The 230686-nt window shown below is 45.1% G+C and carries 194 protein-coding genes, 2 tRNA genes and 2 pseudogenes (1 of these 198 cut by a window edge); 90 read left to right on the forward strand and 108 right to left on the reverse strand.

Features of this window, described 5'->3' with window-relative positions:
* Window positions 1–735 (reverse strand): hypothetical protein (locus H8S84_RS03060; RefSeq protein ID WP_222621559.1); only part of this gene is annotated, 735 nt, incomplete at its 3' end.
* A gap of 533 nt (window positions 736–1268) precedes the next feature.
* Here H8S84_RS03060 and H8S84_RS03065 point away from each other — a divergent pair.
* A complete protein-coding gene (locus tag H8S84_RS03065) occupies window positions 1269–2132 on the forward strand; it encodes a DUF2911 domain-containing protein (protein ID WP_187065796.1) in 864 nt (287 codons plus the stop codon).
* Between the two features lie 66 nt (window positions 2133–2198).
* On the opposite strand, the gene H8S84_RS03070 is transcribed toward H8S84_RS03065, so the two are convergent.
* From H8S84_RS03070 to mnmA, 5 genes are read right to left on the reverse strand one after another with little or no spacing between them, the layout of a single operon-like run.
* The gene (locus tag H8S84_RS03070) at window positions 2199–4634 is read right to left on the reverse strand and encodes a TonB-dependent receptor (RefSeq protein ID WP_187065797.1); all 2436 of its coding nucleotides are present in this window, start codon (window positions 4632–4634) and stop codon (window positions 2199–2201) included.
* A gap of 13 nt (window positions 4635–4647) precedes the next feature.
* Window positions 4648–5304: a ribulose-phosphate 3-epimerase gene (rpe, locus tag H8S84_RS03075; protein WP_187065798.1), complete on the reverse strand. Its 657-nt coding sequence runs from the start codon at window positions 5302–5304 to the stop codon at window positions 4648–4650.
* A 47-nt stretch (window positions 5305–5351) separates the two neighbouring features.
* Complete coding sequence (locus tag H8S84_RS03080) at window positions 5352–6992, reverse strand: S8 family serine peptidase (protein ID WP_187065799.1); 1641 nt, start codon at window positions 6990–6992, stop codon at window positions 5352–5354.
* A gap of 3 nt (window positions 6993–6995) precedes the next feature.
* Complete coding sequence (locus H8S84_RS03085) at window positions 6996–7727, reverse strand: hypothetical protein (RefSeq protein ID WP_187065800.1); 732 nt, start codon at window positions 7725–7727, stop codon at window positions 6996–6998.
* Between the two features lie 6 nt (window positions 7728–7733).
* Window positions 7734–8879, reverse strand: coding sequence for a tRNA 2-thiouridine(34) synthase MnmA (mnmA, locus tag H8S84_RS03090; protein WP_187065801.1), 1146 nt, complete (start codon window positions 8877–8879; stop codon window positions 7734–7736).
* 234 nt (window positions 8880–9113) lie between these two features.
* On the opposite strand from mnmA, the gene trpF reads away from it, so the two are divergent.
* Complete coding sequence (trpF, locus tag H8S84_RS03095; RefSeq protein WP_187065802.1) at window positions 9114–9737, forward strand: phosphoribosylanthranilate isomerase; 624 nt, start codon at window positions 9114–9116, stop codon at window positions 9735–9737.
* Window positions 9738–9888: 151 nt separating this feature from the next.
* Here the strand turns inward: trpF and trmB are convergent, their stop codons facing one another.
* The 10 genes from trmB to H8S84_RS03145 all read right to left on the reverse strand — a co-directional run bounded on the left by trmB (window position 9889) and on the right by H8S84_RS03145 (window position 21697).
* On the reverse strand, window positions 9889–10545 hold the full coding sequence (gene trmB / locus H8S84_RS03100; protein WP_187065803.1) for a tRNA (guanosine(46)-N7)-methyltransferase TrmB: 657 nt from the start codon (window positions 10543–10545) through the stop codon (window positions 9889–9891).
* Between the two features lie 3 nt (window positions 10546–10548).
* The gene (locus H8S84_RS03105; protein ID WP_187065804.1) at window positions 10549–11841 is read right to left on the reverse strand and encodes a bifunctional folylpolyglutamate synthase/dihydrofolate synthase; all 1293 of its coding nucleotides are present in this window, start codon (window positions 11839–11841) and stop codon (window positions 10549–10551) included.
* A 9-nt stretch (window positions 11842–11850) separates the two neighbouring features.
* Window positions 11851–12771: a cell envelope integrity protein TolA gene (locus tag H8S84_RS03110; protein WP_187065805.1), complete on the reverse strand. Its 921-nt coding sequence runs from the start codon at window positions 12769–12771 to the stop codon at window positions 11851–11853.
* A gap of 9 nt (window positions 12772–12780) precedes the next feature.
* Window positions 12781–13179, reverse strand: coding sequence for an ExbD/TolR family protein (locus H8S84_RS03115; RefSeq protein WP_187065806.1), 399 nt, complete (start codon window positions 13177–13179; stop codon window positions 12781–12783).
* Between the two features lie 2 nt (window positions 13180–13181).
* Window positions 13182–13886: a MotA/TolQ/ExbB proton channel family protein gene (locus tag H8S84_RS03120; protein ID WP_187065807.1), complete on the reverse strand. Its 705-nt coding sequence runs from the start codon at window positions 13884–13886 to the stop codon at window positions 13182–13184.
* Between the two features lies 1 nt (window position 13887).
* Window positions 13888–15033 (reverse strand): HU domain-containing protein, encoded by a 1146-nt coding sequence (locus H8S84_RS03125; protein ID WP_187065808.1) that lies wholly within the window; start codon window positions 15031–15033, stop codon window positions 13888–13890.
* A 6-nt stretch (window positions 15034–15039) separates the two neighbouring features.
* A complete protein-coding gene (locus tag H8S84_RS03130) occupies window positions 15040–16722 on the reverse strand; it encodes a TonB-dependent receptor (RefSeq protein ID WP_187065809.1) in 1683 nt (560 codons plus the stop codon).
* A 42-nt stretch (window positions 16723–16764) separates the two neighbouring features.
* On the reverse strand, window positions 16765–19833 hold the full coding sequence (locus tag H8S84_RS03135; protein WP_187065810.1) for a tetratricopeptide repeat protein: 3069 nt from the start codon (window positions 19831–19833) through the stop codon (window positions 16765–16767).
* A 239-nt stretch (window positions 19834–20072) separates the two neighbouring features.
* Window positions 20073–21119 carry a DNA polymerase III subunit delta gene (holA, locus tag H8S84_RS03140; RefSeq protein ID WP_187065811.1) on the reverse strand — a complete coding sequence of 349 codons (1047 nt, stop codon included), beginning with the start codon at window positions 21117–21119 and terminating at the stop codon, window positions 20073–20075.
* A 125-nt stretch (window positions 21120–21244) separates the two neighbouring features.
* Complete coding sequence (locus H8S84_RS03145; protein WP_187065812.1) at window positions 21245–21697, reverse strand: GNAT family N-acetyltransferase; 453 nt, start codon at window positions 21695–21697, stop codon at window positions 21245–21247.
* 144 nt (window positions 21698–21841) lie between these two features.
* Here H8S84_RS03145 and tyrS point away from each other — a divergent pair, with 144 nt between their 5' ends.
* The gene (gene tyrS, locus H8S84_RS03150; protein ID WP_187065813.1) at window positions 21842–23146 is read left to right on the forward strand and encodes a tyrosine--tRNA ligase; all 1305 of its coding nucleotides are present in this window, start codon (window positions 21842–21844) and stop codon (window positions 23144–23146) included.
* A gap of 78 nt (window positions 23147–23224) precedes the next feature.
* On the opposite strand, the gene H8S84_RS03155 is transcribed toward tyrS, so the two are convergent.
* The gene (locus H8S84_RS03155; protein WP_187065814.1) at window positions 23225–23416 is read right to left on the reverse strand and encodes a histone H1; all 192 of its coding nucleotides are present in this window, start codon (window positions 23414–23416) and stop codon (window positions 23225–23227) included.
* A 106-nt stretch (window positions 23417–23522) separates the two neighbouring features.
* Window positions 23523–24761, reverse strand: a complete 1239-nt coding sequence (locus H8S84_RS03160) for an aminotransferase class I/II-fold pyridoxal phosphate-dependent enzyme (protein ID WP_187065815.1) — start codon at window positions 24759–24761, stop codon at window positions 23523–23525.
* Between the two features lie 214 nt (window positions 24762–24975).
* Between H8S84_RS03160 and accC the strand changes: the two genes are divergently transcribed.
* Window positions 24976–26484, forward strand: coding sequence for an acetyl-CoA carboxylase biotin carboxylase subunit (gene accC / locus H8S84_RS03165; RefSeq protein ID WP_187065816.1), 1509 nt, complete (start codon window positions 24976–24978; stop codon window positions 26482–26484).
* A 95-nt stretch (window positions 26485–26579) separates the two neighbouring features.
* Here the strand turns inward: accC and bshB1 are convergent, their stop codons facing one another.
* From bshB1 to H8S84_RS03205, 8 genes are all read right to left on the reverse strand, one after another.
* A complete protein-coding gene (gene bshB1 / locus H8S84_RS03170; protein WP_187065817.1) occupies window positions 26580–27299 on the reverse strand; it encodes a bacillithiol biosynthesis deacetylase BshB1 in 720 nt (239 codons plus the stop codon).
* A 15-nt stretch (window positions 27300–27314) separates the two neighbouring features.
* Window positions 27315–28364, reverse strand: a complete 1050-nt coding sequence (locus H8S84_RS03175; protein WP_222621560.1) for a M23 family metallopeptidase — start codon at window positions 28362–28364, stop codon at window positions 27315–27317.
* A gap of 127 nt (window positions 28365–28491) precedes the next feature.
* On the reverse strand, window positions 28492–29430 hold the full coding sequence (trxB, locus tag H8S84_RS03180) for a thioredoxin-disulfide reductase (RefSeq protein ID WP_187065818.1): 939 nt from the start codon (window positions 29428–29430) through the stop codon (window positions 28492–28494).
* 143 nt (window positions 29431–29573) lie between these two features.
* Window positions 29574–30437 (reverse strand): sigma-70 family RNA polymerase sigma factor, encoded by an 864-nt coding sequence (locus H8S84_RS03185; protein WP_007656436.1) that lies wholly within the window; start codon window positions 30435–30437, stop codon window positions 29574–29576.
* Window positions 30438–30629: 192 nt separating this feature from the next.
* Window positions 30630–32768, reverse strand: coding sequence for a polyribonucleotide nucleotidyltransferase (gene pnp, locus H8S84_RS03190; RefSeq protein ID WP_187065819.1), 2139 nt, complete (start codon window positions 32766–32768; stop codon window positions 30630–30632).
* A gap of 137 nt (window positions 32769–32905) precedes the next feature.
* Window positions 32906–33181 carry a 30S ribosomal protein S15 gene (gene rpsO, locus H8S84_RS03195; RefSeq protein ID WP_187065820.1) on the reverse strand — a complete coding sequence of 92 codons (276 nt, stop codon included), beginning with the start codon at window positions 33179–33181 and terminating at the stop codon, window positions 32906–32908.
* 116 nt (window positions 33182–33297) lie between these two features.
* On the reverse strand, window positions 33298–34710 hold the full coding sequence (locus tag H8S84_RS03200) for an LptF/LptG family permease (protein ID WP_187065821.1): 1413 nt from the start codon (window positions 34708–34710) through the stop codon (window positions 33298–33300).
* 105 nt (window positions 34711–34815) lie between these two features.
* Entirely contained in the window at window positions 34816–35220 is a 405-nt protein-coding gene (locus tag H8S84_RS03205) for an START-like domain-containing protein (protein ID WP_187065822.1), read from the reverse strand.
* A 135-nt stretch (window positions 35221–35355) separates the two neighbouring features.
* Between H8S84_RS03205 and H8S84_RS03210 the strand changes: the two genes are divergently transcribed.
* Window positions 35356–35429 (forward strand) — tRNA-Met (locus H8S84_RS03210).
* A 136-nt stretch (window positions 35430–35565) separates the two neighbouring features.
* Here the strand turns inward: H8S84_RS03210 and H8S84_RS03215 are convergent.
* Both H8S84_RS03215 and H8S84_RS03220 read right to left on the reverse strand, forming a co-directional pair.
* On the reverse strand, window positions 35566–36285 hold the full coding sequence (locus tag H8S84_RS03215) for a pirin family protein (protein ID WP_187065823.1): 720 nt from the start codon (window positions 36283–36285) through the stop codon (window positions 35566–35568).
* 173 nt (window positions 36286–36458) lie between these two features.
* Window positions 36459–37238 (reverse strand): helix-turn-helix domain-containing protein, encoded by a 780-nt coding sequence (locus tag H8S84_RS03220; RefSeq protein WP_187066651.1) that lies wholly within the window; start codon window positions 37236–37238, stop codon window positions 36459–36461.
* A 541-nt stretch (window positions 37239–37779) separates the two neighbouring features.
* Here H8S84_RS03220 and H8S84_RS03225 point away from each other — a divergent pair.
* Window positions 37780–39132, forward strand: a complete 1353-nt coding sequence (locus H8S84_RS03225) for a S8 family serine peptidase (RefSeq protein WP_187065824.1) — start codon at window positions 37780–37782, stop codon at window positions 39130–39132.
* Window positions 39133–39201: 69 nt separating this feature from the next.
* Here H8S84_RS03225 and recQ read toward each other — a convergent pair whose 3' ends face one another.
* Window positions 39202–41337: a DNA helicase RecQ gene (recQ, locus tag H8S84_RS03230; RefSeq protein ID WP_187065825.1), complete on the reverse strand. Its 2136-nt coding sequence runs from the start codon at window positions 41335–41337 to the stop codon at window positions 39202–39204.
* A gap of 217 nt (window positions 41338–41554) precedes the next feature.
* Between recQ and H8S84_RS03235 the strand changes: the two genes are divergently transcribed.
* On the forward strand, window positions 41555–41887 hold the full coding sequence (locus H8S84_RS03235; RefSeq protein ID WP_187065826.1) for a four-helix bundle copper-binding protein: 333 nt from the start codon (window positions 41555–41557) through the stop codon (window positions 41885–41887).
* 107 nt (window positions 41888–41994) lie between these two features.
* Here the strand turns inward: H8S84_RS03235 and H8S84_RS03240 are convergent, their stop codons facing one another.
* From H8S84_RS03240 to H8S84_RS03290, 11 genes are all read right to left on the reverse strand, one after another.
* Window positions 41995–42327 (reverse strand): phage holin family protein, encoded by a 333-nt coding sequence (locus H8S84_RS03240; RefSeq protein WP_187065827.1) that lies wholly within the window; start codon window positions 42325–42327, stop codon window positions 41995–41997.
* 153 nt (window positions 42328–42480) lie between these two features.
* Complete coding sequence (locus tag H8S84_RS03245; protein ID WP_187065828.1) at window positions 42481–43551, reverse strand: agmatinase family protein; 1071 nt, start codon at window positions 43549–43551, stop codon at window positions 42481–42483.
* Entirely contained in the window at window positions 43544–44875 is a 1332-nt protein-coding gene (gene speE / locus H8S84_RS03250) for a polyamine aminopropyltransferase (RefSeq protein ID WP_187065829.1), read from the reverse strand. The genes H8S84_RS03245 and speE overlap by 8 nt, the downstream gene beginning before the upstream one ends.
* A 147-nt stretch (window positions 44876–45022) precedes the next feature.
* The gene (locus tag H8S84_RS03255) at window positions 45023–45838 is read right to left on the reverse strand and encodes a putative phage abortive infection protein (RefSeq protein WP_187065830.1); all 816 of its coding nucleotides are present in this window, start codon (window positions 45836–45838) and stop codon (window positions 45023–45025) included.
* Between the two features lie 53 nt (window positions 45839–45891).
* The gene (locus H8S84_RS03260; protein WP_187065831.1) at window positions 45892–46536 is read right to left on the reverse strand and encodes a chemotaxis protein CheC; all 645 of its coding nucleotides are present in this window, start codon (window positions 46534–46536) and stop codon (window positions 45892–45894) included.
* A gap of 41 nt (window positions 46537–46577) precedes the next feature.
* Window positions 46578–48212: a chemotaxis protein CheA gene (locus H8S84_RS03265; RefSeq protein WP_187065832.1), complete on the reverse strand. Its 1635-nt coding sequence runs from the start codon at window positions 48210–48212 to the stop codon at window positions 46578–46580.
* Window positions 48213–48323: 111 nt separating this feature from the next.
* A complete protein-coding gene (locus H8S84_RS03270) occupies window positions 48324–48686 on the reverse strand; it encodes a response regulator (protein ID WP_187065833.1) in 363 nt (120 codons plus the stop codon).
* Window positions 48687–48711: 25 nt separating this feature from the next.
* Window positions 48712–49314 carry a chemotaxis protein CheW gene (locus tag H8S84_RS03275; protein ID WP_187065834.1) on the reverse strand — a complete coding sequence of 201 codons (603 nt, stop codon included), beginning with the start codon at window positions 49312–49314 and terminating at the stop codon, window positions 48712–48714.
* On the reverse strand, window positions 49314–53840 hold the full coding sequence (locus H8S84_RS03280) for a HAMP domain-containing protein (RefSeq protein WP_187065835.1): 4527 nt from the start codon (window positions 53838–53840) through the stop codon (window positions 49314–49316). The genes H8S84_RS03275 and H8S84_RS03280 overlap by 1 nt, the downstream gene beginning before the upstream one ends.
* A gap of 113 nt (window positions 53841–53953) precedes the next feature.
* Entirely contained in the window at window positions 53954–54703 is a 750-nt protein-coding gene (locus H8S84_RS03285) for a ParA family protein (protein WP_187065836.1), read from the reverse strand.
* Window positions 54704–54814: 111 nt separating this feature from the next.
* Complete coding sequence (locus H8S84_RS03290; RefSeq protein ID WP_187065837.1) at window positions 54815–55306, reverse strand: SixA phosphatase family protein; 492 nt, start codon at window positions 55304–55306, stop codon at window positions 54815–54817.
* 170 nt (window positions 55307–55476) lie between these two features.
* Between H8S84_RS03290 and topA the strand changes: the two genes are divergently transcribed.
* The 3 genes from topA to H8S84_RS03305 all read left to right on the forward strand — a co-directional run bounded on the left by topA (window position 55477) and on the right by H8S84_RS03305 (window position 59178).
* Window positions 55477–57894 (forward strand): type I DNA topoisomerase, encoded by a 2418-nt coding sequence (topA, locus tag H8S84_RS03295; RefSeq protein WP_187065838.1) that lies wholly within the window; start codon window positions 55477–55479, stop codon window positions 57892–57894.
* A gap of 123 nt (window positions 57895–58017) precedes the next feature.
* Window positions 58018–58092, forward strand: a tRNA-Glu gene (locus tag H8S84_RS03300).
* 453 nt (window positions 58093–58545) lie between these two features.
* Window positions 58546–59178 carry a hypothetical protein gene (locus H8S84_RS03305; protein ID WP_187065839.1) on the forward strand — a complete coding sequence of 211 codons (633 nt, stop codon included), beginning with the start codon at window positions 58546–58548 and terminating at the stop codon, window positions 59176–59178.
* Window positions 59179–59468: 290 nt separating this feature from the next.
* Here the strand turns inward: H8S84_RS03305 and H8S84_RS03310 are convergent, their stop codons facing one another.
* The 5 genes from H8S84_RS03310 to H8S84_RS03330 form a co-directional block, all read right to left on the reverse strand.
* Window positions 59469–63086, reverse strand: coding sequence for an ABC transporter permease/M1 family aminopeptidase (locus H8S84_RS03310; RefSeq protein ID WP_187065840.1), 3618 nt, complete (start codon window positions 63084–63086; stop codon window positions 59469–59471).
* The gene (locus H8S84_RS03315; protein WP_222621562.1) at window positions 63083–64006 is read right to left on the reverse strand and encodes an ABC transporter ATP-binding protein; all 924 of its coding nucleotides are present in this window, start codon (window positions 64004–64006) and stop codon (window positions 63083–63085) included. The genes H8S84_RS03310 and H8S84_RS03315 overlap by 4 nt, the downstream gene beginning before the upstream one ends.
* 97 nt (window positions 64007–64103) lie before the next feature.
* Entirely contained in the window at window positions 64104–66635 is a 2532-nt protein-coding gene (locus H8S84_RS03320; RefSeq protein WP_187065841.1) for a TonB-dependent receptor domain-containing protein, read from the reverse strand.
* A 54-nt stretch (window positions 66636–66689) separates the two neighbouring features.
* Window positions 66690–67343 carry a thioredoxin family protein gene (locus H8S84_RS03325; protein ID WP_187065842.1) on the reverse strand — a complete coding sequence of 218 codons (654 nt, stop codon included), beginning with the start codon at window positions 67341–67343 and terminating at the stop codon, window positions 66690–66692.
* A 6-nt stretch (window positions 67344–67349) separates the two neighbouring features.
* Window positions 67350–68075 (reverse strand): TlpA disulfide reductase family protein, encoded by a 726-nt coding sequence (locus H8S84_RS03330; RefSeq protein ID WP_222621563.1) that lies wholly within the window; start codon window positions 68073–68075, stop codon window positions 67350–67352.
* Window positions 68076–68312: 237 nt separating this feature from the next.
* Here H8S84_RS03330 and H8S84_RS03335 point away from each other — a divergent pair, with 237 nt between their 5' ends.
* From H8S84_RS03335 to H8S84_RS03370, 8 genes are all read left to right on the forward strand, one after another.
* On the forward strand, window positions 68313–69347 hold the full coding sequence (locus H8S84_RS03335) for a sensor histidine kinase (RefSeq protein ID WP_187065843.1): 1035 nt from the start codon (window positions 68313–68315) through the stop codon (window positions 69345–69347).
* On the forward strand, window positions 69316–70047 hold the full coding sequence (locus H8S84_RS03340) for a LytR/AlgR family response regulator transcription factor (RefSeq protein ID WP_187065844.1): 732 nt from the start codon (window positions 69316–69318) through the stop codon (window positions 70045–70047). Before H8S84_RS03335 ends, H8S84_RS03340 begins: the two co-directional genes overlap by 32 nt.
* A 1369-nt stretch (window positions 70048–71416) precedes the next feature.
* Complete coding sequence (locus H8S84_RS20340) at window positions 71417–71548, forward strand: 4a-hydroxytetrahydrobiopterin dehydratase (protein WP_187065845.1); 132 nt, start codon at window positions 71417–71419, stop codon at window positions 71546–71548.
* Between the two features lie 378 nt (window positions 71549–71926).
* Window positions 71927–72622, forward strand: coding sequence for a hypothetical protein (locus tag H8S84_RS03350; protein WP_222621564.1), 696 nt, complete (start codon window positions 71927–71929; stop codon window positions 72620–72622).
* Between the two features lie 231 nt (window positions 72623–72853).
* A complete protein-coding gene (locus H8S84_RS03355; RefSeq protein WP_187065846.1) occupies window positions 72854–73378 on the forward strand; it encodes a hypothetical protein in 525 nt (174 codons plus the stop codon).
* Window positions 73379–73416: 38 nt separating this feature from the next.
* Window positions 73417–74166, forward strand: coding sequence for a hypothetical protein (locus tag H8S84_RS03360; RefSeq protein WP_187065847.1), 750 nt, complete (start codon window positions 73417–73419; stop codon window positions 74164–74166).
* A 16-nt stretch (window positions 74167–74182) separates the two neighbouring features.
* The gene (locus tag H8S84_RS03365; protein WP_187065848.1) at window positions 74183–74686 is read left to right on the forward strand and encodes a cyanophycinase; all 504 of its coding nucleotides are present in this window, start codon (window positions 74183–74185) and stop codon (window positions 74684–74686) included.
* Window positions 74687–74764: 78 nt separating this feature from the next.
* Window positions 74765–75196, forward strand: coding sequence for a hypothetical protein (locus tag H8S84_RS03370; protein ID WP_187065849.1), 432 nt, complete (start codon window positions 74765–74767; stop codon window positions 75194–75196).
* A gap of 345 nt (window positions 75197–75541) precedes the next feature.
* Here H8S84_RS03370 and H8S84_RS03375 read toward each other — a convergent pair whose 3' ends face one another.
* The 7 genes from H8S84_RS03375 to H8S84_RS03405 all read right to left on the reverse strand — a co-directional run bounded on the left by H8S84_RS03375 (window position 75542) and on the right by H8S84_RS03405 (window position 83725).
* Window positions 75542–77125 carry an amidohydrolase family protein gene (locus H8S84_RS03375; protein ID WP_187065850.1) on the reverse strand — a complete coding sequence of 528 codons (1584 nt, stop codon included), beginning with the start codon at window positions 77123–77125 and terminating at the stop codon, window positions 75542–75544.
* A 155-nt stretch (window positions 77126–77280) separates the two neighbouring features.
* Window positions 77281–78720, reverse strand: a complete 1440-nt coding sequence (locus H8S84_RS03380; RefSeq protein ID WP_230407027.1) for a M20/M25/M40 family metallo-hydrolase — start codon at window positions 78718–78720, stop codon at window positions 77281–77283.
* A gap of 873 nt (window positions 78721–79593) precedes the next feature.
* A complete protein-coding gene (locus tag H8S84_RS03385; RefSeq protein WP_187065852.1) occupies window positions 79594–80028 on the reverse strand; it encodes an ester cyclase in 435 nt (144 codons plus the stop codon).
* 134 nt (window positions 80029–80162) lie between these two features.
* A complete protein-coding gene (wrbA, locus tag H8S84_RS03390; RefSeq protein ID WP_230407028.1) occupies window positions 80163–80801 on the reverse strand; it encodes an NAD(P)H:quinone oxidoreductase in 639 nt (212 codons plus the stop codon).
* 117 nt (window positions 80802–80918) lie between these two features.
* The gene (locus tag H8S84_RS03395) at window positions 80919–81716 is read right to left on the reverse strand and encodes an arylamine N-acetyltransferase family protein (protein ID WP_187065853.1); all 798 of its coding nucleotides are present in this window, start codon (window positions 81714–81716) and stop codon (window positions 80919–80921) included.
* A 120-nt stretch (window positions 81717–81836) separates the two neighbouring features.
* Window positions 81837–82652, reverse strand: a complete 816-nt coding sequence (locus tag H8S84_RS03400; RefSeq protein WP_187065854.1) for a helix-turn-helix domain-containing protein — start codon at window positions 82650–82652, stop codon at window positions 81837–81839.
* 425 nt (window positions 82653–83077) lie between these two features.
* A complete protein-coding gene (locus H8S84_RS03405) occupies window positions 83078–83725 on the reverse strand; it encodes a trimeric intracellular cation channel family protein (RefSeq protein WP_187065855.1) in 648 nt (215 codons plus the stop codon).
* A 356-nt stretch (window positions 83726–84081) separates the two neighbouring features.
* On the opposite strand from H8S84_RS03405, the gene purL reads away from it, so the two are divergent.
* A complete protein-coding gene (gene purL / locus H8S84_RS03410) occupies window positions 84082–87768 on the forward strand; it encodes a phosphoribosylformylglycinamidine synthase (protein WP_187065856.1) in 3687 nt (1228 codons plus the stop codon).
* Between the two features lie 670 nt (window positions 87769–88438).
* On the opposite strand, the gene H8S84_RS03415 is transcribed toward purL, so the two are convergent.
* Window positions 88439–88714: a hypothetical protein gene (locus H8S84_RS03415; RefSeq protein ID WP_187065857.1), complete on the reverse strand. Its 276-nt coding sequence runs from the start codon at window positions 88712–88714 to the stop codon at window positions 88439–88441.
* A gap of 522 nt (window positions 88715–89236) precedes the next feature.
* On the opposite strand from H8S84_RS03415, the gene cphA reads away from it, so the two are divergent.
* The 3 genes from cphA to H8S84_RS03430 all read left to right on the forward strand — a co-directional run bounded on the left by cphA (window position 89237) and on the right by H8S84_RS03430 (window position 93220).
* The gene (cphA, locus tag H8S84_RS03420; protein ID WP_187065858.1) at window positions 89237–91870 is read left to right on the forward strand and encodes a cyanophycin synthetase; all 2634 of its coding nucleotides are present in this window, start codon (window positions 89237–89239) and stop codon (window positions 91868–91870) included.
* A gap of 229 nt (window positions 91871–92099) precedes the next feature.
* Complete coding sequence (locus tag H8S84_RS03425; RefSeq protein ID WP_187065859.1) at window positions 92100–92951, forward strand: metallophosphoesterase; 852 nt, start codon at window positions 92100–92102, stop codon at window positions 92949–92951.
* 11 nt (window positions 92952–92962) lie between these two features.
* Complete coding sequence (locus H8S84_RS03430; RefSeq protein WP_187065860.1) at window positions 92963–93220, forward strand: hypothetical protein; 258 nt, start codon at window positions 92963–92965, stop codon at window positions 93218–93220.
* A 1-nt stretch (window position 93221) separates the two neighbouring features.
* Here H8S84_RS03430 and H8S84_RS03435 read toward each other — a convergent pair whose 3' ends face one another.
* Window positions 93222–95924 carry a cation-transporting P-type ATPase gene (locus tag H8S84_RS03435; RefSeq protein WP_187065861.1) on the reverse strand — a complete coding sequence of 901 codons (2703 nt, stop codon included), beginning with the start codon at window positions 95922–95924 and terminating at the stop codon, window positions 93222–93224.
* A gap of 213 nt (window positions 95925–96137) precedes the next feature.
* On the opposite strand from H8S84_RS03435, the gene H8S84_RS03440 reads away from it, so the two are divergent.
* From H8S84_RS03440 to H8S84_RS03455, 4 genes are all read left to right on the forward strand, one after another.
* Entirely contained in the window at window positions 96138–97250 is a 1113-nt protein-coding gene (locus tag H8S84_RS03440; RefSeq protein WP_187065862.1) for an efflux RND transporter periplasmic adaptor subunit, read from the forward strand.
* A gap of 3 nt (window positions 97251–97253) precedes the next feature.
* Window positions 97254–100421: an efflux RND transporter permease subunit gene (locus H8S84_RS03445; protein WP_187065863.1), complete on the forward strand. Its 3168-nt coding sequence runs from the start codon at window positions 97254–97256 to the stop codon at window positions 100419–100421.
* Window positions 100408–101748 carry a TolC family protein gene (locus H8S84_RS03450; RefSeq protein WP_187065864.1) on the forward strand — a complete coding sequence of 447 codons (1341 nt, stop codon included), beginning with the start codon at window positions 100408–100410 and terminating at the stop codon, window positions 101746–101748. The genes H8S84_RS03445 and H8S84_RS03450 overlap by 14 nt, the downstream gene beginning before the upstream one ends.
* Window positions 101749–102132: 384 nt before the next feature.
* Window positions 102133–103092, forward strand: a complete 960-nt coding sequence (locus tag H8S84_RS03455; protein ID WP_187065865.1) for a hypothetical protein — start codon at window positions 102133–102135, stop codon at window positions 103090–103092.
* Window positions 103093–103156: 64 nt separating this feature from the next.
* Here the strand turns inward: H8S84_RS03455 and H8S84_RS03460 are convergent, their stop codons facing one another.
* The 4 genes from H8S84_RS03460 to H8S84_RS03475 form a co-directional block, all read right to left on the reverse strand.
* Window positions 103157–104149: a 2-hydroxyacid dehydrogenase gene (locus H8S84_RS03460; protein WP_187065866.1), complete on the reverse strand. Its 993-nt coding sequence runs from the start codon at window positions 104147–104149 to the stop codon at window positions 103157–103159.
* A 340-nt stretch (window positions 104150–104489) separates the two neighbouring features.
* Complete coding sequence (locus H8S84_RS03465; protein ID WP_187065867.1) at window positions 104490–104957, reverse strand: Hsp20/alpha crystallin family protein; 468 nt, start codon at window positions 104955–104957, stop codon at window positions 104490–104492.
* A 261-nt stretch (window positions 104958–105218) separates the two neighbouring features.
* The gene (locus H8S84_RS03470; protein ID WP_222621565.1) at window positions 105219–106373 is read right to left on the reverse strand and encodes a CapA family protein; all 1155 of its coding nucleotides are present in this window, start codon (window positions 106371–106373) and stop codon (window positions 105219–105221) included.
* Window positions 106374–106510: 137 nt separating this feature from the next.
* Entirely contained in the window at window positions 106511–107998 is a 1488-nt protein-coding gene (locus H8S84_RS03475) for a trypsin-like peptidase domain-containing protein (RefSeq protein WP_187065868.1), read from the reverse strand.
* Between the two features lie 527 nt (window positions 107999–108525).
* Between H8S84_RS03475 and H8S84_RS03480 the strand changes: the two genes are divergently transcribed.
* The 5 genes from H8S84_RS03480 (at window position 108526) to H8S84_RS03500 (ending at window position 113534) form a co-directional block, all read left to right on the forward strand.
* Entirely contained in the window at window positions 108526–109281 is a 756-nt protein-coding gene (locus H8S84_RS03480) for an SDR family oxidoreductase (protein ID WP_187065869.1), read from the forward strand.
* Window positions 109282–109350: 69 nt separating this feature from the next.
* Entirely contained in the window at window positions 109351–110175 is an 825-nt protein-coding gene (locus tag H8S84_RS03485) for a membrane or secreted protein (protein ID WP_230407029.1), read from the forward strand.
* 68 nt (window positions 110176–110243) lie between these two features.
* Window positions 110244–111131 carry a restriction endonuclease gene (locus H8S84_RS03490; RefSeq protein ID WP_230407030.1) on the forward strand — a complete coding sequence of 296 codons (888 nt, stop codon included), beginning with the start codon at window positions 110244–110246 and terminating at the stop codon, window positions 111129–111131.
* Window position 111132: 1 nt separating this feature from the next.
* A complete protein-coding gene (locus H8S84_RS03495; protein ID WP_187065870.1) occupies window positions 111133–112644 on the forward strand; it encodes a thymidine phosphorylase family protein in 1512 nt (503 codons plus the stop codon).
* Window positions 112641–113534 carry a ribose-phosphate pyrophosphokinase gene (locus H8S84_RS03500; RefSeq protein WP_187065871.1) on the forward strand — a complete coding sequence of 298 codons (894 nt, stop codon included), beginning with the start codon at window positions 112641–112643 and terminating at the stop codon, window positions 113532–113534. Before H8S84_RS03495 ends, H8S84_RS03500 begins: the two co-directional genes overlap by 4 nt.
* 32 nt (window positions 113535–113566) lie before the next feature.
* Here the strand turns inward: H8S84_RS03500 and ppsA are convergent, their stop codons facing one another.
* The 3 genes from ppsA to H8S84_RS03515 form a co-directional block, all read right to left on the reverse strand.
* A complete protein-coding gene (ppsA, locus tag H8S84_RS03505) occupies window positions 113567–115987 on the reverse strand; it encodes a phosphoenolpyruvate synthase (protein WP_187065872.1) in 2421 nt (806 codons plus the stop codon).
* Between the two features lie 321 nt (window positions 115988–116308).
* Window positions 116309–117640, reverse strand: a complete 1332-nt coding sequence (locus H8S84_RS03510; protein WP_187065873.1) for an amylo-alpha-1,6-glucosidase — start codon at window positions 117638–117640, stop codon at window positions 116309–116311.
* Window positions 117624–119198, reverse strand: a complete 1575-nt coding sequence (locus tag H8S84_RS03515; RefSeq protein WP_187065874.1) for a vitamin K epoxide reductase family protein — start codon at window positions 119196–119198, stop codon at window positions 117624–117626. The genes H8S84_RS03510 and H8S84_RS03515 overlap by 17 nt, the downstream gene beginning before the upstream one ends.
* A gap of 250 nt (window positions 119199–119448) precedes the next feature.
* Between H8S84_RS03515 and H8S84_RS03520 the strand changes: the two genes are divergently transcribed.
* The 4 genes and pseudogenes from H8S84_RS03520 (at window position 119449) to H8S84_RS03535 (ending at window position 124313) form a co-directional block, all read left to right on the forward strand.
* Window positions 119449–120150, forward strand: a complete 702-nt coding sequence (locus H8S84_RS03520) for a hypothetical protein (protein WP_187065875.1) — start codon at window positions 119449–119451, stop codon at window positions 120148–120150.
* 125 nt (window positions 120151–120275) lie between these two features.
* Window positions 120276–122396: pseudogene (locus H8S84_RS03525) on the forward strand (copper-translocating P-type ATPase).
* A gap of 39 nt (window positions 122397–122435) precedes the next feature.
* Complete coding sequence (locus H8S84_RS03530; protein WP_187065876.1) at window positions 122436–122888, forward strand: hypothetical protein; 453 nt, start codon at window positions 122436–122438, stop codon at window positions 122886–122888.
* Window positions 122889–122948: 60 nt separating this feature from the next.
* Window positions 122949–124313 carry a hypothetical protein gene (locus H8S84_RS03535; protein ID WP_187065877.1) on the forward strand — a complete coding sequence of 455 codons (1365 nt, stop codon included), beginning with the start codon at window positions 122949–122951 and terminating at the stop codon, window positions 124311–124313.
* A gap of 66 nt (window positions 124314–124379) precedes the next feature.
* On the opposite strand, the gene H8S84_RS03540 is transcribed toward H8S84_RS03535, so the two are convergent.
* From H8S84_RS03540 to H8S84_RS03550, 3 genes are all read right to left on the reverse strand, one after another.
* Window positions 124380–124994, reverse strand: a complete 615-nt coding sequence (locus tag H8S84_RS03540; RefSeq protein WP_187065878.1) for a DUF2911 domain-containing protein — start codon at window positions 124992–124994, stop codon at window positions 124380–124382.
* Window positions 124995–125030: 36 nt separating this feature from the next.
* Entirely contained in the window at window positions 125031–125837 is an 807-nt protein-coding gene (locus H8S84_RS03545; RefSeq protein WP_187065879.1) for a PepSY domain-containing protein, read from the reverse strand.
* Window positions 125838–125953: 116 nt separating this feature from the next.
* Window positions 125954–126259: a hypothetical protein gene (locus H8S84_RS03550; RefSeq protein ID WP_187065880.1), complete on the reverse strand. Its 306-nt coding sequence runs from the start codon at window positions 126257–126259 to the stop codon at window positions 125954–125956.
* Between the two features lie 393 nt (window positions 126260–126652).
* Here H8S84_RS03550 and H8S84_RS03555 point away from each other — a divergent pair, with 393 nt between their 5' ends.
* Complete coding sequence (locus H8S84_RS03555) at window positions 126653–127921, forward strand: PQQ-dependent sugar dehydrogenase (protein ID WP_187065881.1); 1269 nt, start codon at window positions 126653–126655, stop codon at window positions 127919–127921.
* A gap of 124 nt (window positions 127922–128045) precedes the next feature.
* On the opposite strand, the gene H8S84_RS03560 is transcribed toward H8S84_RS03555, so the two are convergent.
* The 4 genes from H8S84_RS03560 to H8S84_RS03575 form a co-directional block, all read right to left on the reverse strand.
* Entirely contained in the window at window positions 128046–130523 is a 2478-nt protein-coding gene (locus tag H8S84_RS03560) for an outer membrane beta-barrel family protein (RefSeq protein WP_187065882.1), read from the reverse strand.
* A 313-nt stretch (window positions 130524–130836) separates the two neighbouring features.
* On the reverse strand, window positions 130837–133290 hold the full coding sequence (locus H8S84_RS03565; RefSeq protein ID WP_187065883.1) for a M56 family metallopeptidase: 2454 nt from the start codon (window positions 133288–133290) through the stop codon (window positions 130837–130839).
* A gap of 11 nt (window positions 133291–133301) precedes the next feature.
* Window positions 133302–133667: a BlaI/MecI/CopY family transcriptional regulator gene (locus H8S84_RS03570; RefSeq protein WP_187065884.1), complete on the reverse strand. Its 366-nt coding sequence runs from the start codon at window positions 133665–133667 to the stop codon at window positions 133302–133304.
* Window positions 133668–133981: 314 nt separating this feature from the next.
* Complete coding sequence (locus H8S84_RS03575) at window positions 133982–134656, reverse strand: YceI family protein (RefSeq protein ID WP_187065885.1); 675 nt, start codon at window positions 134654–134656, stop codon at window positions 133982–133984.
* A 258-nt stretch (window positions 134657–134914) separates the two neighbouring features.
* On the opposite strand from H8S84_RS03575, the gene H8S84_RS03580 reads away from it, so the two are divergent.
* Window positions 134915–136732, forward strand: coding sequence for a family 10 glycosylhydrolase (locus H8S84_RS03580; RefSeq protein ID WP_187065886.1), 1818 nt, complete (start codon window positions 134915–134917; stop codon window positions 136730–136732).
* Window positions 136733–136861: 129 nt separating this feature from the next.
* Here the strand turns inward: H8S84_RS03580 and H8S84_RS03585 are convergent, their stop codons facing one another.
* On the reverse strand, window positions 136862–139288 hold the full coding sequence (locus H8S84_RS03585) for an ABC transporter permease (protein WP_187065887.1): 2427 nt from the start codon (window positions 139286–139288) through the stop codon (window positions 136862–136864).
* 271 nt (window positions 139289–139559) lie between these two features.
* Between H8S84_RS03585 and H8S84_RS03590 the strand changes: the two genes are divergently transcribed.
* From H8S84_RS03590 to H8S84_RS03615, 6 genes are all read left to right on the forward strand, one after another.
* Window positions 139560–140918, forward strand: a complete 1359-nt coding sequence (locus H8S84_RS03590; RefSeq protein ID WP_187065888.1) for a sigma-54-dependent transcriptional regulator — start codon at window positions 139560–139562, stop codon at window positions 140916–140918.
* Window positions 140908–142260: a sensor histidine kinase gene (locus H8S84_RS03595; RefSeq protein WP_187065889.1), complete on the forward strand. Its 1353-nt coding sequence runs from the start codon at window positions 140908–140910 to the stop codon at window positions 142258–142260. The genes H8S84_RS03590 and H8S84_RS03595 overlap by 11 nt, the downstream gene beginning before the upstream one ends.
* A 174-nt stretch (window positions 142261–142434) precedes the next feature.
* Window positions 142435–142626 carry a cold-shock protein gene (locus tag H8S84_RS03600; RefSeq protein ID WP_187065890.1) on the forward strand — a complete coding sequence of 64 codons (192 nt, stop codon included), beginning with the start codon at window positions 142435–142437 and terminating at the stop codon, window positions 142624–142626.
* Between the two features lie 123 nt (window positions 142627–142749).
* Window positions 142750–142977, forward strand: coding sequence for a hypothetical protein (locus tag H8S84_RS03605; protein WP_187065891.1), 228 nt, complete (start codon window positions 142750–142752; stop codon window positions 142975–142977).
* Between the two features lie 58 nt (window positions 142978–143035).
* Window positions 143036–143491 (forward strand): cold-shock protein, encoded by a 456-nt coding sequence (locus H8S84_RS03610; RefSeq protein WP_187065892.1) that lies wholly within the window; start codon window positions 143036–143038, stop codon window positions 143489–143491.
* Window positions 143492–144211: 720 nt separating this feature from the next.
* On the forward strand, window positions 144212–145651 hold the full coding sequence (locus H8S84_RS03615; RefSeq protein WP_187065893.1) for an RtcB family protein: 1440 nt from the start codon (window positions 144212–144214) through the stop codon (window positions 145649–145651).
* A 366-nt stretch (window positions 145652–146017) separates the two neighbouring features.
* Here H8S84_RS03615 and H8S84_RS03620 read toward each other — a convergent pair whose 3' ends face one another.
* Window positions 146018–147442 (reverse strand): S8 family peptidase, encoded by a 1425-nt coding sequence (locus H8S84_RS03620; protein ID WP_187065894.1) that lies wholly within the window; start codon window positions 147440–147442, stop codon window positions 146018–146020.
* A gap of 401 nt (window positions 147443–147843) precedes the next feature.
* Between H8S84_RS03620 and H8S84_RS03625 the strand changes: the two genes are divergently transcribed.
* The 7 genes from H8S84_RS03625 (at window position 147844) to H8S84_RS03655 (ending at window position 154721) form a co-directional block, all read left to right on the forward strand.
* Window positions 147844–148356 carry a biopolymer transporter ExbD gene (locus H8S84_RS03625; protein ID WP_187065895.1) on the forward strand — a complete coding sequence of 171 codons (513 nt, stop codon included), beginning with the start codon at window positions 147844–147846 and terminating at the stop codon, window positions 148354–148356.
* Between the two features lie 160 nt (window positions 148357–148516).
* On the forward strand, window positions 148517–149152 hold the full coding sequence (locus tag H8S84_RS03630) for a protein-L-isoaspartate(D-aspartate) O-methyltransferase (protein ID WP_187065896.1): 636 nt from the start codon (window positions 148517–148519) through the stop codon (window positions 149150–149152).
* Between the two features lie 309 nt (window positions 149153–149461).
* The gene (locus H8S84_RS03635; RefSeq protein WP_187065897.1) at window positions 149462–149680 is read left to right on the forward strand and encodes a hypothetical protein; all 219 of its coding nucleotides are present in this window, start codon (window positions 149462–149464) and stop codon (window positions 149678–149680) included.
* A 374-nt stretch (window positions 149681–150054) separates the two neighbouring features.
* On the forward strand, window positions 150055–151527 hold the full coding sequence (locus H8S84_RS03640) for an alanine/glycine:cation symporter family protein (protein WP_187065898.1): 1473 nt from the start codon (window positions 150055–150057) through the stop codon (window positions 151525–151527).
* Between the two features lie 174 nt (window positions 151528–151701).
* Window positions 151702–152178 (forward strand): DinB family protein, encoded by a 477-nt coding sequence (locus H8S84_RS03645; RefSeq protein ID WP_187065899.1) that lies wholly within the window; start codon window positions 151702–151704, stop codon window positions 152176–152178.
* Between the two features lie 185 nt (window positions 152179–152363).
* Complete coding sequence (locus H8S84_RS03650) at window positions 152364–154166, forward strand: AMP-dependent synthetase/ligase (RefSeq protein WP_187065900.1); 1803 nt, start codon at window positions 152364–152366, stop codon at window positions 154164–154166.
* Between the two features lie 222 nt (window positions 154167–154388).
* Entirely contained in the window at window positions 154389–154721 is a 333-nt protein-coding gene (locus H8S84_RS03655; protein ID WP_230407031.1) for an endonuclease domain-containing protein, read from the forward strand.
* A gap of 430 nt (window positions 154722–155151) precedes the next feature.
* On the opposite strand, the gene hrpB is transcribed toward H8S84_RS03655, so the two are convergent.
* The 4 genes from hrpB to H8S84_RS03675 all read right to left on the reverse strand — a co-directional run bounded on the left by hrpB (window position 155152) and on the right by H8S84_RS03675 (window position 160683).
* A complete protein-coding gene (gene hrpB / locus H8S84_RS03660; protein ID WP_187065902.1) occupies window positions 155152–157605 on the reverse strand; it encodes an ATP-dependent helicase HrpB in 2454 nt (817 codons plus the stop codon).
* Window positions 157606–157779: 174 nt separating this feature from the next.
* The gene (locus H8S84_RS20290) at window positions 157780–159693 is read right to left on the reverse strand and encodes an AIPR family protein (protein ID WP_187065903.1); all 1914 of its coding nucleotides are present in this window, start codon (window positions 159691–159693) and stop codon (window positions 157780–157782) included.
* 163 nt (window positions 159694–159856) lie between these two features.
* Window positions 159857–160366: an SRPBCC family protein gene (locus H8S84_RS03670; RefSeq protein ID WP_187065904.1), complete on the reverse strand. Its 510-nt coding sequence runs from the start codon at window positions 160364–160366 to the stop codon at window positions 159857–159859.
* Window positions 160363–160683, reverse strand: a complete 321-nt coding sequence (locus H8S84_RS03675) for an ArsR/SmtB family transcription factor (RefSeq protein ID WP_187065905.1) — start codon at window positions 160681–160683, stop codon at window positions 160363–160365. Before H8S84_RS03675 ends, H8S84_RS03670 begins: the two co-directional genes overlap by 4 nt.
* 205 nt (window positions 160684–160888) lie before the next feature.
* Here H8S84_RS03675 and H8S84_RS19965 point away from each other — a divergent pair, with 205 nt between their 5' ends.
* Window positions 160889–161197, forward strand: coding sequence for a hypothetical protein (locus tag H8S84_RS19965; RefSeq protein WP_222621566.1), 309 nt, complete (start codon window positions 160889–160891; stop codon window positions 161195–161197).
* Window positions 161198–161313: 116 nt separating this feature from the next.
* Here the strand turns inward: H8S84_RS19965 and H8S84_RS03685 are convergent, their stop codons facing one another.
* Window positions 161314–162600, reverse strand: a complete 1287-nt coding sequence (locus tag H8S84_RS03685) for a S8 family serine peptidase (RefSeq protein WP_187065906.1) — start codon at window positions 162598–162600, stop codon at window positions 161314–161316.
* Window positions 162601–162923: 323 nt separating this feature from the next.
* Between H8S84_RS03685 and H8S84_RS20345 the strand changes: the two genes are divergently transcribed.
* The 4 genes from H8S84_RS20345 to H8S84_RS03705 all read left to right on the forward strand — a co-directional run bounded on the left by H8S84_RS20345 (window position 162924) and on the right by H8S84_RS03705 (window position 164477).
* Entirely contained in the window at window positions 162924–162992 is a 69-nt protein-coding gene (locus H8S84_RS20345) for a pentapeptide repeat-containing protein (RefSeq protein ID WP_394367993.1), read from the forward strand.
* Between the two features lie 47 nt (window positions 162993–163039).
* Entirely contained in the window at window positions 163040–163405 is a 366-nt protein-coding gene (locus H8S84_RS03695; protein ID WP_187066662.1) for a pentapeptide repeat-containing protein, read from the forward strand.
* 41 nt (window positions 163406–163446) lie between these two features.
* Entirely contained in the window at window positions 163447–163563 is a 117-nt protein-coding gene (locus tag H8S84_RS20350; protein ID WP_394367994.1) for a pentapeptide repeat-containing protein, read from the forward strand.
* Between the two features lie 146 nt (window positions 163564–163709).
* On the forward strand, window positions 163710–164477 hold the full coding sequence (locus tag H8S84_RS03705) for a DoxX family protein (protein ID WP_187065907.1): 768 nt from the start codon (window positions 163710–163712) through the stop codon (window positions 164475–164477).
* A 252-nt stretch (window positions 164478–164729) separates the two neighbouring features.
* Here the strand turns inward: H8S84_RS03705 and H8S84_RS03710 are convergent, their stop codons facing one another.
* On the reverse strand, window positions 164730–165140 hold the full coding sequence (locus H8S84_RS03710; protein WP_187065908.1) for a DUF4345 family protein: 411 nt from the start codon (window positions 165138–165140) through the stop codon (window positions 164730–164732).
* 516 nt (window positions 165141–165656) lie between these two features.
* Between H8S84_RS03710 and H8S84_RS03715 the strand changes: the two genes are divergently transcribed.
* The gene (locus tag H8S84_RS03715) at window positions 165657–166520 is read left to right on the forward strand and encodes a CPBP family intramembrane glutamic endopeptidase (protein WP_187065909.1); all 864 of its coding nucleotides are present in this window, start codon (window positions 165657–165659) and stop codon (window positions 166518–166520) included.
* Between the two features lie 291 nt (window positions 166521–166811).
* Here H8S84_RS03715 and H8S84_RS03720 read toward each other — a convergent pair whose 3' ends face one another.
* Window positions 166812–167330, reverse strand: coding sequence for a hypothetical protein (locus H8S84_RS03720; protein WP_187065910.1), 519 nt, complete (start codon window positions 167328–167330; stop codon window positions 166812–166814).
* Window positions 167331–167475: 145 nt separating this feature from the next.
* Here H8S84_RS03720 and H8S84_RS03725 point away from each other — a divergent pair, with 145 nt between their 5' ends.
* Window positions 167476–168693: a hypothetical protein gene (locus tag H8S84_RS03725; RefSeq protein WP_187065911.1), complete on the forward strand. Its 1218-nt coding sequence runs from the start codon at window positions 167476–167478 to the stop codon at window positions 168691–168693.
* A 280-nt stretch (window positions 168694–168973) separates the two neighbouring features.
* Here the strand turns inward: H8S84_RS03725 and H8S84_RS03730 are convergent, their stop codons facing one another.
* From H8S84_RS03730 to H8S84_RS03745, 4 genes are all read right to left on the reverse strand, one after another.
* Window positions 168974–169579: a YceI family protein gene (locus tag H8S84_RS03730; protein ID WP_187065912.1), complete on the reverse strand. Its 606-nt coding sequence runs from the start codon at window positions 169577–169579 to the stop codon at window positions 168974–168976.
* A gap of 391 nt (window positions 169580–169970) precedes the next feature.
* Window positions 169971–170348 (reverse strand): hypothetical protein, encoded by a 378-nt coding sequence (locus H8S84_RS03735; protein ID WP_187065913.1) that lies wholly within the window; start codon window positions 170346–170348, stop codon window positions 169971–169973.
* A gap of 35 nt (window positions 170349–170383) precedes the next feature.
* Complete coding sequence (locus H8S84_RS03740) at window positions 170384–170863, reverse strand: cupin domain-containing protein (protein ID WP_187065914.1); 480 nt, start codon at window positions 170861–170863, stop codon at window positions 170384–170386.
* 163 nt (window positions 170864–171026) lie between these two features.
* The gene (locus H8S84_RS03745; protein WP_187065915.1) at window positions 171027–171893 is read right to left on the reverse strand and encodes an AraC family transcriptional regulator; all 867 of its coding nucleotides are present in this window, start codon (window positions 171891–171893) and stop codon (window positions 171027–171029) included.
* A gap of 357 nt (window positions 171894–172250) precedes the next feature.
* On the opposite strand from H8S84_RS03745, the gene H8S84_RS03750 reads away from it, so the two are divergent.
* The gene (locus H8S84_RS03750) at window positions 172251–173120 is read left to right on the forward strand and encodes a DUF5694 domain-containing protein (protein WP_187065916.1); all 870 of its coding nucleotides are present in this window, start codon (window positions 172251–172253) and stop codon (window positions 173118–173120) included.
* A 254-nt stretch (window positions 173121–173374) separates the two neighbouring features.
* Here the strand turns inward: H8S84_RS03750 and H8S84_RS03755 are convergent, their stop codons facing one another.
* Window positions 173375–173722, reverse strand: coding sequence for a DUF3140 domain-containing protein (locus H8S84_RS03755; RefSeq protein ID WP_187065917.1), 348 nt, complete (start codon window positions 173720–173722; stop codon window positions 173375–173377).
* A gap of 290 nt (window positions 173723–174012) precedes the next feature.
* Here H8S84_RS03755 and H8S84_RS20065 point away from each other — a divergent pair.
* A pseudogene (locus tag H8S84_RS20065) lies at window positions 174013–174759 on the forward strand (bacteriorhodopsin).
* Window positions 174760–175343: 584 nt separating this feature from the next.
* Window positions 175344–176180 (forward strand): alpha/beta fold hydrolase, encoded by an 837-nt coding sequence (locus H8S84_RS03770; protein WP_187065920.1) that lies wholly within the window; start codon window positions 175344–175346, stop codon window positions 176178–176180.
* 107 nt (window positions 176181–176287) lie between these two features.
* On the opposite strand, the gene H8S84_RS03775 is transcribed toward H8S84_RS03770, so the two are convergent.
* Window positions 176288–177148 carry a universal stress protein gene (locus H8S84_RS03775; protein WP_187065921.1) on the reverse strand — a complete coding sequence of 287 codons (861 nt, stop codon included), beginning with the start codon at window positions 177146–177148 and terminating at the stop codon, window positions 176288–176290.
* A gap of 432 nt (window positions 177149–177580) precedes the next feature.
* On the opposite strand from H8S84_RS03775, the gene H8S84_RS03780 reads away from it, so the two are divergent.
* Window positions 177581–178063, forward strand: a complete 483-nt coding sequence (locus H8S84_RS03780) for a hypothetical protein (protein ID WP_187065922.1) — start codon at window positions 177581–177583, stop codon at window positions 178061–178063.
* Between the two features lie 193 nt (window positions 178064–178256).
* Here H8S84_RS03780 and H8S84_RS03785 read toward each other — a convergent pair whose 3' ends face one another.
* Both H8S84_RS03785 and H8S84_RS03790 read right to left on the reverse strand, forming a co-directional pair.
* The gene (locus H8S84_RS03785) at window positions 178257–180005 is read right to left on the reverse strand and encodes an ABC transporter ATP-binding protein (RefSeq protein WP_187065923.1); all 1749 of its coding nucleotides are present in this window, start codon (window positions 180003–180005) and stop codon (window positions 178257–178259) included.
* A gap of 137 nt (window positions 180006–180142) precedes the next feature.
* On the reverse strand, window positions 180143–180532 hold the full coding sequence (locus tag H8S84_RS03790; protein ID WP_187065924.1) for a hypothetical protein: 390 nt from the start codon (window positions 180530–180532) through the stop codon (window positions 180143–180145).
* A gap of 108 nt (window positions 180533–180640) precedes the next feature.
* Between H8S84_RS03790 and H8S84_RS03795 the strand changes: the two genes are divergently transcribed.
* Complete coding sequence (locus H8S84_RS03795) at window positions 180641–181051, forward strand: hypothetical protein (protein WP_187065925.1); 411 nt, start codon at window positions 180641–180643, stop codon at window positions 181049–181051.
* A 92-nt stretch (window positions 181052–181143) separates the two neighbouring features.
* On the opposite strand, the gene H8S84_RS03800 is transcribed toward H8S84_RS03795, so the two are convergent.
* The 3 genes from H8S84_RS03800 to H8S84_RS03810 all read right to left on the reverse strand — a co-directional run bounded on the left by H8S84_RS03800 (window position 181144) and on the right by H8S84_RS03810 (window position 183503).
* Complete coding sequence (locus tag H8S84_RS03800) at window positions 181144–181773, reverse strand: cupin domain-containing protein (RefSeq protein WP_187065926.1); 630 nt, start codon at window positions 181771–181773, stop codon at window positions 181144–181146.
* Window positions 181770–182318, reverse strand: coding sequence for an RNA polymerase sigma factor (locus H8S84_RS03805; RefSeq protein WP_187065927.1), 549 nt, complete (start codon window positions 182316–182318; stop codon window positions 181770–181772). The genes H8S84_RS03800 and H8S84_RS03805 overlap by 4 nt, the downstream gene beginning before the upstream one ends.
* Window positions 182319–182648: 330 nt before the next feature.
* Window positions 182649–183503 (reverse strand): hypothetical protein, encoded by an 855-nt coding sequence (locus H8S84_RS03810; RefSeq protein WP_187065928.1) that lies wholly within the window; start codon window positions 183501–183503, stop codon window positions 182649–182651.
* Window positions 183504–183847: 344 nt separating this feature from the next.
* Here H8S84_RS03810 and H8S84_RS03815 point away from each other — a divergent pair, with 344 nt between their 5' ends.
* Complete coding sequence (locus H8S84_RS03815) at window positions 183848–184912, forward strand: proline iminopeptidase-family hydrolase (protein WP_187065929.1); 1065 nt, start codon at window positions 183848–183850, stop codon at window positions 184910–184912.
* 83 nt (window positions 184913–184995) lie between these two features.
* On the opposite strand, the gene H8S84_RS03820 is transcribed toward H8S84_RS03815, so the two are convergent.
* The gene (locus H8S84_RS03820) at window positions 184996–185538 is read right to left on the reverse strand and encodes a hypothetical protein (protein ID WP_187065930.1); all 543 of its coding nucleotides are present in this window, start codon (window positions 185536–185538) and stop codon (window positions 184996–184998) included.
* 323 nt (window positions 185539–185861) lie between these two features.
* Here H8S84_RS03820 and H8S84_RS03825 point away from each other — a divergent pair, with 323 nt between their 5' ends.
* From H8S84_RS03825 to H8S84_RS03845, 5 genes are all read left to right on the forward strand, one after another.
* Window positions 185862–186647 (forward strand): bestrophin-like domain, encoded by a 786-nt coding sequence (locus tag H8S84_RS03825; RefSeq protein WP_187065931.1) that lies wholly within the window; start codon window positions 185862–185864, stop codon window positions 186645–186647.
* A 200-nt stretch (window positions 186648–186847) separates the two neighbouring features.
* A complete protein-coding gene (locus H8S84_RS03830; protein WP_187065932.1) occupies window positions 186848–188539 on the forward strand; it encodes a L,D-transpeptidase family protein in 1692 nt (563 codons plus the stop codon).
* A 425-nt stretch (window positions 188540–188964) separates the two neighbouring features.
* Window positions 188965–191589, forward strand: a complete 2625-nt coding sequence (locus H8S84_RS03835) for a PAS domain-containing protein (RefSeq protein WP_187065933.1) — start codon at window positions 188965–188967, stop codon at window positions 191587–191589.
* Window positions 191590–191852: 263 nt separating this feature from the next.
* Entirely contained in the window at window positions 191853–194396 is a 2544-nt protein-coding gene (uvrA, locus tag H8S84_RS03840) for an excinuclease ABC subunit UvrA (RefSeq protein WP_187065934.1), read from the forward strand.
* A 92-nt stretch (window positions 194397–194488) separates the two neighbouring features.
* Window positions 194489–195217 carry a hypothetical protein gene (locus tag H8S84_RS03845; protein WP_187065935.1) on the forward strand — a complete coding sequence of 243 codons (729 nt, stop codon included), beginning with the start codon at window positions 194489–194491 and terminating at the stop codon, window positions 195215–195217.
* 246 nt (window positions 195218–195463) lie between these two features.
* Here H8S84_RS03845 and H8S84_RS03850 read toward each other — a convergent pair whose 3' ends face one another.
* Window positions 195464–195727: a hypothetical protein gene (locus H8S84_RS03850; RefSeq protein WP_187065936.1), complete on the reverse strand. Its 264-nt coding sequence runs from the start codon at window positions 195725–195727 to the stop codon at window positions 195464–195466.
* A gap of 251 nt (window positions 195728–195978) precedes the next feature.
* Here H8S84_RS03850 and H8S84_RS03855 point away from each other — a divergent pair, with 251 nt between their 5' ends.
* The gene (locus tag H8S84_RS03855) at window positions 195979–197127 is read left to right on the forward strand and encodes an MFS transporter (RefSeq protein ID WP_187065937.1); all 1149 of its coding nucleotides are present in this window, start codon (window positions 195979–195981) and stop codon (window positions 197125–197127) included.
* 253 nt (window positions 197128–197380) lie between these two features.
* On the opposite strand, the gene H8S84_RS03860 is transcribed toward H8S84_RS03855, so the two are convergent.
* The 4 genes from H8S84_RS03860 to ggt form a co-directional block, all read right to left on the reverse strand.
* Entirely contained in the window at window positions 197381–197890 is a 510-nt protein-coding gene (locus H8S84_RS03860; RefSeq protein WP_187065938.1) for a hypothetical protein, read from the reverse strand.
* A 12-nt stretch (window positions 197891–197902) separates the two neighbouring features.
* Window positions 197903–199057, reverse strand: coding sequence for a zinc-dependent alcohol dehydrogenase (locus H8S84_RS03865; protein WP_187065939.1), 1155 nt, complete (start codon window positions 199055–199057; stop codon window positions 197903–197905).
* A gap of 170 nt (window positions 199058–199227) precedes the next feature.
* Window positions 199228–199653 (reverse strand): DoxX family protein, encoded by a 426-nt coding sequence (locus tag H8S84_RS03870; protein ID WP_187065940.1) that lies wholly within the window; start codon window positions 199651–199653, stop codon window positions 199228–199230.
* Between the two features lie 174 nt (window positions 199654–199827).
* On the reverse strand, window positions 199828–201516 hold the full coding sequence (gene ggt / locus H8S84_RS03875; RefSeq protein WP_187065941.1) for a gamma-glutamyltransferase: 1689 nt from the start codon (window positions 201514–201516) through the stop codon (window positions 199828–199830).
* A 144-nt stretch (window positions 201517–201660) separates the two neighbouring features.
* Here ggt and H8S84_RS03880 point away from each other — a divergent pair, with 144 nt between their 5' ends.
* Window positions 201661–202680 (forward strand): amidoligase family protein, encoded by a 1020-nt coding sequence (locus tag H8S84_RS03880; protein ID WP_230407032.1) that lies wholly within the window; start codon window positions 201661–201663, stop codon window positions 202678–202680.
* A complete protein-coding gene (locus tag H8S84_RS03885; RefSeq protein ID WP_187065942.1) occupies window positions 202668–203582 on the forward strand; it encodes a gamma-glutamyl-gamma-aminobutyrate hydrolase family protein in 915 nt (304 codons plus the stop codon). Before H8S84_RS03880 ends, H8S84_RS03885 begins: the two co-directional genes overlap by 13 nt.
* Before the next feature lie 22 nt (window positions 203583–203604).
* Here H8S84_RS03885 and H8S84_RS03890 read toward each other — a convergent pair whose 3' ends face one another.
* Complete coding sequence (locus H8S84_RS03890; protein WP_187065943.1) at window positions 203605–204528, reverse strand: DUF389 domain-containing protein; 924 nt, start codon at window positions 204526–204528, stop codon at window positions 203605–203607.
* Window positions 204529–204731: 203 nt separating this feature from the next.
* Between H8S84_RS03890 and H8S84_RS03895 the strand changes: the two genes are divergently transcribed.
* Complete coding sequence (locus tag H8S84_RS03895; RefSeq protein WP_230407033.1) at window positions 204732–205538, forward strand: alpha/beta hydrolase; 807 nt, start codon at window positions 204732–204734, stop codon at window positions 205536–205538.
* A gap of 66 nt (window positions 205539–205604) precedes the next feature.
* A complete protein-coding gene (locus H8S84_RS03900) occupies window positions 205605–206687 on the forward strand; it encodes an AI-2E family transporter (protein WP_187065944.1) in 1083 nt (360 codons plus the stop codon).
* Between the two features lies 1 nt (window position 206688).
* Here H8S84_RS03900 and H8S84_RS03905 read toward each other — a convergent pair whose 3' ends face one another.
* Window positions 206689–207396 (reverse strand): alpha/beta hydrolase, encoded by a 708-nt coding sequence (locus tag H8S84_RS03905; protein WP_187065945.1) that lies wholly within the window; start codon window positions 207394–207396, stop codon window positions 206689–206691.
* 230 nt (window positions 207397–207626) lie between these two features.
* Between H8S84_RS03905 and H8S84_RS03910 the strand changes: the two genes are divergently transcribed.
* A complete protein-coding gene (locus H8S84_RS03910) occupies window positions 207627–207962 on the forward strand; it encodes a hypothetical protein (RefSeq protein ID WP_187065946.1) in 336 nt (111 codons plus the stop codon).
* 109 nt (window positions 207963–208071) lie between these two features.
* Window positions 208072–208536, forward strand: a complete 465-nt coding sequence (gene msrB / locus H8S84_RS03915) for a peptide-methionine (R)-S-oxide reductase MsrB (RefSeq protein ID WP_187065947.1) — start codon at window positions 208072–208074, stop codon at window positions 208534–208536.
* A 90-nt stretch (window positions 208537–208626) separates the two neighbouring features.
* On the opposite strand, the gene H8S84_RS03920 is transcribed toward msrB, so the two are convergent.
* Window positions 208627–209361 carry a hypothetical protein gene (locus H8S84_RS03920; protein ID WP_187065948.1) on the reverse strand — a complete coding sequence of 245 codons (735 nt, stop codon included), beginning with the start codon at window positions 209359–209361 and terminating at the stop codon, window positions 208627–208629.
* 376 nt (window positions 209362–209737) lie between these two features.
* On the opposite strand from H8S84_RS03920, the gene H8S84_RS03925 reads away from it, so the two are divergent.
* The 3 genes from H8S84_RS03925 to H8S84_RS03935 all read left to right on the forward strand — a co-directional run bounded on the left by H8S84_RS03925 (window position 209738) and on the right by H8S84_RS03935 (window position 211645).
* Window positions 209738–210628: an SDR family oxidoreductase gene (locus tag H8S84_RS03925; protein ID WP_187065949.1), complete on the forward strand. Its 891-nt coding sequence runs from the start codon at window positions 209738–209740 to the stop codon at window positions 210626–210628.
* 76 nt (window positions 210629–210704) lie between these two features.
* A complete protein-coding gene (locus tag H8S84_RS03930; protein ID WP_187065950.1) occupies window positions 210705–211115 on the forward strand; it encodes a spore germination protein GerW family protein in 411 nt (136 codons plus the stop codon).
* A 23-nt stretch (window positions 211116–211138) separates the two neighbouring features.
* The gene (locus H8S84_RS03935; protein WP_187065951.1) at window positions 211139–211645 is read left to right on the forward strand and encodes a VOC family protein; all 507 of its coding nucleotides are present in this window, start codon (window positions 211139–211141) and stop codon (window positions 211643–211645) included.
* 72 nt (window positions 211646–211717) lie between these two features.
* On the opposite strand, the gene tcmP is transcribed toward H8S84_RS03935, so the two are convergent.
* Window positions 211718–212842 (reverse strand): three-Cys-motif partner protein TcmP, encoded by a 1125-nt coding sequence (gene tcmP / locus H8S84_RS03940; protein ID WP_187065952.1) that lies wholly within the window; start codon window positions 212840–212842, stop codon window positions 211718–211720.
* 273 nt (window positions 212843–213115) lie between these two features.
* Here tcmP and H8S84_RS03945 point away from each other — a divergent pair, with 273 nt between their 5' ends.
* Window positions 213116–214663, forward strand: coding sequence for a DUF3943 domain-containing protein (locus H8S84_RS03945; protein WP_187065953.1), 1548 nt, complete (start codon window positions 213116–213118; stop codon window positions 214661–214663).
* A gap of 63 nt (window positions 214664–214726) precedes the next feature.
* Here H8S84_RS03945 and H8S84_RS03950 read toward each other — a convergent pair whose 3' ends face one another.
* Window positions 214727–215296, reverse strand: a complete 570-nt coding sequence (locus H8S84_RS03950) for a DUF1543 domain-containing protein (protein WP_187065954.1) — start codon at window positions 215294–215296, stop codon at window positions 214727–214729.
* Window positions 215297–215436: 140 nt separating this feature from the next.
* Between H8S84_RS03950 and H8S84_RS03955 the strand changes: the two genes are divergently transcribed.
* Window positions 215437–215862, forward strand: coding sequence for a hypothetical protein (locus H8S84_RS03955; protein ID WP_187065955.1), 426 nt, complete (start codon window positions 215437–215439; stop codon window positions 215860–215862).
* A gap of 198 nt (window positions 215863–216060) precedes the next feature.
* On the opposite strand, the gene H8S84_RS03960 is transcribed toward H8S84_RS03955, so the two are convergent.
* From H8S84_RS03960 to H8S84_RS03970, 3 genes are all read right to left on the reverse strand, one after another.
* Window positions 216061–216300: a hypothetical protein gene (locus H8S84_RS03960; protein ID WP_187065956.1), complete on the reverse strand. Its 240-nt coding sequence runs from the start codon at window positions 216298–216300 to the stop codon at window positions 216061–216063.
* A gap of 90 nt (window positions 216301–216390) precedes the next feature.
* Window positions 216391–216804: a VOC family protein gene (locus H8S84_RS03965; RefSeq protein ID WP_187065957.1), complete on the reverse strand. Its 414-nt coding sequence runs from the start codon at window positions 216802–216804 to the stop codon at window positions 216391–216393.
* A gap of 1 nt (window position 216805) precedes the next feature.
* A complete protein-coding gene (locus H8S84_RS03970; RefSeq protein ID WP_187065958.1) occupies window positions 216806–217735 on the reverse strand; it encodes a 2-hydroxyacid dehydrogenase in 930 nt (309 codons plus the stop codon).
* 178 nt (window positions 217736–217913) lie between these two features.
* Here H8S84_RS03970 and H8S84_RS03975 point away from each other — a divergent pair, with 178 nt between their 5' ends.
* The 3 genes from H8S84_RS03975 (at window position 217914) to H8S84_RS03985 (ending at window position 221024) form a co-directional block, all read left to right on the forward strand.
* Window positions 217914–219473, forward strand: a complete 1560-nt coding sequence (locus H8S84_RS03975) for a protein adenylyltransferase SelO (protein ID WP_187065959.1) — start codon at window positions 217914–217916, stop codon at window positions 219471–219473.
* 143 nt (window positions 219474–219616) lie between these two features.
* Complete coding sequence (locus H8S84_RS03980; protein ID WP_187065960.1) at window positions 219617–220249, forward strand: HAD family hydrolase; 633 nt, start codon at window positions 219617–219619, stop codon at window positions 220247–220249.
* A gap of 25 nt (window positions 220250–220274) precedes the next feature.
* Window positions 220275–221024, forward strand: a complete 750-nt coding sequence (locus H8S84_RS03985) for a DUF72 domain-containing protein (RefSeq protein WP_187065961.1) — start codon at window positions 220275–220277, stop codon at window positions 221022–221024.
* A gap of 7 nt (window positions 221025–221031) precedes the next feature.
* Here H8S84_RS03985 and H8S84_RS03990 read toward each other — a convergent pair whose 3' ends face one another.
* Window positions 221032–221637 carry a hypothetical protein gene (locus H8S84_RS03990; protein WP_187065962.1) on the reverse strand — a complete coding sequence of 202 codons (606 nt, stop codon included), beginning with the start codon at window positions 221635–221637 and terminating at the stop codon, window positions 221032–221034.
* Between the two features lie 243 nt (window positions 221638–221880).
* Here H8S84_RS03990 and H8S84_RS03995 point away from each other — a divergent pair, with 243 nt between their 5' ends.
* Genes H8S84_RS03995 through H8S84_RS04005 form a run of 3 tightly spaced genes read left to right on the forward strand, consistent with a single transcriptional unit; the run spans window position 221881 to window position 223963 of the window.
* Window positions 221881–222945 (forward strand): phosphatase PAP2 family protein, encoded by a 1065-nt coding sequence (locus tag H8S84_RS03995; protein ID WP_187065963.1) that lies wholly within the window; start codon window positions 221881–221883, stop codon window positions 222943–222945.
* A gap of 5 nt (window positions 222946–222950) precedes the next feature.
* The gene (locus H8S84_RS04000; protein WP_187065964.1) at window positions 222951–223361 is read left to right on the forward strand and encodes a hypothetical protein; all 411 of its coding nucleotides are present in this window, start codon (window positions 222951–222953) and stop codon (window positions 223359–223361) included.
* A 26-nt stretch (window positions 223362–223387) separates the two neighbouring features.
* Window positions 223388–223963: a GNAT family N-acetyltransferase gene (locus tag H8S84_RS04005; RefSeq protein ID WP_222621567.1), complete on the forward strand. Its 576-nt coding sequence runs from the start codon at window positions 223388–223390 to the stop codon at window positions 223961–223963.
* A gap of 75 nt (window positions 223964–224038) precedes the next feature.
* On the opposite strand, the gene H8S84_RS04010 is transcribed toward H8S84_RS04005, so the two are convergent.
* Window positions 224039–224275, reverse strand: coding sequence for a hypothetical protein (locus H8S84_RS04010; protein ID WP_187065965.1), 237 nt, complete (start codon window positions 224273–224275; stop codon window positions 224039–224041).
* 231 nt (window positions 224276–224506) lie between these two features.
* Between H8S84_RS04010 and H8S84_RS04015 the strand changes: the two genes are divergently transcribed.
* Window positions 224507–224956, forward strand: a complete 450-nt coding sequence (locus H8S84_RS04015) for a hypothetical protein (RefSeq protein WP_187065966.1) — start codon at window positions 224507–224509, stop codon at window positions 224954–224956.
* Window positions 224957–225108: 152 nt separating this feature from the next.
* Entirely contained in the window at window positions 225109–225543 is a 435-nt protein-coding gene (locus tag H8S84_RS04020) for a hypothetical protein (protein ID WP_187065967.1), read from the forward strand.
* Window positions 225544–225643: 100 nt separating this feature from the next.
* Here H8S84_RS04020 and H8S84_RS04025 read toward each other — a convergent pair whose 3' ends face one another.
* Window positions 225644–226324, reverse strand: a complete 681-nt coding sequence (locus tag H8S84_RS04025; RefSeq protein WP_187065968.1) for a CPBP family intramembrane glutamic endopeptidase — start codon at window positions 226322–226324, stop codon at window positions 225644–225646.
* Window positions 226325–226441: 117 nt separating this feature from the next.
* Window positions 226442–227287 carry a LytR/AlgR family response regulator transcription factor gene (locus H8S84_RS04030; protein WP_187065969.1) on the reverse strand — a complete coding sequence of 282 codons (846 nt, stop codon included), beginning with the start codon at window positions 227285–227287 and terminating at the stop codon, window positions 226442–226444.
* 229 nt (window positions 227288–227516) lie between these two features.
* Here H8S84_RS04030 and H8S84_RS04035 point away from each other — a divergent pair, with 229 nt between their 5' ends.
* Window positions 227517–228089: a pseudouridine synthase gene (locus H8S84_RS04035; protein ID WP_187065970.1), complete on the forward strand. Its 573-nt coding sequence runs from the start codon at window positions 227517–227519 to the stop codon at window positions 228087–228089.
* 138 nt (window positions 228090–228227) lie between these two features.
* Complete coding sequence (locus H8S84_RS04040) at window positions 228228–229250, forward strand: LLM class flavin-dependent oxidoreductase (protein ID WP_187065971.1); 1023 nt, start codon at window positions 228228–228230, stop codon at window positions 229248–229250.
* Window positions 229251–229609: 359 nt separating this feature from the next.
* On the opposite strand, the gene H8S84_RS04045 is transcribed toward H8S84_RS04040, so the two are convergent.
* Window positions 229610–230506, reverse strand: a complete 897-nt coding sequence (locus tag H8S84_RS04045) for a cyanophycinase (RefSeq protein WP_187065972.1) — start codon at window positions 230504–230506, stop codon at window positions 229610–229612.
* A gap of 19 nt (window positions 230507–230525) precedes the next feature.
* Window positions 230526–230686: the final stretch of a hypothetical protein gene (locus H8S84_RS04050; RefSeq protein ID WP_230407034.1), read on the reverse strand. 286 nt of this gene lie beyond the right edge of the window; the window shows 161 of its 447 coding nt (coding positions 287–447); its start codon lies off the right edge, out of view; the stop codon is at window positions 230526–230528.

Raw genomic sequence — 230686 nt, forward strand, 5'->3', positions numbered from 1 at the left:
GTACCACTTCAGGTTAGAGCCTGCGGCTGAAAGGTCAGAGACCTTCGGCAAAGCAGCTGAGCAGAACGCCTGGCTGGCGTTTGCCACAGGAGCAGTTGGCATTAATAAGGATATCGTATTAGAAGAATAACTTTGTCCTGATTTTGTATAAACAGCTTGATATTCACCAATATTCATAGATGAAAAATTACTTAATACAAGATCTCTTGATGTCGCTCCTACAATATTATTCCCATCTTTTTTCCATACATAGCTTCCCCCTCCTCCGGTACCCGGATCAATACTAGCTCTTAGTGTTATAGAACCTCCTGAGCAAACTGGATTAGAACCTGATTGTATGTTAATTGAAACTCCATCAGTAAAATAAGTATAGGCCTTTACGCCACTTTGTTTACCCTCAACAATTACAGTGAACTTAGTGCCAAGGTGCCGTTCCTCTATCAGATACTCAATCCGCCAGCTTCCATCAGGATTTACTTTCGTATCATGATATGCATGATGATGCTCATAAGCAGGGTCTTCTTCAAGGTGGATGTCAACTAGACTATCTTGTGTCCAGCCATAACCGGTGATTATTGCTACCTCCCCCGGTGAATAATCATCCTTATCTGACATAACTGTCGGCTCATAGGTGTTAAATGCGCTTACCCCATAAAAGGATAAAGAGGCAATAAAGGCGATGATATATACCGATCGCCATTTTGCCATTTGTTTGAGTAAAAATTTTACATGCATAATTGTTGGGTTGATTGTTTAAAAATACTCTATGCAAAAAATACACTTACTAACCTGAGGTAGATACCTACAACAAATGAAGGCACATCTATACAGGCATGAAGTAATTAGGAGTAAACTTATATATAGGAATAGTTAAATTCTCATTAGTAATGAGGCAACTACAGTAAGAATTGGAATACAACTACTATGCGAGTTGTACCTTTAAGGCTAAAAGTCTCTATTTATAGTTAAAAAGCATATCAGCACAAATTCACTAGCTGATTCATATCAATATGTCAAGGGTGATATACACTATTTCATTAATAAGGTTGCTTTTTTAATATAAAAATTTTACAATTTTTTCGTTGTTATAACATAATTAATAACCAAAATATCCAAATCACATTATCAGTAATGAAATGAAACTAATGTTTAGTAGTTGCACATACTTATGTATAAGTTGACTAATTTTGCTTAAGAGTTTGTTTGCCTTTATCTGGCACAATTTTTTCAGTAGTCTTATCTACCTAGAAAGTATAATTAGCAGCAATATGTATCGCCACTTCTTTTTCATTTTAGTTACTCTTGTTACACTTTTCTCATTCACAGCTGAGGCTCAGTTAAAACTGCCGCAAGCTAGTCCGGAAGCATTAGTGAAGCAGACAATTGGACTGACGGATATATCTGTGCGTTACCATGCTCCCAGTGTGAAAGGGCGTAAAGTGTTTGGCTCGCTTGTGCCCTTTGGTACTATGTGGCGGGCAGGCGCAAATGAGGCAACGCTTATATCTTTTACCGATGAGTTATTTTTGAATAATGAGCGGGTACCTGCTGGCACTTATTCATTTTTCTTATTGCCTAAGGCTGATTCAACCTGGAACATCATTCTAAACCGAGATACTACACTTTGGGGTTTGGATGGCTATAATGAACTGAACGATGTTGCTTACCTTGAAGTAAAGCCTTTAAAATCTGACTTTCAGGAAACTATGCAGTTCCAGTTTTCTGATATTGGTACTAATACTGGCAAGCTAAACCTTAAGTGGGAAAACGTAACTGTTACGCTGAACATAGAAACAGAAGTTGAGAAAAAGGCCTTGGCTAATATCCAGAATGCTTTAGCAAAAGCTGAACCTGATGATTGGTACATCTGGGCCCAGAGTGCCGAATTTATGCTGCCACGCCGTGAGCACCACCAGAAAGCACTGGAGTGGATAAATAAATCCATTTCTATAAAAGATAATTTCTTTAATAACTGGATAAAAGCTAAACTCTACGCGCTGAATAAAGAGTATGAGATGGCCACCGATCTGACAGCCAAGGCGATCAAACTTGGCAGCGATGAGCCTGAGTCTTACAAAACATATGCAAAAGAAATAGAATCAGCATTCAACAGCTGGAAGAAGATAAAATAGGATTGTGAAATCTAAGTAACAGAAAAGGGAACCGATGAGCTCCCTTTTCTGATTTATAGCAGTTCTTTAAAATGTTGCTACAAAGCGAAGATTCAAACGGCGCCCAGTCAGAAAATTAGGAACGGCATAAGTGAGCCCGTTTACATCCTGCACATAAGTATAAGATACCCTGTTATTGGCATCGATCAGGTTTAATACTTCCAAACCGATCCAAAGGCTCTGCAGCGAGATTTTCTTACGCTCTACCAACTCACTTTCCAGCACGATCACTTTTGAAAAACCAAGGTCGAGCCGTTTGTAGGATTTACCATTGAAAGAGTTTCTAAATTCAGGCTGCCTTGGTGGGCCAAACGGTAATCCGCTACCGTACACGAGATTCAGGTACATGCGTATGGTAGGATTATCCGGCAGGTGGTCCTGGAAGAATACGCCAATATTCATGAGTTGGTCTGTAGGGCGGCGCAGGTAACCGACTTCTTTCCTACCTGTTATATCTCCGTTGGGGGCAAAAATAAAAGTTGAGTCGCCGGTGACATTCTCTTTTGTCTGCATCAGCCCAAAGCTTAGCCATGATTCAGCACCTTCTATAAACTCACCATTCACGCGCATATCTAAGCCGGTTGCATAGGCTTTAGCGTTATTTTTTGCATAATAGCGCAGACGCACATTGTCTACATCGTAGGGTATCACATTGGTCATGTGCTTGTAGTAAGCTTCGGCAGTAAACTTAAAGTCCCGGCCCCAAGCCTGGAAAAGATAATCTGACCCTATGATAGCATGCACTGAACGCTGCACCTCAATCTCTTTATTTAACTGACCTTCAAAATCGCGCAATTCCCTGTAAAACGGTGGCTGATAGTATAAACCTATAGCTGCTTTAAAGGATAAGTCTGGGTTGCGCCTTGTAATAAAAGAATACTGGACTCTTGGCGTGAAAGTATACTCTTTGTTAAACCCCCAGTAACTTGCCCTGATACCATAGGTTATAGTTTTAAGTGAATCCATCTCATAAGTATGCTGCGCATAGGCATTGTAGCGCATGCTGTTGAGGTTAAGATCTGAGTTAAGCAGATATGTTTGGTTCACAAAATCTGCAGAATCAACAAAGCCATACTCTGCTATCTGATCGTCAATATCCTCGAGGCCAGCCTTGAACCCAAACTGTACATTGCTGCGCTGACTCACACGCCAGCTATTTCTGGTTTCAGCAGTTGCAAAACGTGCCAATAGGGTGTTTCGTGAGTGGTCAAACTGACTGCCTACTCCCCTGGTGCGTTCATCCTCGCCTAAATTGTTAGAGTTAACGCTTACTTCACTTAACCTGTACCCAGCCTCCAAATCACGGAACTCACGCTCCCTCGACTGCACTCCTGAAAGTATAAACTCACTACTGAAGCTGTCAGAAAATCTATGGTTCAGGTTTAAGCCTGTCTGGAAGGTGCGGTACTCCATCAACTCCCTCCCGTCGAATGCAACATACAAACGTAGCGGTGTCTGGCGGGTGCCAAAGGTCGTAACCCTGTTCTCCGGTATCACCAGGAAATTATTATGGGCATAACTCGCTAGTAAACCCAATGTAGTTGTTCCTGCCTCTCTACCTGCTTTGCTAAAATCGTAGGTGATATAAGCTTGTGCATCAGAGAAGTTAGGCCGATAGTCACCGTCGATCTGGAGGCCTTGCAGCATGTATTGGCCGCTTTTGTGGCGAACACCGAGCAGGTAAGTAATTTTCTTGTTTTTGGAAGCAGACTCTAAATGAACCGAGCCGCCTGTTAAACCGCCTGTTACAGAGGCTGCGAATTTTTGAGGAGTTTTATACTTTATACTTAATACCGACGAAAGCTTATCGCCATACTTAGGTTGCCAGCCTCCAGAAGAGAATTCTATATCCTGCACCAGGTCAGGGTTTACAAAGCTTAGTCCCTCCTGCTGTGCCGCTGTGATCAGAAATGGCCTGTAAATCTCGATGTTATTGACGTAGACAAGGTTTTCATCGTAATTGCCGCCTCTAACGGAGTAGGTACTCGAAAGCTCATTGTTACTAGACACGCCGGGAAGCGTGACCAGAATTTTATTAAAGTCACCGTATGCTGATGGTAGATTTCGGGTAATGCGCGGGTCTAGCTTAGTTACGCTTACCTGCTCACGGGTATCATTCTCGTTTTTGCCGCGCACATTAACAGTACCGAGCTGTTGTGGGTCTGCCTCGAGCCTGAACTGCAGATTTTGTGTTTGACCCGGAGCTACCTGGAGTGAACGCTCTAGTTGTTTAAAGCCGACGTACCGCACCACAAGTATAAACTGTTGGTTTGCCGGAACCTCCAGTTTAAACACACCCTGCTCATTTGTTTGCGTGCCGGTGGTGGTGCCTTTTATACTTACAGTCGCTAACTCCAGCGGTTCACCGGCATTATCGTATACTTTGCCGGTAACAAAAGCCTGCTGTGCTGAAACACCTAACGGCAAAAGCATTAACAACCATACCGACAGATATTTCAGCATAAGCGGCTTGAATTTACTTCGTTGAGTTTTTTAAGTTAGCGATTGTCTGGATAGGATCAGCAGCAGAGAAAACAAAATTACCCGCCACCAACACATCAGCTCCTTTTTCAAGCAAAAGCGGAGCATTCTGCTCATTCACGCCTCCGTCTACCTCAATTAAAGCATTCGAGTTACGGGAGATGATCAGATTCTTTAGTGCCTCTATTTTGCGGTATGTGTTATGAATAAACTTCTGACCGCCGAAGCCTGGATTAACAGACATCAGGCAAACGAGATCCAGATCTTCGATCACATCTTCGAGAAGACTAACAGAAGTATGCGGATTAACAGCCACACCTGCCTTTGCGCCGGTTGCTTTAATCTGCTGTATGGTTCGGTGCAGGTGGTTGCAGGCCTCGATGTGTACAGAAATAGTATCGGCACCTGCTGCGCGGAAGCGCTCAATGTATAATTCCGGCTCTACGATCATCAGGTGTACATCCATCGGCTTTTGGGCGTGCTTCTTGATGGCTTCCATTACAGGAAATCCGAATGAAATGTTTGGCACAAATCGTCCGTCCATGATGTCGATGTGCAGCCAATCGGCCTGGCTTTTGTTAAGCATTTCGACCTCCGACTGCAGATTTGCGAAGTCTGAGGCTAGTACAGATGGGGCTATTATTGGTCTCATGCCTGCAAAGGTAACTTTTTTGGGTAAAGAGGAAGTATGAAAAAAGGCTATAATTTGATAAAACGAACTGTTACAGCTGCACTACCCGAGCTTATCCTGCACAAGTATAACCCACTGCTTAATGTATGCGGCTCCAGTTTCAGCTTCTGCTCAGCAGCAGGCTGTTTAATTTGCTGCCTCATGATGAGTTTTCCAGTTGCATTCAGTATCTGCACATCCATAGAATGCTTTAACCACTCCTGCCCCAACAGCAGCACAATAGGTTTGTCTGTCACGGGGTTGGTGATAAAAACTTTGTCGCCAGTTGGGAATAATGCCGGGGAAGAAAGGACACGGCTGTAGCTCGGTATACCGTAGCCAATGTTGTTATCGGGGTTTGCTGCCTGGCTACCGCTACGGCGCAACATCTGGATGATCTCGTAATTAGTCTTACCCGGATTCGCCTGCCACAGGCTTGCTGCAAACCCTGCCACTATGGGCCCTGAAAAAGACGTGCCGTTAGCTTTACCTAAGTTACCAGCCGCAGATAATACATAGGCCAAACGTCCTAACGCCACTACATCAGGTTTTATCTGCCCGTCTGCCGAAGGACCGAAAGAGCTAAAAGTTGCTTTTACACCAAGTGAGTCTACTGCACCAACAGCCAGTACAGAATCTGCATCAGCTGGAGAGGAAATATACTTCCATGGACTTCCACCTTCATTTCCTGCACTTGTAATTATCAACATACCTACCTGAGCCGCCAGATCGGCTGCTTTGGCTACAAGTGAGGTATTGCCGTCCATTTCGCTGTAGGTATAGCTTGTGGAAGGACTATCGAAGGTGTTATAACCTAGTGAAGAATTTATTACATCGGCACCGGCGCTATCGGCATACTCCGCGGCCAGCAACCAGTTAATTTCCTCTATGTTATGCTCGGTAGCAGCGTCTTCGGTTCTGAGTAGGATGTAATTTGCTTCGTAGGCAGTTCCAATAATTTTACCGGGATCATAAGCAGCCATGGTAGAGAGAACAGATGTACCGTGTGAGTTAGCCCCGTACACATTCTCCTGCTTCTGCACGAAATCAAATGTTCCCTTAATCTTGTTTTGCTGGAAAAGGTGTGTGAAAGCACTGATGGTATTTACTCCCGGGAAGCCTGCATCAAGTACAGCGATGGTCATTCCAGAACCTTTAAAACCGGCACTATGAAGTTCTATAGCCCCAAGCATGTTTGCCTGGTGAAACGATAGACCATAAAGCTCTTCGGGAGTATTCAAAAAAGCTACAGTCTCTACCTGTCCTGCGCTTAACGTACCCTGAGTTGGCACAGCTATACGATTAAGGGTTCTGGAAGACCTAACATAAGGCAGGGCTTCTAGTGCGGCAATTTCCTCGTCTGAGCACTGCACGACAGCCGCATTAAACCAACGCGAAGTATACCATACTTTTACGCCTTGTGCTTTCAGCCCGGTCACATAAGACGGATTTACAGGCAGATCCCTTTCTTTTAAAGCTATACTTTGCCTTTGCCTCCTGTCAAGTGCCTTTTGTGAAAGATAAGCCAGGGGCTGCTGCAGTGAATAAGGAGAGTTGGCTTTGTCTGTAAAATAGATGAGTCTTTTCTGCTCCGGCGAAGTATCCTGTGCCTGTGCCACAAAGTATGGCGCACACAGCAGCATGAATATATAGAGCAAGAACTGACGCATGGGTTATCTGCTTCCGTAAGTAATTAGGGTTTCATGGCGTTCGTGGCCATTAAGCTTATAACCAGTATCCTGTGGGCAGCTGGTATTGTTACAGTATACCACGCGGTTAAATAACCTATATACTCTGCCTATACCTTTAGCATATATTTCTTTTCGGTCATCCAGCAACAAAATATCGTTTTTAGGCTTCCCCTGCACAACAGTTACTGTGTTAGGATAAACTGTACCTTTAACTTCAGCAGGTTCTCCAAGAGCGGTATAAGTATAAGGTTCTTTGCGTAGGTATGGATCTGTCTCGAGTTCGTTCACCACTCTATCATTAAACGCGTCTCCTAACCATATCTTTCCTTCCTTAACAGGAAAAACAAATTTTACATACTTCGTGTTGTCTTTAGTCAGCACAACATACTCATTCGATTTCACAACGGTCATCACTGAGTCTTCTACCCACTCGTTTTGTCCGTAGCGCTTAATGGAACGAACAATTTTATAGTTAAGCGTATTGGTCTGGTCCAGGAAAGTAGTATCCACTACCTCCCGCATCTCAAAACTATCTTTGGTGGCGATGTTATTCTGATACTTGATATCTACAACTTTATATACTTTAAAGTCGCCGATCTCCAGCGGGTAGTAATCTAAACCCAATGCTTCACGGTCTTGCTCTATATAGGTTGTTTCGCAGCCGGCAATACCAGCCACGGCTATAAGCAAACAGAATAACAGCGCTTTTCTCATACTTTGCTATTGCAGCACGTTAAGTTTGAAATCCAGGTTATACTCTTTATCCAGATTATAGTTCGTTTCAATCCAGCCGCCGCCAACTACATCGTCTCCTTCGTAGAATACAGCTGCCTGACCAGGAGCAATCGCATGAACACCTCTCAGGAAGTGTACTTTCATTTTATCTCCCTCCTGCTCTATGATAGCTTCTGTACCCGGATCGTTGTAACGCACTTTGGTAATGGTTGTAATAGGCCTGTCGATCAGGTTTTCATACTTGCCCATTGTCAGTTTGCCCACTGTCATCGCATTTTTAGCAAGCTCATCAAAGTTGCCCAACACTACACGGTTAGTCTCTTTATCGATACGCGTTACATATGCCGGAAAACCTAATGCCACACCCAAGCCTTTACGCTGCCCGATCGTGTAAAAAGGATAGCCCTCATGAGTACCTACAACAGTACCGTCTTCCAAAACAAACTCACCTCCTGCAACCTGCTCCTCCAGTCCATCTACTCGGCGCTTCAGGAAACCACGGTAGTCATTGTCTGGGATAAAGCAGATCTCGTAAGACTCCGGCTTGTTTACTAATTCTGTAAAGCCACGATCTAGAGCCATCTGGCGAATTTCAGTCTTATGCAACTTGCCCAATGGGAAGATGGTACGGCTCAAGCTTTTCTGGGAAATACCCCACAGAGCATACGACTGATCCTTGTTCTCATCCAATCCTTTTGAGATCACATAGCGGCCATTTTCTTCACGAATGTTGGCGTAGTGGCCAGTAGCAATAAATTCGCAACCTAATTGGTCAGCACGACGAAGCAATGCATCCCACTTAATGTGCGTATTGCACAGCACGCAAGGGTTTGGCGTACGTCCTGCCAGGTATTCATCCGTGAAGTGGTTAATCACATAGTCACCGAACTCTTCGCGTATATCTATTATGTAGTGCGGAAAACCAAGGTTAACGGCAATGTTACGGGCATCATTGATTGAGTCGAGGCTGCAGCATCCGGTTTCCTTTTTGCTGCTTCCACTTGAGGCATAGTCCCATGTTTTCATGGTCATGCCGATTACTTCATACCCCTGCTCATGTAACATTACTGCTGCCACCGAACTGTCGATTCCACCGCTCATGGCTACCAGCACTCTTCCTTTTGTACTCATTTATATTGAATAAACTAAAATACGATTCTTTATTGATTTTTCACAAATATAGCAACAACAACAGAGTAATAAAGATTCAGGTGCCCAAATATTGTAGCTACAAATAAGAAACGCGAGGTATGTGCGTTTACGTAAGCATAAAAAATATGCAAAAAAGGTAGCTTTGTTTTGGATTTGAAGTTTACTTTGAAGCATCAAATCAGATTTAATAATTCAAGAATAAAGTATAGTACAATGGCCCTACGTACCTCGGTTATAGTAAATGGAATAAATAATTTAAGTGATGCGCGATACTGTGCAGGCATGGGCGTTGATATTATCGGCTTTAACCTAAAGCTGGACGACCCGCAGCGCATGCAGCCGGAAACACTTAAAGAAATTGCAGGTTGGGTGTCTGGTGTGCAGTTAGCAGGAGAATTTGAGCGTGCCAAGCCAGAGATCATTAACGATCTTGCCGATGAGTTTAAACTGGACTACATCCAGTTGAATACACCTTACCTCATTGATGAAATTGAAGAGATAAACCGTCCGGTAATCCAAAAGATCTTCATTAACAAAGACACCGTTGACAGCGAGTTGCTGGAGATGATGGAGCTTTATAGCGCAGTGGTAGATTCGTTTATCATCTACTCCGACGACTTTACTTCTGTTGACGAGACTAACATTAAATTTCTGAAGCAGATCGCCAAGCAGTTTAAAGTATACATTGGCTTTGGGCTTGATAAAAACAATATTAACGCGACATTAAAGCAAATTAAACCGAAAGGTATCGGATTACAGGGAGGCCACGAGATAAAGCCCGGCCTGAAAGACTTTGATGAACTGCAGGAAATATTTGAGGAGATAGAAGAGGCTTAAATCAGTTCTGAGTCTCGAGTTCCGAGTGCAAAAAGTAACGGCCTGCTGATTTATACTTCAGCAGGCCGTTTTGTTTTGTGTGAGTAAAGAAATCATAACTTCTAAGCCTCATACCTCTCTAACTCCTAAATTCTTTAACTTTCAAACTTCATTACCTTACCCGGAATTGCAGGTATTTAATAGGAATGCCTTCAGCCAGATAGCGTTTTTCGTAAGTAGTATAAATCCCCATGGCGTGTTCTTGCAGATCTGAGTTATACAGGTCAGAAGTATGAATTAGACCATCTGCCTTACGCTCCTGTAGCACTTCTAACGTATACTCGTACAGCCCCAGGTTGTCTGTTTTTAGATGAACAATGCCACCCGGCTTCACAATACGGCTATACATGTCCAGAAACTTTGGTGCAGTAAGGCGGCGCTTAATGTCACGGTCTCTTGGGCGAGGATCAGGGAAAGTGATCCAGATCTCATCAATCTCATGCTGCCCGAAATGCTCTTCAATGCGTTCGATGTAGGTTCTCAGGAAAGCGACATTATCCATTTCCTCCTCCACTGCCATCGTACTGCCTTTCCAGATGCGGGCTCCCTTTATGTCTGTGCCGATAAAGTTTTTCTCCGGAAACAGCCTGGCCATACCCACGGTATATTCGCCACGGCCACAACCTACCTCAAGCACAATCGGGTTATCGTTTTCAAAATGCAAGTCGCGCCACTTGCCGGCTAATTGTCCATAAAGCTCATCGCCGGGTTGCACCACGTTCTCACGCTCGGCAACAACAGCAAATTTTGCCAGTTTTGATCTTCCCATTACTTATAGTTCTTCAATCTCTGCGACCACAAAGGTACTACCTCCGATAAAAATAACCTCATCCGGAGCAGCATTTGCTTTGGCAGCCTGTATGGCCTCTGCCACCGAAGTATAAATTGTCCCTTTCAGGCCTATACTTGTGGCCTGCTCGTAAAGCTGCTGCACAGGCAACGCTCGCGGAATGTCTGCTTGGCAAAAATAGTACTTATAGTTTACGGGCAACAACTGCAGCACTTTAGTAATGTCTTTGTCATTTACAGCACCAAACACCATATGCACCTGCTTAGGCTTAAGAGTCTCCAGCTGTTTAACTATTTGTTTAATCCCATCTTCATTATGCCCGGTATCACAAATAGTTAAGGGAGTATCATTAAGCTTTTGCCAGCGGCCTTTTAAGCCCGTTATACTTTTGGTTTGAGCCAAACCTCTACGAAGCGCCTCTTCCGGTATACTATAACCTTTTTGCTGTAGCAGTTCCAACACGTGCAACACACCCGGCAGATTATACTTTTGATAAGAGCCTGTAAGGTCCAGTTCAAGACCAGCCAAGTATAAAGTCTCGTCTTTGTAAACCTGGAAAACTTGTCGTTCCAGGTCTCCTTCCACTAGCTCTACCCGAAAACTCTCTGTGGCAAAGTATAATAGGGCATTCTCCTGCTTTGCTTTGTAACGAAATACCTCTTCTGCCTCCTCCTGCTTTGTACTGATAACAACTGGAACGCCTGATTTGATGATGCCAGCCTTCTCGGAAGCAATGGCTCCTATGGTGTCTCCCAGTAAGGCCTGATGATCGTAGCCAATATTTGTGATCAGGGAAACTTCAGGGGTAATGATATTTGTGGAATCCAACCTGCCACCCAAGCCAACTTCAATCACAGCAATATCTACCTGCTCATCGGCGAAGTATTTGAAGGCAAGCGCCACCGTCATTTCGAAGAAAGATGGTTTTATACTTTCAAATAGCTCTTTATTTTGCTCAACGAATTGGATAAGATACTCCTGTGGCAACTCCTGTCCATTTATCCTTACACGTTCTGTAAATGACTTTAAGTGGGGCGAAGTATAAAGCCCGGTTTTGTAACCGGACTCCTGCAGCACCGCTGCCAGCATATGAGAGCTGCTGCCCTTGCCGTTGGTGCCAGCCACATGTATGCTTTTAAACTTATACTGGGGCTGCCCCATAGCCTCACAGAGGGCAATTATGTTGTCGAGGCTCTTCTTAAAAGCAGCATTGCCGATGCGTTGGTACATCGGCAATTGCTGGTATAGATAATCAAGACAATCTTGATATGTCATCAATAAGAATTATTTGTTTGTGATAATGTAAGTAATAAAGCCTGTCGCACCTGATGTTCCGCTTCTGTTCTCACCTGTTCTCACAAAGGTGGCATCGCGGTAAACGGCGTCACGGTAAATATTGGCTACCTGCGTAGAAACAGTTTTCTCTACCACTGTAGCGCTCTCAACACCCCCGTCCGAGCCGATAACAACTTTAATAACAACTTTACCTGTTTCGCTGGAGGCATCCTTAATTCTAGGAATATCACCCCAGCCCCATCCGGCCATGTTTAATGAGCCACCGGCACCTCCACCAGGCTTGCCATAAAGTGCTTTGGCTTCTAAGCTACCTCTAGGGTCGCCTTTATCGCCTACTTTATTTGCATCGTCGCCATTGTTATTGCCAGTAGCGTTATCAGATGTTCCACTTTTACCGGTGCCAGTACTATTGGTTGGCTTGCCCGGATAAAGTGACTTAGGCTTTTCAGGCTCTTTCTTAACTACCTCCTCTTTAGGCGGCTGCTCAACAGGCTTTTTAACTTCCTCTTTAACTGTCTCCTTTTTAGGCTGAGGCTTTTCTACTTCCTTGGCAGAAACAGGTGCATCGGCAGTGGTTGTAACAACTTTAGGTGCCTCTACAGATTTAACAGGTGGTGTAGGCGTAGGAGTTGGCGCAGGCTCCGGCAGCGGGTCAGGCTGTGTTGGAGCGGGCTTGCTGTCCTCGGTGTTCTTAGACACATTAGGAGTTGCCTGTGTCTGCACATCGCCGCTACCTACTGCATCCAAACCGAAGTTCAGCTCAATGCCAAGTTCAGGAGCAGGCGGATCTGGTGCACGCCAGGCTAGCATGTATATCAGGAAAAGTAAAATAAGCACATGCACCCCGATGCTTACACCGGCGGCAATACGCTTATTCTTTTCTTCCTCTTGTGATTGGGCAAATGCCATAGTTATCTTTTATTCGCTTGGTACTGTTGCCAATGTTACGCTGGCATTTAAATTTTTAGCAATACCAGCCACTTTAACAAGGTGCTCTACTGGTACAGTCTTGTCAACATGTAACACAACGGCTCCCTGTTCTGTTCCTCCCTGCAATAACGCTGCCAACTCCGGCTCAATCTGCTCGAGGGCAATTGGCTTGTCGTTCAGGTAATACTGCAGATCCTTTGATATCGTCACGCTGATCTTCTGCATCGTAATGTCAGAAGCTTTGCTGCTAGGCAAACTTACCGGCAAGCCCGATGGCGTAACAAAGTTGGAGGTAAGCATGAAAAATATTAGCAACAGGAAGATAATGTCCGTCATTGAGGACATACTAAACTCGGGATTGATCCTGTTTTTAGAGCGTAAATTCATTCTTACAATTGTGGTTCTTGTAACAGATCAAGGAACTCGATAGAAGAATACTCCATAGAGTGCACAATGCTGTCGATTTTAGAAACAAGGTAGTTGTACCCAACATAAGCAGGCAAACCAATGATAAGACCCGTAGCTGTAGTTACCATCGCCTCATAAATGCCGCTTGACAATAACTTTGGACTAACTGATCCCTCCGCCTGTGCAATGGCGATAAAGGCACCGATCATACCGGTTACTGTACCCAGGAAGCCCAGCATTGGCGCAGCACCAGCAATAGTAGCAAGTGCCGAAAGGTTGCGCTCTAAACGGCTGATTTCGATTTTACCAACGTTCTCGATAGATGTCTCGATGTTCTTCAAAGGGCTACCGATACGGGAAACACCTTTAGAAATCATCCTGGAAACAGGCGTGTTAGCCTGCGCGCAAAGCATCTTGGCACCGTTAATATCGCCGGCCAATACCATACTTTTGATTCTATCGTTGAAGCCTTCCGGGTTCTTGGCTGCTTTCTTTAAGGTTAGGTAACGCTCAAAGAAAATGTAAAGCGCTGCTAGCGAAAGAAGTGCTAAAGGGTACATGGCCCAACCGCCATTGATAGCCAGATCAAATAGCGATACGGAAGTTTCTGCAGCCTCTCCCCCCGCGGCTGCAACAGCAGTTGTATCTACTGGTGTGGTTGTGATTTGTAATAAGAGTGATGTCATTTTAATAATTAAATACCCAAATAGTTTCTCCGAATGTACTTCTATACTTGTCTAAGGCGGCACGCGCCTCCTCTTCTGTTCCAAAATCCGCTACAGACACGCGGTACAATTTGCTGCCACGGCCCGGAACAAGCACTTTTGCTTCTCCAAAGCCTTTTTTATTGATCTCATAGCGACTGTTCTCCGCATTTAGATGAGTAGAATAGCCACCTGTTATAATGTAAAAACGATCAGTTTTCTCATTAATTGTAAGTACAGGCGCTGCTGCTTTCTTTACTTCTTCAACAGGCTTAGCCACTTCAACAGACTCACTTACAACCTCTTCCATAGCTTCATCAGAAGTATTACTTTCATCAAAAGCAATCTCTTCCTGCTCCTGTGCTTCCTCTTCTGCAATTATCTCAGGCTGGGCTGCCCCAGGTAAGATAGCGTTATAAGTTGCCAGACGCTCTTCTTCAGTAAAAGGCACATAGTCAGCCGCATACTTATCTGCAGCCTCTGCTTTAACTGAGTTAAAGCTTTGGTTGAAGAGCGATATCGGGTTCAGGCTACTCAGGTTGTAATCTGCCTGAAGCGACAAGAAGTATAAAGCCGATGCTGTTAAACCGAACAAGGCTAAACCGGCCGCTATGTTGTAAGCCCTCTTAAGGCGCTTCTTAAACGGCTGCTTAGTTTGCTCCTCCTCCGGCTGACGATCTTTCTTAAGTGTACGAAGTACCGCAGGTTCCTCAAATCGTATGGGTCTGGCTGTCAGCTCCGGCAATCCAAAGCTCGCCTCCAGCATATTATCCGACTCCACATATTCAAACTCCAGGCGACGCTCTGTATTATACTTGAAAACGCCTACATCCTGAAGTATAAACTTGTTTTCCTGGTGAAGTGCGGCTTTAGCCCTGCGAACAAAGTCTGATACCAATTGCAGCGCCTCTTCTTTCGAAATCTGATCCCTAAAGGCAATGGTGCTGATAAGCAGGCCATCATTCAGTACCAGCTTTTCATTAAAGGCTACCTTTTTAGAAGGCGGCAGGAATGAGTGCTTCACCGGGTTGATACGGGCAGACACATAACGTGTGATCAATCCTCCAAAATCGGGGATGATGACACAGTCATGATCATAGAGCAATGACTTTATGTGCTTTTCTACCATGGGCTTTTAGAATGAGTAGGTAATACCACCTATCAGGTTTATACTTTTACTCTGGTAATTCACGAACCTCTCGTACTTTTGTGCAAACAGGTTATTGGCCATCACAAAAATGGTGAAATTATTCGTGAATTTGTAGTCACCCTTTATGTTCAGGTTCACAATGGTATCGGTTTCGCGAAGCATTGTTGTTCCGTCTGGGCGAGTGATACGGCCAAATGAGCTACCAATATAATAAAGTTCTGAATTAAACAGAATCTTATCGTAGAAGTTGTAGGTGGCAAAAACACTACCCATCAGCTCCGGACGGTGAAACGGTTGGTCTAGCCTGTTGGTGTTATACTTGTTATAATCAGCCTTTAATCCAATGCGCAACTCATCAGAATAATTAAAAGAACCCTCTACATAAAAATTCATAACATTTGTTACCCCATCATCATATAACAGGTCGAACTTGGTAGAATCTGTGACGGAGTTGTTGTAGAAGTATAGGTTGCGGAAGTTTTGGTAAGCTACACGACCTGTTAGGTGTACAAAGTTGGCAATATTAGCCTGAAAACCGCCGTATACTTCCAAACCTTTGTTAATGTCTGCTACCTGTACATTTGGCGCCAGCCATGGATTCTCCTGCGTAAGCTCATATAAAGTTACCCTTTCAAGATCACCACCTAAACCAGCGTATATCTGCAAGTTATCCTTGATAGGTTCCAGGGCAAGACGTGCCATTGGATACACATTGAAATTACGGGCATCATTGATAGTATCGCCTGTATAAGCAATGTTGGCTCCTATTGTAAGCTTCACAGCATTGAACTGGCGCTGGTACGAAGGAAACACTTTTACAAAGTTACGGGTAACGCTAGCAGAGTCTTTGTGCGTCAGGAATGACAGGTCTGCATCCACTTTAAAAGCGGACACATCATCAATCCCGTACTCGCTGCGCATACCCAGTGCCACATTAACCTCCGACATATCGTAGTGGTCGTTCAGGTAAGTGGCTTTCAGGTTCGCATTGTACAGAAATGGTGCACCGGATGTCTGGTTGTGCAGTGTTCCCTCTGCCTTTACTCTGTTAAACACCTGCTGAATGGTATCCTTGTCTACACCAGGCTCAATATTAGGAGCGTAGCCGTAGAAGTGGTATTTATCGCGGCCGTAGTTTAGTCTGCCACCTAAAGTCAAGCCTTTAAGGTAACGCTCTCCGTGCACGCCAATATTGCTATTAGCCACAGCAGAATTTCCTTTGTCAACAGGACCGCGTGCCGAACTGATGTGGCTGATCTCCGCGCCATAGTCTGTGTCTTTGCTGCGCTTGTTATGGAAGTAACCCTTCAGGTACAGCGTGCCATAGTTACCGAATCCAGCCTTCAGGTAGTTGCCGTAAAGTTTGGTGAGCTCGTCCTGCTTGATGGTAAGGACCCGCATCTGCAACTCAATATCCTGCAACGGTAATCGGTAATCTGTAAAGCGGTAACGCACGTTACGATCGCCAGACTCCGGAGGCGGTATTCTGAATTTCTCGAAGTTACGGGCAGCCTGTGGCAACTCAATAACCCTGTTCTTTTCAACTACAACCTCTGCATCTTCCAGTTTGGCACCTTCTCCCCAACCCTGCGCCTGCGCCTGGTTCAGGTAGCTGTACCCCACACTTAAAACGATAGCAAGAGAGGCTAATCTTAATTTATTTTTCATGGTGATGATTCTGTTCTTGGTAATCTGATTAAGATGCTCCTGTTACTGCTGGCCTGTAGTATCGTTAGCCGGCACCTGCTGTTGCTGTTGCTTTGCCGGGGCTGCTTTACCTTCCAGTTTAGCCAGCTTCTGCTTTGCCTCATCTACAATCTCTTTATTAGGCGCATTTTCAATGATAGAATTTAGCGTTGAAGTAGCCTGGAACATTTCGCCCTGGGCAGCATAGATATCAGCGATTAAAAGGAAAGTTTTACCTAACCAGTAATCGTAGCTGGAGAACTTGTTGTTAAAGTCAAAGGCCACATCAAGCGCTTCCTTATACTTTTTCTGCTTGTAAAGGATCTCAGCCACCAGGTACTGCGCTTCTGCCCCATGCACATCAGATGCCTCCTTGGCTGTTTCGCGCAGTTCGCTTAAAGCCTGATCCAGGTTGCCCTGCGCATAGGTAGATTTGCCCCTGTATAGTAAAGCTGTATTGTAGGCGTTCAGCGAAGCATTGCCCTGGCTGATCAACTCCCCAGCCACACGTTTTGTACCGGCAAAGTCGTTGGTGCTGAAGTAACTCTTCATTAAGCCCATCAACGCAGTCTGCTGCTCTTTGCGGTTAGATGCAAGGTCGCGCAGGCGGCTGTAGTATTTAATGGCCTCAGCATAGTTCTTTGCCTCAAACTCTATGTCTGCTACACGCTGAATACCACGGTTCACATACTCTGACTTGTTCTCAGTGATTACCTCCTTCATGCGCTGCAGGCCCTGCTCCATGCGGTTCATGCGCAGGTAAGCATCTGCCAGGAAGTAACGCGCATCAGGTGCGAATGAGCTCTTCGGATAAGAAACAATGAATTTCTCAAACTTAGGAATAGACTGCTCATAGTTTTGAGCGAAGTATAAGTTCTTGGCTGCGTTAAACTCTATACTTTCCAATGCATCGCTTTCGGGGTTCGCAGATTTATACTTCTCTAAGTATGTATCAAACTCGCTCGTGCGGTTCTCTGCTCCCAACACCTCTTGTAAGCTGTAAAGTGCCCCGCTGGCTATTTTAGAATTAGGATACTCGTTAAGCACGCGCTGCTGATCGGCAATCGCCAGGTTGTTCTGCCCCAGGTTAGAGTAAGCAATACCGCGCTTTTGAAGCGCATTAGGCACCAGTCTGCTATTAGGCATGTTGTTGATTAGCGTTGTAAAGCCTTTTACAGCTGCCTGGTAATTACCTGCCTCGAAGTCTATCAAGGAGCGCTGGTACTGTGCTGCATCTGCGTAGCGCGACTGCGGGAACTTCCTGATAACTTCTTCCAAAGCTTCAATAGCTCTATCGTTACGCCCAGTAATACTGTTAATTACGCCTTTCTGAAACAAGGCATAGTCACGGTCGGGTGAGCTAGAGGACAACACGCGCTCATACAGTTTAAGCGCTTCGTTGTAGTTCTTGTTTACATAATATGTATCAGCCAGTCGCAGCGTAGCATCGTTGTAGTTTGGGTTGCTTGGCTTAATGGCATCCAGGTACGCCCTGAAGTGCGTCATGGCTTTGTCGTACTGCTTGGTGTTGTAGTAGGCATAGCCAATGCCGTAACGCGACTTGGTATAGTAATCCTCTTTTGAATTCTGATTTGTGCGGAATACGGCGCCATAGCTATTAATCGCATCCTCGTAACGCTGACCGATGGAGTATGCCTCGCCCTTTACAAAGTGGCTGGCAGCAGTCACATCCTTATCGTATGGGTATTGCAATGACTTATCGAGCATGGCTACAGCTGCCGGAAACTTCGCATCATTGAAAAGATTAACGGCATGATGATAGGTTACACGCTGGTATGTCTGCAATATGCGCCAGCTCTTCTTCTCTAAGCTCTCTATATGGCGAATAGCATCAGCATAGTTGTTAGAACCAAAGTATGACTCGCTTAAAAGTTTATCAGCTTCTTCGGCCTGCTCAGAGTTAGGGTAATTTTTATTGAAATCAGCAAGCGAGTTAATAACCTCTCTAAAGTTGCCAAGTTCATAGCTTACCTGCGCATACTTCAGTGTAGCCGCCTCTGTAACATCTTTATCATGATCGTTCTTTCTGGCTTGGTCAAAGGCAGTTAAAGCAAACTGCTTGTTGTTTTCCTTTAAGTAGCTCAGACCAAGGTAGTAGGCAGCATTCTGGCCAAGCGCATCCTTTTTAAGCGCTACTGCCTTAAAGTTGGCAATAGCATCCTTAAAGTTGTTGTTCTTGTAATCCGTGAAAGCGATCTTGTACTGTACCACAGGGTCCAGTGTCTTTTTGCCAGCTGCATACTGATCAAAATACTTGTCGGCAGTTTTATAGTCTGCCTTCTGGTAATAGGCGTCACCTACAAGCAAAGCAATCTCATCGGCCTGCTGTACTGCCGGTTTCTTTGCAAGGGCTGCCTCACCGTAGCGGATCACCTCATAGATATCGTTCTCTTTGTACAGGATCTCCGTGATCATGTAAGGAACGATTTTGGCATAGGCCTCATTTTTCTCGGCTACCTTCAAATCAGCCTTGGCAGCAGCGTAATCTCCTTTGCGGTAAGCGATATAACCGGCATAGTAACTGGAGGCATAAGCAAAGCGGTGCTCATCCTCCCGAAAACCTGTAGACTTGTTCTTATCGAACCAGATCTTGGCATTATCAAAATCCTTGGTAGCAAAGTATGAATAGCCCAGTTTAAACTCCAGTTCTTTGTTCTGCTTTATACTTAGCAAATGCGTTGGAGCCAGTTGCAGCAGTTCTGCAGCACGCTTGTAGTTCTTCTGCTCAAAGTAATACAGCCCCAGTTCGTAATTGGCAAGCGCTGTTTTAGGGTGCGTCGGGAAAGTTTTTACGAAGTTTAGTATCAGCTGCTCTGCATCCGGGTGAAGCAGGTATAAACCGCTTAGCGCATAATAATACTGCGCATCTGCAGTTTTGGCATTATCGCCTATCAGGTCAATATACTTTCTGAATGCTTCCTGGGCAGCGCCATACTTTGCACGGTCAAAAAGCTCTACCCCTTCGTAATAAAAACGCTCGTCGGAGGTAAAGGCCTGAGTATGCTGCGCTGCCACCACGTGAGAACCACCGGCTAACACCGAAGCAAGCGCAACTTTGTAAGCTAATTTCATATGTTTTTTATTACCCATTGGGATAACTAAGTTTAATTCTTCGAAGGTTGAAGATGCTTGAATTACAGTTAAAACTTTGATCTACAAGCACACAGTGTATTTTCAAAGTTACTAAAAAATCGGTAGCCCGACGCGTATTTAGTACTTTTCTTCTGTGCCTAGCACACAAGTATGGCAGAACAACTATATAAAGTATAAGTATGCCAAATATTGCACAGAAGAGGATAATTTTCTACAAACTAGGAAGCCATTGCCCTTGGCACCGGATGCAGTATCTTGAATACCAACTCCCTTAAAATATCTGCTTCCGACATATCCCCTCCTGTTATGCCTTTAACCTGCAGGTCGGCCACCCTTACATAATGTATGATATCGATGCAGCGCTGCGGCGGGTAGGCACGCAGGGCTATCATAAACTCTTTCAGCTTCCAAGCCTGCTGTCCGAGGCTCTTCTTCAGCCCGGCTTCCGACTTATCGGCCTGCGTGTGCAGCGTAAGCAGCTTCGTAAAAAAGTTAAAAAGCATGGAGAGGTTCGGAATAAGCGGGTTGCTCTTCGGGTTCGACTCAAAGTAATGGATAATGCGGTTTGCCTTTAAGGCATCACGGGCAATTAGTGCGGCCTGCAGTTCAAAGATGTTATACTCTTTACTGATACCCACATTCTCCTGCACCACGCCTTCATCTATCGTAGCGCCTGGTTTCAGGTTGATCAGCAGTTTGTCTATCTCATTTGCCAACCTGGACAGGTCTGAGCCAATGTACTCGCTTAAGAGCTGAACAGCCTGCGGCGTTGCCCTTACCCCTTTTTGCTTCAGATACCCTGTTACCCATGCAGGCACCTGGTTTTCGTAAAGCTTTTTAGTGGTGAGAAGTACGGCATGTTTGTTTACTGCTTTTGCCAGGCTCTTACGTCCGTCAAGGGTTTTGTGTTTGAAGCAGAATACAAGTATAGTTGATGGCAACGGGTTCTGCAGGTACGCTTCCAGTTGCTTCATGCCTTCCTCCTTCTCTATGTCCTGTATACTTTGCGCCTCCTTCACTATCACCACCGACCTGTCCGACATCATAGGGAAACGCTTTGCTTGAAGCAGCACAGTGGCCACATCTACATCTTTGCCATAAACTACTACCTGGTTAAAGCCTTTTTCGTGCTCCTGTAGTGCATGCTCTTCAATATAATCGGCTATGGAATCTATATAGAACGACTCTTCGCCCTGCAAAAAGTATACAGGTGCAAATTGCCTTTGCTTAAGTTGCTCTAAAATGCCTTCGGGTGTTTGCGACATGGGGTATAAGTATGGAAGCTGATAACAGGAGCAGTAGAGCCCCTCTCCTACAAATTTAAGGTATCAGCAGGAAAATAAAAGCGGGTATTACAGAATTAAAGGATTCAAAATGCAATATCGTTAATTCAAATGGCTGATGTTTTAACCATAATCAACCTCGGAGATCCATCACCGTAATAATCATTTTCTGCACTATCCTTCACAAATCCAAGCTTTTCATATATCCGAATTCCACCCATATTAGACGGATGCACTGTTAAATAAATACATTTCGCTCCGAGTTGCTCTACTGCATTGATAAGGCCTTTGGTAAGGCTTTCCCCAATGCCCAGGCCCCTGACCTCCGGCAGCACGCCTAAAGACAAAAACCAGGCTTCCTCCTGCACAGCATTGTAGTGGCCAATCGCATAGCCAGCAATTTTATCCGATTCTTCGGCTATCAACAACAGTCCATTTGTAATGTCCAGCAACTGCCTCAGGGCGAACAAAGGGTATGTCTCAGCCCCGAACAGTGTTTCGTCTATAGCTTTCACTGCTTTTAAATCGTGAACTGTGGCTGCCCTTATATTCACCTGCATTGGCTGTTAGTTTAATCTGCTACTTAAAAAGGTAAAGTATACCAACGTTTAAAGTGGTATAAAGTATAGCTGCAGATGGTTTTTGTCTGAGTTAAACTGCTAACTCTTTTTTATATTTGCCTTGAACAGACGAAACTGGTGTAAATGAATCTTATTAACGAATTGAGATGGAGAGGCATGCTCCACGACTTCATGCCGGGCACAGAAGAACAACTGGCTGCCGAAATGACTACTGGTTACATTGGATTTGATCCTACTGCAAGTTCGCTGCACATTGGCAACCTTGCTACCATTATGCTTTTGGTACACCTGCAGCGTGCAGGACATAAGCCTGTTGCTCTAGTTGGCGGTGCCACAGGAATGATCGGTGACCCATCTGGTAAGTCTGCAGAGCGCAACCTGCTGGATGAAGAAACATTGCGCGCAAACCAGGAAGGCATTAAAGCACAGCTGGAGAAATTCCTAGACTTTAACTGCGGCGCTAACTCAGCTGAGATCGTGAACAACTACGACTGGTTCAAAGACTTCAGCTTCCTGGGCTTTTTACGTGAAGTGGGCAAACACATCACAGTAAATTATATGATGGCCAAGGATTCTGTGAAGAAACGCATCAGTGCTGACGAGGAAGGCGACCGTGCCGAAGGATTGTCTTACACAGAATTCGCATACCAGTTAATTCAGGGCTACGACTTCTTCCACTTGTACAAGGCTAAAGGTGCCAAACTACAGATGGGAGCATCTGACCAGTGGGGGAATATTACCACAGGCACTGAACTGATCCGCCGCATGGACGGTGGCAAAGCCTATGCATTAGTGGGCAAACTGGTTACCAAATCAGATGGTACGAAGTTTGGAAAATCTGAAGGTGGCAACGTTTGGCTCGATCCGAATTTTACTTCTCCTTACAAGTTTTACCAGTTCTGGCTGAACCTGTCGGATGAGGAGGCTGAGAAGCTTATTAAGGTTTATACTTTGCTTCCCGAAGATGAAATTGCACGATTGACAGAAGAGCACAAACAGGCTCCTCATTTAAGGGTTTTACAGAAAGCCCTGGCTAAAGATGTTACAATTCGTGTGCACTCCGAAGAAGATTATAATTCTGCTGTAGAAGCCTCAGAAATTTTATTTGGAAAAGGTGATTTTAACACCTTAAAGGGCTTAAACGAAGATACGCTGCTCTCTATTTTCGAAGGCGTGCCGCAGATCGAAATCACTAAAGAAAGCTTCGAAACAGCCGGTACAGTTACAGACTTATTGTCGGAGGTAACAGGCGGCCAGATTTTCGATTCGAAAGGTGAAGCCAAGCGCATGATCAAAAATGGTGGTGTAAGTATAAACCGCCAGAAGGTGGCCGGCCCAGACGAGGCTGTAAACTTTGAGTTATTGCAGCAAAAACACCTGGTGGTACAGAAAGGCAAGAAGAACTATTATCTTGTTACAGTTAAATAGCTGATTTACAAATAAGTATAAATAAAAAAGGTGGCCTTTTCAGGTCACCTTTTTTATTTCTTTCAGTCTGTCTGATGCTTATTTCTTCTCAGCAGTGCTGTTTTTCATGTCCTGAACTTCCTTACGGATGTCCTGCGCCATGTTCTTCAGATCTTGCATGCCTTTACGTACACGAGTACCTGCAGCAGCGTTACCTTTGTCATAGAACTTTTCGAAATCAGATTCTAACGACATTACTAGGTCTCTCAGTTTGCTAAAGTTGTTGTTCATTAGAGCTATTTGTTATAGTGAAACAATTGTTTTTACTGCTCTAATATACACATTTGTTACAAACAAGCAAAAATTAGCAAATATTAATATATGCCTTTACAGCCTGCTAAGCGGTAACTGCCGGACTAGCATACAAGCCTTTGTCCAATTTTTGTGCAATTTTCTCGAAGGCGTTTATTGTCTCTTCTACGTCTTCTAAGGTATGGACAGCCGTAGGAATAAGGCGCAGCATGATCACATCTTTTGGTACTACCGGGTACACCACGATAGAGCAGAAAATGTTATAGTTCTCACGCAGGTCAAGTGTCAACTGTGTAGCATCCGGAATCTGGCCGTTCAGGAATACTGGCGTAACCGGAGACTCAGTGCCACCAATGTTGAAGCCTTTCTCACGCAAGCCAGACTGCAATGCATTTACCACTGTCCATAGTTGGTCTTTCAGTTCAGGCTTAGTACGCAGCAACTCTAAACGCTTAAGGGCACCAACTACCAGCGGCATTGGTAAAGACTTAGCGAAGATCTGCGAACGCATGTTATAGCGAAGATACTCTACCACCTGCTCGTTAGATGCAACAAAAGCACCAATGCTGGCCATAGACTTGGCAAACGTTGAGAAGTATACATCGATGCCATCCTGGCAATTCAGGTGCTCACCTGTACCGGCACCGGTCGTACCCATTGTACCGAAACCGTGTGCATCGTCAACAAATAAACGAAAGTTGAATTTCTCTTTAAGGGCTATTACTTTGTCCAGGCTGCCCAGTTTACCAGACATACCGAAAACGCCCTCTGTAATTACAAGTATAGCACCACCTGTATTCTCAGTCCAGCGTGTTGCACGCTCTAACTGCTTCTCCAGGCTCTCCATATCATTGTGGCCATACACAAAGCGCTTACCCTGGTGCAGACGGACACCGTCAATAATACATGCATGAGACTCGGCGTCATATACAATTACGTCGTGTCTGTCAACCAGCGCATCAATAATAGAAACTACACCCTGATAACCGAAGTTAAGCAGTAAGGCATCCGGCTTCTGCACAAACTCAGCCAGCTCAGACTCTAACTGCTCGTGCAGGTTAGAGTTACCAGACATGATACGCGCACCCATTGGGTATGCCATACCCCACTCTGCGGCTGCTTCAGCATCCGCTTTACGCACCTCCGGGTGGTTGGCAAGACCTAAATAGTTGTTTAAGCTCCAGGTAAGCACCTCTTTTCCCCTGAATTTCATGCGTGGCGCAATCTCCCCTTCTAGCTTTGGAAACGTAAAATAGCCATGCGCATAATGAGAGTGGCTTCCTAATGGACCTCTGTTGGTCAACAACTTTTCAAATAAATCCACTTGTGTAATAATTTGGTTATCGGAATAATTTCAGACTTAAAAATGCATGCTACACCCAATAAAAGAATGTTAGCTACAAGCTTCGCAAATTTATGCTTTTAGAACATCATATACAATGCATATATACTATATCCTGAGCACCTTTTTGTGAATGCAGCTTTTAACTTTGCCTTTAAAGCGTTTTCTTTGGAGACTGAAAGATAAAACTCCCTGCATGAAAAAAATAAACAAGATATTAGTTGCCAACAGAGGTGAAATAGCCCTGCGAGTGATGCGCACAGCCAAAGAAATGGGTATAAAAACTGTTGCCGTATACAGCGAAGCTGACCGCAACGCCCTCCATGTACGCTTTGCCGACGAAGCCGTGTGTGTAGGTGGCCCTAAATCAAGTGAATCGTACCTGCGCGGTGATGTGATTATTGATGTTTGTAAACAACTTGGCGTAGATGCGATCCACCCAGGTTATGGATTCTTGTCTGAAAACGCGGGATTTGCACAGAAAGTAAAAGAGGCCGGTTTGATCTTTATTGGTCCATCTCCTGAGGCCATTGAGCTGATGGGCAGCAAACTTGCTGCAAAAGCTGCTGTAGCCAAGTATAACATACCTATGGTACCTGGTACAGAGGAGGCCATTACCGATATAGAAGAAGCTAAGCAGATTGCACAGCAAGTAGGTTTTCCTATACTTATTAAAGCAAGTGCAGGCGGCGGCGGTAAAGGTATGCGCATCGTCGAGAATGTGGGCCAATTTGAAGAACAGATGCAGTTAGCTGTAAGTGAGGCAACATCTGCTTTTGGTGATGGTTCTGTGTTTATCGAGAAATATATCGGCTCTCCGCGCCACATCGAGATACAGGTGCTTGGCGATACCCACGGTAACATTTTGCACCTGTTTGAGCGTGAGTGCTCTATTCAGCGCCGCCACCAAAAGGTAATTGAAGAAGCGCCTTCGGCTATACTTACACCAGAACTGCGAGCTGAAATGGGCCGCTGTGCCGTAGACGTTGCCAAAGCATGCGATTACGTAGGAGCCGGCACAGTAGAGTTTCTGGTTGACGAAAATCTGAACTTCTATTTCCTGGAGATGAACACCCGTCTTCAGGTAGAGCACCCGGTTACAGAGCAAATCACTGGTTTAGACCTCGTAAAAGAACAGATACTTGTAGCAGAAGGTAACCCATTAAGCTTTGCCCAAGAAGATCTGGAGATTAATGGTCATGCGCTTGAGCTGCGTGTTTATGCAGAAGACCCTACCAATAACTTCTTGCCTGATATCGGCAGGCTGGAAACATACAAAAGACCACAGGGCTTAGGTGTACGGGTTGACGATGGCTTTGAGCAAGGCATGGACATTCCGATCTATTATGACCCAATGATAGCCAAACTAGTAACCTTTGGCAAAGACCGTCAGGAAGCTATAGATAAGATGATACGTGCCATTGATGAGTACCAGATTACAGGAATTGAGACAACCCTGCCTTTTGGCAAGTATGTTTTGCAGCACGAGGCTTTTGTGAGCGGCAACTTCGATACAAAGTTTATTGAGCGTTACTATACCCCGGACGTCTTAAACCTTAGACTAGACGTAGAAGCAGAGGAAATTGGCGTGGCCCTGGCTGCTATGCTTCTAAACGACAGCAAAGGGAAAAATGCCATAAGCCAGAACGCTTCAAACCATAGCAACTCCAATGCCTCTAACTGGCGAAAAAACAGGACAAGATAGCTAGTGCAGGAGCAAGTATAAAAAGAAAGGGCACCGATGAAACGGCGCCCTTTCTTTTTATACTTGAAAGCTAATAAAGGTTAATAATCTATACTTTAAATAAGGTCAAAAAAGCTCTTAACACCAATGTTCCGCTCTTTTGTAAATCCTTCGCCAAACGTTACACCAATAGAGTGCCCCATTTCTTTAGCCCTTGCTTCGATAAAATCCAGAAACTCAGGAGAAGAGATGTAGGTGTTTGGTGAAGAATCGTCTGGATTATAGAATTGAGATTTGAAGGCGCGGATCGTCTCCATTTTCTTATCCCAAAAATCGGTAACATCTACTACCACATCAGGAGTTATGAAACGATCCTGGATGTAATGGTACACTGCTTTAGGTCTCCAGGCCTCCTGCTCCTCTCCTGTTTCGCTCTCTGTTTTGATCATCTTCAAACCAGCTTTAAAGCAAGACTCCGAAACAAGGTCAGAACCACGTTTATGGTCAGGATGACGGTCGTAAACAGCGTTCATGATAACAAGCTCCGGCTTATACTTGCGGATCATCTCCACCACCTTCATTTGATGCTCTTTGTCATTCTTAAAGAAGCCATCTGCAAAGCCAAGGTTCTCACGGGCAGAAAGCCCCATAATACGGCTGGCATCCTCTGCCTCTTGTATTCTGGTTTCAGGTGTACCACGTGTGCCTAACTCGCCTTGCGTTAAGTCTACAATGCCTACTTTTTTACCCTGAGCTATATGCGCAATAAGAGTACCTGCACAACCAAGTTCAATATCGTCTGGGTGTGAAGCAAAGGCAAGTATATCTAGTTTCATAGTTTTTATAGGTGCTTATCTGATGCGAAGCTTTTTACCAACTCTTAAAGTAGTACGAGTACTAATGCCGTTAAGCTTGGCTATTTGCGATGCAGAAACTCCATACCTTTTACCAATACCTGAAAGCGTGTCACCGCTACGTACTGTATGATAGGCGGTTCTGCGGCCACTACTGCTGCTGCCTTTTGCCCGGTTGTAATAATTGAACAAAGCTGAAGTAATAGTAAGGCTCTCTCCTTTTAAGAGGTAATCAGGAAAATCATATAGGTTTTCAGGATCTATCGGGTTGCCTTGATAACGTACCTCGTAATGCAGATGTGGACCAGAGCTACGACCTGTGCTTCCTCCTAAACCAATCAGATCGCCTGCTTTTACAAACTTTCCTGTTTGTGCAAGTGGTTTACTCATATGGCCATAAAGTGTTTCAAGGCCATTATAGTGGCGCACTACAATGTAGTTGCCATAGCCGCCACCATCCCACTTATTTATTCGTATAACGCCATCAAACGCAGCAAAAATAGAATCACCAGTATTTAAGTCAATGTCAGTACCGTAGTGCCAGCGGCCGCCCCTTGCACCAAAATGGCTGGTCACAGGCGTTTCAATAAGTGGCATTTTATAATTCCGGTTACCGCGAGGGTCATAAAGCTTAATGTCTACAGTATCTTTCATCTGGCGGCCATCCATACGGTACGGGTTAATGTTACGCGTATCCCATATAGAATAGTAGCCTGCAATTTTAATCCAGGTCGAGTCAACCAGCACCTCTTCCGACATCTCCACAATATGCTGTTCACCAAGGTCTAGCTCAGAGGTATCCTCACTTACAATAGAGAGTTCTTTCTTAGGATTGAAGAAAATAGATTTATCTGCATCAGAGTTGTCATCCGGAAACTCATCATACTTAATAAGTATAGTGGTGTCGGGACGGACATACTGAATCTTTGGAGACTTGGCTTTAAACAGGTCTTTCTTTACTTTACTTTGAGCCAATGCACTATCTGCACCACCTACAAAGCAGCATAAAAAAAGTACCAGGAATAAGGGTAAACTGAATTTTGACATAACATCAAAGTTAGCCTGTGCGTTTATATCTTTCGCATGATAAACTACATCACAGCCATTTTATTGTAACTGCTCCAACAACGGATTAAAAATTAAAGTGCAATTCCGCGCGGAAATTGAGTAAAATCTAGTGCAAATCGTTGGCAGCAAGATAGCGCTCTGCATCTAAGGCAGCCATACAACCAGATCCGGCAGCTGTTACTGCTTGCCTGTAGGTAAAATCCTGTACGTCGCCGCAGGCAAAAACCCCATCTATATTTGTTTTAGAAGTACCAGGTATGGTACGGATATAGCCGTTCTCGTCCAGGTTAAGAAAATCTTTAAATATATCGGAGTTAGGCTTATGACCGATGGCAACGAAGAAACCTTGAACAGGAATTTCTTTCGCTTCGCCGGTAACTACATTCTTAATACGTACTCCTTCTACAACATCCTTTCCTAAGATTTCCTCTGTTACAGAATTCCACAGGATTTCGATATTCTTCGTTTTTTTAACGCGCTCCTGCATAATAGTAGAGGCACGCATCTCATCGCGGCGGACAATCATATATACTTTGGAGCAAAGATTTGCAAGATAAGTTGCCTCTTCAGCAGCTGTATCGCCGGCTCCAACTATGGCAACATCCTGTCCACGGTAAAAGAAACCGTCACAAACCGCACAAGCAGAAACCCCATTACCGTTTAACCTTGATTCAGAGTCAAGGCCAAGCCACTTAGCAGATGCGCCAGTTGATATGATAACCGTATGGGCCTCGATAATCTTCTCATCATCGATGGTTACTTTATGCGGCTGAGAAGAAAAATCAACGGCTGTGGCAATGCCGTAGCGAACATCGGTACCGAAACGCTCTGCCTGCATTTTAAAATCTTCCATCATCTCAGGGCCCATTACTCCTTTAGGGTATCCTGGATAATTCTCTACATCATTGGTTATAGTTAGCTGTCCGCCTGGTTGCAGCCCCTGGTACAGCACAGGGTTTAACCCGGCCCTTGAAGCGTAGATCGCAGCTGTATAACCGGCAGGACCTGAACCAATAATAAGGCACTTTACTTTTTCTATTTCCATTTTATAATTATGCTGAAAGAAATTCGGATGCAAGTATACAAAATTTCTGCCCCTATGCCTCCAATAAGGTTACAAATTGCACTGCAATCCTAATAAAAAAGCCCCGTCATTTCTGACAGGGCTCTATTACAGTGTTTAGTATTTTAGCCTAAGTATGGCTTAAGCGCTTTACTTCTTGATGTATGGCGAAGTCTTCTGATCGCTTTTTCTTTGATCTGACGTACTCGCTCTCGAGTAAGGTTAAACTTCTCTCCAATCTCTTCCAGCGTTAGAGAGTGCTCACCGTTAAGACCAAAGTATAACGTAATGACATCGGCTTCGCGCTTTGTTAAAGTAGAAAGCGCACGCTGTACCTCTTTGCGAAGTGAGTCGTTCATCAAACCAGTATCCGGCGACTCCTCATCTTCATTCTCTAGCACGTCTAGCAGACGGTTCTCTTCTCCCTGCACAAAAGGTGCATCAACAGACACGTGGCGTCCTGAAATTTTCAGTGTATCTACAACCTCGGCGGTAGTTAGCTCCAATACTTCGGCAATTTCTTCAGGCGATGGCTCACGCTCAAACTTCTGCTCAAGTTCTGAGAAAGATTTTGAGATCTTGTTAAGGGAACCAACACGGTTCAACGGAAGACGAACAATACGAGACTGCTCGGCCAAAGCCTGCAGAATTGACTGACGGATCCACCAAACGGCATATGAGATAAACTTAAAACCACGTGTTTCATCGAAACGCTTGGCAGCTTTAATTAGACCTAAGTTTCCTTCGTTAATAAGGTCGCCCAATGATAGGCCTTGGTTTTGATATTGCTTAGCCACCGAAACTACGAAACGCAGGTTGGCTTTTGTTAACTTCTCAAGCGCAAACTGATCTCCCTCTTTGATTCTCTGAGCCAGCGACACCTCTTCGTCCGGAGTAAGCAGATCTACTTTACCAATCTCCTGTAAGTATTTATCAAGTGACTGGCTTTCGCGGTTGGTAATCTGTTTGCTTATCTTGAGTTGTCTCATCAGAGTATAATGTTATTGCAAAAATTTTAAATAAATAAGGTTTTTGGCCCGGTGACTTAACATCAAAAAACCGCGCAAAGTTCTTACATCTTCTAAATAAAATCAAGACGTAGGCTATGCGGGGCTAAGAAAAAAAACTCCTGACGCCACCTTACTAATGTAATTATGGCGCCAAGAGTTTCAAAAAGAGATTTATTGTTGCTGAGTTGCCTCAGGCTTAGGCAATATTGCTTTGCGAGAAAGTTTAAATTTACCGGTTTTCTTATCGACATCGATCAGTTTCACTTTCACTTCCTCTCCTATCTCAAGCACACCGTCCATAGTTTCAAGGCGCTCATGCTTAATTTCAGAGATATGAAGTAAACCATCTTTGCCAGGCATGAATTCAACGAATGCACCGTAAGGCTGGATAGACTTAACTTTACCGATATATACTTCGCCGATCTCAGGCTGCGCTACTATACCTTTAATTTTAGATATAGCACTGTTCATAGCATCCTGGTTGCTAGCGAAAATATTTACATGGCCCTTCTCATTTTTCTCTTCGATAATGATCGTAGCGCCAGTGTCTTTCTGGATCTGCTGGATTACTTTACCACCTGGCCCGATAACTGCACCGATAAATTCTTTATCGATCACCATGTTAAATGAACGCGGAGTGTGTGGCTTGTAATCAACATTAGGCTCGGCAATAGTCTTAGACATTTCGTTCAGGATGTGTAAACGACCAGCATTAGCCTGAGCAAGTGCCTGGCTAAGCACATCGTAAGACAAGCCCTGTACTTTAATGTCCATCTGGCAAGCAGTGATACCGTTTCTTGTACCAGCCACTTTAAAGTCCATGTCACCTAAGTGGTCTTCATCACCCAAGATATCAGAAAGAACGGCAAATTTGCCAGTCTTCTCATCTGTGATTAGTCCCATTGCAATACCTGAAACGGCACCCCTTACAGGAACACCAGCATCCATTAGTGCAAGTGAACCCGCACATACTGTAGCCATAGAAGAAGAACCGTTTGACTCTAGAATATCAGAGACGATACGGATAGTATATGGATTCTCCGTGTCTGGCGGAAGAACTTTCTTAAGTGCACGCAATGCAAGGTTACCGTGTCCGATCTCACGACGTCCTGGTCCTCTGTTTGGCTTCACCTCTCCTGTAGAGAAAGCTGGGAAGTTGTAGTGCAATAAGAATTTGTTTGTACCAGATACCATTGCGCTGTCGATCAACTGCTCGTCAAGCTTAGTACCTAACGTTACAGTAGTCAAAGACTGCGTTTCACCGCGTGTAAACACAGCAGAACCGTGTGTAGCAGGCAAATAGTTGATCTCAGACCAGATAGGACGGATCTGATCAAGCGCACGGCCATCCAAACGAACTCTGTCGTTCAGGATCATGTTGCGCACAGCATCCTTCTCTACATCGTGGTAGTATGTTTTGATAAGGCCCAAGTCATACTCATGGTCTTCGCCAAGAGATGCTATGAACTCATCAAGAACGGCACCGAAGCCAGCCTTACGGTCAGACTTAACGTCGCTACCTCTCTTGGCAACTTCATATGCCTTTGCATAAGTGGCATCGTATACTTTCTGGCGCAAATCATTGTCATGCGTTTCGTGCGAGTACTCACGCTTAACTGTCTTGCCAACCATTTCCATCAACTCTAACTGAGCCTGGCAATGTGACTTGATTGCTTCGTGAGCATATGAAATAGCCTCCAGCATTTCTGCTTCAGAAACCTCGTTCATTTCACCTTCCACCATCACAACGCTGTCAATAGAGGCTCCAACCATAAGGTCGATGTCAGCTCTCTGAAGGTCTGTAACGGTAGGGTTAATAACCAACTGGCCATCAATACGTGCTACGCGCACCTCAGAGATAGGACCATTGAATGGAATATCAGAAACTGCCAGCGCTGCAGAAGCTGCTAGAGCAGCAAGAGCATCCGGCATGATCTCCGTGTCAGCAGAGATCAGGTGTATAGTCATTTGTGTTTCAGCATGGTAATCATCCGGGAAAAGCGGGCGCAAAACACGGTCAACCAAGCGAGACACTAATACTTCATAATCAGACAATCTTGCCTCTCTTTTCAGGAAGCCACCTGGAATTTTACCTGAAGAGGCAAATTTTTCCTGGTAGTCTACAGAAAGAGGCAAGAAGTCAACTCCCTCACGGGCTTCTTTGTTCGAAACCACCGCAGCAAGTAGCATGGTGTTACCCATTTTAACTACTACAGATCCGTCGGCTTGTTTGGCTAGTTTACCAGTTTCAATTATGATCTCCCTGCCATCAGGAAGAAGAATGGTTTTGTTAATCGCGTTATAAGACATCTTCAATTATTTTGTTCATCTAAAAAGCAGGGCTGCCCATTGCGGCCACTGCAGGGGTACTGGCAAAAAGGAGGAAAGTGGGGGTACTTAGAAAAAGATTAGGGAATCCCCTGTGTGAATTCCCTAATGCAAATGTTTTATTTTCTGATACCTAGCTCAGCAATAATTGCTCTGTATCTTTCAATATCGTTGTTCTGAAGGTAGTTAAGAAGTCTTCTTCTTTTACCTACTAGCTTCAAAAGACCTAAACGAGTAGAGAAGTCTTTTCTGTGAACCTTCAGGTGATCTGTCAGGTCATTGATGCGCTTAGAGAAAAGCGCAATCTGAGCCTCTGGAGAACCTGTATCAGTCTTAGACTTAGCTAGGCCGTGCTTTTCAAAAATTTCTTGTTTCGCTTCAGTAGTTAATTTCATCGCGTATAATAAATATCAATCTGTTTTTTTATTCGTCGTAAGATTGCTGTATAAGGCGCAAAGATATAAAAATTAATCTTAATAAAAAATAATTTACCTATACTTCTTTTTGAGCATTATAGCTTATTGCGGCGCATACGGGCCATAAGCTTACGCCAAAAGTCTACCTCCAGCAGGCTAGAGTCGTTACGCGCTTGGTATAAGAAGAACAACCCTATCGGCAACAGTATAATGTTGGCTGCCCACATACCTGCACCTACCGGTATCAAACCTTCGCGCGCCCACTTTTCACCAAGTATAGCCATCACATACATCGAGATGAAAAAGACAATAGAAACTATCACAGGCACACCAAGGCCACCTTTTTTTATAATTGCCCCCAGCGGCGCACCAATAAGGAACATAATAAGTATGGCTGCAGACTGGGTATACTTTCTCCAAATCTCAATCTCATAGTTATTAGCATCGCGAAGGGTGGAAGTTAAACGCTCTTGGTAACTGGTAGTAAAGCTTTTTACATTTCTTGCCTTATTGGTTGCCAGAGCCATTATATCTGCATTAATTTCAGGCAACTCTTTGTTTAAAATCGGCCCCTGTATCTTCAAACCATTCTTCACCTGCCCTGTATCGGCTTTAAAATACATAAAGAACGGATCTACATTAGGGGCATATAACCTTTTCTCTTTACTGGCGAAGTTTCTTAGGGAGTCGGTAACAACATGCAGTTCCTCCACATTCTTCATCATTTTATTGTCAGAGAAAAGCTCCTCACGGGTTCTGTCGAGATTAAAGGACGCAAGGCTGACAATAATTTTGCTTTCGTCAAACTCCTGCCGAATAAACTGCTGGTCTGAATGACTTATCCCCCCCGACTGCTCGTCTACATAAGTGTTTCCATCATACAACTCCATTACCAGATAAGCATCATTAAAATCCGTATACATTCTACCGGAATCAGCAAGTATAACCCTTGAGCTGGCCCCACCTTTAGAATGATCATAGATCATGATGTCTTTCATAGCGCCTTCATCGTTCACTTTCTCGTTGATCTTGATACTGAGACCTGGCAGGCCATTATAAAAGGCACCTTCTTTAAAATTCATAGCAGGCTTTTTCTGCCGTATATCCCAAAGCAAGCTATAAGCCTTTAAATTAGCTTTAGGTACAATGATATTATTAAAGAAGAACGCGCCAACTGTTAAGCCGGATACAAGTAAAAAAACAGGAAGAAGAATGCGCGTAAGGTTAATGCCTGAGGTTTTGATAGCGGTAAGCTCATGGTGTTCACCCATCGTACCAAAGGTCATGAGGGATGATAGCAGCACTGCAAGTGGCAATGCCACGGGAGCCATGTTTAGGCTAAAATAAAAAAGGAGTTCACCGAATATGCTCGCACCCAAATCCTTACCCACCAGTTCATCTAAGTATTTAAGCATATACTGGGTTAAAAGTATAAACTCAACTACAGCGAACGTAAGTATGAAAGGGCCAAAGAATGACCTGATTATTAGCTTATCTAGTTTCTTCATGCGAGCCAAAAAAGGGCAAAATAGCAGTTGAATGCCAGCTTATGTTGATTGAACAAGTGGCTTCCAAAAATCGTGCAAAGATAAGCAGATAGAATTGTATAGGCACTACCCTCCTACTATTTCCTTCAGATTCTGGAACAGATTGTCCCAAAGTTCCTCAAGTTCCTCCACATCATCCTCATCGGTATAGTCTACGATTTTAAGGAACTGCTCTTGCGTAAGCTCACTTGATTCAATAGAGAAGTCTATGTAGGAGCTGTCTGTAACATGTGCCTTTCTCTCGTTCAGAAAGAGAAAACGAACTGATTTATTTGTGCGGTGCCCCGTCATCTCGGCGAAGTGACTACGGCCGTCCCACATAAAGTTGTATACTTTATCTTCGTCAACAATTACATCGTCGCAAAACCACTGGGCTAAACCACTTGGCGTGCTTAGATATGGATAGAGAAGTTTAGCAGATGCATTGATATGGTATTCGCGAACAAACTTTGTCTTGGTAGCTCTCGTCATAACTAGGTAATGTAAGTGTCTGAGTAATTATAGTACTTATTTCTGATTGTTTATATATCTAAAAAACAAAATATTTTTTTTTGAAACAACACTTGCATATTTAAAACTGAAACAGCTATATTTGCACCACAATTCGGCGGGGTAGCTCAGATGGTTAGAGCGCAGGATTCATAACCCTGAGGTCGGCAGTTCGATTCTGCTCCCCGCTACAAACAAAAGCCTGCTGGTTTACACCAGCAGGCTTTTTCTATTTTGTCAGCACCGGCATCCAAAGTATGTACTAATAAAGTACCGGGCGTAACCAACTTATTAATGAAGTTACTCTATATAATATAGAGTAGATAGTTAGAAGTTAACCTCGAGAGCAGGGACATCTACAAGTATAAACTCAGCATCAGAAACTCCGTGCAAACTTACTACATCAAGGTCTTCTAGCCGCAGTTGATCAAACTGATCCATTTCAACATTGTTCACAAGCAGACTTCCCTTGATAATATAGACAAGTGTCTTCCTTATCTTAAAAGTTTTAAAGTCTATGTCGTTACCCTGGCTTAGCTTACCGTAGTATACTGTTGAGTTAGAATTCATAAACAGCACGTTCTCCAGCACGCGCTGGCCGGTAACTAATGGCGTCAGTCTATCCTTATTATCCATAAAATCCAACGCCATTTGCTCGTAGGCAGGCGCTACCCCACGTTTATTAGGCAAAAACCACAGCTGGCAGAAATGCGCGGTACTGTCACCTTCGTTTGTTTCGGAATGGGACATACCGGTACCGGCAGACATACGCTGCACCTCACCTGCTTTTAATTTGGTTTCGCTCCCGAGGCTGTCTCTATGCGTGATTTCGCCATCAAGCATTACCGTCACCACTTCCATCTCGGCATGAGGATGATCAGGCAACTTTGAGTTACCCAGCATCACATCATCATTAAACACCTTTAGCGGACCAAACTGAACGTTAGCCGGATCATAGTAATCAGCAAACGAGAACAGGTAATGAGAAGAGAGCCAATCACCAACCTTAGATTCGTGTCGCTCTTTAGCGGTTATAAGTTTTATCATTTTCGAGTATAGTTTATCTAAATAAACAATGGCAATGGTAATTGCTATGCTGTACGGATAAACTATTTAGCTAGTTAAACTAAGGCCATTAACGGCTGCAACAGGGCTATAAAACACAAGGTCCTGCCGCAATGGCAGGACCTTGTGTTTTATACTATACATATATTATATCGCTATTCCGCTTTCTTAAGCTTTTGTACTTCCTTTTGTAAATCGAGTACAATAGAAGAGAGTTTATCCAATGACAAATCTGCAATAGGAAAAGAAGAACTGATATAAGACTTAGCCTCCCAAATCTCGATCACATCCTCCACCCCAATTTCGTAAGGCGAGTAAACAGGGTTGTCGGAGTGCAGACGAAGCACCGACGCATCTTTTATCTTATTAAACACACGCTTGAATACTACACCCTCTTTCTGGCTCACAATTATACAAGGCGTACCGTCTTTAACCGATGACCAATCCTCTACGAACCGGCCTACAATGACAGCGCCAGACGCTATCGGAAGCATAGAGTCACCGCTGATTTCGAATGCACGGTATGTGCCCCCTGCGCCAAGCATAGGGAGTTGGAAACGAGGAAGCTCTTCAATAAACTCAGAGTCAGCATATCCATTAAGATAACCGGCACTTGCCTTATAAGGTACAAGCTCAATGTTTTCTCGTTGCTGCTCGTCTACAGTAATAGCCAGTACCCTCAGCTTACCACCTGAATTAGAAGAAGCAGACTGTTTCTGAACAGTTGGATCAGAAAGGTCTTTTGTAATCAGATCATCAAGAGTGATATCAAACAATCTGGCAATATTTACCAAAGTAGTCAATTTAGGCTCTGCCCTACCCTCTTCATAAGCCCCTACTAACGATCGCTTTATATCTAATTTATCTGCAAGTTGAGCTTGCGTGTAGCCGGCATTTTTGCGCAAATGCCTAATGTTTGATGTAACCATACCAATTATCTGCCAATGATTTTAGCTAATAAGGAACAATACAAGGAAATATTATAGTCCTCTTTTGTAAAGATACGAATACAGCACCAAAATACTAAACATTTTAGCAATTAATTTTACACCTAAGAAAAATATAACTATACCCACTTTACATTTAATATTATAGTGCTATAATCAAATTTCTACTAAATACTTAGAAATGTTATATAAATACCTATAAACACACCAGAAACATGCTTGCAATAGTCAAATTACACCCCCTATCTTTATCAATTATAAGCACTTAGAAGAAATGCTTATTAATCATTAGTTCTAAGGCCAAAATTTCAGTGCAATTTTTAGTGCAATTATTGCGTGCATTTTTCAGCTTTAAAAGCATTAATTGCAGCTGGCTCAGGATGCAATCAACTTATAAAAATTAAATTATATGTTGGCCATTAATTTTGGCAGCGACTTGAACTTTTTAAATAAATGCGGGGTTACGAAAACTCAATACCAAAGGTTTAAATTTAGCAATAATATTTTTTTAACTTTTAGCCAAAGATTTATGACAATTAAGAATGGTCTAAAGAGAACAGTGTCTTGTTTTGCACTAGCTTCAGCCGTTACACTGGCAGGTTGCCAGAAGGAAGAACTGATGGAAAATCAGTTTGAAAGCAATGTAGATCAGTCGCCAAGTGAAGTTGGTAAAGCCATTGCAGGTCAGTATATAGTTGTATTCAAAAATGGCAACAACGGCCTTAACGCAAGCGGCTCAAACGACATGTCATCTTCATCGCGTGCAGAGTTTAGCAGCTTGCGCGATCGTTTAATGTCAGATGCTAAAATTCCAGCTAAAGACCTGGTACAAAAATTTGACGGTGTGATTAACGGTTTTGCTGCACGCTTATCTGATGAGCAGTTAGCAGAAATCAGAAATAACCCGAATGTTGCTTACATCGAGCAAGACAGAGCCATATCTCTTGGCAAAAACACAAACCCTGGCAAAGGCTCAGGCAAAGACAAAACAGGCGGTGGCACTTCTGAGCCAACTCCAACTGAACCGGCTCCAACAGAGCCAACTCCTACGCCAACCGAGCCAGCCCCAACTGAACCGGCTCCAACGACAAGTACTTATACTACCATCACTCCTGTTGCTGGTGAAAACCTTCCGTGGAACATCCAGCGTGTAGGTTACGGCGACGGAACTGGTAAAACAGTATGGGTAATTGACTCAGGTGTTGATACTGACCACCCTGACTTGAATGTGGACCCAAGCAGAAGCGTATCGTTTATTTATGGCGTAACATCTGTAGAGGACGGATACGGACATGGTACTTCTGTTGCCGGTGTAATTGCTGCTAAAAACAATGGTTCAGGCATGATCGGTGTTGCTGCCAATGCAACAGTAGTGGCACTTCGCGTATTTGATGATGTTGGTGGTGGAACAGTTTCCAGAGCTATCTCAGCTGTAAACCATGTAAGTATGTATGCTAAACCAGGTGATGTAGTAAACATGAGCCTTGGTGCAGGTATATCTTCTACTCTTGATAATGCTGTAGTATCAGCTGCCGCTAAAGGTATTAAGTTTGCAATTGCAGCTGGTAACAGCGCTGTAGACTGCTCAGGTACTTCTCCTGCTCGTGTAGATGCTCCAGGTGTTTATACTGTATCTGCAATGGACATTTACAACCGCCTATGGTCTTCTTCTAACTATGGTGCCCCAGTAGACTTCTCTGCTCCAGGTGCTAACGTAACTGTTACTACAAAAGGTGGTGGCATCGGTGGCGGTGGCTACGGTACTTCATTTGCCGCTCCGCACGTAGCTGGTGTTCTTCTTCTAAGAGGTACAGTATACACGCAGGGTACTATTACAGGCGACAAAGACAACACACCTGATCCGATTGCATCAGTTAAGTAATCAGATCAACAAGTATAAATGAAAGAGGGCAGCCAAATATGGCTGCCCTCTTTCATTTATACTTGTTGTCTACTGGAGTTTATCCTTCTTATAAATTGAGACTGATAGCCTGATCTTATAGTATTCATAGCCTTCATCAAGGAACTCGAACAAGTCTTTCAACTTAGCATCTACTCCCAATTTAGCAATTGCTTTGCTGATGACGTTGTACTCTCCTTTAGATACATATTTAAACAGATCAACATCATACCCCTGCTCATACAATGTGGCAATATGGGAAAAGATCGTAACCGGGTTTAAGTTGCGCTGTATAGAGATTTGTTGAATCGTGTACCCTTGCTTTAGAAGTTCAAAAGTTGCCAGATGAGTTGCACCTTTCATTTTGTTACCCTTTGCCTGCTCCTCGTTCACAAAATCAATAATCTCGCTGATAAACAGATCGCCGTAACGCTCAAACTTCTGGGCACCGACACCAGAAATAGCCAACATGCCGATTTTTGATGTAGGTCGCTCAGCTGCCATCTCCTGCAACGTGGTGTCTGTAAATACTACATAAGGCGGTACACCAGCTTCATCGGCAATATTCTTACGCAAAGACCTTAACCGTTCGAACAGCGCATCTTTGATCAGCTCCCTTTTTGGACGGGCCTTTATACTTGGCTCCTCCTGCTTCGCATCCTCAAACTTCACCAGCTGTACTTTACGTCCTTCAAACAAAACCTGTTTGCTTTGTTCTGTTAGCTTCAAAGTATAGCCTTGGTCATAGGCCATCTCCATAAAGCCTTCATTCAATAACTGATGAAGATAACGGTTCCAATCCAACGTACTAAACTCTCGTCCTGCACCGTATGTCTTAATTCTGTCATAGCCAGCTTGCAACACCTGATTTGTTCTGGCACCACGCAGTACATCAATCAACAGCCCCAGGTTAACTTGCTCCTGGGTGCGGGCAATGGCAGACAGCGCTTTTTGCGCCAAAAGTGTTCCATCAAATCGTTGCGGCGGGTTCCGGCATATATCGCAGTTACCACAGTCTTTCTTCATGGTTTCGCCAAAGTACTGCAACAAAATACGCCTGCGGCAAGCAGAGGCCTCAGCGAACTGCTGCATTCTTTCAAGCTTTACAAGTTGCAGCTCCGTCTGTGCTTCGTGGCTTTGGCTTTCGGTAAGCATGTTGCGCATGTTCATTACATCGGCAAAGCTATAGAAAAGCAAAGCATCTGATTTGGCACCATCTCGACCGGCACGGCCGATTTCCTGGTAATAGCCTTCAATGTTCTTTGGCAGGTTGTAATGTATAACCCAGCGCACATTCGATTTGTCAATACCCATGCCGAAAGCAATCGTTGCGCACACTATCTGAACATTATCCCTTAGGAAATCTTCCTGCGCCTTCGCACGCTGATTAGGCGACATGCCGGCATGGTAATAAGTAGTGCTGTACCCGTTAGCCTTCAGCTTAGAAGCTAAGGATTCAACCCCTTTTCGGCTAAGGCAATAGATGATACCGGGCTGGTTATGATGCCGATCCAGGAATTCGGTAATTTTCTTAAAACGATCTCTCCCCGGTTTTACCATCAGGTTAATATTGGGCCTGTCGAAAGATGCAACGTAAGTCTGTGGGTTGCGCAGGTAGAGTTGCTCCTGAATATCTTTTTGCGTAAGCTTATCAGCTGTAGCAGTTAACGCAATAACGGGAGTCGACTGGAACTGCTGCTTTAATACTTTTAGTTGCGTGTACTCCGGGCGGAAATCGTGTCCCCAGGCAGAAATACAGTGTGCTTCATCTATTGCGAAAAGCGATATCTTGATTCTTTTTAGAAAAGCAAAGAACCCCGGCGAAAGAAGTTTTTCAGGAGAAACATAAAGCAGCTTTAGTTTTCCGTCCAGGCATTGGTTCTCGATCTGGTACTGCTGCTCGGCCGTTTGTGAGCTGTTAATGTAAGCTGCCGGTATGCCATTGGCCAACAGCGCCTCCACCTGGTCTTTCATGAGGGCGATAAGAGGCGACACTACGACACACAAGCCCGGTAAAACAACCGCAGGCACCTGGTAACAAACAGACTTACCACCACCTGTGGGCATCAATACCACTACATCCTTGCCCTGCAACACACCTTCAATTATCTGCTCCTGCATGGGCCTAAACTGCTCATAACCGAAGTATAACTTTAGTGCTTCTCTCGCTTCACGAATCGTAACCATACTTTATCTTCAAGTGCAGGCGTATACCTGCTTCATTTGCATCAAATTATATTTCAAAGTTAAGTATAAGCTCCATCAATAACGAGCTATCCTGATACTAAAAAGCAACGAAACCTGTACTTGCTCCCAGCTGATTTCTACAGCCGGAAAGGAAACAATAATAACAATAGCCTTTAACCATCGTAACTTTAAAAGTTGTAAACTAAATTTAAAAACTATGAAATCTGAGAGAACAAACGAGTTAGAGCATGTACTGATCAAATGTATAACAGCCTGCGAAACATGCGCAACAGCTTGCTTACATGAAGACAACGTAAAGATGATGGCGCGTTGTATTATGATAGACCGCGACTGTGCTGACATCTGCACACTTACTGCACGCTTTATGGCACGCGACTCTGAACACACCAAACACGTGATGAAAGAATGCATTGAGATCTGCCGCCAGTGTGAGGCCGAATGCCGTAAGCATGACCATGATCACTGCCAGAAGTGTGCCGATGCCTGTCGTGAGTGTGCTGAGGCATGTGAAGCATGGATGAAGAGATAAATTAAGCTATATAAAAAAAGCAGCTCTGGGACTTACCAGGGCTGCTTTTTTATTTAAAGTTATACTTTAAAGTCTATCTATAAAATCTAATAAATGTGCTAACTAAGCTAAAATATAAAGTCAAGTATAGCTTCTATTATTGCCAGCACAAGGCTAAAAAGTAAGGCAGCAAAAAAGCCGCTCGTATCAAAGCCATCTACAAGTGCATCGGCTAATAAAATAATAATAGCGTTTATCACCAATAAGAAAATACCAAGTGTCAGCACCGTTACTGGTATGGTAAGGAAAATAAGAATTGGCCGCACCACAGCGTTAAGCAGTGCAAGCACCAATGCGAGAATTAGTGCGGTTATAAAATTATCGATGTTAACACCGGGTAGTATATAGGCAGCCAGCATGGCGGCTGCTCCGGTTATTAAGAGTTTTACTATAAATCCCATAGTTTTATACTTTATGTTGTATGGCAAATAAGCTAAACGAAAATCGTTTTCTAGTACGAAAAATTAAAATATAAAGATTAATACATAAGAGGTCAGCAAAAAGCCCTGCAGCATGTATACTGCAGGGCTTTATATTTTATACTTGATGGTCTGCTAGAACTGAGCTTCTAGTTTACCCTGCGATACAGCCATCCAGTTGCAGAGCTTTTGCAACATGCGTGCGCCTACGTTACCGTTCCACTCGCTTTCCCCTGGAGCTACTTCGCAAAGGTCAAACCCGATAATCTCACGGCCAGACTTTACCAGTTGCTTTATCAGGAAAACTGCCTGCTCAAACTCTAAACCTCCCGGTACGGGAGTTCCGGTTGCAGGGCAAAGCTTCGGATCGAGGCCATCAATGTCAAAGCTGATGTATACTTTCTGCGGAAGCTGCGCAATTATTTTCTTGCACTCTTTCTTCCAGCTGTCGCCGGCATACATGTTTTCTTTAAGGGTGGCATCGTAGAAAATAGCAACTCTGCCGTTAGATTGGTCGGCTAGTTCTGCTTCTGCCTGGCAAAGGTCACGGATACCCACCTGCACCAGCTTCTTTACCTGCGGCAATTTAAGTGCATTAAACATGATAGAAGCATGTGAGTACTTAAATCCTTCGTAGGCATCTCGCAAATCGGCGTGGGCATCAACCTGAAGTATACCATACTCCTCGTGCTTCTCTGCCAGTGCATGCATCAGGCCAAGTGGAGTACTGTGGTCACCACCCAACACGCCTACCATTTTACCCTGATTCAGGTAGTTAAGAGACTTCTGCTTTAACCACTGCAGGAACTCCTCTCCTTTTGCTGTAACCTCATCAGTAGTATTACCGAACTCGGCTTTACTCTCTTCCGGGCTGCCTTCTTCTAACCAGTTAATGTAAGCCTCAGCTTTCTGTCTCAGCTCATCACTGGTTTTAAGCCAATCCTCTGAAATATCTTCCATAGCCACACCAAGTTTCCAAGCATCCGGAATTGATGGCTCCAATAGGTCCAGCTGAGGAGAAGCGTCCATTACAGCCTGCGGTCCCTGTGCAGTGCCAGCACTATACGATACGGTTACCTCCCAGGGAGTTGGAATAATAACTACTTCTGACTCTTCGATAGTGAATGGTAAACCAAAGAGGCCACCACTAATATCGCCTACTCCGTTAGGATCGAAGTTGGCTATTTTTTGCTCTTTGCTATTCATTGGTTGGTTCTGCAGAGTATTGTTCAATTACTTCCTGTGAGCCGTGGCTTAAAAGCTCTTTCACAAAGTTAGGCAATGCAAAGGCTGCTACATGAATATCCTCGTTGTAATACTTTAAGCCCTGTGCCTTAGAGAACTGAGCTGCAGCAGCCTTATCAAATACAAGCGGATTAGATTCTCCCTTAGAAGAGTAAGAGAAACTCCAGGTTCCGGTAGGGTATGTTGGAATAGCAGCTAAGTAGCAGTGTACTTTATTATCGCCGAAGATCTGCTTGTATGTGTCGTAAATCTCCACAAAAACACCGCTGTTAAACCTCGGCGATTCTGACTGCGTGATCATTACGCCATCAGGAGTCAGACAACGGTATACTTCTTTGTAGAACTCAGCAGTAAACAAGCCTTCACCTGGTCCAACTGGATCAGCAGAGTCAATAATAATCAGGTCGTAGCGGCCGTCTTCACATTCGTTGATATACTTTATTCCGTCTTCTACCAGCAGGTTCAAACGAGGATTGTCAAATGCTACGGCTGTTTCTGGCAGGTGTAGTTTGCAGGCTTCAATTACCAATGCGTCGATCTCAACCAGCGTAACCTCTTCCAGTTGCTCGTGGCGCAGCAGCTCTCTTACAGTTCCGCCATCACCACCACCAATTACCAGGGCGCGTTTTGCTTTGCGGTGGCTGAACATCGGTACGTGTGTGATCATCTCATGATACACATACTCATCCTTCTGCGTGCACATTACCATACCGTCTAGCGTAAGCATGTTGCCATAAGCCAAAGTTTCGAATACCTCTACACGCTGGTAATCAGAATCTTTTTTGTAAAGCTGATTTCCTGTGTGCTTTAAAGACAAGGCAATGTTCTCATCGCGCTCCGTAAACCAAACATCGCGTGTAATGGTACCCGGAACATCAGTCGGCCTTTGGGCTACATCGCGTAGGGCATCCAAGTTAAAGTCGGTACGCTTCAGCAGGTTAAGCTGACCACGTCGTAACTCCATAGATGAGCCATGCCCTGCTTCAAAAGCATCCTTCAGAAAACTATAAGATACCCATGGATCTACTGAGTCGCCACAGGTAAACAAGTCTACGGCTGCATAGCCAAACTCAGGCCAGGTATGAATAGCCAGGTGGCTCTCCTGAATCACAACCACTCCAGATACGCCATAAGGTGAAAAGTGGTGGAACGTGCTATTAATAACAGTAGCGCCTGCTGTTTCTGCAGCGGCAACCATACTGTTTTCGATATGAACTACGTCGTTCATCAGCTCAGGTGAGCAATCGTAAAATTCAACTAAAATGTGTCTACCTAAAGCGTTCATCAATGGGTATGAAAGGTTAAAAATGATTAATCAGGTAAAAAAACGAAATATAGTGCTATAATCAAAAGTTAATAAGCAACAGAAATGTATACTGTGTTGCTTACCAATGTGTTAACCTTTTATACTTTTCTTACTGGCTATTCTGTCTTAGCTCTGCTTTAGTTCCTGTTGGACAATACTGTTCACCCGGTAGTCTTTTGCCAGGTCTTCGAAAACATTAAAGGTATTGTCGAGAGCAGTAAATTCTTTCAGGAGGTTGAATAGTGCTACATGGTAGGTAAGGAATAGCTCTGACTGCGTAAAATTAGCCTTGGTGATAAAGCTGTAATATTCCCCTTCGTCGTGTGTTTCGGAACGATAACGCTGAATAAGTTTGAACAGAACGCTCAGGTTCTTCAAGTATGGATCGAGGCTGGTGCGGTAAAACGTGAAGTGGTAGGTAAAGTATTCTTCAAAGAGGCGGTATAGTTCCGGCTCCGTCTTTTGTTCCTCCGAAAGGCACCTTACCTTCTGTACAAACGATGACATAACCTTCTCCTGGAAAAAAACGAAGAAATTGCTGCCTGTGTGCGGGCTTTGGTTTATATCATAGGCTGTGAGTGCATCTATGATGTCGTTGTGCTTGTTTACAAAGCTGATATAAAGGGTAGAGAAATTTTGCTGCTGAAATATCTTCTGAGTTTTATGCAGCTCAAAGCGCTGTAACTCAAACTCACGTTTTTGGTAGGTGAGCGTAGCAAAGAAGAGAAATACACCTGCCAAAGCCCAAAGCGATCCAACAATGCCGCCAATGAATTCGCCATACTCTCCAAAAACACCTCCTCTTCTGTCACTTGGCTCGGTGTAGAGTTCTTGCAGGAGGTTAAACTTTACGGTACCCCAAATAAGCACGATGGCACCGGCTAGTATAAGGGCATATCCAGTAATTTCGTACCTGCTTAAGCGCTGCCTGGGTGATTGCATATTTGGCGTAAAGGTTTTTGTGAAGCTTTAGGCCATATTTACTTGTATTTCTTCTATTCGGTTTCTTTAAGGTTATTTTTTCCCAGATCAAAGGTGCGGATGATATCAAGCATCTTTAGTAATGTCTCAGAATCGAAAAACAACAGCAGCGGCAGCTCTACACTCTTAGAGTTATGGGTAAAACGTGTAATTACCGTAAAGACCAATGGTTTAAACAAAGGATGGTGTACCAGTATGTCTTTAAGTGAATCGGCCACGTTTGATTTTGGCAATTTAGGAGGCGAACCGTAAATGTCTGCCTTAAGTATGTTAGCCAACTGTGTTACAAGGGCACCGGTAATAATATTACTTATTTCAAGTAGCAGAGACTCCTGCATTACCGACAACTCCCCTTTCTGAACATTCAGCATACTCAGGCACACTTCTGACAGGCGAACAACATGCTCATCGGAAAAAAGCATAAGGGTTGCCCCGTTAAAGTCTCCTTTTATATCTGACTGTATGATGCTGTGCGTGTCGCAGTAGTCCTCGACTAATTTCAGAAGATCTTTAAGTTCGATCAGCTTTATATCCGGAACTTTAAGCAATACTTTGTCTTTCGCTATCGCAGCGAAGGAATCTGCAGCCCTTGCAAGGCCTATGTTTAAAATCTCCTTTATTATGTCCCTCTCCAGTTCCGATATCTGAGGTGCCATCATACTTCTCGCTTTAGTTGTTTCAGTTCCCATCGCCCCGGCTCTTATCTTTTTTGAATAAAATACCTGGTTATTGCCGGCACATCAAGTACCAGGCAAACCTTACCACTACCTAAAAGTGTTACTCCACCATATAGGTCAACTTTATCAAGTGGCTTGCTCAATGGCTTTACCACAATGTCCTGCTGCCTATACAGTTTGTCTACAATTAACCCAAGCTTTCTATTGTTGTAAGAAACAACTACAATGTTCTGCACCTGTCCTTTTAACCGGGTCTTGTCTCCGAAATTTATTGTCGCCTCATCGGCATTTAAAAGCTCGTGCAGGTAAACTACCGTCACGGTCTCTCCTTTCAAATCGGCAACCATTACATCGCCTACTTCGTGTAATTCGTCCTTGTCTAAAGCAATTACTTGTTCTGTGTGCAGCAGCGGAATGGCATAGAAAATAGTATCCACTTCAAACAACAGGGCACCTTTAACTGCGATTGATGTAGGCAACTGCATAGTGAAGGTGGTACCTACACCTAGCTTAGAATCCACCTGAAGGCGGCCTCCAATAGAGTCAATGGCATTTTTAACAACGTCAAGGCCAACGCCTCTGCCCGAGTATTCTGTTACCTCATCAGCGGTAGAAAAGCCTGGTTCAAATAAAAATGAAAGTACCTCAGAGTCAGGCAAGTCTTCGGCCACGTCGGCTGCAACAAGTTTATTCTTTACTGCAGTTTTTTTAACCTTTTTAAGGTCTATTCCTCTACCGTCGTCTTTCAGCTTTATCACCACGTTGTCGCGGTCGTTGCGGGCGCTAAGCAAAATTGAGCCGGCACGCGACTTCTTCGCTTTTTCGCGTTGCTCCGGCATTTCGATGCCGTGTGTAATTGCATTGCGAACCAGGTGCAACAGCGAATCCGTTATGATCTGAAGTATGTTTCTGTCTATCTGGATATCCTGCCCCTGAATCTCCAGGTTGATATCTTTTCGTTCGGCAGATGCTATGTCGCGCACAATTCGCGGAAACTTATTAAACAAAGTCCCGATATTTACTAGGCGTGCATCCATTACACTGTACTGCAACTCTTCCGTTATGCGGTACAAGTGTGAGCTTACTACTTTAAGATCATCGTTATTCAGCTCACGGCTAAGAGAAATAATCCTGTCCCTGTCTATAATCAACTCTCCCACCAGGTTAAGCATGTGGTCGAGTTTCTTAATCTGAATGTAAATCAGATCAGATAAAGACAGGTTTTTAGTTGTAGTATACTTCTGTACCTTAGCCAGCTCAATGGTGCTGTCAGACAGGCTATCTACTATAATATCCAGGTTGCGCAGTAAAACCGGATCGGGCTCAACTGGTATCGGACTGTCAACATTTGTGATAAGCTCTCCGAGCATATCAATTCCATCGAAGAGAACAGTTACGACCTCATCGCTAAAACTAAGCTCTTTGTTGCGGATCAGGCTAAATGCCGTTTCCAGCTTATGCGATACATCTGAGATCTGGAGATAGCCAATAGCCTTCGCGTTTGCCTTCAGGTTGTGTAGCAAGCGAAATATTTCCGCCAGGATACGATCGTCCTGCGGTTGCTTCTCCAGTTCACTGATATGCCTATTCAAAGAGTCAAAATACTCTAAGGCCTCAGCGATAAATATCTCTTTATATTCCTGTTCTCTAGATTTCATGCAAAGTTGTCCGAAGACTCAACCCAACCATAGTCATACTCACGACCTTTATGGTAGCTATACTTACCATCGGCAGTTCTTTATAAAAGTATACTTGTTGGATGCTCCCTATTAATCCTGCAGCGCTTTACTTACTACTTCCAACACTTTTTCTTCTGAGAAGGGCTTTACGATATAAGATAACGCACCATACTCCATGGCCTCATTAACTATTACTTCCTGGCCTACTGCGCTCACAATGATTACTTTCATATCAGGCTGATCCTTTTTTATGCCCTTCAGTACATCCAGTCCGGTGTTGTCTGGAAGTATAACATCAAGAGTTATAAGATCAGGATTTGTTTCTTTTGCTAATTCAAGTGCTGTCTGTCCGTTAGGAGCCTCACCTACCACTTCATAGCCGGCATCGGTAAGCATGTTCTTCAGCATAGTGCGCATGTAGAATGAGTCATCTACAATCAGTATTCTTTTCATAATTCTATTAAATGATTTTAAGGTTTTACTTTCCTGTGAGCTGCTTTATTTCGTCACTGGAAAGGATTCTGAACATATCCAGCACTATAATCAGTTTGCTGTCCACTTTCGCGATGCCTTCAATATAATTGTCTTTTATGTTCGTGTCCTGCAGAAAAGAAGGCGTCTTATCTATTTTAGACATAGCCAGATTTAGCGACTGCGGCACTTCCTTAACAACTATACCAATGCTATACTCTTTCGCTTCGATAACTAAAGTATAAGTTACATTTGGGTTGAGGCCTTCAGTTACTGGTGCTGGCCTTATTCCAAATCGCTTCTCAAGGTCTACTATGGCAATAATATCACCGCGTATGTTCGCCACACCTTGCACAAAATCAGGAGTACGAGGCATGCGGGTTATACTTGGTGTTATAGTTACCTCTTTTACCTGTTCAATTTTTATAGCGTAATGCTCTTCCCCAAGTTTGAACACAATGAGGTGAACATTTTCCTCTTTAACAGCAGGCTCCTGAGGTTTTCCCTGATCGTTAGGTTTTGCTCCATTTTGTAATGGGGCCGGAGTATCGATTACAGGTGTACTTTCTTTAGGAGTTGCTGCAGTTTCCTCTGTCTTTTGCTTAGCCATTACTTGTTATTCGAATCGCTAGTTTTAGAAGGTCCACTTGTTTTAGATTTAGTGGCCAGTCGCTTGTTGCCGGTAATGCCTCTTTCAGCTTTTTGCGGAACAGGCAACGACATCATTCTGCGGTTCTTGGAATTGTTGAAAATGAGGTTACCATCAATCAGTTTAAACGCAGAGATACTTATCTGCAGGTCTGCAGCAATGTCGTTCAGGTTCTGAGAAGATGAAGTAAGTGCCTGCATCGAAGCTGAAAGCTGCTTAGCAGTACTGGCCACCTGCTGTGTACCCGATGCAGTTTGCTCGGCAATGGCAACTACTTCCTCCACATACTTCACAACGTCACCAATAGATGATTTCTGTACCTCGGTAGCTGTTAGAATGTCCTGGGCAGTACGAAGTGTTTCACCGCTGGATGCAGCAATGTTTTTGAAGGCGCCAGATGCTTCGAATGTAGCGTTCTTACCTTTCAATACACGGCCTTCCATGGTTGATATCGCCATTGCAGCAGAAGCTGTATCTTTCTTCACGTCATCTACCAGGGTTGAGATTTCACTTGCAGATTTACGTGAGCCTTCGGCCAGCTTTCTGATTTCTTCGGCAACTACCGCAAAACCTCTACCTGCCTCGCCAGCACGGGCCGCCTCGATGGCAGCATTCAGTGCAAGAAGGTTTGTCTGGGCTGCAATGTCAGTGATTACACCAAGTGATTTAGATATTTCCTGGGAACGTGCACTAAGTACTTCAATCGTTTTAGATGTAAGCGATGCTGAACTTGAGATTTCCTCCATGTTCTTCACCACCTCTGCTACTGTTTTAAGACCAAGCTGTGATGTTTCCTCACCAAGTAATGCAGATTTGTTCACCACTTCAGCACGGTTAGCCGTTTCTTTAGTGGCTTTCATAATCTCTTCGATCAGTTTAAAGGCCTGATCTGTTTTAAGTGCTTGGTTCTGTGCACCCTCTGCCATCTGCTGCATTGCAAGAGCAACATCTAGTGTTACTCTGTTCATGTCAAGCCCTTTAGCAGCCATTTCTTCAGAAGAGCTACCTACTACAAGCGACGAGTCATTGATCTCTCCAAGTAGTGAATTCAGGTTCTCAACAGCAAGATTAAGCGCGTTGGCCATATCCAGAATATCGCCTGCTGTCTGCGTTTCTACTTTCTGCGTCAAGTCACCTTCAGAAATGGCTCTTACCACACGTGATACTTCCAGTACCGGCGTTACAATGGACTCTAACAGGTCGTTAAGCGTATCTACCAGTTCTTTCCAGCTGCCACCTACACCTTGTAGTGTAGCACGCTCTGTTAGTTTACCTTCCACACCGGCAACTCTAGCTACACGAGACACCTCACCGGCTAGTCTGTTCAGGTCAACCACCATTGTGTTGATTGTCTCTGCCAGTTCGGCTACTTCGCCTCTAGCCTCCAGGGTCAGTTTCTGTGTAAGGTCACCTTTTGATACTGCGGTTACTACCTTCACGATACCACGCACCTGCGTTGTCAGGTTCGAGGCCATCGTGTTTACATTATCAGTCAGATCCTTCCAAACCCCGCCTACGTTCGGCACTGTAGCCTGGCCACCTAGTTTACCTTCCGTACCCACTTCAAGGGCCACACGCGTTACCTCACCAGCAAATATGTTTAGAGAATCCACCATTCGGTTAATGTTCTCCTTTAACTCACCTAACTCACCTTTCACATCCACAGATACTTTCTGAGTTAAGTCGCCCTTCGCCACCGCAGTTGCAACAGCTGCAATGTCACGCACCTGAGAGGTCAGGTTGCTTGCCATTGTATTCACGTTGTCTGTCAGCTCTTTCCAGGTACCACGTACTTTTGGTACATTGGCCTGTCCACCTAAGCGTCCTTCAGTACCTACTTCGCGTGCCACACGGGTTACCTCGTCAGCAAAGATGTTAAGCGAGTCCACCATCTGGTTTAGGTTCTCCTTCAGGTCAAGGATCTCACCACGGGCTTCTACCGATACTTTCTGTGTTAAGTCACCTTTGGCAACGGCAGTAGCTACTTTTGCAATGTCGCGCACCTGAGAGGTCAGGTTGGACGCCATGTAGTTTACGTTATCGGTCAGGTCCTTCCAGGCGCCACCTACATTTGGCACAATCGCCTGTCCGCCCAATTTACCTTCGGTACCTACCTCACGCGCCACTCTGGTTACTTCATCACCGAAAATGTTAAGCGAGTCCACCATCTGATTCAGGTTTTCCTTGAGGTCAGCCATTTCACCGCGTGTCTCTACAGTAATTTTCTGCGTCAGGTCGCCTTTCGCCACCGCAGTCGCCACGTTAGCTATACCTCTTACCTGCGTTGTCAGGTTCGAGGCCATTGTATTTACATTGTCAGTCAGGTCTTTCCAAACACCGCCTACATTTGGTACCGCAGCCTGGCCACCTAGTTTACCCTCCGTACCCACTTCACGTGCCACACGGGTTACCTCACCGGCAAAGATGTTGAGCGAGTCCACCATCTGGTTCAGGTTGACTTTCAGCTCTGCCATCTCCCCTTTTACATCCACAGATACTTTCTGTGTCAGGTCGCCTTTAGCAACCGCAGTCGCCACATTGGCTATATCTCGTACCTGGCTGGTCAGATTCGCAGCCATGGTATTTACATTGTCAGTCAGGTCTTTCCAAACACCGCCTACATTCGGCACTGCAGCCTGTCCACCTAGATTACCCTCCGTACCCACTTCACGGGCTACACGGGTTACCTCGTCAGCAAAGATGTTAAGCGAGTCCACCATCTGGTTTAGGTTCTCCTTCAGGTCGGCAAGCTCACCGCGTACATTAACTGTGATCTTCTGGCTCAAATCGCCTTTCGCCACCGCAGTAGCTACGTTAGCAATATCACGGACCTGGCTGGTTAGGTTACCTGCCATCAGGTTCACGTTGTCGGTTAGTTCTTTCCAGATACCAGCTACGTTAGGCACATTTGCCTGACCGCCAAGTATACCTTCGGTACCTACTTCGCGTGCCACACGGGTTACTTCCGCGCCAAACACGTTCAATCTGTCCACCATGGCATTCAGGATATCTTTCAGCTCACCTAGCTCACCCTTCACATCCACTGATACTTTCTGGGTTAGGTCACCTTTCGCCACGGCAGTTGCCACGTTAGCGATATCACGTACCTGGCTGGTCAGGTTGCCCGCCATTAGGTTTACGTTATCTGTCAGCTCTTTCCAGGTACCTTCTACTCTTGGTACATTGGCCTGACCACCTAATTTACCCTCCGTACCTACTTCACGCGCCACACGCGTTACCTCACCGGCGAAGATATTTAGCGAGTCCACCATCTGGTTGATGATGTCTTTCAGCTCAGCCATCTCGCCTTTTACATTAACTGTAATCTTCTGAGTAAGGTCCCCTTTCGCAACCGCTGTAGATACGTTTGCAATGTCACGCATCTGGGAGGTAAGATTGCTGGCCATCGTATTCACGTTGTCCGTCAGGTCTTTCCAAACACCGCCTACGTTCGGCACCTTTGCCTGGCCACCCAAGCGTCCTTCAGTACCTACCTCACGCGCCACTCGGGTTACCTCGTCTGCAAAAATGTTCAGCGAGTCCACCATCTGGTTCACATTGTCCTTAAGTTGGGCAAACTCACCACGCACATCCACCGATACTTTCTGCGTCAAGTTACCTTTCGCCACGGCGGTTGCTACGTTGGCAATGTCACGTACCTGCAAGGTCAGGTTCGAGGCCATGGTATTCACATTGTCCGTAAGGTCTTTCCAAACACCTGCCACGTTTGGCACTGATGCCTGGCCGCCGAGTTTACCCTCCGTACCCACTTCAAGGGCCACCCTGGTCACCTCACCGGCAAAAAGGTTAAGATTATCAATCGTACGGTTAATAGTTTCTGCCATGACTTTAAAGTCACCGGATACAGGAATCTGGAACGTTTCGTCCAGGTTACCGCGCGAAATATTTTTAAGTACTTTACCTACTTCCAATACTGGTACCGCAATTGAGTCAACAAGGCCGTTGATGTTGTTGATCATGTCCTTCCAGAAACCGGAGGCGTTCTCGGCTGAGGCACGTGCTTTCAGGTTACCTTCTACACCAGCTACCTTCGATATTCGGGACACCTCGCCACCTACACCACCGATCATCTCCACCATTGAATTATAGGCTTCAGCGATCTCGGCAAAAATGTCGTTGTTCTGCTTTGTAAGCCTAACGGAGATATCACCTTTTTTGAAAGCATCTAGAGCGTAAAGCACCTTGTTAAGTTGCTCACTTACATATTCCGGGTTATAAGACATAGGTGGTTTAACCTCACCATTGGCTTTGATATTGGCTTTATCGTCTACAGTGCCTTGCTTTTTAACAGGCGCTTTATCAGCAACATCAGCAACAGTCTTTGTTTTGATATCCTGGTTATTCAGACTTGTTACAGCTGTCTTCTCTTCTGCCTTTGCTTTGGTAGATGAAGGCTTTTGAGGTTTGTCTTCCACTTCACTAATGAGTTTGTCTTTACTCAACTTCAAGTTTTTACCTAAGGCCATATGAATTTTGGTTGGAATGGGTATAAGCTACAAACAACGGTTGTTCTTTGTTCAGACTTCGATTTAAGATGCAATATACTTTTAATTTGGCAAAACAGGCAATATAAGCAGCATTAACTAACCGCAAGAAACTCTTCAGCCAATGCTTTATAATCTTTTGCGCCATTTGATGAGGCATCGTAATCAAGTATACTCTTGCCAAACGAAGGCGCTTCTGCCAGTTTTACATTTAGTCGGATCTGACTGTTAAATATTCTTTCTTCCACGTTTTCTTTTAGGTATTGCAGCACCTCTAAACTGAGTTTTCTGCGCATATCAAACATCACCACTACGATACCCTTTATTTTTAGTTTGGAATTGAACGCTTTTTTTACTCTTTCTACTGTTTTGGTTATCTGATCCAGCCCCTGTAAAGTTAGCACCTCCATCTGCAGCGGTATGAGTACTTCATTGGCTGCGGTTAGTGCGTTAAGTGTGAGCACAGAAAGAGACGGCGGACAGTCAACCAACACATAATCAAAACCTTTCGCTTCCGAAAGTATAGATTTCAGGAATGTCTCGCGCTGTGCCTCTCCTACCAGTGATATCTCAATATCAACTAAATCGTTCGAGCCCGGCGCCACCCAAAGGCCGTCTTTTTCTACTAAAATTTCTTTTATTTTTTTTGTACCTAAAAACACATCTGCAAGCGTACCATTGGCTGCGGGAACAGCCAGGGAATACGACAAATTGCTTTGAGGATCCAAGTCAACAAGCAGCACTTTCTTGCCTAGTTTCTGGAGCGCACTGCCAAGGTTGATAGTGGTTGTAGTTTTTCCGGTGCCGCCTTTTTGGTTAATGACAGCAACAACAGTCGATTTCATGCAGGTTGATTTTATCCGACACAATATACTTGCCGGCGAATAGGTAATACTTCTAAAGGTACTAAATTATAAGCAAAACCGAAAAGTCAAACATACCTGGGACAGGAATGTTTATACTTCCTGATTGGTTGTTCCTATGAGGTTGCCTTTTGAAAAGTATAGCTGATCCCAAGTCTCAAGTGAAATATCTATACTTGCTACCTCAGCTGGTTCAAGGTATCCGATCATCTTGTGGGTTATTTCCCGGACAAGCTTCGTAATTCCCGGATTATGGCCAATCAATAAAATGGACTTTACGTCTTCAGGCAGTTCACTAAGGCATTTTAGCAATTCATGCTCCTTTGCGTTGTACAGGTCTGGCACGTAAGAGATTTTCTCCAAGTCAAAGTATAATCTGCTTGCAATAATGCGTGCTGTATGGCTCACTCTTTTTGCCGGACTTGCCACTATCTTATCTACTTTGCCAAATTTTTCACGAAGCCACGCACCTGTGTCCCTTGCCTGTTGGCTTCCGTGTAAAGTTAGCTCCCTTTCAAAATCTGGCTGCAGCGGATATGGCTCTTCTGTTTCGGCGTGTCTGCAAATCAGTATTTTACGTTGCATATAAATGGCAGATATGTTCGTATAGATGCTAGTGCGTACTAAATGTAGTAAAATTTAAGCTTAATTTCTTTTGCGATTAAACCTATGTTATACTGCTTAGGTTGTAATAGTTTAAAAAAATATTTGAACTTTGGGCAAATTTCGGCCAAACTTGCCTGTAAAGAAGAAGGATGATAAAGAACTTAGTAATAGTAGAGTCGCCAGCAAAGGCTAAAACGATAGAAGGGTATTTAGGAAAGGATTTCGTAGTGAAGTCCAGTTTTGGCCACGTGCGGGACTTACCTAAAGATAACAATGCCATTGACATAGAGCATGGTTTTAAACCAACTTATGTTGTATCCAGTGATAAAAGAGAAGTAGTTGCGCAGCTAAAAAAGCTTGCAAAGGAAGCTGAGATTGTATGGCTTGCATCAGACGACGACCGTGAAGGAGAAGCTATATCCTGGCACCTGACTGAAGCCCTTAACCTGAATGATCAAAAGACTAGGCGCATTGTTTTCAGAGAAATTACTAAGAATGCGATCATCAACGCGATCAGTACTCCCAGGGGTATTGACATGGACTTGGTTAATGCGCAGCAGGCACGCCGTATACTTGACCGCATCGTAGGCTTTGAGCTGTCACCGGTTCTTTGGAAGAAAATAAAGACAGGCTTATCAGCAGGGCGTGTACAGTCAGTGGCAGTACGTCTTGTTGTTGAACGTGAAAGAGAAATTGACCGCTTTAATGCGGAGGCTTCTTTTAAAATTACAGCTCAGTTTGATGTGCAGGGCAAAACTTTAGAAGCCGAATTGCCTGCCAGATTTAAAACCGAGGATGAGGCTCAAACCTTTTTGCAAAAGTGCGTTGGAGCGAGCTATACTATTGAGAACTTAGAGAAAAAGCCATTAAAGCGCACGCCTGCTCCCCCTTTTACCACCTCTACCCTGCAGCAGGAAGCCAGCCGAAAGTTATACTTCTCAGTTGCTCAGACCATGTCTATCGCGCAACGCCTTTATGAATCCGGAAAGATTTCCTATATGCGTACCGACTCCCTTAATCTATCTGATGAGGCGATACAGGGCGCAACTAAAGAGATTCAGCGTTCTTTCGGAGAGAGTTTTGTGAAACAGCGTCGCTTTAAAACTAAGTCGGCCTCTGCACAGGAAGCTCACGAAGCCATCAGGCCAACCGACTTCTCGCAAATGGTTGCCAGCAGCGACAGAAACGAACAGCGCCTCTACGAGCTTATCTGGAAAAGAGCGATTGCTTCCCAAATGGCTGATGCAGAAATAGAAAAGACAACGGCAACAATCGGTATCTCTACACAGGCAGATCAAAAATTGCAGGCCACCGGCGAAGTAATTAAATTCGAAGGTTTCCTCAAAGTGTATATTGAGTCAAGAGATGACGAAGATAGCGCTGACGAAGATGTGAAAGGTATGCTGCCTCCGCTAAGTATAGGCCAGGAAGTAAGTCTGCGCCAAATGCTGGCAACACAGCGTTACACACGCCCTGCAGCACGTTATACAGAGGCTAGTCTGGTTAAAAAATTAGAGGAAATGGGTATAGGTCGTCCGTCAACCTATGCGCCAACAATCTCTACCATTCAAAAGCGCGGCTACGTTGAAAAAGACAGCCGTGATGGTAAAGAAAGACCTTACCAAGTGCTCACTTTAAAGAATGATCAAATCAGTAGCCAGCAAAAAACAGAAATAACAGGTGCAGAAAAAGCAAAGCTGTTTCCCACTGACATGGCTATGGTAGTGAATGACTTCCTAGTAGAGCATTTCCCTAATGTAATAGATTACTCTTTTACAGCACGCGTGGAGGCTGAGTTTGATGAGATTGCCCACGGACAAAAAGAGTGGGAAGATATGCTGGATCAGTTTTACAAAAAATTCCATCAGCGTATTGAGTCCAGCGAGAGTATATCACGTGCAGATGTTTCGGGTGCCCGCGAGATCGGAACAGACCCAGCCACATCTAAAACAGTTCTTGCTAAGCTAGGTAGATTCGGACCTTATGTACAGCTAGGTGAGGAAAATACTGAAACCGGTGAAAAGCCATTATATGCTAGCTTGCGCAAAGGTCAGTTTCTGGAGACCATAACTTTAGAAGATGCTTTAGAGCTGTTCAAACTTCCTAGAGTGGTTGGCACTTACGAAGACAAAGAAATGACAGCTGCTATTGGTCGTTTTGGACCATACATCCGCCATAATAGCAAATTCTATTCACTACCTAAAACCTTGGACCCACTTCAGGTTACAGCCCAGGAAGCCGTTAATTTAATAGAAGCAAAACGTAAGGCTGACGCTGAAAAAACCATCAAAACTTTTTCTGAGAACGAAGAAGTACAAGTATTAAACGGTCGGTACGGCCCTTACATAGTAGTTGGTAAGAAAAACGTAAAAATCCCAAAAGGCAAAGAGCCACAAGACCTAACCTTGCAGGAGTGCCTTGATCTAGCTGAAGCGACCCCAGAGAAAAAAGGGCGTGGCGGCTTTAAGAAAAAGGAAGCTTCACCTACAGCTGCCAAAAAGACTACTAAGGCAAAGGCAGGAACAAAAAAAGCTGCAACGAAATCTAAATCTTCTACTAAAAAATAATGACTGCGCCCGGATTAAATGTTAATCCGGGCGCAGTACTTCTAGTCTAATAGAAAAAGTTTTTTTACTAGCCCTTGCAGATAAAAAAACACCCGCTATATTTGCACCACAATTAGACAGAACGGCCCGTTCGTCTAGGGGTTAGGACGCCAGATTTTCATTCTGGTAACAGGGGTTCGATTCCCCTACGGGCTACCATAGTAAAAAGCCGCTCCACATCAAATGGAGCGGCTTTTTTTGGTTCGATAAATATCCCCTTAGGTCAGGCTTATCTAACTATTCAGCAGGCAGTTAGACTTATCTTTTCAAACTTCTCGAATCCATTTCCTTATCCTGTCTTCTCCCAAAGAGCCATACTCTCCTTTGCCTTTTCCGCTTTCACTACAGCTCAGTCGCGCTGAAAGCTCCCTCTTGCGCCCCCTAACTCGATGCCCTTCTAAACCAGCAGACCCTTTGGTCATAGGCGCCGTGCCTGTGGGAGTCGGGCATATCATTTAAAACCATAGATCGATCAATCTGGAAGTATGCTACCTTTATACAACCTCGAAGCGTACAGGACTCAAGATTTTAAAAGCTTTCCGCGCTTGAACACTTTTAAATATTTAAAAATTACTCTATGTTTAATTTGATATAAGCAAACAACGAATAGCTATGCAGAAAAAAGCAGCTACTGTCAAAAGAAGTCCTGGCTACTTTAGCGGCTTTGCAGCCGTCATGGCCGGATTCCTCTACAGTTTTCGCTGGTTATGGGAGCTCTGGGAGGGTACTCTAAAGAACATGAACTACCCTCCTTCTCTGGTGACCCAGTTTTTTTTCCTGTTGAAGATCCTGATGATCATGACCTTACTGGGCGTGTATCGGCAGGCAAAGCCGCACAAAGCTGCGCAGTACGGGCTACTGGCCTCTTGCGTCGGCTTAGCGTGGACCTCCATTACCAGGACAGCGGAGGCTTACGGCGCCTCAGGCCCATGGGGACTCTACAGTTCGCCGGGCCTGCTCATGTTTTTCGCGGGTTTACTAACTGCAGCAGTAGTGTTAATGAGAAGCGAGCTTAATGCCCCGCTGGGCAAGGCTTTAAGCGTCATCGGCATGTTCTCCTTTTTGGGAAGCCTATCTTCGGTCTTGCTCTTCAACATATTGGGAAGGGACCTAGAAGCCAATCATACAGCTTCAGCCATAGCTAACCTATTTCTTGTGGCTGAGGGCATTGGCTGGGTTTACCTGGGGGTGAAGCTCTGGAAGGCGCCGATACCGGCCACCTTGTACGGCCACCAACTTGGGTAATGCGAGTTAGTGCTCCATATAAATGGCGCATCGACGAAGTTGCAGCATAGCAATAAAAGGCATACGAAAGCTCATACGCTTAGAAAACAAAGAGTGAGTGTACACCACCATCAAGCGCTACAAATCTGACACTACAAGAGACTCGGTATGAAACAAGACAGTCATACATTTACTGGGGAGGAGATAGATTTATAGCTCTGTAACAGCAGTTAACCTTTTAAGGTACTCTCTTAAAGCAGCCAAATCCCTGTGGAAAAGGTTCGATAAAACACACTCTACACCACTTGTTATCATTCCTGCTGCTGAAGAGCCACCTTACTCGTATTATTGCCTCTCTTCAGGTCCATTAACAGATTACTCGGATCTATACCGGCATAAGCAGGCTTGTTTGGTAAATTCACCTTTATAGTCTGCTTTCCAGAGCTGATGCGATGCCATTTTAAGTAAAGCGCTTCTCGTTCACCCTTCTGCCCTTCCCCTGCATCAAAAATTCCAATTTGAATCCAATCATCCATTGGAACATCTGTTTCCACGCCTAACGTATCTACTGTATATTTTCTTGCCTGTACATCTAGGCTTACCTGCCAGCTACCTTCTTTGGTCTGACTGGCTGAAGATTGTTCTGTTTTCAGGTCCCAATAAGTATTTGTGGCGAGCAAGTCGTGCAACAGGTAGTGCATTGAATCCGGTGTAACCTTTTGAAGTTCGCTAAATAGATCTTGAGGGGTAGGCAGTGGCGGAGACCCGAATGCGTTTTTCTTAAATAAATTTTTTAGCGCCATTCTCACCTGCTCCTTACCTACATATTCGCGTATAGTATATAGGACAAGAGGTCCCTTGCGGTAGATCAGGGTGTGATCGTTAGCTTTCAGCAAGGGCTGCACAGACCTGGCTTGAGGACTAAAATATTCTTGCTGGAATTGGTGGACAAGATCGAGAAACTTTTCCTTTCCAAGGGCTTCCTCTATAATCTCAAAAGCAGAATACCAGGCCAGGCTTTCAATGAGCAATATGTTTCCTTTCATTATGGCGGGAGAGAGTTGGTGCCCCCACCACTGGTGAGCCACTTCATGTGCCACCGTTGCGAATGTAACATCAACGCGCTCTGAGTCCGAAGCTTGATTGAGAAGAGCGTATCCTGTCCTATACCAAACGTTGGTTGGATTAGCCTGCATCCCTTTATTATAGCCGGTGTTCTCCAGAAACCGGATCTCGCTGTGCGGATAAGGACCAAGTTGTTTGGTTAGATAATCTAAAGAGGCATGTATACCATTAACCATCCGCTCAAGATTCAGGGTGTGCCCGGGATGATAGAGAATTTCAATATCAACTAGCTGCCCCGTTTCTTTAGATTTCCACTGAGATTCACTGACATCATAATCGGCGGAGAAAAAAGCAATATCATTAATGATCGGAGCTTCGGTGGAATAATGAAAATAACTACGCCCATTTTCCGACCAACTCCGCTGCAGTTTTCCGGGGGCTATTGCAATTTGTTCTTTATCAGTGCCCACTACTGCTTCAAAATCAATACGTTCCTGCCCCGGAATTCCCATTCGTGCAACATCAAGGGAGGGCAAGAACATTCGGTTTGGGTTGAGCCCCTGCTTACTCCGTTCTTTTGGGTCCTCAATTTCTCTGCTTTTTTGGTAGCCCATTTTAGGTAACCATGCATCATCAACGGATGAGCCATTCTTAACCAGAGAAGCATCAATTCCATAATTAGGGAAGCCCTGCGGGCTGAAGCTAACATGGAAATCAAGGTGTAGCGAATCACCAGGAAGAAGAGGCTTATCCAAAACATAAATGTGGTGTCCAAGTTTCTCATCTATTAGCTTGGGTGTCGAAGTGCGGCTGAAGCGTATCAAATGATTTTCAACCCCTAGGGCAGTCGCTAAATGTATAGAATCAATCCTCGAGCCGGTCCTGTTCACATAGGACTGCCTTCCCCGTATATCGACTGCCCGCAATTCAGGAAAGATCTCAACGTGAAGATTTACAGCTGTTAACCAAGGCTGTGGGCTATCTGCATACTTTCGATACAGCTTCTCATAATCGGCTTTCCACTCTTCTCCTTCGGGAGCTGCAGTACGAGGGTGTAGAATGCTGGTGTTATAAAAAATGAACCCTCCAAAGATCAATATGAGCATTACGGCAAACGCGGTAATAGCTTTCGTTTGTCTCGTAAGACGTCGACTTCCTTCCTGAATCCTTTGCTTTAAAGTTCTTTCTGTTCCTCGAGGCCAAAGTAGATTTGCTACTACAGCCAGCAGCAGTGCCCATGCTACCCAGTAAAGCTTAAACACGAACCATGGATACATGTATGGCTCCAGGCCTCGAATTTCTGAGTAGGTCCAGCCAGGATCTGACCCATATACAAACAATCCTGGCTCAATTCCAATCAAATAACCATAGAAGGCAATTACAAAAAATAATATGATTATCAGGTTTCCAATATACTTCTGGTTAACCACTACATGAATAACGAAGGCAAGCAGCCCCAGTAAGGTATAATCGACAAGCCTTATACCAAAAAGAATTTTCAGGTAAAGCGGAAACTCAAAGTCATAGTACCCCAGGCGCATCTGGACCATCATTCCGCTAATCATCATTAACACCTGCATCAAAACTAGTGCAAGAAAGAGGCCGGTGAATTTACCAGCGAAGGAGATCCATATTGGTATGGGTGCAGCTCCGATAATCTCGTGAAGTCGTGCTTCCCGCTCACGCCATACAAGTTCCCCTGCGTAGTAGAGGATGAGGAGCGGTATAACAAACCATATGGCGTTATAAGTATGGTTTTCCAAAAGAATCAAAAGGTGACCGGAAACAGGTAACTGAGATGCGTGGTGAAAATCAGAGAACCAAGAAGGACTTGTTAAGAAGACAAAAATTGCGAGGCAGGTAAAAGCTATCCATCCCCATCCCATTACTACTTTAAATGACTCTATGCTGACCGTTATCACCTGTAACGCCCGGCTCGAAAACCCAAAGGTTTGTTGTACTTGCGGAACAACAATAGGCGTATCCTTTAAAATGTGGAAACCCTCCGGAGTCGTGGGAAATTTAGAAAAACGTCCCCCCTTGCCCATTTTATTGCTTATGGCAGTAGGTTCTCTCCTGAAACGGAGATAGGTAAGAACAAGAAGACTAAGAGCGATTAAGCACCAAATAAGTCGGTTTAAAAGCGTCCATGTTTGCGTCCCCGCCATAAGGGTGTTTTTCTCTACCGGAGACCATAAAGTTTTAAGTTCCTGAATTAAACTGATTCCCAATGGATCAGTGAGCTTTGCAAGTTTCCAATTCCCCTCATTAACAGCTATCAACTGCCAGCTTGCGAAAGCAATGAAAAATATAAGTATTGCCACAAGAAAACTCGCAATGCCTCGGCGACTCAAAGTAGCCACAGCAAACATGAATGCCATTGCGACAAAGGTGTTTGGCAGCACGAACAAAAAATAAGCATTTAAGTAAGCGGCTGGAATTATTGGTGCTGTAAGAAGTACATGTTCGCCAGGAAAAAGGGAAGCACCCAAAATGCCTGCGGGAATGGCGGTCATCAATATCGCTCCAAGAGTAAGGGCGGCAAGAAAACGGCCTCCAAGGTAAACAAACTTACTAATAGGTGCAGTGTAAAGTAGAGGGTACATTCTTGTTTCAATATCCCTTGTTGCTGCATTGCCTGGAATCGGAGCCAGGATCAGAATTCCCACTATATATGCTATTACGCTTACCTTTGCTATATAATAAGGTGCAAATAGGGAGTAGCCTCCTACAACCGGTTCGTCAATAAATACTTCACTGGCTAAAAGGTATGTAATTATTAAAAGGAACAGAAAAAAAACCCAGATCGACACGTTTCTCACCTGATAAACAACCTCATATCGGAAAGTTTCCCAAAGTTTCATACTAGCACCTCCTTAACTTCCTGTTCAAGGTTCTTTCTGAAATCCTGTGCGATCACAGTGAAATAGACATCTTCCAAATCCGGAGATGTGAGCTCGAAATCATTCCCTGGAGAGGTTTCGCTAAAGATGTGCACGACAGTCCGGCCACCAAGAAGTTTGGTTGAAATGATAACATGCTCTAGCTCCAACCTTGGTAATGCATTCTTTTCTATCACTCGTCGCCACACTTTCCCATTTAAGTTTTCGATCGCCTTGTGGGGTTCAGTTTCTAGTAATATTTGTCCTTTGTTGATCACCGCCATACGCGTACACAGTTCGGACACATCTTCTACAATATGCGTAGAGAGAATCACTACGCTGTTCTCTCCCATTTCACTCAACAGGTTTAGATACCGTACCCGCTCTGCCGGGTCAAGCCCGGCTGTTGGTTCGTCTACAATAATCAACTTTGGGTTTCCCAACATCGCAATAGCCACTCCAAACCGCTGTCGCATCCCTCCTGAGAAGCCTCCAAGCTTCTGATGGCGAACATCCCACAAGTTAGTTTGCTTAAGTAGTGCTTCTACCACTTCTCTCCTCGCCTTATTATCCTTTATCCCCTTAAGCACAGCAAAATAGTTTAGCAACTCTTCTGTTCTTGCATTAGGATGTAGCCCAAAATCTTGTGGAAGATAACCTAAGGTTTGTCGTACCTCCTCCTTTTGCCTGAGTACATCAATGTTTCCAAAGTAAATTGTTCCTTCATCCGGCTCCTGCAATGTTGCCAGGATACGCATAAGAGTTGATTTACCGGCACCATTTGGACCCAGCAGACCGTACATGCCGGGCGGTATAGTAAGGGAAATGTTTTGAAGCGCCTTTACTCCATTAGGATAGGATTTAGAGACATTCTGTATTCCTAAAGCAATTTGATCTTTCATAATTTTAAGTATTTTGCTTATTATTATCTGTCGGAGCTTTCATCGAAATAAAGGCTAATGCCTGTAAGAATATATTTAATATTTCATAAATCACATTTTATTGCATCGAGTTTTCCTCCCCTTCCTTGGCATCTTCGTTGGTCACTTTCTTTACCTTGCGCGGTTTGGCTTTGGCGTCCTGCTTGCCGAACTGATAGTTAAAGCTTAGTTTTACCTGTCGCAACTTAATACTCATACCGTTGGTCTGATCAAGCACAAGTAGATTTTCGGAATTGTAGGTTTTCATGATTTTTTCCCTTGTCACATATTTCTGGAAGGGAGTGGTAACCCCTAGTGTAATGTTTCCTTTTTTGTTCAGCACTTCTTTTCTTACTGCAAAGTTATAGACTGCAAATGGCAACATTTTACCCTGCAGCGTTACCTGTGAGGAATTGTATGTGCCAGCCATTTGTGCACTGAAGCCTTTGTTAAAGTTGTAGGATACATTCAAGTTGGTATTGTAAACAATGCCGGATCTGTTTAGCTGCTGGCTACCACTCTGAATAGAAGCATGGAACAGGTTCACGTTGCTGCCGATCTTTCCCTTCTCTAGAAACTTTGTACTGCCAGACAGGCTAAGACCGGAGAAACTCTCTTTCCCCACGTTACCGAAAGTAGTTGTCACCCTACCTACAGAGTCCGGGTTTGTTCCGCTGTAAGGTATTATGAGCGTCTGGATGGCATTGTTTGTCTGGCGCCAGTACAGGGATGCATTAACCGATGCTCCAGACTTAGAGAATGCACTAAACCCCAGTTCATAGGAATCTGATAGTTCAGCTTCTAGGTTAGGGTTACCGCGCATTACATAGTTAGGGTTGCTCACGTTCTCGTATGGGTTTAGCAGAGACAGCTGCGGCCGCTGAACACGCCTGGAGTAGTTGAACTTGATCGTTTGATTCTGCTTCAGGTTTCTGGAAACAGATAGGTTCGGGAAAAGATTATGATACTCCTGCTCTACAGTTGTGCCATTAGAGATAAAATCCCCTTCAACCTGAGTATACTCATACCTTAAGCCCATCTTCAGGTTATACTTGTTCAGCTTCATACCATACATCGCATAGGAAGAGAGCACATCTTGGTTATAGGTAAACATATCCGTCCTTTCTGGCAGTAGTACAAAGGGCGATGAAGCCGGACTTGCCAACAGGAAGCGGTAGTCGCTTTCGGCATAGCGCCAGATCGCTTTCGTGCCTACCTCTAAGCTTTGGGCTTTACCTATCGGATGCGTATAATCCGCTTGGGCGGTTATCTCTTCGTTGTAGGCATCGTTGATGTTCTGCTCTTGTTGCGTTAGCTGGTTGTTCTGATACAGGTCCATAAAGTTTTCGTTGTTGCGGGTGTTTCTGCTTACCAGCCCCAGCACCGAAAGTTCCTGCCCTGGCTTTTTGTAAGACTTGGTATAGTCTAGGTTGATATCATAGTTGATTCCATCAAACCCGTTGCTGCCTACTCGGGTATTCCTGCTATATGAAGCATCACTGAAAGTATTGGTAGTTAGCTGTGTTGTTTTAAACGAAACATCCGGAATTGTCATGCGAATACCTGCCGCTAAATAGCTGGACTTACTAAGACCATAGTCTGCACCAAACTGCAATAACCTTGAAGAAGCCACACGGTTCATAGCTATCTGCTGTGAGCTACTGGAGATGGATGAGCTCGGGCCAAAATCTGACACGATGATATTTTTGCCATGCATGTCGCTTACTGCGTAGCCTAGAGTAGTGTTTAAACCGACTTTGCCTTTCCGGTAGTTCAGGCCCACATTGGCATTGCTGTTGAGATTGCCCACATTGGCAGAAATGTTTCCGGTTAGCCCCTGTACGCTGCTGTCTTTCTTCAGAATGATGTTGATGATACCTGCCGTTCCTTCCGCATCATACTTTGCCGATGGGCTGGTGATCACCTCCACGGACTTGATCTGGTCAGCCGGGATCTGCTGCAGGGCATCGGCCACGCTGCTGGCAACTACAGCTGACGGTTTGTTATTGATAAGTACACGGATGTTGGAGCTGCCGCGCAGCTGCACATTCCCTTCCAGGTCCACGCTCAGACCGGGCACTTTCGCCATCACATCAGCCGCCGTTGCCCCAGGGCTAATATCTTTCTCGGCATTATACACCATTCGATCTATCTTGTCTTCTATTAAAGGCTTCTCACCTACAACGGACACTTCGCTTAATGTTTTTGCACTTGTCTTTAATGAGATCACGCCTATGTTAATCTCATCTTTTCCGTCACCCACTATTACATTGTCAACAGCCTGGGCAACGTAGCCCAGAAAGTTTACGGTTACCCGATAAGTTGCAGGTGCTATTCCGGTTATAGTAAACCTGCCATTGTCGTCTGTCATAGAGCCATCCACGATTTTACCGGTAGCCTTATTTACAAGTGCAACAGATGCAAACTCTACAGGAGCTTTGGTTATATCATCCTGAATGGTACCGGTTATTTTCCCGCCGCCTCTCGGTACAGGCTGTGTTACAGCTGGTGCTACTGCACCGGAATTAGCAGGCTTTGCGCCAGAATTTTGGGCAAAAGGAGCCTGTGCAGCGAGTAAGCCCGCTACGGCCAAAAGTATAGTCTTTTTCATAAGTATAGTTTAGATAGTAATGGTTATAGGTTTCGGTATGGGTGTTCTTTTATATTATTCCAACAGGCCTCCAAATGACCTTTTCACTGAACAACCTATTGCTTTTGTAGAAGCTACCTTTATTTCCTCACCGGAATCTAAAGCTGCAATGGCATCTTCAACATATAAAGCCCTCTCTAGCTCTGGATTTTTACCCCATGCGTCATTGTCTAGCGCACCAGTGTAGACTACCTTATATTTAGACTCTTCTTTTTTCAGCAGAAAAATATGTGGAGTTGCCCTCGCTCCGTACTGATTTGTCACTATTTGCCCTTTATCAAACAGGTAAGGAAAACTAAAACCCTTTGTTTTTGCTTTCTTCTGCATCTTACTAAATGTCTCACCTGAAAAGACCAGAAAAGGGCTTGGCGGATTGGGGTTAATAGCTATAACCGGATAGCCTTTGGAATTATACTTTTTACCCAAAGCTATGAGTCGATCTTCGTACTCGATTGCATTGGGACAGGTATTGCATGTAAAAACCACAATGAAACCTTTGGCATCTGGATAGTCTTCAGGAGAGATCATTTTCCCGTCGACATTTTTTAAATTGAAACTCGGAGCATTATCTCCCGGTACAAGTGTTTTGATCTGAGCACTGGCAGTTTCATTAGGGCTTCCGCAGGCTAAAAAAACAAAACAACTAAGGATGGTGAAAATCTTTTTCATAGGATATTATTTGAATTGTTGATATTCTTTTAAAAGGGTTCGGTATGTGAATTCTTTTTCTAAAAACTTTCTTTTATCGCCTTTTACAAAAAGGGTTGCGGGAATGGCACCGCTCCATGTTTTGTCTATTCTGTCAATAAATACCTGCTGATCGGTTTCATCAAGAAGAAAAACTTCATTTTTTAGCTCACGCTGCTTCACAAATGGAATCACCGATTTCTCCAATCTGTCATTATTATCCAGGCTTACCAGAAGTACTTTAAGTTTATCGGCTTTTTTCTCCTGCTGCAGTTTTTCAAAATGCGGGATCTCTTTTATACAGGGGGCACACCAAGTAGCCCAAAAGTTGACAATATATGTAGTATCCTTCCCCTGCTTTATCCTCTCGTTTAGGCGGTCTACTGTAAGTAACTCTACCTTCTGTGTTCTGACAGTTTCATTGTTGTTTCCACAGGCCAACAAAATAAAACAACTAAGAAAGGTGAAATTTTTTTTCATAGGGATGAGAAGATAATTGCCTACTTTGAATTTACTGTTTAGATTCTGCTTATTGTAGTTGTCGAAAGCCAACTGTATAACCTGCACATCAGCATATTCACCGGCTCTGTCAGGACCGGGCTTGCTGTACATACTTGTCAAGATGCTCAGCAAAATGTTTTTTAATGCCTGCACTCCATTAGTGTAAATTTTGGATAGATTCCGAACAGAAAAACTTCCCTGCTGAGTTTTCATTTTTACTCTTCTTTTAGTTTATCTTGTTGCTAGGAAAGACAGAGAGTCACTTACCTTTCTAGCTGATTTCCAGAATAAAAGAACAGGTACCGATGCAGAATTCAAAAAGCGATATACTAATGTTAATACCAATCGACCAATGACCCTTTTGCTTCTACAAATATTGGTTTCGTAGATTGTTTGGGGCGTTCGTCGAGTTGACTAAAAGGGAATGGCAGGAAAAAATATCTTTGTATTATGAATAGAATTAATAAAATATTAGCACTTATTCATATCATACCGTGGGCAGTTGCTCTGGTGATTCTTTTTGGGTGTGTGTTGATTGAGGATGAGCCCTTTAGGCCTAAAGCATATTTGATCGGGCTATATGTTTTTTATGCGCATTTATTCATATTTAAGAAATACCTGAATAAAAGAAAGTATAAACCCTATTTTTTGTATCTGATCGGAATCTTCTTGACAGGCTCCTTTCCCTTTCTAATTTTTGCATACTTTATCAAGCAAGAAATCAGAGTATGGGTGGATTTGCTGGTTTACTATGGTGATAGTATACCGATTGTTTTTACTTTTATTATTTTTAGCTCTTTAGTTGTAATCCTTCAGAACCTTATCATTAATACTTTTAAAAAAGAGCAATTGGAGAAACAGGTCATTAATACTGAACTTGTTTATCTGAAGTCACAAATCAACCCGCATTTCCTGTTCAATACCCTCAATAATATCCATACATTAGTATATACTCAGGATCCCGCAGCACCTGAGGCAATGATGCGTTTGTCCTCGTTGATGCGCTATATGATATATGAATCTAATGCTTTAACTGTTCCACTTTCCATAGAGATCAATTATTTACAGGACTATATTAGCCTGCAGCAGCTCCGATATAAAGCAACACCTATTGTAGACTATCAGGTGGAGGGAAATACAGAGACCTGCCATATAGCACCACTGTTATTTATTCATCTTCTCGAGAATGCTTATAAACATAGTCCTTCCCGATTAAGACCAGGTTCTATAAAGGTGAGTGTGGCAGTAAAAGGAAATCAACTTATTGCGATTTTTCAAAACCCAATAGGGAATAGAAGGGCTAACATACTGGAGGAACCAGGTGGCATTGGTTTATTGAATGTTCAAAAACGTCTGCAATTACTTTACCCAGATCGGCATAGATTAGACATCAATAAAACTGATGAAGTTTTCACAGTGGAATTAAAAATCGCTAATTTTCAGAAACAAGTAAATGAGAAAAAACCTCAGCTGCTATATAATTGATGATGAGCACCTGGCTCAGAAAATACTGGAAAAATATATCGCAAAAGTTTCCTTTCTGGAGCTCAAAGGTAGTTTTGATAGTCCTCTGGAGGCAGTTGCACAAATGAGCGAAGACAAGCCCGACCTGCTGTTTCTAGATATAAATATGCCTGACCTTGACGGATTGAGCTTTATTCCGATGCTGAACCCGAAGCCGATGATCATCCTCACCACAGCCTATGATCAATATGCGCTTAAGGCGTTCGACCTTGAAGTAAAAGATTACCTTTTAAAGCCAATTTCTTTTGAACGATTTTACAAAGGAGTACTACGCCTTTACCAGGAATTTAACCCTCAGCATCAACCGGAACAGATAGAAGTGAACGTTATGCCGAAAACCGAGCAGGAATATATTTTTATAAAAGCTGGTTTTAACTTACAAAAAATAGCTATCTGCGATATTTTGTTTATTGAAGGAATGAAAGACTATCTGCGAATCCATACCTCTAAAGAAAAGGTTATGACTTTATTGACTTTTGCGAAGTTAGAGGAACTGCTACCTGACAATAAATTTGTACGAGTTCATCGTTCCTTTATGGTGGCTTTAGAAAAAATCGACCACGTGGAAAAAAACAGAATTAGAATGGCTGATAAGATTATTCCTATCGGTGATACTTATGCAGAGATTTTTTTTAAAATGTTGAGAGATTTCAATGAATAGTATTTATAGAAGGCTGAAAGAATAGCTAAACAATTGTTTGCTATCTATTAAGCCACTGCTACTATGGGCTTATATTTAGAATATTAGCAAAACGGGATAAATAATGAATCCTGTCTTAAACATTAAAGATGTTTTACACATTTTAAACTAATATTATCTTTATAACTTCCCAAAAATACCGGGCCGTTGTAAAGTAGAGGAAACGAATAAAGTGTTTCTAAATAAAGAAACAGTTATTTTTTATAACATGGTTAATTTAAGTAAGCATCTTATTTTGAGTACTTGAGTAACTACTTTAAATATTGAAACTTATTTATTTCCATTTTCCTGGTCCTAGATCATCTCTTCCTAATGCGCTGCCTCTCCTGCTTTATATGTCTTCATTTTCCCAAGATAAATAATGACTTATTAGCCTGTAAGAAAAGGATAAGGGCGTGTCAGCATAGCAATATTTCAAAGACCTGACGGTATTAAGGTGGTATGGTGGAAACTAGCCAGCATGTGGGCCATATTGGTTACAACGGGATTTCCTGGATGTCTCACCTCATCGGCGCATGGAAAGATGAGAAGTCTCTACAAATAGTTTTTGATTTGGTGACCTTAGGAAAGTTACATAACAAGTAAACTCAACTCCGATTTATTTAAACAGTATCCTATTTAAACGAAATTAGTATTATGTTGGCTGCATTAACTGCTAGGCAAGCTGCGGATATTATGGCTATTAACTGCATCTTTGGACACAGTGATAGAGACGTTCTTGGCATTATTGCTGCCACTCCGGAGAAGCTCTCGAACTGCATAGTCACTATCTGATAATAACTTTCATATCATAAATAGGCAATCATTTGCAATTGTAGAAAAGAATATTTATTGGCCTATCCCATCTGCAGATACTTATCCACAGCTGCCAAATCCCGGTGGAAATGGTTCGATAATTCCATCCTTGTCTACTGAAAGGGAAAAGTGACTATCACAGTTGCTTTTCCCTTTTTCTTTCCCACTCAAAAATGTTATATCTGGCTGAAAAGGCAGAAAATCAATTTACCCTTGTAGTTCAATAACTTCTTTTTCCGTTTATAGTCTACTCCATCCGAAAGCTCCTAATATCACTTACTGAGGTCAATTCAGGATAATGGGAAAAATTAGAAACCACTCTAGCTGAATTTTCACTAACCTAAACTATACTTGAACCATGTCTTTAGCCAAAAAAGATGCGTACCCTGCGAAGGGGCGTGCCCATTATTAAAGTCGGAGTAATAGAGAATAATACTCCCCAACTGCAGAGTAGGTGAATCGTTGTAGACGGGAAGAAAATCTCCGGACTTCATAGCCGCAATGCCTTTGCCAACAAAGTGGACGAGATTTCAGAGTGAGAACAGTACACTGCGACCTCCATATTTATTTTGAAAGGGTTACTGTAAAACTTTGGACACACGCCGCAATTGATCTGTTTGAAAATAACTTTATAATGGCCGCTACAATAGATAAGATTTTAGTGTAAGCTTTTAAAGCTCTTTTTTATAAATCTGTATAGTCTCATAATTAAACCCGCTCCATTAAAAGAACAGGAGCGCATCTTCTTTTGGCAGAAAACACCTTTGCTGCTCAATTATAAACACCTGCTTTCAGCCATAGGATTTGTCTTCTTCACGACAAAACGTAAGTTTTCTGTCTGCAAGGTATTTCATCTTTTGCAGCGGCAATAGTGCACTCTATGCGCTGATTCTTGATTTACAAACTTCCTATTAAAAAACATAAAACGCTATAAATAAATCACTTGCACAACAACAGCGTAACTAAGGCGTAAACTATTAAGTGTATCGTAACAGAACACAAGCATGAATAACATGGCACTTACATGCCATAAACTACAAGAACTATGAAAAAACTACTGAACATTCTTTTGGCAGGAATTACCGGTACTGCTATTATAATGGCCTGTACCAACGGCACCTCCACCACTGCCAACACAACAGAGGCCACTGCAGTGACAACGGAGGCCGTGCAGACAACTCAGGCAAACCAGAACCAGGATGCCAGGGCCATGGTAAAGGACTGGCCTGAAACTGCAAAAATGGCTGCCAACAATATGATTGACAAGTATGGGCAGCCGCACGGCATCACACCTCACATGCTAATTTGGCATGATACTGGGCCCTTTAAACGAACTATTGTCTATAAAGAGGAAGTACAACACGACTTCCCTATGCCGCACAAGGACGTGCTGGAGCAATTTGTCAACTACCAGGTACCGGCCGATAAATTTGATGAACTGGCCATGTATGACGGCAGCGTAATCGCTGAGCGAACAAAAGGGGAGCTTTCGGCACGCTGCGACAAAGAAGGAGCCAACATCCTCGCTCTTAATTTAGCTGATGACATCATAAAAGGCAAGCGCACGGTGGATGAGGCGCGACAACTCTACGCAGACGCTATAATGCAGATGCTTCAAGGTCAGAAGCCTGCATACATGCAGAGCCTGCAGTTCAGTCCTCCTGCACAGAACGTGGGCTTTACCGATAAAACCGTTATGGATATGTCTAAGGTAAAGCAGTTGAAGCAGGATAAACAATAGACAGTCAATCACCTTTTAAATGAGATATTAATCAAACAAAAGCCTGTAGAGCAGAAGTTCTACAGGCTTTTGTTAATGCCTCTTATTCATTTCAGACTGAAGTAAGTGAAGCATCAGATCAGACAAAAGCTAACCTTTATGAGACCAAATAGTACCTAACAATTGAACACATGCTAATTCTACTTGTTGCTACTACCTATAGCATTACTCAAGTCAATTATTGAATAAACTATGAAAAACAGAAACCAACAGACTGACCACAGACTAGAAGATGTACAAGCTGATATTGCCCGCGTAGCAACTGGAATAGGCATTGGCATAGTGGCCGGCTTGGTAGGAACCGCCGTGATGACAGCTGCCCAAATGATAGAGATGAAGTTTAGCGGCCGTAAATCCAGTGATACCCCCTATAAGGCGGTAAAGAAAACATTCGGTGTGGAGGCACAATCTAAAGAAGACAAGGAGCTGATAACAAATGCCGCTCATATCGCTTACGGTACTACCTGGGGGGTGCCAAGAGGTTTGATGGCGGTCTTCGGAGCAGATGGAGCTGTAGCTACAACGACACATTTCGGTGCCGTGTGGGGCACAGAGCTGAGCCTGCTGCCGGCAATGGATGTCATGGAGCCTGTCACCACCTGGAAACCCAAGGCCATCGCGGAGGATGCCATGTTCCATGGTGTTTATGCCATCGCAACGGGCATTACGGCAGACATCTTAGCCAAATGGCTCAAGGAGGCAGAAGGGAATAATTAATTTGATCTATTCTATTACAAGCTAAAACAATTAATACTATGAAAAACAAACTTTTACTTATAACAGTGCTGTTCCTGGCAGCTTTACTTCCTCAACAGCTGCTGGCGCAGGGGCAGGTTGCTAGCAGGCTGATCAGGGGATCTAATTTCCAGATAGGAGTAGGTTATGAATACCAACGGGTTGACCTGGAAAACCTGAATCGGACGATTACGTCCTCTGGCTTTCCTGAGCTCTCTGAGAGCATACATTCAGTGAGCTTTCTGGCTCAGAACATATCAGATGACTGGATGCTGACGCTGAGGACTTCCTACTCCTTAGAGAATGAAGAGAGCTTTGGGAGTAAAGAGATAGCGTACCGTAACCAGCAGTTCTCCCTTGGCTTGGGGTACAATGTGCTTTCCTCCGATAAAGCCCGTTTACTGCCCAGCGCCACGGCCACACTAGCCAGAAACATCCTGCTTATTCAGGACAAGGCCAATACATCTGCCAGCTTTCAGAACCTCCTACAAAACCCTGCCCAGGAGGCGGACCTGCGCAACTTTGCGTACTTAGCGGATGTGGGATTGGCTTATCACTACCAGTTCTACAGAAGGGACCGGGACAACGAAACAGGTAAAAGGTCCACCTGGGTGCCTGTCATCCTCAAAGCAGGCTATAAATTCCAGCTTGGTGAGAGTGAGTTCAATTTTGACGGCGACGATGTAGCCGGCGTACCGGAAATATCCCTGGGAGGTTTTTACGCCTCTGTTCACATTGGCCTCGGCACAAGGTTACTACCTATAAAGTAAAGTACGTAGGTATGGTATGGTTCCCAAGGGCAAGATAGTGGCGATAGGCGGCAACGAGGACAAAGGCAGCTATCCGCTCCCACTCACCGAGGACCGCTCCCAGCGCATCCTGTTCTTTGAGCAAGGGATCTTGAAGCGCATCCATGATGAGCTCTATGGTATCGGCACGCGCATAGAAGTGATCATGACTGCCACCAGCATTCCGGAAGAACTGTACCAGGCCTACCTGCAAGGATTTATGATGTTGGGGTGCGACAACGTAGGCCATCTGGCTTTAGCTGACAGAGAACAGGCCGATAGTCCTGCAACACTGCAACGCCTGCGCAAAGCCGATGCCGTCATGTTTACCGGAGGCGATCAATTACGGATTACAGCAGCATTCAGAGACACGGCCGCACTGCAACTGTTAAAGCAGCGCTACCTGCACGAGGATAAGTTTCTGGTAGCCGGAACAAGTGCCGGCGCCATGGGCCTGTGTCAGGTTTTAAGAAGTCTTATAAAAAATTACCACCACATTTGATGGCACAGATTTAAAAAGACTTTTATTCAAGAAGAGTCACTGTCTCCTACTATATTTACATTCCCAACTTTACAAACGATGAAACAAGTACTTTTAGTCCTTGCGCTTGTGTTTAGCGCCTACATTTCTTTTGCCCAGCAAGCCCCGGCAGCCGATGATCCCTGCCACCAGCCGATACTGGAACTATATGACGACAACCGACGAAAGCTGCCAGAGGGAGCCATGCCCCGCGGTAAAGCGACCCTGATCGTGCGAAACAACCCGGCCTGCGATAAGCCGCAAATCTTCTCTGTGAAAAGCGCTAGATATTATCACGTAAGGGGGGCCATCCCCTTGAACACAGTGACTTTCTCTGGCCCGACGACGGACTTCACTGGACTTGCGAAAGTGTATAAACCGGGCGACCGTCTCCTTTTCGAGGTGTTAGAAATTATCTGCTATAACAAGAAAGGCGAGGAGACAGGCAAGTTCCCTGGCGGAGTGGTAAAGAGTTGGCCGCTTAACAGATAATTTCCTCAACAGAGAATATGAATTTCTTCTGGTTTACAAGCTTACATGTACAGAGCTTTTGGACCTTGTCACTTACCCCAACTTGAATTAAGGCGCCTTCAAGGATTGTTTAATCCTTATGTAAATAATTCGATAATTCAATCTTTTGCACTACAAAAGCCTTCAGTTAACGCTGGAGGCCTTTATATTTCAATTTGGATACTATTCGGATACCACGGCAGTCATCTAACTCAAGGTTTTTACACATCCTACTTCTGAAAAGGCCTCGTTCATTTGGAGTCTGAAGTGTTAGCGAAGGTTGAGGCAAAAATTTGTAAGCAACTCTTTTTATCTACATTGTCAATATTACTCCTTCATCCCTGGTTGTAAGATTTTATAGCCTGTCTTTTCTTTCTCATCTGCCACCATTTTAGCCACATCTTTTAACAGGGCTTTTGCGTCGTAAATTATGCCGTCTTTGATAGTATATTTCACACCTCCAACACGAATAACATCATTGTTTTCTGTAAGTTTTATAGCACCTGTACCATACAGCACTTTCAGGTTTGCGAGTGGGTTTTCCTCTACAATCACAAAGTCAGCCAACTTACCGATCTCTACCGAACCAATTTTATCATCCATACCCAAGGCTTCTGCGCCGTTGAGTGTAGCAGCCCGTATTACTTCCAAAGGATGAAAGCCCGCTTCACGCAGAAGCTCCAATTCCCTGATATAGGCAAAGCCATACAACTGAAAAATGAAACCAGAGTCAGATCCTGTTGTAACCCGACCTCCCCTGTTTTTATATTCGTTGACAAACGTCATCCAAAGAGTATAGTTCTTCTTCCAATCTACTTCCTGCTCAGTACCCCAGTAATGCCAATATGAGCCATGCGATACTTTGCTGGGCTGGTAAAAATCCCATAAGGATGGCAAAGTATAAGTTTCGTGCCATTCAGCACGGGTAGCACGCATCAGGTCGCGGCTTGCTTCATAGATGTTAAAAGTAGGGTCGATGGTGAAATCCAGGGATAGTAATTCATTCATCACTTGATTCCATTTTTCTGAATAAGGCGGAGCAGCCTGTTGCCATAACTTTCCAGCCTCACCAAAGCGGTCCTGTTCATTATTGTAATTATAGTCAGCTGGATAATGTTGAATGGTGCGGTCTGTAAAAAGTGCTTCAGGTAAGCCATACCAATGTTCCATAGAGGTAAGGCCAGCTTTTGCGGAATGCAATACGTTCCAGCGGGCCACATCCATTTGTGCATGGTGTCCGGCAGATCGAAGGCCAGCTTTCTTATTTTCTTCCAAAGCGGCGGACATGATTTTAGGACTAGCTGCAAAGAACTTAATACCGTCTGCCCCCTTAGAGGCATTGTCCTTTACCCATTTTCGTGCCATTTCAGGTGTGCTGATAGGCTCCTTGCTTCCCTGCCCGAAAGCTGTATAAGCTAGTATACGTGGTGCTGTAATCTCATTTTTAGCACTCTTTCTTTTATGGTCCAGCACCCAATCCAGCCCATTACCAGCAGAGGGGTCTCTTACAGTAGTAATACCATGAGCAAGCCACAGCTTAAATACATATTCTGCATCTGTACCTTGTGCCTTACCTCCTATGTGGCCGTGCATGTCCACAAACCCAGGTAGCAGGTACATACCAGTTGCATCAAGCTCCTTGCCACCCTCTTTCAATTGTGGTCTGTCAGCCGGAACAATTTTTACCCCCGGATAACCAACAGTTTTAATATTGACAATCTTGTTATTTTCTACTACAATATCTACTGGCCCGGTTGGAGGCGCACCATTGCCATTAATTAACGTAACACCACGAATAATAAGCTGTGGCCATGGACCTTCACCTTCCTGCCTTGGAGGCGCTTTTTTTATCTGAGCCAGCGATATGAAGTATATGGAACAGAATAAAATAGTGAGTAGATGTCTATTCATTAAACTTGACTTTGATTAGGTTATTCTAATGTATAAAATACTTCGAGCCTAAAACATCACTTATATATGATCAACTAGAGTGGACTAGAGAACTAGCTTAGCTATAATAAGTTGAAAATTAGACTAGGCAAAATTTCTGGAGCTACCCTGTAGCTCTACCTGATCTGCATGATTGCGGCAATCGTTTCTATGCCTTCCCACAGGTAATTGATCTTTACGTTTTCATTTTCAGCGTGCTGGTTATTATCATAGTTCACGATTGGCACCGCTATCACCTTTGACCCTAATATTTCTTCGAACAGGTATAAAGGCAAGCTTCCTCCCATTGAAGGAATAAGTACTAAAGGTTCCTTAGTAGTGGACTGCACTGCAGTTTGTATGCTTTGCGCAATAGGCAGGTCCATGGGAGTGCGCTGTGCATTGTAGCCATGTTTCAACTCTATCCTGATCAGGTTCGGGTATTTGCTTCGCTCCTCTTCTGTAGGCTCTCCATTTATAACATGGTACCCTTCGCCCTTGATGTGCGCTATGACTTTCTCAGCCTGGTTTTTGTAGTCGTTGCCCTTTACCAGGCGCAAGTCAAGCATAGCTTCTGCCTTGGTAGGGATCACATTGCTGGCAAGTGGACCTACATTAGCACTCTGCATGCCATTGATGTTTAGCGTGGGTAACATGATTCCTTCAATAAGGGATCTATCAGGACTCTCAGGGGTATGAACGCCAAGCTCCTTCTTCAATAACGCATCCTGATCCGGTATTTGTGACAGCGCTTTTTTCTCAGATGCTGTAAGCGGTATTATGTCATCATAGAAACCATTGATTAGCACCTTTCCATTTTCATCTTTCATGGAAGAAAGCAAGTGTGCCAGTTTTAAGGCAGGATTAGGAGCCCAGTTACCGTAGTTACCGCTATGGAGCGGTCGCTTAGCACCATAAACTGTAAGCGCCATATTTACGTCTCCGCGCACCCCATACACAATAGTCTTCCTTCCGGAAACGTGCCGGGGTCCATCTATAATTACCCAACAGTCAGCCTGTAGCTTTTGCTTGTTTCTCTTAAAAATCTCATCAAGGTGAATAGAGCCTACCTCTTCTTCCCCTTCAAACAAAAACTTAATGTTAACATTTAATTTCCGACCTGTTTTTACAAGTGCATCGTAGGCATTTAAAATTGCCATTACACCCGCTTTGTCATCGGCTGCTCCCCTTCCCGAAATGCGCCACTCCTGATTAATTTCACCACCTTTTTTGTAAGGCCCTATTATTTTGCCGCCGTTCTCAAGTGGCGCGGTTATCAGCACAGGTTCAAAGGGTTTCAACCCCTCATGCCATTGCTTTGGATTAACCGGCTGTCCGTCGTAGTGTGCATAAAATCCGATACTCTTGGTAGCACCGGGTGTTTTAATTTCTCCGAAAACGGCTGGAGTTACACCGGCTGTAATACCCGAGAGCAGTTCTGCTTCTATACCTTTGCGCTTCATCATCTCAACAATGAAATCTGCATTCCTACGGATGTTAACTGTGTCGGTAGACACATTGGGAATAGCCAAAAACTGAACGTATTCTTCAAGCAGCTGCTTATCGTTACTTTTCAAATGCTTTGCTACAGTTTGAGCCTGTAGAGATCCGCTGACACACGACACAAATAGTAAGAGAGCAAGGCCTTTAAAAATATCTTTTGTCATAAGGGCTACACAGTTATACTTTTGAAAGTTAGTGCGATTGTTATTGCTCAGGTAATATAAGCAACTATCTCAAGAATAAGATATACTTTATGATTGATTGCAAAAGTGAAATACCGCCAAGCAAAGAATTTCCTATTTCTTACCACCAGATAAACTACTTCGAAGTAAAATAATTATGCTAATGCCTTTAGTTGTGAGATGCTTATAATTAAACGTTCTGCACAAGACTTTATATCTCTATCCAACGCCTCTATTTGCATTAGTTGTACATATACTATAACACTTATCTAAGTGATTTATGGCTTGCTTTAACATTACTAAAAGAGTTAAGTTACTAATGCTAGTTTTCAATAAAAGCTTAAGAGTAATGGTAAAGAGGCCGAGGATACATTAAGCTACCATTTCAGCTTATGGTATAATGAACAAAAGGAAAGTTACAGCCTTATAGGTATGAAGATTTGACCATAGCTACTAACTAAAAGTATTTAATATTTAAGCTGATGGAAACAAGCCCAATCATCTTAACACTTACGCTTGATGAGCAAGCGGCTTCATCTTTTACTGCCCAACGGGAAAAGCTTTTTCCACGCGAACGAAACTTCCTGAAAGCGCACTTAACACTTTTTCACCGGCTCCCACAGCAAGAAACACTCATCACTGAAACTCTGTTCGAGGTGTGTGCCAAGCAGAATCAGATGCGCCTGCACGTCGCAGCCCCTATAAGCATAGTAAACACTTCTGCTACAGCTAAGGATAAATCCTCTGCCTGCTGTTATATGTCAATTAATTCAATGGTAATCCAATCTGGCGAGCCAGTGAAGCACTATCTCTTGTGCCCCACCTTTGTTGAATTTTCCCATCCCTGATTATAAACCACTCCATAGCTGCAACTTCAAAAGATTTACCAGTTGGCTCATGTCCCATAAAAGAACCTTTAAAGATTCCTCTCTCTGTATACCTGACAGCGACATCATCACCTTCCGCTATCATGCCTTCTATAGTTAGTTGTATTCCCAGGCCTGTGATAAGCTGCCGCCAAACTTCAGTAGCCCTTTCCATATTAGCTTTCCCTAAAACACCTTGTATCTCTGCATCGGATGCGAACAGTGCTACCAAAGCATCTAAATCACCCTTATTGAAAGCGTCGGCATATTGTTGCACAATTTTCATATTCTGCTCCTGTTGTTTAGTTTCGAGAGTTTTTACTTCTAGTTCCATAGTTTTATTAATCATAATTTGTTTTGATTTATTGATTTCTAAGGCAAATTTTTAGCGACCCTTCTCTTATTTGCAGCCTGCCTGCATGAGTTATTTCAGCAGCTGGCATAAAACGCTAAGCAGGATGCTGCGCTTTATGCTTCCTGAAGTGCTTGGTGGCTGCTTATCTTCAGCCCATATTGCACGCCGAGGGCCACCGTTATAGTTCTTCTCACCTGATGCATTACCGCTAGGCGGGTTTCTTCTTTTAGCTCTACTCCTGCTGTTACACTGGTGCCGTAAGGATTGCCTCCCGCCGCAAAAACAGCTGGATCTGTATAACCTGGTGCAGCAATGATAGCACCCCAGTGAAACATAGTGGTATATAGTCCCAGTATGGTTGTCTCCTGACCTCCATGCGGATTGCTAGCACTGACCATGGCGCTTACCACCTTGTTTGCAAGTTTTCCTGTAAACCACAGGCCGCCGGTAGTATCCAGGAACTGCTTTACCTGCGACGGCATGTTTCCATAGCGGGTAGGAATGCTGAAAACATAAGCGTCTGCCCACACCAGGTCATCCAAACTCACAACTGGTACATCCTCAGTTGCCTTCAGGTGTGCTTTCCAGGCTGGGTTGGCATCAATAGCGGATTGCGCGGCAAGTTCAGGGACTTTGCAAATTCTTACCTCAGCGCCCATCTCCCTGGCACCCTTTGCAGCCCACTGGGCCAGTTGGTAATTGGTGCCGGTCGCGCTGTAATAAATTACAGCCAGTTTAACGTTTGTCATCATATGTAATGAATTTTTTGTTTTAAAAAGAATTCTTGAAAGCCTCTAACAAATTAAAATTAGAAACAACAGGCACCTTTACGGCGATGCCTAAAATACAGTGTGCTAACAAGATCTGGTTTAAGCAATGGAGGACTCACCAAGGCTGGTATAGGCAATCTGAAGCCTTATGTTGAAATGCTGCGCCAAGAACTCATCGAAGGCAGTTGCAGTCGGAACAGCAGTCTCCTGTTTTTCTTTCCCTTCCCTTACAACCAGTTTATCAGCTGTTAGAGTTATTCTGCCTTTTATTGTTGGGCGGGTACAGAGTGCTTGTTTGTTGAAAGGCGCCTGTGGGGCATGCTGATGAAACTCACACAAGGCCGAGAACTCCTCTAGTTGTCTCGGTACAAGGGCAAATTTGAACATTTGCTGATACAGCACATCATCTTCGGATTTTTCCAGCAACACTTCTCCTGCAGGTAATTGGCTGAGACGGTAATAGGTCCCATACTGGTTTTGCGCCTTGCCATACTGCAGTTTCAGGGGCTCTATAAAGGCATCGCCAAAACCCACATCTATAAGGTACTGCTCCTCTCCTATTGTAGTGATCAGAGCGATGTGGCCAAAATCCGCGCCGTAGATACCTATGTGGGGCACATATACGTTGCAAGAGATAAAGTAAGATTCGAACCCGATGCCATCGAGCAGCTGCTTAAAGGCGCCGTTCAGCTCGTAGCAAATGCCCCCACGACCGTTGTCCACTATTTTACGATAGAAGCGTTCTTGGTCGAGAACAATAGGGGTTTTACCCACCACATCCAGGTTTTCGAAAGGAACGTTTAGCGTGTGGGCTTTGTGCAGTGCAAACAGTGTTTCTTCAGTTACTGTAAGCCCCTGATTGAAACCGATTCGATGAAGATAAGAAAGTAAATTCATGGAAAATTGATTAAAGTTTATTATTGATTTTATATTAATATTTCACTTTAGACATGGAGTTTCCTGTCCACTTTTTTTTGGCGGATTGGTTACTGGGAGAATGGTTATCTTAAGGGTAGTCTATTGAACAGGCAGCAGCCAGTCAATTAGTAGGTTGTCGAGACTCCTCCCGTCCGGAAGGCTATGATATTTAAAATATGAGACATCATCCCGGTGTTGGAAGCCTGATTGTTCAGAGAGATGCTTTCCTATCAACAGACAGCTGTTCTTCATTTCTTCGAAGGGACAGCAAAAAGTATAACTGACAAACTTACCTCCAGACAACTGACTCTGAAAAAACTTGTTTTTGGGTAATGTTACACTAGGCTTTGCAAGAATCGCTGCATCATATCGGTTCGAACCAGGATTTACCGTTTGGCAACCATACAAGATACCATAGTATTCAAAATCATCTTCCTTTAATCCGCTCACTTGCAGGTACTCTTTCACCTCTTTCCAGACCTTGTAGGTATCAGGGGAAAAATAATTACCTAAGCTTGGGAAAAGAAGAGCCTGCGGATGAGAGAGCACCACTGTTTTTGCCTTTAGGGAAAGATATCCCTCTAGAGCAGCAATGCTGTTCTTAAATTGGTTGTTCTCCCGGTAAGCCTTAGGAGAACAGCTCATGATGTCTTTGAAGGCTCTAGAAAAAGCACTGTTGTTGTTGTAACCAACCAGAAACTTTATTTCAGATACCGGCACCCGGGTAAGTGCTAGCAGATAAGCCGCCGTTCCTACACGTTGACGCTTTATGTAGTTGCCTATGGGTTCATTCAGCTCGTCTTTCAGCATTCGATGAAGGTGAAAAGGCGAATACCCACTCAACCGGGCAAGCTTTTCAAGCGAGATCTCCTCATCGAGGTGATGCGTGATATGGTGCAGTACTTCCCTAATCATAGCTTTGATTACTTTAAATGAACATTACAAAGATACAACACCGTAATCTAGATAAGTGTGCAGATCTTGCTACTTCACAAAAGTTCTTGAACAGAGACAATATTTAAAAAAACTGTTGAAAATATAACAAAACTCTTAGCCTCAATTAATCTGATCACCTAAAAGGGAAGCCTAAAATTATCTTCACCATCGGCTTATAGTGATCCTATAACAGACCTGGAAAGCAACTAACTTACACCCAGTATATAATCTAAGAACTGAATAGAACAACAGTTTAGAGTACAATTGATAGAATAAAAGAGTATTTCGTAGTTACGCTATATTATACTTTACAAGTCCATCAAGCATACTTTACTCAGTTGTGAACATTGCTAAAAGCATACGTTGCTGTAAACCCAATGATGTTCAATGATGTTGAGATGATTTTATTCATTCCTGTCTTCTTTTGTCTTGTCTAAGTTCAGGATTGGTAACTGGATATGATATTTCACGGCAATCAGTCTAATAAAGATCACAGTTGCAGCAGCTAATATCTCCACTACAGGAAATAAAATATCGAACTGATAGCAAACGAAAAATACCAAACCACCTGCGATGCAGGCCAACGCATAAATATCTTTCCGGAACAGCAAGGGCACTTCGTTAATAAGGACATCGCGAATTACGCCACCTACTGTGCCTGTTATAGCCCCCATCATTATACATACCCAGAACGGCAACCCAGCATCAAAACTTTTGGATATGCCTACTGTAGTAAATAATCCAAGTCCGACGGTATCAAATATAAACAGCGTATTCCCTAGCCTTAGCAGCTTCTCCTTAAAGATAATGGCTACCAGTAAGGCAATACCTGTAATAAGCAGATAAGTGGCATCTAACATCCAAAAAGGCTTCACATCCAACAGCAGGTCCCTAATAGTACCGCCACCGATGGCAGTAACTAAGCCAATAACGTAAGCACCAAACCAATCAATGTTCTTGCCTGAGGCTAATCTTATACCGCTTACAGCAAAAGCAAATGTCCCAAATAGGTCCAAAATCTTTATAAAACTAAACTCTGCTAATAAGTCCATTATATGTTTACCAAAAGTTTTGCCATATGCATTAGTGGCATCAAGTAGGGGGACAAGATACTAAATCAGAATTTATCTGTTGGGGAAGTTATAGATGAAGTAAGCAGTTCTTCATGAATTATAACATCATTCTCATTAGCTTACGCATAATTTGTAGAATGATAGCCATACTTTCGTTACAGCTAATATCTATTACAGTATAACCATCACTAGCTGCCACTTAACCCATATCCTGAACATTGCAGTAAATCGTTACCAAAAGTTTAAGAAAAGGAAGTATAAATATCATGTTCCCTGATGCACATTGCCCATTTTTAAAATATTAACGGTAACTTTATGACTTGAAAAAAATAAGCATGCTTCACTTCTTTTTTAATCAACCAGATACAGTTTACGCCCTGCAAAAAGAGGGAAAACTGACCCCGACCGACATTCAAAAGCTTGAATGGTTATTCGGCAACGCCACTCTAAAACAGGAAACTGTGCTGAGTGGCTTTTTTGTTGGCCCTCGTGCTGCCATGATCACCCCATGGAGTACCAATGCCGTGGAAATCACACAGAACATGGGTATTGAGGGAATCACCCGGATCGAAGAGTTTAAAATAGTAGCAGAAGATTTCACGGACTTTGACCCGATGCTTTCTCAAAAGTATAAGGGTCTTGATCAGGACATCTACGACATACATATACAGCCGGAGCCTGTACTGCCAGTTACAGACATCTCAGCCTATAACAAGCAGGAAGGACTGTCGCTTAGTGATGAAGAAGTTGATTATCTAAACAAACTCTCTGAAAGATTAGGCAGACCGCTTACAGACTCTGAAGTGTTCGGGTTTTCTCAGGTTAATTCGGAACATTGCCGCCACAAAATCTTCAATGGCAAGTTTGTGATTGATGGAGAAGAGAAACCGACTTCGCTTTTCAAACTAATCCGTAAAACATCCGAAGCCAACCCTAACGATATAGTTTCGGCTTATAAAGATAACGTGGCTTTTGTGAAGGGGCCGATGGTACAGCAGTTTGCACCTAAACGTGCCGATATACCTGACTTTTACCAAATAAGTGATTTCGAATCGGTTATCTCGATTAAAGCAGAAACGCACAATTTCCCGACTACTGTAGAACCATTTAATGGTGCCGCCACAGGTTCTGGGGGTGAGATCAGAGACAGACTAGCTGGTGGCCAGGGAGCGCTTCCGTTGGCAGGTACGGCTGTTTACATGACGGCTTTATCTCGACTGGAAAAAGACCGCCCATGGGAAAAGGCAACGCAGGAAAGAAAGTGGCTGTACCAAACGCCGATGGACATCCTGATCAAAGCCTCTAACGGTGCTACGGATTTCGGTAACAAGTTTGGTCAGCCTTTGATTACCGGTTCTGTTCTAACCTTCGAACACGACGAAAAAACAGAAGAGGTAGAGACACCTAGAAAACTGGGCTACGACAAAGTAATTATGCTGGCTGGTGGCGTTGGCTACGGCAAAGCAAGCCAGGCACAAAAAGGACATCCAAAAACCGGTGATAAGATTGTTATACTTGGCGGTGAGAACTATCGCATTGGTATGGGCGGAGCAGCCGTATCTTCTGCCGACACAGGTGAGCACGGAACAGGCATTGAATTGAATGCTATCCAGCGCTCCAACCCTGAGATGCAGAAACGTGCCGCCAATGCCATACGTGGCTTAGTGGAGAGCGAGCATAACCCGATAGTTTCGATACACGACCACGGTGCCGGCGGCCACTTAAACTGCCTATCTGAGTTAGTAGAAGAAACTGGGGGTAATATTGATTTGGATAAATTGCCTGTTGGCGACCCTACCCTATCTGCAAAAGAACTTATCGGCAACGAGTCGCAGGAGCGTATGGGATTGGTGATTGGCGAAAAAGACATTGATACCCTACAAAAAATCGCTGAACGAGAGCGTGCTCCGATGTACACCGTGGGTGACGTTACCGGTGATCATCGCTTTACCTTCCAGTCAGCATCAACGGGTGCAAAACCAATGGACCTGGAGCTAAGCGACATGTTCGGAAGCTCGCCAAAAGTGGTGATGAACGACAAGTCCGTTTCCAGAAATTACCAGGAAGTAACCTACGATAAAAATCAGCTTCATACTTACCTGGAGCAAGTGTTGCAGTTAGAAGCCGTAGCTTGTAAAGACTGGTTAACAAACAAAGTTGACCGTTGCGTGGGTGGCCGTGTAGCGAAGCAACAGTGTGCCGGTCCGTTGCAATTACCGCTAAACAACTGCGGTGTGATGGCCCTTGATTTCCAGGGCAAAGAAGGGGTGGCTACTTCAATAGGCCACGCTCCTATCTCGGCCCTGATCGATCCGGCGGCAGGTAGCCGTAATGCTATTGGCGAGTCGCTGTCTAATATTGTTTGGGCACCGCTTAAAGATGGTTTAAAGAGTGTATCGCTTTCTGCTAACTGGATGTGGGCATCTAAGAATGAAGGCGAAGACGCCCGACTTTACAAAGCGGTAGAAGCCTGTTCAGATTTCGCTATTGCCTTGGGTATTAACATCCCGACCGGTAAAGACTCGCTTTCGATGAAGCAGAAGTATCAAGACGAAGATGTTATCGCACCGGGTACAGTTATCATATCAGCAGCAGGAAATTGCAGTAATGTTCGCCAGGTAGTGGAGCCAGTATTACAGCGCGATGGCGGTAATATTTACTACATCAACCTGTCTAATGATGCTTACAAATTAGGTGGTTCTTCGTTTGCGCAGATCGTTAATAAAATAGGTAACGAAACACCGGATATCAACGATGCTTCGCTGTTCAAGAACGCCTTCAACACGCTGCAAGGCTTGATCAAAGAAGGCAAAATAGAAGCAGGTCATGACATCGGAAGCGGCGGTTTAATTACAACCCTGCTAGAGATGTGCTTTGCCGACAACAACCTGGGTGCAAGTATAGACCTGACTTCGCTAGGTGAGGAAGATAGCATTAAAGTACTGTTCTCTGAGAACATCGGCGTAGTATTCCAGGCATCTGCAGATGCAGAAGAAACCTTAAAAGCGAACCAAGTACCATTCTATAAAATAGGTACCGCTACATCTTCTGCAACGCTTGAATTGAAAAATGGAGAAGACTCTTATAGCTTCGACATTGCTCAACTTCGTGACACCTGGTTTAAAACCTCATACCTGCTGGACATCAAGCAAAGCGGCCCAGTAAGTGCAAAAGAACGTTTCGACAATTACAAAAATCACGAATTAAAGTATAAATTCCCGGAAGGATTCGACGGTAAGAAGCCTGTTATCAACAGCTCTAATCCAAGAATAAAGGCTGCTATCATCCGCGAAAAAGGAAGTAACTCGGAGCGTGAAATGGCCAATGCCATGTACCTGGCAGGTTTCGATGTGAAAGACGTGCACATGACGGACCTTATCTCAGGAAGAGAAACTCTGGAGGATATCCGTTTCATTGGCGCTGTGGGTGGCTTCTCTAACTCCGATGTACTAGGTTCGGCCAAAGGCTGGGCAGGAGCCTTTATGTACAACGAGAAAGCCAAAACAGCCCTTGAGAATTTCTTTAGCCGCGAAGACACGCTCTCGGTGGGCATTTGCAACGGCTGTCAATTGTTTGTAGAGTTAGGCCTCATAACTAAAGGTCATGAGGAGCCAGCGAAAATGCTGCATAATGTGAGCCAAAAGCACGAAAGCATTTTCACGTCTTTAACTATCCGTGAAAACAAATCGGTAATGCTTTCAAGCCTGGCCGGCAGTACATTAGGGGTTTGGGTATCGCATGGAGAAGGCCGCTTCTGCTTACCACACTTAGAAGATAAATACCAGATTGTTGGCAAGTATGGCTATGAGACCTATCCAGCCTGCCCGAACGGTTCTGACTACAACACTGCCATGATCTGCGACGAAACTGGTCGCCACCTGGTGATGATGCCGCACATTGAGCGTTCGCTTCTACAATGGCAATGGGCGCATTATCCGAAAGGCCGCCACGATGAAGTATCGCCATGGATGGAAGCTTTCGTGAATGCCAGAAAGTGGTTAGAGTCTAACGGAAATAATTAAATACTCCTTTTCATTCTTTAGAGTATAACTGAAAACAGCTGCTTTTTGTCTAAAGAAGCAGCTGTTTTATTTGTGTCTGATTATTCAATTCAGATTTAATTCTCATATAAAATTCCTACTCCCATAGCACCATAGCTACTGTAGTATAACTCAATAAACACTATTCTTGTAAATGCTTTAGGTAATTTTGTGAGGTAAGTATGACTGCTGTCCATATACATTGATAGGCAGAATACATGCTCTATAGCTTATTTAATTAGATGTGATGTATTCTTAGCTAAGGTCTTCTTTAAAATATTTTGGCGGTATGTTTCAATTATACACTTTATAGTTCATAGAATATCGGCAATTTCAGTATTTGTGTATCCGTCAGTTATAAACCTTTCCGGTAGCAATTAGAGCTCCTGTCGCAAAAGCGCATGATCATTATCTATTACAATTTTGATCTGCTTGTGACGTTACTTGGAGGACTAATTTGCATATCCACTTGCTGTAAACTAGTAAGCAGATTTAGATATGATTGAACAAAAGGGCAAAATGTACATTCATAACTTTAAACGATCATTAAATTCAATCAATATTTCTAAAGAGGAAAAGTATTTTTAAACAGAAAGGCCAGCTTTTAAAACTGGCCCCTCTGTTTGTTATTTACAATGAAAGCTTCTTTGATCTAATTATCTAAGCCACGCTGCGATGTGTATTGTCGTTGGTCTATATTACCATAATTATGGGAGATGAAGTTGCTGTAGCCATTTCTACTGCGTTTCTCCTCTAACTCATACACACCGGCTGAGGCACTGCCGTTATTCGAGTAACTATCGTTACCTCGCATACAGCCACTGCACATCCTGATCTCTTCCGGGCCTTGCTCCTCATGCCCTGCATACTGCAATCCAGTATAAACCATTGTTCCAGGGGTTTCATCCCTCCAGTTACTTGCTGCCATATTTATCCTCCAATGTTGGTTTTTCAAGCAAAGAACGTCCGTTATCGTTCCGCAGAGTTGTGCTAGCAATTCCTACTCTCTTTCTTAGTACCCAAATTGACATCAGCTACTTTTATAACTCATTCAACCACAAGCATTAAGCATGAGCGTGTGTAAAATGCCACATAACGCTGCCTCTACTTATTTAACGTTCTGTAAATCTGGCAGTTGCTGCTATACTTACATTTAGTAGGCTTTAACAAAATAATACTGATAAATACGGAAGACATAAGTATAAATACCAGCCAAACGCAGCCAAAACCTGGTACTATAGTAGCTAATCTGGTAAAATCTAATTTATTCTCACAGCAATGATTAACACTTTAGATTAGCGTACAATCTCTATGGATGAGCATAAGATTTTGGCAGACGGGAGTTGCCGACGTTACAGATTATATCTCGTATACATTCAAAATCACACACCTATATCAAAGCTTTTACCTTGCTGATTCGCACCAGTAGCAGACCTAAGATTCTGGAACTATGAAAATAATTGAGCTGAAAACAATGCGGGGGCCAAACTACTGGTCGATAAAACACCATAAAATTATCGTACTTAAGCTGGACCAGGAGGAGCTACGGGATGTGCATACCAATGAAGTTGAGAACCTGGCTAAGCGCCTGGAAAGGCTGATGCCTGGCATTTACACACATCGGTCATCTGAAGGTATGGAAGGCGGCTTTCTGAGGCTGGTAAACATAGGCACCACTTTTAGCAAAGTAGTGCAGCACGTAGCCCTGGAGTTGCAGACCATGAGCGGTATGGAAAGCGGCTACGGCAGGTGCTATGCCTCCAACACCGAAGGGGTAGATTATGTTGTTTTCTCTTACCAGGAGGAACGTGCAGGTGAATATGCGGCACACGCTGCCGTACGCATTACAGAAGCGCTAGCCAGGGGTGAAAAAGTAAGTATAGTGCAGGATATCGCAAAGCTGCATAAAATAAGGGAGGATGAGTATTTCGGCCCGAGTACAGAAGCAATTGTATGGGAAGCTGTTAATCGCAACATTCCATACATACAAAACAAACCTGCCGAACTGATACAGCTGGGCTATGGCATCCACCAGAAACAGATACAGGCTGCCATGAGCAGCAATACCTCCTGCTTTGCCGTTGAAAATGCCGGAGATAAGAATAAAACAAAACTCATACTTGAAGAGGCAGGCATTCCGGTGCCAAGAGGCAGAATAATACGCAATAACCGTGAACTGGAAGAGGCCATTGACCACCTGGATTATCCTGTTGTAATTAAACCGCTCTACGGCAACCAGGGCAAAGGTGCCAGCATCAATATCGACAACTGGAAAGATGCGGTCAAGGGAATGGCCGAGGCGCAACGGCACTCGGAAGAGGTAATTGTTGAACAGTACATTGAGGGATACGACTACAGAATATTGGTGATAGCCGGAAAATTTACAGCCGCAGCTAAGCGAACACCTGCACTCGTAACCGGAGACGGTACCGCCACGATCAGGCAACTTATTAATCAGGTAAACAAAGACCCTAGGCGTGGCGTGGGCCACGAAAAAGCGCTCACTCACATTAAAGTGGACAAAATAACACGTGCAATCCTGCGAGAAAAAGGATTGACGCTACAGTCTGTGCTGCCGGAAGGCGAAACGCTCTTTCTTAAACGAACTGCAAACCTGAGCACAGGTGGTACCGCCACCGACGTTACAGACCTGGTGCACCCCTACAATGTGCTGATGGCAGAGCGTATAGCAGGTATTATTGGCCTTGATATTTGTGGCATAGACGTGATGACTACAGACATTGCTATTCCGCTTCCAGAAACACGCGGTGCTGTTATAGAAGTAAACGCAGCCCCAGGCCTGAGAATGCACATCTCTCCCACCGAGGGATTACCTCGTAACGTGGCTGACCCAATCATAAGTATGCTGTTTCCGCACAACAGCCCGTCACGTATTCCGATTGCGGCTATTACAGGTACCAATGGCAAAACCACCACAACACGTCTGATAGCCCACCTCATGAAATTCACGGGTAAGAAAGTAGGCTACACAACAACAGACGGCATTTACATACAGGATAAGAAAATCATTAAAGGTGATACCACCGGCTCTTTCAGCAGCGAGTTTGTACTGAAAGACCCTACCGTAGATTTTGCCGTGCTGGAGTGTGCTCGTGGTGGTATGCTGCGATCAGGATTGGCTTTCAGTCAATGCGATATTGGCGTGGTGATGAACGTATCAGAAGACCATCTGGGTTTAGGCGATATTCATACGGTAGAGGATATGGCACGCGTTAAATCCATTATTCCCAGAACAGTGTGCTCAGAGGGCTACGCCATTTTGAACGCTGACGACGACCTGGTTTACGACATGGCCAACGGACTACATTGTAAAGTGGCTTTTTTTAGTTTAGATGAGGCCAATCCCCGCATCACCGAGCACATTTCTAAGGGTGGATTGGCAGCTGTTTATGAAGATGGTTATGTCTCCATATTCAAAAATACGTACAAAATCAGGGTAGATCGGGTGGCAGATATTCCGCTCACGTTTGGAGGAAAGGCTAAGTTTAACATCTACAATGTATTGGCGGCAACGCTGGCTGGTTATGTATCACACATGGAGATAAATGAGATCAAAACAGCCTTGCGCACCTTCATTCCATCACCTGAAACAACACCTGGCCGAATGAACCTGTTTAAACTGCCGCACTATGAGGTGTTGATAGATTACGCCCACAATATTGCAAGTATGGAGGCGATCAGCGACTTCATCAACAACACAGAAGCCTCACACAAAATAGGCATCATAGCAGGTATCGGTGACAGGCGCGACGAAGACACTATTGAAATTGGCAGGCTGGCCGCAGAGGTGTTCGATGAGATCATCATTCGGCAGGACAAGGACCTGCGTGGCCGAAGTGGACATGAGCTGAATAACCTTATCAAGGAAGGTATTTTTACGGTAAAGCCAGAAATGGAGCCTAAAGAGATAAAACAGGAAACCAGGGCGTTGGCACATGCATTGGAGTATGCACCAGAGGGTTCTTTTATCGCACTTTTCTCTGAAGATATTCCGGAGGCTATTAAGTTGGTGGAGAGCTTTAGAGTTATCCAGCACCGAAATAAGACTTCCGATTCTGCTTGAAAGCATCCTTTAAAAGGTTAGCCCAGAATAGCAATACCCTCCTTCACCTAATACTCCGGATTTATTCAGACTTATAGTTGCCTGATGCATTTACAACACCTCTATTGGCATTATTAAATACGAAAGCAGTATTACTAAATTATTTGCCCCACCACAACACTGGTGCTCCCAATTTATAACCAGAAAAGGGTTCTGGAAGTAAAGTATAAACTCACGGAGGCATTAAGGCATGAAAAAAAAGAAGTTGATATGGGTAGGTTCAGCATTGGCATTTGTAGGTGCAGCTCTTTTTGTTGATGCACTGATCCTTGAAAAATACTTTTTTGATGTCAGGACTTTCCGTATTGGAAAAAACAACAGTGAAAGAAGTATAAAGATAGTATTGATAACAGACCTCCATTTTAAAGATAGGCTACTGCCCCATTACAAAAGGTTAGCCAGGAAGCTAAACCAACTACAGCTAGACCTACTCCTGATCACCGGTGACACCATCGACTCTACGGGTAAGCTAGAACCTGTTATTGGTTTCTTTAAGCTGCTTAACCAGCAGATGCGAAAAGTGGCTATTCCGGGCAACAACGACTATAAAGCTAGTACAAGTATAGATGACCTAGAGAAAGCCCTGGAAAAGTGTGGCTGTGATTTTCTGAGGAATGAGTCTAAAGCTTATATTATAGAGGGTGAAAGGATAATGGTTACAGGCCTTGATGATATGATTGAAGGAGAAAGCTCTTTCAGGGATGCAGTTAAAGAAATTGGAAGTGAAGAAAATCACATCCTGCTACTACACAGCCCACTTCAGCAGGAAAAAATAAAAGCTGAAATTAGCAGCATTAATAAAGAAAGAGACAACAGCAACAAATTAAACATCCGGTACATCTTTGCAGGCCATACCCATGGTGGACAAGTACGCTTGCCAGGCTACGTTCCGGTGCTTCCCGGGCAGTCCGGTAACTATGTGAACGGCTGGTACAACAGCAGCGCGCCATACTTGTATGTGTCAAAAGGCTTCGGCACCTCTACTATACCTTTCCGGTTCTTTGCCAGATCAGAAGTAACCGTTTTTCATTACTTTTTATAAAAATAGATTCTATGCCACTAGGTCCGAAACTAGAGAAACTACTGAGCAAAGTATATGCCCCACAGGAAAGAACTGACACCAAATTTATGGGCAAGGACATTACCTATGTTACAAACGAACACGGGGAGCCTGTTACACTTTTTATTGGCAAGCGCCGAGATGATGGAAGTATAACCGGTGAACGCTATGTACGCAGGATAGTCCGGAAACCAGGAACGGATGAAATTCTGAAGAGCCATTGGGAGCTAAGGGGAAAGGTGGGCAGCTAACCTATTTCCCATACTTATACCTGATAGCCTTTTCTAAAGAAACAATGGCAAAAAGAACTGCTCCGGCACCAAGAATTCTCATCCAGGACATCAAATCTATCGGGCTGGAGTGGAACAACTTGTTCATAAAAGGAGTGTAAATGAACAAAAGCTGAAAAAAAAGCATCGCTGCAATACCATAGTAAATCCACATGTTACTGAACCAACCAATCTCGCGCACAGGTCTTACCAGCGAACGGCAGTTTAACAGGTAAACAGCTTCAAGCACTACAAACACCGTTGTTGCAACGGTCTGGCCTTCAGAGACTGTTGACCCTAATACCCGGCGCTCATATAAGTATAAACCAAAAGCAGCAATAAGTAAAAGCGTACCTACCAACAAGGTTCGCATGATAAGCGGGTATGTAAGTATAGGTTCATTGGCCGGACGGGGCGGCCTGTCCATTATTCCGGGTTCTTTAGGCTCAAAGGCAAGCATAAGTCCAAGCATAACAGCTGTTGTCATGTTTATCCAAAGTATCTGCACTGGCTGTACAGGCAATTGGGTGCCTAATACGATTGCCGCAAGTATAACAAGCCCTTCCCCGAGGTTGGTAGGCAGTGTCCAGACAATAAACTTGGTCAGGTTATCAAATACACCTCTACCCTCTTCCACGGCACCTTCTATGGAAGAAAAATTATCATCCGTGAGTACCATATCAGCAGCATCTTTTGCAACTTCGGTACCTGTTATACCCATGGCAATACCAATGTTTGCCTGTTTTAAAGCTGGTCCGTCGTTCACACCGTCACCGGTCATAGCCACTATTTTACCCCTGGCCTGTAGTGCTTTTACAAGCCGCAGTTTCTGGTCTGGAGCAACCCTTGCAAAAACAGAGGTAGTTTGTACAACGTTCTCCAGTTCCTCATCATCAATCGTTTGTAACTCACGGCCTGCTATTGCTACTAGCTTTCCATTTTCATGTCTGCCTTTAAGGCCAATTTGTCCGGCAATTGTGGAAGCAGTTATGGCGTGGTCACCAGTAATCATTTTAACGTCTATGCCTGCCATCTGGCAAAGCCTCACAGCTTCAATAGCTTCCTGCCGCGGTGGATCGATCATACCCTGTAGCCCAACAAAGGTCATACCCCTGCTTACTGTTTCATGTTCGATATGTTCCAGATCTGGAGATGCTTCTGCCATGGCAAATGCTAGTACTCGCAGTCCTTTGTCGGCCATGCGGTGAACCTCACTTTGTACCTGCCCCCGATCTATAGGTGCAACTTCTCCGTCGGCAGTTATCCATGTGTCACACCTATCCATAATAGCCTCTACTGAGCCCTTCATGAATATGCTGTTTTTTGAGCCTCCATGCAAGGTTGCCATGTACTGATACTCCGACTCAAAAGGTATGCTATCCAGGCGAGGATACTCCTGTTCAAGTGATTCCTCAGTAAGACCTGCTTTACGTCCAGAAACTATTAAGGCGCCTTCTGTAGGGTCTCCTTCTACTATCCAGCGATCATCCACCTGCTTTAAGGCACTATCATTACACAGCATACCTGCTTTCAGACAGTATTGCAGTGGTGCATTATCGTCGGCTACACCAAAACCAGATGCTGTTGCTATTTCTCCGTCGGGGCGGTATCCTAAACCAGACACTGTATAAGCCTTGTTGCCGGCAACTATTTCCTGCACAGTCATCTGGTTTTCGGTGAGGGTACCCGTTTTATCAGAGCATATCACGTTGGTGCTGCCCAGTGTCTCAACGGCTACTAATTTCCTGGTGATGGCTCTTCTTTTTGCCATCTTAGACACACCTATGGCCAGCATAATGGTAACTGCTACAGGCAAACCTTCTGGTATGGTACCTACAGCCATGGCTACTGCAACCATAAACATTTCTGCGGCGCTTTCGCCTCGCCACAGGCCTACACCAAAAACAACAGCGGCCAGCAAAAGTATAACCCACAACAGCAGTTGGCTGAAACGTTTAATCTTTTTAGTAAGTGGTGTCTGCAACTCTTCGGCACTAGCTATAGACTGCTGTATCTTACCAACTTCGGTATCATCGCCGGTTGCTATTACAATACCCCTGCCCTGCCCGTAGGTAACGGTGGTTGAGCTAAAACCGAGGCAAAAACGGTCACCAAGCACAACATCCGCCGCTACAGGTTCGGTGTTCTTTTCTACTGCAACAGATTCTCCCGTTAATGCCGACTCATCTACTTTCAGGTCCCTTGCCTGCACCAGGCGAAGGTCTGCCGGAAACTTATCGCCAGACTGTATCAGCACCACATCACCGGGCACTAACTCACGTGCATCAATGGTTTGCTTGTTACTTTCTCTAACTACAGTGGCGTGCAAAGCCATACTTTTAGAAAGCGCATCAATGGCTTTTAAGGCTTTAGACTCCTGAATGTATCCTATAATAGCATTAATGAAAACTACGGCAAAAATCACCACAGCATCCAGGTACTCTCCCAAAATAACTGTAACAACTGTTGCTATTAAAAGGATATAAATAAGTGGCTGGTGAAATTGCAGCAGAAAGCGTAGAAATGCATTTTGCTGCTGTTTTGGTGTGAGTATATTCTGGCCAAACTTCTCCAGCCTTTGCTGCACCTCCTCACTGCTCAGACCTTTCCTAAAAGACACGCTAAGCTTTTCTTCAGCCTCAGCAATGCTCAGGCTGTGCCAGTTATGTTGATTGACTTGCTTCATAAGGAAGAGTAGTATGACTTAAAAGAGCAAAGCTTATTATACTTAAAGAGAATTCTATCTTATACCTCCTATAAAAATTTACTTATTAAAAGATAAACTTGTTTCTTAGGCTTATACTTTACGTGAGTGACACATATCATCTTTTACTACTATATGTGCAGATTTTACATGAAAAGTCTTTAACAATCAAGGCCTTAAACCGTTTTATCTTGTATGAAGCGCAGGCAAATCTATATTGTAGCTGGTGTACTGGTTCTGGTGCTGGCAATTTTTCTCTCGTCCAGGCTCGGCGAAGAAGAGCAGGAAGAAGCGCCACCACGTGAGGAAAAAGTATACGTGGAAGTGCTGCAGGTAAAGCCGGACACTGTGCAGAGTTATGTTACGCTTACAGGCAGGGTTATACCAAGAGACCGGATTGAAATTTTTGCCGAGGTAGGCGGCATTTTTATCGACAGGGGCACTCCATTTAAAGTTGGCTACGATTACCGACAAGGTGAAGTGCTGGTGCAAATAGATTCTGAAGAGGCTAGGCAGCGTATGGTTAGCAGCAAAAGTGCTTATATGAACGTGCTGGCCCAGGTTGTGCCAGACCTGAAAATAGACTTCCCGGAGATTTACGAACCCTGGCGCGATTACCTGGTCAACTTTAATGTAAATGGTTCCTTAAAGCCGCTGCCCAAAGTAAACTCAGAACGGCAGCAACTCTTTCTGACAGGCCGCAACGTGTACAGCCAGTATTATGCGCTAAAAGAACAGGAAACGCAGCTAGGCAACTACATCATCCGCGCCCCTTTTGCCGGCACCCTCACTGAAGTTCTCATAAATGAAGGAACGCTGGTACGAGTAGGCCAGAAGCTGGGGGAATACATTAAAACGGATGTTTACGAGTTAGAGGCAGCCATCAGCCCTTCAGAGTTGCAGTACCTGTCTAAAGGCGACCAAGTGCAGCTGCAGGTGCCGAATTCAACAGCTAGGTATACCGGTAAAATTAGCCGAATTAACGCCAGCATCGATAATGAAACACAAACTGTGCTGGTATACATTCAGGTAAGCGACCCAAAACTTAAAGCAGGTATGTACTTAACCGGAAAGGTAAAGGCGCAGCAGTTTGAGCAGGCTGTGCGGCTGCCGCGCGATGTGCTGGTAAACGGTAAAAGCATTTATGTTGTGCAAGACAGCACAGCTAAACTTCAGCCGGCTCAGGTATTAAAGTTTACTTCTGATGAAGTTATACTTGGAGGCTTACCTGAAGGTGCGCTGGTAATGGAGACAAGTGAGAATGCTGCATTTGAAGGAACAAAAGTGACGTACCAGTTAAAGAGATAGACAATGCGCCGAATCATTGCTTTTTTCATACGAAATGTAGTTTTGATCAACCTGACGATCCTGCTTATCACGATCTTCGGGTACCTGAGCGCAACTAACCTCACTTCTTCTTTTTTCCCCAAACAAAAAACAAAATTCATCATCGTTGAGGCGGTTTACCCTGGTGCATCTCCTGAGGAGGTAGAAGAAGGCATCACCCTAAAAATTGAAGAAAACCTGCAGGGGGTGAGCGGCATAGACAGGGTAACCTCCACCTCATCCGAGAATGCTGCCAACATACAGGTAGAGTTGCTTTCTACTGCCGATGCAGACATTGTACTGCAAGACGTGAAAAATGCCGTGGACCAGATCAGTTCTTTTCCGCAGGGTATGGAGCGGGTGGTAGTGTATAAGCAGGAGATTTTAAACTTTACCGCCAAATTGGCCCTGAGCGGTGATGTGCCGCTGGAAGACCTGAAGGAAAAGGCACAGCAAGTAGAAGACGAACTGCGTGCGTCTGAAGAAATATCAAAAATCATCCTGACTGGCTATACACCTGAAGAAATTGAAGTATCTGCCCGCGAAAACCTGCTACGTAGCTACGGCCTCACCTTCGAAGACCTGGCTAACGCCGTTCGCGCAGCTAACATAGAAGTGACAGGCGGTACCATTAAAGGAGCGGAAAAAGACGTCATCATCCGGGTTGACAATAAAGAGTACTATGCACAGAAACTGGAAGACATTGTTGTAAAAGGACTACCGGATGGCAGGTTAGTACGTCTTCGGGACGTTGCCGAAGTAAAAGACAAATTTGAAGAGACAACCAATAGAGCCTTCTTCAATGGAAAGCCTGCTGTACTCCTCACCATCAACACCCTGAACGAAGAAGACATACTTGGAGCAGCAGCCTTTGTGCGCAACTACATAGATAAGTTTAACAAGCAAAACCAACAGATAAAAGCCACATTAGTAGACGATGCCACTGTAAACCTCCGCGAGCGTATCGGATTACTCGAGAAAAACGGTTTAATAGGTGGTTTACTGGTAGTTTTGCTATTGGGCATGTTTCTGCGCATTCGGCTTGCTTTTTGGGTAGCCATCGGTATTCCTATTTCCTTCCTGGGTATGATTATTCTGGCCAACCTGGCCGGCATTACCATTAATGTGCTTTCGCTATTCGGGATGATCCTGGTGATCGGTATTCTGGTAGACGATGGCATTGTAGTTGGCGAAAACATTTTCCAGCACTACGAGGATGGAGAGCCACCACTGCAGGCTGCCGTAAACGGAACACTCGAAGTTTTGCCGTCTATCATCTCTGCCCTCACCACCACTTCTATCGGCTTTGCCTTTTTCTTTTTTATAGAAGGCCAGTTAGGCGAGTATTTTTCTGATGTGTCTTTTGTAGTGATCTGTGCGTTGGGAGTTTCTTTAGTAGAAGTGATGCTGTTCCTGCCGGCCCACCTGGCGCACAGCAAAGACCTGGACCGGAACTATACTCCGAACGCGCTAAAAGAAAAGGTAGCTAATGTAATGTTCTGGGTGCGCGATAACGGCTACAAGCCACTGCTGGCTTTTATCCTCCGGCACAAAATCTTTTACTTTTTAATCATACTAAGCGTTTTCGTCATCACCATTGGGGCAGTACGCTCTAAGGTGGTGCGTACGGTTTTCTTCCCTAACATCGAGACAAACTCTATAAATGTAGTGCTGGAACTGCCTGCTGGCACGAACGATACGATTACCGAAAATACCATCAAAAGAATAGCCGCTTCGGCCCGAGCCCTAAACCAGGACTACCGCCAGCAGTTAAGCCAGAAAGAAGATGCCGAGGTAAAAGATGTAATAGAAGACATAGAAATTACCGTTGGCCCCACCCGCAACACGGCCTCTGCTATTGTATACTTGGCACGCGCAGAGAACAGAACCATCCGAAGCTTTAAAATTGCCAGCGACCTGCGCGAAAAAGTAGGCCCTGTTCCAAATGCCCGCAAGCTTGCCTACGAAACCACATCTGCCTTTGGTAAACCCATCTCTATCTCCCTCTCATCAAGCAACTACAAAGAACTGCAGCTGGCATCGGATGAGTTAAAAACGGAGCTGCGCGACATGCCAACCGTGAAGGACGTAGTAGATAACTTTCAGGAGAGCCAGCCAGAGGTAGGTATCACTTTAAATGAGCAGGCAAAACTACTGGGGCTAAATCCGCTGCAGGTTATTTCGCAGGTGCGCAACGGATTTTTCGGCCAAGAGGCACAACGGCTACAACGTGGCGATGACGAAGTAAAGGTATGGGTGCGGTATCATTTAGAAGACCGTGGTAACCGGGAACAGCTACGGGAAATGCGTATCCGAACACCCGATGGAAGGTCTCTCCCACTGGAGCAACTCGTTAATATAGAAGAACAACAAGGGCCAATTGCTATTAACCACCGTGACGGCCGCCGGGAGATACGTGTTGATGCAGACGTGGCCAGCCTGGAGGTGTCGTCGGTGGATGTGATTTCGAATATCACCAGTGATGTGATGCCAAGTATACTTTCCAGACACCCAAGTATAGATTATACTTTGGAAGGACAGGTACGCGAAACGGCAAAACTGGGGAGTTCTGCTGCTCTGGTTGGTCCTCCTATCCTGTTGCTGATGCTGGCCATGCTGATATTTACATTTAAGTCCTATAGTCAGGCTATTTCGCTTATCCTGATGCTGCCTTTCGGGCTAATCGGCGCGATCTGGGGACATTACATCCATGGACTGCCCATCAGCGTGCTTTCTATACTTGGTTTTGTGGCTTTGATTGGCATTTTGCTAAATGATGGGCTGGTGTTCACCAATACCCTTAACGATAAGCTAAGAGCCGGAACAAAGTATGAACAGGCTCTGAAAGAAACTGGCTTGTCCAGGTTCAGGCCCTTGGTGCTGACGACTATAACCACCGCTGCTGGCTTAGGTCCTCTGATTTTTGAAACAAGTTTTCAGGCGCAGTTCCTGATTCCTATGGCGGCTACTGTAGCTTATGGGCTTGTGGTGGGATCCTTTTTTATAGCTACCCTGCTGCCTGTTTTCCTGATCGCTGCTAACCGGCTAAAAGTATATTATACCTATTTGTGGACAGGAGAAAAGCCAGAACCGGAAGCAGTGGAGCGCGCTGTGAAAGACAAAAGAAATAAGGAGAAGTATGAAAAGGCTTGACGTGTTTATCGGGTTTATACTTTTGCTGGTAAACACCTCCGCTTTCTCGCAGGTGCGTGACACCCTGCAAGTGTTAACGCTGGAAGAAGCCATACTTGAAGCCCTAGCACAAAACCATAACATCCGTATTTCGCGCATCGAAGCGGCCATTAGCGAGAATAACGTTACATTGGGGAATGCTGGTTTGCTACCATCGCTCTTTCTGGAGGGTAGTTATACCAAGAGCATCCGCGATGTAAAGACTTCCTTTATCAATCCGCAGATAGAATCCATTAACAGGCAAAATGCAGCATCCTCTACAGTAAACGGAGCAGCTGTACTTTCCTACAATATTTTTAACGGACTAGGAAGTTACTACCAGTTTAACTCGCTCCAGAACCTGAGCCGGATTGGGGATGTGCAGGCGCGGCTTACCATCGAGAACACCCTGTTACAGGCGGTGATACAATACCTGGAGGCGGCAAGACTGCAGGAGCTGCTGGAGATAAACCGCGAAGCCATGGAAATCAGCCGGGAACGGTATGACAGGGTGAATGTGAAGTATGAATTCGGCACTATTACCAAACTGGATGTACTCAACGCTAAAGTAGACCTGAACGCAGACAGCACCATTTACCTCAGCACCATGGCCGACTATAGCAATGCGCTCCGCAACCTGAACCTGCTGCTGGGCCGCGACCCTATGGCAAGTATGGTAGTGGAAGAAGACTATGACCTTAACCGGGACCTGCAGCTGGATATACTGCTGGCGGAGGCACTTGCTGTTAACAGTAATTTACTGCTGGCTCAATACCTGCGGCAGGATGCCAGGCTTAACCTTAAAATTGCAAGGTCTGGCTACTACCCACGGGTGGATGTGAATGCGGCCTACAACTATAACCGAATAAAAGACGAAGCCAGTTTTTTAAATCTTTCACGCACCGATGGCTTTTCAGGTACCATTACATTAAGCTATAACCTCTTCAATGGCTTTCAGCAACGCACACAGGTAGAGAATGCACGTATGTCACTGGCAGCATCAGACGAAAATCTGGAGTTGGCAGCAGACCAGGTAAAGCGGGATGTACGTAATGCCTACGAAATTTACCGAACCAACTTATACCTGTTGCAACTGGCGCAGGATGATCTTACTACCTCTCGCCTCAACTTTGAACGCAGCCAGGAAGCCTACGCCACAGGCCTGATCAACAGCACCGATCTACGGACTGCTCAACTTAACCTGATCAACTCCCAGAACCGGATAAATAATTTGCGCATCCAGGCGAAAAGCTCAGAAATAGAACTTTACCGCTTGTCAGGTAGATTAATCGTGGAGGCAAGAAAGTAAGGCAAGAATTCTACAGCCATACAAACTGTTTAGCCATACTTCCTCTGATCGTGTTGTTTTGCTGCCTCTGCAGGATGGCAGATATGCCCTCATTTAAAATTTATTTAGAGTCAGGATTTTATTAACTACCTTGAACTCAAAGTGATAACAAATAGTTAAGTAGCAGTATTATTCATAATGGATTATATAAACTTGATATATTATAAATTATACTACAGTAGAAATTCCTTAGCCTTCTATTTACTTTTATTGAAGTAGATTATGATGGGGATAATGCTGATCATGCTTGTGTTTCGATAATTTATACATAACGCCCTACAAACTAAAGATAAGCCTTTAAAAGCTTGAAGCTTACAATAGAAAACAACTTAAAACATTTCATTTATGATGAGCGAAAACTTCCTGACCCTAAGTTTTAGCCCTAAAACAAATTTTATTACTGCACAATGGCTAAGGCCAGTTAGCAGCCAGGAGTACCGGCATGGTATCCGCATTATTGCAGTCTGCATCACTACACTTAAAGCACAATTCGCCCTCTCTGATTTTAGTAAAATCGATACACCTCCTATCGATGATCAGTACTGTACTGCAAACTTTCTTAAAACAGCACTGCAAGGCACTTCACTTAAGCGTTGCGCACGGGTGCTTTCTGGCAGTGCATCTCAATTGGAGGCATACCAGCGTGTGATGGCGGAAGCGACGAACCTACCCTACCAGACCAATGGATTCAATTCTGTAGAAGAGGCAAAAAGGTGGCTTTTGGAGAGCGAACAAAACTGTGAAACGGAACACGTTTGTGATGTAAACATGGCTACAAGTTCACAGATTTTGCGCAAAACATTGCAGCAATATGCAGGTAAGGCAGGCTTAAACTACACCAAGCTTGCACCGGATAATGGCGCACAAGTGATTGATACAGGCTTGGAGGTTTTGTGCAACACTGATTTCCTGAAAATAAGTATGGACAACTGTAATAGTTTAGTAGCCATGCGCTGGCTGCAGCCGGTGCAAAGCCTGGACTACAGGCATGGCATACAGACCATGTGCCATACTTTATCGCAGCATCAACCGGAGAAGCTAATTATCTTTAACCAACGGTTAGGTGTCATATCGCTGCCAGACCAAATGTGGTTTTCTAATAGGTTTGTAGAAGTAGTATCTGCCAACCGAACAAGGCGTATAGCTGTAGTTACTTCACAAGATTCGCTGCAGTTGCTTGTGCACGAGGCAATCGATAAAAACATAAAAAGTAAGAACCAGCTGTATGATCCGGGCTATTTCTTTTCGGAGGATGAAGCTATGGAATGGCTGATGCTGAAAGAACACTATAAGCACCAGAACTAAGTATAGCTATACAAAAGCACCTGCTAAAATTGATTAGAAAAGTTGAAGGTCTGCCTGCGAACTATTATGGTAACACCTCATTTTCCAATTTTTTGCCGGCTTCAAAATCAGTTAAATTTTGAAGCGTAATGCGTGCTATACTTTGCATGGCATCCACAGTTAAAAAAGCCTGGTGGCCGGTGATGAGCACATTATTAAACGAGAGCAAGCGCATAAACACATCATCCTTGATCACTTTGTTGGATAGGTCCTCAAAAAAAAGGTCGCCTTCCTCTTCGTATACATCCAGGCCAAGGTAGCTTATCTTTTCACTTTTAAGCCCTTTTATTACGGCCTTAGTGTCTATTATGGCGCCACGACTTGTATTGATCAGCATCACACCGTCCTTCATCTTCGCAATTGTATCTTCATTGATCAGATGGTGCGTTTGGGGTGTGAGCGGGCAATGCAGCGAGATAATGTCAGATATTTGTAGAAGGTTGTCTAGTTCTGTTGTCTCAACTCCTAGCTCCTGTGCTTCTTTTACCTCAGCAATATCGTAGCCTAATACGCTACAGCCAAAGCCTTTTAAGATACGAGCCGTAACAAGACCTATTCTGCCTAAGCCAATTAGCCCTACCGTTCTCCCATGCAGATCAAAACCGATTAACCCGTTCAGTGCAAAATTTCCTTCTTTTACCCGGTTATAGGCACGGTGGGTTTTGCGATTAAGTGTAAGTATAAGAGCCAGTGTATGCTCGGCCACAGCGTAGGGTGAGTATGCAGGAACACGTACTACTTTTATACCTACCGCGGCAGCTGCTTTAAGATCCACGTTATTGTAACCGGCGCAACGCAAGGCAACCAGTCTTACATCATACTTGGCAAATATCTTTAACACGCTTTCATCCACCACATCGTTAACAAATACGCACACTGCATCTCCTGCCTTAGCCAGCACAGCAGTATGATGATTCAGTGGAACATCCAGAAAATTGAGTTGATGGTTGTGATGCTGATTTGCCTGCGTAAAGAACTCTTTGTCGTACTGTTTTGTGCTGAAGAAAATGATGTTCATGCTTCTGTTTAATTAGAACAGAACCGGCCAGTAGTATAAAAAAGCTGCTCCTACCAGCGTACCTGATGCAACACCGATAGGCTATATTACAGGAAAACAGCAGCAGGTAAACTTATTTTTTTACGTACATATAATATAGCGTGTAGCCAATTCCATATAAGGCCAGAACGGTTATTATTACAAGCGATTCCATGTTAGTATTACATTTATGTGCACCACGTACACGTTTACTACACTCTTGTGCCGCAAAATCTTTTAGTGTTCGTTTAAACGGCAACTACAATATACTAAAAGTAAAAACAAAGCCGTAGCCATAGGATGCCACGGCTTTGCCCAGCTATTAATCAATGTTTATTTTCTTTTTGGCTTTAGCCTGCTCCTGTTTCTTTGGTACGGTAAGCTTCAGTACACCATCTTCATAGCGTGCTTTGATGTCTTCAGGCTGCACGTTTTCAGGTAAACTAAAGGATCGGCTGAATGAGCTGTAGTTATACTCCCGTCTCTTATAATTCTCTTTGTCTTCAGTCTTTTCCTCCTCTTTCTGGCTGCTGATGGTTAGCATGCCTTCTTCCATGTCTATGTTAAAATCTTCTTTCTTCATACCTGGGGCAGCCACCTCAATCAAATACTCTTTTCCTTTGTCTTTGATGTTAACTGCTGGTACACTACCCTGAAACTGTCTGCCAACCTGCATTGGCATCAGGAAGAAATCCTTATCAAAAAAGCGATCTACATCAGAAAAGAAGTCTGAGAAAATGGAACGTGAGGGCGAGGATGCTCCTCCGTTTCTTCTTGTTAAATTTGCCATAGCTAAAAACTTTAGTTGTTAAAGTAAAAGTCAGTCTCTAAACACAGCATTGGTAACTTTATACCAAATCAACACTTCCTTCTATTCTACGAATTCAATTTTGTTCTGTTAAAGTACCAGGTATTTGTTTTAAAAAACATGACATCAATCAGTTATGATTAATTTACCGGAAATTAAGTGATACTAGAGGTGCTATGGCTGCAGAAAGAGAAAAGGATCAAATTATACGTGCTCTTCTTGACTGAACAAGGTAAAGCTGCATTACCAGCTGAGAGAGAAAGAGCCATCTTGATTTAAATTTATACTTGTACCGAGCTTGTGGCACTCTCTATTTAAGGTACTGAGCAGCCATTTGGTGTCTGGTGCAGTGGCATAGTTCAGCTTAAACCTGCGCACCTGCATCGGCACCATTTTCATAGAATGCAGTTGGCCGGTAACAGGATCAATTTTAGGAAAATACATCAGCGTTAGGTCGCCACGGTACATCTCGTGCCCTCCTATTCCTTCGTAGTCGGTTATAAAGTCGCCGGCACCGTATATTATCAGTTTCCCTTTGTATACTTCCATGCCCATGGGGTGGTGCGACGAATGGCCGTGCACCAGGTCCACGCCTGCCTTGTCTATCAGCTGCCGGGCAAAGTTTTGATGGTTTGGTGGCACATCATAGCCCCAGTTGCCTCCCCAGTGCACTGAAAACACCACCAGGTCGCCTCGCTGCTTTACTTCCTTTACCTGCTGCTGTATCAATGTAACTGTTGCCTCACTCATATCTGGCAAAAGGTTAATGCCCGGCAGATCACGCCCTGTAGCCCATTCAGCAGGAATGCCGCTTGTATGAGAGCCATAAGCAAACACAATCACTCTGCCATTCCTTGTCTTGAACATAGCCGGCTTACTGGCCTGGTTTACATCCATACCTGCGCCGGCAAAAGGTACTCCTGCATCAGACAAGGTCTTTATCGTCTGTACAAGGCCGGGCCTGCCCCAGTCCAGGGTGTGGTTGTTTGCCAGCGAGCAAAAATCTATGCCAGCGGCTGTTAGCACCTGCACATTGGCAGGGTGCATCCTGTACTGTATTCCTTTTCCGGGCCAGGGGGTATCGTGGGTGGTTATACTTGTTTCGAGGTTGATGAGCTTGAGGTCCGGTGACTCGTTGCGCCATACTTCCAAGGCATCTCCCCAGATGTAGTCGTAAGACACCTGTTTTGGAATAGGTCCATTCTCGCGTTCTGCCAGCCGTACATAATCCCTGGCATCTTTTACATAGGGCTCGTAAATGCCGGGATCAACGGAGTGCGGCAGCACCTGGTCAATTCCCCTACCTATCATCACGTCGCCGCACAAAAATAAGGTAATGGCAGCTGTTGTGTCTGGTGGTGCCGTATCGAATGCATCTTTCATGAATTTGGTATTCATGTGCTGGTTAACAGCTAGCAAAGCAAAGGCTATACTTAATATAATCGACTTGCTTATCATTATGCTTCCAGAAATTAGTTTCTCCGCACCTCCACATTTACTCCTGCCCTGCAGCTAACATACTGCCTACCCTATTTCTAAGCGCCCAGTGGTATACTAAACACAAAACCAGCCCCATCAGGTGTTATGCCCACCACCCTAACCATATTGCTGCGCGAGGCGGCAATGGCTTTGTCCATGTCTGACGTGCTGTTTACAGGCATGCCGTTTATACTTGTGATGATGGTTCCTTCTGGTATGCCAGCCACATCAAAGAAGCCTCCCCGTTGCACTCCTGTTACATACACACCCGACCGCAGGCGGTACTGTTGTTTGATGCGATCCGGTACAGGAGCAAAAGAGGCTCCCAGCTTTGCCTGCAGGCTGCTTTCAGCAGATGCGTCACGTGTGCCTCTTGCTTCTTCCTCGCCTTTTAGCACTACATCTGCACTGCGTGAACGGCCATCGCGCAGGAAGGAGAGCTGTACTTTATCGCCGGGGTTATACCTGGCAATGCGTTCCGAAAGCTCAGAAGAAGAAATTACCCGAACCCCGTCTATACTTTGTATGATATCACCCTCTTTCAGGCCGGCTGCTGCGGCTCCGCTTCCTGGCTGTATGCCCATAATGTACACCCCTTTTACAGAGGCAGGATTTACCCCGCGCTGTCGCAGCACTTCATCCTCAACGGCAGGAGAAGGAAAGTTTACACCCAGGTAGCCGCGCCGCACCTCCCCATACTTCCTGAAGTCGTTTACAATTTTGCGCATAAGGTTTACGGGTATGGCAAAACCATACCCAGCATAACTTCCTGTCTGCGAGGCAATAGCAGCGTTTATGCCTATTAGTTTACCATCTGAGTTAACCAATGCCCCACCACTGTTACCGGGGTTAATGGCTGCATCCGTCTGAATAAATGATTCTATCGCCGTGTTGAAGCCTGGCTGTGTCGGATCGGAGTAATATTCCTGGCTCTGGCGATTAAGGATACCTATACTTCGGCCTTTGGCACTGATGATACCCGCTGTTACAGTAGAGTTAAGCGAGAAAGGATACCCCACAGCCAACACCCACTCTCCCACCTGCACACTATCTGAGTTACCCAGCGGCACTACCGGCAGATCACTGCTTTCCACTTTTAACAGGGCAAGGTCTGTGTCGGGGTCGCGGCCTATGAGTTTAGCCTTAAATGTTCTTTTGTCGGGCAATACAACTTCAATGGCAGAGGCGTTTTCTATAACATGATTATTTGTGACTACATACCCTTCCGGAGAGATGATCACACCAGAACCAGATCCGCGTGCAGGAACAGCCTGGTTGCCAAAAAACGGATTGCCTGATGCTACGCTGGCAGTGTACTGGGTATTGATATGCACTACCGCAGGCGTTACTTTTGCTGCCGCTCTTACAAAATCCGGGTTACCTGCCGAGGAAACAGCAGCTGATGGACGGCTGGTTAAATCCAGGGTACGGTCTTCCTCACCGGTAAAAACTATACTTTGCCTGTTATCGAAAAACCTATATCCTGCTATCGCTAAGGCTGCCGAGAGCAAAGCGATCAATATTACTAGTCCTGCACTTTTCATGCGTCTGTCTGTAGTTAAAGTGTTGCCGTCAATAAATTTGATGTTACACCGCTACCGATGCCCCGTAGAACCTGCGTTTGAAATATGTGTAACCGTAGCTGCTGTACTTTTGCCAACTTCTATAAAGTTTAGCGGAGTTTAACAAACGAAGGTTGCGGGAATGTGTTCAAAGACCATAACTTATGAATAAGCAACCTTGATCTAATAATCTGAGAACATTAAAGATGTGAAGTGAAGAGAGGCAGCGAAGTTTTGAGTTTAACTTCAGGATGAATTGTTTTATACTTCACCAGCGCCATACTTTAACTAAAAGAGTATCTGTTGCAGTAAATTAAACCTTTCTTTTTGCAGCCAAGCTTACAAAGCAATCGTATTTTTAAAGGCACTATAAGTTGAACAAATCTCATATGACATTATACTTAACAACTAAGTATAATCTGTTCCTCACCCTGTTACTTACATAATTTACCAGTTGCTCTTTTACTTAAAATTAAGCCGAAAAGGAGAACATAACATAATTATATACTATGGAAAAGCAGTTTCAGGGGAAGGTGGCCATTGTAACCGGGGCAAGCTTTGGTATAGGCAATGCAACAGCAATTATGTTTGCTGCGCGAGGCGCCAAAGTAGCCGTTGTAGATTGGAAAGAAGACGATGCAACAATAAATGCCATTAAGTCTGCCGGCGGAGAGGCTATTTTTATAAAGTGTGATGTATCTAGTGACAGCGAGGTGCAGGCCATGGTAGCGCAAACCGTCAGTGCTTTCGGCAGACTGGATTATGCTTTTAACAATGCGGGCATAGAAGGCGAGTCGGCCCCTACTCATGAGGTGACTCAGGAAAACTTCGACAGGGTGATAGGCATTAACGTGAAAGGCGTTTGGCAATGCATGAAGCACCAAATCCCGCACATGCTTCAACAAGGAAAAGGCGCCATCGTAAACTGCTCCTCCATTGCCGGGGTAATTGGGTTTCCGGGGATACCCATTTATACCGCTTCAAAACATGCTGTCATCGGCCTCACAAAAGCCGCAGCGCTGGAGTATGCCCAATCCGGTATACGGGTGAATGCGGTGTGCCCTGGAACCATACAAACCGCCATGATCGACAGGTTTATAGAAAAAAACAAACTAACAAAAGATGCCATGGTAAGCGGCGTGCCGATCGGCCGGTTCGGGGAACCTGGTGAAATTGCCGAAGCAGCTATCTGGCTTTGCTCCGACGCCTCCTCGTTTACAAACGGGCATGCCCTTGTAGTGGATGGCGGCTGGGTGGCGCGCTAAGTATACTTAGCTTAGCTAAGATACAGACTAGTGCAGGCTTATACTTTGTTCTCCATCAAATCTTCCAACATGAATTCTTATACTTTGCTTCTGAGTAAACTGGCTGCTTTTGTCCTGCTACTGCTTACGGCTGGGTGCAAGGCTCCTGAAACGGCACAGCAAATGCCCACGGATACCCCAACTACTACGGCAGAACTGGTGATCAGCCAGGCTACGAGTATGGAAGGTGCTTGGCGATTGGAAGATGACGCAGCGGGTGGCAAAGCAGATGTTACTGCTGTTAAGATCGTCCAGGACGGCTATTTTACAGTAACCGTGTATGACCAGCAGGCCAGAAAGTTTATAGGTACTTACGGCGGCACTTTTTCGAATATAAATGGCCGCCTTACAGGAAAGTATGAGTTCAACACCTTCGACTCTACCTTGGTAGGAAAATCGGTATCAGGAACATCAGCTTTACAAAACGGTAAATGGCGCACCACCGGGCTGGGCAGAAGCGGAGATGTGGCAGAAACTTGGGTGAAGATAGATGAACAACGCAGTAGTTCTCCCCTTGCCGGCACCTGGCGCATATCCGGCCGTGAGCGCAACGGGCAAATGAGTACCATGCAGCCCGGACCGCGCAAAACATTGAAGATACTCTCGGACTCACGCTTTCAGTGGATAGCCTTTAACTCAGAAACAGGGGAATTTTCCGGAACCGGCGGTGGGACTTACACTGCGCAGAATGGAAAGTATACGGAGAACATCGAATTCTTTTCACGCGACCAGGAGAGAGTGGGCATGCAGCTGACCTTTGATTATGAGGCAAAGGACGGCAAGTGGCACCATTCCGGCAAGAGCAGCACAGGCAATAAAATAAACGAGATCTGGGAGCGGATTTCTTCAAAATAAAGCACCCAAAGTATAACTGGTTTCTGTTGTAAAGATGCCTCCTATTGCTAAACTTGGGTAAGCAGCGAATGAGGTTTACGCTGCAGCAGCAAACACAAAATATCCCTATGGCTGAAACCATCGAACAACTGATCGTGACAAAGGCATCCGGCGAAAAAGTTTTGTTTTCGGTTGGTAAACTGGAGTTATCCCTGCGCAAGGCAGGAGCCAGCGAAGAAATAACGCAGGCTGTACTCTGCAAACTTGAGCCGAGGCTTTACGAGGGTATCTCCACCAGAAAGATCTACAAGATCGCCTTCTCCATACTTAACAAGCTTTCCAGGTCCACGGCAGCCAAGTATAGCCTGAAACAGGGAATCATGGAGCTTGGGCCGTCCGGGTTTCCGTTTGAAAAATTTGTGGCAGAGCTGCTCCGGGTACAAGGTTTTGCGACAGACATAGGTGTTTTTGTTGATGGGCAGTGCGTTCGGCACGAGATAGATGTAGTTGCTGTGAAAGACGGAAAGCGCTACATGATCGAATGTAAGTACCACAATCTGCACCACAACAAATCTGATGTAAAGATACCCATGTACATACAATCCAGGTTTAAGGATGTAGAGAAAGTATGGCCATCAGAGCAGGAGTATGAAATTCGTTTCCACCAGGCCTGGGTCGTAACCAACACCCGCTTCACCGACGATGCCATCCGCTACGCCTCCTGCGTAAACCTGCACCTTGTCGGCTGGGACTATCCTTACAAGGGCGGAATAAAAGACATGGTAGATTCCTTTGCGCTTTACCCGCTTACCTGCCTTACCACCCTTACACGCGCCGAAAAACAAACACTGCTGGATATGAAAGTGGTGCTTTGCAAGGAACTGCACCACAACGAGGCCCTGCTGCACAAAGCAGGAGTCCGGGATAAACGCATACAGGAGGTACTGCAGGAAATAGCTAAACTTTGTGGCGACTGATATGAAGGAAAATAACAGCAACATCCTGCGCCTGCGCAGACTGGGCATTGACACGCACACAGAGCATATCATTTTCATGCGGGCAGATTCCCCTATTTGCCGCTCCGAAGGTTTTACTGCGAACACCAGAGTGGCGGTAAACTATGGCGGGCGCAGCATCACAGCTACTTTAAATGTGATAACCTCCGGGTTAATTGGTGATGGAGAGGCAGCACTCTCAGAAGAGGCTTTTGCGAAACTAAACGTGCAGGAAGGCGACCTGATTACGGTTACTCATTTGCAGCCTATACTTTCTTTTAGTGAGGTGCGGGCCAAAATGTTTGGTAAAAAACTTAACGATACTGTCATTCAACGTATCATTTCGGACATAACCCGGGGGCTGTACTCTAAAATTGAGATAGCTGCTTTTGTTACCGTCTGCTCAGGAGACAACCTGGCTCTCGATGAAGTGATTTATCTTACCAAAGCCATGATCAACTCCGGTTCCAGACTAGAGTGGGATGAGCCCATGATCGTAGACAAGCACTGTGTGGGAGGTTTGCCCGGTAACCGCACCACTCCCATTGTAGTACCCATTGTGGCTGCAGCTGGCCTGCTCATACCCAAAACTTCCTCCAGGGCTATCACCTCCCCGGCCGGTACCGCCGACGTGATCGAAACCATGACGCCAGTAAACCTGGGCCTGGAGCAGATAAAGCATGTAGTACGACAGGAAGGCGGATGTATGGCCTGGGGTGGTGCGGTAAAACTAAGCCCCGTGGACGATGTGATCATCTCAGTAGAAAAGGCTCTGGACGTTGACAGTGCCGGCCAGATGATTGCCTCTGTTCTGTCTAAAAAAGCCGCTGCCGGATCTACGCACGTAGTCATCGACATACCTGTAGGCGATACGGCAAAAGTACGGTCTAAAGAGGAGGCTTTTTTGCTGGAGTATTACCTCAGGGCTGTTGGCCTTTCGATAGGCATGGGTGTTGAAGTGATGATAACCGATGGCTCACAACCTGTGGGCCGTGGCATTGGTCCTGCACTGGAGGCAATCGATGTTCTGTCGGTTTTACGAAACGAGCCCGATGCCCCCGAAGACCTGAAAAGCCGTAGTGTGCAATTAGCTGGCCTCATGCTCGAAAAGGCCGGTGCCGCCCCGGATGGCAAAGGTGCTGCCCGTGCGCTGGAGATTCTGGAAAGCGGACAGGCGCTGGATAAATTTTACCGCATCTGTGAAGCACAGGGAGGTTTTAAAGAGCCTGTAACTGCTGGGCTGCGGCATGATGTGCTGGCAATGACAAATGGTGTGGTGCGATCTGTAGACAACAGGAAACTGGCAAAAGTCGGTAAACTGGCCGGAGCCCCTAAGTCTCCGGGAGCCGGTATATACTTTAACGCACCCATCGGGAAGCATATACAAAAAGGAGACACACTATTCACGATCTATGCCGCCTCGCAGGGCGAGCTGAATTATGCCCTTACTTACCTTCATGGCTCTTCACACATTGTAGAACTGGCTGCTATATGAGTATGATCTTTTTCGCTTTGCCCGGGAACGAACAGCTGGCAACTTCACTGGCTAGTATACTTCAGGCCGAAGTTGGCGAGGCTGTAATACGAAATTTTCCGGATGGTGAGACCTATGTGCGCCTACTGTCGGATGTACAGCATAAGCAGGTGGTTCTGGTATGCACCCTGCACCAACCGGATGAAAAGCTGCTGCCCCTGTACTTCGTCTCCAGCGCAGCCCGCGACCTGGGTGCTGCCAGCGTTTGCCTGGTTGCGCCATACTTGGCCTACATGCGCCAGGACAAGCAGTTTAATCCCGGCGAGGCAATTACCTCCCGCCACTTTGCCAACCTGTTATCCGGCACCGTAGACAGCCTGCTAACAATAGACCCGCACCTGCATCGCTTCCACCACATGCACGAGTTGTACACCATACCTGCCACCGCCCTACACGCAGCACCTATCCTGGCTAACTGGATTGGAGAAAATATTCAGAAGCCATTGCTGATCGGCCCGGATGAGGAAAGTATGCAGTGGGTGAAAGAAGTGGCTGAACTGGCAAATGCCCCTTATTTAGTGCTTCACAAAACCAGGCTGGGCGACCGTGAAGTACAGGTATCGCAGCCAGAAATGCACGAATATTTATCACATACTCCTGTGCTTGTTGATGACATTATCTCTACAGCCAAAACCATGATTGAAACAGTACATCATCTTAAAATGCTTACTCCACAACCTCCGGTTTGTATTGGGGTACATGCTGTTTTTGCTCCCGGCGCATATGAGGCACTCTTAGAAGCCGGTGCGGCACAAGTCATTACGAGCAACACTATTCCCCATCAGTCTAACCAGATTAGAATAGACCAGCTGTTAGCAGAAGTACTGCAGTATAACCTAACTCCCCGATAGCCTTTACTTATACTTCCTCGGCATACAGCAGTTTATACTTTAGACGGCGCTGTGTTTCTCTCTTTCTCTGCCTGCAGCATGTTATTCAACCCCCTGAAAAATGCATCCGGGTTAAAGGAAATGCTATCAATGCCATGCTCTACCAGGAAAGCCGCATACTCCGGGTAATCGCTTGGGGCCTGTCCGCAAAGTCCTACTTTGGTGCCGGTCTTCTTCGCCTTTTCCAACGTCATCACAATCAGTTGCTGAACTGCCTCATCGAATGGGGAAAAGATATCGCTTAATAAACCAGAGTCCCGGTCTGCTCCCAAAGTAAGTTGTGTCAGGTCGTTGGAGCCGATAGAAAACCCATCAAATATTTCTGCAAACTGTTCTGCCAAAAGTGCGTTGCTCGGTATCTCCACCATCACGTATACTTCCAGGCCGTTGTCTCCCCGTTTCAGGCCATAGTTCGCCATCAGGTCTATCACTTTCTTGCCTTCGTCCACGGTTCTACAGAACGGGATCATGAGCTTGATATTTGTGAGTCCTATCTCATCGCGCACCTTTTTCATGGCACGGCACTCCAGCTCAAAGCCCTCCTGGTATAACGGGTGATAATAACGGGAGGCGCCGCGCAAACCGATCATCGGGTTCGATTCTTCGGGCTCAAATTTTCTGCCGCCAATCAGGTTGGCATATTCATTTGACTTAAAATCACTCATGCGCACGATCACATCCTTGGGGTAAAACGCAGCCGCTACAACAGCTGTGGCCTCAGCCAGTTTATCTACAAAATAGTTTTCTTTGTTTGCATAATGATGAGTCAGCTGCTCGATCTTCTCACGGGCTTCCTGGTCTTCTACCTTTTCAAAACGCTTCAGCGCCATCGGATGTATTTGGATGGCATTGTTAATGATAAATTCCATGCGCATAAGTCCTACGCCATCGTTCGGCAGGAATGAATATTTAAATGCCTGCTCCGGGTCGCCAAGTATAAGCATGGCTTTTGTATCGGGCTTTTCGAGTTTGCTCATGTCAGTTTTGGTTTCCTCCCACTCCAGCTCTCCCTCGTATACATAGCCCGTTTCGCCGCCAGCCGTAGACACGGTCACCTGCTGCCCGTCCTGTATCTTTTTTGTAGCATCGTTTGTACCCAGAACGGCAACGGCTCCTACTTCGCGCGCCACGATAGCAGCATGGCTGGTGCGTCCGCCTTGCTCTGTTACAATGGCGACTGCTTTCTTCAGAATAGGGTCCCAGTCAGGGTCAGTTTTTCGGGTTACCAGCACCTCTCCTTCCTGCAGTTTATCTATCTCTTTTGGCGAATGAAGTATACGCGCCACCCCAGACACAATGCGATTACTCAGGCCAATGCCGGAAGTAAGTATGGTACCCTCGTCTTTTAAAGTATACTCCGTAAAAAATGCCTGGTCTTTATGCTGACTCTGCACTGTCTCCGGTCTTGCCTGCACAATAAACAATTCCCCGGATTCCCCGTCTTTAGCCCACTCTATATCCATTGCCTGCTTGTAGTGTTCTTCTATGCGTTTGCCCCATTTTGCTAGTTGCACTACCTCCTCATCCTGCAGCACGAAAACCTCCTGCTTTTCGGGGGGAGTGTCTATGTTGAGGATGGCATCTGTTGGATTTTGCAATTCGCCTTCCTGCTTTTCAGCGTAAACCATGGTTTTAGCCTTACTCCCTAATTTTCGCGAAATAATGGGTTGCTTTGCATTGCCAAGCATCGGCTCAAACACGACAAACTCATCGGTATTTACTGCTCCCTGCACAATATTTTCGCCCAAACCCCAGGAACCTGATATCACGATCACCTTCTCGAAGCCGGTATCCGGATCGAGGGTGAACATAACACCGGAGCAGGCTTTATCGGAACGCACCATCACCTGCACCCCCACCGACAAAGCTACCTGCATATGTTCGAAGTTATTATCTACCCTGTACTTGATGGCCCGGTCTGTGAACAGAGATGCGTAGCTATGATGGCAGGCTTTGTACAGGTTATTAAGTCCGCTTACGTTCAGGTATGTCTCCAGCTGCCCGGCAAAACTGGCAGTAGGCAGGTCTTCGGCAGTGGCGCTGCTTCTTACCGCCAGCGAAATTTTATCTCCGTATTCTGATTGCAGGTAAGTATAGCCTTCCTCAATCTGCTGCCGTATTTCCTCCGGAAAATCTACAGAAAGTATAAGCTCTCTTGCCTGCTTCCCTACCTCCGACAGGTTCTTGAACTGCTCTGTGTCCAAGCGGCCAAGTATAGTTTTTAACTGTTCTTTCAGGTTGTTATGCTCCAGGAAGTGCCAATATGCATCGGACGTTGTGGCGTAACCGTCAGGTACTTTTATACCTTCAGGATTAAGCTGGTTATACATCTCTCCCAGCGACGCGTTTTTGCCGCCTACCTTGCTCAGGTCTTGGTAGCTGATGTCTTTGAAAAGTTTGATGAAAGGGGCCATGGATTGATCATTAAAAGCAATCTGAAAAATGGAGGGTGAACGGGTAAAATATAACCTAAAAGGTGTTTACAGGGGCAAGGATGATTGTACGGTGTGTATCGCTTCTCAAAATTCCAACTGTCAGAAACACATTCACCTGGTATACATATTTTAATAACGGATATTGCATTAACCAGTTTAAATTGTTTATCAAGAGAATGTTAGTATAAATAGAGCGCAAAATATAGTCTACGACCTATCAATATAAAGGAGACTTGCATCCAAGTACTCAAAACAAGAAGGCGGATTTGTAGCTGCACCTTCACGAATTAAACTATACTTCTAATCTTGCTTTAGTGGCTTGTCCTCCTGTTCCTGCTGCCTTTTGATCATGTCTACAACAAGTCCTGACCAGGTAAAGTCCTGTGCCCCGTTGCCTTCGCCGGTGAAGGGGTTGTAGTACTCCCTGAACCCGCTTTTGCTGATGAGCTGTTTTATACTTTGCAGCAGTTTGGAAGCTTCTTCCGTGTAATCTTTCTCCAGCAGATGCGCCTGTATAAACCAATTGAACAACACCCAGGTAGGGCCACGCCAGATATAGACTGACTCATCAGGATTAAATGCCGGCTCGTTTGTGGCCAGCGAAGGAACAGGAAAAGGCACATGAAAGCCATCTTTATGCAGCAGATGCCGATCCAGCACCTGCTGGCATATTTCCTTTGGCACACTTTTAAGCACAACCGGGAAAAAGATGGTTCCGGTGCGCACTTTCAGCTTCTTATAATGGTGGCCATACAGATCATAAAAGGCAGCATCCTGCTTATCATACATAAACTGCAGGATACTATTTTCAGTTAAACCAGCCTGCTCCTTAAAGTGACGTTCCTCCGAATCAGCAACTACAGCGCACAGTTCTGACAGTGCCACCAGGTTCTGTGCATATATGGTGTTAAACCCGACATCTTTCACAATAAATCTGTTGCTATTATAGATCTTTGGGAGGTTGTAGTTTTTAGAAAAGTTAAAAGCATCTACCTGTAGTACTTTCCAGAACAGCAGCGGGCCTGCTTTCCCTTTGTAGCCTAGCACCGGATCATAGCTTGCTTTCCAGTCCATGCCCGATTCGAAAGGTGAGATAATGGACAGCAGCCCCTTCCCTTCAAAGTCCCTGTTTGCAGCCAGCCATTTGTAGTACTTCTTCAGCTTGGGCAACATCTCCTTTACAAATGCTATGTCTTTGTCTGCTTTGTATATGCACCACACAGCCTGCGCAGCCAGGGGTGGCTGTACCAGTGCCGACATGTGCGGCTTGTACAAATGCAGGATGTCTTTTGGTCTTAGCTGAAGCAAGTCGGTTACCCGGCCTGGCCATAGCCGCTTCCAGTAGTTCATGTGCCCAACAAAGCCATCGTGGAGTTGCATCTCAAACAGGCTCTGCATGTGTTTTTTAGCCATGTCTACCTCGCCCAGCGCTACTAGCGTGAACACATGGAAACAGGTATCCCAGAAATACTGGAAAGGGTACGTTTCGGGAGACGGTTTGGTGAAGTGGTAGTTGAAGCCTGCACGTTCTCCGCTTATCATGTTGCGGTGCAGCAGATCACGTGCCTGCTCTATCAGCTCTTCATCCGAAAGCACTTCCTGCTGCTGTTTGGTTTTACTTGATGTACTCATCCCAACCGGCATAGCTTTGTGTTTTCGGCCCTAACGGTATGGCGAGTGCAGCCACAGCCAAGCCTAGTACAAGACCAGTGATGTTTAGCGCCGTTGGCCCATCCAGAAACCACGGAACACCAGCCGCCACCAAGCCTAGCAGCACGTTCAGGTAACGCCCTAAACGCATAGGTTCTCCCATACATATCACCGACACCACTACTACCAAAGAACCCGCCAGGTGCAGTACATCCGCTACGGTGTCTTGAATGGGTACACCAAATACACCCGGTGCAAATACCATGGCAACACCCAGCAAAGTGGCTACTACCAGCGTCCAAGGAAAGCTCATGCCCCAAATAGAGGCTGCGTACACTTTACCTGGCTCTTCCGGGAATTTCATCAACTCAGGAGCTTTTTCTTCTTTCTCGCCACCCTCAATAGTGCCGCCTTTCCAGAACAGTTTCCAGAACTTCTCACCTTTCTTCATCTTCTTTTTCACGAACTGTATCATAGCAATTACCTCATCTACCTCCAGCGGTATCATGGGTAGCATAATGGCAGCAGCCAATAGACAGAACGTACACCATGCACCCACTACAATAGGCTGCGAGATAACCAGGAAAATATGCACCAGCCCAAGCGGAATTACCAGTATACCAAATATAGCCACCATCCAAGGCATGGTTCGCCAACGGGCAGGGCTACCCATCCAACCCATCAGAAACTCAAAAGTATAAGCAATGGCGCCCAAACCAGCATCAGAAATTGGCAGGGAGTGGGACATGTTAGAATTCAGTACCTGCTCGCTTTGGTTACCGAAGAATGGGTCCCAGACGGAGTCGATGTAGCCAAGTTGGAAAGCAGCCAGGTAGCGTGAAACTACCCAACCAAAAAAGCCAAGCACCATCATGATCCAGCGCTGTGGCCAGCTACTGGGGTTGTAACTCCATCCCGGTGGTACCTTTGGGCCCATCTCCATATACATGAGCATATTGGGCATGCCAGGTATGAGTATCGTAAGCGCTATGATCAGGGCACCCACCATGGTATCGTTGAGGTAAGCAACCGCAGAAGGCGACCAGAAAAGTATAGGAGCCATGGTAAGCCAAATGCCCACAAAACAGCAGATCCATAGGCTGACTGGCCGGTTAGGTGTAAGGCCGCGCCACCCGAAGAAGATGAGCAGAGCGCCGCTGATGATATCGCTCCACTTCATGAACGCGATACGTTGATCCAGGTCAAGCCACACGCTTCTGCCTCCTGATGGCTGCACCGTACCGATGTTATAGTCAAAGGTAAGCGGAGAAAGCAGCACCCAAAACCCAAGTATAATGATCATCCAATACACCCACAGTGTTTGCATGTGGTGCATGTGCAGCATCTTCTTGCGCATCTCAGGGTCCATTTTCATGTCATGGTCTTTGCCCTTTCCGTTATTGTCATCATCTCCGCCATGCATTTCTTTATTGTGCTCACGCATCTGCTTCTCCGCCATAGGCCGAGTTACGCCACGCATGCCCATGCCACCCTGCTGGTGTTGGTTGTCTTTGCTCTGCTCTTGCTGGTCTTTTTCCATAGTATAGGTAGGTTTAATACAGCGTTCTTAAATCTTAAGTAGAGGGATGATTTCTGCAAACTAAATTCAATCGACACTTCCTTATATTTGTATTTTTACCACCAGTTAGCGGTATAAGTTTTAAAGATGCACTTTGAGTGACTATACTTTCTTATACAACCACTCCTACAAGGGTATGCTAATCGGTAACCAGTAACCATAGAAACGACCCAAAAAGTATAGCAGGTTCAACACCTGAATTTCTCTTCTCATGATCCGAAGAATTAACAAATACATTGCTTTAAGTACACTGCTATTAAGTATTGCCCTGCTTAACCCAACCGCCTCCTTTGCGCACGGCGGCGAGAAACATGACAAAAAAACAAAGAAGGAAGAGGAGGTATCGTCAGATACAGCTGCTGCGGCGCAGGATACAATTATACTTGAACAAGCAGAAATAACAGCTGCGGAACATGCACAGCACGAAAAGTCACCAGCAACCGTACATGCCTCACTTGATGATTTTCCCAACCGGCACCCGTTGTTTGTGCACTTCCCAATCGTGCTGCTGCTGGTGGCTGCTGCGATACAACTGGCCAACGTTATTTTTCTGCGAAAAGAACTCGATTGGATCACAACCCTTACGGTATTGGTCGGGTTTACGCTTGCTTTTTATGTTACTTACTTGGATCATCCGCATACCACCGGATTAACGGCCCATGCTGAGCTGGTACTCGAGCAGCATGATTTTTACGCTGATTGGACCATCTACCTTGCTGGCGCAGCCTTAATGGCACAATTGCTCAGCCAATTCCTTTTTAAAAGCAGGCGCTGGAGCGTTGCCTTGGTAGCAGTTGTGTTGGCAGGTGCTGCTTATACGGTTTCCATGGCAGGACACTACGGTGCCCAGCTTGTATACTTAGAGGGTATTGGACCAAAGGGGCAGTACCTCGAAACAGGCCATGCACACTAAAGTATAGCTTTGGATGCTCTAAAAGCTGCGCAGTAATCTTTACTGCGCAGCTTTTCGTTTAGAGGTATAGAACTAAGAGACAAGTAGCGGAAGCAGTCCGGCCATACTCCTTATCTAAGCACACCATGGAGCACAAGCACAAGCACAGTCACCATGACCACAGCCCCAAAGGAAAAGCAGAAGCAAAAGCTGACCAGGTAGAGGAACGGCTGGAAGAGAAAGCCTTACACGGCCACTCAGAAGCAATGCACCACGACACCAGCGGCCGCCCACCTCACCAGGAGCACGGCCACGACCATCACCGCATGATGATCGAAGACTTTAAGAAGCGCTTCTGGATCTCGCTTGCATTATCCATTCCGGTCATCATCATCAGCCCGATGGTGCAGCACATCCTGGGCTACTCCCTTGCCATACCCTATAACATGTTCATTGCCTTTGTCCTATCCAGCGTCATCTACTTTTATGGAGGATGGCCATTCCTGACAGGGCTGTTGGAAGAAGTGAAAAAAGGAACGCCGGGGATGATGACACTGATCGGTGTTGCCATTACAGTAGCCTACCTTTATAGTTCTGCCGTAGCATTCGGGTTGCCGGGCATGGACTTTTTCTGGGAGCTGGCTACCCTGATCGTGATCATGCTGCTGGGCCATTGGATCGAGATGCGCTCGGTGCTTGGAGCCTCCAAAGCTTTGGAGTTGCTGGTAAGTATGATGCCGGCAGTAGCACTGCTGATAAAGGATGGAGAAGCTGTACCTGTACGAATTGAAGAGCTGCAAAAAAACGACCTGATCCTGGTAAAACCCGGGGAGAAAGTACCCGCCGATGGCACTGTGGAAGATGGCGAGAGCCACCTGAACGAAAGTATGCTAACCGGTGAGAGCAAACCAGTAAAGAAACTGAAAGGCGATAGTGTGATTGGCGGCTCAATTAATGGCAACGGTTCACTTAGGGTACGGGTGGAGCATACCGGCAAAGAGAGCTACCTGAACAAGGTGATCAACCTGGTGCAGGAGGCGCAGAAGACAAAATCTGAAACGCAGCGCCTGGCAGACCGGGCTGCCAAATGGCTGACGTACATAGCTCTTACCGCTGGTTTTGGCACCTTAGCTGTTTGGCTGCTGCTGGGCCAGGATTTTGCCTTTTCCTTGGAGCGCATGGTTACCGTTATGGTGATATCCTGTCCGCATGCCTTGGGCCTGGCTATTCCACTGGTAATAGCAATTTCCACGGCAGTTTCTGCAAATAATGGCCTGCTGATCCGGAATAGAACCGCTTTTGAGAATTCACGCAAGATCACCACCATCATCTTCGACAAAACAGGGACGCTTACCCAGGGCTCTCATGAGATAGCCGCTGTGGTTGCATTTGACGAAGCTATGGATGAACGGGAAATGCTGCGCCTTGCCGCCGGCGTGGAACAGAATTCAGAACACTTTATCTCGCAAAGTATACTTAGAAGAGTAAAAGAAGAAGGGATAACCATACCAACTTCAGAATCCTTTAATTACCTCCCCGGAAAAGGGCTGGAAGGTATGGTAGAGGGCAAAGATGTAAAGGTTGTAGGCCCGAACTTTATCAGGGAGTTTAACATAGCTGTGCCTTCCAGCGCAGCAGAAGAAGGCGTGGAAACAGTGGTTTACGCATTGATAGAAGGAAAGCCAGTCGGGTACATTACCATGCGCGACCAGATACGGCCTGAATCGCCAGAAGCCATACGCGTGCTGAAGAAGAACGGCATCAAGAACCTGCTGCTGACAGGCGACAATGAACGTGTAGCCAAAAGTGTGAGCGACCAACTACAGATGGATGGCTACCTAGCTAATGTACTGCCGCACCAAAAACAGGAAAAGGTAAAGGAGCTGCAGGCACAGGATGAGTTTGTAGCCATGACAGGCGACGGCGTGAACGACGCCCCTGCCCTGGCCCAAGCCGATGTGGGCATTGCCGTTGGTTCTGGTACAGACGTGGCCGCCGAAACAGCCGATATTATACTTGTGAACAACAACCCACAGGACATTGCCTCACTTATACTTTTCGGCAAAGCTACCTACAAAAAAATGATCCAGAACCTGGTATGGGCAACCGGCTATAACGTGATAGCCCTACCGCTGGCCGCAGGCGTTTTGTACCAGTAGGGCATCATGATCTCCCCTGCCGTAGGCGCTGCACTGATGAGCTTGAGTACCGTGATCGTGGCTATTAATGCCCAGCTGCTTCGAAGGGAAATCAAACAAACCTCGTAAAACTTTAAGGAAGCTATACTTTACCTAAACCAAATAACTATGAAAAAGACAGTTCTTAATGTAACTATTATCCTGCTAACAGGCTTGCTGGCCTGCCAGGAAAGCGATGATGACGTTCAGGAAGTGCTCCAGAATGAAAGCGAACGCCAGGAGATGTATATGGCTATACTGGATAACGAGGAAATGCGCAACGAAATGATGGAAATGATGCGTGAACGTAACATGAGCGGCCCCATGGGACGAGGCGGTATGATGCAGGGTGGAATGATGGGAGATACCATGCGTATGGGTGGTATGAACCGGCAACAGATGCAGGCACGTATGCAGGAAATGATGAAACTATGTGAAACAGACACAGCAGCCTGTAACACTATGGCACAAACGATGCTGCAGCATCAACCTATGATGCGCAACATGATGCAACACATGCAACAGCAGGGCATGGTAGACGCAAACTGTCTGCAGCAGATGCAACGCAGGATGAACCGTTAAACTGTTTTCCCGGATGTGGCAAACTGGTAAGCCTGAGGCTGCTCATTAATAATCTAAACTATGAAGAAAAAGCTATACTTAGGGTTCGTGCTTATTTTACTGTGCGCAACTACAGCTGCAGCGCAGCACGAACACCATCAAAAACAAAAGCAACCTCAGGATACCACCAAACATAAACAGCATAGCATGCAGCACGGCGATATGCATCATGGCTCCTCCCCCATGTCTCATGCATTCTCACGCAATCTGCCCATGAACCGGAATGCATCCGGCACCGGCTGGTTGCCAGACGAATCGCCGATGTACGGGAACATGTTCCACAGCGGTGATTGGATGTTTATGCTGCATTACAATATATTTGCCCGATATAACAACCAGGACATTTTTGAAAGCGGCAATCGTGGCGACAGCCAGTTTGATGTGCCCAATTGGTTCATGTTTATGGGGCAGCGCCTGGTCGGAGAACGTGGTCTTTTCCGGTTCAGCACCATGATTTCCTTAGACCCCATCACTGTTGGTGGCAATGGCTATCCGCTCCTCTTCCAGACCGGCGAGACGTTCAATGATAAGCCTTTGATTGACCGCCAGCACCCACACGATCTTTTCAGTGAACTATCGATTGGCTATACCCATATGCTTTCGGAAGATGCAGACGTATTTTTATACTTGGGTTACCCAGGCGAACCTGCTATCAGCAACGTAGCTTTTATGCACCGGCCTTCGGCGCTCAACAATCCTGATTCCCCATTGGGCCACCACTGGCAGGATGCCACCCACATCACCTTTGGTGTGGCAACGCTTGGCTTCCGGTACCACAACTTTAAACTTGAGGGCTCATCTTTTACCGGCCGTGAGCCTGATGAAGAACGCTATGACTTTGACAAGCCCCGTTTCGACTCCCGTGCCCTGCGGCTTACTTTTAATCCATCATCACAGTGGAGTTTGCAGGCATCAACGTCGTTTGTAAAAAGCCCGGAGGTAAATGAGCCAGACGAAGACGTGTACCGCTCCACGGCTTCTGCGCTGTATGGAAAAAAACTGGCAGGTGACAACCGCTTCTTTACTGGTTCTGCAAACTGGGGCTTTAACTACGTGGATGCACACCACAAAGAACATTCTTTTTTACTTGAGGCGAGTCTGCAAAACGACAGGTTTTCCGTATATAGCCGGTATGAGTTTATTCAAAAATCAGCAGAAGAACTAGGTTTTGAAGAAGAAGCTTTTGGCCATGATGAGGTGCTGGGTGTAAATGCCTTAACAGTTGGCGCAAACAGGCAGGTTTTTGAGATAGGTACTGTTAATTTTAACCTGGGAGCCCAGCTTAGCCTGTTCAGGCCCGACAGCCAATTACACCCATATTATGGCAAATTGCCATTAAGCGGACAGGTATACCTGCGGGTATTTCCTAAACTTATGGTGCCATAATAACACACATAAACAGGAAAGGCGGCCAGATTTACTGGCCGCCTTTCCTGTTTTTAACTTTATACTTTACTTCGTTTTAACAGGCACTGTCACACCTTTTTTCTCCCATGAGATTTTAATAGCACCCTCATTTCCTTGCTGTTCCACCACCTCATACTTTAGCCGCTCCTGGTGCTGTGCCAGGTCCTCTGGTTTAACCTGTACCCTTAACACATCTTTTTGTTCTGTATACTTATCGGCCAGGTGCTGCTCCCAGTCTTTATTGATGATAACCGTCCACTCTGCCTCACCTGGAATGGTAAACAGCGCATACTTACCCGCTGGCAACTCTTTGCCGTCTACCAACAAGGCTTTATCTGTTTCAAGAGAGGTAGCCATATGCGCCCCCGTTACCCAAACCTGGTTGTAAGGAACAAGACCACCCCAGATGATACGTCCTTTCACGCCTGGTGCATGGTACTTTATATTCAGGTTGGCATCGCCTATATTTCCTGTCGCCTCAGAAGGTATGCTGCCTTTGATCGTGTCCTGCTGTGCCACCTGTACCTCAGGTGCTTCTTCCTGTACTTCAGATGTAACCACCTCCTGCTGTTGCTCCTCCTGGCTGGTACTGGTGCAGGCTGCAAAGGTGCATAAGGCAACTGCTAAGGCAGCGCCTGCTATTCTTGTTCTTTTCATCATGTATATGTAAGTTCTAAATGGAGATTATGGGCTATTTTATACTTTCTGCACTCTCTTTCTCACCTTCCTCACCGAAGGAGACGAAACGTAGTATAGCACGAAACCCGAAAGTATGGTTAACAGGCCAAAGATAGAGAAAGCACGCAACAGTATATTCCCAAAATTGTCTCTGCCGGCATAATCCATGGTGTGTAGCATCCAGAAGAAATCAAACACACGCCACTGGTCATGACGAATTGCCTGGAAGGTGCCTAGATCTGCTGAAACATACACTGTACACTTATCCGGCTGACTAAAGGAAACAGCCCAGGCAGGCAACGGCTTTTCGCGGTACTCGTGGTGCGAACCAACCTCTGTCAGGTACTCCACCTTCTCTACTTTTATCGGATCTGCCATTTGCCGTTTAGCAACGGTTACAGCCATCTCTTCAGAGAGCGGTGAAACGAAATTTCCAGTCTCGGCATTTGCCAGCTGCACTTTTATATTGGAAGTATGGCCAGGCCTGTGCCCTCCTGCTGCATGCTCAGCATGATCTATGTCTCCGGAGAAATATCGCACCTGGTAAGTAGGCATACCATCGATCTCAATTAACTGCACCGACAGCACAGAATCGACCTGGCCCTTTGCCTTTAGGTTATCCAGCACCACCTGTGGCGAAACCATGTTCAAAGATGCCGAGAAATTCCGCTTCTCTTTGCGAAGATGGTCCCCGTGTACTTCGTCAATATCGTTCCAGCTGAAGTATAATCCTCCAAGCGTCCAGAACAGGAACTGAACACCAAGTATAAGACCTAAATAACGGTGAGATTTACGGATATAATACTGCTTACCTTTTAGCTTCATAGAGCTAAGATAGGAATAAAATAAAAATTGGATAGCAAAGCCAGGTGTTTCAGCTTACAGGCAATACAATAGCATCAGCAAATATGAGTGTTTCATTTCTAACAATTCAAACCCAATCATTTATAATGCACTATCACTGAAAAAGCTGTTCCTGGTTGCTCCCCCTCTACACGGACAGAAAGATGATCGTAAAAAACGAAACGTTCGCCAACCTTAATCAAATCCTTTTCTTCAACTTCCTCCGGCTTTAGTAACTTATTGTAAATAGGAATATCTTTTTCATCTAGTACAGTTAGCTTTAACACTGCCCCGTTGTCAGTTGCATTGTTTACCGTTACGCTGGCAATGGTCAGGCTCCTGGTGTCTTCATCACCTTCTATGCGAAAAGTGGAGTTATACTGATTAAGTGAGATTGTTTTCATATGGATTCGGTATTAATATCTAATTCTAGTACAAGATAAGTAGCTCCCTATCCTTAGTGTTTCGCATTTGGTTTGGAATAGTTTCAGGGGTGCTAGAGGCTACAATTTCTTGCGTTAGAAAAACTGATTAAGATGTAAAGATACTATCTCACAATCTCTGGTAATAAACAGTATGTTCAAGGGCGATTGTTTAACCGTTTACTGAGTATTGTTTGTTTGCAAGCCTCTGCCCTACAACTTAAAACATACTTATGCGAATGTCAGTAGATAATCCTATTCAACGCAAAAACAAAGGTGTACTGTATGAGTTACAAGTAGAATATAAGTATACATAACTCTTAATTCTGCACCTATTGGCGCTTAATGTATAGAAAGCATAAAAAAAACACGACCATGAATTTGAAGATAACTATTGTATCGGCAGCCATACTCCTAGCATTAGGCACGGCCTCTTGTAACCAGCGTGCCGCCACGCAAGAAGAAGGCGGACAGGCACAGGCCCCAAGCGAAACGCCGCAGGAAAGCTGTAACCCGCTTGAGACGAGAGAAGCCAATGTACCCGAACAGAAACCCACCTTCGAAGGACAAACCAGAGCATGTGCTATTACTTCTGACGCCGCATTTGATGTGTCTGTAGTAACAAAAGGACTTAACAAACCTTGGGCAGTTGAGCCGCTTCCAAACGGGGATTTACTTATAACTGAGAAATCTGGCAGTATGCGTATCGTAACAGCTGCCGGTGAAATTGGACAACCTATAAGCGGCGTACCTAAGGTAGATGACCGCGGCCAGGGCGGCTTACTGGACGTAGCACTTAGCCCTAACTTTGCTTCAGACAGAACCATTTTCTGGAGTTTTTCTGAGCCTCGCGGAAACGGCAATGCTACAAGTGTAGCACGGGGTGTACTTTCTGATGACCGTAAAAGCCTAAGCCAGGTGAAAGTGATTTTCCAGGCAAAGCCTGCATACGATGGCACCATGCACTTTGGCTCCAGACTTGCCTTTGGACCAGATGGCATGCTGTATATTACTTTGGGAGAACGCTCTGTGCTTGAAATAAGACCGCAGGCACAACAAATGGACAGCCATATGGGCAAGACCATACGCATCGCACCAGATGGCAGTGTGCCTAATGACAACCCTTTTGTGGGGCAGGCCGGCGCATTGCCTGAAATCTGGTCTGTCGGGCACCGAAACGTACAAGCATCTGCTTTTGACTCTGAGGGTAACTTTTGGATAGTGGATCATGGACCACAAGGAGGCGATGAAGTTAACCTTGTTGAAAAGGGTAAGAATTATGGTTGGCCATTGGTGAGTTTTGGTGAAGAGTATTCAGGCAAACCCATACCTAATTCTGTTACAACCCGCGAAGGCTTTGTTGACCCGGTATACTACTGGGACCCTGTGATAGCTCCATCAGGCGCGCAGTTCTACACCGGTAATGCTTTTCCTGCTTGGAAAGGGAATCTGTTTGTAGGCGCACTTAAAGAGCAAAGACTGGTAAGGCTGCAAATAGAAAACGGACGTGTAACCGGAGAAGAGCACCTGCTAACGGATCGCGGACAACGAATCCGGGACGTAAGGCAAGGGCCGGATGGCGCACTGTATATTGTTACAGACCAAGCAAACGGGGAGCTTTGGAAAATAACACCAAAACGCTAACCAACCCTCTTCAAGTATAAACCTGCAACGTCTTGAGTAAGTTTGAAAGTATAAATTAAAAAGCGGCCTCTGCAAAAACAGAGGCCGCTTTTTAATTGGTAGATTGGTAATAATAGTAGTGGTTTTAATTTCCTGTTCGGTTAAGCTCTTCCAGGTTTGTGCGGCGTCGTTCATCTACCTTTGCACCTTTGCTGAACCTGTAGCGTAGCGTCGCATTTACACTGCGTTGCCTAAAGTACTGGTCAAAATCATTAATGTTACCTTCACCAACCTTCGCTGCCAGAACAATACGTTGGGTCTTGAAGATGTCGTTGAAATTCAGGCTCAGGTCCAGCTTATCCTCCATAAAGCTTTTCTTGATACCAAGATTTACCCACCAGCGTGGCTCAACTTCATACAAAGCATATGCTGATGGTCCATAGTAGGTGCCGTTTAACTCAAGCTTGAAGTTTTTAGGTAATGCAATGTTCTGGTTTGATTGAAACATGTAAAAAAACTGCTCATTGAGCACAGGCTCATTGTTAACCACCATGTTAAACTCGCTGTAAGACAACAGAATTGTATTGTTGGAGTCCCACTTCTTCATAATCTTAACCGGCACGATACCTGTTAAGCTCATACTTTTAGAGTCGTCAACGTTTCCTATGTAATAAATCGTAGTTGCTGTAGCGGGATCGATGGCCGGTAACTCAGCAATTACGTCTTTGTTCAGCTGGTAATTGAGCACCAGGTTATATGTCTTTTTGAACACCTGCGTTACCCCGATCGAGTGCGTGTACTGCGACCTCAGGTTTGGATTACCCTGCCAATAAGTATAAGGGTCGCGGTAAGAGAAGAAAGGGTTCAGGTTCCCATAGTTAGGGCGCTGAATACGGCGACTATAGTTGTAATTTATCTGGTAGTTTTCGTTTACCTCCTGCTGTACAAAAAGGCTCGGGAAAAAATCCAGGTAACTGCGGTCATTCTTCTGCCCCGTTGTTCTTAACTCACCCTCTGATACTGTTTGCTCAGCACGAAGGCCAACCTGCACACTTAGCTGTTTGCCGATGTTACCCTTCAAATTGGCATAGGCAGCATAAATGTTTTCATCATACACAAAATAGTTAGTGCGCCTGGTATCAAGTATAGGCACTTCGCTGTTGTTGAAGTAGAACCGGGAATCGTTGTCTGAAATAACGCGGCTGGCTTTGGCTCCCAACTCCAGCTTTCGGCCTTTGGCAAGCGTAGTGGCAAAGTCTACTTTTGCAGCATAAATATCAAAGCCGTTCGGGGTGTTGGTGTACAGGAAATCCTGCACGATCGGGTTCTCTGATGTAAGGTCTGTGTAGTAGTTGTAGAAATTAGCTTCTCCCTTATTTCTGATTTTCACAAAGTCTATGTCTGCAGACAGGGTTGTACCCAGCGTGTCGAGCTTACCCAGGTAATGCAGGTTTGAGGTAAAGTTTCTAAAGCGGTTGTTATTGTAGTTGTTTGCTTCTACATACAGGTTTGGTTGGTTTGGCGCATTGCCGATGTACGTATCTGTTAAAAAGTCACTCTCGAGGTAGTTAGTTACATAATAGGCCATGCCTCCTACGCTATGTTTATCGTTAAAGCTATAGTCTGTGCCTGCCCTAACGGACGGTGGCCCTTGCGCGACAAAGTTACCTGTTGCTACCTGGTCAAAGTATACGTCTTCCTCTGCGCCTTTAAATACCCTCGTAAATGTTGCTTCGCGTCCGCCCACTCTTCTAGCCACATCCATGATCACAAACGAATTCCAGGGGCCTTTCTTATAGCTTAAGTTGCCACCTGCAGAGTAACCATATTGCTTGCCATTGTAAGAGCCTCCGGCATAGGCGCTGCCATTCATGCCCTGCACCGTGTTCTTTTTCAGGTTGATGTTCAGAATTCCAGAGGATCCTTCTGCATCATACTTTGCGGATGGGTTGGTGATGATCTCGATGTTCTTGATGTTCTCCGCAGCCATACCTTCCAGCAAGTTTCTCAGGTCACGTGCCGACAGGTAGGTAAGTTTACCATCGAGCATGACGGTTACTCCTGCCCTGCCGTTAAGCTGTATGTTTCCATCATGATCCACGAATACACCCGGCGAAGTGGCCAGCACATCAAACGCGGTTCTGCCTGCCGCCAAGGCAGTACCTTCTATACTTACCACCATCTTATCAGCTTCCTGGGTAATGGTTGGCCGCAGCGTCTCCACTTTTACCTCCTTCAGGTTTGTAGATGCCATACCCAGTTTGATAGTTCCTAAAGCTACATCCGGCTTGGCTGCTGTAACAGAAATCTGTTTTACTGTTTTGGTATTGTAGCCTATAAAACTGAATGTGATCTCATAAGAGCCATAGGCAACATTGGTAAAAGCAAAGCGGCCATTTTCACCGGATAGTGTGCCATCAGTTGCCTGTGTAGAGCCGTTGGACAGCAATGCCACCGTAGCGTATTCCAGCGGCTTGCCAGTTAGCGAATCTGTAAGCACACCTGTTATTTTACCTGTACCCTGAGCACCAGCCGGCGAAGGTGTATCCTGTGCTAAAATTGCTACCGAAGTGATAAGTAAAAGGCATAGTAGTCCCAGCAAAAAGAGGAGTCTTTTTTTCATAGTACAATAATTAAATCTGTGATAAGGTTAGTGATTATAACATACTGCCAGCTAAAGACGGTTAACTTCTGTTATAGCTGCACATGCTCTAGAATATTTATACTTAAATTTTTGGCTTGTTTAAAGAGCCAAAGCATAACCACATAGTACACGCCAAAAGGGTGCATTAAAAAGAGAATAGAATGTAAAGCGGCTTGTAATGACTGTTTATTAATTGAAAAGTATAAACCAATGCTATAAAACAGCCTTTGTTATATTCGTGGTAATATTCCCACCCAAAGGATATCCGGACATCATTTGGGTGGGTTATAATTTAATCCTTTAAAGACTCAATGGCCATGCCATGGATCTTTAGCGCAATGTATTTATCGATGCTGCTGAAGTTATAGCCTTTCTGACGAGCCTGTTCAATAAATGCACCGTTTATCTTATGGATTTTGGCTTCGATTGCCTTGTCCACGCTGATGTCTTTGAACCCTGCTTTTCTGAGATCCTCTACATAAGCAGCATCTACACGATGAATTTTGGCACTGATCAGATCCTTGAAATCCATGTCTTTAAAACCTAGCGATCTGAGGTCCTTGATAGAAGCAGCACTCAGCCTATGAATTCTTGCCTCGAGCACCTGGTCTAAGGTTAAGTTTTTAAAGCCTGCACCTTGCAGTTCTTTTACATAAGCAGCATTTACACCGTGTATCTTTAGCTCTATCATTTTAGAAAGGCTTAAGTCTCCGAAGCCAAGTGACTGCAGATCTTTTATGGCGGCTGGAGTTATACCATGGATCCTGGCCTCAATCACTTTATCAATTGGCAGGTTGTCAAAGCCAGCTTTTTTAAGGCTCTCTGCATAACTGGCACTTACACCGTGTATCTTGGCCTCCATCATTTTCTTCATGCTCAGGTCCTTATATCCCATCGCCTGAACTTCCTGCACATACTTCTGGGTAATGCCGTGAATTTTAGCTTCCAATACTTCCTGCATGGTAGGTTTTCTGTTGCTATACTTCTGGTACAGGTCTAAATAGTTTTTATACACCGGCTCCGTTATCCCATGGATGGCAAATTCCAGCAGGCGTTGGCCGGTAAGGTCATCGTTCTGTTTCTTCAAGAATTCAACATACTTTTTATCTACATCGCTCAAGAACAAGTGGAACATCAGGTTCTTGTCGCTGCTTGTGATGTTTTTGGTGTCGAGGTAGTTTTTAAAGGAGGCGTCTTCCTTAAATGTATACTTGCCCTGGCTTACCTCATCATCTAGTTTGCCAGTAAGTTGCAGCGTACCGGTTTCCTTTATCATTACAAAGGTATCGGCGCTTTTCTTCTGGAACTGAGACTTATTAAAGCATCTGTTAATGTTCCACCTGGACGCATTCTGGCTTCCTCTAAACTCTATGCAGTACTGCCCGTTCTCCGTGTGGCTATACCAGTAACCTTCCGACATATCCGCTTCAGCGCCACGGAAAATATTGATGCCTTGCTTTTTAGGAGTACCTGCTATCTCTCCTGGCACTCCTATCGGGCCACGCGGTGCGCCTAAAATTTCTCTTGGTTTTCCAATTGGCTCTCTCAGCGGCCCAACTGTTTCTCTTCCGCTGGTTGTCTGCTCCTGCTGATCTCCAGCATCAGTAACAGGTGGTACTGTAACAGCAGGTGCATCCGGTGCAGGGGTAGCATCTGGTACACCTGGCGCATACGGCTCCTGCATAATAGCATCCTCAGCCTCAGGCGTTGCCGAAAGTATGTTCTGGCTTGTAGCAGGTTCGTTTAGCAAAAGTACTGCACCAAAGAAAAGCGGTGCCATAAAAGCATACTTCCAATAGCGGTGCATGGTAGATCTTTTAGCATTCATCATCATAATTCTTTGTTTTAGTAGCGACTGGTTATAGTTGGTGGTAATGCTCAGCGGCTTATGTGGTGTGGCTATCTGCAGCAGACTGAGCTGGTACTTATCTTTGCTCACAGGTACCTCATCCAGCAGCACAGCATCTGTCTGGTACTCATCGTTTTTCTCAATTTCTTTCTTAAACAGCCAGATAAGCGGGTTAAACCAAAGTATGATTACAGCCAGCTCAGCAATCAGGAAATCATAACTGTGCCCTAACCTTACATGTATTTTTTCGTGCGCGATTATCTGCTCGTAAGTCTCAAAGTCGTAATCGTCGGGGTAGATGAAAATGTACTTAAAGAAAGAGCAAGGTGCCTGAGGCGAGGTTGTATTAACAATCACACAGTCTCCGTCTTCAATCTTATCTGGGCTGTTGTATACTTTAAATAACACGCTGGCAACCTGGATAAGCAGGTTAAGCGAAAAGATTACAACCCCGAAGAAGTATAGCATCAGCACCCAGAATACCCAACCGCTCAATCCAAATCCGCTTATACTGGTTTCTTTCTGCGCTTGTACCGGTTGTTTAGTTGTAGTCTCGCCTACTGTTTCAGTGCCTGGTGTAACAGAGGTGCTGCTTTCTGTTTGCTGCACGGTAGCAGGCTCTGTTATGACAGGTTCCGTCAGAGCTGTGGTATTGAGCGGCTCCGCCTCTTGCCTCAGCACTTCCGATGTAAAGTCGGTTTGAAGTATAGATGCCAGCATCCCCTGCTGGTCTACCAGCTTTGGCAGTGAAACAAACGGAAGTATAAAGGCCAGCACCAGGCAGCCCACCAGGTAAAAACGATTGGTCGTGAAAAAGCTTTCCTGCTGCAATACGGCTTTGTAAAACAGAAAAGCAATAACAATGATGATCGAGACTTTCAGCAGATATACTATCATGGCGCTTCGTTTTATTTTGTCTTTTGTGATTTGATGATGCTGATCAGCTCATCCAGTTCTTCGTCCGACAGGTTCTCCTCTTTGGCAAAATGCGTGATCATGCGGGAGAAGGAATTACCGAAGTACTTTTTCTTGATGATGGCCACATCCTGCTTTCTGTACTCGCCTAAAGTGACCACGGGAGTATACTGGTAGATATTCCCCAGCTTTTCAGCATGCAGAAAACCTTTCTCTGTCAAGATTTTAACCATCGTGGCTACTGTATTGTAATGGGGTTTCGGCTCGGGAAGTTCATCAATAATATCTTTGATGAAGGCTCTTTCCAGCTTCCAGACAATCTGCATTATCTGTTCTTCTCTTTTTCCTAACTTTTGCATATACTTTGATCTTTAACCAAAACTACTAATCTATTAGTAGTATTCCTAATCAATTAGTACGTCTCCTAATCGATTAGGATTTAAAATGATAAAAAAAATTCAAAAAGGGTCTAAACAGCTTATAAATGCATATTTTAGAATGCGTTTTTCATTAAAGAAATTCTGATTTATACTTCGGGAGTTCTCTTTGTGGAAGTGTCGAGGAGGAAAAGGTAAAAAAAATAGCCTCCGGAGTTAAATCCCGGAGGCTGCATAAAAAATATTCAGTTATAGTATAGCAGATACAGCTAGCGGTTTACGCTTACCTCACTATATTACTTACTGCCTACTGCCTGTGTGCCGCCGTCTGTCACCAATTTTACATCCAGTGTAAAGGTGTCATCGATAATTTTGTCGGCAGCTGTTCCAATAAAGCTTGAGCGGTACTTAATATCATACTTGATGCGGTCCACTACAATCTTCGCCTCTGCTTCTGCCGATTTGCCATTGATCTTAACTACTGCCGGGAAGGTAACCGGATGGGTTATACCTTTGATTGTAAGGTCGCCTGTAATGATATAGTTTGGCCCTCCAGCTTTTGCCTTGGCAATTGGCGCAGCCTTCGTGATATTAAATGTAGACTTTCCGAACTTCTCCACCGAAAAGAAATCCTCAGACTTCAGGTGATCTGTCAGCCGCTTGTTAGATTCGGCACGCGTAATGTCTTCCACAACGATGGTTGACATGTCGATGTTAAAGTTACCGCCTACCAATTTATTACCGTTTACCTGCAGTGTACCCTCCGATAGTTTGATGGAACCGTAGTGCTCTCCTCCTACCTTTTTGGCATTCCACTTCATGGTGCTATTCTCTGTGTTTACGCGCAGCGTAGAAGCCGCAGCACTCGCAACAGCGGTGGGCATTACGCTAACATCTGGTGTGGTGGCGCTGGTGGTAACCAGCAAGGTGGCTATAGCCAGCGAGCTAACAAATACAGAATATTTTTTCATAGATTCCTTTAGTGAATTTTTATAGTGATTAGATGAACTAAGGTAATATTATCCAGCAAATTACACACTAGTATGTAACAAATATTCGTCTAAAAAATAATGAAAGTATTCAGAGAAGTATGCACCACTGAGCTGTGTGATCTTGAAAAACGCATTTAATATATAAATTAGTATAGAGCTATACTCTATATTGAAATCTGAGTAACTTGCAGCCTGAATGAGTACACCGATCGTATCTTGCCAAGCCTACAAGTATAAATGAAATTCACATCTCTTATAACCAGTGCATTAAGCTTTAAAGCTAAGTACCTTATTATCTTATTTATACTTTGCCTCCAGCTTACCAGTGTGTTTGCACAGGAGTTACCCAACCGCGAGTTCAGAGGTGTATGGGTAGCTACTGTAAGTAACCTAGACTGGCCACAACAAGGTGCCTCCGCCGAAACCCAGAAAACCGCTCTAAGAACGCTCTTCGACAAGATCAAAGAAGCTAACTTAAATGTGGTATTCTTACAGGTCCGTACCGAATGCGACGCTTTTTATAACTCTGGCAAAGAACCTTGGTCCAGATTTCTGACGGGACAGCAGGGTGTAAACCCCGGCTACGACCCATTGGCATTTGCCATTGAAGAAGCGCACAAACGAGGACTAGAACTGCATGCTTGGATTAACCCTTTTAGGGTAAACTCCTCTACCTCCTCCTCTATTGTTTACGCCAGCAACCATGTGTCTAAGGCAAAGCCGGAGTGGCTGTTAAGCTTTTCTACAGGAAAGAAAATTCTTAACCCAGGCATACCGGAAGTTCGAAACTATATTGCTTCTGTGGTGCAGGAAATAGCGGAAAACTATGCGGTGGATGGGATTCACTTTGACGATTATTTTTACCCTTACCCTGAAAACAACTTTACCGGTATTACAACAGAAGATTCTCAGACGTACTCCCAATTCGGAACCGGATTTACAAGCATAGGCGATTGGCGACGCCACAATATAAACGAGACAATACGACTAGCAAATGAAGCAGTAAAAAATGCAAGGCCAACGGCACGCTTTGGTGTGAGTCCATTTGGGATTTGGAAAAACGGAACCCCTACAGGTATTACCGGTATGGATGCCTACAGCGCTATCTACGCCGATGCACTTAACTGGCTGGAAAACCAGTATGTTGATTACCTGTCTCCGCAGTTGTATTGGGCTATTGGAGGATCACAGGATTACCGCAAACTCTTGGAGTGGTGGTCTGATAAAGCTTATACTTCGTCGCGACACCTTTATGCCGGCCACGCATTGTATAAAACTACTTACTCCGAGCAGGAAGTACCAAACCAGATCAATATAACACGACAGAACCGCCATAAAAATGCGTTGGGCGATGTGCTTTACAGAGCTACAAACTTAAAAGACAATGCCCTGAACATTCACACATTGCTACAGAATACTACATATAAGTACCCTGCGGCGCCTCCTGCCATGAACTGGAAAAACGGCACCCCACCTGCCGCACCACAAGCTTTAACCGCTGCAATAAATGAGACTACCGGCGACATAGAGTTTACATGGCAGCGCAATCCTGCTAACTCAGATACCCATAAAAGATATGTGCTTTATACTTCTGCTACCCCTCCTACAAGTATAGCCGAAATACAGGATGGCTCGGTTCGTGCTTTAGAGGTTGCAGAATCTTTTACCATGGCTGCTGCGGATGTTCCCCCAAATGCTTCTTATTGGGTTGTAACAGAACTTAATGCTGGCAATCTGGAGAGTGAGTTGAGCAATGTGGCGACAGTGGGGAATGTAGCGTCTATCCGGAATATTGCCCGTGAAAGCGTGCTCAAAGTATACCCTAATCCTGCTACGCGTGTTGTTTACCTGGACCTGAAGCTGAAGAGAAATTCACTAGTGAAAGTTGAGTTAGTAGCTATAGATGGAAAAGTGAGAGGTCGTGCTGTGCAAAAGAGATACGAAGCCGGCAACCACACTATTACGATAAACCGCGACAAGTTACCTGCTGGTATTTATGCGTTGGTAATAAACATAGACAGGCAGCGGGTTACGAAGCGGGTAGTACTGAAATAGCCTCATCCGTACGTGTTAATAGATTGAAAATCCATTAACCAAAATGGATGCTATAAAGCAGTACCGCCAACACAGGATGCCTAAATGGCTGTCCTTGCGTTGGCGGTACTGCTTTTAATTTATACTTATCTACTCGAACCTCAGGTTTAGCACCGGGTTTACCCGCGCCGCTTTCAGTGCCTGGTAACTGATAGTGATAAAGGCAATAAGGGCTGCCACTACTCCTGCTACTATAAATACCCAGAACGGAATATCAATTCGGTAAGCAAAGTTCTGCAGCCACGCATACATAGCATACCAGGCTAGCGGGAAGGCAATCAGAGTAGCCACAATAATCAGCAGCAGAAACTCTTTCGAAAGCAGGGCCACAATGGTAGAATTTTCAGCGCCTAACACTTTGCGTATTCCAATCTCTTTCTTTCTGCGCTCTGCAGCATATGCAGCCAAACCAAACAATCCAAGGCAGGCAATAAAGATGGCGATACCTGTAAATATCCAGAGCAGTGTTCTTAATTTGTCTTCTGCCTTGTACATTTTTTCAAAGTTGTCATCCATAAAGATATACTCGATCGGGTAATCCGGAGCAAATTTGTCCCACACCGCAGTTACGTCGTCTATTGTTCCAGACACATTAGAGCCATCGATTTTTACAGCAACTTTCCAATAAGCGTTCGGGAAAATCTGCAACACCGTTGGATCTACTTTCTCGTAGAGGCTTTTGAAGTGAAAATCCTTTACTACACCTATGATTTTTCCTTCTTTAAGCGAGTCTGGGTTTACATCATTCCATACCTGCCACTTTAAGGGCTTGCCAAGCGCATTTTCAGGAGTACCAAATCCTAAATCCTTCACAGCAGTCTCGTTGATCATGAAGGCATGCTCGGTGTCTGTTGTATACTCTTTAGAGAAAGGTCTCCCTGCCAGCACTTTCACATCCAAGGTATTTATGTAGTCATAGTCAACCATTAGTTGTGAGACATTGTAATTCACTTGCTCCCCTTCACTTTCTGCTATGATCCTGTCGCCGGCAGTGGCATCTCCCGGAAAGCCATAGCCAATTGACACGCTTTTTACTCCCGGAACCTTTCCTAATTCATTTTTAAACGTTTCGTAATTGCCAAACATATTCTCGCCTCGCATCTGGAAGAACATGATCTGGTCTTTGTTAAAGCCTAGGTCTTTGTTGTGCAGGAAGGATACTTGCCTGAAAACTATAAATGCGCAGATGATCAGAAAGATGGACAGGGCAAACTGCACCACGATAAGGCCATGTCGCAACCATTGGATGCGGCCCACTCTACTGTCTACCACCACTGCACTTTTAAGTACTTTAACAGGTTTAAAACCAGAGAGTACCAGCGCTGGATAAAAGCCAGCCAAAAGTCCAACAATCAAAGTAAGTAGCAGCAGCAGTAAAAGCAGCGAGGGATTTGTAAAAATATTGAAGCTCATTTCCTTATCTGTAAAGGAGTTAAGCGATGGTAATAGCAATGACGTAAGTGCGGTTGCAAAAATTACACTGATAAGAGTAAGCATCAGGGTTTCGCTCAAGAACTGTGTTACCAGTTGGCTTCTGCTGGCACCTATTGCCTTTCTTACCCCCACCTCCTTCGCTCGCTTCATAGACTTAGCCGTAGCCAGGTTCACAAAGTTAAAGCAGGCAATCAGCAGTATAAATATGGCTATTATACTTAAGGCCTTCACATAGGTAATGTTGCCCTTTATGCTTTGGTCAAACTTAAAGCCGGCTGAATAAAGATACACCTCGTTCAGGGGCTGCAGCACAGGCTTATAGTCAAATGGTTTGTTATGATCTTCGTCTATTTGTTTGCCAACAATTTCCCTCAACTTACTCTGCACAGTTTCAGCACTAGCTCCTTCTTTCAGTTTAACATAAGTATAAAACTGCTGCCAACCCCATTTTTTCATACGCTCCGGAGGTAGCTCTGCAGCAGCCATGGGCATAACGAAATTAACCGGTAAATGAAATTTGTTGTCCGTGCTAAACACACCTTTTACAATGTAAGGCAGTTTGTTAACTGATACTTTCTTACCAACCGGATCTACGTCGCCAAACACCCGTGCTGCAAACTCATCCGAGATTACTATGGAAGAGGGATCAACCAAGGCTTTCTCCGGTGAGCCATATTTGAAAGGTAACTGAAACACCTCAAAGAAGCCGGGATCAGAAAATGTGCGGCCTTTCTCATACATGCGCTTGTCTCCTACCTCTACCAGGTTATTCGCATCAAATTGCATCATGAGTATACGCACCACAGTCTCCACCTGCGGAAAACTCTGTTCCAGTGTAGTGCCATACATCGGAGGCACAGGCAACACAAGCGATCCTTCCTCACGGGCCGACATATCGTTGTAAACACGGTATACCCGATCCCCCTCCGGTATAAACTTGTCGTATTGCAGTTCGTCGTAAACAAACAAGCCTATTAAAAGGCAAGCCGTAACGCCAAGTGCCAAACCGGCAATATTGATAAAGGAAAACGCTTTGTGTTTAAAGAGGCTCCTGTAAGCGATTTTAAAGTAATTCCTTAGCATAGTTTTAGAGATAAGTTATTTGACAGTTTGCTGCGCATTTATGTAGTTTTAGTTCTTGTGCCAAGGCTTGGACACAGCTTGTGCCAAACACATACCTTTCTGTTTATCAGACAATTATACTTTACACCAACTTAGAGTTCCGTGCATTTTCGCCCGCAAAGTGTGCGAATTCGCACGCCCCTCTATACTTGCTGCAGCGTTTATCGCTCGTAATCAAGCTGTTGTATTAGTGGCATAATTGTAGTTTATTTCGGTAGTATATTTAGATACCATGCAGTTAAAGAAAGCTTCCATACTTGTAATCGACGACGACACTGATGTGCTGACCGCAGTGCGCCTGCTACTGCGGCCACAGGTAAAGGAGATTATAGTCGAAAAGAACCCGGAGCAGATACCTTCGCTTTTAAAAAACCATACTTTCGACCTGGTACTTTTGGATATGAACTTCAAAAGTGCCCTGAACACCGGTAACGAAGGTCTTTATTGGTTAAAAAAGATAAAGGAGCTGAAGCCTGAGACTGCCGTGATCATGATTACGGCTTATGGCGACATTGACCTTGCCATACGTTCGCTTAAAGAAGGCGCATTTGATTTTGTAGTAAAGCCATGGCATAACGAGAAGTTGCTGAGTATACTCACAGACGCCATCAGTAAGAAAGAAGGAAATGCAAGTATAACTGCCCAGACAACTTCAGCCAAAATCAGTGGAACTGAGATGTTAGGCGAATCGGAGGCAATGCAGGATATTTTTATTAAGATCAAAAAAGTTGCCCCTACCGATGCGAACATACTAATACTTGGCGAAAACGGAACGGGCAAAGAACTTATAGCAAAAGCCATTCACCAACACTCACTTAGAGCCGATAAGCCTTTTATTAAAGTAGATGTAGGTGCCTTAACAGAATCACTTTTCGAGAGTGAGTTGTTCGGCCATAAGAAAGGAGCTTTTACCGATGCCCGAGAAGATCGCGCTGGCCGCTTTGAGGCGGCGCATGGCGGCACTATTTTTCTGGATGAGATCGGAAATATTTCGCTGCAACAGCAGTCAAAGCTTTTAAGTGTACTTCAAAATAGGCAGGTAATACGGCTTGGCTCCAACGAACCCATAGATATTGATGTGCGGTTGCTTTGCGCTACTAACGTACCGCTATCGGAGCTTGCCAATGAGAACAGGTTTCGCAAAGACCTGATCTATCGCATCAACACCGTAGAAATTATGGTGCCGCCACTCCGCAAGCGCAACAACGACATTATACTGCTGGCTAAGCACTTTGCAAACTTATATGCCACTAAGTACATGAAGCCTGAACCTGAATTATCGAAGCAGGCGCAGGAGAAGTTAAAGAGCTACCACTTTCCGGGGAATGTGCGCGAACTGCAGTATGCGATAGAGCGTGCTATAATTATGGCCGACAATTACGTATTGGAGCCACAGGATATACTTTTCTCACCAATAGAGTCTGCGCCTGCTGCAGAGCCACAGCAACAGGAAACGAACCTGGAGGAGCTGGAAAAAGCCACCATACACCTGGTAATGGAAAAGCACGGCGGCAACATGACCAAGGCTGCAAAAGAACTGGGTATTACCCGCACCGCGTTGTACCGACGATTAGGCAAGTATGATATTTAAATCCTTTGAGTCGAAAGTTATACTTCGGGTAGCCCTGCTTCTGCTTACGCTTAGCACGCCTGCAGTTGTTATAATTTATAAGCTGGCTGAGCTGTTGGTGTTTATACTTCCGCTGATCATATACCAGGTGTTCGAACTCATCCGGTTTTTGAAGCAGGCACAGGAAGAGTTTAAGCAGTTTATAGATTCGGTGCATTACCGCGATTTCTCGAGGTACTTCAACGAAAAGCAAGCCCCATCGCAGTTGGAAACGCTGCGTAAAGGGTTCAACGAGATCAATTCTACCTTTAAAGCCCTCAGCACCGAGAGAGAAACCCAGTTCCAGAACCTGCAGAAAGTGATGGAGCTAGTCGATACCGGAATACTTTCCTATAAAATTGACAGCGGCGAAGTAGTGCTGATGAACGAGCCACTCAAGAAGCTGCTGCACCTCCCTTTCATGCAGTCTATCCATTACCTTGCCAGGCGCGACGAAAGCTTGTACGAAGAGGTAAAGAACCTGAAGCCCGGCCATAGCAAAATTGCCACTGCCAACACGGCGCACTTCGATAAAAGTGCATTTAAGGTATTACTGTCTGCCACCGCCTTTCAACACGAAGGCGACAAGTATAAACTGATCGCCTTCCAGAACGTGAACGAGGCGCTGGACGAAACGGAGTCGCAGGCATGGCAGAAGCTACTGAATGTGATGACACATGAAATCATGAATTCGGTGGCCCCTATCTCCTCGCTGGCAGAGACACTCAAAAACCGCCTGCACGAAACAGTTATCAAAGGAGCATCTGCCGACGACATAGAAGATCTGGAAGTTGGAGTAGAAACGATTAAGCGCCGCAGCGAAGGGCTGTTGCGTTTTGCAGAAACTTACCGTAACCTGAGTAAGATCAACCACCTGAACCTGAACACTGTTAACGTACAGGAATTGTTCTCGAACCTGCAGCGGCTCATGCAGCCAACGCTGAACCAGAAGAATATAAAACTGGACGTAGTTTTAAAAGACGCTAATCTATACTTACAAGCCGATCCCAACCTGCTAGACCAGGTACTGATCAACCTGCTGGTAAATGCCATAGAGGCAGTTAAAGAAAGCTCTGAGCCCCAGATCATACTTTCAGCTAACCGGGACGAGCAGGGCAAAACAATAATCAAAATGGCGGATAACGGAAGGGGCATGTCCAAAGAAGTACAGGAAAAAGTTTTTATTCCGTTTTTTACTACTAAAAAGCAAGGCAGCGGCATTGGGCTGAGTTTGTGCAAGCAGATCGTGATGCTGCACCGCGGCACCATACAACTGCAATCCGCTGAAGGCGAAGGAACGGTTTTCACGCTGCGATTCGGTTAAGGTAAAAGTGTAGCTACTTTCACTGATTTACAGCTGAAACTGGCAAGGATTAAAAATAAATTCATCAATTAAAGCCTTACGTAGCAGAATTGTAAACTTTTTATTGTAACTTGTAAAAAATAATGAACAAATACACGCCTACATATGTAGTAAGTGTATAATAATCAAAATCATATGAATAACGGAACAGTAAAATTCTTCAATGACCTGAAAGGGTTCGGGTTTATTAAAGAAGAAAACACAGATCAGGAGTACTTTGTACACGTATCTGGCCTGGTTAATGAGATCAGAGAAAACGACAAGGTAACTTTTGACCTTCAGGAAGGAAGAAAAGGACTAAATGCGGTTAATGTAAAGCTTGCTTAGTCTTGTGATATAACTCATTTGAAAAAGCCTTACGTACGTAAGGCTTTTTTATTTGTATCACTCAACCTTCCGGTTTATCAGGTAAACTGATCCTTATTTCAGGTGGCACGTTAAATAGTACAGATGAACAGAAAATACTTAGTTGACAACATTACCCGCGAGTACATATGTGTGGCACTCCAAAAAGGGCGGGAATGGGAACCGAACAACCAGGATTCGCTGGACAGCTTTATGGAATCAAGATCAAATAAAAACGATCCTGAATTTGAGCTGCTGTCAGGTGAATACAACGACAACTCCTTCTTCGAGAAGTGGATACGAAACGGCACTAATTTCATGTTCCGGTACTAGCCTTAACAAGCCGCCGTTACAGAAAAAGTGGAAATAATTTTTAATCATAAATCAATATATGGGTAGATCACAAGAGACCTTCAGTAAAAAAGAAAAAGAGAAAAAGAAGCTTAAGAAAAGACAGGACAAAGAAGCGAAGAAAGAAGATCGCAAAGCTAACTCCAGCAAAGGACAGGGCTTAGACGATATGCTTGCTTATGTAGATGAGTTTGGAAATATCAGCTCAACTCCTCCAGATCCGACCAAGAAGAAAAAGGAAATAAAGCAGGAAGATATCCAGATTGGCGTATCGAAGCAGGAAGAACCAGACCCGGCTGATCTAATCAGGAAAGGTACGGTTACTTTTTTCAATTCATCAAAAGGCTACGGCTTTATCAGGGACCACGACACACAGGAAAGCATTTTTGTGCACCAGAACGGCTTAACCTGCCCTATCAAAGAAAACGACAAAGTTACGTTTGAGGTGGAGAAAGGCCCGAAAGGATTAAATGCTGTAAGGGTAAAGGCTGCGTAAAACAGTTTTATCGCCAGATATGTAAAGAAGAACATAACAAGATTAACTGTCTTTTCTACATGTAATCACCATAGAACACCAGGTACTCACTCCAAAGTAAGTACCTTCTCTGGTTTATGCTTAAGGTAGTGATCTTATAGATTGAATATATGCTGTTGGAGCAATAACAGCTCTGAAAGACAATACGACATACTACAAAAAAGAAAGGGCTCCTTTTTTAAGGGAGCCCTTTTTTATCATTGAATAGTTATTATCAGAAAACTTTTCAACTTTTAGCCATCCTTTTATACGGCACAGTTTGTAGCAAGGTTACGAGACTCCTAAAAATTTTTATTTTTTATTTTGACTTCGGCGCTGATGTTCTGGGTTATAATGGAAAAATTGTCCGCGTAAGTTGCCATCTCACAATTCCTGCCTACTTAACTTAATCTGTCATTTCGACCTTTGGGAGAAATCTTTCCAGACTTAATGCAGTAGGAATTCTAAAGAGATCTCTCCTGTCGTCGAGATGACAAAAGGCTTACTTTGACGATAATGCCCCCAGCAGCCTAGCAGGAACGGGGGTGGTTGGTCCAAAGTAGCTATAAACCAACAGCAGCCATTTCCGAGCAAAAACCACAAAGCAGCATACTATAGTATGAATTTAGTCCCATCTGTATACATCCACTTAACTCCCTACCAGCTATACTTCGTACAAAGTGTTCTGAAGCGCATTACACTATGACGAAGAAAAAGAAAAAAACAGCCTCCAATAAACTCACAGCAAACGACCTGCTTAAGATCGGTTTTCCGGCAGGTAAACCGCTTGGTACCGCTTTAAACATTGTACACACATACTTTACGGAACTTGGCAAAAACCACCAGATAGAACTGGTGCAGGATGTACTCACAGCCCCAGATCTATACCAGTTGCATGCAACCCTTGGCTCTTTGGCGCAGGCTATACTTGCACATAAAGAAACTGCCCCTGTGGCCCTAAGAAATGAACAGCAGAAATATGCCATTTACGGAGCAGAGGGGATTGAAGAAGGAGCACTGAAGCAGATGGATATTGCCATGCGCTTGCCAGTTACACGCGCAGGCGCCCTGATGCCAGATGCTCACCAAGGCTATGGTTTACCCATTGGCGGCGTACTGGCTGTAGAGAATGCCGTGATACCTTACGGTGTAGGTGTAGATATTGGCTGCCGCATGAGCATGAGCATTTTCGACATACATACCGGGTACCTGGACAAGCACCGAGAAGAGCTTAAAAAGATGCTACAGGATAATACACGCTTCGGTTTCTCCTCTTTCCAGAAGCCTATGGACCACCCAGTGATGGACCGAATGGAGTTTCATGAGATCCCGATTGTACATGAGCTAAAAGACAGGGCATATAGCCAGTTGGGCACCTCAGGGGGAGGCAATCACTTTGTAGAATTTGGCGTGGTAGACATACAGGACGAGCAGAATGAATTTGGACTGCCCCTGGGCTCCTACCTCTCCGTTCTCTCCCACTCCGGCTCACGTGGCCTGGGCGCAAATATTGCCGGCTATTACACCAAAGTAGCCATGGACAGTTGCCGACTACCACAGGAGGCAAAGCACCTCGCCTGGCTCGACCTGGATTCGGATGCAGGTCAGGAATACTGGATGGCCATGAACCTTGCCGGCGACTATGCCTCTGCCTGCCATCATCAGATACACCATCGCATTGCCTCAGCACTTGGAGAAACGCCACTGGCCACCATCGAAAACCACCACAACTTTGCCTGGAAAGAAAAGGATGCCGAAGGTCGGGAGTATATCGTGCACCGAAAAGGCGCTACCCCAGCCGGCAAAGGAGTATTGGGAATTATCCCCGGCTCTATGGCCACTCCTGGTTTTATTGTAAGGGGAAAAGGTGAAGCAGCATCTATAAACTCAGCCTCCCATGGAGCAGGTAGGGTAATGTCCAGGACGCAGGCAAAAAAAACGCTGACCAAACCGCAGGTACAGAAATTTATACAGAAAGCAGGTATAGAAGTAATTGGCTCTGACCTGGATGAAGCACCTATGGTATACAAAGACATTCATCAGGTAATGGCGGCGCAGCAGGACTTAGTTGAAGTAGTTGGCACCTTCCATCCCAGAATAGTGCGCATGAACGGTGACGAGAAGTATATGGAGGTTGATTGATAAGTATAGCTGCCAAACCAAACGGGCACAAAAAAAGACGGGCTTCCGCCAAGAAGCCCGTCTTATATATTGAAAGGTCAATTTAGCAAAATTAAACTTTTCAACTTTTTAGCCACTTTAGTATACGGCATAAAATATACCAAGGTTACAAACAGTTGAAAATTTATGCAATTTTTTTTCTATCACACTTGTGTTTATGGAAATTCAAGCTGCATTAAGGCTTTTGTATGCAAAAATGTCAGCTTTAGCCACTCAAAAATAGTACAAATTAACAGTAGATAACCGAAATGGCAGAACTCTAAAAATGAAGTACAGCTCTACCAGAGCCAGTTATTATCTTTTTGACTTATACTTTATACAGCCTGTCTATTTGTTTGCCACTAAGCTTACAGAGCCACTTACGTTTAAGCGGCCTCCTGTCAAACATTTTCCTGAAAGATCACCTGTTGCTATAGTAGTGCCTAGTATTTCACCTTTGATAATAGCAGCTGATGCTCCAGCGTTTATAGCCGCATATAAAGCCACGGCTCCCGTTACGTGCGGTGTAGCCATCGATGTGCCGCTGTAAGCCCCATAACTGGAGTTACCTCTTTTATCTGGCAAGGTAGAATAAATACCAGATCCAGGTGCGCCAATATCTACTGAAGCAGCGCCATAATTAGAAAAACCGGATTTAGTACCTGTCTTTGTAATGGAAGCCACTGCTATGATGTTTTCGTTTGGGTAACTGGAAGGGTAATGCGGGCTAGTATCGTTGTTGTCACCTACTCCGTCTCTGCCTCCGTTGCCTGCCGCAGCAACAAAAAGTATGTTAGCGGAATTTGCACGCTCAATGGCGAGCTCTAAGCTTTTAGAGTAACCACCACCTCCCCAGGAGTTGTTACTGGCTACAAGGTGTATACCATGGCGTATTTTCAGGTCTGTCAGGTAATCTACAGCTTTAATAGCATTTGCCGTTGTACCGCCCTGTCGGCCCAGGAATTTGGCTGTGATCATCTTTACATTCCAGGTAACTCCTGCTACGCCTTTCCCATTTCCGCCAACGGCTCCAATTGTGCCGGCTACGTGTGTGCCATGGTCATCGTGTGAACCGTCAAAGGTAGTATTGTCATTTCCGTCAAAGTCCCAGCCGTAATAGTCATCAACATACCCGTTTTCATCATTGTCTATTCCATCAATTGGGTCTTCTGTGTTGTGCCAGATGTTAGCGGCAAGGTCTTCGTGCGTGTGCATAACGCCTTCATCTATAATCCCGACTATTACCGTGGCAGCGCCTGTATTACCTGCTGCCCAGGCTTCTGCAGCCTGGCTGCCATATGCATTTTTAGGTGCTATGTTGCTACCATACATGCCCCACAAAGAGCCGTTGGTAAAATAAGGATCGTTAGAAACGGCATGGTGCCGGTAAATATAGTTAGGCTCTGCGAATTCAATCTCTGCTGCACCTTTTAGCTTGTTAACAGCCTCCAGCGCTGCCATAGGCGTATGCACCAGCACAACCCCTTCCCTGTCGCCTGCACGTTCCATCGCCTTTGTCAGGATATTCTCTTTTACTTTTCCACTGATGCGCGACAAGGCCATCATCCTTGCTTCGCCGGACACTCCTGACTTAAACTTAACCAGCACTTCATTGGCTACATGCTCAGGCCCCTGAACAGCTAAAGCTTCCTGGCTTTGCGCCTGCAGCAGGCCTTGTTCGTCTAATTCCTTTTCACAGCCCGACAGTATGGCTGAGGTAAGTACAGCCACAGTAAGCACGACTTTACCTGGTTTTGAGTTAAAATTTCTCATGGGTTAAACTAAATGGGAATGATTAGGGTCCGGAGACTTTAAAAAGTCCGGAAAATCTTTGATACACAATACATGCGCTCTCCATTAAGTCGGCTGTAACACAGCATAAAGAGAGAAAAGGGAAGATTTAAATAGACGTTAAACGCCAAATTAGGTTGTCTTAATATAGTAAAATATTAACCTGTAAATAATTAGCTCTAAACAACAGCATTCATATGCTGGAGTTGTTTTATACTTTGCTAACTCAGCGAAAAAAACCTGGCTTTGTTTATGGAATTCTCCACTTGCCTGCATCAAGTATAAAAACACTCAAACTAAACCCTACAGCTTATGAAACAGCCCGGACACGAAGTATAAGCAAGATCAGTTTCAAATGTTCATCACACTAAAATCTAAACACGATGGCACAGATACAAGAAAACAACACGGCAGGTAAAGGCGGTAAAAGAAGAGCCAAGAGCTCAGCGTTCCACCTGGACATGACACCAATGGTAGACCTTGCCTTTTTACTGCTTACCTTTTTCATGCTTACCACCACCTTTACAAAACTGCAGACGATGGAGCTGGCTATGCCTGCCGATGCCAAAGAAGCTGGTGGCCCGGCACCGATTAAAGCCAAAAATGCCGTTACAGTTATACTTGGCGAGCGAAATGAAGTGTTTTACTATTTCGGTTTTGCAGGCGACAACCCTGAAGTAATAAAGACAGATTTCTCTGCAAACGGCATAAGAAAGGTACTAACCTCGGAACAGATAAAATCAAACCCAAAAGCGGTGGTGCTGATAAAGCCGCTGGAAAAGTCGCGCTACAGCAATTTGGTTGATATGCTGGATGAAATAAAAATTACCGAAACCAAGAAGTTCGCACTTGTACAAGTAGAGGAAGCCGATAAAGAACTGATCGCAGGACTTTAGCAAAACAAGGGAGGCCATACTTTATATTTCTGAAGCAGGCCTCTCATGCACTTCCTACAGCAGGTATTCATTTTGAGTCTTTATCAAGCCATCATGTAGCAGCAGCATATCTAAACTAAATCAGTCCCCTGCGGTAAAAGATAAAAGAGCTCATTGTGCTATGAGAACAACGAAAGAGGAAATGATGGAAAAGCACCTGGTAGCAAGGGGCATTACAGACCAGCGGGTACTGCAGGCTATGTGGGAAGTAGACCGTGTTCTGTTTGTACCGGTTGAGGTGGCAGATCACGTGTACGAAGACAGAGCGTTACCTATAGGTCGGAAGCAGACCATTAGCCAGCCTTACATGGTAGCCTATATGGCACAGGCCCTGCGGCTGCACCCTGATGATATGGTACTGGAGATAGGCACAGGCTGTGGATACAATGCTGCCATTTTATCACGTTTAGCCAGGCATATATACAGCGTAGAGGTAATAGAGTGGCTGGCACATGTAGCAAGAGAAAACCTGGACATGGCAGGCATCCGGAACGTTACAACCCGCTGTGGAGATGGCTATGCCGGCTGGCCTGAGGCAGCTCCCTTCGATGCGATTATACTTACGGCCTCTCCGCCTGCTTTACCGGAGCCGCTCAAGTACCAGTTAACAATTGGCGGCAGACTAATAGCCCCTATCAGGAGAGAAAACCAGAAACTCATACGAATAGTAAGAACGGGCAGAGACATGTTTGAAGAAAGGCAGCTGATGCCCGTACAATTTGTGCCTATGACCGGTGAGGCACAGAAACGATCTTAGCTTTTATCGGCAGCCAAAATTTATACTTGTAAGGGTGCTCTTGTGACCTTATAATGCAGAAGGCTAGCCATAAAGTGAAGAAATAAAATTGAATAATCCGACGTCACTACCTTGCTTTACGCTGCTAATCAACAACTTATAGTAAAGCACCAAATATCATCGTTTCTCCCATTTAAAAGGCTCTTTTACTAAAAACAAAACCTTTTCATATGTTCAACCCGTAGATTATATATATTGTATAATATTACAAGCGCTTTTACAATTATGTATCAAGCGTTTAAATTGTAACAAACTAAAATAATTTCAATAATGAAAAAGTTATTTTTAGCAGGAGCAGTTGTTTTCGCATCGTTTGGTTTTTATGCTTGCGGTGGAGATGACGGCACTACAGAAGGGGAAACAGATGGTACAGTGATAGACACAGACACTACTGTATCAGAAATAGAAGTTGAAAGAACTATCCGTGACGTTGATACTACAGTTACAACTGAAACTGAGACAATCGATCCGGTGGATAACGAACAATAAACAGATATTTAACTAGCAACCAGGGGAGGCAGGAATCAAGGCTACATAAGCTAAAGATTCCTGCCTTCTTTTTTATGCGTTGTCCATCACACTTCCCATTTCCTGCTTCAAATCTCTTGCTTTCCTTTAAAAAGCACCTTCATTTATTCCCGATCATCAGGGCTAACCATCTTTATCCAGGCACAATAGTCACAGCGCTTAAAGGTTTAGCTGTATAGCTTTATAGGATGCTCCCATTCTAATTGCATGCCAAGCCTGAAGGCAGTTCCGAAGGACTTCCGTGCCTAATCCGTAGGATCATCATGCTGAAAATCCGATTTTTTAGCTTATCTTAAAGTTTCGTTCAATCTTAACTTCCCTCCAACCACAGAAACATGGAAAACATTATCTCTTCGATCAATGATATTGTCTGGAGCAATGCCCTTATTATACTTTGCCTGGGAGCGGGTATTTACTTTTCAGTAGTAACCAAGTTCCTGCAGGTGCGCTACCTCCGCGAAATGGTTCGTTTGCTGTTCAAAGGAGAAGCATCGAAAAAAGGTATTAGTTCTTTTCAGGCGTTTACAGTGGCCATTGCAGGCCGTGTAGGCACCGGTAACATTGCAGGGGTTGCTACAGCCATTGCCATGGGCGGACCAGGTGCCATTTTCTGGATGTGGATGATCGCTTTCCTGGGAAGCGCTTCCGCATTTATCGAGGCTACGCTTGGCCAGATTTATAAAGAAACTAAAGAGGGCCAGTATCGTGGTGGTCCGGCGTTCTACATCGAAAAAGGACTGGGAGTGAAATGGTATGCTGTGGTATTTGCTATTGCTACCGTTATAAGTATGGCTTTCTTCTTGCCTGGTGTGCAAAGCAATAGCATTGCCTCCAGCGTAAACACGGCTTTTGATATTCCGGTAGCTGTTACCGGTGGCGTAATCACGTTCCTGCTGGCCCTTATTATTGTGGGAGGCGTAAAGCGAATCGGTAAAGTGGCAGAGGTCGTGGTACCGTTTATGGCGGGTGCTTATATACTGATGTCAGTAGTTATCATCCTGATGAATATAGCAGAAGTGCCTGCTGTTGTTAGCCTGATTTTCCGTTCTGCTTTTGACATAGAACCAGCTTTTGCCGGTGTGTTTGGAATGGCTATTTCGTGGGGTGTGAAGCGTGGCATTTACTCCAACGAGGCAGGCCAGGGCACCGCTCCGCACGCAGCGGCTGCGGCAGAAGTTAGCCACCCGGCCAAGCAGGGATTGGTGCAGGCTTTTTCGGTGTATGTAGATACGCTGTTCGTGTGTACAGCCACTGCCTTTATGATCCTGTTCACAGGGCAATACAATGTGGTTAATCCGGAAGGCGGATTTCTGGTGGAGAACCTGCCGGGCATCCCGTTCGGACCTGAGTATACGCAGTCAGCGGTAAACACACATTTCCCAGCGCTGGGTAGCGGCTTTGTAGCGGTGTCGCTTTTCTTCTTTGCCTTTACTACTATCATGGCCTATTACTACATCGCTGAGACCAACCTGAGCTACCTGAACACCAAAGGCAACAAATGGATGATCTGGGTGTTGCGCGTATTGCTGCTGGGCGCTGTTTTCTACGGCTCTGTTAAAACAGCAGAATCTGCCTGGATGTTGGGCGATATCGGTGTGGGCATTATGGCCTGGCTGAACGTGATTGCCATTATCCTACTACGCAAACCAGCCCTTCGTGCATTAAAAGATTACCAGGCCCAGCGTAAAGCTGGTCTCGATCCCGTTTTTAACCCGCAGCAGTTAGGCATTAAAAACGCCGACCTATGGGAGAAGAAACTAGACGAGCACAAGGATATCCAGGAAGATAAGGAATTGCAGTCAGTGTAATTTGCTGAATCACTTCAGCAATCAACTTACACAGATTTATACTTTTAAAAAAGAGGCGCCACCACAGCGCCTCTTTTGCATTAATAACGCTTGCTTTCGCTTATAAAGGCAGCTTCTCTCCTACTCCTGATACACGTTTGCGTTAAAGAGAATTCATCAATCGTATAACGCGTTATGGAACAGGACAGCGCACTCCGGGCACACCTTGTTAAGCTTTTGAGCGGCGGACAAGCCTATCAACCATTAAGCACTTTGCTGAAAGACCTATCAGCAGAAACTGCTGGTAAAACTGTTCAGGATCTACCCTACACCATCTGGCAATTAGTAGACCACATGCGCTATACTTTGGAGGACATACTCGAATTCATTAACAACCCCAACTACCAGGAACCTAACTGGCCAGACGATTACTGGCCAAAAGAAAAAGCCCCCGGCAATCAGGCTGCACTCGATAAAAGTATAAACGCCATAAGTAAGGGCAAGCAAGAAATGATAAAGCTGGTGCAGGATACCTCCAACGATTTGTATAAACCCTTTCCGCACGGCGACGGGCAAACCCTGCTGCGGGAGGCGCTGCTGGTGGCAGAGCACAATGCCTATCATGTTGGCGAAGTAATTGTGCTCCGGAGACTGCTGGGAGACTGGGAATAAGAATACTGCTTAAAATGGTACAGCTACCAACAGTAGCACTATTGATATAACCACTACTACAACTCAGAATCCGTAGATATAGTAAAGCATTTGAGCTAAGGCAAGGTGCAGCAAGTACAGGTTAAGTGCTTTGTTAGCTACCTTCGCACCGGCTTATTTAAGGTAAGGATTTTGTGAAAGAAAAGATGAACAAGAATTCACAGGCAAAGCCACGTCGCCTGTTCGATTGCATAGCATGGCAACTACAGAACGCTCCGCTAGAGGACATGCTGGCTGCCAAGGAAAATAGTGCCTGGAGAAAGTATAGCACCGCCGAGGTACAGGAGAAAGTTAACCAGATCAGCGGCGCACTCATGCAACTCGGCATTTCCAGAAGTGACGGTACGGCAGAAGGTAGAGATAAGGTAGCTATCGTAAGTCAAAACTGCCCCGAGTGGATGCTGGTAGACTTGGCTATACAGCAAACCGGTGCTATTTCTGTTCCCATTTATCCCACCATCAGCAACAGTGAGCTTCAGTTTGTCCTGCAGGATGCGGGAGTAAAAATGATCTTTGTAGGCAACAAAGCCCTTTACCAGAAGATAAGCCAAATGCAGGATAACCTGCCCGACCTGCAGGCAATTTATACTTTCCAGCAGGTAGATCAGGTGCCGCACTGGACAGAGCTGCTAGCAGACCTAACACCCGAACTGGCCGAAAAGGTAGAACAAAGCAAGGCACAGGTGCAGGAGAAAGACCTGGCCACTATACTTTATACTTCCGGTACTACAGGCGTGCCTAAAGGCGTGATGCTTTCGCACTACAACATCCTGAGCAACATGTTCAGCAGCGCGCCACTGATACAGGAAGTTGGGGTACTCCGCAAACGCACTATCAGCTTTCTGCCTTTAAACCATGCCTTTGAACGCATGGCTACTTACTGCTATTTTTACTGCGGCGTATCCATCTACTACGCAGAGGGAATGGAAACGCTGGCCGGCAATCTGCGTGAGGTAAAGCCAACTCTTTTCACCACTGTTCCGCGCCTGCTCGAGAAGATCTACGAAGGCATTGTGGCGAAAGGCTCTGCCTTAACTGGTATAAAAAAACGACTCTTTTTCTGGGCCCTGGAACTAGCTGAACAATATGAGATCAACACGCCCCTGCCCCTGAGTTACCGCCTGCAACTTGCATTGGCCGATAAGCTGGTTTACAGCAAATGGCGGGAAGCATTAGGCGGTGAGATAAAAGCTGTTATCACCGGGGCTGCGGCTTGCCAGGTACGCTTACTCAAGGTGTTTACCGCCGCTAAAATTGTTGTTATGGAAGGTTACGGCCTTACCGAGGCCTCTCCTATTATCAGCGGCAACCGCTACAGCGAAGAGAACAGGATGTTTGGCACTGTAGGGCCATTGCTGGAGGGTGTGGAAGTAAAAACTGCGGAAGACGGCGAGATATTGTGTAAAGGCCCGAATGTGATGATGGGTTATTATAAGCGCCCTGACCTGACAGCAGAAGTAATGTCGGGTGAGTGGTTGCATACCGGCGACATTGGCACCATGATTGACGGTAAATTCCTGAAAATTACAGACCGTAAGAAAGAACTCTTTAAAACGAGTGGCGGAAAGTATGTGGCGCCGCAGCCCATCGAAAACAAGATGGTGGAGAGTGGCCTGATAGAGCAGATCATGGTGGTAGGCGAAATGCAGAAGTATGTTGGTGCCCTCATTGTGCCAGCTTTCCAGAAGCTAAAGGAGTGGTATGATACTCAGGGCAAAATTTACCCCGGTAACATGGCAGTGCTAGAAGATCAGGAAGCCTGGAAGCTGATCAAAGAAGCCGTAAGCCAGTACAATCGCAATTTCAACCCGGTAGAGCAGGTTAAAAAGTTCGCTCTCATCCCAAGCGAATGGACTATTGAAAGCGGTGAGTTAACTCCTACTTTAAAGCTAAAGCGAAGGGTGATACAGGAAAAGTATAAGGATCTGATCAGTTCGTTGTATGTGTAGGTAAGCTAGGGTTAAGATTTGCAGTATTGTTTGGATAATCAGGTTTATCAAGTTTGATTGATAGGATTCTCAGCAGTACCGGGTCCAACCACCCCTAACCCCTCCTTATCCAAGGAGGGGAGCTTTTTTCCCTACCAATCATTCTGCCTTGCGTTTAATATACTTCATGGATTTACGAACTAAGTGCTCTACTCAGCTACTATGTTACACAACCGAAGATACTTGAAGAAAAACAGAAAGGAGCTGCGTGGTAGTTTGACTCCAGCCGAAGCTGAGTTGTGGAAGCACTTAAAGGGCGGAAGTTTAGATGGCAGGAAGTTCAGGCGGCAGCACAGTGTAGAAAATTATATACTTGACTTCTACTGTCCTTCAGAACATCTAGCGATAGAATTAGACGGTCAAGTTCACAACCATTCTTCAGCAGAGCAAGCAGATCAAGAGCGAGACCAATATCTTAGAAATTTGAACATTCGTGTGCTGCGCTTTGAAAACAAAGATGTGTTCGACAATCTGGAGGCTGTACTACATGAGATCAGCAAGCACTTTAGTAAGTAAGTAAGTAAGAGCTCCCCTCCTTAGATAAGGAGGGGTTAGGGGTGGTTGGACCCGGTGCTGCTGAAAAGATGACAAAGAATGATTGAACCAAGGAACGATTGTCATCCCCCCACCCCCTTCAAAGGGGGACTATCAGCACGAGTAGTTTAAAAAGCAGCAAAAACAATCAGCAATAGGAACAACGAGGCAGGAAATATACCTCCAGATAGCAGAAAAGTCCCCCTTTGAAGGGGGTGGGGGGATGACAATATGCACGAACAATCCTGTCCATTATAAAATCCTGCAAATCCTGATTCAGACAAAAAGACCTCGCGGTGTCTTCACGACCCGCGAGCGTCTGGTGGTTGCTACGTAGCTACAGTCTGTCCATACCAGACGCTCGCAGGACCTCCAACAACTCTCTAACTCTCTAACTCTCTAACTTTCTAACTCAGCCCCCCCTCTCCCAATTCACCTCTGGAAACACCACTTCCAACTGCCGTTTGATCACCCTATAATTCCCTTTCCAGAAACTCTCCAGGTCCGACACAGTAGTGATCGGCTTAAGCTCCGGGGTAAGCAATGCCAGTTCCACCGTCATTTCCCCTTCGTCTACTGTCGGGCTTTCTTCCCAGGCCAGCACATCCTGCAGACGTATTTCCAGCTTGGGTTGTGCGCCATCGGGTTTATACGCCAGCTCTATAGTTGATCCATCCGGCAGGGTCAGGAAAGCAGGGGCCAGTATGTCCAGCCTTGCGCGTTGCTCTTCGTTCAGGTACTTCTTTTCCAGTATCGGCTGCAACTCCAGTTCCATTAGCTCATCGGGGTGCTCGATGTCGTAGAGGTAGGGCTTGAGCCACTCCATGTTGGTCATGAGCAAGGTGCTGGTACTGACGTCGGGCCAGAACTCGGAAGGGCGCCATTTGCGGAGGCTCAGCACGCGGTTCTGCCATTGCGTTAGCTCGTGGTTGAAGTCCAGCAGGTGCTCGCCTTCTGCTTTAATGGCTTCCGACATGGCCGGTACGCGGTGCTTCTCGTCGGGGGCTGGCAGCGGTTTGCTTTGCAGCACGATGCTGCCGATGCGGGTATCCATAGAAGCAGTCAGTTCGCCGTCATTCACGTCCCAATGGTATACTTCCTGCTGCTTTAACAGCGGGGCCAGGTCGCGTGGGTTAAGCGGCGAGGCCAGGAAAATACGGCCCGGGTTATCGCCGGAACCAGCATGCATGTGCGCGACTGCCAGCCAGGGCTCGTGCGCCAGGTCGTCTCTATGACCGGCAGACGCATACTGTCCGCTGGCCAGCTGGAACTGGGCGTTGTTGCCGGGGCGGGCGTAGGCTATGCGCTCGGGGTAGCAATGCGCCAGCAGCACACCGGTTTCATACTCGTCAAAGGTGCCGTTCTCAGGCTCCACGTTAAACAGCTGGCGGTAAGAGCGGGCTATCTTCTCTATCTTGCCGAAACGCTTGCCCTGCCCCTGCTCGCCTCTATACCTGCGCAGCGCTTCTACCCTTAAATTAATGTCGATGCCGGCATTGCGGTCCAGCGGGTCGCGCTCTTCCAGTACGGCGGCAATATCACTTGCCAATGCGGTCTGGTTGCTTTCTTCGGCTTTGAGCAGCATGTGCGCAATGCGCGGGTGGCAAGGCAGCGTGTGCATGCGCCTGCCGTGCTCGGTAATGCGGCCATGCTCCAGCGCCTGCAGCTGGTGCAGCATCTCGGTGGCCGATTGCAGGGCGGCGCGCGGCGGCGGGTTCAGCCAGGTAAGGCCACGGATATCGGTAATGCCCCATTGCGCCATGTCCAGCACCAGCGAGGCCAGGTCTACTTCCAGTATCTCGGGGGTGCGGTGCGGGGCCATGCGCTCCTGCGTGGTTTTGCTCCACATGCGGTAAGCCGTACCCGGCCCCAGACGCCCTGCCCTGCCGGCACGCTGGTCGGCGGCGTCTTTGGAGATGCGCGCTGTTTCGAGCCGCGACAAACCGGACTTCGGATCGAAGCGGGAGCTTTTGCCGAAGCCCGTATCCACCACCACCGAAATGCCTTCTATGGTTAAGCTAGTCTCGGCGATGCTGGTGGCGAGCACCACTTTGCGCCTGCCCTGGCGGTCGGGCATAATGGCGGCGTATTGCTTGCCGAAGGGCAGCATACCGAACAGCGGGTGTATCTGCACGCCCCGCATTTGCTTGCGAAGTATGGTTTCTACTTTCCGGATGTCGTTTTCGCCGGGCAGGAACACCAGGATATCGCCTTCCTGCTCTTTGGCTGCCTGCTGCACCACGCGGGCCGTCATTTCGGGCAGCATGCGATCGTCGGCGTCGCCGGTATAGATGGTGTTGATGGGGTATTGCCGCCCCATACTTTGCGCCACCGGGGCCTGCAGCAGTTTGGTAAGCTGGGGCATATCCAGGGTGGCCGACATCACCATAATGCGCAGGTCCGGGCGAAGCGTGTGCTGCGCCTCCCGGCTCAGGGCCATGGCTACGTCGGCATGGATGCTGCGCTCATGAAACTCGTCGAAGATCACGATGCCGATGCCCGTAAGCGAGCGGTCGCTGTGGATCATGCGGGTGAGAATGCCTTCGGTTACGACCTCGATACGGGTGGCAGCGGAGGTGCGGTTTTCGAAACGGATGCGGTAACCGACGGTCTGGCCTACCTCCTCGCCCAGCAGCTGCGCCAGGCGCTCGGCAATGGTTTTGGCCGCCAGGCGCCGGGGCTCCAGCATGATGATCTTCTGATCTTTCAGCCAGGCCTCGTCCAGCAAAGCCAGCGGCAGCAAGGTGCTTTTACCGGCTCCGGGAGGGGCGTTGACGATCAGCGTGTTCTGCGCCGCCAGGTGCTCCCTAACGGCAGGTATAATTTCCCGAACGGGTAAGTCTATGGTAAATGGGTTGAAGGGCAAGGGGTAATTTTCTTAGCTAAATTAATTACTAAATATCTTCTTAGTAAAAGATATTTATCTCATATTCTTTTACCAACAAAGAACACTACGGCATTGTGCTTTAGTGTTCTTTGTTAATGTATTATTCAAGATATTTGGTCTGAGCTATTTATAAATATGTATCTTTCAAAAAGATTAGATTAGATACTTTTTCTTTACCTCATCAACTTTAAGGTCTTCGAAGTACTTTTTGGGTTTACCATACTTAAAGAATTGTGAGTGAGAATAAGTTTCGTTTCTACCTTTCAAGAATTCGCGTTCTTGTCGTATTAAATCCTCAATAAGCTCATATGCTTTTGTACTTAAATTCCAGATACTCTCTAAATTCTTTAGTTTGAAATCTATTTCTTTAAGTCTTGATAGTTCGCCAATAAAATATAATACCCAATAAGAAGAATAAGATATATATGAACTTTTCTCAAATTCATCTATACCTTCTATTAAAGTTTCTTTTTTCTCAGCTTTAATTTTTTCAATTCTTTCAAAAAGCTTGTATGGGATTAAAAGTTTTTCGGCGTTTATATCATCATTAAATACATCATCATATTTTTCAGCAAATATTATCTTTTTCTGGTTTTTAGCTTCTGATGGCATTTTATTATAGAAAGCCATCAGAACTTGTCCTGCTTTCTCAGAGTCTAACCTATTGTTCTTTGGTTGATCGTAATACTGATTTTTCTTACGCTCATAAAAATACCCTAGGGCTTTTAGTTCTTGCTCCAGCTTTTGTTGAACATAATCAATTGAGCGTATATCTCGACTATTAACAGGATTTTGGCTATTAGTATATTCAGCAATCTTAGTGCTAAGCTCCGTATTGTTAGTCTGATAAATTCTACATAAAATATCTAAATCATCGAAATTATCAGGTTCTGACTCAAAAGCATCATATAATGCATGAATTGTTTGTGAACCATTAACGACTTGAATATTTTCAATTTCTATAATTGGAGAACGCTGGCTTTTTTGATAATAGAAATTGTCACATGTTATAGTTATACCATTGTTAAAATAAAACAACCTATGTCTTTCATCCGAAAGTGCAGTTTGTTTGATATTTCTATTAATTTTGGACCGTTGCTTCAAATATACCCTTACATTATCCTCAAATGCATCTTCCTGTATAGGGTAATTTTTCAAATCATTATAATCTTCTAAATCCGCTTTAGACCTAATTTCTTCATTGTCTAAAACAATTCTAAGTAGATCTCTAACATCTACATTAACAATAAGCGCTCTTATGTCTCCATCAGATTTCTCAAAGAAATTTTTATTTACTGCTCGTAGTTTTGCATTGATGACTAACTTTCCTTTTTTCGTGAGTTTGTTGACAAAATCCTGCATTTTATGCTCGTAAATAGTGAAGTTAGAGTGCAAATTTATTGCATTTTCAAACCTCTTCTTTTCTTGCTGTTCTAAACCTATATAATGGTTTGAGCACAAATGGATATGGAAGTTTGGATTTTGTCTCTGAAATAATTGCCAGATTTCCTCAACTTTTGAAAATAATATTGGATTAACTGTCTCTTCTAAGGCTTCATCCTGTGATAGTAAATCATTGATAAAACCTACAATTTTATCTATTTCAGAGGAAGGAAAGTTTGATTTAGTTTTATCAAATGTTCCCGCATATTTAAAGTTAAAGATATGAATGTCTGCTCTACCTTTATCACTTGATTCATCAATATAAATAGCATCTATTCCTCTATCCTTTCCTTTTCCTTTATTTGTAACGCTTATAAAATGACTATCAGTTATTGAATCTTTAATTTCGTCATCTTGCAAGTCGAACAATAAACTCAAGGCTAAGAAGTAGAATCCGTTTGAATTATCTTTCAAGTCATAATCCTTAACATGTTTTTCAACATGTGTATTAATCACAGAAAAGTCTTGTATTGAAGGTTTTGATTCGTTCATTTTAATTAATTCTAATTCCGTTTTACGAAAATAGCTACTAATATTAAATTTGTTTGATATAATATAAACTATTTTGCCTAAGCTTCTGCTCCGCTGGCGCGAATTTGCAGCTTGTGACTTTTTCTTTTCCACGCAGCTATACCTTCAGCTGTAGTAACAGTACGAGCTGTAAGCTCGCACTAGCAGGCGACTCATGAGTAGTATAAACTATAAAAGCGGGGCTATAAGGTTATGCACCAGCCCCACTTTTATTTATGCTATTAAATATGTATCTCTTTTCTGCAGCTTACAGACCTTATGCCTCCTGTTTCTGAGCAGCTAATAATTGATCGAGATTTTCCATGGCCGCTGTCAGGCCTTCTTTAAAGCCCATCTGGATGGTGGTTTCGAGCTGTGCCAGGTCATCGAATGTGATCAGGTTCTCTACTAAGGTAAGCTCCTGTATGGGTGTAAAGCTTACCTCCCAATCTGATTGCGGCATTTCTGTGTTCACTACGCCTTCCGCATCTGCAAAGCCATCAAGCGCAGTAAAACGCCTTTTAGGATCAATGGTCTTGTAAGTAGCCAAGGCCCAGTGCTCTTCACCTTCCGGGCCAACCATGGCATAGTGCCAGTGGCCACCTTCCCTGAAATCCATGGTTTTGGTGCGGGCTTTCCAGGGTTTAGGCGCCCACCACTGGTCCAGTATCTCGCTTTTTGTGTAAGCATCCCACACAAGCGGGAGCTCTGCTGCAAACTCTCTTTTAACGGTGATCGTTTTGTTTTCCTTGTTCACGGAGAACTCGAATGCAAGGTCGTGTTTCATGGTTTATTTTGTTTTATGTTAGAGAATATCGTGTCGAGTTGGTTAAAACGGTCTTCCCAGATCTTCCTGAACTGTTCCAGCCATTTGTCTATTTCTTTCATTTTAGCAACCTCCAGCTGGTAGTAAATTTCGCGCCCCTGCTGTTCCTGTTTTACTAGCTGGCATTCTACAAGTATCTGCAAGTGCTTTGAAACAGCCTGCCTGCTGGTGTCAAAATGTTCGGCTATCGCATTCGGCGTCATGGCCTGCAAAGCAATTAACCCAATAATGGCTCTTCGGGTAGGGTCTGCTATCGCCTGAAAAACGTCTCTTCTCATACCTCAGTTAAAATATGCAACCGTTTGCTTGCTAATATACGTGCAACTATTCGGTTGCGTTAATTATTTGAGATTTATATTTTGTGTAACCGACTGAATTAGCAGCAGTTATATGTGGATAGTATGAAGTATTTTCTATCTACCTGCACCATCTTGTTATAGCTTTTAGCTCCCGCTGGCGCTGGTATTAAAGTACAAGCCTTACATGAGCAGGAAGTATAATTTTCATAACAAGGAAGGGCTATACTTTGTAAGCTTTGCGGTGGTGTACTGGAATGATGTGCTCACGCGGGAGGAGTACTTTGCCATACAGCCGGCAGTAGTGGATGCTAAGACCTCGCAGCATGCGCAGCTCCTGCGAGCGTCTGGTAGTATAGACTTTTGCTACATCACATCAGACGCTCGCGGGACCTTCGGACACCGCGAGGTCTTTGGCCCCACAGATTTCGGTGAGGCACCGGCAATTCTGGCAGCAGCACAAAAAACCCATCGAGCTGTGAAGCGCTGCCTTTAACTCCCTATGCTATTAAATTTCCGCCCACCCTCAATTTAATGCTCTGCCTTAAAAGATCCCAGGCTTATAAGTTCAGGCAAGCTTAACTTTATCAACTCAACGGTATCATGGAGGTGTTACCACCTGTTACCTTTACCATTACTGTTACACTTCTTGTCACCGCGATAAGCAATTGGATCAGGATTACCGTCTGGGTCACCTAGTGCATAACAATTAAAACCTAATTCGCCTAGCAGTAGCAAACCTGCTACATGTGGCGCTGCCATAGAAGTGCCGCTAATGACTCTATAGCCTCCGTCATTCCAAGACGACAAGACTTGATAACCTGGGGCGGCATAATCTATAGGTGGATTACCCCAGTTAGACCAGCTAACTAGCCAGTCATTGCTATTAATAGCAGATATTGTAAAAATATTCGGACCATTTACTCGAGCCGGAGAATAATTGTTAGCGTCTTCGCCGTCATTACCGGCAGAAATGGTAAACTTAACAATTGCAGAAGCTGCTAACACCGCATCTTCAAATGCCTGATTAGGAGGTCCGCCCAAACTCATGTTTGCCACATCACCACTAGCCCCGTTAGCAGCTACATAATCTACACCGGCAGTAACGCCGGAATAAGTGCCGCTGCCGGTGTAATCCAGTACCTTAACGGCTACTACAGTAGCATCTGCAGCCACACCAACCACACCCACATTATTGTTTTTTGCAGCTATAGTTCCTGCCACATGGGTACCGTGGCCATTCTTGTCATCGGGTGTAAGATCAGGGTCTGATGTAAATACAGACATGCTTCTTGTAACATCTACATTCAGATCCGGATGATCCAGATCAATTCCTGAATCAAGAACCCATGCAGTTTTGCCGGCTCCGTTTCCGGGTCCTCCTACTCTCTGGATACCCCATGGAACATCCTGCGTACTCTCACTTCCGCCGTCTTTAGGGCCTTTACCCGCTGGAGGCGCAAGCTTAATTACTCTGTCCTGCTCAATATAAGCTACACGTGGATCTCGACGCAGTTGCTGTAACTCAGCGATGGAAAGACCTACTGCCATACCCTTAATGGCTGTTCCAAAAACACGATCGATCTTGTCTGAAGCTATACCTTTGCCCCTAAGCAGTGCCTGGCTGGCTGCTCTCATTTTTGCCTGTCGTCTTTCATAGTTGTCTGAGCTACTCAGGCCAAAATCAGCATCATCTTTAAATACCACAATGTATTTACCAGGTATAACAGCCCCGTTCTCCTGTAGTCCCTGGGCTTCGTTTGTGCTAGTGCTACTAAGTGGAGCTACTTCTTCAAGAGTACCCTTCTCACAGGATGAGATCGTAAACGCCGCTGCTACTACCCAAATACACACTATTGCTGGCTTCAGGCTTTTGTTGAGATAAATATCCTTTCTCATATCTTAAAGTTTATATAGTGAAAATTCTACATTACATCTCATGAATTTCATCTACAACTGTAGCTTTGCGGAACAATGTATTGATGAGAGTCAGTTAACTGCCACTAGACGAAACACTTATAACATATTACTACTCTGATACTTACATTATGTTACTTAAACTTCATGCTACCAATGAGAAGCTGTACCTGTCCGGCTATAATAGAAGAAGGGCTGATGATGCTTCAGCCCTTTAAAAATTTTACTCTTACTAAATATTTATCCTGTTTTACCTACACCAGGAGGGCGTTGATCTTCGGAGCCTGTACGAGGAGTTTGGCTTCTTGAAAGGAACAGACCTGCAAGGGGTAAATTTATACGGAGCAGACTTTTCGAACGCAGAGCTTGCATAGCCGAACCTGAGCCAAACCACCCTTACCAACTCCGACTGAACAAAGCCATGCTGGACTGCGCCAATTTAACCTCCGCTAAATTAGCCAACTCCGACCTTTCTGATGCCTGGCTCCGAAATACTAAACTAGACCGGGCCGACCTGAGCTTCGCTAACTTCCGTGGTGCTTACGTAAGCGGAGCCAGCCTGCGAAGAACCAACTTAAACGTAGCCAGATTAAGCCACGCTTTTTTTCATACCGCAGACTTAAGCGGTGCTACCTTCCAGTTTGCCAAACTGGACAGTACCGATCTGAACGGGGCCAAGCTAAGAGATGCCGACCTGTCGCTGGCTGACATGTGGGGCATGAAGCTATTTAATGCCGATCTCACAAAGGCCAAACTTACATTCTCCATTTTAGTAGGTCCGACTTAGAAGACGCTGTACTGGATAATGCTGACCTGAAAGGAGCAAACCTGCGGGGTATAAACCTTAAAAATACAAGCCTTCACGGGGCCGATCTCCGCAACGTCTGTTATTTAAACGAAGCTGCTTTAAGGGATGCCGATACAACAGGTATACTTTTGCGGTAGTGGCAGGAGCTATACCTTTTAATCACCTGATTCAGCTTATGTTAGCAGTGGTCATCCGGGAGTTGGTATAATATTTTTTTAGGTGCAGGCAGAAATGCTTGTTTTGCCATTACTAAAAACTCACACGCTACCAACACTATAAAACTATGCTGAAGAACAAAGACCTGCTCACGCTTCTAACCCGGATTTTTTTAGGCTATATTTTTCTCTCTGCCGGTATCTGCAAACTTACCCACGGCAACTTTGGGCAGATAATAGGACCGCCCTGGCTGGAGGAACGGCTGGCAGCGTATGGTCTGAGCCTGTTTGCGGAGGTGGTGGCGGTGAGCCAGGTGGTGTGTGGTGCGCTGCTGCTCTCGCAACGGTTTAGTTTATTGGGTGCCGTTATGCTGGTGCCCATGAACATAGCCATACTTGCTGTAACAGTTTCGCAGCAATGGGCGGGAACACCATTCATTAATGCTGTCCTGCTGCTGCTGAACCTTTTCCTGTTGGTTAGGGAGTACCCCAAATTCAGTTTTTTACTGCAGCTCAATACTACTTTCAAAATCAAACCGACAAGAATAGATCAGATCGGTCAGAATGTATTTAGCTGGCTGAGCCTGGGCTTTAGCTTTCTTACGATGGCAGCTGCATCCTATAATTTGGTGCTCACTAATCTGTTTGCCGTACTGGCCTTCGCGAGCTTTGCCTTAACTATTATCTACAAGGGTGTACAGCATAAGCTCGATGTGCTGCTGCTTACCTTGCCCTTTGTAACGATGACAGTTCTGACGCTCGGGAGAATAATACCCTTTGCCGAACCCCTTCTGGCTCTGCTGGTACTTGTTGAGGCGCTGTTACTTATTGTCAGGCTTTTATTGGGGCTAAGAAGAAGGGGAGAAACGACCCAGGCTGCAACGGCTTTGTCTTGATAGCAGGAGGTCTTTGCTTGTGTAAGTTTGTAGGTGATTTTTTGTGGGTATAGAGTGTTCGCAGGTGTAAGTCATCCCCCTACCCCAAGTAGGAATTTAAGCAGGAGTAATCATCCCCTGTCCCTCCCAAATTAGTGTCGAAATCAGGGACTTAAAAGGGATGATTACGTATTGCCGAACACAAACTGGCAAGAACACAAAGGATGCTGATGTTGATGGAACGAACTGACGAACAACCTTTGTGTCATGCGCCTATAGGGTAGCCGCTGGTTTTCTGTTGGCTATCGCCAGCACAAAGGCAAACAGAAAGAACACCGACTCTGTCACCAGCCATTGGTTTCCGAAATCTCCAAGAGCTCCTTCTGAGAAAATAGTAATGGTACGTGATACGGCGTACAAGCCCCACAGCAGGCACAAAAACAGCAGGCCTTTTTGCGTATCGCGCAGCATCAGGTACATCAGGCTAATAAAGAGCGTCATCCCCACGCCACCATATACGCCCCTAATAGAGCTGAAAGCATCGGTGTTGTTTAACTGCACATTTACCAGGTCCATCACGGCCTGCGGGTTGGCAAAAGCCATTACGCTTACAGACAGTAGGCTTAGCGCTGAAAGTAGGATAAAGCCTTTTGAGGCCAGGTTTACGAGTCTTTTCTTTTTCATAATTTGTGGATTTAAGTTTATAGGACAAAGGTGGGAAGTCTCGGATATCTTAACCTTGATCAAAATCAATATTTCAGATTAAACCTTGTGGTATAAACCTCGCTGAAGCTAAATGAATTAATTTCTGTCGTGGTATTGCATGTCGTAGCTGCTCCTTGCCCATGCAAATTATACCTTCAGCAAAAGTTACACTACGAGTTACAAGTCCGCATTAACAGAAACCTTATTGGCAGAATCCTTATGATTAAAACGGAGTGTATTGATCAGCAAGCAGCGGTATAAACTATAAGCCTACTGGCTGGAAACAACATCGGGCCAACCTGTTTACTTCTTACTGCTGCTCTGGCTAAATAAGTTGATAGAAGAAAAGAGCCTGCTTACCTTCAAAAAACATAGGTGCTAATTATATGTCGATATATAAAGGCATTTAAGCTAATTCATTATGAATCCTCTGAAGCGAATCTTACTTTCAGCTAAGTTTATCACCATACATCAAGCAATCAAAGAAATAGCACTATGATCAATCAGCAAGAGATGATAGAGATTAGCCAGGCCGAAACCTCTAAAACAAAAATTCTTATCTATTCGCTTTCTCTTGTCTTTTTAACGCTCATAGCTTTATGGTTCAGAGTACCACTGGAAGCGGAATTGCTTACCTTTATAGAAAGACCTTTGGTTGCTAGTTTGATGGCAGGTTCTTTAATAAGGTTTCTTATCATTATCTGCCTGAGTGTTTTCATTGTTAAAAAGAGACTACTTGCCTTTAATGGCCTATACCCTTTCGATTTGCGCAATCCGTTATTGCTGTTACTTCTCCCTGTTATAGTTATCCTATTGTTGGCTTACTCCAGCTATGAAATCTATTTTAAAGCTGAGCCTTTTATACTCTTTTTTTTTGGTTTAGCGCAAACCCTCGTTGGGGTTTTAGAAGAACTGCTTTTCAGGGGAATCATCCTCCCACTATTGATCTTATACTTTGCAGGTAAAAATAAATCCATCTTAAAAGCTGTTTGGTTTTCTTCTTTGCTTTTTGGTGCCGTGCATGCCGTAGCATTAATCAGAAATCCTGAAAGCATTTGGGATGTTACAAACACCGTCATTTTTGCCATCGGCATAGGATTTTTATTTGCGTGCCTTTTGCTTAGATCCAGAAATATTTTAGTGCCGATCTTTCTTCACTTTCTGATAGACTTCACAAACGGGGCCGGTGACTTGAATGAGGTAGAGGTACTTACGCCAACCCCTACAACGAGCACTATTGTACTTACGCTTGCCGTTGTCACGGCCATGAGTCTTTTCTTCATCGGCATCGGCTATTGGCTGATGAAGCGCGTTCAGAAGGAAGAATGGCTCCAAAAGGCTGCCATGATACATGTCTGATGCTATATCAGCGTCTTCAGCATTTGTAAGGTTCAAGCTATTTAACCTATACTTTACTTCATCTAATGATGATATACACGCTGCCCCAGGCTTATGCTTTTTGATTTTTCTAAATGCTACACCTCCTGACAGTGTAGCATCATGAGCTGCAAACTCACTTCAGCATTACTTACAAGCTTGCTCTAAAGAACAATCTATACTTGGCCCCCGCTGGCACGGGCTTTAAGCTAGTGGATGCATGTTTAAAAGCGCAGATGATAAACGTCATCATAAAAGCCTTTACAAAACTTCTCAAAGGCGACCATTCGATCTGGCTATTTCATAATCTGCCTTTTCAAAGATCTTAATCCCGCTGTAACCAACCTGCTTATACTTTAGTAACCGAAACATGTACCTGGGATCGGGATAATCGGCATAGTACTCCAGTTGCTCTACTCCTTCTAACTTATTTCCTTCGGAGATGGGCCGCATTTTGCACAGCCTGAATTTCTCCTGGATTCTTTGAATCGCTTTATCCGGACTAACATTATATAAAATACGTGAGGGGCTGTTATTGCTGTAGTATAATACACACCATGCCATAGTTCCCTCCCTTGTTAAATTCGGATTATATGCCCAAACAGCTTTTCCCATAACTCCGTCAGTTGGTTTACTGTCAGATATAAACTCCCACCCTTTTTGTGTCAGCTTTCTGTCAATTTCAGGCACCTCCATTTGCCTTAGTTTAAGCAGGTTTCGCAGTGTAAGCTTTTGAGTTAGTGCAGGAACAGAAATAAACAATGAAACCAAGCAAATAAAGAGTCCTTTCATATGAGTAGCAATCAGTCAATAATAATCATGTGTAACGGCAGATACATAAGTCTATAACATAGCACACAAAAATTACATCTTTTAAAAATAATTGATTTACTTTATATAAAATAAACTTAATATTCCATTCAAAACCTACCTGCTCATGCGGAAAAATTTACTTTTTGGTATTCTTGCTATCAGTGCCTTATTCAGTTGTGACAAAGAAAACTCACCTGAACCAATGTTGAAAGTGTCTGAATTTAATTTTAGGCTCGATACATCTCCCAAAGTAGCTGATTATGAACTGATCGTATCTCAGAGAGATGGAAAAGTACTACTGGATACCCTGGTCGCATCGCATGAGAACCATAAGTTGAGCGTGAAATCTGCAGACACGGAATTTGACATTACCACTATCACAGTAGACCCTACTACTCTGATGAACAACATAAAAACTTATGCAAAGGTAAATCCTAACAACTGGCACATTAACAATTTTGGCACAGCTACAACAAAGCAAAGGGAGAAAACGCGTGTTACCTATACAAATTTACCTTCATACGATAGCAACTTCCTGTTTATGGCAAGGGAGTTGGGAAGCTGGAGTACCTCATGGTCTGGTAGTACTCTAACAGTAGATTTTAACAGGTTATTACCAACCGACCAGGCTTACCTCTTACTTCCTAAGTATGGTAAGTATATTTTAAGCGATGTCACAACAGCTCAAAAAAGTATAGATTTTTCTGAAGCTAAGAATACGATCAAAACAAAGTATAACAACAAACCTGCCGGTATCACAAACCTAAGGTCATATTTATATGGTTATGCAAATGACGGCGTATCAACTTACAAGATGATGCTTTTTAGTGCATTCAATGGCCCAACTGAAGAATACGACCTGCAGCACCCCCCTACAGGATTCGACCTATTTGATTTCAATATGCAGTACCACGATGCAGATAAGAACTGGCATATCTATAGCTTTAATGGGATAAGTACTATACCTACCGAAATTAACTTCTTAGGGAAAGCTGATTTTACTGTAAATAAGTCAGCATTTGACGACTTCCAGATTGCATTCGAAGCAGATAAGCCTAGCATTTACAACACCTGGTGGTCTTCTACAGATGCTAATTTAAAAGCTAGCTGGGAAGTTTATTCTTCTCCGGCGGACAACAGTTTTAATCCAAAAGCTCTTTTAGAAAATCTTAAAAGTAAAACGCTAGCAGGTAATTCTTCCTTGGCTTTCAAACTTGTGTCTGTTACCTCTCAAACCGCTACAGATCGCAACCACCAGGCATTTCTAGACTATCTGTATAATGCGACTGTACGCAAGGATAATCCAATCAGGCATACCAGAAAAATATACAAATCTTTTTAAAATGAGCCGAAAGGTAAAGTTTAGTCATATTATGCCGACACTGTTTCTAGCCTTAGAACAAAGCTAGCACCGGCCGGTGTGCAGCCAGTATGCTATTTATATTTTAGGCACGAGTTAGTAGCTCGTGCCTTTCTTGTACTAAGCACTTTACCTAAAGAACAGGAAGCACCATCAGTTTTTATCGGCACTTCACTCCTACTATACCTTATAAAACCTGAAGGGGCTACCTGTAGCAGGTGCCCCTTTAGAAAACAGATGGTTATACTTTGCACTAAGCGAACTACCTCTTATGTGCCGTCAGGTCAAACGTGATGTCTACCTCTGGCAAAATGTGGTGCTCTCCTAGCTCAGGATCGGCGGCGTAGGTCATACCCCATTTAGTTCTGTTCAGCTTAAAGTTTGCATCCAGCTCCAGGTTGCTACCTGCAAGTTTTATCTTAGCCGGAAACGTGATAGGGTGTGTCTGCCCCAACATGGTAAAGTTACCAGTTACGGTGTAGTTGGCTCCCTCCGTTGTATTGGAAAGGGGCTGCACCTCCGTGATCTTGAAAGTAGCTGCAGGATGCAGTGCCAGGTTAAAAAAGTCAGGGCTCTTGAGGTGCTCTAGCAGCACCGGCTTTACTTCTGCAGGTAAATCAAAGTTCTCGATGGTCGCGATCGGAATGGTGAAGGTGCCGGCACTTACCTTCCCATCTTCAACTTGGATATCCTGGCTCTGCACCTGGAAAGAGCCATCGTGAAACAGGCCCGGACTGTAGCCTTTCCATTTTACAACAGAGCTGCTCTCTTGAAGCGCAAAAGTGCTTTTGTCAACTTCTTCTTCTTCGCAGCTTGTAAAGCAAAAAGCACTGAAAAGAACGCACGCAGATAAAATTACTTTTTTCATAGGTTTATTTTGTTTGAGTTTTAAATTATTAATGGTTAAAGGCGCAGGGTTTAATGTAAGCTGCGCATTACATTTATCTTTAAAATGTTGCCAGCTATTCCAGCGGCAGGTTGTTTAAATTTGGTTTTATCCGTAAAGTATGACCTCGCTTGTGTTACCAACCCAGGTGCTCCAAATTGCCGCTACCCCAAGTAGGCGCTGTCATCTCATCAAAAGGAGATACCTTTTTAGAATTCCATTGCACATGTTCTATTTAGACTTCTTACCGAGTTCGAAATGACAGCTGAGTGGTTCACTCATAAGTTAAAGGCACAGGTGTTCCAGCCCATTGCTGTCGCATCGGTAATGGGTATTAGATCAATTTATACTTTGAATAAGTTTCTAACTGAGCCTAAGTAGACTTATAGCTTAGCTGTGCGTTTTGCTGTTGCCTGGCCCAGTCGTGCATGCAGCCCAGCCGCTGTATAAGCTGTGTTATATCAGCAACTGTAGCGGTGCTTCTGCTGCTGCCTTGCAACGCATTCGCAAGCTGTGCTACAAGCTGCCTGTATAGAATCTGTATTTGCTGCTTTGGCCGGCCATCTAAGTTATAGTAGGCCCTGATTACCCGGAGGTACCCTACCAGCACTTCGGTAGCCGCTTGGTCCAACAGTATGGTATAGCTGGCACTTCGCAACAACGCGCTTACCGTTGACACACTTCCGTCCGTTGGTCCCGCATAGGCTTGCACGCTCAGGTAGGGATCTTTGAAAAGGACGGGTTGCTTCATGTTGGTTGCTATTGGGTTAGTGTTTACAGGTATACTTACATAAAGAGCACGCCATACTTGCCGGTCAGCTGCGTGGTCATGTGCTCGATAAATTCGGCTGGTGGTGGTCCCTGCGGGTGTATTATTTTTAACTCTTCGGCTGCGGGAAAACTGAACTCCAGAAAGTAGTCTAAAAAATTGCCAGGCGTGATCAGTGTCAGGGAGCGGGCTACTGGCGTATCTATGGTAAAGTGGTGCGGTACCTGGCGCGGTGCAAACACAGCTTCACCGGCAACAGCCTTTACTTCTTTGTCGCCGATATGAAAAGTCATCTCGCCCTCAAGCAAATAAAATGTTTCGTCTTCGCGGGTATGCACGTGCACCGGCGGCTCAACGCCTTTTGGTAGCGTTATGTCTATTAGTGCCATACTTCCGCCGGTTTGCTCCGGAGAAAGAAGCACTTTAAAGTAGCCGCCCTGGTAGTTTCTGTAAGCATCGGCGATAGTTGTAGTTGGTACTTGCTGTAATGTTTCCATGGTTTTATTTTGGTTGTGATTAACATTACAAAGGTCGCACATGCAGCAGCAGTATACTTGTACAAAAACGACCTGTTAATTAATTTATGATTTTTATTTAAAGTATATAGTAGCACTATACTCATAAAGCACAAAGCCACCTGCAGGTGGTTAACGTTCTCAATCAGGCGCTTAGGGCTGCAGGCTTTTGCTTCATGAAACATTGGCCGTGCGTTACGAAAAGTTCTTTGGAGCTTTCAGAGAAAAGCTTGCTCGGGCTTACACCGGCTATACTTTTAAAGTCTCGGGAAAAGTGGGATTGGTCGTAATAACCTGCCTCATAAGACAGTGATGTAAGCGAAATGCCCGGATCGGATTCCAACGAGGAGAAGGCGGAATTCAAGCGGATAATCTTGCCCATCTCTTTCGGGCTCAAGCCGATTTTAGCCCGGAACAAACGTTCCAACTGACGGGTACTGATGCCAAGTTTCTGCTCTAGTCCCTTGATGGCCAGGTTGCCATTGTAGGCCTTCATCTGCTGTATGGTGTAGTCTACATAGTCTACCATATCCTGTTGTGGCAACAGGCGCTTCTCCAGGAAAGTGTTTAGCCTGCCGATGCGCTCTTCGTCCGATTGTGTTTCCTGTATCTGCTCGAGCAGTTCGTTTACAGAACCGCCCCAGATCGCTTCAAGGTCAAGGCTTGGCATATCTTTAAACTCCTCCATGTGCAAAGGCAGAAACCGCTGCGCCCCGGAAGATTTGAACTGTATTTTGATAAGCCGTGTGTGGCCGGAAAATTTAAGCCAGATTGGCTGTGTAAGTTGTCCCACCATGAAAGCCTGTCTTGTACGTTGCATCACGGTAGTTGGGCCATTCAAGCTATACTCATGCGGCTCACCGTACAGGAACAGCATCGAAATTTTGCCATACGGGATCAGCCTCCAAATAGTAGAAACTGCTTCCGTATTACGCCAGTCAATATCAACCAGCATGTAGCTGTCGATGTACCTGTTTAGGCTTGGACTCGGCTTAAAAAGTTCGGCTTTCATATAGTAATGCAAATTTAAACTTAATTATTTACAAATTTAAAGCTGCCTGAATAATTAGACTTGTAAAAATGCGACATTGGTAACAGCTGTTATAGCTTAGCCTCTCCAGATTTGTAGTTGCGTCAGCTTAAGCTTCAGGTTATTTAATAAATAGCTCTGAACTAACCATTATGTGAAAATAAAATTCCTTCTGGCCTGATCTGGTTATGCGCTAACAAAAACTGCAGCACATTCCCCAATTTTAGATACGCCCATCTAAAAACAGAAGCTGATTCTTAGCTTCTACAAAAATTGAGATACCCTCAGGCAACCACTTTCCCCTGCTTTACATCTATGCATTATCAAACCTAAACGACTATGAAAAAATTATTCTTTGCAGCACTTTTCCTGGCGACTACTTACATCTCTCCTGCACTGGCACAACAAGGTAAAACCAGTAAGCAAGATGATCGCGCACAGGTTATGATTCTGGGTACCTTCCACTTTGCGTATCCTAACCTAGATGTGGTAAAAACTGAAAAGTCTGATCAGCTGGACATAAAATCACCTGAGAGTCAGCGCGACATAGCGCGCTTAGTTAATCAAATGGCCAAATTCAACCCTACTAAGATTGCCGTGGAAGCCATGCCAGAGAAACAAGCCAAACTAGATTCGCTTTACCAGGCTTACCTTGAAGGCCGCTATGAGCTAGGCTTGAATGAAACTTACCAATTGGGGTTCAGGCTCGCAAAACAGCTGGGGCACAAACGTGTCTACGCCACTGATTCCTGGGGTGATTTGAATGCTTACCAAAAGCCAGGAAGCAAAGAATTTGAAGTGCGCGATGATATAAAGGAGCGGATGGAGAAGTTCTGGGAGTACAAGCAAAGCACCGTGCAGGCACGCGCTGAAGCCGAGAAGAAGTTGTCTGGACCAAAGCCGCGCTCCCTTTACAAAGCTATACAGCAGCTGAACCAGCCAGAGGCCATTCGCAAAAGTCACGAAAACTATTTTCGGGAGGCTTTTCAGTATGAAGAACAGCCTTATGATTACACTGGTGTAGATTGGTACAACGCCAGTTGGTTTAGCCGCAACCTTCGCATTTTCCGCAACATTCAACGGATTACTGAAAGCCCTGATGACCGTATCTTATTGATCTATGGATCTGACCATGTGGCCCTGTTGCAGCAAGCCGTGGAGAGTTCTCCTACGCACCAATTGGTACCTGCGCATAAGATGCTCAAATAGGTGTTTACTGATTCATACAGTTTCCCGCAGGTGTAATTTCAGACCGGTGTAATCATCCCCCTACCCTTTAAAGGGGGACTTTTTACTGCCAATTGTAATTTTCACTTTGTAGATAAATAAAATAAGCATAGCAAATGAGGTTAAATACACATGCTAATTGTCTCTCCTTCAAGGGAGTGAGTAGGATGACAAGTCTGTGCTAAAGGAAGTTTATCTATCAAAAAACAAAATTACCCCCTACAGCACTTTGGATGTTACTTCTTCGGCTCATGGCCCCAGTTTTTGAGGGAGTAGCGCCAAGGTGTTTCGTCGATGTTGCCGGAGGGACGCTGCGCCGTGTGGCGGTGCACATACCCTACAACTTTGCGCATGTGGGTATAGTCTGAATCGTTAAGATCAGCTTTCTTCTTATTCAAAATCTTAATAATTTTTTCTCCTGAATCGTGCCCCACCGATTCACTGTTTTCGCTCTCCTTATACCCTACTTCCTTCGATTCGTCCGTCTTCAGCCATTTCTCCAGTTCAGAAGGCGTCATGTTAACGGCTTCTTTAAAATCCTCATATATCTTTTCGCGTTCTTCTTTGTCAAATTCTTGTGCCATAGTTTAATGCTTAAGTTACAGCTATATACTTACGGTTAGCCAGTAGTTCAGGTATGAAATATTTGCCAGGCTCTTGGTAAAGTATACTATTAAATGTTGTAGTTGTCTATCTAAACGAACAGGGACCGGCAGTAAGTAACGTAATCTAAACCGTCAGACTTTTAAATAGGATTTAGTCTCACGCATAGTTTGTAGCAAAACATTTAAACAAAAATATAAGTTAAAGCTATACGATTAGCTCTTAGCACCTTATAAAGCTAATGGGGCATGCATGGCATAATTGTAAAACGATGAATGAAACAGAAGTACTACTGCACTGGGCTTATGTAGCCATCATGCTTGTTAGCGGCATCGCCTTTTACCTACTCAGCAAAAACCCGAAGGACGTCCCATACTATAAGTATACTATCCATATTTTTATTGTAACATGGTCTGCACTCGCCTACACAGCCTTAGCGCTTAATCAGGGTACAATCGAAGTTGGAGGCCAGCAGGTACATTTTGCGCGCTACTTAGATTGGGTTATTACCACACCATTACTCCTGCTTTCGCTGGCACTTACAGGTAAGTTGATTACCCGCAAAGAAGGTTGGCTAATTGGCACCATGATGGGCACGCAAGCCATCATGATTCTTACTGGTTTGGTAGCTGATTTATCAGTTGATGAAACAAGATAGTACTTTTGGTATACTGTAGGATGCATTGCCCTGGCGGTGGTGTTTTATATTTTTTGGAATCCATTGTATGCTATTGCTAAAACGCAGGGCGAGAATATAACCCGTGTTTACAGAGGATCTGCTATGTTTCTTACTATACAATGGCTTTTGTACCCAATAGTATGGCTCATTGGTGATACAGGCATGAAAGTAGTTAGCCCATTTACGACTACTGTTTTGTTCCTGATCATACCTATAGTGTCTAAAGCTGGATTTGGGTTCTTTAACCTCTTAAAACTGCGGGATTTGCCAGCAGAAGACAAACCCACTCCAAAACCGCCACACCCTTACGAGCCCATTCATAAATTTGGACCGGTTTAGTTCTGGTGAAAGCCGATGGTGAGATAGCATGCATAAAGGCACCTATCAGGTTGTTGGAAAAATATATAAGCCCCTGATTTGACCCAATGGCACCTTTCTCTAATTACCCATAAATAACCCGTTGCTAACGGATTAAACTGCGTATATTAGAGTATGTTAGATAACAAATTTCCTATAGGGTCCGAAGTGTTCGCAAAAGTGAATCCGGATCTAAAATTAACCATCAGACAATACCTGAAACGCATCTACTATTGTACTGTGAACAATAATCCTTCTCAGAAGGATTTGGTATACTATGAGCGAGAGTTAATACCTGTACCGGTAAAATAAAAATAAAGCCCCTGCCAAAACAGGGGCTTTTTAATTGCTGCTGCTTCCGTCAATTTATCTGTACCTCTTCCCTCCCAGGCCACTCGTAAAGTTCGAGGCCATGTCTTATTTATATGCAGCCTAGTAACAATAAAACAGGCTGGCAGCATCCTTAATCAGGATTTATAAAACAATACATTTTGGATTCAGTTAAAAGTATAAGCCAATAACGGCTGTTTATACTTCACATATCTAAAACCAAAACAAACTTAACTATGCCATTTATTGAAACAGAAGACATCCAACGCGGAGAGAACGTTTACCTGAACTACCAGGACTACGGCGACGGACAGCCCGTAATCCTGATACACGGATGGCCACTTAGCCACAAAATGTGGGAGAATCAAGTTCAAGCCATTGTAGATGCCGGATTCCGATGCATCGCCTACGATCGCCGCGGCTTTGGCGATTCTGACCTGCCCTGGTTAAACTATGATTATACTTCCCTGGCACAGGACTTGCGTGCTCTGATAGAGCAACTTGATTTGCGGCACTGCGTGTTGGTGGGCTTCTCGATGGGCGGCGGCGAAGTGGTGCGTTACCTGAGCATGTTTGGCAACGATCGTATAGATAAGGCTATACTTGTCAGCTCCATCATTCCCATCGTGAAAAAAACAGACGATAACCCAGATGGTGTTCCAGAAGACAAGCTGGATGAAATTATGGAAGCACTCCGGACTAAGCGCGTTACGTTTCTAGCCGAGTTCAGCAAACAGTTTTACAACTACAGCGACAATAAGAAGAAAGTAAGCGAAGAGCAGCTAAAGTATGATTGGGCCATCACCTCGGCTGCATCGCCGCGGGCCACTATAGAAACTGCCAAAGCCTGGGCCAATACTGATTTCCGGCAGGAGCTAAGGAACGTTAATGTACCCACATTGATCATACATGGAGATGCCGACAATATCGTACCCATCGAAACGAGCAGCGAACAGTCGTCTAAAGAAATCCGAAACAACAAGTATATTAAAATAAAGGATGCCCCACATGGCTTGTTCCTGACGCACAAAGAAGAGTTGAACAATGCCATAATAGATTTTCTGAGGCAGTAGTCGATATAGTTAGCAGTAAAAGAGCCGCCGCTACGGATCAGGTAGCGGCGGCTCTTTTACTGTTTATATCTCATAATCATATGTTTCCTTTTAATCAAATTAGCAGCTTATCGGTCCATTCTCCTTTCAGAATCAGCATTTCGCTGCAAATCTAGTAATCTTCCGTTTTCAGGTAACGCCAGCATGGGCAGGTTAAGGTTGCGGAGCAGTTTAGCTGATACACTATTGTGCGTTATATTTTCAAGGAAAATTCTGTTTAGCATAGTAAAGGAAAGTAAACTGGTGTTTGTTTCCTGAACAAAGCGGGTGATGCCTTCAACTACATCATCATTGGCTATTTCTACGAATTGGATATCTGCCTGCGGAAACTGTTTTATCAGCTCTTCCTTCACATATTCGTCATCAATAAGATCTGGCTGGTTTTTACTCTTTATGTGAAGAAACGTTAAAGTAGCATTGAACAGCTCTTTCAACTGCATTAGTTGTAATACAGTTACCTGATCTCCATTTTCAAAATCTGCAGCATACACAATGTGCTCAATTGGTTTAATAGGCCCATTTTCAGGTAATACCAGCACAGAACATAGGCCGCGTTTTGCAATAGCTTCGGTTCTTGTACCAAAATACTTTTCCTTTAATCCTTTTCCTCCAGCCGTTGCCATTACCACTAAAGAAACCCCCAGTTCATCTATAGCATTCACTATCTCATCTACTACATTACCTCCTCTCATCACAGTCTCTATCATAGCTCCTTCGCATTGTGAGTTAGCCAGGAAGTTGCTCATCTTTTGTTGGGCCTCCTCACTGTGGGCTTTCTCCCTGGCGATACCAAAGCTAGGAAGGGCTGATTTATCATAGATATGACAGAGTATTACCTTCGCATCAACTTCTATTGCCAAACGGCAGGCATGATTTAGCGCTCTAAGTGAACTATCTGAAAAATCAGTTGGAACCAAGAAAGTCTTCATGTGCTTACAAGTTTAAGTTTATAACCATGGGTATTTGTACCCCTATTTGTAAAAACAATGGTGGGTGCTCCACTAGTCTAATAAAACAATGTATATCATTGCTATACATGATCTTAACCAATATATCATCACTAGCGGCACTTATAAGTTTTACGGAATAAGTATATAGATAACTGGAAATTATTCTATTTGTTTTTATCAGCCTCTTCTCTTCCGCTCTCTAAAATTCCAAAATGGCCGGACTTTTAGCTTCTGATTATACTTATCACATATCACCATCTTCCTGATAAAATCACTGATTATATTAAATTTCTAATAAACTATACTTTGATGCTAGCGTATTTTATGAGCTAGAAACTTACAACCCTTATAGAAAAGCATGATATTAACTTTACTCTTAAAATCCCTTTATTAATTCAAATTGTAAATTTTATGAAAAAGTTAATATTCATTCCATTGTGCTTTTCTCTTTTCTTTACCTCATGTAACGACGAGGATACAGAAGAAGTAATTCCGGCTGTATCAACGATTGACGCTGAGATGAGAGGCGACTGGACAAACACTGATATAAAAAGAGTATACTACTCAGACAGGGACACCGTGATGTACGAAGACTCTGTTAAGCGACAGGCCTACTTTAACTTTAACGGGCAGAAAATGACAGTTACGCTACCAGGCAGTTCGGATCAAGATGTATGGAATTATAGCTTTCCGGATAAGAATGACTCAACCTACATTGAGTTAAAGCAGAACAATGTTACTACAAAGTATAAAGTCACAACTTTATCTGGCGATCAAATGGTTTGGGTAGAAGAAAGACCTTGGGCTGGCTTCCCGGAGGAGGTGCCAGACAACCAAAAAACAACCTCTAAAGTAGGCGTTTACACCTGGAAATTTGTTAGAGGTAAAAAGTAAGCATGAGCTAAAACCATTAAAAAAGGTGCGAACCTTCGTAGTTCGCGCCTTTTTTATTTCCTTCGCGCTCAAACAGCTGTAGCGCAGATATATTTAGAACAGATGGTGGACCAATTGAAATTATAGTTTGATTTATACTTGACTACAAAAGCATGAACACAGGAAGTACGCAAATCATGCAATAAGCTTATCTCTATATCCTCGCCTGGTAAGTATAAAGCTGATAATACCTCCCCTGCTGCTCCAACAATTCTTCATGGCGGCCTTGCTCTGCGATGCGCCCCTGCTCGATCACCAGTATCTGGTCGGCCTGCCGGATGGTGCTGAGGCGATGGGCAATCACAAAGGTGGTGCGTCCCTGCATCAGGGTCTTGAGGCTTGCCTGTATTAGGCTCTCGCTTTCTGTGTCCAGGTTAGAGGTGGCTTCGTCAAGTATAAGTATGCGTGGGTCGGCAAGTATGGCCCGGGCAATGGCAATGCGCTGGCGCTGCCCACCCGAAAGTTTTACGCCGCGCTCTCCTATCAATGTGTCCAGGCCATCGGGGAAACGGTCGGTGAACTCCTGCACATGGGCTGCCTGTACTGCCTGCATCAGTTGCGCCTCAGTAGCGTTTGGTCTTGGAAAAAGGATGTTCTGGCGTATGCTGCCCTCAAACAAAAAGTCGTCCTGCAATACCACGCCTAACTTGCTGCGGTAGCTTTGCAAGCTTATACTTTGCAGGTCGTGGCCATCCAGGGTAATAATGCCACTGTCTGGGTTCAGGAAGGAGGCGGCCAAACCAGCGATAGTGGTTTTACCGGAACCGGATGTGCCCACCAAAGCCGTAACTGAACCGGCAGGCGCTCTGAAAGAAATTTCCTTCACTACGTCTTTCCCTGATTCATAAGCAAAGGACACCTTATCGAAAACAATATCGCCATGGATGTGGTCCAGCTTTAACGTACGGGTGCCATGTTCATCCTCTAGGGGTGTGTTCAATATCTCCTGTGTGCGATCCAGGCCGGCAAAGGCTTCGGTAAACTGGCTGCCAATGTTGCTCATTTGAAGTATGGGCGCGATCATAAAACCCAGGTACAGTGTAAAGGCCAAGAAATCGCCAAAGGTCAAATCACCTTTCATGATCAAATAGCCGCCGATGCCCATAATGCCCGCTGAGGCAAAGCCCAGCAGCAAAGTAGCCGCACTTGTTACCATACTGGTGGTAGTCAGGCTTTGCTTTACATTCAGGAAAAGTCGGGTAACGCCGTCTTCAAAAGTCTTTATTTCCTGTGCTTCCGCATTAAATCCTTTTATCACGCGCACACCACCCAGCGTCTCGGTCAGGCGGCCTGTTACCTCGGCGTTGATCACCCCGCGCTCCCGAAAAATGGGCCTGATCTTGCCGAAAGCCTTTAGCGAGATAAGCCCGAAAATAGCAACCGGAATCAGCACAAAGCCTGTCATTAACGGACTAATGTAAATGAGCAGCACCAGGCAGATAAGCGAAGTAAGCACACCACCTATCATTTGAGCAAAACCGGTACCTACCAGATTTCGAACACCTTCCACATCCGTCATGATGCGCGACACGAGTTCGCCAGTCTTGGTATTGTCGAAGAAGCGGATGGGCAGCTGCATGATGTGCCGCTGTACTTTGGCGCGCAGCTGCGAGATGAGGTGCTGCGCCTCCACGCTGAGTATCTGCGTTAGCGCAAACGAAGTAACCGACTGAATGACAATAGCTGTTAAAACAGCTCCGATTAGCCACTTAAGCATGGTGCTGTCGCCGTTCGGAATCACATCATCAATAAGAAATTTACTTGCTCCTGGTAATACCAGACCGGCCAGCCTGCTAATGATGATCAGCACCAGACCGATTGTAAGGTATTTCTTTCGGGGCCAGATGATAGTTTTAAATACCTGGCTGATGGTAACGTTCTGGAGCTTTTTAGACTTTGGCATGGTGGCACTTTGTATGCTGTAAAGGTAGGAATTTTTGCCAGCCTTTGATGGGTAGAAGATAAAGGCTGCTATGTAGGCTTCTGCATCAGCAACACCCTTACACTAGGCTCCCCAGGCAATGGCAGCTAAGGTTGTAGTTATACTTCCTTTTCTATGAACAACCGGTAAAGCAGGATAAGGACGCTGATAAGAACAATGGTAGTATAAATCTGCTTGTTGTACCTGGCCAGCCAGTTTGGGAGGTAAATATCAAAATTATCGCGGGTAGAATTTGAGTACTTGCGGGCTACTACCGTTACAGGACACATGTTGTTAAAAACCAACAAAACAAGCCCTTCCAGTACAATGAAGCCAAGGCAAATCCATAACCATTTATCGATCTTATTTACCAGCACCGCATAGAGAAGGTAAAAAATAACCACGTTAAAGAAAACCCAGATCAGCGTGTGCAACACCTTTATGAAAACAAGCTTTTTATGGTTGTTTAGCCATTCTCTTCGCTTCTGTATTTCCTGGTCCGGTCTCATTGGTTTGCCTTGTCATATAGTATACTTTAATGCAAGCAGTTAAGTATAACTACTATATCCTGCAAAGCTGTGTGTACGTTAGTATTATAAATTACAAACAATAAGACGATGGCTTTGAAGCACATACAGAAAATCCTAATACCTATTCTCTTGCTGGGTGTAATGTGGCTAAGCAGCTGCCAAACCGGAAGCACACCTGCCGGCACGGCAACAGAAGAAAACAAAAGCATGGGCCCAGAACGGGTAGATATACGGGGAAGTATAATCGCCAGTAGGTACAGCGACGGTCAGGTGGTACTGGAAATAGAAGGTATTCCTCCTGCACCAGGTTCCCGTTACGACAGGGCCTATGTGCTGGTGTTGCCAACTGCCCAGATTATTGATCTTACAGGTGGTGTAATCAGCTACAATGAATTAAGGCAAGGCCAAAATGTAGCTATACTTTTACGAAGCGGAGGCCAGGGAAACCGAGTAGGCGTTGGAGTGGCCCGTAAAATATGGATAGAGGATGCTTACTAAAGTATAGCCTGTTAAATTGAAACTAGAGTGATAGGCTTAATTCCCTCTACAGATTTTATAATTTTGAACAACTTTTATGCTTAACACCTAAGTTAAAATATTTCCTCTTTTTCAAGGCTGAGGCGCTGCAGTATTGCTTTACAAGGAATATCAGAGGTTACTTCTACAAAATGGGGTGTATGCAACGGAACAGAGAAAAAGTCTCCAGCCTTCAGAGCCTGCACCTTCTCTCCTGCCGTAAAATTGCAGGTGCCTTCCAGAATCAGGAAACGTTCGTATTCGTCGTGGTGTACCTCCGGCTCTGTCATTTCCTTTATCCAGATAATGGCTGTAGTAGCTTTAGGTGTATAACCGATAATCTTGGCAAAAATTCCTGCTGCGTCGTCAGGTAGTTCGGCATCTTCGCGGTTTAGCCAGGTGGCATAGTCGCTGATGCTAGAGTTTGGTGTAAGTATAGGCGGCGAAGATGGAAGTTCTCCCTGTGCCATTCGCTCCATGTAATCTATGGTGGCCATCACCAGTGTTTTCACAGTGCTGCGCGGCTTTACGGCATAACCTTGCGCATACTTCTCCAGAGCAGATTGTAGCTGTTCCAGTTCCTGCTTTACTTCAGGGTGGGCAGCAACCATCTTTTCAACCTCCTGGCTTTCTTCAGGGCTTGCAGCACCCATTACGTACAGCTCTAAAACCCCTGATTGGATAAACTCGCGGATAGGGTTCATTCTGATTTTTCTGCCTTTAGTTTGTTGAATGCCATTTTCAATGTCTCTCTCAGCTGCTCTACAGGTATGTTTAATTCTGCGGCAGCTTCTGCGCATGTTCTTCCTTTCAGGTACAACAGTTCGAGTGCCTGCCTTGCCAGCGGCGTAAGGCTGTCCAAAACCTGCTTCTCTTTAGCACTGCCCTGCAAAGTTACATTTTTATTTGAGACATCTTCCGGTTTGGCTTGTCCGTTTTTCGCTCTAAGTATAGCCGCGTAACGATCTGTTTTTACTGCCTGCAGCGCCAGACCTCTTGCAATGGATAAACCCCAGGAAAGTAGGCGTTCTTTAGAAGAGTTGTAAACTCCAATGCGGGACCAAATGGCGACAAAAGTATCTTTTAGCACCTCTTCTGCCACGTCGCCGTCGCCTACTATTCTTTTAATTACACCTAACATAACGGGAGCATAGGCATCATATAGTTTGCCCAGCACTTCCTGCCGGCCCTGGCGTAAAGCAGCCACTATACTTTGCTCCGACTCACCCTGAAGATCGATTTCTGACATATTGTTGTTGTACTCTAATATGCTGCTGAGCGTGCAGCCGGGAGATTACTTTAATAAGCATAGGCTCTGTCTTGCGATGTTACGCACATTTTCATCCTAAAGTTTTTTGGATTCAATTTATGATGCTGTACACAGATGTATCAATAAAAAGAGCCGGTGACATAATCTACGCTCCCTTTTGTTTGATGCTATATAACTACTTCAACTTATTTACTGCTGCTGCATACTTTTAAGAACAACATAACCTTCAGCTAATGTTAGCTTATTTACTATAAAACAAAACAGCCGCTACTAAATGCAGCGGCTGTTTGTGTATATATGCTTCTTTGGTTATAAACCCCCTAGCTCTGAAGTTCCTCTGTTTGTGTTGTGTGAGGTTTCTCCTCCTACGCCACCACGGCCGCCGTAAGTGCTGCTGCCCATAGAACCGTAGCCTCCATAGTTACCCGATGAGGTACCGTACGAACTGTTGCCGTAAGAGCCGCCACGGTGGCCACTCATATAGCCGGTGCCGCCGCCATAGTTGCTGCCGCCGTAGGTGCTACCCATACCTGTACCCCTGTTAGCGCTATAGTTTCGGGTGCCATAATCTGGTACGCCGCCATGCGAGTGCGGGAACGACTCGCCCATGCCGCTACCGTAACGGGAGCCTGCATAGTTAGATGAGCCAGATCTATAGTTATCCCTGTTCTGGTTGCTGTTTAGCGTGTTATATCGATCCGAGGTCCCTTCGTAGTCAGATATACCGTATCCCTGCCTAACACTGCCGCGCTGGCTGCGGTTTCTGTCTCGGTCGTTGTCTCTGTCCTGGTAGCTACGGTAGTCGTCCTGGTAGTTGCTGTACCTGTTGCGAGTCTGGTTATAATCGCGTTCGTTCATTTCTGATTCCCGGCTCCGGTCACGGTTATACATACCGTAGCCTGTGTTACCACTTGTACTACCTCTTTCTCTTCTGTAGCGTTCATAGGCATTGCCCATGTTGCCTTCGTGAGAAGTACTACGATCAGGGTGGTAGCGATCATCGTTTCTGTCCCAGTCGTTTCTGTGTCGCTGGTAGTCGCGCTCAAACCGGTCTGTTAGGTTGCGGGCGCTGTGGTAGTGCTCATCGCCTCTGTAATCCCGGTAGCCGCTGTAGTCTGATCCATAGTTATCACGATCATAACGATCTCTGTCATGTCTGTCCATAGTTCTTATCTAGGTTTGTTTCACATAAATTTCTTTTTTAAACGGCTGTAAAGAGTCACGGTTTTATTAATAATGCTCACTAAGCTATTACTCGCAACACTACAACATATCCTTGCCAAGGTATACAGAACCACTTGATTGAGCAGTGAACATGGCTTTAAGTTATTATGACTTTGAATAGGTGCTTGAAGCCAATCTCCTTAGCCATACTTTTTATCTAAATCAAAAAGTTTTCTTAAGTCAGCTGGTTTAAGTTGCCTTATTCTGTTGCATGCAATCAACACTAATTGATTATATTTAAAACACAGTTCTGCTTTCTGACCACTAACCATACTTCAAACTAAATGGAACGATTTCTAACCATTCTACTCCTTAGCTCTGTTCTCTTGCAGTCGTGTTCCAGTTCATCCGATTCAACTGAGGCAACTGCAGATGCCACCGCAACAAGCAATTACCTTGATTATTCCGGCCATGAGGCGGAGCTAAGCGGCGGGGCAAGAAAGATTAGCATAGACACGCCTAAAGGCAAATTTAATGTATGGACGAAGCGCGTAGGTAATAGCCCTACCATGAAGGTGTTGCTGCTGCACGGCGGTCCCGGAGGAACACATGAAGCCTTCGAATGCTTCGACAGCTATCTACCTAAAGCTGGCATTGAATACTATTACTACGACCAATTAGGTTCACACTACAGCGATCAGCCAAACGACACCAGCCTTTGGAACACAGCCCGCTTCGTGGAAGAAGTAGAGCAGGTACGTAAAGCGCTTAACCTCGACAAAGACAATTTTTACCTCCTGGGCCACTCCTGGGGAGGCATTCTGGCTATGGAGTATGCGCTTAAATACCAGCAAAATCTTAAGGGTCTGATCATATCCAATATGGTATCAAGTATACCTAGCTATAACAAGTATGCCGATGAGGTGCTTGGCCCACAGATGCCTGCAGACGTGCTGAAAGAGATAAAGCAAATAGAAGCAAAAAATGACTTTACCAATCCGCGATACATGGAGCTGCTTCTGCCCCACTTCTACACCAAGCATGCTATGCGTATGCCATTGGAGGAGTGGCCGGACCCGGTGATGCGGATGTTCAACCATATGAACCAGACGGTATATGTGCAGATGCAGGGACCAAGCGAGTTTGGCATCCGAGGTAACGCCTCGCTTAAGAACTGGGACCGCTCAAAAGATTTGCCTCAGATAAAAGTGCCTACACTTACCATTGGCGGTCAGCACGACACCATGGATCCGAAACACATGGAATGGATGGCAAACCAGTTGCCGAATGGCCGCTATCTTTACTGCCCCAACGGTAGCCACATGGCGATGTACGACGATCAGAAAACATACTTTGAGGGGCTTGTTAAATTTATTACAGACGTAAATAGCGGAAAGCAGAATTTGTAAAAGAAGAGACACAGCAAAATATGAGGCAAGCTACCAGTGTAGCATGCCTTTTTTCGTGCTATACCAGCTTTAGCAGTAATACATTACGCCTCCCGAACCCGGGCCGCCAGTACCTTAAAAAGAATGTACAAAGCTGCAAAAATGGCCATGATGATGAGGGTCCAGAACTTCTTCCGGTTCATTTCGCGCCAGTAATCCCGGTCTGCTTCGGTGTCTTTCAGCTGATCGCGCAGTGCGCTGTTTACACGCCTTTCCACGTTCAGGTCCATGCGTATGGCGTCCAGCCTAGTGGTGTCTTCTACGTAAACTGTTTTAACGGTATAAATGCCTTTGCAGTCAGGGCATATCAAATTACCTGTTTCCGGCGGCATAACTACTGCTCTGTCAAGCGTTGGTATTGGTGTAAGCCTTGGTGGCACAAGGGGCTGCGAGGTGTACAAGGCAGGAGGGTAAAATTTGGGCGGGAAATATTTGGCAGCATATGCACCACCATAGTCTTGTGTATACTCCTGGTTTTTGTCTACATAATCTGCCAGCTTATCTGTGTTCCGGTCGAAAAACTTTTCGGCCTGGCGTTGTGTAGCACAGGAACACAGCAGCAGCAACAGTAGTAACTTGAGTCTCATCTTGCGGTTTGCTTGTCGGTTTGCATCCCCACCTCCTCCTGGTTTATACTTTCTTACACTCCATTTTCTCTACGTACGCAAACTTTGCCGCCACGCAGGTATAATTATCAAAAAGTAGCATTTTGATTGTGATAGAAGAAACAGCATTGCAATACACTGACCCAACTAAAGATACTTTTTACCTGATTTATACTTCAACTACTGTATAGCAAGCCCCGCACCTTAAACACATACTTTTGGTACTCCTTTTTTTTATACCCGTATATAGCTTAGCCGAAGTTAGTGCGGCTATAATGTACTACATGCTGCTTTGCTGATGTAAAATGGATTTTACAAAAGAGTACTTATATAATCAGAATAGTTTTCTGGTTGTGTTCATTCTGTTCCTGCTTATCCTGCTCGCTAACGAGGCAGGTTATCGGCTAGGGCACAGTTACCAGTCTCGTACTGACACGGATGTAAAAGCGCACACCAACACCATACAGGCTGGGGCCCTGGGTTTACTTGCGCTTATACTTGGGTTTACTTTTAACATGGCGCTGCAACGCTACAACAACAGAAGCCAGGCTGTAATTGAAGAGTCCAACGCTATCGGAACTGCGTTACTTCGTACACAGCTTCTTCCTGAACCTTACGATACTATTACCCACCAATTACTGCAAGAGTACATAAACTTGCGCCTAGAGGTTAGCAACACAGACCACATAATAGTAAGCAAACAGCAGAATCTGGATGACTCTACCAGGGCGAAGCAACACGAAATATGGCTGCATGCTGTAAGAGCCGCTCGTCTTGATCCGAGACAGGTAACTACTGGATATTTTGTAAGCGCACTGAACAACATGATCGATGCGCATGGAGAATACAATGCGTTGCTGCAGCTGCATGTGCCAGAGGTTATACTCATACTGCTTTTTGTCGTGTTCATCATGTCCGGGGCACTGATAGGCTATGGCAGCGGCCTCGGTAGAAAAAGAAGCTCTGTTCCAGCCTTGATGCTTACCTTTCTCATCTGCCTGGTGGTGTTTATTATCATAGACCTAGACAGGCCAAAACGGGGAGTGATTAAAATAAACCAGAACAGTATGATGCTGCTCAAAAACGACTAATCCAGCGATTAAAAGTTCACCTTTATACTGCTGGCCATGGATAGTTCTGCATGATAATTGAAACGGAAATTTAAAACTTTTATACTCTCAGCCTTGTATAAATAAGGGTAGCCCTTAAATAAATTCTATTCTAACACCTCCACTTTCTAATCATAAACTCTGGAGACCTGGCTGCTGAACACAATGTGAGTAATTAGCAAATGATACGACCTAACAGACAAAATACAGCTTTAAAACTGATCCTTTTCCTATGCCTATTTTTACCGATTGCAGTAACTGGCAATAATGTATTTGCAAATACTTCAGGCTCCGATGTAGAAGAACACAGTATTAATAGCAACCTGCAGATCAGCAGAGAATTCATACGGCAATACCTTAGTAACGAACAAGAATACAAACATCACCTGGAACTGGTACAGCAGTTCTACAAAGAGCGCAATTATAAACTGGCCTGGTTCAAAAATAGTGAGCTTATACCCCAGGCTGACAAACTGATTGAAGCCATTGGCCACGCTGACAAAGAAGGCCTTTCGCACCAGAAGTATAAAGTAAAAGAACTCCGCGAAATGTATCGCGCCTATGCCGCCTTGCCTGCCTCCGATAAAGGCAAACAGCAGAAACAGGAAGAGCTTGATGTAGCCCTTACGGCATCGTACTTTAACTACGCTTCTGATTTCTACAAAGGAGCCGTTGACCCACATAGCGCTGCCGGCATAGAGTGGGAAGTAAAACGCAACAAGATTAAACTTAACAAAGCACTCGAAGCCATACTTGAGGAAAAAGAGAACTCGCCATACTATGAGTTTGATGCCTTGCACGAGGGTTATGTACAGTTGCGCGACGCGCTGGTAAAATACAGATCGATACAGGAAAACGGCGGCTGGGAAAAAGTAGAAGGCCCAGAAGTGGTTAAGCTAAACGACACAGCCGAGGTAGTGCTGGCGCTAAGGAAAAGGCTCTTACCACAACAGCAAATGAATCGACAGGATACAACATTTATGGTGTATGATGAAGAGGTAAAAGAGGCTGTTACACATTTTCAGAAGCGGCACGGATTACTGGTAGATGGCATACTTGGTCCGCAGACATATAGTGCCTTGAATGTGCCGGTGGAAAAACGAATTGAACAGCTTGTACTAAACATGGAACGCTGGCGCTGGCTTCCAAGAGACCTGGCACAGAAAGGAGACAAGTATATCCTCGTGAACATCCCGGCTTATCAGGTACATGTAATGGAGAACGGGAAGGAAATAATGCAGATGAAGGCCGTAGTGGGTAAAACAATGCACTCTACTCCTGTTTTCAGCCATAAGGTACAGTACCTCATGTTTTCGCCTTACTGGAACATACCCAACAGTATTGTTGCGAACGAGATTAAACCAAAGATGCAACAAAACAGAAACTGGCTCGAGTCTCAAAATATGGAGATGGTTACCACCTTTGGCCCCAATGCCAGAAGAGTACCCGTTAACCGTGTAAACTGGTATACCCTTACCCAGGACAACTTCAGGTATCGCATTCGGCAGCGCCCCGGCCCAAACAACTCACTGGGTAAAGTAAAATTCATGTTCCCTAACGAATACAGTGTATACCTGCACGATACGCCCGCAGATCACCTTTTTTCAGAGGCTGACCGCGACTTTAGCCACGGCTGCGTTCGACTGGAGAAACCGGCCGACCTGGCTACTTACCTCCTGCGCAACAAACCAGGATGGGACCGGCAACGGGTAGTGCAGGCTATGAATGCAAGCCGTGAGCAACGCGTGGATCTTCCGGAAGAGGTACCAGTATATCTGGTGTATTTTACAGCCTGGGTAGATGAAGCAGGAAAAGTACAGTTCAGGGAAGACTTGTACGACCATGACAAGGCTCTTGCACAAAGATTGTTTTAAGTCAAGCAATGCCGCGGTATTACAAAATAAGTAAGCAGTCAAGCCCTGATGCGAGCACTTATAGATTCAATTTATTAACGAAAGTGGCTCGATCAAGCATCAGGTTATTGTTTGATTATATTACGTAACACCTGCTCCTCCGCTGAAGCGTACAAAATTATACTTTTACTTGATTCTTATTTGCAAAGGGATTAGGACAAGCTAATTCAGATACAGAAAAGTATAGTTCAACTTGCTATAAATAAGCAGGGCTGGTTGCAGATTTGACTAAAAAAGCAGATATTGAAGTGGTAGTAAGGTTAAGGTCGCGTTTTTAAACATTTAAAAATGTTAGTTTGTAGCTAACCCTCCCTTAACTACTCCATACTTTGCAATAAACGAAAATTAAATTGCATGGGAGTTCTCCTGTTAAATAGAAAGCATACATGACAAAAGCTGCTTCCCTCCCTTTGGAAATAGCCCAGATTTTTGAGGCCATTCCTGATGCATATTTAATCTTATCACCTGATCTTACCATACTTACAGCCAGTAAAGCGTACCTGAAGGTTACTGATAAAGAGCTTGAAAAAATAAAAGGGCGGTATCTGTTTGATGTTTTCCCAGACAACCCAACACTTGCTACTACTAATGCTACCTCTAAGCTGCGACAGTCCCTGGAGTGGGTATTGAAACATAAGCAGGCACACAAAATGCCGCTCCACCGCTACGACATTCAGCACCCGACCATCCCCGATATTTATACAGAGAAGTACTGGCGCCCGTCTAATATACCCGTGCTCGACGAAGACGGAAATATAACATTCATCATCCATAAGGTTATTGACGCTACTCACACGGTGTTGGTAAAGCAGCGGGAAAAAAGCCTTGATCAGCGACTGAAACAATTGACTGAGGTTAAGACACCAGCAACAGAGGAGATAATGGCCGCACGCGCAGAAGCCGAAATGGAGCTGATGCGTCTAAATAATCTCCTTATGCAGGCTCCAGCAATGATCTGTATTTTTGAGGGTCCACAGCACGTATTTAAATTTGTAAACCCGCCTTATCAGAAACTAGTAGGAGACCGCCCGCTGCTAGGTAAACCAATTGCAGAAGCAATGCCTGAGCTCGAAGGTCAGCCGATATTTGGACTTCTGGATAATGTATACCGCACAGGTGAGAGCGTGTACGCTTATGAAATGCTGGTACAACTGGACCATGCTAATTCAGGTGAGCTTGGCAACAAGTACTATAACTTTACCTACCAAGCCACTTATAGCCTAAACGGGGAGATTGAGGGAATTATGGTTTTTGCCTATGAGGTTACACCTCAGGTTTTAGCCAGGCAGCAACTCGAAGACCAGCGTTTTTCGTTACAACAGCTAAACGAGCAGTTGGTAATTGCAAACAGAGAAACTCAGGAGGCAAACGAAGAATTGTTCCAGACCCAGATCGCGCTACAGGAGCTTAACCAGGAGCTTGAAAAGCGTGTGGCTGACAGAACAAAAGAGCTTCAGCTTTCCAAAGCAGAGACAGAAACGCAGCGCAATCTACTGCACACTATATTTTTGAACGCACCTACACCCTTCGTCATTCTGGAGGGACCTGATCATTTTTTTAAACTGGTTAACCCTTCGTTTCAGCAAATTTTCCCGGGCAGGACATTAGAAAACAAATCTCTGCTGGAGGCGCTGCCAGAGCTTGGCAATACCCCTATTCCGGAGATTTTAGACAACGTGTACAGGACTGGTGAGCATTATGAAGCTAGAGAGTTTCCGCTGATGCTGGCACGCCACCAGGGCGACCCTCCCGAAGAAATTTTCTTTACGTTTACTTACCAACCCCACCTAAACGAGCACAATGCGATAGATGGCGTGCTTGTATTTGTGCACGATGTAACTGAGGGTGTAAGAGCACGACAGGTAGTAGAGCGCAGTGCAGAACAGTTGCAGCTTATCACAGATGCACTGCCCGTACTTATCAGCTACCTCGATAAAGAAGAAAAATACCGCTTCGCTAATAAGGCCTATGAGACCTGGTTCCCGATGAAATCGAAAGATTTGTTGGGCAAGACTGTATGCGAAGTAGTGGGCCAGGAGGCATACCAACAAATTAAAGGCTACATAGACAGGGCTTTGTCTGGTGAGCGCCTAAACTTCCAAAGCCGAATGCCTTACCGAAAGGATTTTGTCAAGTATATCCAGACAAGCTACATACCCGATTTCCGTGACGGTGATGTAGTAGGCTTTTACACGCTTGTGAACGATGTTACCGAACAGGTAGAGAGCCGCATGAAGATAGAAGAAAGGGAGCGAGAAGCACAGGCACTAACTAAAAAACTTGCAGCTACCAATGAAGAGCTTATTATAACAAATGAGCAATTAGTGCGAACTAATATAGACTTAGATAACTTCATTTACACAGCTTCGCATGATCTAAAGGCTCCTATAAACAATATAGAAGGGCTTGTTAAAATACTAACCGAATCTATTCCGGCAGAGGCAGCAGCATCTGAAGAGATGGTGCACGTCATCAGCATGATCGAAGATTCTATCAGCCGCTTTAAGCGCACGATCGAACATCTGACGGAAATAACTAAACTGCAGAAGGAAAATAACCAGGAAGCCACTGTTGTAGAACTGGCGAATGTAATCAATGATGTTAAGCTTGACCTGGAGCCTCAGGTAAAAGCAGCCAATGCCAAATTAAGCATAAACGTAGAGCCCTGCCCTGCCATACATTTCTCCAAAAAGAACCTGCGTTCTGTGGTTTACAACCTCCTATCGAATGCTATTAAGTATAACTCTCCAAACCGAACACCTGAAATCCATTTATCCTGTTACCAGAAGGGGCCTTACGTTGTGCTCTCAGTTATGGACAACGGACTAGGGATGAGCGAATTAGGCAGACAAAAGCTGTTCTCTATGTTCGGCCGCCTGCACGACCACGTGGAGGGCTCAGGCATTGGTTTGTATATGGTAAAGAAGATCGTAGAAAACGCCGATGGGCACATAGAAGTGGAGAGTGAGCCTAATGTCGGGTCTACTTTTAAAGTATACTTGAAAATATAATACCAGTACCAACTTCTCACTTTTAAGCATCTAACCCTTTATTTTTAAGGCTGACAAGGATATGGCTCCGTTCCCATACCTGTATCCGATCAGAAATTATACTTTACACCAACCAGTTGATACCCTGCACTTAAAAATCCTACTATCATTGAAGTGATTAAATCCGAATAAAACATTCCTGCCCTATCACAGTAAAATACCGACTACTGCCAAAAGCTTATTTGAAAGGAAAGGCTGGCGGTTATCATCTGTTTAATTCTGAAATGGCAACAACCAAACAAGATACTTCTCCAAAAGCCTTTGCCGGATTTGTAACGGTACGCGGCGCACGTGAGCATAACCTTAAAAACGTAAACCTTACTATACCCCGCGACGCCTTGGTCGTGTTTACTGGCGTATCCGGCTCGGGTAAATCTTCGCTGGCATTTGGAACCCTGTACGCAGAGGCGCAGCGCAGGTACCTTGAGTCAGTTTCGCCATATGCCAGAAGGCTTTTTCACCAGATGGCGGTGCCCGATGTAGACGCCATTGAAGGGTTGCCCCCAGCCGTTGCGCTTCAGCAGCAACGCGGAACACCTACCACACGCTCTTCAGTGGGAAGTGTTACTACTCTGTCAAACTTGTTACGCATGCTATACTCCCGTGCCGGCGATTATCCTAAGGGCCAGAATATAATTTATGCCGAAGCTTTTTCGCCGAACACCGCAGAAGGGGCCTGCCCTACCTGTCATGGTCTGGGCCGCATTTATGAAGTAACAGAGCAATCAATGGTACCCGACGATTCGTTAACTATACGGGAACGTGCCATTGCTGCCTGGCCCACTGCCTGGGGCGGGCAAAACCAGCGCGACATACTGGTAACACTTGGCTTTGACGTGGACAAGCCTTGGCGCGACCTGCCAAAAAAAGACCGGCACTGGATCCTTTTTACCGACGAGCAGCCTGTAGTGCCGGTTTACCCAGGCTATACACCCGAGCAAACGCAGCGCGCCCTCAAACGCAAAGAAGAGCCCAATTACATGGGTACGTTTACCAGCGCCCGTCGACACGTGTTCCATACGTTTGCCAACACCAACAGCCCCCTTATGAAAAAACGGGTGATGCAATATATGCTGAGCACTGACTGTCCCACCTGTCAGGGCAAGCGGCTTAGGCCAGAATCCTTGTCAGTAAAGTTTGCGGGGTATGATATTACAGAGCTTTCGCGGTTACCGCTAAAGCGGGTTGCTTGTATACTTAAGCCGTTTGCCGAGGGCACTGCCACAGGACACGAGAAGCAGGATGCCGAACACCCGGAACAGGCCATTGTAGCACAGCGCATTGCCGAAGACCTCTGTGCCCGTATCCATGTATTGCTTGACCTTGGACTGGGTTATTTATCCCTAGAGCGAAGCACGCCTACCTTATCGCCGGGTGAACTGCAACGGATAAGGCTAGCCACCCAGTTATACTCTCACCTGTTCGGGGTAGTGTATGTGCTTGATGAGCCATCTGCCGGACTGCATCCATCTGACACACTTTCGCTACTAAATGCACTGGAAGGTTTAAAGAAAGCAGGCAATTCCCTTTTCATAGTAGAGCATAACCTCGATGTTATCCGGCAGGCAGACTGGCTAGTGGATGTTGGCCCGGATGCTGGGGAAAAAGGAGGCAAGATATTATATAGCGGTCCGCCGGAAGGCTTGCAGGAAGTGACTAAATCTAAAACAGCAACATATCTTTTTGGTCGCGAATCGATACCGGTCCGTATACCTCGCACACCAACCGGATGGCTGAGACTAAGTGGCGTAACCCGCAACAACCTGCATAACCTGGATGCAGCTTTTCCGCTAGGTGTTTTTACTACAGTTACCGGTGTGTCAGGATCAGGCAAATCAAGCCTGGTGAGCCAAGTGTTGGTAGAACTGGTAGCGGAACACCTGGGCCATGTTATACTTGCAGAGGAAGAAGAGGGAGACGAACTGGAACGCGCTGCGCCTGTACAAACTGGCGGGCATATAACCGAAGGCATTGAAAGTATAAAGAGGCTGGTGCGAGTAGATCAGAAACCAATCGGTAGGACCCCACGATCGAACATGGCTACCTATACCGGGCTTTTTGACCATGTGCGTAAACTTTTTGCAGCCTCCCCTATGGCAAAGAAACGCAGGTATGATGCGGGGCGCTTTTCATTTAACGTAGCCAAAGGCCGTTGCGAGAACTGCCAGGGCGAGGGTTTTGTAATGGTAGAGCTGCTTTTTCTGCCAAGCGTATACGCCCCCTGCCCTGTTTGCCACGGTGCACGCTACAACGCCAAAACCTTAGAAGTAACTTACCGCGACAAGAACATTGCCGAGGTGCTGGATATGACAGTAGATACTGCTTGGGAGTTTTTTGACGAGGAGCCACAGGTACACCGCGCCCTCACGGTACTGCGTGAAGTTGGATTGGGATACCTTCGCCTGGGCCAGCCTGCAACCGAACTATCCGGTGGCGAAGCCCAGCGCATCAAGCTTGCCTCGGAACTGCAGCGCACACAACGCGGTAACACGCTATACATTCTGGATGAACCCACCACCGGCCTCCACCCTGCCGACGTAGAAAAGCTGTTGGCACAACTGGAGAACCTGGTAGAAGCCGGCAACACGGTTATCGTGGTAGAGCATACTATGCGGGTTGTAGCCGGCAGCGATTGGGTGATTGATATAGGTCCGGGGGCTGGAGAGGAAGGCGGAAAAGTGGTAGTGGCAGGCACTCCGTCAGAAGTTGCCCAGTCAAAAAATAGTAAAACAGCTCCGTTCCTAAAAAGCCTGTTGCACGAAGTATAAATCTCTGTTTTACCTGGTGCTATGCAGAAAGTATAAAGTATGTTAGTTTTGCTTAATACCTGAATTTACCCCAGCTTTACGACTTGATACTTATGAACCGTTTCCTATCAAAAGAAAAAGCTGAAGAGCTACTGCATACGATCAGGTCATCATCAATTCCGCATGTCTATGATCCGGAGAAGCACAGGCTGGCGCTGTTAGACGAAGCCGGTAATGAGCAGTTGTATTTTCGATTACCACTTACCATACCATCCCCTACCGCAACGCAAGCAGAAGCACAGGTAAACTACGTTATCCTGTTAATACAGTCCGGCAACTGCGCGATCGGCTATTTTGAAGATGGCATAAACCTCGACCACAAAGTGTTCCGTTCGTACATGGTGCGAAAAAAGCAGGGAAAAAGCCAGATAAAGTACCTTAAAACCAAAGGCAAGTCAAGGGCTGGATCGCGGGTAAGGCTCGGTGAAACGGTAGAATTTTTCGAGAACATTAATGGCCGGTTGCAGGAGTATTTTGAGGAGCATTACATCCACCGGATCGCTATCAGCTGTTCCAAAACGCTTATTCCCTACCTTTTTAACTCAAAAGTGGAGACGCCCTTTAGCAAAAACGATCCGCGCCTCTATAAAATACCGAAGCACATACACACGCCTATTTACGAGGTGATGCTGAACGCAAATAAATTCCTGATGAAAGGAGAGGTAATTTATGATGAGGCGCATCAGGAATACGTTGAAAAGCTGCTCCCAGTATCAGAACTCTACATGCCAGATGAAGACGAAGAAGACAGTTGGGACGAAGCAGAACCAGACTGGGAATAAAAAGCACACAGTAATGCCGATGGCCTGACCTGCAACACAAACCACCTACAACCTGAAACGGGGAATTTATACTTTACCCAACAGCAGAAAATCTCTTATTAATGAAACACTTAACTGATGAGTATAAACTAAGAAGTATACTACTTCTCCCCTTCGCCTTTTAGCTTAAATTACTGGCCAGAAGCAATCAAAATAATAGCAACTGAAGCTTTGGGTGCAACTACGGATACAGTTACATTTCACTATTTAACTAAACTCGTAACGTAGGCCCAGCCCCTTCGGAACCTCTAGTTCACATACTATGAAGTGAGCAAAACTACCAGAGGCGCAGCTTGGCAACTGAATCTCATCTATTGGTTTTCCTTTATAATATCCTTTATGCAGCAAAACTTGAACAGTTGGGTCGTAGCACAGGTTGTTTTTCAGGTTTTCAGTCGTTTCAGCTATGGCAAAACATACCCAGAAATTAGGATGATGGAATTCTGATTGTAGAATTAGTGCGTATTTCATAGTGAACCAAGTATAAAAGTTGAAGAATCTTTCCTTGTACGTAAGAAATTATTAATTGTATTATACTTGTTTAAATAATATAGACTAAAATTAATTTATACCCTGTCACAATAGTTATTCGCTTCTAAATTGGTAATGCTATCTGTAGTAGAGTGAATGCAGGAAAGGGAGTGATGAATGTAGAATTATTCCAGAGCAAGATGGCTTTGTAAGGTAAATAAATGCGCATATTTGCGCCTTTATAATACCCCATGCAGTTACTCAACCAGCAGCGTATTGCGCTAAGCATGTTTTTCTTTCTGTCTGGCTTCAACTTTTCCAGTTGGGCCTCCAGAATTCCTACCATAAAATCGGCTTTGGATTTAAATGAGGCTGAGCTAGGAACCATACTCCTGACTATGCCCGTTAGCTCCCTTATTGGTTTGCCTTTATCCGGGTGGCTGGTGGCAAAGCTGGAAACAAGAATTCCGCTCACCATTGCTTTTCTAATAAATGCAGTATGTCTTTCGCTAATTGGCCTGGCTACTACGCCTTTAACGCTTATTATTGCTTTGTTCCTGTTCTCGTTGAGCATGCGCATCTTTAACATCTCGGTTAATACGCAGGCAATAACCTTGCAAAAGCGGTACATCCGTAAGATAAACGGTGCCTTTCATGGGTTGTGGAGTACTGGCGGTATTGTGGGTGTTGGCTTTACCACTTTGCTAATTTCCCTGGATATAACCATTGTACCGCACCTGGTATCAGTGTCTGTGCTTACTGTGCTGGCGGGGCTGTTCTCTTACAGGTACCTGCTGCGCAACGACAAATCTGTTACCGGAAACAAACTGGCATTCGGGAAACCAGACCCTTACATTTTATACTTGGGCATGTTGGTATTTTTTGCTGCTGTTTGCGAGGGCGGCATGTTCGACTGGAGTGGTATCTACTTTGAGCAAGTAGTACAGGAAGATATCTTTACAGCCGGCTATCTTATTTTTATGTCTTTTATGGCGCTATCCAGGTTTATTTCAGATAAGATCATAGACAAACTAGGCATGGCTAACATGTATATCCTAAGTGCCTCCCTCATCTTCTCGGGTATAGCCCTGTCTATACTTTTCCCTAGCTTCTGGCCTGCCATGGTGGGATTCTCGCTGGTAGGTTTTGGTTGCGCCGCTGTGATACCCATGACCTATACTTTGGCCGGCGCATCTAAAAAATACTCACCAGGTCTTGCCATCTCGCTTATAGCCACCTTTGGTATTGTAGGTATGCTTATTGGGCCGCCCTTGATCGGTTACCTTGCGCACCTGTTCAGCCTAAAGTTATCGTTTGTTACGTTTGCCCTTGCCGGCATTATGCTGATCCCAGTATCAAGAGCCTTTTTCAGGATGGAGCGTATAGAAACAGAGTCTTAGGAGTAGGTACTGTAAAAGAGTCTAACAACCTGTATAGCTTTGCTATTAAAAATGCTTATGGCTGTTTAACTACTATCCTTACAAACTCCTGCACCACAAGTGTATCACTATCGCGAAGTTGTTGAAGGCCGGCAGCATCAGCAGGCATTATACTTAAAGGAGGTGCTTATACAAAAAAAAGCACAGGGAGATGAGCTTATCTCCCTGTGCTTCTGTGGTTTTGCCGCTTCCTGGCAACAGCTGGTACTATTTCTTAGTCTCGGTTATTTCGGGCCAGCATCACAATGGCAGCCGTAATGCCTGCTACAACTGCAATCCTGGTAAATAAACCAGTTTTGTTGTGCTTCCAATCCGCAATATATCCTTTTTCAGCGAAGATGTTTGGCACCTTCCCTCCTACAATGTCCTCAATAATTCCTTCTACCACATTCACTCTGTCAGCCAGGATCAGAGGTAGCCAGTGCCCGTAATCGTTCTCACTCTTCTTAAAAGCCATACGCCTGATCATGCCGCTTAATCCGCTTGGCGGTACAGCTGTTCCGAACACAGCGGTTACGTTAGGTCTTTCAATAGAATGGTGCACCTCTATATTGATTGGTTGCTGCGTTGGCCGCTCCCAAGTATAGCCCTTGTGCTCGTCATTGGTCCGCTTCTTTATGGGGTAAGTCGGATCGTTTTTAGGGTCGGCGTCTATGCCCCAGCCTTTGATGTGCGAATGGTCTGCCGGTCCCCTGTTATTTTCAAATGGTCTGTTATCTTCCATGATGTTTTTGATTTAAAATTTTGCTGATGGTGGAATAAGAACAGGCTTGATGCATTCATCAAGTTTGTTTGCAAACATGCGATATCCCTCCGCTACCTCTTCTAAAGGAATGCGATGTGTGATCAAAGCTTTCGGATCAAGTATGCCGTTCTGCACATGCTCCATCAGCCTTGGCAGCAGGCGTTTTACCGAAGCCTGGTTTGCACGGATCGTAATACCTTTGTTCAGGACGTTACCAATCGGCACGAGATTGTCTGTTGGTCCGTAAACCCCAACTATAGACACTATACCACCCTTTTTAACGCAATTTATAGCCCAGTGCAGTGCTGTGGCCGAACCGGCCTGTAAAAGCAGTTTACGTCCTGTAATAGACTGCATCAGATTTCCGGTTGCCTCTGCGCCAACTGCATCTATACATACATCGGCACCCAGAGAATCAGTGGTCTTTTTGGCAAAAACAGCGATGTCACCAATCTCTTCATAATTATATGCCTCACATTGTGCATAGTTTCTGGCAAACTCCAGTCTGTATTCTATCTTATCGATTATGATTACACGGCCGGCGCCAAACAACCATGAGCACTTAGCAGCCATAATACCTACCGGGCCGGCACCGAACACCATCACGGTATCTCCTTTCTGTATGCCTCCCATTTCAGCGGCCTGGTAACCAGTTGGCACCACGTCCGTCAGCATCACAGCATCGTCCAGGTCCATCCCTTCAGGTATGATTGTAGGACCTACATTGGCATAAGGCACCCGTACATACTCTGCCTGGCCCCCGTGGTAGCCGCCGGTTGTATGCGAGTAGCCGAAAATGCCCCCTGCAGCTGTGGCTTGTGGGTTTGCTTCGTGGCAGTTGCCATACAGTTCTTGTTTACAAAAAGCGCATCTGCCGCAGGCGATGTTAAAAGGCACCAACACGTTATCACCTATTTTAAGCTTGGTAACTTCAGAGCCGATCTCTACCACCTCACCTGTAAATTCGTGGCCGAAAGTAGTGCCAACGCGGGTGTCGGGTACATTGCCGTTGTATAAGTGGAGATCAGAACCGCAGATGCAGGAGCGGGTAACCCGAACGATGGCATCCTCAGGATGCAGAATTTCGGGCATAGGTTTGTTTTCAATACGGACCCGTTTGGGACCGCGATAATCCATTGCCAGCATAAGTTTGTTTTCAGTTTATGTAATAAATTTAGCGCTGCATTCTGCAGTTCTCTTTAGGGAGGAGTAACAGAATGCGTTGCTAAATAAATACTGTACTCAGCTTCAAGAGTTACACTTTAACAGATGATGGCCTCAGAAAAGAGGGGTAAAACTGCTTATATTTAATGGCTTCAGGCAAAACGATGGCCTGTGGTTGCATCTGTTCTGGTCGTTCTACCCATTGCAGCGTCGATGCTCCAGATACCTGAACCGCGCGCAGCCATGTACAGAAACAGGAAACAGTATAATACAGCTAGTTCGCCCTGGTTAAGTATAGGCCAGGTGCCTTGCGGTGCATGGGCCATAAAATAGGCAACGGCCATTTCACCACTAGAAATAAAGGCGGCCCAACTAGTCAGAAAACCGAATGCTATCATCAGTCCACCTACAAATTCAATAATGCCGGCAACCCCCATCATGGAAGCCAGTTCAACCGTGTCGCCACCACCCGGCCAACCGAATAACTTCTGTGTGCCATGCATGGCAAATAGAATACCCGCCACAAAGCGGAGTATTGCGTAAAGGTGTGGGCTGAATTTTCCTAAGAACCTATCCATAGTATAAATCATTTAGTCAGATGCCATATAGAAATAAATACAAGCACCTCTTATACAAATATTTACATAGGTTAATAAACGCCTAGAAATAGAATAAGTTAGCGGCAGACATTTTTAGTAAGTACCTGTTTTATAAGAAAGTTACGCATTGATGTATACTTCATAACTCCATTACTAAAATCCAGCTGCAGAATCATCACCTCTTGGGTCTGCTCCTCCCTCCAGCTTCCCATCAGGCAGAACCAAAATACCTGTTGCCCTGCCGATACCGCCGCTCTTCGGAACAATTTTATGTCCCTGTAGCCAAAGCTTTAGTCCGGTACCAAAACCTAAAGCTCCCCACTCAGACAGTACAAAATCGGGCTTCCACTGATGATGAAATCTTCCGGCATTAATAGCTCCCTGCATCGGGAAATCATGTACTGTTACGTTAATTATGATCTGGTAAACAGTGGTGATGATGGTAGACCCACCCATACTACCCACAACCATGTGTAGCTCTCCATCTTTCTCAAGTATAGTTGGCGTCATAGAGCTAAGCATGCGTTTGCCGGGAGCTATGGCATTTGCTTCTGCACCAATTAGCCTGTAGCTGTTAGGATAGCCGGGCTTTACACTAAAATCATCCATCTCGTTGTTAAGCAGAAAACCAGCACCGGCTACAAAGATCTTAGAGCCAAAGCTACTGTTTAAGGTAGTGGTAACAGATACTGCGTTCCCCATTGGGTCTACTATGGAATAATGGGTAGTATTTGGTCCTTCAGGTGGTGCAGGTGTTCCGGCAGAAATCTTGTCACTGTCTGTGGCTTTGCCAGGTGCAAAATTCTTCATCCTGCTTTTGATATAATCCTCCTGCAACAGCCCCTGTACCGGTACCTTATAAAAGTCGGGATCACCCAGATGAGTTGCCCGGTCAGCATACACCCGCCTTTCAGCCTCTATCATCAGATGGGCACTTTTAGCAGTATTCCAGCCCCATTCGTGCAGCGGGTAATCTTCCGAAATAGTTAAGAGTTGGATAAGGGCGATGCCTCCGCTGGAAGGCGGCGGCATAGTAATAATGCGGTAATCGTATGCTTCTGCTGTAAGTGGTTTTCGCCAAACGGAGTTATAGGCACGCAGGTCTTCTTTGGTAATGATACCTCCCCCTCTTTTCATTTCTTCTTCAATCAGCGTGGCCGTAGTTCCTTCGTAAAAACCAGCCCTACCATTATCTCTTATCCGCTCCAGCGCATGGGCCAGGTCCGGTAGCCGCAAAGTATCACCTTTGCGCCACTTATCCTGAAGTATAAAAGCAGGCCTTTTGGTATTATACCTTATAAAATCCTCCCGTTGCTCATTCAGCTTTTTTGCCTCTTTTTGTGTCAGGGGAAACCCTTGGGCAGCCAATAAAACTGCTGGCTGCACCAGTTCGGCCCACGGCATAGTGCCATACTTTTCATGTGCTTTCACCATTCCATCGACTGTACCGGGCACTCCTGCCGCCAGGTGTCCTTTAAAGCTCAGCCCTTCCAGCACTTCTCCCTCAGCGTCTAAATACATATCGCGGTGTGCTGCCATCGGAGCCTTTTCCCGGTAATCAAGTGCATCTATACTTCCGTCTTGCTGCCGCAGCACCAGAAAACCTCCCCCACCAATATTTCCGGCATCCGGGTATACTACGGCCAAAGCAAACTGCACGGCAACAGCGGCATCAATGGCATTTCCGCCACGCTCCAAAATAGTGGCGCCTACCTCAGAGGCAAGCGGATGCGCCGACACCACCATCGCCTTTTCGGTAACCAGTCCACGCTCAGTTAGGCTCCGGTTGGTACAGCCAGATATAAAAAGTATAAAAAAGTAAACGGTAATCTTTCTCAGCATTGGCAAATAGAAAAGGTTAATGGTTATCATTACCCGGTAGCCGCCTGGCAGGTTATACTTAGCCCACACCTTAAAGATGAAGCTGCTTAACAGAACGGAAATTTAGTATTGCCGTTTTCTAGAGGAGCACCTGCAACACAAACTATGCAAAACAAGCTTATGCATTTTAAGAAATTGCCAGTACTGTATAACGAGAGAGGGGAATTACGCACTGTTGGTTTTGAACTGGAGTACGCGAACCTGGGCATAGCTGAATCTGTGCAGTTGGTGCAGGAGTTGTATGGGGGCACTGTGCAGAAAGAGAATCGCTTTAAGCAACAGGTTGTGGGCACAAGGTTAGGCGACTTTACAATTGAGTTTGACCTTACCCTACTCACAGAGAAGCGTTACAAAAAACCCTTTGAGTCGTTTGATATACACATTGAGAAGTATAAGCTAGGCAACCATACATTGGAGGAGGAACTGGAAGACGCATTGGAGAGCGTGATTGGGAAGTTGTTCCCCTACGAGATTGCATGCCCGCCTGTAGCCTGTACCAGATTAGATGAACTGGAAAAGCTGAGAGAGGCCCTGTACCAGCACCATGCAGAAGGAACAAAGTCTTTTCTGACCAACGCCTTTGGCACCCATATAAACATCGGAACACCCGACACTCACATAACTACCATCCTGGCTTATTTAAGGGCTTTTCTGTTGTTGTACCCCTGGTTGCTGGAGGTTGGGCACACAGATCTTGCCCGCAGGGTGAGTCCATTTATAGATCCTTTTCCAGAGGAGTACGAAACACTTGTACTACAGCAAAACTATAATCCAGACTTAGACAGTTTTATAGAAGATTATCACAGGTATAACCCGAATCGTAACCGCCCCCTCGACCTGTACCCGCTTTTAGCCTGCCTCCGCAAGGAGCTGTTGGCGCAGTACCCTGACATTGGCAAAGTAAAGGCGCGTAAAACATTCCACTACAGGCTACCCAACAGCTCTGTTTCACAACCCAACTGGAGTTTAGCCGAAGAGTGGAACAACTGGGTAGCCGTGGAAGAACTTGCAAACGATAAAGCGAAAATCGCACAGCTAAGCACTGAGTATCTTACGTTAAAAGAAGAAACACTTATTGGCTTTGACTCCAAATGGACTAAAAGGACAAAGCAATGGCTTACCTGAGGCACAAGTATAAAATAAACCGGAATAGGCCCACCATCGGCATTACAGGACCTGACAAAGGCGGCGAAGCTGCCTGGTTATTTACTGCTTTGTCTGTGCTGCTGGCCGGTGGAAAACCAGTACATATTACCCCAACGCGCCCGCGCACCGCAGATGGTCTACAGGCCCTCATCATAGGCGGAGGCGCCGACGTAGACCCCAGCACCTACGAGCAGCAGCATGTACTGGACAATTACCTGCAACAAACTATCAACCAGCCTAACAAAAGCCTCTTGAAACGCATAGGGCGATTTCTGCGTTGGTTATACTTTCCGGTGTTGTTTTTTATCCGTAAGCTGCTTAGCCGGAAGCTAACCTTTGGCCTGGACAAAGCCCGAGACCACCTGGAGCTCCAGTTGCTTGACCAGGCAGTAAAAAAAGACCTGCCTGTGATGGGTATATGCCGGGGTGCACAACTGCTGAACGTATACTTTCGGGGTACGCTTTACAAAAGCATCCATACTTTTTACACCGAAGAACCAAATCCCGCCAGCATTTTTCCGGTAAAGGAAGTGCTCATTAAACCAGAAACCAGGCTGGCAGCCATACTTGGTACAGAACGGTTACTGGTAAATGCGCTTCACAACCAGGCAGTGCAAAAACCAGGAGAAGACATTTGCATTGCTGCTCAGGAGCCCAACCAAGTAGTGCAAGCTATAGAGCACACAAAAAAAGCACATATGATCGGTGTACAGTGGCACCCGGAGTACCTGCCACAAAGCAAGCTTCACCGCAGGCTGTTTAAAGCGCTAGTACAGCAGGCAAGGCTGGTAAGCAAACAAATAGAAGAACAAGACATGCAAGAAGCCTTGGCTACCAAAGACAAGGAAGAAATGCTAAAGGAACTGCAGCACCAGGCATAAGCCCTCTTTAAATTACCTTAGATTATTTGATACCGGTTTCATCTGCAACAAATCGCCTGATACCGTCTCCGCGCATACGCATGATAGCGAAGGTAATGGCTGCAGCAAGGGTTAGTGTGGTTATGTTGATGCCGAAAATAAGCAAGTGGTCCAGAAGCCTAGTAGTATTGTCAGCCTCAAACACCAACTGCAAGCCTACCCAGGCGGGATGAACAGAGATGTGTGCCGTAGCCGCCAGCCCTATTAGTTCTCTGCGGCCGGCATCATCAGTGGCAGCCATGCCTGCGGCAATACCAATAATAAGAGACAGCACAAAACCCTCCAGTGGAGTACTATATTTGTCATAACCTACCGGTGGGTTTGTAAATAAAGCCACACAGGCGCCTGCCATTACAATCAATATAGTAGATAGAAACAAGGCCAGCATTCCCTGAAACAAGAAGCGCCATTCTCTGATCACGGCTCCCAATGCGGTTGCCAGCATGTGGTGGTGGTAGGGCAAAAAAAGCAAGCCGGCTATAATGAGCGGAAGTATATTCTCTACCATGCCGTAAGCCAGCAAAACAGCCGAGAGAAACACCCGCGTTACCAAACTTACTGTTACACTGGTAAACTGCCAGAGTTCTTCATACACATCTGTGGTAGGCAGGATAACAGGCACAGTAGCCTTTTTAGGTGGCTCATGTGCAAAAATAGACACCGGGTGCCGCACACTAAAAGCAAAAGAGGCCGGATCGTAAAAGGGAGCTGCCATCAGTTCTTCTACAAACATTTTTGCATTAGGCGTAGCTGTTTCAATTTCCACCACATCCAATACAGTTTGCTTCCCGTCCGGATAGCACTTACTTGCCTGATGTACCGACACTTGTTTTGCTCCGGATGTAAAGGCCAGTTCTACCACATCCTTCCCTTTACCCTGCGGCGCTTTTACAGTGATTACACGCATATTGCTTATACTTTACCTTAAGATAATTTTAAAAGCGGGTGCGGGTTATTATACCCTCGGTATCTCTAAAAGTTTGCATTACATATAGCCATTGCTGCTTATCAAGCACATGCAGATGTAAGAGATGCATTACCTCTAAATTGATGCTGGCTATCGTTTTCTATGCTGAACGTATATTAAATGTCCGCTAAAACCAACAGCACTTGCGCAACGCCCTACTCATAACCGGAAGTATACTTGTATTCTTATACCTTCTACTCATGACCGTTTTTTCTTTACAGCAGGAGAGCTTTATATTTTTCCCTGAAAAGCTGCCGCGCAACTATACTTTTGACTTTGATACTACCTTCGAAGAAGTAGTTGTACCTGCACCAGATGGAATACAATTGCATGGGCTGTTGTTCAAAACAGCTGCTCCGAAAGGACTGGTTTTTTACCTGCACGGCAATGCTGGCTCAGTTGCATCGTGGGGCTGGGCACATACAGCCTATACCCGTTTAGGCTACGACTTTTTTATACTTGACTACCGTGGCTACGGGAAAAGCGAAGGGGCAATCGAAAATGAAAAGCAGTTTTACGGAGATGTACAGGCAGCCTATGATAAGTTAAAAAAACGCTACAGCGAAGATCAGATTATCGTTGCCGGTTACTCCATAGGCACGGCTGCCGCTGCTAAACTGGCCTCTGAAAACAACCCCAAATTACTTATTCTTCAGGCACCCTACTATAGCCTTGCAGACCTGGCCAAAAGCCTCTACCCTATTGTTCCTGCTTTCCTGTTGAAGTATAAATTCGAGACGCATCGGTTTGTAGAAAAAGTAAAAGCACCGGTTGCGATATTTCATGGGGCACAGGATGAGATCATTTACCACGGCTCGGCTGAGAAACTGAAAGCACATCTAAAACCCTCTGACGAAATAATAATATTGGATGGGCAAGGCCACAACGGCATGAACGAGAATCCTGACTACCAACGAGAACTGCAACGCGTGGTGGCGGAGATGAAATAAAGGACAGCTACTACTTCAGAACAGCTCAAACCTCCGCCCTGCTTTTGCGTTTACTTCACTTCGAAGATGAACACCAAAAGCCTGAGCCAATTTAACAAAGGGTTGCTTGGGGTACTGCTGATAAGTATACTGCTGTACCTGGGCAAGTCCTTCCTGATACCCATAGCCATTGCCGCCTTTTTTGCAATGCTGTTGTACCCTATGGTACTAAGGCTGCAGCAACGCTTTCATATTAAAGAACCAGTGGCGGCATTGCTGTCTATCCTGTTATTGCTGACAGTGCTTGTCGCCATCGGAACAACAGTTTATTACCAGGTAAAAAGCCTGGAGTCGGACTTACCGCGCATTGAGGCCAAAGTAGATGAAAAAACGGAACGGCTGCAGTGGCTGCTGTATGAAAAAACAGACCTCAGCACCTATGAGCAGGAAGAGATTATTGAAGAGAAGAAGCCTGACATTGTAAAAGCGGTCTTTAAAAGTGTGCGCGACTTTGTGTTACAGGGGCTTATCGTACTAGTGTTTGTCTTCATTGTGCTCACCTACACCTTTTTCTTTATGGTGTATCAGCAGAGGATACAGAACTTCTTTATCAAGCTACGAATGTTTGATAGCCAGAAAGAAGCAAAGGTCATGTTGGCCAGAGTGTCCAGGATCATCCACGATTACCTTAAAGGAACCCTCAGCGTTATTTCTATACTAGCTGTAGTGTATGCGCTTGGTTTCTGGGCGATAGACCTGGAGCATGCCATACTTTTTGCGCTTATTACAGCCCTGCTGCGCATTATTCCATACTTTGGTTCTTTTTTGGGTATTGCTTTCCCGATAGCATACGCGCTGCTAACCAAAGACTCGTTCTGGTATCCTGCTGCAGTACTCTTGTTTTTTATGGCTACACAGATTCTGGAAGCAAACCTGCTAACGCCCTACATTACGGGTTCCAGGGTAAAGCTTAACCCATTGGCAACAGTATTTGTGATCCTGCTCGGAAACCTTATCTGGGGTATAGCCGGCATGATACTGTTTGTACCGCTCTTTGCCAGCCTAAAGATTTTCTTTGATAAGGTCCCACACCTGAATGCCTATGCTTACATACTTGGGAATGGAGATGTAGAAGAGGGATTGGCACCAGAAGAGGAAAAAGAAGTGTAAGCTAAGCTTGTGCTCTGCCATCCAGAAACCAGTTGACCGCATCTTCCGAGATAGCAGCTGGTATCTCATGGCCACCATCAAATTCTGTAAACTTCACCTCGAGGCCCTGCTGCTGCAGTTGCGGCACAATGCGTCTGCCACACGGATCTATGGGCAGCACAGGATCTTCAACCCCATGCGAAATGAAAACGGCCGGCTTTCCATGCCTTTCCAGGGTATAAGCAAAGCCCGGCGAAAAAGCTATGATGTGTGTAAAAAGATCGCCGTTTGTCAGGCCCATGCTCAGTGCATACGACGCTCCGTCAGAAAAACCACCAATGGCCAACTGTTCTTTGTTGATAGCATATTGCGAGAACACCTCCGCCAGTGCTCCATCTAAGCTTATCACATCAGGCCCAAAAGAATGGTCGGCAATTATGTCCCAGGAATATGACCTGGAAGCCGGGGCAACAAGTATAATATTTAGCTCGTCAGCGTAGCGCCGCAACAACGAGAGTCCCTGCTCTGCCGGGGCACCTGCACCGTGCAGCATAACTGCCAGTGCGGCAGGCTGAGTGGGAGTATACTTTTCAGGGATGTACAGGAGCGTGTCTTTTTCTTTTGCCAAGCCAAGCGCATATACCCCTGCAGGCTTGTCTTCTTTTAGTGATAAAGCCTCTGTTCGTGCAGTTAAACGCCCTGTTTTATACTTGTCTCTTTCTGTAACCATATTTTCACCGCATTTAGTGGTAGCATAATTTTATATTACGATGATCCGGACTTAAGTATAAAAGCTGGGTTCAGGCAGCCAGAAGCAAGATTTGTCTGGCTTGAAGTACAGCAAATACAGCTATACCTAAAGAGGTTTCCTAATCCTATACCCGCTTTCCACCGTACAAAATGGTACCCTCCTATAATTAGGAGGTGTAAAACCAATTTTAAATCAAAAGAAGACAAACAATGAGTACGAATAATAGAAATATCGAAAACAAGGGAGATTTTAACCAGGATAAGAATGTGAGCGGACGTCCTGAGGGCACAGACAGAGGCCCGATTGCAGGTGGCGCAGATAACACACGCGGTGAGAACAAGAAAAGTGCAGAAGGATCCAGCGGTGGAGCAAAAAAGGGTAAAGACACACCTCAGAAAGACAGCCCGCAGGGTTCTAACGCAAACTTAACAACTACCAGCCGCGGTGCCGACAGCACTGACAAGGAGTTCAGAAACAATCAGCCTAATGCCAGCACTTTAAAAGGACACAAGAGCAGCTCAGGTTTAGGAAATGAAAAGCACTAGCCTGTAAGCCAAATGATAACAGCAAGCGGCCCGGCATTACTGCCGGGCCGCTTGTTTTACAGATATACCAGCTATAAAACAGGAACCTCTTGTGTAATGTTTAGAAAGTATGATGCGCTGGATAGACGTGCTGACATATGCTAAGTATGGTAACCCGGAGCCGCCTTATAAAGTGGAGAAGACGGAGAATGAATGGCAGCAACTATTGACACCGAAGCAGTATGAAGTAACCAGGTTAAAAGGCACAGAACCTCCCTACCGCAACGCTTACTGCCGTTTTTATGGGCCGGGCAATTATGTTTGTGTCGGTTGTGGCAGTTTGTTGTTTCGTTCAGAGACAAAGTATCATGCTATATCCGGGTGGCCTAGTTTTATGCAACCTGCATCTAAAGGAATACTGAAATATAGTTTCGACGATAGCCACAACATGCATAGAATCGAAGTACAGTGTAACGTATGCAGCAATCACCTGGGTCATGTTTTTAACGATGGGCCAGAGCCGGCCAGACTGCGCTACTGCATTAACTCTGAGAGCCTGGTACTGCAGGAGCCAGATAAAGATGATCAACCGTAACTATATACGCTTTTAGCTAAATCAGAAGTATAAAAAACACAGCCGCCAGAAACTGTGCTCTGGCGGCTGTTTATCTTTTAAACCGTTAGTTTACCAATCCGATCTACGGTTGTAGCGGTCGCGGTTACGTTCGTTATACCTGTCGTCTTCTCTTCTATAAGAATTTCTTTCATCTCTGAAGTCGCGGTTGCTGCGCGCACTGCGTTCCCTGTCTTCGTCGCGCATATTATAGCCGGTAGCCCCATAGCCCGTTCCTCCAAAGCTGCGGAATCCTCGGTTATAGCCTGTATTCTCACGGCCGGTGTTTCTAAACTCCTCATCAAAACGGCGCCCGCTGAAATCTCCTCTTCTTTGGTCAGGTCTGTCGCTGTCCTGGGTGGTATAGCCGCCGCCGCTGGAGCGTCCAAAATAGCCGTAGTTGCGGTTTATAAACTTGTCATAGTCTCCCATGCCGTTTCTTCTGCTTTCCGGCCAATAGCCTTCCTGGTGCGAAAAGCCCGGACCCTCGTTGCCTCTTGTGCCATAGTTAGAATGCCCGTAAGAAGAGCCGCCGCCTTGGTAGCTGCCTCCTTCGCCGTAGCGTGTGCCGTGACTCATGTCTCCGTAGGCTCTTGTTGCGTTTGATATTCGGTCAGATGAAGGTCGGTTGTAACGTTGCTCGTCACGGTCAGAGCGCTGTACATTTTGCCCAAAGGAGCCATACTTGCTTTGCGGCGTATAGCGCGACAGGCTGTTTGTATTTCCTGTTAAAGGATTACCGTACTGGTCAAAATCATCATATGCACTCTTACGCTGGCGATTCTCGTTTTCAAAGTTTCTATTCATAGCTATACTGTTAGTTTAAAAATACTCCCTTAATAAACGAAGCTTATGCTGCCATGTTGGGCTTATTCTGGTTTGTTCAGAATCTTAATTTGTTCCGGCTGCTACTTTATGATTTGTGGATAATACGCTAGTATAATTTTCAATGGTATTGGCTCACAATTTTGTAAACTTATGAAAGCACTATCTTAACTCGTCTATTTTCTAGAGTCCCGAAAAACAAACTAACAATCTGACATTTAAACCGTACAGAAATATTCTACTATATTTTTGCACACAACCCACACTACAGCTATTTATAGAGTAGCTGTTAGGTCGCCCCTGCCCTTACTCATACCATATTATTTTTCCAGATCTATAACTAGTTAAAAAAAGTGTTATGAAAATTCTTGTAATCGGAGGTACCGGAACTGTTGGTTCCGCAACAGTAAAAGAACTGCTTGCCCGCAACGCAGAAGTTTATGTGCTTACCCGCGACTCTGAAAAGGCTACAAATATGCCTGAAGGAGTAGAAACTGTGGTAGGCAACATTCTTGATCCTAAAACAGTGCGCTCGGCTTTTACAGGTATGGATGCCGTGTTTATGGCAAACCCGGTTAGTACAACTGAAACCAGCGAAGGCCTCTTTGCCGTGAACGGAGCGCGCCTGGCCGGGTTAAAAAAGATTGTTTACATGTCTATTCACGATTATGACAAAGCTTTGCATCTGCCGCACTTTGGGTCAAAACTATCCATCGAAGAAGCTATAAAACAATCAGGTATACCTTATACTTTCTTACGCCCAAATAACTTTTACCAGAATGACATCTGGTTTAAAGATGCGCTTTTACACCAGGGTGTTTATATCCAACCAATCGGAGACGTTGGTATTTCCAGAGTAGATGTGCGCGATATTGCTGAGGCGGCTGCCATAACCCTAACCACAACCGGTCACGAAGGCAAAGCAATAAATGTAGTTGGACCAAAGGCGCTCACAGGTCAGGACACTGCCAACATGTGGAGCGAAGCCTTAGGTATACCTGTTTCATACTTCGGCAATGACATGGATGCATGGGAAAATATGATGGTGCAGTTCATGCCGGACTGGATGGTATTCGACTTCAGACTCATGTTTGAGCATTTCCAGAAGGTTGGGCTGAAGGCAACACCAGAAGACTTAGAGAAACTAACAGCCTTGCTGGGCCATGCCCCAAGAAGCTTTGGCGACTATACCAGAGAAGCCGCTGCACAGTGGGCCGTAACTCCGGATAGTGTAGTAGCAGAAAGCTAAGCTATCTTAATAATCCCCTGCTGCAGTAACCTTACTGCAGCAGGGGTATTCAATTACACCCGTATAAACTGATACCATGAACCAGGACAAAGAAAAAGATACCACAAGCAATACTTCTGTGGCAGAACGGCTGGCAGAAAAGATTGGCATATCTGCCAATGCTTCACATATTTATGGCGACCCAGTAGAGCGCCACGGAACTACAGTGATTCCTGTGGCAAAGGCTGCTTATGGTTTCGGAGGCGGAAACGGCAACGAAGGATCTGGCGGTGGCGGAGGTATGTCGTTAACCCCGGTTGGCTATATTGAAATAAAAGAAGGTACCACCCGCTTCCGCAGCATCCGAGACCCACAAACAACCATGAAGATAGTAGCAATCGGTAGCTTGTTCTCTTTTTTGATAGCCAAAAGCATTACAAGCCTCTTTACACAAGACAACGACTACAAGGGAAAAAAGAAAAATAAGAAGAAGAAAAAGAAAAAGTAGCCCAGTCACTTGCCCCTTTAAGTATGAAGAACAAGTACACCATACCAGCGCAAACCCGGATTGGGCACGTGCACCTGAAAGTGGCTGACCTGGACCGCGCCATGAAGTTTTACTGTGATCTGCTGGGTTTTGAACTGACTACGATGTATGGGAAAGATGCAGCCTTTATTTCTGCAGGCGGCTACCATCACCACATCGGGTTAAACACTTGGTACAGCAAAGGTGGGTCGCCTGCGCCTGTGAGCAGCACGGGCCTCTTTCATACGGCCATCCTCTACCCTACACGAAAAGACCTGGCAGCTATACTTAAACGGTTAATTGAGGCTGACTATCCGCTTGCCGGTGCGTCAGATCATGGTGTTTCAGAAGCTTTATACTTATCAGACCCCGACCAGAACGGCGTAGAACTTTACTGGGATCGGCCTCGAGAGAAATGGCCTCAGCACGAAGACGGCTCACTGCACATGTATACCCGCCCATTAGACCTGCAAGACCTTTTATCCGAACTGGATCAGGATTCACAGGATTAATTAAATGTTAGGTTCTCCTACTGCTCTTGCTGCTCCTAATTTAGCGGCAGGTGAAGGCAATCAAATATCAGCCTATTTATAAGCGATGATCGAAGAAAAATTAACCTTGCGCATCGGTTTTCTGCTGATCGGGTTGATAGACTCTACCACCCCCTCTTTTCTAAGGTTTTCGAATGCCTCCAGGTAATTGCCCCGAATGTAGTTGGTGCCAATGTTATGGTGCCTGTAAATGCTATCAAGGGGCAGGTTGTGGTAAAACGATGCTTTACCTGCCAACTCAGAAATCAAGTTTTTAATAGAATACCGATATTGCTCCTGGAAGAGGGATAACTGGTGCTTGATGTTGGCACCGAAGAGAGGCACACCGTCTTCCTGGAAATCGCTGTAGGCAAGCATCAACTCCTTCATCTTCATGTAGGCCGTGTCGGTTTTAGACACAAAAAAGAGGTAATGGCTGGTTTGGTGCTTCTTCGGTAAACTAATTTTAAAGCGGAAGGTCTTGTAGTCTCTTTCTTTGAAGATATCCTCGAAACTGTCTACCATAAAATCCTCGCGCTGCGAAGCATCCTGGTAACGCTCGCAAAACTCTTTTATCCGGGCAATACGCTCAGCTCCGAAAATATCAGTGAGCAGGTCATCTGGTCCGGCATTGAGTATGGCAGGGCGCATTTTGGCAGGGCTAAACAGCATAAACACATCTAACCCCCAGCGTTTAACAGACTGTAGCAGAATCTGCTGCGCGAAAGTATAGCCAAACGGGTCGGTATACATCAGTGCAGGCGTATCAGTACCCAGCAATTTTGCGAGCAGGCTAAAGTTTACTTCCTCGTTAAGTATAACCGGTTTATAGATCAGGTTTTCGTAGTATGGCAGGGCCTCCAGGTTCTGCTTCAGCTTTTGAGTTACTGTTGGCTTTTCGTCTGTAAAAAAAGTACGAACGATCTTGTTCAGGTTAAACTTATCAGTGGCTCCGAAAATACTGTTCAAGATCTTTACAGGAGTTGCTGGGTTGCCCTTTTCGACCTTCCCTTCACCGGCAAACAAATCGATATACGCCAGCGCATGGTTAGACTTGTACCGTTGCCCCTGAAGTATGGATGTACACCAATCTTTAAAGAAATCATTCAGAATCTGTGACTTGATCTCAGTTGTATCCCGCTGCGTGGTAAAAAAATCGCTGGTATCTACAGTAGACATGATATTGTAAGCGTGCTTTAAAGAAGTATGAGTGCCTCTGACAAAACACAAAGTTAAGGCTGATTTTGGATTGCGCTCTAAAATATTGGATGAAAAGAACAATTGCCATCACCCAAACCTGAAACACCTGCTACAGCTAAACATTTATACTAGTAAAGTACCACCTGCACCACCCCATCCTCGTATTAGGCTCATATGTGTCCGGTAATTTTACAAAAGGAGCAACCAGAATGTATACCTGCTCCCTTCACCGCACACCTGAAGCACGACCACATGAAACGCATACATACCATACTTTTCCTGTTGCTAGCAACTTTTGTTATGGCACAGGAAAAAGCAGCCCCTGATACCATAAACCCTGCTAAAGGCAACCGGGAACTACAGCTTAAGTTGATAAAAGCACGAAAGGAAAAGCTGTTCTCCGACTCATTGGGCCTGCAAAACTCAACCAAGCAGCAACTAGACTCCACCCGTTACAACAGCTACGGCGATCTGCTGCACGATGACCCGCAGTATAACCCACGGCAACCCTTATGGAAACCTGCCGCCCAGGTTCTTGGTGTAAACGCGCTGTTTATGGGCTACAACCGCTACATAGCAAAAGCAGACTATGGCTACGTGAGTCCCAGCACCTGGAAAACCAACCTGACAACGGAGCCTGAGTGGGATACTGATGGTTTCAGAATCAACTTTATCGGCCATCCTTATCAGGGCACTTTATACTTTAACGCGGCAAGGTCGCAGGGTTACAACTACTGGCAATCGCTGCCCTTTGCAGTGGCTGGTAGCCTTACCTGGGAGTACTTTGGTGAAAATACGTTGCCCTCCTACAACGATATGGTATATACTCCCCTGAACGGCGCGGCACTTGGGGAGATCTTGTACCGCGTAAGCTCAAACATTTTAGATGACCGTACCAGAGGCCGCGAGAGAGTGATGCGTGAACTGGCAGCCGGATTGATTAACCCGGTGCGGGGGTTAAACCGACTGCTGCAAGGCAAAACATCACAGGTTACAAATGCAGAGGTTTATGAAAAAGACCCGATGAATGTAACACTATTTGCCGGAGTGCACCGCCTTAACGTGGACGAAAATGATGTGTTTGGAGCAGGCAGCAACAACGCTATGCTAAACGTGCAGCTGGACTATGGCACTGCTTTCGAGGCGCACAAACCATTCGATCTTTTCCGGCTGCGCACAGAGTTAAGTATAGGCAGTGCCGATACGGTAGGTGGCATTATCAACAACATTACAGGCTATGGATTTCTGTTTGGCAAGCCTTCCAGCATAGGAAAGCTGCAGCTACTTACCGGCGCCTTTCAGTACTACGACTATTGGGACACACGCAACTTTGTTTTAGGTGCACTGGGCTTTGGAGGAGGCGTTTTCTCACAATTACCACTAAGCAAAGAGATCAACTTATACACAAACGCACACTTAGGAGTTATTCCGCTGGCCGGCAACAGTACACGATCTGCCCCCGACTCGCTGGGCCTCCGCGACTATATTTACGCAACTGGCCTACAGGGCAAAGTTGAGAGTACGCTGAGTTTAGGAAAGTATGCCTCTGTTGCTTTTGTTTACTACCATTTCTGGTTGAATACTTTCAAGGGGCTGGACGGGTATAACTCCATCGGCATTATAAGGCCACGAGTAACGCTCAGGCTGTTTAAAAACCTAAGTGTTGGCTACGAACACTTTGGCTATACCACTGATAGAAACCTTCGCGACTTTGCAGACCAGTACAATGTTATCACTGATCAAAAAGTATTTCTGCAGTTGTTTCTTGAGAACCCTCAGCGGCGCGGAAGGTATAACTAAATAAGTTGCGAATATCCAACGCTAGCATCAATCAATCGCAACTTGAGTAGCATAGGCTATTTGCTATAACTTGTGCAGTTGAAAATAACCCAAGTGTATTTCGTCTTCAGGTAGTTCAGTAATGGGTGATAGAAGTATACTGTACTGCTGCTTTATTTCCTCTGGCAGCATTTCTTTTACAAGTTGCATGTCGTCTACGTCTACGCCATACTTATCATCTATGTGTGAGGCTGCGCCTTTAAAACCGGTGTGCTTGTAAAAAGCTGATCTACGGGCTTGCGTAGTTGCATCTGCCATATCCGGGGCCACTACCAGCATCTTGTAATGGAACTCATCAAACTCTCCCGGCTTGTATCCTCCAAGGTTCAGGAAGAAAAGTTTGTCAGGTCCCTCCACGTTTATGCTTTCACTCTGTTGCCTTGGCACTACTTTAACTGCATAGCCGTCTACAAAGTTAACTTCGCGCCATGCATCTACGTGCAGGTTATTCTTTGCTTCTGGCCAGAATGTTTTAATAGCCGGTACAAGGTCTTTCATAGTTTCTCCTATCCCGAAAAACATGTCGTGTTGTTCGGTGTTGCGCCCCGGAGGTCTGCCCCCGAGCATCAACATAAATAGTTTAGGTTGTTGCATGTGGCAAAGCTACATAATTACTAGAATTTATACTTGCTGCCTGCTTCTGCACTACATAAACTGTTATGCAAGCGTAGAAGCAATATTAGTTGTAACTTTGGGCAACCCAACAGCAGCAAAAACGCACAGCACTACTTTACATGAGACTAGTCGGCAATATAAGTGACATCAAAAACAAACGTGACAGCAAAAACGCTGACATCGAAATATACATTAACAAGATCGAGTACATCACCTACAAAAAAGATGGCAAGTACTTTCAGCCTTTCGACTACGAAGTAGAGCTGGATATACCCTTCGTACTAACCGGCGACTGCCTGTCCCAGACAAGCAACAGCCAGCCCAAAGAAGGCGAGTATGAATTTAATGTGTATGAGAAAGTGGATGGGAAGTATGAGCTTAACCCGAACAAGCAGCTTTCGGTGTCTACTACCTACGTGGAGGAAGCGGGAATTTTAGTGCTAACCTCAGTTTATTACACGGTGGTGATCTCGAACGAGGAGTTTCAGGAGCTGAAGCGCAAGGGACACAAAGAACGGGTGGCTAAGAAAGGTAAAAAGCGATAATCACCGCTAAATAAGAAAGTATAAAAGCAAAAGACCTGCCTTAATCTAACTTAAAGCAGGTCTTTTCATTTTTTGTATCTCGTACAAACTCGATAAAGATAAGAAAGCTTCTACAAGCTTTATTCAGGTATTTAGCCTGTCTGTGCGATAACAAAAAATATATCGTCTATTAAAGTATACGTTTCCGTTTTTCTAATGTTAAGCCGTTTGGTCATTTTCTTCCTCATGATAATCAGGCTGACGGCCAGTATAAATTGCAAATGCCACTAAACCGATTCCGGCAGCTAGCAGCACATACTGCTTTTGTCTGTTCGAGAGGCCATTATAGAAATCCAACCCGTGCTTGCCTGGATCTTTTAATATATCAGCTATCTGCGATGGATTCTTAACCAAACCCTCTAGTGTGTTCATTGTGTCGTTCGTGCTGTTCGATTCCATAAGTCTTTTGTGTTTATAAAAACAAGTACGTCTATATATACGCTTAAGGTTTTGAAAGCACTATAAAGTATAAAAGCAATTTATGGCTACCTAAGACGCAAACACTTCATCTGCATTTTTAAAAGCCTTAAACTCCAGCGGGTTGTTGCTCAGGTCGAGTACAAACATGGTGCGCTGCTCTCCTACCTGTCCTTCGTAACGGGTGTGTGCTTTTACAACAAATTTTACGTTGTGCCTGGTCAGGTTTTCCTGCAACTCATCGAACTGCTCGTAGCTAAGTATACAGCCAAAGTGCGGCACCGGCACGCTTACTCCGTCCACTTTACCGCAGTAATCCAGCTCCGGAATGTTACTGATTACATGTGCCGAAAGCTGGTGTCCGAAAAAGTCGAAATCGATCCAGTGCTCCGTGCTGCGGCCTTCCTGGCAGCCCAAAATCTCTACATAAAACCTGCGAGTAGATTCGATGTCCTTTACTTTAAAAGCGTAGTGAAAAGCATTCATGTTAATATCCTTTGGTTCGTGAAACAACATTAATCAACGGCTCCTTCTGATGAAGCCTGTCGTAGTTCTGTAATATCTGCTTTGCTGCTGAGGCCGGATTGGTAACGCTGGCGATATGCGGCGTTACGTCTACTTTAGGGTGAGACCAGAAAGGGTGCTCCTTCGGCAATGGCTCCGTTCTGAAAACATCCAGGCTCGCCCCTGCTAAATGGCCTTTATCCAGCATCTCCAATAGGTCTGCCTCCACCAGGTGCTCCCCTCGGGCTACGTTTATCACATAAGCTCCCTGCGGCAGTTTCTCAAAGGTGGTTTTATTTAAGATATTGGCTGTTTCGGAAGTGAGTGGCAGCAGACAGATAAGCACATTGGAGGTGGCCAGAAAGTAGTCCAGCTCATCAGCTCCGGCATAAACAGGAATTCCTTCGATACTTTTATGAGATTTAGCCCAGCCCTGCACACTAAAGCCGAGCTTCTTTAGTTGCGTGGCTGCCTCGGCTCCTAGTACTCCCATACCCATTACGCCTACGGTAAGGTCGCGCTGGCGCAGGTATGGCTTTGGCTGCCAGTTGCCCTCCTGTTCTGCAGCCTTATATGCCGAAAGTCCCCGCATGTAGTTCAGCACAACAGCTGTCGTAAAAGTAGCCATATCGTTGGTTAGATGCTCATCCGTTACCCGGGTTATTAGCACATCTTCCGGCAGCTCCGGATCTTTGAGAATGTGGTCTACGCCGGCTCCCATCGATGCAATGCACTTCAGGTTTGGAAATGCTTTGAAAGCACCTAAAGGATGGTTCCAGGTGATAGCAAACGTTATCTCTTCTTCAGAACCGGTATCAGGGTAAACACGCAGGTCCAGTTCCGGTCTTTCTGATTTAATCGTTTCCAGCCAGGGATTTATGTCCCGCCCACGGCTTATTAAAAGTATAGACATCGCAATTAGTTAGAGTTGTTGTACTTGCAGCTGTAATGCCATTGATAAAGCGACAGCGAAGTAAGTATAGACTGCAAGCTAACACATCTCCTGCAGTAAATTCCGGTAAAAATTAACTTATCTTGTCAAAATCTTGTTAAAAGGTGACGTAAAAAATTTTAGAATTAAAGTGAAGCAGATGGAGAGCCTTAGCTCAAAAGCATATAAAAAAGAGTTTGTAACAACGTTTTCCGGTGATGACAGCGGCGACCTTACACCGCGCCAGACACCGGGTGCACTTTATAGTAAAGCAGTTCCGACTCCGGTAGATAAAGTAATCCTGCTTGCCTGGTCTGATGACTTAGCCACTAAGCTCGGTATACAAAAACCGGCAGAGCAACAGGAGGTGGACATACTTGGCGGCAATCATGTTACTGATACCATGTACCCTTATGCAGCGTGCTATGCCGGCCACCAGTTCGGCAACTGGGCTGGGCAGTTAGGCGATGGCCGCGCCATTACACTGGGCGAGTGGGAAACTGCCCCCAAACAAAGCTGGGAGCTACAACTTAAAGGAGCCGGACCTACACCCTATTCCCGCCGTGCCGATGGTAGGGCCGTAATACGATCTTCTGTGCGGGAATACCTGATGAGTGAGGCCATGCATAACCTGGGAGTGCCCACCACCCGTGCTTTAAGCCTGGTAACAACCGGTGAGCCTGTGCTCCGCGACATGTTCTACAACGGCAACCCTGCCTATGAACCGGGTGCCATTGTGATGCGTGTGGCGCCAAGCTTTCTAAGGTTTGGCAACTTTGAAGTGCTCGCAGCCAGAAAAGAAATAGAAAATCTTAAACAACTTGTAAACTGGACCATTGATCGCTATTACCCACACATTACCGGTGAGGATAAGGTGCTGAAGTGGTTTAAGGAAATAGTGGATCGTACGGCAATGCTGATAGTAGAATGGATGCGCGTAGGTTTTGTGCACGGCGTAATGAACACCGACAACATGTCTGCACTTGGACTTACTATAGATTATGGTCCCTACTCTTTTGTAGACGACTACGACCCTAACTTTACGCCTAACACCACCGATTTACCAGGTCGCCGTTACGCCTTCGGTAAGCAGCCATCCATTGCTTACTGGAACCTGGGTTGCCTGGCCGGTGCTTTGGCCCCGCTTTTCCCGGATACAAAACAGCTTGTTGAGGTACTGGAGACTTATAAAGATGTTTACTGGCCGAACTACTACGGCATGATGGGCAAAAAACTTGGCCTAGACCAGGTTTCCGGAGAAGACATTAAACTGATAAAAGAACTGGAAGAGACGCTGACAGCCATCAAACCTGACATGACTATCTTCTTTCAGTTGCTGATAGAGTTGCCATTGGATATGACCGATGCATCAGCGGTTACGCAGCACTTTAAGCAGAGCCTCTACAATGACTTAAGCGAAACGGAACAGGAGAAACTTTATACTTTCATCCAGAAGTACGTAACGCGTATTAAGGCAAACACCTGCAGCCGCGAGGCATCGCAGGAACTGATGCGCCGTACCAGCCCACGTTTTATACTTCGCAATTACCTGCTTCACCAGGCTATAGAAGAGCTGGAACAAGGAAAGGATGATTTGTTTACTAAGCTTCAGCAGGCGATGAAGGAGCCATACTCTGATAAGTATGATGAATTCTTCCAGACAAGGCCGGAATGGGCAAGTCAGAAAGCTGGCTGCTCTATGCTGTCTTGTAGTTCGTAATAAGTTACACAGTATATTAAATGCAAAAGGGGAAAGCGTCTATCGTTTTCCCCTTTTGCATTTATTCAACCAATCATTTTCTTCGAACTTCGTATGTTAGGAAGCGCAGGTGCTGCACCTGCCCAACCTACACATGTGTTACCATGTCAGAAGAAAAAGAGAAGACAAAGGTTTTAGTGTTCGACCTGAACCAGACATTCTATAACAAGAGCTCTAAAGATGAGTTCTTTAAGTTTGTTGTCGGGAAAAAACCGAAGCAGGCCAAATACTATTTCCAGATGCTTTACTATAAGGCACTACTAAAGCTACACCAGATCAGGAAAACAGAGTTCAAAGAAAACTTCTTCAACTACCTAGACGATCTGCCACCTAAACAGGTAGAAGCCTATGCAAAAGAGTTCTGGGATGAAGAGTATCCTGACAACTTTAACAAGCAGCTGCTAAACCACTTTAAGGAGATGCGAAAGCAGGGAGTTAAGCTTTTCTGTGCTACAGGAGGCTTGGAGCTTTACGTAAAACCGCTGTTTAAGCTATTCCCTATTGATGGATTTGCTGGGACCCGGGTGCAGTATGAAGACAACACCTATAAGGTAATTGGCAAGGCGTGTAAAGACGAAGAAAAACTCTGCCGTATGGATGAGTTCTACAAAGACACAGGTTACACTGTGGTAGAAGCATACTCTGACAGTAAAGAGGACATTCTGGACATAGCAGAGAAAGCTTACCTGGTGAAAGACGAGGAACTGAAGCCTTACGAGAAGAACAACAAATCTTAGCCGCTATAACAACATTTCCGCACGTATGATTGAATCTCACCCCAATTTATACATTGGCACATCAGGCTGGAGTTACCGCTGGCAGGAAGTGCTTTATCCTGCAGATCTTAAATCAGCGGACCGCCTTTCCTACTATGCTACCCAGTTTAACGCCACCGAAATAAACAGCAGCTTTTACCATTTCACGATGGCTAAGACCATAGAGAAATGGCTTGCCACTACCCCTTCCTATTTCAAATTTGCCCCAAAACTGCACCAGGAGATCACACACAAACTAAAGTTTACAGACATTGACGAACCGCTGGAGAAGTTCATGTCTAGGTACTTGCTGATGGGAGAACGGCTTGGCCCTGTGCTGGTGCAGATTGCCGGCAGCTTCCGGTACGACAGACTTGTAGCAGAAGCGTTTTACAGAACCCTTCGGGAGAAGTATACGGACACTGCCTTTGCACTGGAGGCACGGCATGTGTCGTGGTTCACGGAAGAGTCGCTGGACCTGATGCGGGAGTATGACATTACAGCAGTGATGGCCAGTGCAGGCAAACGCTTTCCGGGAACAGAAGTAAGTACCACCGATACGATATACCTACGCCTGCACGGCGACGAAAAAATGTATACTTCTTCCTATTCCGACGAAAAGCTGGAACGCTATGCCTTCATGATAAAAGACTGGCTGGAAGACGAAAAACAAGTATGGATATTCTTTAACAACACGGTACTAGGCAATGCAGTTACAGATGCGCAGCGCCTGAAGCAGTTCATTCAGCAAGTATAAGTATAACTTACTTCTCTTGTTTTGCAGGCGGTGCCGGCGTAATCATGATGTGGGCTGCATGTGTGCCGGGGTCCATAATCCAGGGCATAGCAGGGCCATCTGGTTTTAGCGGTAAGCCAGTGCTTTCTGCCGTAGCATAAGGTACATAAACCACATAACGCAGGTAGCCGTCCTTCACATCGCCGGTTGCCAGATCATAATTCTCATCCGGAGCCGTGAGCACAAACAAAGAGGCAGGCTGTTTGGGCATTTTCAGTTTACCACTCTTCGCTTCCTGTTCTCTCGTATCAAAGATCTCCTTCCTTTCTTTTCCTGCTTTCTTTAACTCCCTTCCACGTGCCATAAACGGCTCCAGGTCGCGGTGGTAACAGGCTGCTGAAAAGCCTTTCTGATTCGGATCATCGGCCAAACACACCATCTCATTTGTCCCTTTACGCAGCGTTACTAACTCCCCCTTCTGGTTATATCCCAACACAGCCGCGCCATCACGCTTATCGGCTGGTGCGGCCAGTAAAGCAGCTTTAATCTGTACTTCTGATGAGGGTACTTTTGTCTGCGCCTGTAAACTGAAACAGGCAAAAAGTAATAGAGAGAGAACAAGTAATCTGGCCATGACTTTGAAATTTGGTGGAAGAACGAAGTAGCTTACTTATACGATGTATTGTTGTTTTAGAGACAGAAACGCCTCGTTTTAGAAAGTATAAATCACTGATAACCAGTCAGTATCTAGCGATCTTTCTGTTTACGTTGCGGTTAAGGCATGATTTCAGATATTTTTTTTTGCGCAGCCTGCGTCTTTTGCAACCTCTCCCCGTCATCAGGTCAAAATCAACCAAAACGACTTAAGCAACAGACTATGGAACCGATGTACATTTACGCCACACCAGCACAGGTTAAGCAGGAACTGGATTTCCTGAAGGCAAAAGCAAACCAACGCGAAGTAAACAAAATAGATTCTGGCAGCACATGTAGCTGCAAGGTCCAGCAGGCACCGAATAAAGCAACGATGAAAGCGATCTATACTTTGCTGTTAGGAATGCTGTTCCTGACAACTGTTACAGTACAGGCGCAGACAAGCCAGCAGAAAAGTATAAAGTATAAAAGCCTGTCGCCAGAAACAGATCATTATAAAACCATCAGCACTAGTAGTGTAGCTTCCAAAGGCGGTGAGCTGGAAAGTATAGCTTTTCCTATGAAAGACTTTCGCCGGGGAGCTTACTTGAAGATGCGCACTGTTTACTTGGATGTACCTGTACAAACTTTTAAAATAAAACCCTACCCTGCCAACAGCTCCGAGCAAACCAGGACAGAACTGGACTTCTTGCTCGGGCTGCAAGCAAAACGTACTGCACAGGATGCGGCTCTGACAGATACCATGGCTGTTGTGTACCACGACCCCTTCACCGTAAACCCCAACGACCCGGACTACAGCCGCAACACAAACAGCCTGTTTTATGTTGGCCGCAATCTTGGCCCCTGGTTTAACCCGGAGCAGTTGCCGGTTACCAGTCGCGTGTTGCAGAACGTGATACAGGACGCTACTTATTACTTTTTCTCACTCAAAGCTCAGTTTAACCGAGCCCGGCCGTACCACCTTGAGCCCCGCCTTCAGAACCTGGAAGCACCTGGCCATGCCTCTTACCCCAGCGGCCATTCTTCTGCCTCGCACGTGCATGCCTACCTGTTGGGGCACCTGCTGCCGGAGTATAAAGACCAGTTTCTGAGCAATGCGTATGACATGGCTTTTTCGAGGGAGATACGCGGTGTGCATTACCCAAGCGACTCAGAGGCAGGCCGTGAATTTGCCGAACAGTTTGTGGCGCATCTTCTGAAAAGCAAAACATTTAAGGCAGACCTGGAGGCAATGAAAGCAGAGATAGCGGCAGTGATGGCTGAGAATAAATTAACAACAGCAAAATAAGCGCAATGCTACAGATAAACAAAACTTGGGTTACAGCCACTATGGCTGTAACCTATTTCCTGCTGGCTTTCAGCGTAGTTACCAAACTCTTGTTTGTACCCTACATTGCTGTAAAATTTGAGGTATTGGGAATTGCAGCGTATGGCCGCCTTTTTGGTTTGGTAGCACTTGTGGCGTTTTTGCTGTACCTGCATCCCCGTACCATCGGCCTCGGCTTTGTTCTTCTGTGCAGTTACTTTGGAGGTGCTATTGCAACAGACATGCACACACCGCAGTACTTATATCAGCCGGTTATAGTGCTAACGCTAGTATTTCTGACTACATACCTGCGTAAACCTTTTATTTTTTCTGATAAATTGGCTGCTGTACATAAAACCTGCTGCACGGTTGTAGCCTGGCAAAGAGAATCAAAGTAAATAAACAAGTTGCTGCATTAAACTTTATGTCGGAGATTAATATACTAACTATGTTACCGGAACATGCCGGGGCAGTGCTGCAGATCTATAAAGAAGGTTTGGAAACCGGTGAAGCTACTTTTAACACCGAAGTGCCAACCTGGGAGCAATGGGATAGCAGCCATCACCAGCACAGCCGTTTTGTTGCCCTTGCTGGAAACATAGTTGCCGGTTGGGTTGCCCTGTCACCGGTGTCTGCCAGGTACTGCTACCGTGGCGTAGCCGAGTTCAGTATTTACATAGCCGCAGCTTATCGTGGTATGGGTATTGGAGACCAACTCATGCAAAAGGTTATACCCGAAAGTGAGGCCAACGGCATCTGGACCCTCCACTCCTCCACCTTTCCGGAGAACAGGGCAAGTATAAAACTCCAGAAAAAGCACGGCTTCCGAGAAATCGGTTACCGCGAAAAGATTGCAGAATTAAATGGCGTCTGGCGCAATACCGTGCTGTTGGAAAGGCGAAGTATGGCCGTGGGAGCCACAGGTGTTGAGTCCAACAAAAACATGATCCGAAAGATTATTAAAGCCACCATAACTGCTATACTGCCGTTTAGCCGCTAAAATATAAAAGCAGAAGCTGCACCTGCGTAAAGGGTGCAGCTTCTGCTTTTATTCTTTTTAATTTTCAATTATATTCTAAACCCAGCGCTTGCGTTCGCTGAAATGGTTACAGCCAAAACTAGCTCCTGTAATCATCTCGAACTGACGAGGTTTTTTGTCTTCTACTCCTTCGTGTATAAGCGGTAACACGTAAGATGGTTCCATCGCGTGCTGACCGGTTAATTCATCACAAACGCCAAAGTCTTTACTTTGTAGCTGTACTTTATTTTGATCTTGCTCCCAGTGGGTGCAGTGATTGCATGTTGCTTCCATAGGTATATAATTTTAGTTCTACATTCTAAACTATACTTAAAATATACTCACATCTGGCACTATGGGGTTGCGAGAAAGAGCCGCTTTCGTGTAATTTAGAAACAGACTAAACAACGATTAACTCACTATTTGAGACGAATGACATTAATCATCTTCCTGTAATTTGAGGAACTATACTTGTTATTCGGCTAGTATAAGTATAACTTTGCAGCGCTTTAATTAAACTTCTTCATGCATCTAGCTTCTCAACATAATTTTCAGCTACAAACAGTTTACGAAGATGAGTATCTGAAAGTAGAAATAGATGAGAAACAGAGCTTTATTTACGTAGAGTGGTATAAGCACCCGAGCAGCGATAAGTTCAGGCAACTATTCCAGAAGCTGGCTGCAATTACAATCGACAACAAAATTGAATATTGGCTTAGCGATGCGCGTGCCATACATTACCTGGAGTTCTCAGACCAGAACTGGCTACTGCAAACTGTTGCTCCTCTTCTTAAAAAATCAACTTTAAAGAAGTTTGCCCGCGTAACTACAAAAGAAGGTCTGGCCTTGATGGACGCCACTAGGATATATTCCGGCATAGAGCAACAAAGAGACTTTGAGGTTAAAACCAAATTCGAACTATTTATCAGCAAAGAGGCTGCCTTGGATTGGTTGTATGACGGTGATTACCACTAAAGTCTAATTCCATATTATTTAGATTTCTGCTGAAACAAGTTAGATTAAACTCCTTTTCATCTTTAAAAACAGCATAAACTCCGCAGCAGTATTAAACAGGTTTAGCTGATTATTTATACCTTTACGCCCGACACATTAATCTAAACGATACTATGTATACAGGTTTACAGCATTTACATTCTTACATGACTTACCTGGTGCTAGCTGGGGTACTTATAAGCTTACTAGTCGCACTAGCAGGCTGGTTTGGGAATAAGCCATTCACCGATAAAGACAGGAAACTAGGCCTCCTAGGCTTGATACCTACACACTTGCAGTGGGTAATCGGAGTGATTTTATACTTCGTTTCTCCACTTGGCCTCGACGGCGCAACAGAAGGGTTTATGAAGAACTCCGTTTCCAGGCTTTATGTGCTGGAGCACCCGCTTACTATGATTATTGCCGTTGTACTTATTACCATTGGTTACTCAAGAGCAAAACGCATGGTAGGAACTGGTAACGGTTTTAAAAGCATCGCTATTTTTTACGGTATTGGGCTTATACTTATACTAAGCCGCATTCCATGGAACGCATGGCCAGGGAATTAATACTGAAAAGAAGCAACTAGCCGCTGAAGCAACATAAAGGGGGGAAGCAGAGATTACTGCTTCCCCCCTTTTTTCATAGCTATTCTGTACGTAAATGGCACTACTTCGCTAATAGAAGCGGAATCATCATAAAGGCTATAAAATCTACCAGAAAATGAGCTATGATGTTGATCCAAAGGTTACGCTTCCAGAGGTAAAGCAAGGTAATTAAACCACCTGCAGCTGTTACAAAGATCAAATGGCCTAGCCCCCAGCTCAAGTGTGTTATAATAAATACCAGCAGAGGTACTATGGCAGCAACCGCTTTACTTCCTGTTAAAGTAAGCAGGCGCTCAAAAGGATAGCCCCTGAACAAAACCTCTTCCATTACGCCAGCCCGAAGTGCAAGTAAGAAAATTCCCCACACAGGCATCTCGCCTATTTGCTTTGCAGCGCTTGTGGATATAGGAAGTCCAATTAATTTAACGAGCCCCTGCAACAGTCCGAACAATACGAACAATACAAGGCCGGCCCCTATACCCCAGGCAACGCTGCGCCAGGTTAACTTGCCCAGCCCGATAGAGCTGAGCGGCTGTCGCTCATACAACACTACAATTACCAGTATCAATAGGGTAAGCGACCAGAAAAAGATCTCGCTGAGCACCCATCCAGGTTTTATTTGCCCAGACACCATTACGAAGATACCAGGTAAAGCAAGTGCCAGATAAAGGCCGATATAAGTGATAAAAGGAAGCTGTTTTTTCTCTCCTACTTGAAGTGTTTGTTCGAGTTGTGTGTTCATATGTGTTTTAGTTTTGGTGAAACATCTACACAAATGAACGTGATAAAATGTGGCTTAACGATTAATATCAGGCCTTTTCAGCTGAATGGTCAGGATAAAATGACTGAGTGGTGACTACTAACCATTCAGGGTGAACCAATCCTTAAACTCTGCAGCCTTGTAGCGGCTTACTGTTTCTGTTCGGGGTGGCTGCCCCTCTGCCTGGAGCGTAAGCAAAAGCTTGAAATTAACGTCTTTTTTAACTGACTGAATCGCCTGCCGGTGAGAAATAACCTGTCGGCTGATTTTGAAAAAGTCCTGTGGCGGGAGCAGCGGCTCCAGCTCGCTTAAAGTATAGTTTGTAGCCATTCTGCGGCCTGTAGTAAAAACAGCAAATGTAATCTTGTTTTCGCTGTAGAAGTATGCCAATTGCTGTACCGGTACCTGCACTTGCTCCTTTCCTGCCTGTAGCACCAGCGTGTCTTTGGGAGGGGTAGCCTCGGCGGTAGCTTGTTCCTGTGGCTGAGTTGGCGCTGCCTGCCTCTCCTGCCAATAGTTATAGAGCTCCAGCGAAAGGTAAATACCGTTTATGACCAGGGCCAGCACCACCGATAGCAATAGCCCCACTAAAAGCGCATACAGACTTATAGGCCTACCATACACTACTACCGTTACAAATGGTGCATAACACAGGTATAAAAGTGCGAAAATACCCATGTTTATCCCTAGCACCTTCAAAAGCAGCTGCATAGAAAAGCCATTCTCAAACAGACCTTTTTTATAAACATTCCTGATGGTCCACATCTGCAGCTCCCACAGAATAAGTGTTCCGATAAAATGTACCGCAAAATCCCGCCAGGGGAAATTATAGTTTTCGATAAATGGGAAATTTGCAGGAGAGATAAGATGCACGAGCACCAGCACCAGCAGCGTGAGCACCAGCAGGTGCCGCCAATTACTGAAATAGAGCTGGTAATTATGCATGAGGTTTCATTGATTTTATACTTATACTTTCAGCAGGGCTAATTGATTTAAGTATTTATAACGCAATATAAAGTATTGTTTTGAACTACAAGCCAGATGAAGCCCGACTTATCTTAGCTTGGCTTTTAGCCCATTAAATCGGAGCTTTGTAAAAATATAGTAGACTCAGGGCATATTCTCAAAGAGGAATAGCCGGAGCAGTTGTTTAATTTTCTTTACATACCTAAAAATGCACAGGCATTTTATACTACATAAACCCTACGGCTACATCTGCCAGTTTGTAAGCAACCACAAGCAAAATAAATTACTCGGCGAGCTGTTCGAATTTCCGGAAGGCACTATGTCCATTGGTCGCCTCGACGAAGACAGCGAAGGCCTGTTGCTGCTTACCACTGACGGTAAGATGAGCGAAAGGGTGCGCCGCAAAGATGTAGAAAAAGAATACTACGCCCAGGTAGATGGCCTTATAACAGAAGAAGCCATTGAACTAATGCAGCAGGGACTGGAGATTGGCTCCGGCGAAGCCATGTATAAGACACTCCCTTGCAAAGCACGTCGTTTAGATCCAGCCCCGGACTTTGCTCCACGCACAAAGAAAATCCGCGACGATAGGCATGGGCCTACCAGCTGGGTATCCATTACCGTTACCGAAGGCAAATTCAGGCAGGTGCGTAAAATGACAGCCGCTGTTGGTTTTCCTACGCTGCGCCTTGTAAGGGTACGTGTCGGGGATATGCACCTTGGCGATTTACCGCTTCGTGGCGTACAGGAAGTAGAAGATTTTAAGCTCTACCAGGACTAGCTGTACAGCCAACTTACCGCAATCGGTTAATTATAGCCCTTTCCTCTGAAAGGCATCATGCATAACATCAACTTACTTGTTAAGTATAAACTTATGTAACCTTAACTGGTAGTGCATTTAAATTAGAGATTGAGCCACATGAGCAGCACAGCGCAGCAGAAAAAGCTTTCCGATGTAAAATTCTCCGTTCTGGACTTAGTACCAATACTGGAGGGTAGAACCATAGCAGAATCTTTTAAGAACAGCCTGGATCTGGCCCGGCACGTTGAGAAACTGGGCTATACCCGCTACTGGCTGGCGGAGCACCACAACATGCAGGGTATTGCAAGTTCTGCTACCACGGTCCTGATCGGCTACATTGCCGGCGGCACATCAAACATTAGGGTTGGTTCTGGAGGCATAATGCTGCCGAATCATGCGCCGCTGGTAGTGGCAGAGCAGTTTGGTACACTTGAAACACTATACCCCGGCAGAATTGACCTTGGTTTAGGGCGCGCACCCGGCACAGACCAACTCACAGCCAGAGCCCTGCGCAGAGACTTAATCGAATCTGTAGAAGATTTTCCGAAGCATGTGCAGGAATTGAGAACTTACCTGGGGCCAGTGCAGTCCAATGCCCGCGTACGCGCTGTGCCCGGTGAAGGTACCAACGTACCTATCTGGATACTTGGCTCCAGCACTTTTGGCGCACACCTGGCCGGGCTGATGGGACTGCCCTATGCGTTTGCCAGCCATTTTGCTCCTGCAGCGTTACAGGCAGCTCTCAAAGTATACCGCGACAGCTTTACTCCCTCTGATAACTTGGAGGCACCCTATGCCATAGCCTGTGTAAATGTAGTAGCAGCTGATACAAATGCCGAAGCCAACAATTTAGTTACTACACTATACCAGGCGTTCCTGAACGTGATCAGAGGTACGGCTAATCCTCAAAAACCACCTGTAGAAAGTATGGATGGCCTGTGGGATGCTTCGGAGCAGTATGCTGTTCAACAGATGCTGCGCTACAGCTTTGTTGGAGGACCAAAAACAGTACAAGAGGAACTGCAGTCTTTTGTTGATGACACACAGGTAGATGAAATTATGATCGCGTCGCACATCTATGACCACCAGGCAAGATTGAAATCGTATGAGTTGATTGCTGACTTGGTGCTGAAAGTATAATTGTGTTCTTAAAATCTAGCTTATATGTTATAGCAGGTACTTTTCAGCTGCACAAACTATGTGCTACTTCCAAGTAACAGTCAGCATGTGGCAATTAGAATTATCGCACTGGTTATTACTCAGAGCTTTATTTTTGAATTAACTCATCCTTTTAGAACTGTCAGCATAGCACTCCAAGCTATCACAAACATCATTACACTAGCCATGTGCTGCGCCATACACCCCTTTTGGGTACTTTTATCGCTGCTAAACCATGAAGCTGCAAAATTGCTCACAAACCTGTCAGCTACAAGTAAACATCTTGCAATTTATCAAAACCAGTTAGGTTTAAACGGAAATGTATGACCCTATACTTCTTATTATATGTGAAGCTGATCGTAAATAGGAAATGTATACTTTTCGCCATGGCTTAACAGGTGTACAGTTAATCCTTTAGCCGAAAAAGGCTCTCCGGCTTCAATATCATATATGTTCGTACCGACCATCTTCATACCTTCTACTATAGTAACCAATCCACTGCCTATTACAGTAAGATCTTTGCCCTCCGTAATATAAGCTGCCGTGTCCTCTTCCAGGCCAAGCCCTATACATCCAGGATTCGTAACAATACACTGCGCCATTCTTACCAGGCGGCCACGCTGTATAAAATGGGTATCTACAGCAATATTTTTCAGAAACTCCAGCCCGGTTGTGATGCGTACATCCCCTTTAATAAACCCACCCTTCGACATTACCTCATAGATCATTGGCGTTGATAAGGCTGTTGCGCCGGCGCTAGTACCTGCTACCAGTACGTTGTCGTAAGTAAACCTTTCTTTCATAAGCTGCAGCAGCTTGGTTCCGCCCAGTATAGAAGTTAGCCGCAGCTGGTCTCCGCCTGAAAAATAGATGCCATCGGCCTGTTCAATTACCTTCAGGTACTCTTCATCCTGCGTATCATCCCTAGATCTGATGTCTAGCACCTTTACCTTACTTAAACCAAGCTCATTGAACAAGCGAACATACTCTTTTGCAACAGCTTCTGGTTCTGTGGTAGCAGTTGGAAGAAACGCCACTGTAGGGTTCTTTCCCTTCAGTTTCTCCTTGAAAAATTTCAGAATCTCTTCGCTTTCAAAGTCAACATTGCGCTTTTGGTCTTCAGTCTGCTGGCTATCACCTTTGCTTTCCTTGCCGCCAATAGCCAACAGGCAGCCCTTTGGAATGGGTACTTGTTTACTAGGCGATTTGCTTCCAGCCGTTTTCCGTTTTGTTATCATCTAGATCCACAAAGTGTAATTATGGTTTTTTGTAACTTACTACTCTTGCTATCAATGTATCGGCTTTACCGGGATCATTCCTGAAGCCAACCCAGCCCTCCCTTTTAGATTCCTGTGGTGCAAATGCTATCTCCAGTTGGGCCGTTTCTACCTCCTGATCACCTTTCATCAGTGCCAGTT

It is taken from the genome of Pontibacter cellulosilyticus, from assembly GCF_014306105.1.
GTDB classification, from domain to species: Bacteria; Bacteroidota; Bacteroidia; order Cytophagales; family Hymenobacteraceae; genus Pontibacter; species Pontibacter cellulosilyticus.

Excerpts from the sequence above, each read along its gene's own strand:
- H8S84_RS03065 (WP_187065796.1), top strand. The coding sequence starts at position 1,269 with ATGTATCGCCACTTCTTTTTCATTTTAGTTACTCTTGTTACACTTTTC.
- H8S84_RS03070 (WP_187065797.1), bottom strand. The coding sequence starts at position 4,634 with ATGCTGAAATATCTGTCGGTATGGTTGTTAATGCTTTTGCCGTTAGGT.
- rpe (WP_187065798.1), bottom strand. The coding sequence starts at position 5,304 with ATGAGACCAATAATAGCCCCATCTGTACTAGCCTCAGACTTCGCAAAT.
- H8S84_RS03080 (WP_187065799.1), bottom strand. The coding sequence starts at position 6,992 with ATGCGTCAGTTCTTGCTCTATATATTCATGCTGCTGTGTGCGCCATAC.
- H8S84_RS03085 (WP_187065800.1), bottom strand. The coding sequence starts at position 7,727 with ATGAGAAAAGCGCTGTTATTCTGTTTGCTTATAGCCGTGGCTGGTATT.
- mnmA (WP_187065801.1), bottom strand. The coding sequence starts at position 8,879 with ATGAGTACAAAAGGAAGAGTGCTGGTAGCCATGAGCGGTGGAATCGAC.
- trpF (WP_187065802.1), top strand. The coding sequence starts at position 9,114 with ATGGCCCTACGTACCTCGGTTATAGTAAATGGAATAAATAATTTAAGT.
- trmB (WP_187065803.1), bottom strand. The coding sequence starts at position 10,545 with ATGGGAAGATCAAAACTGGCAAAATTTGCTGTTGTTGCCGAGCGTGAG.
- H8S84_RS03105 (WP_187065804.1), bottom strand. The coding sequence starts at position 11,841 with ATGACATATCAAGATTGTCTTGATTATCTATACCAGCAATTGCCGATG.
- H8S84_RS03110 (WP_187065805.1), bottom strand. The coding sequence starts at position 12,771 with ATGGCATTTGCCCAATCACAAGAGGAAGAAAAGAATAAGCGTATTGCC.
- H8S84_RS03115 (WP_187065806.1), bottom strand. The coding sequence starts at position 13,179 with ATGAATTTACGCTCTAAAAACAGGATCAATCCCGAGTTTAGTATGTCC.
- H8S84_RS03120 (WP_187065807.1), bottom strand. The coding sequence starts at position 13,886 with ATGACATCACTCTTATTACAAATCACAACCACACCAGTAGATACAACT.
- H8S84_RS03125 (WP_187065808.1), bottom strand. The coding sequence starts at position 15,033 with ATGGTAGAAAAGCACATAAAGTCATTGCTCTATGATCATGACTGTGTC.
- H8S84_RS03130 (WP_187065809.1), bottom strand. The coding sequence starts at position 16,722 with ATGAAAAATAAATTAAGATTAGCCTCTCTTGCTATCGTTTTAAGTGTG.
- H8S84_RS03135 (WP_187065810.1), bottom strand. The coding sequence starts at position 19,833 with ATGAAATTAGCTTACAAAGTTGCGCTTGCTTCGGTGTTAGCCGGTGGT.
- holA (WP_187065811.1), bottom strand. The coding sequence starts at position 21,119 with ATGTCGCAAACACCCGAAGGCATTTTAGAGCAACTTAAGCAAAGGCAA.
- H8S84_RS03145 (WP_187065812.1), bottom strand. The coding sequence starts at position 21,697 with ATGCAGGTGAATATAAGGGCAGCCACAGTTCACGATTTAAAAGCAGTG.
- tyrS (WP_187065813.1), top strand. The coding sequence starts at position 21,842 with ATGAATCTTATTAACGAATTGAGATGGAGAGGCATGCTCCACGACTTC.
- H8S84_RS03155 (WP_187065814.1), bottom strand. The coding sequence starts at position 23,416 with ATGAACAACAACTTTAGCAAACTGAGAGACCTAGTAATGTCGTTAGAA.
- accC (WP_187065816.1), top strand. The coding sequence starts at position 24,976 with ATGAAAAAAATAAACAAGATATTAGTTGCCAACAGAGGTGAAATAGCC.
- bshB1 (WP_187065817.1), bottom strand. The coding sequence starts at position 27,299 with ATGAAACTAGATATACTTGCCTTTGCTTCACACCCAGACGATATTGAA.
- H8S84_RS03175 (WP_222621560.1), bottom strand. The coding sequence starts at position 28,364 with ATGTCAAAATTCAGTTTACCCTTATTCCTGGTACTTTTTTTATGCTGC.
- trxB (WP_187065818.1), bottom strand. The coding sequence starts at position 29,430 with ATGGAAATAGAAAAAGTAAAGTGCCTTATTATTGGTTCAGGTCCTGCC.
- H8S84_RS03185 (WP_007656436.1), bottom strand. The coding sequence starts at position 30,437 with ATGAGACAACTCAAGATAAGCAAACAGATTACCAACCGCGAAAGCCAG.
- pnp (WP_187065819.1), bottom strand. The coding sequence starts at position 32,768 with ATGTCTTATAACGCGATTAACAAAACCATTCTTCTTCCTGATGGCAGG.
- rpsO (WP_187065820.1), bottom strand. The coding sequence starts at position 33,181 with ATGAAATTAACTACTGAAGCGAAACAAGAAATTTTTGAAAAGCACGGC.
- H8S84_RS03200 (WP_187065821.1), bottom strand. The coding sequence starts at position 34,710 with ATGAAGAAACTAGATAAGCTAATAATCAGGTCATTCTTTGGCCCTTTC.
- H8S84_RS03205 (WP_187065822.1), bottom strand. The coding sequence starts at position 35,220 with ATGACGAGAGCTACCAAGACAAAGTTTGTTCGCGAATACCATATCAAT.
- H8S84_RS03215 (WP_187065823.1), bottom strand. The coding sequence starts at position 36,285 with ATGATAAAACTTATAACCGCTAAAGAGCGACACGAATCTAAGGTTGGT.
- H8S84_RS03225 (WP_187065824.1), top strand. The coding sequence starts at position 37,780 with ATGACAATTAAGAATGGTCTAAAGAGAACAGTGTCTTGTTTTGCACTA.
- recQ (WP_187065825.1), bottom strand. The coding sequence starts at position 41,337 with ATGGTTACGATTCGTGAAGCGAGAGAAGCACTAAAGTTATACTTCGGT.
- H8S84_RS03235 (WP_187065826.1), top strand. The coding sequence starts at position 41,555 with ATGAAATCTGAGAGAACAAACGAGTTAGAGCATGTACTGATCAAATGT.
- H8S84_RS03240 (WP_187065827.1), bottom strand. The coding sequence starts at position 42,327 with ATGGGATTTATAGTAAAACTCTTAATAACCGGAGCAGCCGCCATGCTG.
- H8S84_RS03245 (WP_187065828.1), bottom strand. The coding sequence starts at position 43,551 with ATGAATAGCAAAGAGCAAAAAATAGCCAACTTCGATCCTAACGGAGTA.
- speE (WP_187065829.1), bottom strand. The coding sequence starts at position 44,875 with ATGAACGCTTTAGGTAGACACATTTTAGTTGAATTTTACGATTGCTCA.
- H8S84_RS03255 (WP_187065830.1), bottom strand. The coding sequence starts at position 45,838 with ATGCAATCACCCAGGCAGCGCTTAAGCAGGTACGAAATTACTGGATAT.
- H8S84_RS03260 (WP_187065831.1), bottom strand. The coding sequence starts at position 46,536 with ATGATGGCACCTCAGATATCGGAACTGGAGAGGGACATAATAAAGGAG.
- H8S84_RS03265 (WP_187065832.1), bottom strand. The coding sequence starts at position 48,212 with ATGAAATCTAGAGAACAGGAATATAAAGAGATATTTATCGCTGAGGCC.
- H8S84_RS03270 (WP_187065833.1), bottom strand. The coding sequence starts at position 48,686 with ATGAAAAGAATACTGATTGTAGATGACTCATTCTACATGCGCACTATG.
- H8S84_RS03275 (WP_187065834.1), bottom strand. The coding sequence starts at position 49,314 with ATGGCTAAGCAAAAGACAGAGGAAACTGCAGCAACTCCTAAAGAAAGT.
- H8S84_RS03280 (WP_187065835.1), bottom strand. The coding sequence starts at position 53,840 with ATGGCCTTAGGTAAAAACTTGAAGTTGAGTAAAGACAAACTCATTAGT.
- H8S84_RS03285 (WP_187065836.1), bottom strand. The coding sequence starts at position 54,703 with ATGAAATCGACTGTTGTTGCTGTCATTAACCAAAAAGGCGGCACCGGA.
- H8S84_RS03290 (WP_187065837.1), bottom strand. The coding sequence starts at position 55,306 with ATGCAACGTAAAATACTGATTTGCAGACACGCCGAAACAGAAGAGCCA.
- topA (WP_187065838.1), top strand. The coding sequence starts at position 55,477 with ATGATAAAGAACTTAGTAATAGTAGAGTCGCCAGCAAAGGCTAAAACG.
- H8S84_RS03305 (WP_187065839.1), top strand. The coding sequence starts at position 58,546 with ATGCAGAAAAAAGCAGCTACTGTCAAAAGAAGTCCTGGCTACTTTAGC.
- H8S84_RS03310 (WP_187065840.1), bottom strand. The coding sequence starts at position 63,086 with ATGAAACTTTGGGAAACTTTCCGATATGAGGTTGTTTATCAGGTGAGA.
- H8S84_RS03315 (WP_222621562.1), bottom strand. The coding sequence starts at position 64,006 with ATGAAAGATCAAATTGCTTTAGGAATACAGAATGTCTCTAAATCCTAT.
- H8S84_RS03320 (WP_187065841.1), bottom strand. The coding sequence starts at position 66,635 with ATGAAAAAGACTATACTTTTGGCCGTAGCGGGCTTACTCGCTGCACAG.
- H8S84_RS03325 (WP_187065842.1), bottom strand. The coding sequence starts at position 67,343 with ATGAAAAAGATTTTCACCATCCTTAGTTGTTTTGTTTTTTTAGCCTGC.
- H8S84_RS03330 (WP_222621563.1), bottom strand. The coding sequence starts at position 68,075 with ATGAAAACTCAGCAGGGAAGTTTTTCTGTTCGGAATCTATCCAAAATT.
- H8S84_RS03335 (WP_187065843.1), top strand. The coding sequence starts at position 68,313 with ATGAATAGAATTAATAAAATATTAGCACTTATTCATATCATACCGTGG.
- H8S84_RS03340 (WP_187065844.1), top strand. The coding sequence starts at position 69,316 with ATGAGAAAAAACCTCAGCTGCTATATAATTGATGATGAGCACCTGGCT.
- H8S84_RS03350 (WP_222621564.1), top strand. The coding sequence starts at position 71,927 with ATGAAAAAACTACTGAACATTCTTTTGGCAGGAATTACCGGTACTGCT.
- H8S84_RS03355 (WP_187065846.1), top strand. The coding sequence starts at position 72,854 with ATGAAAAACAGAAACCAACAGACTGACCACAGACTAGAAGATGTACAA.
- H8S84_RS03360 (WP_187065847.1), top strand. The coding sequence starts at position 73,417 with ATGAAAAACAAACTTTTACTTATAACAGTGCTGTTCCTGGCAGCTTTA.
- H8S84_RS03365 (WP_187065848.1), top strand. The coding sequence starts at position 74,183 with ATGGTTCCCAAGGGCAAGATAGTGGCGATAGGCGGCAACGAGGACAAA.
- H8S84_RS03370 (WP_187065849.1), top strand. The coding sequence starts at position 74,765 with ATGAAACAAGTACTTTTAGTCCTTGCGCTTGTGTTTAGCGCCTACATT.
- H8S84_RS03375 (WP_187065850.1), bottom strand. The coding sequence starts at position 77,125 with ATGAATAGACATCTACTCACTATTTTATTCTGTTCCATATACTTCATA.
- H8S84_RS03385 (WP_187065852.1), bottom strand. The coding sequence starts at position 80,028 with ATGGAACTAGAAGTAAAAACTCTCGAAACTAAACAACAGGAGCAGAAT.
- wrbA (WP_230407028.1), bottom strand. The coding sequence starts at position 80,801 with ATGATGACAAACGTTAAACTGGCTGTAATTTATTACAGCGCGACCGGC.
- H8S84_RS03395 (WP_187065853.1), bottom strand. The coding sequence starts at position 81,716 with ATGAATTTACTTTCTTATCTTCATCGAATCGGTTTCAATCAGGGGCTT.
- H8S84_RS03400 (WP_187065854.1), bottom strand. The coding sequence starts at position 82,652 with ATGATTAGGGAAGTACTGCACCATATCACGCATCACCTCGATGAGGAG.
- H8S84_RS03405 (WP_187065855.1), bottom strand. The coding sequence starts at position 83,725 with ATGGACTTATTAGCAGAGTTTAGTTTTATAAAGATTTTGGACCTATTT.
- purL (WP_187065856.1), top strand. The coding sequence starts at position 84,082 with ATGCTTCACTTCTTTTTTAATCAACCAGATACAGTTTACGCCCTGCAA.
- H8S84_RS03415 (WP_187065857.1), bottom strand. The coding sequence starts at position 88,714 with ATGGCAGCAAGTAACTGGAGGGATGAAACCCCTGGAACAATGGTTTAT.
- cphA (WP_187065858.1), top strand. The coding sequence starts at position 89,237 with ATGAAAATAATTGAGCTGAAAACAATGCGGGGGCCAAACTACTGGTCG.
- H8S84_RS03425 (WP_187065859.1), top strand. The coding sequence starts at position 92,100 with ATGAAAAAAAAGAAGTTGATATGGGTAGGTTCAGCATTGGCATTTGTA.
- H8S84_RS03430 (WP_187065860.1), top strand. The coding sequence starts at position 92,963 with ATGCCACTAGGTCCGAAACTAGAGAAACTACTGAGCAAAGTATATGCC.
- H8S84_RS03435 (WP_187065861.1), bottom strand. The coding sequence starts at position 95,924 with ATGAAGCAAGTCAATCAACATAACTGGCACAGCCTGAGCATTGCTGAG.
- H8S84_RS03440 (WP_187065862.1), top strand. The coding sequence starts at position 96,138 with ATGAAGCGCAGGCAAATCTATATTGTAGCTGGTGTACTGGTTCTGGTG.
- H8S84_RS03445 (WP_187065863.1), top strand. The coding sequence starts at position 97,254 with ATGCGCCGAATCATTGCTTTTTTCATACGAAATGTAGTTTTGATCAAC.
- H8S84_RS03450 (WP_187065864.1), top strand. The coding sequence starts at position 100,408 with ATGAAAAGGCTTGACGTGTTTATCGGGTTTATACTTTTGCTGGTAAAC.
- H8S84_RS03455 (WP_187065865.1), top strand. The coding sequence starts at position 102,133 with ATGATGAGCGAAAACTTCCTGACCCTAAGTTTTAGCCCTAAAACAAAT.
- H8S84_RS03460 (WP_187065866.1), bottom strand. The coding sequence starts at position 104,149 with ATGAACATCATTTTCTTCAGCACAAAACAGTACGACAAAGAGTTCTTT.
- H8S84_RS03465 (WP_187065867.1), bottom strand. The coding sequence starts at position 104,957 with ATGGCAAATTTAACAAGAAGAAACGGAGGAGCATCCTCGCCCTCACGT.
- H8S84_RS03470 (WP_222621565.1), bottom strand. The coding sequence starts at position 106,373 with ATGAATACCAAATTCATGAAAGATGCATTCGATACGGCACCACCAGAC.
- H8S84_RS03475 (WP_187065868.1), bottom strand. The coding sequence starts at position 107,998 with ATGAAAAGTGCAGGACTAGTAATATTGATCGCTTTGCTCTCGGCAGCC.
- H8S84_RS03480 (WP_187065869.1), top strand. The coding sequence starts at position 108,526 with ATGGAAAAGCAGTTTCAGGGGAAGGTGGCCATTGTAACCGGGGCAAGC.
- H8S84_RS03485 (WP_230407029.1), top strand. The coding sequence starts at position 109,351 with ATGAATTCTTATACTTTGCTTCTGAGTAAACTGGCTGCTTTTGTCCTG.
- H8S84_RS03490 (WP_230407030.1), top strand. The coding sequence starts at position 110,244 with ATGAGGTTTACGCTGCAGCAGCAAACACAAAATATCCCTATGGCTGAA.
- H8S84_RS03495 (WP_187065870.1), top strand. The coding sequence starts at position 111,133 with ATGAAGGAAAATAACAGCAACATCCTGCGCCTGCGCAGACTGGGCATT.
- H8S84_RS03500 (WP_187065871.1), top strand. The coding sequence starts at position 112,641 with ATGAGTATGATCTTTTTCGCTTTGCCCGGGAACGAACAGCTGGCAACT.
- ppsA (WP_187065872.1), bottom strand. The coding sequence starts at position 115,987 with ATGGCCCCTTTCATCAAACTTTTCAAAGACATCAGCTACCAAGACCTG.
- H8S84_RS03510 (WP_187065873.1), bottom strand. The coding sequence starts at position 117,640 with ATGAGTACATCAAGTAAAACCAAACAGCAGCAGGAAGTGCTTTCGGAT.
- H8S84_RS03515 (WP_187065874.1), bottom strand. The coding sequence starts at position 119,198 with ATGGAAAAAGACCAGCAAGAGCAGAGCAAAGACAACCAACACCAGCAG.
- H8S84_RS03520 (WP_187065875.1), top strand. The coding sequence starts at position 119,449 with ATGATCCGAAGAATTAACAAATACATTGCTTTAAGTACACTGCTATTA.
- H8S84_RS03530 (WP_187065876.1), top strand. The coding sequence starts at position 122,436 with ATGAAAAAGACAGTTCTTAATGTAACTATTATCCTGCTAACAGGCTTG.
- H8S84_RS03535 (WP_187065877.1), top strand. The coding sequence starts at position 122,949 with ATGAAGAAAAAGCTATACTTAGGGTTCGTGCTTATTTTACTGTGCGCA.
- H8S84_RS03540 (WP_187065878.1), bottom strand. The coding sequence starts at position 124,994 with ATGATGAAAAGAACAAGAATAGCAGGCGCTGCCTTAGCAGTTGCCTTA.
- H8S84_RS03545 (WP_187065879.1), bottom strand. The coding sequence starts at position 125,837 with ATGAAGCTAAAAGGTAAGCAGTATTATATCCGTAAATCTCACCGTTAT.
- H8S84_RS03550 (WP_187065880.1), bottom strand. The coding sequence starts at position 126,259 with ATGAAAACAATCTCACTTAATCAGTATAACTCCACTTTTCGCATAGAA.
- H8S84_RS03555 (WP_187065881.1), top strand. The coding sequence starts at position 126,653 with ATGAATTTGAAGATAACTATTGTATCGGCAGCCATACTCCTAGCATTA.
- H8S84_RS03560 (WP_187065882.1), bottom strand. The coding sequence starts at position 130,523 with ATGAAAAAAAGACTCCTCTTTTTGCTGGGACTACTATGCCTTTTACTT.
- H8S84_RS03565 (WP_187065883.1), bottom strand. The coding sequence starts at position 133,290 with ATGATAGTATATCTGCTGAAAGTCTCGATCATCATTGTTATTGCTTTT.
- H8S84_RS03570 (WP_187065884.1), bottom strand. The coding sequence starts at position 133,667 with ATGCAAAAGTTAGGAAAAAGAGAAGAACAGATAATGCAGATTGTCTGG.
- H8S84_RS03575 (WP_187065885.1), bottom strand. The coding sequence starts at position 134,656 with ATGAAAAAATATTCTGTATTTGTTAGCTCGCTGGCTATAGCCACCTTG.
- H8S84_RS03580 (WP_187065886.1), top strand. The coding sequence starts at position 134,915 with ATGAAATTCACATCTCTTATAACCAGTGCATTAAGCTTTAAAGCTAAG.
- H8S84_RS03585 (WP_187065887.1), bottom strand. The coding sequence starts at position 139,288 with ATGCTAAGGAATTACTTTAAAATCGCTTACAGGAGCCTCTTTAAACAC.
- H8S84_RS03590 (WP_187065888.1), top strand. The coding sequence starts at position 139,560 with ATGCAGTTAAAGAAAGCTTCCATACTTGTAATCGACGACGACACTGAT.
- H8S84_RS03595 (WP_187065889.1), top strand. The coding sequence starts at position 140,908 with ATGATATTTAAATCCTTTGAGTCGAAAGTTATACTTCGGGTAGCCCTG.
- H8S84_RS03600 (WP_187065890.1), top strand. The coding sequence starts at position 142,435 with ATGAATAACGGAACAGTAAAATTCTTCAATGACCTGAAAGGGTTCGGG.
- H8S84_RS03605 (WP_187065891.1), top strand. The coding sequence starts at position 142,750 with ATGAACAGAAAATACTTAGTTGACAACATTACCCGCGAGTACATATGT.
- H8S84_RS03610 (WP_187065892.1), top strand. The coding sequence starts at position 143,036 with ATGGGTAGATCACAAGAGACCTTCAGTAAAAAAGAAAAAGAGAAAAAG.
- H8S84_RS03615 (WP_187065893.1), top strand. The coding sequence starts at position 144,212 with ATGACGAAGAAAAAGAAAAAAACAGCCTCCAATAAACTCACAGCAAAC.
- H8S84_RS03620 (WP_187065894.1), bottom strand. The coding sequence starts at position 147,442 with ATGAGAAATTTTAACTCAAAACCAGGTAAAGTCGTGCTTACTGTGGCT.
- H8S84_RS03625 (WP_187065895.1), top strand. The coding sequence starts at position 147,844 with ATGGCACAGATACAAGAAAACAACACGGCAGGTAAAGGCGGTAAAAGA.
- H8S84_RS03630 (WP_187065896.1), top strand. The coding sequence starts at position 148,517 with ATGAGAACAACGAAAGAGGAAATGATGGAAAAGCACCTGGTAGCAAGG.
- H8S84_RS03635 (WP_187065897.1), top strand. The coding sequence starts at position 149,462 with ATGAAAAAGTTATTTTTAGCAGGAGCAGTTGTTTTCGCATCGTTTGGT.
- H8S84_RS03640 (WP_187065898.1), top strand. The coding sequence starts at position 150,055 with ATGGAAAACATTATCTCTTCGATCAATGATATTGTCTGGAGCAATGCC.
- H8S84_RS03645 (WP_187065899.1), top strand. The coding sequence starts at position 151,702 with ATGGAACAGGACAGCGCACTCCGGGCACACCTTGTTAAGCTTTTGAGC.
- H8S84_RS03650 (WP_187065900.1), top strand. The coding sequence starts at position 152,364 with ATGAACAAGAATTCACAGGCAAAGCCACGTCGCCTGTTCGATTGCATA.
- H8S84_RS03670 (WP_187065904.1), bottom strand. The coding sequence starts at position 160,366 with ATGAAACACGACCTTGCATTCGAGTTCTCCGTGAACAAGGAAAACAAA.
- H8S84_RS03675 (WP_187065905.1), bottom strand. The coding sequence starts at position 160,683 with ATGAGAAGAGACGTTTTTCAGGCGATAGCAGACCCTACCCGAAGAGCC.
- H8S84_RS19965 (WP_222621566.1), top strand. The coding sequence starts at position 160,889 with ATGAGCAGGAAGTATAATTTTCATAACAAGGAAGGGCTATACTTTGTA.
- H8S84_RS03685 (WP_187065906.1), bottom strand. The coding sequence starts at position 162,600 with ATGAGAAAGGATATTTATCTCAACAAAAGCCTGAAGCCAGCAATAGTG.
- H8S84_RS03695 (WP_187066662.1), top strand. The coding sequence starts at position 163,040 with ATGCTGGACTGCGCCAATTTAACCTCCGCTAAATTAGCCAACTCCGAC.
- H8S84_RS03705 (WP_187065907.1), top strand. The coding sequence starts at position 163,710 with ATGCTGAAGAACAAAGACCTGCTCACGCTTCTAACCCGGATTTTTTTA.
- H8S84_RS03710 (WP_187065908.1), bottom strand. The coding sequence starts at position 165,140 with ATGAAAAAGAAAAGACTCGTAAACCTGGCCTCAAAAGGCTTTATCCTA.
- H8S84_RS03715 (WP_187065909.1), top strand. The coding sequence starts at position 165,657 with ATGATCAATCAGCAAGAGATGATAGAGATTAGCCAGGCCGAAACCTCT.
- H8S84_RS03720 (WP_187065910.1), bottom strand. The coding sequence starts at position 167,330 with ATGAAAGGACTCTTTATTTGCTTGGTTTCATTGTTTATTTCTGTTCCT.
- H8S84_RS03725 (WP_187065911.1), top strand. The coding sequence starts at position 167,476 with ATGCGGAAAAATTTACTTTTTGGTATTCTTGCTATCAGTGCCTTATTC.
- H8S84_RS03730 (WP_187065912.1), bottom strand. The coding sequence starts at position 169,579 with ATGAAAAAAGTAATTTTATCTGCGTGCGTTCTTTTCAGTGCTTTTTGC.
- H8S84_RS03735 (WP_187065913.1), bottom strand. The coding sequence starts at position 170,348 with ATGAAGCAACCCGTCCTTTTCAAAGATCCCTACCTGAGCGTGCAAGCC.
- H8S84_RS03740 (WP_187065914.1), bottom strand. The coding sequence starts at position 170,863 with ATGGAAACATTACAGCAAGTACCAACTACAACTATCGCCGATGCTTAC.
- H8S84_RS03745 (WP_187065915.1), bottom strand. The coding sequence starts at position 171,893 with ATGAAAGCCGAACTTTTTAAGCCGAGTCCAAGCCTAAACAGGTACATC.
- H8S84_RS03750 (WP_187065916.1), top strand. The coding sequence starts at position 172,251 with ATGAAAAAATTATTCTTTGCAGCACTTTTCCTGGCGACTACTTACATC.
- H8S84_RS03755 (WP_187065917.1), bottom strand. The coding sequence starts at position 173,722 with ATGGCACAAGAATTTGACAAAGAAGAACGCGAAAAGATATATGAGGAT.
- H8S84_RS03770 (WP_187065920.1), top strand. The coding sequence starts at position 175,344 with ATGCCATTTATTGAAACAGAAGACATCCAACGCGGAGAGAACGTTTAC.
- H8S84_RS03775 (WP_187065921.1), bottom strand. The coding sequence starts at position 177,148 with ATGAAGACTTTCTTGGTTCCAACTGATTTTTCAGATAGTTCACTTAGA.
- H8S84_RS03780 (WP_187065922.1), top strand. The coding sequence starts at position 177,581 with ATGAAAAAGTTAATATTCATTCCATTGTGCTTTTCTCTTTTCTTTACC.
- H8S84_RS03785 (WP_187065923.1), bottom strand. The coding sequence starts at position 180,005 with ATGCCAAAGTCTAAAAAGCTCCAGAACGTTACCATCAGCCAGGTATTT.
- H8S84_RS03790 (WP_187065924.1), bottom strand. The coding sequence starts at position 180,532 with ATGAGACCGGACCAGGAAATACAGAAGCGAAGAGAATGGCTAAACAAC.
- H8S84_RS03795 (WP_187065925.1), top strand. The coding sequence starts at position 180,641 with ATGGCTTTGAAGCACATACAGAAAATCCTAATACCTATTCTCTTGCTG.
- H8S84_RS03800 (WP_187065926.1), bottom strand. The coding sequence starts at position 181,773 with ATGAACCCTATCCGCGAGTTTATCCAATCAGGGGTTTTAGAGCTGTAC.
- H8S84_RS03805 (WP_187065927.1), bottom strand. The coding sequence starts at position 182,318 with ATGTCAGAAATCGATCTTCAGGGTGAGTCGGAGCAAAGTATAGTGGCT.
- H8S84_RS03810 (WP_187065928.1), bottom strand. The coding sequence starts at position 183,503 with ATGGACAGACATGACAGAGATCGTTATGATCGTGATAACTATGGATCA.
- H8S84_RS03815 (WP_187065929.1), top strand. The coding sequence starts at position 183,848 with ATGGAACGATTTCTAACCATTCTACTCCTTAGCTCTGTTCTCTTGCAG.
- H8S84_RS03820 (WP_187065930.1), bottom strand. The coding sequence starts at position 185,538 with ATGAGACTCAAGTTACTACTGTTGCTGCTGCTGTGTTCCTGTGCTACA.
- H8S84_RS03825 (WP_187065931.1), top strand. The coding sequence starts at position 185,862 with ATGGATTTTACAAAAGAGTACTTATATAATCAGAATAGTTTTCTGGTT.
- H8S84_RS03830 (WP_187065932.1), top strand. The coding sequence starts at position 186,848 with ATGATACGACCTAACAGACAAAATACAGCTTTAAAACTGATCCTTTTC.
- H8S84_RS03835 (WP_187065933.1), top strand. The coding sequence starts at position 188,965 with ATGACAAAAGCTGCTTCCCTCCCTTTGGAAATAGCCCAGATTTTTGAG.
- uvrA (WP_187065934.1), top strand. The coding sequence starts at position 191,853 with ATGGCAACAACCAAACAAGATACTTCTCCAAAAGCCTTTGCCGGATTT.
- H8S84_RS03845 (WP_187065935.1), top strand. The coding sequence starts at position 194,489 with ATGAACCGTTTCCTATCAAAAGAAAAAGCTGAAGAGCTACTGCATACG.
- H8S84_RS03850 (WP_187065936.1), bottom strand. The coding sequence starts at position 195,727 with ATGAAATACGCACTAATTCTACAATCAGAATTCCATCATCCTAATTTC.
- H8S84_RS03855 (WP_187065937.1), top strand. The coding sequence starts at position 195,979 with ATGCAGTTACTCAACCAGCAGCGTATTGCGCTAAGCATGTTTTTCTTT.
- H8S84_RS03860 (WP_187065938.1), bottom strand. The coding sequence starts at position 197,890 with ATGGAAGATAACAGACCATTTGAAAATAACAGGGGACCGGCAGACCAT.
- H8S84_RS03865 (WP_187065939.1), bottom strand. The coding sequence starts at position 199,057 with ATGCTGGCAATGGATTATCGCGGTCCCAAACGGGTCCGTATTGAAAAC.
- H8S84_RS03870 (WP_187065940.1), bottom strand. The coding sequence starts at position 199,653 with ATGGATAGGTTCTTAGGAAAATTCAGCCCACACCTTTACGCAATACTC.
- ggt (WP_187065941.1), bottom strand. The coding sequence starts at position 201,516 with ATGCTGAGAAAGATTACCGTTTACTTTTTTATACTTTTTATATCTGGC.
- H8S84_RS03880 (WP_230407032.1), top strand. The coding sequence starts at position 201,661 with ATGCAAAACAAGCTTATGCATTTTAAGAAATTGCCAGTACTGTATAAC.
- H8S84_RS03885 (WP_187065942.1), top strand. The coding sequence starts at position 202,668 with ATGGCTTACCTGAGGCACAAGTATAAAATAAACCGGAATAGGCCCACC.
- H8S84_RS03890 (WP_187065943.1), bottom strand. The coding sequence starts at position 204,528 with ATGCGTGTAATCACTGTAAAAGCGCCGCAGGGTAAAGGGAAGGATGTG.
- H8S84_RS03900 (WP_187065944.1), top strand. The coding sequence starts at position 205,605 with ATGAACACCAAAAGCCTGAGCCAATTTAACAAAGGGTTGCTTGGGGTA.
- H8S84_RS03905 (WP_187065945.1), bottom strand. The coding sequence starts at position 207,396 with ATGGTTACAGAAAGAGACAAGTATAAAACAGGGCGTTTAACTGCACGA.
- H8S84_RS03910 (WP_187065946.1), top strand. The coding sequence starts at position 207,627 with ATGAGTACGAATAATAGAAATATCGAAAACAAGGGAGATTTTAACCAG.
- msrB (WP_187065947.1), top strand. The coding sequence starts at position 208,072 with ATGATGCGCTGGATAGACGTGCTGACATATGCTAAGTATGGTAACCCG.
- H8S84_RS03920 (WP_187065948.1), bottom strand. The coding sequence starts at position 209,361 with ATGAATAGAAACTTTGAAAACGAGAATCGCCAGCGTAAGAGTGCATAT.
- H8S84_RS03925 (WP_187065949.1), top strand. The coding sequence starts at position 209,738 with ATGAAAATTCTTGTAATCGGAGGTACCGGAACTGTTGGTTCCGCAACA.
- H8S84_RS03930 (WP_187065950.1), top strand. The coding sequence starts at position 210,705 with ATGAACCAGGACAAAGAAAAAGATACCACAAGCAATACTTCTGTGGCA.
- H8S84_RS03935 (WP_187065951.1), top strand. The coding sequence starts at position 211,139 with ATGAAGAACAAGTACACCATACCAGCGCAAACCCGGATTGGGCACGTG.
- tcmP (WP_187065952.1), bottom strand. The coding sequence starts at position 212,842 with ATGTCTACTGTAGATACCAGCGATTTTTTTACCACGCAGCGGGATACA.
- H8S84_RS03945 (WP_187065953.1), top strand. The coding sequence starts at position 213,116 with ATGAAACGCATACATACCATACTTTTCCTGTTGCTAGCAACTTTTGTT.
- H8S84_RS03950 (WP_187065954.1), bottom strand. The coding sequence starts at position 215,296 with ATGCAACAACCTAAACTATTTATGTTGATGCTCGGGGGCAGACCTCCG.
- H8S84_RS03955 (WP_187065955.1), top strand. The coding sequence starts at position 215,437 with ATGAGACTAGTCGGCAATATAAGTGACATCAAAAACAAACGTGACAGC.
- H8S84_RS03960 (WP_187065956.1), bottom strand. The coding sequence starts at position 216,300 with ATGGAATCGAACAGCACGAACGACACAATGAACACACTAGAGGGTTTG.
- H8S84_RS03965 (WP_187065957.1), bottom strand. The coding sequence starts at position 216,804 with ATGAATGCTTTTCACTACGCTTTTAAAGTAAAGGACATCGAATCTACT.
- H8S84_RS03970 (WP_187065958.1), bottom strand. The coding sequence starts at position 217,735 with ATGTCTATACTTTTAATAAGCCGTGGGCGGGACATAAATCCCTGGCTG.
- H8S84_RS03975 (WP_187065959.1), top strand. The coding sequence starts at position 217,914 with ATGGAGAGCCTTAGCTCAAAAGCATATAAAAAAGAGTTTGTAACAACG.
- H8S84_RS03980 (WP_187065960.1), top strand. The coding sequence starts at position 219,617 with ATGTCAGAAGAAAAAGAGAAGACAAAGGTTTTAGTGTTCGACCTGAAC.
- H8S84_RS03985 (WP_187065961.1), top strand. The coding sequence starts at position 220,275 with ATGATTGAATCTCACCCCAATTTATACATTGGCACATCAGGCTGGAGT.
- H8S84_RS03990 (WP_187065962.1), bottom strand. The coding sequence starts at position 221,637 with ATGGCCAGATTACTTGTTCTCTCTCTATTACTTTTTGCCTGTTTCAGT.
- H8S84_RS03995 (WP_187065963.1), top strand. The coding sequence starts at position 221,881 with ATGGAACCGATGTACATTTACGCCACACCAGCACAGGTTAAGCAGGAA.
- H8S84_RS04000 (WP_187065964.1), top strand. The coding sequence starts at position 222,951 with ATGCTACAGATAAACAAAACTTGGGTTACAGCCACTATGGCTGTAACC.
- H8S84_RS04005 (WP_222621567.1), top strand. The coding sequence starts at position 223,388 with ATGTCGGAGATTAATATACTAACTATGTTACCGGAACATGCCGGGGCA.
- H8S84_RS04010 (WP_187065965.1), bottom strand. The coding sequence starts at position 224,275 with ATGGAAGCAACATGCAATCACTGCACCCACTGGGAGCAAGATCAAAAT.
- H8S84_RS04015 (WP_187065966.1), top strand. The coding sequence starts at position 224,507 with ATGCATCTAGCTTCTCAACATAATTTTCAGCTACAAACAGTTTACGAA.
- H8S84_RS04020 (WP_187065967.1), top strand. The coding sequence starts at position 225,109 with ATGTATACAGGTTTACAGCATTTACATTCTTACATGACTTACCTGGTG.
- H8S84_RS04025 (WP_187065968.1), bottom strand. The coding sequence starts at position 226,324 with ATGAACACACAACTCGAACAAACACTTCAAGTAGGAGAGAAAAAACAG.
- H8S84_RS04030 (WP_187065969.1), bottom strand. The coding sequence starts at position 227,287 with ATGCATAATTACCAGCTCTATTTCAGTAATTGGCGGCACCTGCTGGTG.
- H8S84_RS04035 (WP_187065970.1), top strand. The coding sequence starts at position 227,517 with ATGCACAGGCATTTTATACTACATAAACCCTACGGCTACATCTGCCAG.
- H8S84_RS04040 (WP_187065971.1), top strand. The coding sequence starts at position 228,228 with ATGAGCAGCACAGCGCAGCAGAAAAAGCTTTCCGATGTAAAATTCTCC.
- H8S84_RS04045 (WP_187065972.1), bottom strand. The coding sequence starts at position 230,506 with ATGATAACAAAACGGAAAACGGCTGGAAGCAAATCGCCTAGTAAACAA.